The organism is Acidovorax sp. LjRoot74, from assembly GCF_964254355.1.
Lineage (GTDB): Bacteria > Pseudomonadota > Gammaproteobacteria > Burkholderiales > Burkholderiaceae_C > Acidovorax.
Map to the genome: position 1 here is coordinate 2,785,686 of NZ_CAXUTI020000001.1, position 225,447 is coordinate 3,011,132.

The window sequence follows — 225,447 nt, forward strand, 5'->3', positions numbered from 1 at the left end:
CTGTACGTTGAGCCCTACTGGGGCGCGGGCAAGCACATCCCCTGGCAGTTCGAGCGCGCCGACGGCGAGCCCTGGGGCCTGGCGGGCCTGTGGAGCGAATGGACCGACCCGGCCACGGGCGAGGTGCTGCCCAGCTACACCATGGTGACCCAGAACTGCGACGATGTACCCGTGCTGAACCTGATGCACCGGCCCGACCCCAAGCGCCCGCCCGACATGCAGGACAAACGCACGGTGGTGCCGCTGGAGAAGGGCGACTGGGATGCCTGGCTGCACGGCACCATCGAGCAGGCCGAGGCGCTGATCAAGGTGCCGCCGCTGGAGCTGTTTGTGCACCGTGCGAAGGATCCGGCGCAGCAGGTGGAACTGCCTGCTTGATCGTTTGCGGGATGGCGGGGCTGCAAGAGTGCTACAGCCCAGAATCAGCGCGTTGCAAGTAGCTGATTTAAAAGAGATTTTTCCGCCTGTCTCACCAGTCCATCATGGGGGCGATGGACATGCGCCAGGGGTTTAGGACTGGGGAGGGGGAAGCTGTCTGCACGTTGTCGGTCCCTCGCCGAGCAGGTTCTTTGGGCACACCCGCAAAAGCGTTGTTGCCGGAACGCGCGGCGGAGATTAGCGGTTTGAGCAATGGGAGGGGGGGCAATTGTCGCAGCGATTGGCGTGCAAAGTTTTTTAGCCTGAGTTTGCCGACACCCCGTTGTTCATTGAGTTGCAGCAAGTTTCGCGTCAGAGAAGCTTTAAAAGTCTCGAAATATGCGGGAGGGACGTTATTTAGCAACGCTTGTTTGCTATCAATATCGCTATAGTTGCCAAAGATGCTTATATACCGTTGCGTACGATAACGAATTCAATCATGTGGAGACATCCCGGAACCCCTGTCGCCGTTCACCCAAGCCAGTTGGTGCCTGGTCTCTACGTATGGCTTAACGTGCGCTGGGATGAGCATCCATTCATCTCCAATCGCTTTTTGATCAAGCACCTCAAGGACGTTTCGGTCATACAGTCACTTGGGATTGATGACAGGGTGTTCTACTTTCCCGAGAAAAGCTCGGTCACACCTCCAGAGTACGTCCCCCCTCCGCCCACCACGGCTGAACTGGAGGCGCAACGGGTGGCTCAGCTGGCGGCGGAAAGAGCTGCGCTACAAGCAGAGATCAAGCTGAAGGAAGAGCAAAAAAAACAAAAGCGCCAGCGCCAACGAGACGCCGCTACGCGTGCCGAACGTTCTTGGGAAGATGCAGCTCGGAAAACCCGTGAGGCTTTGCTGACCCTCCAGCGCTCTCCCAAAGCCGCAGGGCAGATGATTGCAGACCTGTCCAATGACACAGCCTCGGCTATTGCGCGCAGCAAAGAAGTGTTGCTGCACTTGTTGGGTGACAAGAAAGAGCAGGGCCCGCAGTTCCATGCGCTCAATGTGTTAACACTCTGCATGCTGCTGGGCAAAAAAGCGGGACTGACTGAACGCGAACTCTCTGACTTGGCGATGGCGGCTCTGGCGCATGACGCGGGCAAGGTCAAAGTGCCAGCGCAACTGTTCAAGACAATCAAGCGGAAAAAGCACGAAGAAGCCTTCGTGCACCAGCATGTGATGTTCTCCTATCAGCTGGCAAACGAGTCGGGCGCGTTCAGCAAGGATGCACTCGCGGCAATAGCTGACCACCATGAAGCCCTGGATGGCACGGGCTTTCCCAGGGCGAGGAGGGAGATGAGCCGACAAGCCTCCATCTTGGCGCTGGTGAATCGGTATGACAATCTATGCACCCCCGAAGCCCTGGATCAAGAGCCTTTGATGCCTGCGGAGGCCCTTTCGCATATGTTTCGGGCCGAGGCAAGCCGCTATGATGCTTCGCTGCTCGGCGCCTTGGTCAAGATGTTGGGGGTGTATCCACCGGGCACTGTGGTTCAGTTGTCGGATGGCTCGCTGGCGTTGGTGGTGGCGCCTGGTCCAGAAAGCTTGCGCCCGCAAGTGCTGGTTTACTCCCCAGAATTGCCCAAGGATGAGGCCCCTGTGGTGGAGCTGCAGACCGAGCCGGAACTTAAAATTGCCGAGGCCCTGCGCCCATCCACTCTGCCGCTCGACGTGCTCAAGTGGCTCAATCCTCAGCAACGGCTGTCTTATTACTTTTCGGTCGAACCTGCCAACTGACTAAGCTTTCGATTCTGGCTGGCGATCGATTCCGTTTCATTGATCGGGCTTGGTGCTTCGCCCGCTCGGGACGCTCTCTAGGGATCCTCTGCACGAATCGAGCGGCAAGTGTGCGCCGCAGACCGCCCGAGACCGCAGATGCACACGGCGCGGTGATTCGTGCAGAGGGGCCCTGGGGGTTGATCCCCGGCAGGATACCTGCCTCTCAGCCAAGCGTCTCACGGGCCGAAGTGCTTCTGCGCGCTTCATGTTTTCTCTGTCTATGCAACATACTATTTTCGACACCCCGGGTGTTAACACCGCACTGCGGTTTTTGTCGCGCGGTTTTTTGCGCCTGACGGGCTGGAGTGTCGAGGGGCAGTTGCCTGCAGGTGCCAGCAAGAGCGTGCTGATTGCGGCCCCCCACACCAGCAACTGGGACCTGCCCTACACGCTGATGCTGGCGTTTTCATTGCGCCTGCGCGTGTACTGGATGGGCAAGCACAGCCTGTTCAAGGCGCCGTTTGGCGGGGTGATGCGCTGGCTGGGCGGCATCCCGGTGGACCGCAGCCAGGCCAACAACCTGGTGGCCAGTTCGGCCCAGGCCATGCGGGACGCGGACGGCCCCATGCAGCTCATCGTGCCGCCCGAAGGCACGCGCGGCAAGACGCGGCACTGGAAGACGGGCTTTTACTTCATCGCCCAGCAGGCGGGCGTGCCCATCGTGCTCGCGTTTGTAGACTATGGGCGCAAGGTGGGCGGCCTGGGCCCGGTGTTCGAGCCCACGGGTGATGTGGAGCGCGACATGGCGACCATCAAGGCGTTTTATGCACCCATCCGAGGCAAGAACCCGACGCAGTTCGAGGCCTGAGCCAGAAAATTTGAATAAAAAGCGGCCTTGCCGCGCGTCCAGTATGCGTTTTAAGCTATCAAAACCGTAGTCAGGCGCCCACGCTGCGCCGGTCGATCTTGCGGCTGAGCACGATGCTGGTCTGCGTCTGGTGCACCCCGTCGAGCTGGCCCACACGGTCGAGCAGGGTGTCGAGCTGCTCGTGGCTGGTGCAGCGCAAGAACACCAGGTAGTCAAACGGCCCGCTCACGGCCGACACCTCTTCGACCTCGGCCATGGCCTCCAGCGCGCGCAGCACAGCGGGCGCCGCCTTGGGTAGCACGCTGATGCTGCACCAGGCCCGCACGGTGGTGGCATCCAGCCGCGCCCCCAGCCGCACGCCGTAGCCTGCCACCACGCCCGAACGCTCCAACCGCGCAATGCGTGCCACCACCGTGGTGCGCGCCAGTCCCAGCTTGCGGGCGAGCTGCGCCGTGCCTTCGCGGGCGTTGGCCTGCAGCAGGCTCAGCAGCTGGCGGTCGGTAGCGTCCAGCGTGGGCGGGGCGGTGGGGTGTGATGGCTCAACAGTCATAGCGGCCATGATATTCGCCGTTTTGACAATACAAAACCAATTTTTCGACGGTATGGAGGCTACGCATTGACAGTGTCCTTGCCTAGGATCAAGGCATCTTTCACCACCGCTGCGGCCAGGCCGCCAGCACACACCAGGAGCACTGCCATGAACGCCACTTCCACCCGCCACGCCATCACCATCCTGGGTGCAGGCCACATCGGCTTTGCCATGGCGCTCTTGTTGCAGCAGGCAGGGGACTACGACCTGCTGGTGGCCGACCGCGACCCGGCTCGCCTGGCTGAGGTGGCTGCTTTGGGCGTGGCCACCCACCTGGTGGGCGACGACACCAGCTTGCAATCCGCCATCGGCGGGCGTTTTGCCGTGCTCAACGCGCTGCCTTTTCACCGCGCAGTGCCTGTGGCCACCTTGTGTGCTGCGGCAGGCGTGCATTACTTTGACCTGACCGAGGACGTGGCCAGCACCCAGGCCATCCGCACCCTGGCCGCCACGGCCCGCAGCGTGCTCATGCCCCAGTGTGGACTGGCCCCTGGCTTCATTGGCATCGTCGGCAACGACCTGGCCCGGCGCTTTGACACCTTGCATACGCTGCGCATGCGCGTGGGGGCGCTGCCACGCTACCCGCAGGGCGCGTTGCGCTACAACCTGACCTGGAGCACCGAAGGCCTCATCAACGAATACTGCAACCCCTGCGAAGCCATCGTGGATGGCGTGCGCACCACGGTGCCCGCGCTGGAGGGGCTGGAGACCTTTGCGCTCGATGGCGTGGAGTACGAGGCCTTCAACACCTCGGGCGGCCTGGGCACGCTCACCGAAACGCTGGCAGGCAAGGCGCGGCAGGTGGACTACCAGTCCATCCGCTACCCGGGCCACAACGCCATCCTCAAACTGCTGCTGAATGACCTGCGCCTGCGCGACCGGCGTGATCTGCTCAAGGACATCCTGGAAAGCGCCATTCCCACCACCGACCAGGACGTGATCGTGATTTTTGCCACCGCAGCCGGTGTGCGCGGCGGGCGGCTGGTGCAGGAGTCCTACTCGGCCCGCATCGTGGGCACCGAGCTGGCGGGGCACCGGCTCAGCGCCATCCAGCTCACCACGGCGGCAGGCATCTGCACGGCGCTGGATCTGGTGGCCGAGGGGCGGCTGCCGCAGCAGGGTTTTGTGGGGCAAGAGGCAGTACGGCTGGCAGATTTTCTGGCGAACCGGTTTGGGGTGGCGTATGCGGGGGAGGGGGCGCAGGCGCTGGAAAAAACCGCATGAAGCAGATTGGCCGTATGAATTCAAAAACTGCAATTCCTACGGCCATGGAGCTTTTCCGTCTCAAGACCGCTCAAGGGGGGTTGCTGGCATGACGCGGTGGTGCCAGACGCTCAGCGCCCGCCCGGCTTCTGGTACATCCCCTCAATCGCCTCCGCAAAGTGCGCCATCAGGTTGTTGCGCTTGAGCTTGAGCGTGGGCGTCATGAAGGTGTTCTCGATGGTCCACGGCTCCAGCGTGCAGTGCACGGCGCGCGGCACTGCGTAGCGGGCGAAGCTGGCAGTGTTCTTCTCGATGCGCGCCAGCACGGCGCGGTGCACGCTGGGGTGGTTCAGGCTTGCCGCGTCCTGCGTGGGCAGGCCCAGGTCGGCGGCCAGGCGCTGCCATTCGTCGGCCTTGAGCACGGCCACGCAGGCGATGAAGGGGCGGTTCTCGCCCACCACAAAGGTCTGTTCCAGCAGCGGGTCGGCCAGCATGGCCAGTTCCAGGTCGCCTGGGGGCACTTTCTCGCCGGTGGAGGTGACGATGATTTCCTTGATGCGGCCCTTGATGTAGATGCGGCCGTTCACGATCTCGGCCTGGTCGCCGGTGCCCAGCCAGCCGTCGGGGCTCAGGATCTTGGCTGTGTCTTCGGGGCGTTTCCAGTAGCCCTTCATCACGATGGGGCCGCGCACCTGCAGCTCGCGGTTGTCGCCAATGCGCACCTCCACGCCGGGCAGGGCCTTGCCCACGCAGGCGGGGTCGTTGTCGTCCAGGGAGTTCACCGACACTACAGGCGCGGTCTCCGTCATGCCGTAGCCCTGCACCAGCGGCAGGCCCAGGCCCAGAAAGCATTTGGCGATGGTCGGCGACAGCGGGGCGCCGCCGCTCACGGCCACGCGCACGCGGCCACCAAACTGGGCGAGGAGTGGCTTGGCGACCAGCGCCTGTAGCAGGGGCCAGGGCAGGGCGGCCATCCAGCCTGCTGCCTGGCCTTCGCTGGCTGCGGGGGCCGGCAAGCCTTGCGTGGCGCAAAAGCGGGACCAGCCCTTGTGCTGCGCGGCTTCATACAGCTGCATCTTCCAGGGCGTGGGCGAGAGTTTTTCGAGCAGCTTGGCGTGGATGCGCTCATAGATGCGTGGCACCGACACCAGCACGGTGGGGCGCACGGTCTTCAGGTCCTCGGCCAGTTGCGCCACCGAGCGCGCATAGGCCACGCAGCTGCCCGCAGCAATCGGCAGGTAGTAACCCCCCGTGCGCTCGAAGGTATGCGACAGCGGCAGGAACGACAGAAACACATCGTCCACCGTGGGCGCGATGCGGTCGAGCACGGCCTTCACGTCGCTGACCACGTTGCGGTGGGTCAGCATCACGCCCTTGGGTTTGCCTGTGGTGCCCGAGGTGTAGACGATGGCGGCCAGATCGTCCGCGCCGGGGGGCGTGGTGGAAAGGGTCGGGGCTGCACCTGCTCCCGCCAGCCACTGCACCAGCGAACCCACTGCGGGGCTGTCGGCCGACGCGGCGGTGGCAGTGAAGGTTGATGTGTCGTCATCGGTGATCACCACAGCGCGCAGGGCCGGGAAGGGTGTGCCCACGGCGCGGATCTTTTCCCACTGCTCGGCCTGGCCCACGATGAGCATCGAGGCCTCGCAGTCGGCCAGGATGTAGGCAATGCTGCCGGGGTTGTCGATGGCATGCAGGGGCACCGGCACGCAGCCTGTGGCCAGGGTGGCCTGGTCGGCGCACATGGCGTGCAGGCCATTGGGCAGCAGGATTGCCACTCGGGCGCCTGGGGGCAGCTGCAGCGCTGCCAGCGCCTGGGACCAGGTGGTGATGCGCCCTGCGGCTTGTTCCCAAGTCAGGCTTTGCCAGGACTGGCTGGCGGTGTCGTAGACCCGGAAGGCCTCGCGCTGGGGCGTCTGGCCCACCCGGAAAGCCAGCAATTGAGGCAGTGTCTGAACGTCGGAAATTCGGGTGGGGGTCGTGGCGGAGGTCATCTGGCTCGCGAAAAGGGCCCGCAATGGGGCTTGCAGTCGGTCGCGCTCCAATGGAGCGCGTCGCTGGGAGGGGCTGGCACTGGTCAGGGCAAACCCGATGATCATAGCCAGCGCCAGTGCCCAAGGTGCCTATCCGTGGGGCTGGTTTGTGAGGAATGGTGCATTCCTGAATATGGAATGCCGCTTGGCACGCCCGGCCGCCAGCTGCAGCCCGACCATGTCAATGCCACAGGCGCCATGGGCACAATAGGTGCCATTCCACCAGCCAGGCGCACGCCCTACCTGCCAACCCATGGACCCCGTCACCATCTTCTTCATTGCCACACTCATGATGCTGGCAAACGGTGGGGTTCTTGGGCTGATGCACAAGGACCTGCCTTTGCCCATGCGGCCCGCTGCGGCCAGCTGGCGCATTGCCACGCTGCTGTTTGCCGGGGGCTCCATCCTGTTTGCTGCGCAGGGCCTGAACCCGCCTGCCTACACGCTGGCCCTGGCCAATGCGCTGGTGATGTTCGGGTTCACCGGTTATCTGCGCGCATTGCGGCAGTTTTATGGCCTCAAGGACAAGCTGTGGGTGATGGTGCCCGCCATTCTGGGAACGGCGGCCGTGTTCTGGCTGACCCTGGGGGTGGCCGATGTGGGCGGGCGCATCCTGACCGTGTCGGTGGTCTGGTCGGTGCTGATGGTGGCCTGCATTGTGGTGCTGGTCTCGCAGGAGCGCCGCGATGGCGCCCGCAGCCGGCGCGTGATGGCGGGCCTGTTCACGGCGGTGGCCGTGTTTGTGCTGTTCCGTGCGGGCTACTTCATCGCGATAGGGGTGAACCCCGCATTCAGTGTGCTGGGGGCGGGCGCCTGGATGAACATCGCCACGCCCATGGTGGCGGCCACCTTGCCGGTGATCGGAACCACCGCTTTTCTGCTGATGTGCTCCGAGCGGATCCGCCGCCAATGGGAGCGCGCCGCCTCCACCGACTACCTGACCGGCCTGCCCAACCGCCGCACGCTGGTGGAGATGGGGCTGCAGCGCTTCGAGCAAGTCCGTGCCAGTGCGGCATCTGGCGGGTTCGGGCTGGCGATTGTGGACATCGACCACTTCAAGCGCATCAATGACGAGCACGGCCACGAGATGGGCGACGTGGCCCTCAAGCACGTGGCGGGGCGCCTGCAATCGGCCTGCCGTGGGGCAGAGCTGCCTGCGCGCCAAGGCGGGGAAGAGTTTGTGGTGCTGTTTGACCATGTGCAGCCGCAGGACGCCCTGGCCGCTGGCGAGCGGTTGCGCAACGCGGTGGCCCAGGCGCCCTTCACGGCGGGCGACCTGGCGCTGCCCTTGACGGTGTCGATTGGCCTGGCGGTGCTCCGCCCTGAAGACACCCACTTTGACAGCCTGCTGCGCCGCGCTGACGAAGCGCTTTATGCAGCGAAGGCGGCCGGGCGCAACCGGGTGGAAATCGCTTCCTGAAAAGAGCGCGAAAGCCGGGCATTGAGGGTGCCCGGCCTGATCCGGATCCCGCGCAGGCGGCAATCAGGTCGCCGCTTCCAGCCCCTGCGCAAAGTGCGCCTGCATGGCTTTGGCCGTGGCCTTGGCGTCGCGCGCTAGCATGGCAGCCAGGATGGCGCGGTGCTCGCCCAGCGAATCCTCGATGCGCCCTTGCTTGAACAGCGAGTTGTGGCGGTTGAGCTTCATCACCTTGCGCAGGTCGGCCACCATCTGGCTGCGCCAGCGGTTGTCGGCCATTTCCAGCAGGTGCATGTGGAAGCGCTCGTTGATGGCAAAGAACTTCTCGCGGTCGGCCACGGCGGCTTCCAGCTCAGCGTGCAGGTCCTGCAGCGTTTTCAACTGGGCCTCGGTAGCGCGCTCGGCCACCACGCCTGCGGCGTCGCTCTCCAGCAGGCTGAGCAGGTGGTACACGTCGCGCAGGTCTTTTTCGCTCATCTCCGTCACATAGGCGCCACGGCGCACCTTCATCGTGACCAGGCCCTCGGCGGCCAGCACCTTCAGCGCCTCGCGCAGCGGCGTGCGGCTGATGCCGAATTCTTCGGCAATCTTGAGTTCGTCAATCCAGCTGCCGGGCTCCAGCTCGCGGCGGAAGATGCGCTGGCGCAGTTGCTCGGCGACTTCTTCGTACAGGGCGCGGGGCGTGAGGGTGAGGGCAGACATGGGCGGATTGTAAGCTGCGAGGAATATTTTGAATCAATAATTATGAATGATGTAAACTCGCCGCCACATCGGGATCTGCCCGCGCGCCGTTTGCGTCTGTTCACGCACCCACCGCCATCTTCGGAGAAGCCTTCGCCATGAGTGACACTGCCCCCCACAACGCCCCTGAGTTCGCTGCTTCTTCACTGGAGGCCTGGGCCAAGGCCGCTGCCAAGTCCGCGCCAGGCGGCGATGTGAATGCCCTCAACTGGGTGACACCCGACGGCATCACCGTCAAGCCGCTCTACACCGCCGAAGACACCGCCAGCCTGCCGTATGCCAACACGCTGCCGGGCTTCGAGCCCTATCTGCGTGGCCCGCAAGCCACCATGTATGCCGTGCGGCCCTGGACGATTCGCCAATATGCAGGCTTTTCCACTGCTGAAGAATCCAATGCCTTCTACCGTAAGGCGCTGGCTGCGGGCGGGCAGGGCGTTTCGGTGGCATTCGATTTGGCCACCCACCGGGGCTACGACAGTGACCACCCGCGCGTGACCGGCGACGTGGGCAAGGCCGGTGTGGCCATCGACTCGGTCGAGGACATGAAGATCCTGTTCGATCAGATCCCGCTCGATAAGGTGTCCGTGTCCATGACCATGAACGGCGCTGTGCTCCCCGTGCTGGCGGGCTATGTGGTGGCGGCAGAAGAGCAGGGCGTGAGCCAGGACAAGCTCAGCGGAACCATTCAGAACGACATTCTGAAAGAGTTCATGGTGCGCAATACCTACATCTACCCGCCCAAGCCCAGCATGCGGATCATTGGGGACATCATTGGCTACACAGCCAAGAACATGCCCAAGTTCAACTCGATTTCGATCTCGGGTTACCACATGCAGGAAGCCGGGGCCAACCAGGCGCTGGAGCTGGCCTTCACCCTGGCCGACGGCAAGGAATATGTGAAGACCGCCATGGCGTCGGGCCTGGATGTGGACGATTTCGCCGGGCGCCTGAGCTTCTTCTGGGCGATCGGCATGAACTTCTATCTCGAAGTCGCCAAGATGCGCGCGGCCCGCCTGCTGTGGTGCCGCATCATGAAGGAGACCGGCGCCAAGAACCCCAAGAGCCTGATGCTGCGCACGCACTGCCAGACCTCGGGCTGGTCGCTCACCGAGCAGGACCCCTACAACAACGTGGTGCGCACGACCATTGAGGCCATGGCGGCCGTGTTTGGCGGCACGCAATCGCTACACACCAACGCGCTGGACGAAGCCATCGCGCTGCCCACCGAGTTTTCGGCCCGCATCGCGCGCAACACGCAGCTCATCATTCAGGAAGAGACCCACATCACCAACGTGATCGACCCCTGGGCTGGCAGCTACATGATGGAAAAGCTGACCCAGGACATGATGGACGCCGCCTGGAAGATCATCGAAGAGGTCGAAGCCATGGGCGGCATGACCCAAGCCGTGGACAGCGGCTGGGCCAAGCTCAAGATCGAGGCAGCCGCCGCCGAGAAGCAGGCGCGCATCGACAGTGGCAAGGATGTGATCGTCGGCGTGAACAAATACAAGCTGGCCAAGGAAGACCCCGTCGATATCCTGCAGATCGACAACATGAAGGTGCGCGACGGGCAGATCGAGCGGCTGAAAAATATCAGGGCAAAACGCGACTCTGCGCGCGTCCAGCAAGCCTTGGATGCTCTTACTTCTGCAGCAGAAAGCGGCGAAGGCAACCTGCTGGAGTTGTCCATCAACGCCGTGCGCCTGCGCGCCACCGTGGGCGAGGTGAGCGATGCGCTGGAGAAGGTTTTTGGGCGCCACCGCGCCGATACACAAAAGGTGACCGGTGTGTACGCAGCAGCCTATGACTCGGCCGAGGGCTGGGACAAACTCAAGACCGAAATCAACGCCTTTGCCGAAGAGCAGGGCCGCCGCCCGCGCGTGATGATTGCCAAGCTGGGCCAGGACGGCCACGACCGTGGCGCCAAGGTGGTAGCCACTGCGTTTGCCGACCTGGGCTTTGACGTGGACATGGGCCCGCTGTTCCAGACGCCCGAGGAATGCGCCCGCCAGGCGATTGAAAACGACGTGCACGCCGTGGGCGTGAGCACGCTGGCTGCCGGCCACAAGACACTGGTGCCCGCCATCATCCAGTCGCTCAAGGACCAGGGCGCGGACGACATCATCGTGTTTGTGGGCGGAGTGATCCCCGCGCAGGACTATGACTTTTTGTACGAGTCGGGCGTGAAGGGCGTGTACGGCCCTGGGACGCCGATTCCGGCCAGCGCGAAGGATGTGCTGGAGCAGATTCGCAAGGCGGTGGCGTGACCCCTGCGGCGCTTTTGGAGGGGGTGGTGCACGGCACGGCGGCAGTGCAACGCCGCGCTATGTCCAAAGCCATCACCCTGCTCGAATCGACGCGGGTGGACCACCGGGCCCTGGCCGACGAGCTGCTGACCCAGTTGCTCCCGCACACGGGCAAGGCTTTCCGCCTCGGCATCAGCGGCGTGCCTGGTGTCGGTAAGTCCACCTTCATCGAGGCGCTGGGCCTGTACCTCATCGGCCAAGGCCACCGCGTGGCCGTGCTCACCATTGACCCCTCCAGCACCGTCTCGGGCGGCTCCATTCTGGGCGACAAGACGCGCATGGAGCACCTCTCAGTGCACGAAAAGGCCTACATCCGCCCCAGCCCCAGCAGCGGCACGCTGGGCGGAGTCGCAGAGAAGACGCGCGAGGCCATGCTGGTCTGCGAGGCCGCAGGCTACGACGTGGTCATCGTCGAGACCGTGGGTGTGGGCCAGAGCGAGATTGCGGTGGCGGGCATGACGGACATGTTTGTGCTGATGCAGCTGCCCAATGCGGGCGACGACCTGCAGGCCATCAAGAAGGGCGTGATGGAGATCGCCGACCTGGTGGTCATCAACAAGGCCGACATCGACAAGAACGCTGCCACGCGCGCCGAGGCTCAGATCACGTCGAGCCTGCGCCTGCTGAGCCAGCACGGCAACCCCGAGAACGCGCACCACGACGAAACGCTGTGGCACCCGAAGGTGGTACAGATCAGCGCACTGCTGGGGCAGGGCGTGGACAGCTTCTGGGCCGCCGTCACGCAGTTCCGCCAACTGCAAACCGCTAACGGCCGCCTGGCCGCGCGGCGCGAGAAGCAGGCGCTGGCGTGGATGTGGGAGCGCATTGACGCAGGCCTCAAGCTCGCGTTTCGCCAGCACCCCCAGGTCAAGGAACTGCTGCCCCAGATGCAGGCCGATGTGGCCGCCGGGCGCATTGCTGCATCCACTGCAGCACGAAATCTGCTCCAAGCGCAATCCAATCATGCGCTGGCAGCTATCAAATAGATAGTAGACACCAACCCATTCACCAAAGGACGACCATGCAAGACATCCTGGAACAACTGGAGAAAAAGCGTGCGCTGGCACGCCTGGGCGGCGGGCAAAAGCGCATTGATGCGCAGCACGCCAAGGGCAAGCTCACGGCGCGTGAACGCATCGAGCTGCTGCTGGACGACGGCACGTTCGAGGAATGGGACATGTTCGTCGAACACCGTTGCACCGACTTCGGCATGGAGGACAACAAGATCCCCGGCGACGGTGTGGTGACGGGCTACGGCATGATCAACGGCCGTCTGGTGTTTGTGTTCAGCCAGGACTTCACGGTGTTCGGCGGAGCGCTTAGCGAAACGCACGCCGAAAAGATCTGCAAGGTGATGGACCAGGCCATGAAGGTGGGCGCACCGGTCATCGGCCTGAACGATTCGGGCGGCGCCCGCATCCAGGAAGGCGTTGCATCGCTGGGCGGCTATGCCGACGTGTTTCAGAAGAACGTGCTCGCCAGCGGCGTGATTCCGCAGATCAGCATGATCATGGGCCCCAGCGCCGGTGGCGCCGTGTACTCGCCCGCCATGACGGACTTCATCTTCATGGTCAAGGATTCGAGCTACATGTTCGTGACCGGCCCCGAAGTGGTGAAGACCGTGACGCACGAAGAAGTGACGGCCGAAGAACTGGGCGGCGCCGTGACCCACACCACCAAGAGCGGTGTGGCCGACATGGCGTTTGAGAACGATGTGGAGGCGCTGATGATGCTGCGCCGCCTGTACAACTACCTGCCGCTCAACAACCGCGAAAAGGCCCCGGTGCGCCCCAACAACGACCCGGCCGACCGCATGGACCTGAGCCTGGACACGCTGGTGCCCGAGAACCCCAACAAGCCCTACGACATGAAGGAGCTGATCCTCAAGACGGTGGACGACGGGGACTTCTTCGAGCTGCAGCCCGAGTACGCCAAGAACATCATCATTGGCTTTGCCCGCATGGAAGGCCAGACCGTGGGCATCGTGGCCAACCAGCCGCTGGTGCTGGCTGGTTGCCTGGACATCAAGTCGAGCATCAAGGCCGCGCGCTTTGTGCGCTTTTGTGATGCATTCAACATCCCCGTGGTCACGTTTGTGGACGTGCCCGGCTTCATGCCCGGCACCAGCCAGGAGTACGGCGGCATCATCAAGCACGGCGCCAAGCTGCTGTACGCATACGCCGAGTGCACCGTGCCCAAGATCACCGTCATCACCCGCAAGGCCTACGGCGGCGCGTACGACGTGATGAGTTCCAAGCACCTGCGCGGTGACGTGAACCTGGCCTGGCCCAACGCCGAGATTGCGGTGATGGGCGCCAAGGGCGCGGTGGAAATCATCTTCCGCGAAGACAAGAACGACCCTGTGAAGCTGGCCGCGCGCGAGGCCGAATACAAGCAGCGCTTTGCCAACCCGTTTGTGGCCGGTGCGCGTGGCTTTATCGACGACGTGATCCTGCCGCATGAGACGCGCAAGCGCATCTGCCGCAGTCTGGTCATGCTGCGCGACAAGAAGCTGGAAAACCCGTGGCGCAAGCACGGGAACATCCCTCTCTGACCACTGAGCGAAAGCGCTATGACCTTCGTGTTGCCAGTGCCGCGCGCATTCTTTGTGTCCAAGGTGGATGCCTGGATCTCTGGCATTGCCGTGGCTGCGGGTTTCACGTGCTTGAGCATTGCGGCCCCGATGGTGCTGTTCTCCACGTCCAGCGCTGAGAGGGCCGTGCTGGCCGGCGTCGTCCTGGTGACGCTGGTGCTACCGATCTGGTTGCTGCTGGACACGAACTACACCGTGACGGGCGAGGAGCTGCGCATCCGCAGCGGCCCGTTTCGCTGGAGTATCGCCTTGAGTGAGGTGCGGGCGGTGTCGCCGTCTCGCAGCTGGCTGTCGTCGCCTGCGCTGTCGCTGGACCGTATTCGGGTGCAGTACGGCGTTGCCCGCAGTGTGCTCGTGTCCCCGCGTGAGAAACAACGGTTTGTGGACTGCCTGCGCGAACGCTGCCCAGCAGCCCATATCACTGGTTTTTGAATTCCGTTTCGAGGAACTTGTTATGTTCACCAAAATCCTGATCGCCAACCGTGGCGAAATCGCCTGCCGAGTGATTGCAACGGCCAAGAAAATGGGCATCGCCACCGTCGCCGTCTACTCCGACGCCGACAAGGAGGCCCGCCACGTCAAGCTGGCCGACGAGGCTGTGCACATTGGCGCGGCGCCATCGCGCGAGTCGTACCTGCTGGCCGACAAGATCATTGCCGCCTGCAAGCAGACCGGCGCACAGGCCGTGCACCCCGGCTACGGCTTCTTGAGCGAAAACGAAGCCTTTGCCAAGCGCTGCGAAGACGAAGGCATTGCCTTCATCGGCCCCAAGGCGCACTCGATTGCGGCTATGGGCGACAAGATCGCATCGAAGAAGCTGGCCAACGAGGCGAAGGTCAACACCATCCCTGGCTACAACGACGCCATCAGCGGCCCTGAGCAGGCGGTGGAGATTGCCAAGGGCATTGGCTACCCCGTGATGATCAAGGCTTCGGCTGGCGGTGGTGGCAAAGGCTTGCGTGTGGCGTTCAACGACAAGGAAGCGTTTGAAGGCTTCACCAGTTGCCAGAACGAAGCCCGCAACAGCTTTGGCGACGACCGCATCTTCATCGAGAAGTTTGTGCAGGAGCCGCGCCACATCGAGATCCAGGTGCTGGGCGATTCACACGGCAATGTGATTTATCTGAACGAGCGCGAATGTTCCATCCAGCGCCGTCACCAGAAGGTGATCGAAGAGGCGCCGTCGCCCTTCATCAGCGACGCCACCCGCAAGGCCATGGGCGAGCAGGCGGTGCAACTGGCCAAGGCCGTGAAGTACCAGAGCGCGGGCACGGTGGAGTTTGTGGTCGGCAAAGACCAGGACTTCTACTTCCTCGAAATGAACACCCGCCTGCAGGTGGAGCATCCGGTGACGGAGTGCATCACTGGCCTGGACCTGGTGGAGCTGATGATCCGCGTGGCCGCAGGCGAAAAGCTGCCGCTGACGCAGGCCGATGTGAAGCGCGACGGCTGGGCCATCGAGTGCCGCATCAACGCCGAAGACCCGTTCCGCAACTTCTTGCCATCCACGGGCCGTCTGGTGCGCTTTCAGCCGCCGGAGGAATCGATGTTCCAGTCCGACACCAGCAAGAAGCTGGGCGTGCGGGTGGACACGGGTGTGTACGAGGGCGGCGAGATCCCCATGTACTACGACTCGATGATCGCCAAGCTCATCGTGCACGGCACGGACCGCAACGACGCGATTGCCAAGATGCGTGCGGCGCTCAACGGCTTTGTGATCCGTGGCATCAGCAGCAACATCCCGTTCCAGGCTGCGCTGCTGGCGCATCCCAAGTTTGTGACGGGCGACTTCAACACCGGTTTCATTGCGGAGAACTACGGTAAGGGCTTCCACGCCGAAGACGTGCCGCACAGCGATCCGCTGTTCCTGGTGGCGCTGGCCGCCTACATGAACCGCCGCTACCGCGCGCGTGCCTCGGGCATCAGCGGGCAGCTGGCTGGGCACGAGGTGAAGGTGGGCGAGCAGTTTGTGGTGGTGACCCTGGGCGCAGGCGGCGAGAACCAGCACCATGAGGTGACGGTGTCTGACTTTGAAGACAAATCGGGCTCTAGCGCCGTATCTGTCGGCGGCAACAGCTACCAAATCAGTAGCAACGCCACGCTGGGCCAGATTCGCGTGCAGGGCGCGTGCAACGGCCAGGGCTTCACCGCCCAGGTGGAGCGCGGTGTGGGCAAGAACCCGCTGGCGCTGCGCATTGCGCACAACGGCACGCAGATCGACGCATTGGTGCTGTCGCCTCTGGGCGCCAAGCTACACAAGCTCATGCCCTTCAAGGCACCGCCGGATCTGTCCAAGTTCCTGCTCTCGCCCATGCCCGGTTTACTGGTCGATGTGGCTGTGCAGCCCGGCCAGAAGGTGCAGGCGGGTGAAAAGCTGGCCGTGATCGAAGCCATGAAGATGGAGAACATCCTCTTCGCCGCGCAGGACGGCGTGGTCGGCAAGATCACGGCGGGCAAGGGCGAGTCGCTGGCGGTGGACCAGATCATTCTTGAGTTCCAGTGATCCGGCTATCAGCACGTCAGCGATCCATCGCCAGGGGCCTTGGGCCCCTTTTTTTGAACTTTTTTAGCCTTTTCCGCGCATCCAGTATGCGCTGATAGCTATCAAATCAGGAGTAAAAATGACCCAATCCCAACGCCCCTTCAAGGTTCTGGGCATCCAGCAAGTCGCCATTGGCGGCACCGACAAGCAGCGCATGAAGACCCTGTGGGTGGACATGCTGGGCCTGCAGCAGACCGGCACCTTCCAGAGTGAACGCGAGAACGTGGACGAAGACATCCTGGCCATGGGGCAGGGCGCGTTCAAGGTCGAGGTGGACATCATGCAGCCGCTGGACATCGACAAGAAACCTGCCGTGCACACCACACCGCTCAACCACATCGGCCTGTGGATCGATGACCTGCCCAAGGCGGTGGAATGGCTCACAGCCCAGGGCGTGCGGTTTGCGCCCGGCGGCATTCGCAAGGGTGCGGCGGGTTACGACATCACCTTTTTGCACCCCAAGAGCAGCGACGAGTTTCCGATTGCGGGCGAGGGCGTGCTGATTGAGCTGGTGCAGGCCCCGGCGGATGTGATTGCGGCGCTGGGCTGAGCGTTTTGCCTGGTTTTGGCCCTCCAACGGGCTCCAAGCCTACGGCAACGTCGCTCATCTTCAGCCCGGGGCGAGCGCTGTTGCGCCACAGATAACTGCAGATGGCGGCCTGTTGCCTGCAGGTGGGGAAGGGGCATTGAGCGGTGCTGGTCAATGGCCGCCAAATGTGTGGAAAACGCTGTCTTCAGCGCTCAAAAACATCGGTATTTGCCAGCTGTTGTGCCCGGCTTTTTGTTGGCACTTTTTGTGACCCTGCAGCGTGCGTTTGTGCCGTTTTCTCCTCCAGAATCCGCCCCAGCCGCTGCGCACCCAGCCCCAACCCCATGAACCGGGCGGTGCGTGCCGAAGGATCGATGACCGAGTAAGCAACCCTGGCCCCAGGCTGGCAACCCGCCGCCACAGGGCCAACGCCTTGATTAAAGGAACCCACCCGATGTCCGCCACCCTGGCTCCTACCGCTGCCCCCGCAGTGCAGTCCGCACAACCGATTCAGTTGCACCGCCGCACCCCAGCCCCCATGGCCCCAGGCCTCTGGTCGGTCGAGGCCATCCAGGCTCTGCTGGATAAGCCCTTGATGGACCTGCTGTTTGAGGCGCAAACCGTGCACCGCCAGCACTGGCCCGCAGGTGACATCGAACTGGCGACGTTGCTGTCGGTCAAGACCGGTGGCTGCCCCGAGAACTGTGGCTACTGCCCGCAGGCGGCCGAGTTCGACACGGGCGTGAAAGCCGAAAAACTCATGGAAGTGGAGGAGGTGGTGCGCGCCGCCCAGGCTGCCAAGGACGCTGGTGCCACGCGCTTTTGCATGGGTGCGGCCTGGCGTGCGCCCAAGGACCGCGACATTGAGAAAGTGAGCGCCCTGATTGGCGCCGTGAAGGGCCTGGGCCTGCAGACCTGCGCCACGCTGGGCATGCTCGAATCGCACCAGGCGCAGGCGCTCAAGGATGCGGGTCTGGACTACTACAACCACAACCTGGACACCGCCCCCGAGTACTACACCGATGTGGTCAGCACCCGCGCCTACCAGGACCGGCTGGACACGCTGCAGAACGTGCGCAGCGCGGGCATCAGCGTGTGCTGCGGCGGCATTGTGGGCATGGGCGAGGCGCCGGTGCACCGTGCAGGCCTGATTGCGCAGCTGGCCAACCTGCAGCCGTACCCCGAGTCGGTGCCCATCAACAGCCTGGTGCGCGTGCCCGGCACGCCGCTGGCCGACAGCGACCCCATCGATCCGTTTGACTTTGTGCGTGTGATTGCCGTGGCCCGCATCACCATGCCCAAGGCGCGCGTGCGCCTGTCGGCCGGCCGCCAGCAAATGGGGGAGGCGGTGCAGGCGCTGTGCTTCATGGCCGGGGCCAATTCCATCTTTTATGGCGACAAGCTGCTGGTGACGGGCAACCCCGATGTGGACGCCGACGTGCAACTGCTGGCCAAGCTGGGCCTGAACGGCCACCGCACGACCACGACCGAAGCGGAACACGCGCACCACCACGCCTGACACGCGCCCCGGTGCGGGCGTGCCTACTGTGGCGACGTTGAGCGACCCAGGGGCGGCAGGGGAGAGCAGGAGCAGAAGCAGGAGATAGGGCTTGGCGCGGAGCGCTAGCCGCCAGCCGGGGCCTGCAGGCGTTGCAGGTCGCCGCGCAGGCGCTGCACTTCGGTGCGCAGCTGCGCGTTTTCGCGCAGCAGGTCAAAGTCCTTCTGCAGCTGCTTGCGGTGCTCCACATAGACCATCAGGTTGCCCACGCGCAGCTTGAGCAGCTCCGGGTCGATGGGCTTGAACACGTAGTCGATGGCGCCCAGGCTCAGGCCCTTGTGGCGGGCCATTTCGTCCGTGATGGCCGTCACGAAGATGATGGGCGTGTACTCAGAGGTGTGGTGCTCGCGCAGGCGGCGTGCCACCTCGAACCCGTCCATGCCGGGCATCATCACATCGAGCAGGATGACGTCGGGCGGGGCGTCGGACTGGCAGATGCTGAGCGCCTTCTCGCCACTTTGCGCCACCTTGACCTTGAAGCGGTCGCGGAATAGACCCGCCATCAATTGCAGGTTGTCGGGCGTGTCGTCCACCACCAGCAGGGTGGCGCGGTCGGCGCTGCCGTCGCTGTCCGGGGCGGGTTCTGCGGTAGCAGGAGTGGTGCCGCGCGTGAGCACGCGTTGCATGCGCTCCAGCAGCCTGCGGGTGGTGAACGGCTTGATCAGCAGGTCGTCAATGCCCAGTTGGATGGCTTTGGCGGCCGAGGCCCGGTCCAGCCCGCCCGACATGAGCAAAAAAGGCAGGCTGGCCAGGCGCGGTTCGGCCCGCATGGCTTCAAGCACTTCCAGGCCGCTGTGCACCGGCATGTCAAGGTCGGCCAGCACCACCTGCACGGGTTCGGTGCGCAGGATCTGCAGCGCGCGCTGGCCGTCCTTGGCCTGCAGCACCCGGGCGAAACCGGCGGCTTCGAGCTGGCTGGCCAGGGCCTGGCGCATGGCACCGGCGCTTTCGGCCAGCAAGACGGTGGTTTGTGAAGCGTGCATGCTGCGTTTCCGGGCTTGCTCAGAGTTCAATGCGCTCGGCGGGCACGTCGGCAGCCAGGCGGTCGATCTGCGCCAGCATGGCAGGTTCGCCATCGGCAAAACGCTGGGCAATGCGCCGGAACTCTTCAGACAGCACGAGGAAGGCGTCTACCATGTCGGGGTCGAAATGGCTGGCCCGGCCGTCGCGGATGATCTCCACGGCTGCTTCGTGCGTGAACGCGGCCTTGTACACGCGCTCGGAAATCAGCGCGTCGTACACGTCGGCCACGGCCATGAGGCGCGCCGACAGCGGGATGTTGTTGCCCATCAGCCCTTCGGGGTAGCCCGAGCCGTCCCACTTTTCCTGGTGGCTGTAGGTGATTTCCTTGGCGTAGCGGAAGAACGGGTTGTCTTGTGTGGTGTCGCTCTCGGCGGCCACGATGGCATCGCGACCCAGCGTGGTGTGGGTCTTCATGATCTCGAACTCTTCGGGCGTGAGCTTGCCGGGCTTGAGCAGGATGCGGTCCGGAATGCCCACCTTGCCGATGTCGTGCAGCGGGGCGGACTTGAAGATGGTCTCGATGTTGGTGTCGGTCAGCTCTTCCTTGAAGCGCGGGTGGTTCTGCAGGTGGCGGGCCAGCGTTTCCACATAGTGTTGCGTGCGCCGGATGTGGTTGCCGGTTTCGTTGTCGCGCGTTTCGGCCAGTGAGGCCATGGCACGGATGGTGGCATCCTGCAGTTCGGCCAGCGCGCGGGTGCGGCTGGCCACCTCTTCTTCGAGCACATGGTTGTGGTGGGCCAGATAGTCGCGGGCGCGCTTGAGCTGCAGGTGGTTGCGCACCCGGGCCATCACGATGGCGGGGTTGATGGGCTTGGTGATGTAGTCCACCGCGCCCAGCTCCAGGCCGATGCTTTCGTCGTCCGCCGCACTCATGGCGGTGAGAAAGATCACCGGGATGTCTTCGGTGTCGGGGTTGAACTGCAGGCGGCGCAGCACCTCGTAGCCGTCCATGTCCGGCATCATGATGTCCAGCAGGATCAGGTCGGGCTTGCTCTCGCCCGCCACGATCTGCAGCGCGCGTTCACCGTTGGGCGCGAGCTTGACCTTGTAATCCGTGCGCAGCAGGTCGCTCATCAGCGAAAGGTTGTCGGGGGTGTCATCCACCACCAGCACCGTGCATTTGCCGCTCAGCTCTATCGGGCTATTCATGAACCGGGTCCTCCTTGTTGTGTTGTGCGCCAGGGATGCTGGTAGCACGCAGGGTGTCCAGCGCATCCACAAAGTCGTAGTTGTCCAGCGCCCGCTTCATGCCGGCATAGGTCGGGCCCAGCAGGGCCTTGAGGGCGGGCGTGGACTCCTTGAACAGCTCGATGGCGTCAGAGTCGTCGTCTGCCAGCAAGGCATCGAGCCGGGCCAGTAAGTGCTGCGCGGCGGCATCCATGGGCACATCGGGTGCATCCGCCGAGGGTGGCGCACCGGTGTCTTCGTCAGGGGGCAGGGCAGTGCGCAGTGCGGCCACCAGGGCCTGGCAGGCGGCGTCTACCGGGGGCAGCAATGCGTCGATGGTGGCAGCAGGTGCCTGCTGGCCAATCGCCTCTTCCACCGCCGCAGCCAGTGCAGCCAGCGGGGCGGCGCCGATGGTGCCCGCTGTGCCCTTGAGCGTGTGCATGGCGCGCTGTGCGTCGTCGTGTTGCCCGGCCGCCAGCGCGGCGCGCGTGGCCTGCACGGCGCCTGCCTGCCCGGCCACGAACTTGCGCAGCAGGCTTTCGTAGGCCGGGCGTTTGTCGAGCACCCGGCGCAGCCCGGCGGCCATGTCCAGGCCTTTGATGCTGCGCAGCGGGTCGTGGGAGCCTGTCAGTTCGGAGGGTTGGGCGGGCTGTGGTGCAGGCGCACCAGGGGCTGCGGGCGCTGGTGCGCGCGGCGCAATCCATTGCAGCAGGCTGGCAAACAGCTCGTCAGGGTCGATGGGCTTGGCCAGGTGGCCGTTCATACCAGCGGCGAGGCACAGGTCCCGGTCACGGCTCATGGCGTTGGCGGTCATGGCCAGCACCGGCAGTTGCACCCAGGCGGGGTTCTGGCGCAGCTGGCGTGTGGCGGTGAGGCCGTCCATGACCGGCATCTGCATGTCCATGAGCACGATGTCGTAGGACGCACGCGCAAGCATGTCGAGCGCTATCTGGCCGTTGTCGGCCACATCGACCACCAGCCCGGCGCCCGTAAGCAGATCGGCGCCCACCTGCTGGTTCAGGTCGTTGTCGTCCACCAGCAGTACCCGCGCACCCTGAATGGTGCCCAGGTTGGGGGCGCTGCGCGGGCCGTGGCTGCGCTGCTGCGCATTCGCGCCCTGAGCAAGCCCGCCCAGGGCGCGAATGGCGGTGTCGAACAGCTGTGAGGGGCTGACGGGCTTGGTCAGCATGAGGCCGATGCCAGCGGCCTCCAGCTCCTTTTGCACATCGTCGCGGCCCGCGGCGGTGACGATGACCGAATGGGGCGGATGGGGCAGCAAAGCCAGCGCGCGGTGGGTGGCAAAACCATCCATGCCGGGCATCTTCCAGTCCAGAAACGCGATTTCGCAGGGGCGCCCGGCGGCATCGGCGGCGCCAGCCTTGGCCACGGCCTCTTCGCCCGAACTGGCTGTGGTGACAGCAAAACTCATGCTGCCCAGCAGCCCGCTGAGGATCTGCCGCGCCTGTTCGCTGTCGTCCACCACCAGCACATGCCGCCCACGCAGGTCGGGCTCGGGCAGCAGGGGGCGCTGGGGGGCTGTGCCCAGACCCAGCCGGGCCGTGAACCAGAAGGTGCTGCCCTGGCCCGGCGCGCTTTGCACGCCCACCTCGCCGCCCATCAGGTCTGCGAGTTTTTTGGAGATGGCCAGGCCCAGGCCGGTACCGCCGTATTTGCGGGTGGTGGAGGTGTCGGCCTGCTCGAACGAGCGGAACAGGCGCGACTGCTGTTCTTCGGTGAGGCCGATGCCCGTGTCCTGCACCTCAAACCGCATGAGGATGCCCTCAGCGTCGCGCGAGGTTTCGCTGACCCGCACGACGATCTCGCCTGCGTCGGTGAACTTGACGGCATTGTTGGCGTAGTTGACGAGGATCTGCCCCAGGCGCAGGGGGTCGCCGCGCAGGTTGTCGGGCAGAGCCGGGTCCACGTCGAACAGCAGCTCCAGGCCCTTGCTGGCCGATTTGCCGCTGATCAGGTTGGCCACGTTGTCAAGCACGCCGCGCAGCTCGAAGTCCACCAGTTCCACCTCCAGCTTGCCCGCCTCGATCTTGCTGAAGTCGAGGATGTCGTTGATCAGGCCCAGCAGGTGCTGGCCCGAACGCTGGATCTTTTCGACATAGTCCCGCTGGCGCGGCGAGAGGTCGGTGCCCAGCGCCAGGTGGCTCATGCCGATCACGGCGTTCATGGGGGTGCGGATCTCGTGGCTCATGTTGGCCAGGAAGTCCGACTTCATCTGCGAGGCATCTTCGGCCTTGGCGCGGGCGATCTCCAGCTCTTCTTCATGCTCACGCAAAGCCACATTGAGCTGCTGCAGCTCGGTTGTGCGCTGGGCCACGCGGGCCTCCAGCGCTTCTTCATTGCGCTTCAAGGCCTCGACCAGTTCGGCCTGGGCGGCCATGGCCAGGGATTTGGCCTTTTCGCGTTTGAGGAACTGGCGTGCCATGGCAAATGCCAGCAGAAAAGTCAGCACCGCCTGGAAGGCCGTGAGGCCGGTGGTCAGCAGCGTCTGGCGCTTGACCTCGGCATTGCGCGAGTCACCCAGCAGGGCTGAGACGCGCGAGGCGTTGAGCGACAGCTCCTGCACGGTTTCGCGCAGCGCGTCCAGCTCGGCGCGCAAAAGCCGCATGTGCTCCCGGCTGGAGGCAGGGTCCACGCTGGCGCCAAAGTGGTTGTCGCCCGCCGCCACAAACTTCTGCAGGGCAGCCAGGGCCTTGGCGTAGATGGGCTCGTCCTGCATCAGCGTGCGTGCGGTGCCGCTCTCCAGCGCGCTGAAGCGGCTCAGGAACAGGTCGTAGCGCAGCTCCAGCCGGTCCATGGGGATGCTGCGCGGGTCCAGGTCAAACTGGTGCAGCGCATGGTCGAACTTTTCGTACTCGACATTGAGTTGCAGGAAGGACCACAGCGCATTCACATCGCCGCGCCGCATGACGGCTTCGACGCTGCGGTACTGGTGGTACTGCACGGCCGCGATGGCCACATAGGCCAACACCAGGCCTGCAATGATGAGCCGCAGGATGTGTTTGCTGCGCAGCATGCGTGGTGGGTGCCTGCGGGGCCGGGACGTGCAGCGGGCTACCGGATGCGCAAGGCGTTGAGCTGCCAGGCCGCCCGGTTGTAGTACAGCTCGCTGCGCAGCTCGGCCTTGGCATCGAAGGGATAGACGATGAACAGCGGGCCTTTTTCACGCACGGGCATGGGCCGGTTGTTCATCAGGCGGGCCACGATCACATCGTGGCGGGTGGCGTCTTCGAGGGGGATCTCGGTCTTGTAGTCGTTCAGAGCCACAGCCGTGATCTTGCTGCCCTTGGCGCCCACGGCGGCGAGCACGTCGCGCAGCAGGGGGCCGGTGAAGGTGACTGCGCTGGGGTACCAGGGGGTCTGGGTGGAGAAGCTGTGCTGGGGCAGCTTTTCCAGCATCTTCATGTCGAACTGCGCCTGCTGTCCCTGGTTGGTGTGTGTGATGGCGCCTTCGATGGTCAGCACCACCGGGCCGGTGGCTTTGTCCAGGGCCTGTGCGGCTGTTCCACACAGCGCTGATGCGCCAAGGGCAATGCCCATGAACCAGGCAGCGCTGCGGTGTGTCTGCAAAAGACGTGCATACATGACGATCCCCCCATTTTTTGCAACAGTCTCATGGATAGACGCACAAAATGTAAACCGATTTATAACAGCCGGTCGCTGTTTCGGTGTGGGCGGTGTGTCGCACGCGTACTACGTCGCGGCGCGGTCTGAGCCTGCGCAAAGATCGGCCATGAGCCTGTGGCTGCACGGTACTGGAAGACGGTGTGTTGTGCCAGATTTATTTGCCCGCTGGCGAGGGCGCAGCGCGCCTTGTGCTGCCCGGCAAGGCAAGTGCCCAGCCTGGGAGGGCAGGGGATCAGGCGTTGCCAGCGGCGAGGGTGTCCCAGGCCTTCAATGCCTCTGCGGTGTACATCAGCGCGGGGCCGCCCCCCATGTAGACGCACACAGCCAGCATCTCTTCCAGCTCGGTGCGGGTGGCGCCCAGTTTTTGCAGCGCCTTGACGTGAAAGCCGATGCAGCCCGAGCAGCGCTGGGTCACGCCGATGGCCAGCGCGATCAGCTCCTTGTGCTTGCTGCTCAGCGCGCCTTCAGCCATGGAAGCCTGCGCCAGTTGCGCAAAGCCGCGCATGGTGTCGGGCTGGGCCTTGCGGAAGGTGGCCAGGCTTTCGTTGATGCCCTGGATGAGGCCTGCGTGATCAAAAGTGCTCATTCCATGTTCCTCGAAGTGTTTGTGCTCAGCTGTGGCGCGCGTGGGCTGGGTTACTTCTTCATGGGGCAGGTGTTGATGCCCAGCAGCGTGTAGGCCGGGCAAAAACGGAACAGGCCGGTGGCCAGGGGCACAGCGCCCAGCCAGCCCCACCATCCCACGGTGCCGGTAGCGGCAAGGGTAATCAGCACGAGGCCAGCGACGATGCGCAGCACGCGGTCCAGGGTTCCAACATTGGTGTTCATGGTGTTTCCTTTGGTGTGTGGTGGTTTCGGTGAGATGGCTTGGGTCACAGCGCGTTGACCGGAATCTTGAGATAGGCCACGCCGTTGTCTTCGGTCGGAGGCATGGCGCCCGCGCGGATGTTGACCTGGACTGAGGGCAGGATCAGCGTGGGCATTTCCAGCGTGGCATCGCGCCGGGTGCGCAGGGTCACAAAGGCGTCTTCGGTCACACCGTCATGCACGTGGATGTTGTGGGCACGCTGGTCTGCCACGGTGGTCTGCCATGCGGTCGCGCGTCCGGCCGGCGGGTAGTCGTGGCACATGTAGAGCCGTGTTTCGGGGGGCAGGCTCAGCAGCTTGCGCACCGATTGATAGAGCTGGTGTGCGTCCCCCCCTGGAAAGTCACAGCGTGCCGTGCCCACATCGGGCATGAACAGGGTGTCGCCCACGAACACGGCGTCACCCACCTCATAGGCCATGCAGGCAGGGGTGTGGCCGGGTACGGCCAGTGCTTTGGCCTCCAGCTGGCCAATGCGGAACACCTCGTTGTCATGCAGCAAGTGGTCAAACTGGCGGCCGTCCGGGCGGAACTCAGGCTCCAGATGGAACACGGTCTTGAACACGTCCTGCACCTGTGTGATGGCGGCGCCAATGGCGATGCGCGCCCCCAGCTTGTTGCGCAGGTAGTGCGCGGCCGACAGATGGTCGGCATGCGCGTGGGTTTCCAGGATCCACTCCACCGTCAGGCCATGGGTCTGCACGAACTCGATCAGGCGTTCTGCAGAGTGGGTGCGGGTGCGGCCGGACTTGGGGTCGTAGTCGAGCACGGAATCCACCAAGGCGCAGTGTCCGCCGGGCTGGTCGTAGACGACGTAGCTCACCGTCCAGGTGGCATCGTCAAAGAAGGCCTGTATCTGGGGTTTCATCGCTTCTTTCCTTGGTTTTAATATCAATGCAAATAGTTTATTGACTGATAGATTGTTAGTCAATAGAATATCGACAATGAAATTGAAAAGGAGTGCGCTTCCATGCTCACAGATGTGCCGATCGAACTGGAAACCCTGCGCCGCTCAGCGGACAGTGCCTGCCGCCTCATGAAGGTGCTTTCCAACCCCGACCGCTTGCTGCTGCTGTGCCAACTCACGCAGGGCGAGAAGAGGGTGGGGGAGCTGGAGGAGTTGGTTGGCATCTCCCAACCCACGCTGTCCCAGCAGCTCGGCGTATTGCGTGAAGAAGGGCTGGTGAGCACGCGCCGGGAAGGCAAGAACATCTATTACCAGATCGCCAGCCCCCAGGCGCTGGCGGTGATGAACGTGCTGTTTGAACAGTTTTGCGGGCCTGCACAAGGCGCAGCCCAGGAGGAACAAGGATGCTGATCGATTGGACCCATTTCACCCCTTGGAGCGCCCTGATCGGTGGCGTTTTGTTGGGCCTCGCATCGGCGCTGTTTGTGCTGCTCAATGGCCGCATCCTGGGCATCAGCGGCATCGTCGGTGGCTTGCTGCGGCCACGTGCGGGCGATGTTGGCTGGCGCCTTGCCTTTGTGCTGGGCATGCTGGTGGCCCCTGGCGTGTATTGGCTGTTTGCCGGTGCTACGGCGCCGCGCATCGATGCCAGCTGGGGCACGGTGGTGGCGGCGGGCTTGCTGGTCGGCGTGGGCACGCGCTACGGATCGGGCTGCACCAGCGGCCATGGTGTGTGCGGGCTGTCGCGCCTGTCTCCCCGCTCCCTCGTTGCCACCCTGGCCTTCATGGGCGCAGGGTTCATCACGGTGTTTGTAGCCCGGCATGCCCTGGGCTGAGGTCACTACAACTGCATGGAGCACGGATATGACAACAAGCTTGGCGAAAAGCCGGATTTCTGAATTTGTGGTGGGCCTGGTGTTTGGCCTGGGCCTGATCGTGTCGGGCATGACCGATCCCGGCAAGGTGCTGGGTTTTCTGGACCTGGCGGGCCTGTGGGACCCTTCGCTGGCCTTTGTGATGGGCGGTGCGATTGCGGTGGGTCTGTTTGCGTTTGCCTTGGCCAAGAAGCGAACGACCAGCTTCCTGGGGGGAGCCATGCACCTGCCCACGTCCAGCGATATCGACCGCCGCCTGGTGATTGGCAGCCTGGTGTTTGGCGCTGGATGGGGTCTCGCAGGTTTTTGCCCTGGCCCGGCCATCGTTTCAGCCGGTGCCGGCCAGCCCAAGGCCATTGTGTTTGTGTTGGCCATGCTGGCAGGCATGTGGATATTTGAAATGGCCGAGGGCCGCGCGCGGCGCACTTCCAAAAACCACCAGGCAGGAGCACTTTGACATGGGAATGCAGATCATTGCCCTGACGCCCGACTTTGCGGTGTCACCCCAGTTGATGGCCGAGGACTTCGCATGGGTGTCTACCCAGGGGTTCAAGACGCTCGTCAACAACCGGCCGGACGGGGAGGGTGGTGACGCCCAGCCTACCAGCCAGATGCTGGAGGCCGCAGCACGTGCTGCAGGCCTGCACTATGTGTATCTGCCCGTGGTCAGCGGCGCCATCACTGCACAGCAGGTGCAGACCTTGCACGATGTGCTGGCGATAGCGCCTGGACCCACGCTGGCGTTTTGCCGATCAGGCGCTCGGTCTGCCCAGCTGTTTGGCCTGGCCCAGCAAATGGGCTGAGCGCCAGAGCGCCTGAGCCGATGTAGAAACCAGAGGCCATCACATGCAATTTGTGCCCAGCTGGTTACGCAGCTACCAGCGGTCCTGGCTCTCGGGGGATCTGGTGGCAGGTGTCATCGTCACGGTGATGCTCATCCCGCAAAGCCTGGCCTACGCACTGTTGGCGGGGCTGCCTCCTGAAGTCGGCCTGTATGCCAGCATCCTGCCCATCGTGGCCTATGCGCTGCTGGGGTCGAGCATGACACTGGCGGTGGGCCCTGTAGCCGTGGCCTCGCTCATGACGGCCAGTGCCCTTCAGCCGCTGGCAGCAGCAGGTTCTGCAGACTATGTGGGGCTGGCCATGCTGCTGTCCCTTTTGTCGGGTGGGATGTTGCTGCTGTTCGGCCTGTTGCGGTTGGGGTTTCTTGCGCACTTTTTGAGCCATCCGGTCATCAGCGGTTTTATCTCGGGTTCGGCCGTGCTGATTGCGGTGGGCCAGCTCAAGCACCTGATGGGGGTGAAAGCAGGGGGCGGCAACGTCCTGGACATGGTGTTGCAGCTGGTGCGTGCGCTGCCCCATACCAACGGCGTGACTCTGGGCATCGGCGCTGGAAGCGTTCTTTTCCTGCTGCTTGCGCGCAAGTATCTGGCTGCCGGGCTGGTCCGCGCCGGCGTGGGTTCCAAGCTGGCAGACCTGGCATCCAAGCTTGCGCCCATGCTGGCAGTTGTGGTCACCACGGCGCTGGTGGCTGCGCTGCGCTGGGACGAATCCGCCGGTGTCAGCATCGTGGGGGCCGTGCCGCAAGGGCTGCCGGTGCTGGCGATTCCGTCGGTGACAGCCTCGGCGGTCGGCCAGTTGTGGTTGCCTGCGCTGCTTATCTCCCTGGTGGGGTTTGTCGAGAGTGTGTCGGTGGCGCAGTCGCTGGCACTCAAGCGCCAGCAGCGCATACAGCCCAACCGGGAGCTGCTGGGCCTGGGGGCCGCCAACGTGGCCAGCGCCTTGTCGGGTGGTTTCCCGGTCACCGGCGGTTTTGCGCGCTCGGTGGTTAATTTTTCGGCGGGAGCCCATACGCCGCTGGCGGGTATGGTGTCTGCCTTGCTCATGGCGGTGGTCATTGCTGCGCTCACAGGCCTGTTCCACTATCTACCCCATACGGTGTTGGCCGCCACCATCATCGTGGCCGTGGTGACGCTGATCGATGTGCAGACCTTGCGCGAAGCCTGGCACTACGACAAGGCTGACGCCTTGTCGCTGCTGGCCACAGCTGGCGGCGTGATGGCCTGGGGTGTAGAGGTGGGCATCCTCATGGGAGTGGGCTTGTCACTGGGCACGCTGGTCTGGCGCAGCAGCCATCCACATATTGCAGTGGTGGGGCGTGTGCCCGGCACAGAGCATTTCCGCAACATCGCACGCCACCATGTCACTACAGAGTCCGGCCTGATTGCGGTGCGCGTGGACGAAAGCCTGTACTTTGCCAACTCTGAGGTTCTGCAGGACACCATCGAGGGCCTGGTCGCCTCCCAGGCTGGCACCCGTCACGTGCTCCTGGTGTGCTCAGCGGTCAACCAGATCGACGCCACGGCGCTCGGGGTGCTGAGCGACCTGGACAACAGCCTGGCACAGCGGGGCATGGCGCTGCTGCTCTCCGAAGTCAAAGGCCCCGTGCTGGACCGCCTGCAAAACACCGCTTTGGGCCAGCGGCTGCGGGGGCGGGTGTTCCTGAGTACACACCAGGCCTTTGAGTTTGTGCGCCAAAGCACTGCCGCCCCAAGGCCCGGCAAAGCCACAGCCGTTGCGCCTTCGGCTTGACGGGCCAAGGCTGCTTGGCCGGGCGCGTCAGCGCTTGCCTGCGCTGAAACGCAGCGTGCCGAGCGCCATGGCAAAACCGGGCTCGGCGGCCTTGGCATCCTCGTCGCCGACCTGGGTCATGATGATCACCGTGGTCCCGTCCAGTGCGGCCTTGAAGAAGCGCGCTTCATGCGGCAAGTTCTGTCCCAGCATGCTGACCACAAAACGCTGAGAGACACCCTGGTTCTCTTTGCCCGCCACCTGGCGGGTAATGGGGGTGGCAGTCACTGGCCCCATGCGGGCTTGTTGTGCGGTGTTGGCCTTTGCGGCGTCCGCGCGATTGCGGGCTGCGGTAGCCGCAAACTTTTCAATGTCCTGGCCTGAAAAAAATGGACTGAACATCAAGGTCACGACCGCCTCGTTTGGCCCCTCCAGATCAATGCTGCGCATGCGGGTTGCGTCCTGCGCGACCACGTCTTCCGTTACTTTCCAGCCTGCAGGGTGGTCAAAGCTCACACCGTCCTTGCTGTAGGTGGCGGGCGGTGCCGCATGTGCGGGGCGCAAAGCAGCCGGGACAAGTGACGCCAGGATGGCCAGACACAATGCCAGATGGAAAGCCTTGGCGCGGAGAAACAGAGGGATGGGATGCATGGCAGGGAGGATTGGGGCGGAATGGAAAAATTTTCTCATGGGTGCGAGGTGCGTTCTTGCGCTTGAGCAGCATCGTTTGTGTATTTGTGATTTTACATAATATACATCGTATAAATTCATAGAAGTATCCAACCAGCCCCAAGCTTCCCTATGATGGCCCACCGCCGCACCACACAGAAAGCGCCATGAACATGGACACCACGTCTTTGATTCGGGACATGGGAATGAATGCAGGCCTGCTGTGTTTTCTGGCGGCGCTGTACAGCATTGTCCTGACGGGTGCTCGCCATTCTGATCTGCGGGTTCGGACAGTGCGGCAGAGCTGGCTGCCGTGGATCACGGGGCTCATGTTCGGCGTTACCGGCATCCTGACCATGCTGGTGCCGCTGCGTTTTGGCGAAGGCGTGATGGTGGACGCCCGGTTGGTGATGACGGGCCTGGCTGGTGCCTACCTGTCGCCTTTGGGCGCGGTGCTGTGCGCTGCTGTGCTGGGCGCGTACCGGCTCTATCTCGGTGGCATTGGCAGCGGCCCGGCCATGGTGGGCATTGTTTTGACTGCGGGCATCGGGTGGCTGTGGCAGCACTATCGGCCTTACTTTTCCTCGCAGCGCTTTGGTGCCTTGACCGACGGTTTCTGGTTGATCGGGTTGGGCGCTAGTCTGGCGGCGGGCGGCATGCTGGCCATACAGACCCTGCCGCTGGAGATCGCACGGGCAGTCACCGCGCAGTCCTGGATGGCGGTGGTGGTTATCTACCCCATTGGGACGGTTTTGCTGGGATCTCTTCTGGACAACACCCAAAAGCTCAACCAGCGTGAAGAGGCCCTGGAGCAGACCGCTGAAACCCTGAAGACCCTGCTGGCCGAAGCACGCCAGGCCGCGAGCGTGTTCGTCAACAGCAAGGACGCAATTGCCATCGTGCGGCCGGACGGCACCGTGCTGGATGTCAACCCAACCTACAGCAACGTGCTGGGCTATGCGCGCGAAGAGCTGATTGGCCAGTCATCTGCAGTGCTGCGCGTTGATGAAGGGGGCGAAGCCACATTCCTGCGCCGCGTAGCGCAGGCCATCGAGCGGGACGGTCGATGGCATGGCGAGCTGGTCCGGCGCCGCAAGAATGGCGAAGCTTTTGTCTCGGAAGTCACCGTCGAAGGCATCAAGGACCCGGACGGGGTTGTGCGCAAATGGGTGTCTGTGGGCAAGGACGTGACCGAACAGCGCCGCCTGGAGCAGGCCCTGCAGCAGTTTGGCAACTACGACGCCCTCACCGGCCTTTCCAGCCGCCGCCTGTTCGCCAAGGAACTCAACGCGGCCCTCCATAAGCGCACCGAAGCCGCCAGCTTCCTCGTGCTGTGTCTGCTCGACATCGACCAGTTCAAGGACCTCAACGAGCAATGGGGTCAGCCGCTGGCCGACCAGTTCCTCCGGGTGTTTGCGCAGCGCCTCAGGGCCGAGGCGGGCCCGGGCAACCTCATTGGTCGCATCGGTGGCGACGAATTTGCCGTGGCACTGAAAGACTGCGCGCACTCCGAAGCCGCATTGCAGCGCCTGGAGGGGCTGCGCCAGGCGCTTGCGCGGACGGCCGTGCTGGACAACGTGCAGCTGCGCCTGACCTGCAGCGCCGGGGTCACGTTTTACCCCGACGACATGGCCGACGCAGACGGCTTGCTGCGCCACGCGGGCCTGGCACTGTATGTGGCCAAGGAACAGGGCAAGGACCGGATCGCGGTGTTCGACATCCAGCAGGGCCAGAGGGTGCAAGCGCGCAGGCACACGGCCAAGCTGGTCGAAGACGCCCTGCTGCAAGGAGAGATGGAGCTGTTCTTTCAGCCCAAGGTCCGGATTTCCGATGGACAGATCCTGGGGGCGGAGTGCTTGATCCGGTGGCGCCACCCCGAACGCGGGATGCTGGCGCCCGGCGCCTTCATGGATGACATTGTGGGCACGCCCGCTGCGGGCAGGCTGGACTACTGGGTGCTGAACGCGGCTTTCGAGGCTGGCCACGCCCTTGCCACCCAGGGCTGCCCGCTGTCGCTGAGCATCAACGTGGCGGTCTCCACGTTGATCGACCGCCGCTTCCAGCAGGAAGTCGCCCTGCTGCTCAAGCAGTACCCTTCCCTGCCCCAGCCATTTCTGGAGGTCGAGTTGCTGGAAACCGAAACCTTCAACGACCTCTCGGCCGTGGCCTATGTCATCCAGGGGCTGGATGAGCTGGGCGTGCAATGCTCCATCGATGACTTCGGCACCGGCTACTCGTCGCTCACCTACCTGCAACGCCTGCCTGCGCAGATTGTGAAGATCGACCAGTCCTTCGTGCGCGACATGCTCGACGACGAGCGCGACCGCACCCTGGTGCGCGGCATTGTGGGCCTGGCCCATGCGTTCAATCGCCATGTGGTGGCCGAAGGTGTGGAAACCCCCGCCCATGCCGAAGCCTTGCGCGACCTGGGGTGCGACGGCCTTCAGGGCTACGGCATTGCCCGGCCCATGCCGCTGCCGGATCTGATCCACTGGATACAGGAGTGGCGCCCGCCGCCCGCCTGGGTGGGGGCCCGGCAACCGGTGCGCTGACGGCCTCGGGGCTTCGCAAAACTGGCCTGCCCCGGCGCAGGCAGCGCTGTGGGGGCACCAGTGACTTCTGTCGCCACCCTCTTCTCCTCTCCAAGCCGCTACCATCCACGCCCATGAATCCTTCCCACCCCGCTCCCTCGACCCCGTCTTCCGTTCACTTTGGCCACCAGGGCCGCGTTTGTATCGTCACCGGCGGTGCGCAAGGCATTGGCGAAGCCTGCGTGCGCCGCTTTGCCGCCGAAGGCGCCAGGCCGGTCATCGTGGATGTGGACGATGCGCGCGGCCAGGCCCTGGCTGAGGAGCTGGGCGCGCTGTATGTGCGCTGTGACGTGGGCGACAAGGCGCAGGTGGATGCGCTGGTGGCCCAGGTGCTGGCAGCCCATGGGCGCATCGATGTGCTGGTGAACAACGCGGGTATCTTCCGCGCGGCAGACTTTCTGGAGGTGACCGAGGCGGACTTTGACGCCGTGCTGCGGGTCAACCTCAAGGGCTCGTTCATGGTGGGCCAGGCCGTGGCGCGCGCCATGGTGGCAACGGGTGGCGGCGCCATCGTCAACATGAGTTCGGTGAATGGTGTGCTGGCCATTCCCAACATCGCCAGCTACAACGTGAGCAAAGGCGGCGTAAACCAGCTCACGCGCGTGATGGCGTTGGCGCTGGCCGACAAGAACATCCGCGTGAACGCCGTGGCCCCCGGCACTATCGCCACCGAGCTGGCCGCCAAGGCGGTGCTGACCAGTGACGAAGCCAAACACAAGATCATGAGCCGCACGCCCATGAAGCGGCTGGGCGAGCCCTCGGAGATTGCCGATGTGGTGGCCTGGCTGGCGAGCGATGCGGCCAGCTATGTGACTGGCGAGATCGTGACCGTGGATGGCGGGCGCATGACGCTGAACTACACCGTGCCTGTGTAATGCGGCGCTATTTTATTGATAGCTTAAAAGGCAATACCATCAGGCGGTAGGGCCGGTTTTTATTCATATTTCAAGCCTGGACCACGCGCCGCAGCAGCCCCGACATGCTGCGCGGCCACCCCACCCGGCCGAACCAGGCGCCGCCCGCAATGGCCCAGGCGTTGATCAGCCCGTAGAGCACCAGCGCCCCGGCCTGCGCGGCAAACACCGCCTGCAGCCCGCCGCCCCAGCGCAGGGCCAGCCAGCCCCCGGCCACCGCTACGGCCAGCCGCGCGATGTTGCCGATCACCGGCCACATCAGGCGCCCTGCCCCTTGCGAGGCAAAGTACAGCACCAGGCCCAGGCCAAAAAAGCCATACACCGGGCCGACGGTGCGCAGATAGAGAGCGCCGGATTCGAGCATGGCAGGGTCGCTGTTGAACAGCCGCAGCCAGGTGGCCGGATAGGCGGCGGCCCACAGCCCGATGGCTTCGGCCATGGCAAAGGCCATGGTGGCGCCGATCCAGGTGGCGCGCAAGGCGCGTTCGCGCTGGCCTGCGCCAATGCAGGTGCCGACCATGGCGACCAGGGGAGCACCCAGCCCAAACACCAGCGGTACCAGCAGGTATTCAAGCCGCGACGCTGTGCCATAGCCCGCAATGGCCGCCGTGCCAAAGCCGCCCACCAGCGCCGTTGTCACGCCAATTGCCAGGTTGGTGGCCACGGTGGAGACGGTGCCCACCAGGCCCACACGCAAAATGTTCTTGAACAGCGTCCAACGAAAACGGATGTGCGCCAGCGACGGCCGCAGCAGGCTGCGTGGTGACCAGAGGTACGCCGCCAGCACGGCGCTGCCCACCGCGTAGTACGCCATCAGCGCAATCGCTCCGCCTGCAATGCCCAAGCCCGGCAGCGGCCCCCAGCCAAAGATGAGCAGGGGCGACAGCGGCACCAGCACGACCGCCCCCAGCACCGTCACATACGCAGGCACGGCCATGTTGCCCGTGCCGCGAATCACGGCCGAGAGGGTGTTGAACAGCCAAACCAGCACCGCGCCTGCAAACACCCAGTTGGAGTAGACCAGCGCGGCCTCCAGCGCCCCGCCCGTGCCGCCCATGTGGGTGTATAGCCAGCGCCCTCCTCCCACCACGCCCACGGTGAAGACCAGCGCAAACACTGCCGCAATCGCCAGCGCGTGCAGCACCAGTGCATCGGCATCCTCCCGCCGCCGTGCGCCCAGGGCGCGGGCGATGGCTGAGGCAATGCCGCCGCCCATGGCCCCGGCTGAGGTCATCTGCATCAGCATGACCACCGGAAACACCAGCGCCATGCCCGCCAGCGCGTCGGTGCCCAGCTGGCCCACAAAATAGGTTTCGATCAGGCCCACGCCCGCCTGGGCCAGCATGACCAGCACATTGGGCATGGCCAGGCGCAGCAAGGTGGGGGCGATGGGCGCCTCCAGCAGCATGCGCGTGCGCGGGTCCAGCGCCGGGGTTGCCGCTGCGGTGCTCATGAAGCCGCCCCAGCCACTGCGGTGGCTGCGGTTGCCGTGCCGGGCCGCCGTGGCACCACGATGCGCACGGTGGACAGCTGCAGCACATCGCCATGCTGGTTGCGAGTTTCGCTGAGCACCGTGACCATGCCCCGATCGGGTTTGGATTTGGAGGGCTGGATGTCCATGACCTCACTCACCACGTGCAGCACATCGGTGGCGCGGGTGGGACGGGGCCAGCTGATCTCGGCCCCGGCGCCGATGATGCCGCCCGCAATCGGCAGGCCCGTGGTCACCTGCAGCCGCATGGTGATGGCCGCCGTGTGCCAGCCGCTGGCAGCCAGCCCGCCGAACAGCGTGGCGCGGCCTGCGGCATCGTCCAGGTGGAAGGGCTGAGGGTCGAACTGGGCGGCAAATGCCTTGATCTGGGCCTCGTCCATCGCGTGTTCACCGCTGGTGTAGCGGTCGCCCACGGCCATGTTGTCGAGGTACAGCGGGGAGTGCTTTTCGGGCAATGCGGCGGCTGCCGCCAGGGTGGAAGTCATGGCAGGTTGCTTTCGATGTCGAAGAAAAATGCGGGGTGGGATCAGGCCGCAGCGGGGGCCGCCCGGCGCGGTGGCAGCGGCGATTCGCGGATGGGCAGGTTGACCAGCGCGGCCCCGGCGGCCAGCGCGATGTCGATGTACCAGACCCAGTCGTAGCTGCCCGTTGCCTGGAAGACGCTGCCGCCCAGGTAGGCACCCAGAAAACCGCCGATCTGGTGCGACAACATCACGATGCCAAACAGCATCGCCATGTTGGCCGTGCCAAACATCTTGGCGACCAGTCCGGCCGTGGGTGGCACCGTGGACAGGAACGTGATGCCCATGACGGCGGCAAAGATCAGCACCACGGCGGGTGTCTTGGGGGCAAACAGAAAGATCAGCACCGCCAGCCCACGCACCGCATACAGCAGCGACAACAAGGACTTCATGCGCCACCGCCCCACCGCCCAGCCCATGGCCAGGCTGCCCACAATGTTGAACAGCCCGATCACGGCCAGCGCCCAGCCGCCCACCTCGGGAGCCAGCCCGCAGGCCGCAATCACGCCCGGCAGATGGGTGGCCAGAAACGCCACGTGGAAGCCACACACCAGAAAGCCCACGGCCAGGTAGCGGTAGCTGGGGGTGGCCAGCGCCTGGGCGATGGCTTCGCGTGCAGTCAGCGCCTTCTGGCCCGATGCGGCGGCGGCCTGTGCCGCCAACGCGTTGGAGTTGCCCTTGAGCACCCACACCGCAGGCAGCGCCAGCAGCACCAGCACGCCCAGCCACTGCATGGCGTTGGCCCAGCCCACGGCGGCCGTCAGGCTGATGGCAATGGGCGCCATGACGAACTGACCAAAGGAGCCACCTGCATTGACGATGCCGCTGGCCAGGCCCCGCTTGTGCGCAGGCACCAGACGCGCCGTGGCCGCCATCAGCACCGAAGGGCCCGCCATGCCTGCCCCACCTGCTGCCAGCACGCCAATCGCAAAAATCAGCCCGGCGGTGCTGGTCATGTAGGGGGTGATGAACGTGCCCAGCGCCACCAGCAACACGCCCAGCAGAATGACGCGGCCCGTGCCGATGCGATCGGCCACCGCGCCCGCAAACGGCTGTGTCAGGCCCCACCACAGCTGGCCAAAGGCAAACGCCAGGCTGATGCTGCCAATACCCAGCGCGGTGGAGGTATTCAATGCCGAGAGGAACAGGCCCATGGTCTGGCGCGTGCCCATGGTCATCGCAAAAGTGCCTGCGGCCGCCAGCAGCACCAGCCACAAAGCGATGGAGGGTGTCGCCGATGGGGGCTTATTGGGCAAGGTTTCAATCGCCATTGCCAGCCTCCTGGTTGGGCAGCGCGGCCAGCAGGGCCAGCGAATCGTCCACCAGCGCATGCAGCGCCACCACGCGGTCCGCGCCCAGGGCGTCGTTCAGGGCCAGCTGGGCGGCCTTCCAGTGGCGCTGGGCTTCGGCACGTTTGTCGCGGCCTGTGTCGGTGATGTGCACCAGGCGGCTGCGCGCGTCGGTGCCCGCCTCCAGCGTCACCCAGCCCGCATCCACCAGCGGGCGCAGGTTGCGGGTGAGCGTGGAGGCGTCCATCTTCATCTCGGCCGCCAGATCTCCAGGGCGGATCGGGCCGAGCCGGAGCACATGGGACAACAGCGAATACTGCGTGGTCTTGAGCCCACACCGGGCCATTTCCACGTCGTAATGGTTGGCTACGCGGCGCATGAGCTGGCGCAGCTTGAAGTTGGTGCAGCCCTGCGGCAACCCCGTGGCAACGGGGGGCGAAACGGGCGCAAGGGCAGTGGTATCGGCTTGCATGGATTTAATTGTATCTGCAATAATTGCATATGCAAGTCATCAGTTTCAACCACGGCAACGACCAGGACACCCCATGACCCAACACAACCACCTCGAACACTGGCTGGCGCAGGAGCGCGACATCCTCACCACGCTGGATGCAGGCCCTGGCCCGGGCGTGGCCACGCGGGAGCAGATCGCCCACCTGAACGGGCTGCAGCAGATGCAGGCCATGCTGCGCGGCGAGCTGCCCTATGCCGCCATTGCCAAGACGCTGGACTTTCTGATTGTGGAAGTGGGCGAAGGCACAGCCATCTTCCAGGGCACGCCGCGCGCAGAGCACCTGAACCCCATGGGCACGGTGCACGGCGGCTGGTTTGCCACCCTGCTCGACTCGGCCCTGGGCTGCGCGGTGCACACCCGCATGGAGCCCGGGCGCGGCTACACGACGGCCGAGCTGGGCATCAACCTGGTCAAGGCCATCACGCCCAAGGTGCAGCGCGTGCGCGCCGAAGGCCGTGTGATCCACAGCGGACGCCAGCTGGCCACGGCCGAGGCGCGCCTGGTGGGGCCGGACGGCACGCTGTATGCCCACGCCACCACCACCTGCCTGGTTTTCGACTTGCCTGCACAATCGAAGGGATGAAATTCCTCCACACGATGCTGCGCGTTGGCAACCTTCAACGCTCGATTGATTTCTACACCAACGTTCTGGGCATGCAGCTGCTGCGCCAGTCCGAGAACCCCGAGTACAAATACTCGCTGGCCTTTCTGGGCTTCGAAGGCGGCAACCCGGGCCAGGCCGAGATCGAGCTGACCTACAACTGGGGCGTGGAAAGCTACGACATGGGCACGGCCTACGGCCACATCGCCCTGGGTGTGCCCGATGCGTATGCAGCGTGCGAGAAGATCAAGGCCTCGGGCGGCAACGTGACGCGCGAAGCCGGTCCCGTCAAAGGCGGCACCACGGTGATCGCGTTTGTGACGGACCCGGACGGCTACAAGATCGAACTGATCCAGCGCGCCGAGGGCGTGGGCGGCCAGGGCCTGCGTTGATGATATTGCTATTAAAAATGTAGCTGCTTTGGCATGATAGGCGTGCGCAGACGGCATTTTTGACCATAAAAAAACCCGGCCTGGCCGGGTTTTTTTATGGTGTGCAGAGTGCCGCGATCACTGCGCGCCCAGGGCTACTTCCACACGGCGGGCTTCGGCGTTGCTGCCGCTGGCCGTGGTTTCTTCGGGCTTCTTCAGCTCGATCTTGTCTTCGGCCACGCCAAGGGCCTTGAGGGCATCGCGCACGGCAAAGGCGCGCTGCTTGGCCAGCTCGGCGTTCAGGGCGGCATCGCCCGTGGCGTCGTGAAAGCCAGAGACCACGGCCTTCTTGCCTTCGGCCACACCCTTGACCACATCGGCCAGGGCTTCGTTGGCGCCTGCAGCCAGGTCGGCCTTGGCAGTGGCAAAGTAGAACTTCACCACGCCGTTTTCGACCCGCACGCTGGCTTCGTCAGCCACTGCAACCACGGCTGCAGCAGCTGGCGCGCTGTTTGCAACTGCGGTAGCGGCAGGCTTGGCCGCGCCCGAAGCGCCGACGCGTTTCACCACCACGGTGCCCACCACCGCCGAAATCACGAGCGCGATCAGCGCAAACAGGAAACCAAGGGCAAAACGTTGTTGGCTATCGTCGTCAGAGCTAGACATTGAAAATCCCCAGAGTGATGGTTAATAGAAGAGAAAAACGTGCGGTGCCAACGCCCAACGCCACGGTGTTGGCGCCGCCCCGGCATGCTGAACAAAGCTTTCGATTGTAGAGTGCTCCCATGACGAATTTCCCCGCGCCCCTTCGCGATCCGGCCCCCATGCTGGAGCGCGCCCTGGATGAATGGGGCGGCCACCAGGACCTGTGGATCTTTGGCTACGGCTCGCTCATCTGGCGCCCGGATTTTGACTACGCCGAGCGCCGTCCGGCCAAGGTGCATGGCTGGCACCGGGCCCTGAAGATGTGGAGCCGCATCAACCGCGGCACGCCCGAATGCCCGGGCCTGGTGTTTGGCATGCTCTCGGGCGGCAGTTGCCGGGGCATGGTGTTCCGGGTGGACAAGGCGCACGCCCGGCAGGTCATGATCAACCTGTGGCAACGCGAGATGCCCACCGGCGTGTATGACCCTCGCTGGCTTGCCTGCCAGACGCCCCATGGCTCGGTGAGTGCACTGGCCTTCACCCTCTCCCGCAAAAGCCCTAACCACACGGGCGAGCTGCCCGACCACGAGTACCGCCGCATTTTTGACGAAGCCTGCGGCCGCTATGGCACCACGCGGGACTACGCCCAGGCCACCTACGACGAGCTGCGGCGGCACGGCATCCACGACCGGGCCCTGGCCCGATTGATTGCGCTGGCCCAAAAAGAGGCATAGTGCACACTTTTGCTGGACGCGCATGCTGCGGTTGGCGAGACTGTGCCTTGGGGCCGGGTTCAATACCGCGTTCTTTTACCTATCCGCAGGAGTTGGAACCATGAAGAAGATTCGTTTTGCATATGCCCTTTCGACCATTGCTGTGCTTGCCATGGCAGGTTGCGCAGCCTATTCGTCGGGCCCCAGTGCCACCGCCAAGCTGGAACCCACGCGCGGCAACACGGCGACAGGCACGGTTTCTTTTGTGCAGTCGGGCGACGTGGTGAAGGTGTCGGGCTCCATCAGCGGCCTCAAGCCCAGTGCCGAGCACGGCTTTCATGTGCACGAAAAAGGCGACTGCAGCAGCGGCGACGGCATGAGCACTGGTGGCCACTTCAACCCAGGTGGCAAGGCCCACGGCCACCACGGCATGGGTGATCACCACACGGGCGACCTGCCCAGCCTGAAGGCCGATGCCAACGGCGTGGCCACGTTCAATTTTGAATCGCGCACGATCCGCGTGGGCAGCACGGCCAATGACATCGTAGGCAAGGGCCTGATCGTCCACCGCGACCCCGACGACTACAAGACCCAGCCCACCGGCAATGCCGGGCCCCGCCTGGCCTGTGCGGTCATCGCTGCCAAATAAACCGCTGGCCTTGTGCCCGGCGGCAGCCTCTGGCCCCGGCACCGCAACACTGGCTCCAAGCCGCTGCCCACCGCAGCGGCTTTTTTTCGCGCCATAGCCTCGCAAACGGTCAGCGCACACGTTGGCTCAAACGTTGCTCTCGGTACAGGAGAAAACCATGAGAAAAAGCCGACTGATGGGAATCGCCATTTGCGCTGTTGTGATGTCCGCAGCCCAAGCCCAAGTGCATCGCTGCACCAACACAGCAGGCCAAAGCATCTACACCGATGCGCCGTGCGCTGAAGGGCAAACCAGCAAACTGATCGAGCGCCAAAAAAGCGCGGCAGAGATTGCCCAGGACCGCGCCAACGCTGATGCCGCGACCGACAGAAAGTACCGGGCCCAAGCCGCCGAGCGCGTCCAGCAAGACGCACCGCTCCCCTCCCCCCGCCAAACCAGCGCCCAGACACCCCTTGCCGCCACTCCGGCCTGCAAAAATGCGCAGAAAGAAGTGGAGTTCGTCTCCAGCATTCGAACCCTGCCGCCCGATGAAAAGCGCGTGCGCACCAATGCCGCCATTACCAATGTGAACGCCACCTGTGGCACCAACACACCGCTCATGCAAGAGCCGCCCAAGGTGATCGTGAAAGCCAACCCGGTCATTACCCACTGCGACAGCGGGTTCTGCTACGACGATGCTGGTGCCGTTTACAAAAAGACCAATGCAGACGCCATCACTGCTGCCGACGGTCGCACGTGTACCAAGTCTGCGGGTAAATCCACCGCAAGCTGGCACTGCTCCTGAGTCCGCGACGCAGACCGACAGGGTCCGCGAATCGCACCCCGCCGGGGCTGCATTGAACACATCAGCCGAGGACTTCTTCGGCTGATATGCGCTCCAGATCAGCGACCGCCAGCGTCTCGGTGCACCTGAGTTTTCGCCAACAACGCCTCAGCCCGTTGCAGCGCCTGCACGGTGTCAATGTCCGACACCACACCCTCGTCCTGCACCGGCACAGCCAGCCCACGCCCCAACTGCTCCCAGTGCCGGACCACCGGCGCGGCACCCTTCTCGCCAGACAAGGCCAGCAAACCCTCCAGGCAATCCCGCCCAAACGCCACCGGGTGCCCCCGCTCTCCCGCAAACTCCGGCCATGCCACCACGGCCCGCTGATCCAAAAGCACCTGCGCCACGGCCCGCAACGTGGCGGGCTGCACCAGCGGCAAATCGCCAGGCAACACCAGCCAGCCCGCAGCGCTCACAGTTTGCCGCACAGCGGCTGCAATCGAATCGCCCATACCGGGGTGTCCGGCATCCTCCACATGCCAGGGCAAGCCACTGGCGCGCACGGCATCCAAAGTGTGCTGCAGCACAGGTTTGCCCGCCAGCAAGGCCTGCAGTTTGTGAACGCTGCCGCCCGATGCTTTGAAACGCTCGCCACGGCCCGAGGCGAGGACGAGGACGGTGGGTGGGGTGAGAGGGAGAGGCATGGAGTGGATGCGGGGATGCTTGGTTTGGGGGCAAGTCAGATCATGGCATCGCTGCGCAGCAACGTCTGGACCGTGACCGGCAAGCTCGCTCGCGACCAGCCCGACATCTTTGCTCCTGGAGGGCAACTGCACCACTTGCAGGATGCGATTGTGGAAACCATGAAAGAGGCGATGACGCGGGTACCTGCGAAATAAGGTGTTATCGAAATTAGAGGCGATTGCTAGAGAAAAATAGGTATCGCTTACGAATCTGCGGGCTGTGACTCGGACTTTTACTCGACCACCATTGGCAGGCAGTTTTTGACCCGAAGCGGTCTGTTTGACAAGCAATAGGGTTCGGCGATTGGCTGCCCTTCGGTTAAAGTCCTCGCCCTCCGGGTGATTTTTGCCCGTATCGCGCACTTCGCAACCCAAGGGGCATTGGCTCCCCGGTGCGGGGCTTGAAAAAAAAATCTGCTACCTGGGGTGGTACGTCGGCTGATGCGGCCGTGCAAACCACAACTCGCGGAGCCAGGAAAAATATGCTGTTAACCGATATAACCGTCGAGCACTCTTTGGTGTCCAAAAAAGATGGCGTTCGTCAGACTATCTTGTTGCATCCTTTTACCGATACACAGCGCGATTCACTGGGCAAATTCGAGCTCGTTCGCGACGTCAGCCAGCCCGGACTCAAAGACGTAAAACGCTCCACCTTCGTATCGTTTCACCAATTGGCGGAGCTGTATGCAAAAGGCCTGCTCGAGGAATTCGGGTTTTCCGTTCGCATGTGTCCGGGTAAAGGCACCTACCCTGCCAAGCTTCCAGTTAAAAAGATACTGCCCACCAGCATCAAGCCAGGCTCTTCGTTCGATCTGGCAGTGCAAAAGGTGGATATTTCCAAACCGGCCACGCGCGAATTAAAAACGGCCTTGCTTCGTACCAACGTCAAAATTTAAAAGTACCGACGCTGACTGATATGGGAGCCACTGTGAGTCCACCCACTGCGCATGCTGAACTGATTGCCACATTCAAGCGGGCCGAAGCAGATGCCGATCATAAGTTCGGGCTGATCAAAGCTGCGGCAAATAAAGGCCCCAAGGCAATCCAAGCCGCCACCGAAACAGCTGCAAAGGCTGCAAAACGCAGGGACTCGTATGCTCAAAAGCTGGGCATTCTTGGGGTGGATCTCAAAGATTGAGCGCCGCCAAGCATACGGCGTGACACCTGCCATTGGCGATGGCCCATAACGGGCGCTGATCATCAAAAAAACTCTGGAATCTAAAAAAATCGATAGTGCGCCGATTTTCTTGATGCCCACACGCAGCAGTGGAAGCATTTTCTGTTTTCAGATTGCGAAAGTGCGGAAAGAGATGGGAAGCTGCTTTAGGCTGGTTGCGGATATGCGGGACGCGTCCGCGAATGAGTACTATCGGCCAGGAATGGTCGGTTGCAGCAAGGAGAAGCGGACGTTCAAAGTTGGAGTTACTGCCGCCCACGAAGCGTGTCGGCGTTAAACGAATTGTTGAGACGCATACCCACTTACCACTAGCCCTGCTGAGGTGATCTGGTACGGGTACTGCCCCAGCGAATCAATTTCCGCCTGGACTCTACCTATATCTTGGGACTCATAACGATGCTGAGGTTGCGCTTGGGGCCACCTCGTTGTCTTTTCGGGGATGAGCAGCCACTCAATCTCTGAGTATTGAAATGGGCCGCCCTGAACTGCACCACAATCACCGACACCTAGCTCGGTGAGGCAATCTAGTGCGGGAAGAAAGCCATCTCTGGAAATCTCCCACTCCAGCAATTTCCATGTGCAAAAGCTAGCCGCCCCTACTTGTGCCAAGTGGGCAAAGAGCTTCTTCCATTTGGCGTTGGACATTAGCCCAATCATTTCTCTCATTGCTCTGCCTAGCTGAACCCAAACACAATTTATCTCGCAAGACCTGCGGGACAAGCTGAACGATAGGGGCTACTTTGGGACACTGATTGCTCCTGAAAACGGCTTGGAGCCCAGATTTGTAAGCAGCTGGGCTGCCACCGCATTCCAGACAAACATTCCGGCCCCTCCGAAAAGTTCACGGAGGCAAACTATAGCCTGCGAACTTGCAAAGCCAGGGCTCTCGATAGTCACGTTTTCCGCTGCAAGCAGGTGGATACGAATCAATGACTGCTCTGGGAAACGGTGCCCACTTTCGGCTCTGGGCCCAAAACAGACCCTCAGGTTGTGTCCTGTTGATTTAGCACTTTCTCAAGAAGTGGGGCAATCGCATCACCCCACCACTCGGTTGCGGAAACGCGCCCACCGAATCTTTCTAAATCGCGAAGAAGCGTAAGCAACGCGTCAATTTTGCGCGCCTCCCACTCTGGCCCCATCCGATAGTCGAGGATTAGCGCGTCACTTAAGATTAAAACGCCTAAATCAGGAAGCGTGCTACCAGCACAGGTGATGTTGGCGAGAACCAAGTGCAATGGCTCCGCAACTCCCGCAGTAACAAGCTCCGCGTCCCTGGGGCCCTCAAAACTCCGGCTCCCGCTGGAATCTTTCAGCCACAAGCGTGCCCCACCAGCGGAAATATCCTGCGCGCCGTTTGCGAAAAGAAGGTTGAGTCCGGCGACCACGCCCTCGCCGCTTGCGAACTGCACCGCAATTTCCGGGAGGGAACCATCGTCACGATTGAAGTAGTTAGCTAGCTCCATCACCCCGCTCAGTTGAATGGCCGCACTTGGCCGATAGTACGCGTTCAACGACGCGGAGCGGATGACAGCAATCGCCGCGTTGAAGCAACCTCTCCATCACATTCACCACCGTTTGAAGTAGACCAAAAGCCGCTCGCGAAACACAGCCCCAGGGACCCTCAGCATGAATCAGCGCGCCGTGTGCATCAGCGGTCTCGGGCGGTCTGTCGGGTTGCAAATACTCGCAATAGCTACGGCTATTGCTGCGTTTTGCGCCTTGCAGCCCCTCCCGATCCGCAGCGCACACTTACCGCTTGATTCGTGCAGAGGATCCCTGGCAATGCCCCGCACGCCGAACTGGCGCAACCGAATGAGCCACAAAAAAGCGCCGAGCTTTTTCAAACCCGGCGCTCCCATTCCATCCAACCCGCTCAAGCCAACTTGAACGGCAACTCCCTAGGCGTCTTCCCCGTCAAGCGCGCCACCGCATTCGCAAACGCAGGTGCCAGCGGCGGCAACCCCGGTTCACCCATCCCCGTAGGTGGCTCCGCACTCGGCACGATGTGTACGGCCACCTGGGGCATGTCGGTGATGCGAGGCACGGCGAAGTCGCCGAAGTTGCTTTGCTCCACCACGCCGTCCTTCAAGGTGATGGCGGCGCCGGGCAGGCACATCGACAGGCCCATCAGCGCTCCGCCCTGCACCTGGGCTTCCACGCTTTTCGGGTTGACCACCAGGTTGCAGTGCACGCCTGCGGTGATGCTGTGCAGCTTGGGCGTGCCGTCTTTGACCGACGCCTCAACCACATAGGCCACGACCGACTGGAACGACTCGTGCACCGCCACGCCCCAGGCGCAGCCGGGGGCGAGCTTCTTTTTGCCGTAGCCCGATTGCGCCACGGCCAGCTGCAGCGCCGCCTTGTGGCGCGGGTGCTTGTCGCCCATCAGGGCCAGGCGGTAGGCCACGGGGTCTTGCTTCGTGGCGCGGGCCACTTCGTCGATCAGGGTCTCCATGGCATAGGCCGTGTGGGTGGAGCCCACGCTGCGCCACCACAGCACGGGCACATTCACATCGGGGTGGTGCACCGACAGCTTCATGGGCACGTCATAGGGCTCCTTCATGCCCTCGATGGCCGTGGCGTCGATGCCGTTCTTGACCATGAAGGCCTCGAACGGCGAGCCCTTGACGATGGACTGGCCGACGATGGTGTGGTCCCACGCCAGGATTTTGCCCTGCGCATCAAACCCGATCTCGGCGCGGTGCACGTGCATGGGGCGGTAGTAGCCGCCCTTGATGTCGTCTTCCCGGCTCCACAGGGTGCGCACCGGGGCGGTGATGCCTGCTGTGCGCGCGGCCTTGGCTACGCCGCAGGCCTCCACCACGTAGTCGCTGGTGGGGATGGCCCGGCGACCAAAACCGCCACCGGCCATCTGGGTGTGGACCTTGACGTTCTGCGGCTGCAGGCCCAGCGTCTTGGCTGCGGCCATGGCGTCCAGGCCGGGCATTTGGGTGCCCATCCAGAGTTCAGCTTTGTCGCCGTCCAGCTTCACGGTGCAGTTGAGCGGCTCCATGGGTGCATGCGCCAGGTACGGGAAGACGAACTCGGCGCTGATCTTGTGTGCCGCGCCGGCCAGCGGCGCCATGTCGGCCTGCATGGCCACATTGCCCGGCTTGGCAGCGAATTCGCGGTACTGCATCAGCAGTTGGGCAGTGTCGGGCTTGGTGACGGCGCTGGTGTCCCATTCCACCTTGAGAGCGTCGCGCCCCTGCTTGGCAGGCCAGTAGCCGTCGGCCACGATGGCAATGCCTTCGCCGCCCCGGTCGGTGGGCACGCGCAGCACGGCCTTGACGCCCTTGATGGCTTTGGCGGCGCTGTCGTCCAGCGACTTCACCTTGCCGCCAAACACGGGCGGGCGGGCCACCACGGCCGTGAGCATGCCGGGCAGGCGCACGTCGATGCCGTAGTCCTGTTGGCCGCTCGACTTGGCCTTGGCATCCAGCCGCCCGGTGGGCTTGCCGATGATGCGGAACTGCTTGGGGTCCTTGAGCGTGACCTTTTCAGGCACGGGCTGCTTCATGGCGGCTTCGGCCAGTTGGCCGTAGCCCAGCTTCTTGCCGCCGGGGCCGACCACAAAGCCGTTGCTGGTGCGCAGGGCCGACGCGTCCACACTCCACTGCGCAGCGGCAGCCCCGACCAGCATGGCCCGGGTGCGCGCGCCCAGCTCGCGGTACTGGGTGTACGAGTTCTTGATGGAGTTGGAGCCCCCGGTGAGGTGCATGCCAAACGCAGGGTCGGCATAGGCCGGGTTGGCGTCGCCGTGCACGCTGCGCACCTTGCTCCAGTCGGCATCCAGCTCCTCGGCCAGGATCATGGGCAGGCCGGTTTGCACGCCCTGGCCAAAGTCCAGGCGGTTGATGGTGACGGTGACGGTGCCATCGGCATCGATGCGCACAAAGGCCGAGGGCTGCTCATGCGGCTTGAGGCCTGCGGGCCCCGCAGCCGCCGCGCCCTGTGCAGCGGACACCAGTGGAAACGCGCCCAGAGCAAAGCCCGAGGCCGCAGTCACCTTCAGAAAGGTGCGGCGCGCCACACCGTCGGTTGCGTCCGATGCTATTGAATCAGTAGCTGCTTGCGCCTTATCCATCAGCGCAAGGAGGTTTTTTGGCATGTGGCTGCGGGCGGCTGCCACGGCAGAAGGGTCGAAATGCATGGTGTTCTCCTTCGGTCGGTGGTGTCGGTCAGGCCAGCGCCTTGGCGGCGTCGTGGATGGCCGCGCGAATGCGCACATAGGTGCCACAGCGGCAGACGTTGCCCGCCATGGCGGCGTCGATGTCGGCGTCGGTGGGCTTCTTCTTGCCCTTGAGCAGCGCGGTCGCGCTCATGATCTGGCCGCTTTGGCAATAGCCGCACTGGGCCACGTCGTGCTTGACCCAGGCCGCGTGCACGGCCTTGCCCACCTTGTCGCTGGCCGTGACGGCCTCGATGGTGGTGATCTTCTGCCCTGCGGCCGCCGAGATCGGCGTGATGCACGAGCGGATGGGCGCGCCGTTCAGGTGCACCGTGCAGGCGCCGCACAAGGCCTGGCCGCAGCCAAACTTGGTACCGGTCATGCCCAGCGTGTCACGCAGGGCCCAGAGGATGGGCGTGGATTCGTCGGCATCGACGGGGGTGTCTTTGCCGTTGACGTTCAAAGTAGGCATCGTGGGACTCCTTGGTGTGAAGGACAGCGCTCAAAAGCACAGCGCAAGCTGGTACGGCGTTGACGTGGTTTTTCGCCGTGTTGTTGTTTTGGAGAATATTTATTCGATTAAAACCGAAATCGAGAATTCGTGCTGACCCTAGCTTCTCAGGCCTTAATCGCGTCCCAGCACAGCCCAAAGGCCATCTGGTGCACGGCCTCTTCATCGGGCAGCACCTGGGTGCGGATCAGGTTGCCCGTCTCGCGCACCGAGCCCACCAGGCTGGCCGTGAGCAGCGGGATGGGGACCGCCTTCAAGATTTCCTGCTGCTGGCCCTCTTCCATCAGCGCAAAAAAGCCCGCCATCAGCCGGGTAGAAAACTCGCGGTTGCCCTCGGTGAACCAGGGCGAGTTGTAGTACTGTTCCTGGAACACCACCTCTGCATACTGGTCCAGTCGGTGGCGCAGCAGGTTGCCCCAGATGCGCCGCACCCGCCCCCGGTACGGCGTGCCGGGCACCACACCTTCCATGATGCGGGCGGCGGTCACGGTCTTGGCGTCCTGGTAGAGCTGGCTGATGAGTTCGTCCTTGGACGGGTAGTACACATACAGCGTGCTTGTGGCGAGTCCCGCGTTGCGGGCGATTTCGGCCATGGTCAGGCCGCTCAGGCCTGTCTGGGCCACCAGCTCGAAGGTGGCCTGGGCTATGGCGCGCTGTTTTTCGTCGTCTTTGGGTTTCATCGCTGCGCCAATATAAGCGAATAAGCATTCGACAACAACCACGCCTTTCATGGAGCAGCTTGCCGCGCGACCGGGCTGCAAATCCCGGGGTGCACAATCGTGGCCATGACCACGAACTCCATCGCCGACCTCCGCAAAAGCTACGAGCGCGCCGAACTCAACGAAGACGCCTCGCACGCTGCCCCCCTGCAGCAGTTTGACCAGTGGCTCAAAGAAGCCATTAGCGCCGAAGTACCCGAGCCCAACGCCATGACGCTGGCCACCGTGGGCAGCGACCTGCGCCCCAGCACGCGCATCGTGCTCATCAAGGGATACGACGAGCGCGGCATTGTCTGGTTTACCAACTACGACAGCCGCAAGGGCCGCCAACTGGCGGGCAACCCTTTTGCCGCCCTTCAGTTCCACTGGGTGGAGCTGGAACGGGTGGTGCGCATCGAAGGCACGGTGGAGAAGGTCAGCGATGAAGAAAGCGACGAGTACTTCCACAGTCGCCCGCTCGACTCCCGCATCGGCGCCTGGGCCAGCCCGCAAAGCCAGGTGATTTCAGGCCGTGGTGTGCTGGTGGCCAACGCGGCCAAATACGGCGCGCAGTTTATGCTCAAGCCACCCCGCCCGCCGCACTGGGGCGGCTACCGCCTCAAGCCCGATCTGTGGGAGTTCTGGCAGGGGCGCAAGAGCCGGTTGCATGACCGGCTGCGCTACCGGCTGGACGCGGGCGAATGGGTGCGTGAGCGGCTGGCGCCCTGAACACCGCTGCCCGCCGTATGTGGGCCTCAGCGGCAAGCCACCCAATAGATCCATGCCCGAAGTCGTTTATCTCCGTCTCGACACGGAGTCTGAGCTGCCCCAGCTTTCTCTGGGGAGCTTTCGTGCCCTCGTCATGATCGAGTCGGACGTGTCGGCGCTCTGGCAGAACACGGTGAGCGACTGGCTGGTACGCTCAGGCTGTTTGCAAATGATGGCCTGGGGCATTGGCTGCAGCTCCTGGGACGACTCTGTGGACTGGGCAAACATCGAGCATTTTGCTGATGGAGATATACCGGAGGAAAGCTTTGTCCTGACCTCATGGCATGAGAACCAGTCGCTGCGGGAGGTCATGCATTTCTGCAAGCACTTCGCAGACCATCCGTTTGCAGAGCTACGCTCAACGCTGCTTTTGCATATCGCGCATGAGCCGCGCGAAGAAGAAATTTGCAGCTTGTACCGAGAAGCGTAGGCGATCAAACATGCTGCCGAACAGTTGACTTGCGCACTGCTGCGATGGTCACCCCACCACCCACCGCGTCACCGCCAATATCACCACCGGCATCGTCACCAGCCCCAGCGCGGTAGACACGGCCACGCTCGCCGTCACCTCTTCCTCTGCCACGCGGTAGCGCTGCGAAAACAAGAACACGTTGGCCCCCACGGGCAGCGAGGCGGCCACGATCATCACCGCCAGCGGCATGCCCGACAGGCCCAGCGCCCAGCCCAGGGCCGCCAGCACCAGCGGGTGCACCACACATTTGACGAGCGCAATGCGCATTGCCGCCTTGAACTGGTGGCCGACCTTGGTGAACGCCAGCGTCACCCCCACCAGCAGCAGCGCGATGGGCCCCAGCGCCTGGCCCAGCAGCTGCAGGGGCTTGCCCACCACCTCGGGCACCACCAGGCCGGTCTGCGCAAACAGCAGGCCCGCAATGATGGGCAGTGGCACCGGGTGCACGATGCCATTGCGCATGGCCTGCAGCACGGTGCGCCATAGGGGTTGCTGGGTACCGCCTGCCTGCCCCGCATGTTCGCGCGCGGCGGCCAGCTCGAACACCACCGTGGCGGCGGTGAGCAGGATGAGCGAGTGCACCGAGATCAAGGTGAACAGCGTGACCAGCCCTGCATCGCCAAACACCAGGCCCACCAGGGGCACACCGATCATCAGCGTGTTGCTGAAGGTATTGGCCAGCGCCCGCGCAGCGCCCAGGGTGTTGAAGCCCTGCAGTGCCAGCGTCGCTGCATACACCACGCCAAACGTCACAAAGTAGATGCCTACGGGGCCAAAGTTCAGCTCCTGGATGTGCACCGTGCTCATGGTGCGGAACAGCAGCGCGGGCGTGAGCACCATGAACACCAGGTTGGCCAGGTCCTTGACCGACGCCGCGCGGATCCAGCCGCGCCGTCCCACATAAAAGCCGATGGCGATGAACAGGATGACGGGGATCAGCGAGGTGAAAACGGGCGAGTTCAAGGCGGTAGCCGGCGCGCGAACGCGGCAAGAAGGGGCAAGTGGGAGGGGGCAAATAGCCCGTAGCAGGGCCCTATTGTGGCTTGGGCGGCGGCCTCACGCGCGTCTATGCACTATGAATTCAATAGCTACTAGTGCTTGCACAGGAGGCGCAGGAGGCCATTTTGATGCAAGAAAATCCGGCGCCAATCACACCCTGGAACGCGCTTTATTGAAAAACGCACACACCCAGTGACTGGCTTTTAGCCCGGTACATGGCAGTGTCTGCAGCGCGCAGGTAGTCGTCCACCGTCGCCAGCCTGGATGCGCTGTTGGCCAATCCGATACTCGCGCCACTGATCACGGTGTGCGTGCCGATCACATAAGGCGCAGCGAGGGCCGCGGCAATCTGGTGTGCGCGTTGGCTGGCTTCGGCGGGATCAATGGACTCCAGCAGCACATTGAACTCGTCGCCACTCATGCGGGCGACCAGATCCACCGCCCGCACGCAGGATTCGAGCCGCCGCGCCACCTGCTGCAACAACTGGTCGCCCACATGGTGCCCGTAGCTGTCATTGGCGGCCTTGAACCCGTTGAGGTCCAGCAGCAGCACGGCGAACATCGTAGCTCCACCGAGCGTTGGCATGCCATCACCGTTCACCACCTCGTTCTGGTGCAGCGCGATCAGTTGCGCAAGGCGATCGCGGAACAGCGGCCGGCCGGGCAAGTTGGTCAACGCATCGTAGGAACTGCCACGCTCGGCCAGATCGCTGAGCGATCCCGCCATGCGCACGGGAACACCATCTTCGAACTCGGCGAGCCCGCGCCAATTGACCCACACCAGCCGCCCGGCCCCGTGGAACGCGCGAAAGTCCACCGAAAAGTTCGGACTGTTTCCCGACAGGTGCCTGCGGTAGGCCTCCTGCACGCGAGCGCGATCCTCGGGATCGATGAGTTGCTCCAAAAAGCGCCAGCCTCCGTCATGCACATGATCGCGGCTACCCAGCCCGACGATCTGGAGAAAACGCCCGGACACATGCAGGGCGTCCGTTCGCAAGTCCCAGTACCAGATGCCGTCATTGGATCCGCGCGTTGCCAGCGAATAGCGGTTTTCAGAGTGCACCAATTCGAGTTCGGTGTCCTTCTGTTGGGTGACATCGATCATCAGGCCGATCATGCGGTTCGGCCGCCCTGGCTCGACCACGGCACGGCACAGATCACGCACCCACACGACCTTGCCAGACTTGGCAATCAGCCTGTAACTCATCTCGTAGGCATGGCTGTGGGTGGCGTTGTAGGCGGCATCGTCGATCACCAGGGCCTGCGCCAGATCATCGGGATGCACATGCGCCCGCCAGAAGCCCGGGTCCGCGCGCCACTCCTCGACGGAGTAACCGAACAAGCGTTCGACCTGCGGGCTCAGAAAGGTATTGCCCACGCCGATTTCAGCCTCCCACACCACGCCGTCAATGGTTTCCAGCAAGCGCAAAAAGCGCTGGCGAACTTCCACCAGCACCTGTTCGGTGACCTCGGTGATCTCGATCAGCACACCCTGGCGGCTGATCACCCGCTCCGCCGCATCCGTCTCCGGGTGGAACTGCAGGCGCACCCAGCGGTAGTCCGCGTCGGCAAAGCGCAAGCGGAACACCGGCATGCCCGAGCGCATGGTGCCGACGTCGTCGGGATGCACGAACTCCAGCAAAGACCTGCCGAGCGCCGCAGCCACCGGATGGCCCGTGAGCTTGTGCCACGCGGGATTCAGATACGTGATCTCCCACAGCGCATCGGTCTGCACCACCGCCTCGGGCAGCAGTTGCAGCAGGTTCGCGGACGGCGCGGGAGTGTTAGGCATGCAGGGATATCGCAAAACAGGTCAGGTACATGCAGGGCGGCGCTGAACAAGTCCTTCGCGCGTCGCACAACCCGGTTGTGGGCGGCCTGCTGCGGTGCAAACTCCATTCCAGAATCGGGTGCGCGCCATCACGGGGACTGAGGCTGCATCGCCTTGACGGATCGAAAAATCAACCATCTAAAAGCTAGTATGGCATGCATCTCAGCCATCCTTGGTCTCGGTGGTTTTGTGCAGTGAATGCGTGCAAGCCAGCAACGCCCTCCCCCGCTGCTGGCTCGCTCACAGCACGACGGCATCGCCCGTCAGAACGCCACCTTCACCCCCACCGTCAGGTTGCGACCCATCAGCGGCGCCGCGTTCTTGATGAACGAGGTGTGGGCGTAGGCCAGACGGTCTGTCAGGTTGGTGCCCTTCAAGTACACCTGCCAGGGCGTGCCGCCGCTGAACTGGCCGTTGTAGGCCAGACCCACATTCAGCATGCCGTAGCCGGGGGTTGCGGTTTCGAAGGCGGCGATGCGGTTCTGGCGAGCCACCTGCACCCATTCCACCTGGCCTTCCCAGGCGTTCCAGTTGCCGTCCAGGCGCAGGCCGGCACGGGTGGCGGGGATGCGTGGCAGGTTGCCAGCGCCGTCGATCCTGGCGCGCACGGTGTCGCCGAACAGGGTGATGCCCAGGTTGCGGTTCAGGCGCTGGCGCACCTGGCCTTCGATGCCGGTGAAGGTGGCGTCGGCCTGGCTGTACTGCAGCAGTTGCAGCCCATCCAGCGCATCGAGCGTGCGTCCATAGATGTAGTTGTTGATGCGGTTGCGGAACACGCTCACGCCAAAGGTGGTGTCGCCCGCCGTCTTTTTCAGGCTGAGGTCGAAGTTCTGCGAGGTTTCAGAACGCAGGCTGGCATCGCCGCGCTCGTACGTGCTGGTGGCCATGTGCAGGCCGCGTGCGTACAGCTCTTCGGCCGAGGGGGCACGGCTGGCGCGGGTGAAGGAGGCGCCCAGCTGGTAGCCGGGGGTGAACTTCCAGACCGCGCCCAGCGACGCGGACGTGCCGTTGTGGCTGCGTTCGATGTCGCTGGTTTCGGCGCGGGCGGTCTGGCGGTCGTGGCGCAGGGCGGCTTCAAAGCGCCAGTCGCCCAGGCGGTATTCCTCCAGCGCAAACAGGCCCGTGCGGCGGGTGACGGTGGGTTGCACGTAGGCCTCTTCGCCTTCGGCGCTGAATTTGCGCTGCGAGGTCTGCAGGCCGATCACGCCCTTGAACCCGGCGATGGGCTCGTGCTGCAGCTCGATGCGTGTGTCGTAAGCCTTGTTCTTGAAGGTGGTGCTGACGGCGCCGTCTTCCACCTCGTCGTGCACGTAGTCCGTCACCCCCGCGCGCAGCCGCAGGGCCGAGAAGCCCGCAAACGGGTTGCGCAGCTCGCCCCGGATGTCAAAGCGTTCGCTGCGCAGATCGACCACCGGGACGTCGCCATGTCCTGCGCCATGGTCATGGTCGTGGCCGTCTTCTTCCCCTTCGTGGGCGCCGCAGTGCAGCTGGTTGCCGTGGGTGTGGCAGCCCTCAAAGCTGTGGTTGTGGCCCGGCAGGCCGTATTTGGCGGCCTGGCGGGTGTAGGCCGCACCCAGGTAGCCCCGGTCGCCCACCCACGACAGGCCCACGCTGCCGGTGTTGGTGCGGTTGAAGCTGCCAAGCACCTTGCGCGTGGCTTCGCCCTCGGGCGCCCAGCCTTTGCCCACGCGGTAGTCGCCCGCATCGCGCGCCACGCCTTCCACATGCACGGCCAGGTTGCCGGTGCCGCCGGTGAGCGAGAAGGCCCCGGCGCCTTCGCGTGCGCCGCTGTTGGCGCGCAGCTCTGCGCTGCCCTCCAGCCCCTTGGCCGGGACGGCGGTGGGCACCTTGCCATCCAGCACGTTGACCACGCCGCCCACGGCGCCGTTGCCATAGATCAGGGCTGAAGGGCCGCGCAGCACCTCGATCTGGGTGGCCAGCAGCGGCTCGGACACCACGGCGTGGTCGGGGCTGATGGTGGAGGCGTCGTGCAGCTCGGCGCCGTCGCTCAGCACCTTGACGCGCGGGCCGTCCATGCCGCGAATGATGGGGCGGCTGGCGCCCGCGCCAAAGTGGCTGCTGGTGATGCCTGGCTCGCTGTTGAGCGTTTCGCCCAGCGTGGCCTCGCGGCGGCGCACGAGTTCGTCGCCTTCGAGCACGGTGGCGGGCGTGGTCATGTCGCTGGTGCCCAGTTGCAGGCCGCTGGCAGAGACGGTGACGGGCGGCAGACTGGGCGTGGCTTCGGCCGCAGCCAGGGCCGTGGTCTGCGCCTGGGCGATGGGGCCCGCGCCCGACAGCGCCAGCATGGCGGCCAGGGCCACGGGGTGCAGGGTGGTGGGGCGGCGGCGTTGGGGCATTACGGGGTGGGCAAAAGAGATGGAGGTCATGGTGGTCAAGGCTTGCAAGACAGGCATGCGCTGCGCCCCACCAGGCGAGCCGGGTGTGCGCAGGCGGACGGACGAACAGCTTCCCGCCTTGCGGGCGTGAAAATAGGAATAAAAATAGCCTTCTGCGCGCGTTGGTATTGCGCTTCTAGCTATGAAATCAGGAGTTTTGGAGTGCCAAGAGGCCTGCGCGGCGTGACCCGACCCGCAACGGGTGGGGCGGCGCCACAAACGGCAAGCGCTGGCGGTCGGGCTCAGGCCGCTGGCGGGCCCCGCGCCAGGAACAGCGCGGTGTGCGGGAGCGTGGTGCGCCCGGCGGGGGGATGCGGCTGCGCCAGCGTGGGCGTGGCCTCGGGCAGCGCCAGGGGGGCGCTGTGCAATGCGTCGCCCAGCGCGAGCTGGTCGAGCAACAAACAATCGGCAGGGGCGTGGCCTGCCACCAGCTGTGCGATCAGCCCGTGGCTGTGCTCAGCGCCCGCCGTGGCTTTGGTGTGACTGTGTGCGTGGCCATAGGCCTGCACCCGGTCCAGCGCATCGCCATGCACCACCTGGTGCAGGCGCCCCAGGCTGGGCGCCGCGACCAGGGCCAGCACCAGCCATGCCAGGGCGAGCTGCGCCCACCAGCGCGCAGGCGCGCCCTGCCCTGCGCCGCGCGGCGAGGCGGGCAGCCGGTGCTTGAGCAGACCGAAGCGGTGGCGCGTCATGGGTGGGTTACGGGCGGAGCCAGGTCGGTGCCCGGGTCACTTCACCTGCACGGCATCGACCACGCGGTAATACAGGCCGTACTGGTCGTTGGTGAGCACGGTGAAGCGGCCCTCCACCACCACGGGCTCCATCGAATAACGCACGGGGGTCTTGGCCTTGACCTCGACCATGCTTTCGGGCCCGCCGGGCAGGCAGAACGAGCAGGTCATGGGCACGGAGGTAAGCAAGAAGTGCGTCTGCGTGGCTTTGGCGTCCAGCGGCATCATGAAACCCTGGATGCGCTGCACGCTCTTGTCCATGCCTTTTTGCGCCTCGTTGAACACGGGCACGATGCCGTCCTTGGTGGTCTTGCGGGTCAGGTCGGTCAGCACCGACCACGGCACCACGTCGTTGCGCTGGGGCAGCGGTGCGATGGGGCTGTTGGGGTTGTGGTACCCCGCCCCGGTCCCCGACGGGATGCCCGCAGCCGCCCCGGCGGGCATGGGCGACGAGAGCACGGGGGCTGGGCTGGTGGCACCGGGCGCTGCGGCGGTCCGGCCCGTGGCGCGCTCGAACGCGCCGGGCTCGGGCTTGGTGGCCGGGGGCTGGCTGGGCGCCTGGGCCCACACGGCCCCGGCGCAGCCCATCAGCGCGGCTGCTGCCACCATGTGGCGCGCGGCGCGAGCCCGGCGGGCGGCGTGTGCCCGAGAGGCAACGTTCAGGCGGTGGGGCGGGAAGATGGCCATGGCGGGAGAACCTGTTGGTGGGGTCTGACGTGGAGAGTGGCTAAGCCGCAAATCAGTGCGCGTGCTTCATGCCGCAGTATTTTCCGATAGCCAGGTTCTTGCAGGCGGCCTGCAGGTCTTTCTGGCACTGGTCATGGCCCTTGCCCGACTCCAGGCATTTGGCTGCGGCCTCGTGTGCAGCGGCCATGGCGCGGTGGCGCTCGACATCGGCCTTGGTTTCCTTGTCGCTGTGCGCTTGGGCGTGGGCCAGGGCACCGGCGAGGAGCGTGGGGACCAGGGCGAGAGCGGTAAGGAGCTTTTTCATGGAAAGACTTTCAGGTTGGGGTGATGGATGGAGGTTGGATGAAGGGTTGGGCGCGGGGGCGGCATCAGGGCTGACTTAACAAATCCGCCACGTCGGTGCGGTAGGCCTGCATCGCGGGCAGCAGTGCCGCCAGTGCTGCCACGCCCGCCGCCAGAAGTGGCACGCCCGCCTCGGCAGGCAGCCAGATCCAGCCGGTGACGGGTAGCAACCCCTGTGCCTGCAACGCCCAGCCCAGGCCATGGGTGAGCGCATGGCCCAGCTGCAGGCCCAGCAGGGACGCCAGCGCGGCCAGCCACAGCGCCTCCCACAGCACCAGCCCGGCCACGCGGCCCGGTGGCGCGCCCAGCATGCGCAGCATGGCCAGGTCAGCGCGGCGCTCGCGCACAGCATTCCACAGCGCGATGAAAACGCTGAGCGCTGCCACCGCCAGCAGCACGCCACCAAAAGCGCGCAGCACATCGGCGCCCACGCCCAGCAGGCGCAGCAGGCGCGTGACCTCAATCGCGGGTGCCGCTGCCTGCATAGACGTGCCGCTGTTCACCTGGCGCGGCAGCGAGATGGCAGCCATCGGCGTGCGGTAGCGCACCAGGGCCACGGTCACCTCGCGCTCCTGCTTCATGATTTCTAGGTCCTCGGCATCGTTGGCCGTGGCGGTCTCGTGCACCATCCAGACCGATTCGGTGCTGGTCAGAATCAGCCGGTCCAGCACGCAGCCGCAGGGCGCGAGCACGCCGCTCACGCGGTAGGGGTGGTCGCCATGGGCGTGCCCTCCCCCACCCAGGCCGTGGCTGCCGACAAAGGTGGCGCCCACCAGGGGCGCATCGGCATGGCTGGCTTTGACAATGCCCCGCGCCACGTTGGCGCCCAGCACCGCGTCCATGGGTTGTTGCCACGGTGCGCCTTCGGCCAGCGTGGCCTCGTAGTGCGTGAGGTAGTCCGGCGTGGTGCCCACAATGCGAAAGCCCTGGTAGCTGTCGCCCAGGCTCAGCGGGATGACCTGCGCCACCAGCGGGTTCTTCTGCAGCGCCAACACCTCCTGCAGCGGGATGTTGCCCGTCGGCACGTCGATGTGGAACACACCCGACAGGATGAGCTGCAGCGGGCTGCCCTTGGCGCCCACCACCAGGTCGATGCCGCTCAGGTCGCGCTCAAACGCCTTGTCGAGCTGCGTGGCCACCAGCAGCACCAGCGTGATGGCCGCCAGGCCCAGCGTGAGCACCAGCAGGTTGAGCACGGCCGCCAGCGGGCGGGACCAGAGGTAGCGCCAGGACAGGCGGGCCAGTTTTACTATGTTTTTCATAGCTGCTCGCGCCCGTCTGTTGCGCGGAGGGCCGCTATTTCATTCAAATCCAGCGTCTGCGCACCGGCCAGCGCCTGCACCACACGCTGGTCGTGGGTGGCGATCACCAGGCTGGCATCGCAGGCCGCAGCACTCTGCTGCAGCAACGCCAGCGCATCCGCAGCGGCCTCGTCGTCCAGGCTGGCCGTGGGCTCATCGGCCAGCAGCACTTGCGGCGCCAGCAGCACGGCCCGTGCCAGGGCCACGCGCTGTGCCTGCCCGCCCGAAAGCTGGTGCGGCTTGCGGGCTGCCAGCTCGGCCACCCCCACTTGGTTGAGTGCGCGGTGGATGGCCGCATCGTCGCGCGGCAGCCCGGCCGCAAAGTAAGCCAGCGCCAGGTTGTCCGCCACGGTGAGTGCACTGCTGAGGTACAGCTTTTGCGGCAAAAAGCCAATGGTGCGGGCACGCCAGGCATCAATCTCGGCCCCGCGTTGCGTGCCCAACTGGGTCCCAGCCACAAACAGGTCCCCCCCGCTGGCACCGCGCAGCCCCGCCATCAGCGCCAGCCAGGTGGATTTGCCGGTGCCCGAGCGCCCGCGCAGCAGCAGCGTGCCGCCCTGGCGCAGGTCCACATCGGGGAAGCGCAGCGGCGCCGCACCGCCCGTGGCATAGGTGTAGGAAAGCCCCCGGGTGCGGATCATGCGGCTGCGCCCTCGGCAGGGTGCGCGCAGTCGGCACAGCGTCCGTGCACGGCAACATCCACCGCCAGACTCTCATGCCCTGCGGTGGCCAGCGCCTGCAGCACCTGCTGGAGGGCTTTTTGCACCTTGGCGGAACACTGCGACAGGCGGAACTGGCGGTGGCAGTCGTCGCATTCAAACCGGGGCGCGGCCGCTTCGTCGCCCTCGAGCGCCCGGGCATAGCGGGACACACGGGCGGCATCCACCTGTTTGTGCAGCAGGCCAGCAACGACAAAGCGGTCGAGCATGCGGTACACGGTGACCTTGTTGACCCGCGTACCCAATGAGGCCAGAGCGGCCTCCACCTCGGGCTCCGACAAGGCGGCATCCGGCCGCGCCTGGTACAGCGCAGCCAGCGCGCGCGTGGCCCGGGTGGCGCGCAAGCCGGGCGGCAAGGGCCATGGCCGAGCGGAGGGCGTTGAGAAATCGGCCATGGGAGAGGTGAAGCAAGGCAACCTGAACGGGAGGCCACTGTGAAACGCAATCAAGTTGCATTATGGACGCAACAGACACGACCCGACGGGAATTTGGACATCTGATGGAAAAACACGTTCACTACGTGTTACGTTCTGTATTGAAAATGCAGCGCATTTTTGCCAAGGTGCGGAGTCTGTGTTGCTCGACTAACAGACTGCCAATAGAATCATATGAATCATTAATATCATATTTGATAAATAGGATTTCAATGAGTCAAGCTACTGAATCAGCAGCACGGTCTGGTCGACTAAGTCTGGCGCAACGGCTCACTTTGGCCACGGGATCGCTCATTGCGATCATGGTGGTGGCAGCCATAGGATGCTGGGCCATGATGACCGGCCTCTCGGACGATGCCGAGCATGTCAACAGCAACAACGTGCCGCAGCTGCAGCTGATTGCGGCGATTGAGCTGGATGTCACCCGGGTATCGCTGCAACTGCGCCATGGCATCCTGTCGCGCAACGAACGCGAGCTGAAAGACACCTTGGCCGACATTGAGGCCAAGAAAGTTCGCCTGATTGAAAACATGGAGCGCTTTGGCAAGGGCATGACAGACGCCGAGGGCCGCGCCGCCTACGCCCCCCTGCCCGACCTGATGCGCGAATTTGGCCGCCTGGGCACTGAAAACATTGCCTTGATCGTGGCTGGCAAGAAGGAAGATGCCTTCGCCTTCTTGGTAGATAAAACCATCCCCGCCCGCAACCGCCTTCTGGATCTGCTGGGCGCAGAAAAAGTGCGCCAGGGCAAATCGTTGAATAACGTGATCGCTGCGGTCAAGTCGTACTCCGATCTGAACCTCAAGCTCCTGCTGGTGGTGTTTGGCATCGTCACTGCCGGGTTGGTGGCCATGCTGGTCTACCTGCGCAAGGTAACGACCCAACTCGGCAGCGACCCCGAGCAGCTCAAGGCCGTGGCCGATGGCATTGCCGCCGGTGCTTTAACCACCCACGTACCGGTGCGCGCTGGCGACGAGCAGAGCATCACCTATTCACTGCGCGTGATGCGCGACCGCCTCGCAGAGGCCGTGACGGCCGTGCGGGCTGGTGCCGAATCGGTGAACAACGCCGCCAGTGAAATCGCCCAGGGCAACCACGATCTTTCGGGCCGAACCGAAAGCCAGGCCAGCGCCTTGCAGCAGACCGCTGCATCCATGGAACAGCTGAGTTCTACTGTGCGCCAAAACGCGGACAACGCCCGCGCAGCGAACCAGCTGGCATCCAGCGCCTCCAGCATCGCGCACCAGGGTGGCGATGTGGTCGGTGAAGTGGTATCCACCATGAAGGGCATTGACGAGAGCAGCCGCAAGATCGCAGAGATCGTGGCGATGATTGATGGCATTGCCTTCCAGACGAACATCCTGGCACTCAACGCCGCCGTGGAGGCCGCCCGTGCCGGTGAACAGGGCCGTGGCTTTGCGGTGGTAGCGGGGGAGGTGCGGGTGCTGGCGCAGCGCAGCGCCGGAGCGTCCAAAGAGATACGCACCCTTATCGATGAAAGCTCCAAGCGGGTGCAGCACGGCACCGGGCTGGTAGATAAGGCCCGAGCCACGATGGGCGAAGTGGTGCAGTCGATCCAGCGTGTGACGGACCTGATGAGCGAAATCAGCGCCGCCAGCAACGAGCAGAGCCAGGGTGTGAGTCAGGTGGGCGACGCCGTGACCCAGCTCGACCACGCCACCCAGCAAAACGCCGCTTTGGTCGAAGAGATGGCCGCCGCCGCCAGCAGCCTGAATCAGCAAGCCACCGGGTTGCTCGCTTCGGTGGCGGTGTTTACCGTGCCCCAGACGAACAACGCACATCACGCGCTGGCGTTGACCGACGGGCGCTGACCGCGCCCTGCCCTGTGCGGCCCTCCCAGGCCGCGCGGCCGCGCAGGACGCCTGGTTTCTCAGCCCTTCAGGTAGCGGGCAAACGTCTTTCCGAATTTCTCCACCTTCGGCCCCACCACAAACGCGCAGTAGCCCGCGTTGGGGTGCTTGGCAAAGTAGTCCTGGTGGTAGGCCTCGGCCGTGCTGTAGTTTTGCAGCGGCTTCACCTCGGTGGTGATGGGCGCGCCAAACAGCTTGTCTTGCGACATCTGGCGGATCATGGCATTGGCGATCTCGCCATGCTCGGGGTTGTCATAGTAGATGCCGCTGCGGTACTGCGTGCCCACGTCGTTGCCCTGGCGGTTGAGCGTGGTCGGGTCGTGGGTGTGGAAGAAGATTTCCAGAATCTCTTCCAGGCTGATCTCGTCGGCATCGAACGTCAGACGCACCACCTCGGCGTGGCCGGTGTCGCCCTCACAGATCTGCTCGTAAGTGGGGTTGACGGTGTGGCCGTTGGTGTAACCGCTTTCCACGTCGGTGATGCCGCGCACGCGGTCAAAAACGGCTTCGGTGCACCAGAAGCAGCCGCCGCCGAGGGTGATGGTTTGTGGGTTGTGGGCCATGTGGGTCTCCATGCAGTTCGGGGGAAGAACGTTGGCGGCATGGTACGCGCCCTCACCCGCCGCAGTGCGGGCGGGGGCATTGGCCTTAGAGCGGCTAACAAAACTCCCTTGGCGTCGTTGTCTCGCCTTGTCGTACTAGTTGTACTGCCTGCGGCGAAACGCCTAGCCAGGGCCGCTTCGCTGAGTTTTGTTAGCCGCTCTTAGAACAGGTTGGTAAGCCCTCAGAGGGCTATTCGTACTTGCGGCCTTGCGCCATCAGCTCGGGCGTGCCAATCAGCGCGTTCAGGCCGTCAAAGTCCATCATCCGGTCCTTGAAGGGCGCCGTGGTCTGGTGCGTGTGCAGGCTGGCGTAGTAGCCCTGCAGCGTGTGCGCCACCGCACGGGCCGTGCCGCCCGGGAAGATCACGATACGAAAGCCGCGCTGCTGCAGCTCGGCTGCGCTCTGGATCGGCGTCTTGCCGCCTTCGACCATGTTGGCCAGCAGCGGGATGCGGTGGGCAAAGCGCTGGCAGGCTGCGTCCATTTGCTCAGGGGTGCGCAGGGCCTCGATGAAAAGTGCGTCTACGCCACATTCCAGGTACGCCTCGGCGCGGTCGAAGGCGGCGTCGATGCCCTCCACGGCCAGCGCGTCGGTGCGCGCCAGGATCAGCGTGTGGGCGCTGCGGCGCGCGTCCAGCGCGGCCTTGAGCTTGCCGCGCATCTCGGCCACAGGCACCACCGTTTTGCCGTCCAGGTGCCCGCAGCGTTTGGGAAAGCCCTGGTCCTCAATCTGGATCATGGCCGCGCCCGCGCGCTCAAAGCCGCGCACGGTGCGCTGGGTGTTGAGCGCATTGCCAAAGCCGGTGTCGGCGTCGACGATGACGGGCTTTCGCACACGTTCGGTGATGCGGGCCAGGGTGTCTTCCACCTCGGTGTAGGTGGTCAGGCCCACGTCGGAGCGGCCCAGACGCGTGTAGGCAATGGAGGCGCCCGAGAGGTACAGCGCCTCGAAGCCCGCCTGCTCCGCCACCAAGGCGCTCAGGGCGTCGTACACGCCGGGGGCCAGGATGGCGCGGGGTTCGTGCAGGCGTTCTTTCAACGATGAGGTGGTCATGTCTTCAGACTTTCTGGCGGATCAGTTCGGCCGCCGTGTGCGCAGCGATGTAACCACCGGCCACGGCGCTGAGCAGGCCGTTGCCGGAGAGATAGCCCCAGACCGCGTCGCCCGACACGCCACGGGCCGCACCGCCTGCGGCCAGCAGATTGGGAAATGGCTGGCCGTCCAGCCCGAGCACGCGGCACTGGGCGTCGATGTTGAGCCCGCCCTGGGTGTGGAACAGCGCGCCCGTCACCTTGACGGCGCAGAACGGTGCCTGCAATGGACGGGCAAATTCACGGCGATTTTGGTCGTTTTGGCCGCTAGTCCCCGTGATGCTTGTCAGATTTGCTATCAATTTTGATTCTTCGCAGCCGATGGTGGCCGCCAGCGCCTGCACGCTGTCGCAGTGCTTGACGGCACCTGCCGCCTCGGCATCCACAAAGTCTGGAAAGCCACGCGCCAGTGCGAGGATGGGCGCGTCGAACACGTTCCACGCCACGCCGCCCGGCTGCGCCAGCACATGCACCGAGGCCTCGGAGTAGCCCTGTGTCTCGTCGTGAAAGCGCTCGCCCAGCGCATTGACCTGGATGCCGCCTTCCATCATCAGGGCCCAAGAGATCAGCGCGCCCTGCGGAATGGCCCAGGAGCCGTGGCCCTGGTAGCCGCCCAGGTCGGCCAGTCGCGCCCCCAACTCTTGGCCCCAGGCGATGGCGCTGCCGTCGTTGCCGGTGTGGCCAGCGAACAGCGCATCGCGCATCTCGGGCAGCAGCTCGCGCACCATGGCCGGGTTGCCGCCAAAGCCGTTGCAGGCCAGGATGAGTGCGTCGCAGGCCAGGTGCTCCAGCGTGCCGTCGGGCCGCTCGTAGCCCACGCCGATCACGCGCTGCTGGGCATTGACCCACAGCTCGCGCACGGTGGCTTCGGTGATGAGCGGAATGTCCGCCGCAGTCACAGCGTTGGCCAGGCGGCCCATCAGGCCCACGCCGGTCTTCTCGGGCGTGGCGTGCATGCGGCGCACGCTGTGGCCGGGGTACAAGAATCCATCGAGCACCTGCCACTGCAGGCCGTGGCGCGCTTGCAGCGCATCCAGCGCCGGGCCAATGGCCTGGGCGTAGGCCTCCACCAAATGCGGCGCCGCCCTGCCCTTGGCCTTGGCGCTAATGTCGGCAGCGAAACGCTCCGGGCTGTCGGTGATGCCCGCCGCGCGCTGCGCCTGGGTGCCGGGCGCGGGGATAAAGCCGGATGACAGCGCCGAGGAGCCCAGCGGCGTGGCGTCGCGCTCCAGCACGGCGCAGTCCACACCGGCGTCGTGCAGCATCAGCGCCGCCGTGAGGCCACAGGCACCGCCACCCACGATGAGCACCGGCACATGGGCGTCCTGCGCCAGGGTGCCGGGCAGGTGCTCGGCATGGCAGATGCGGGGTGTGCTCATGGGTGCATTCATTCGGAAGGGGCCGCAACAGCGGCAGTCACGGCGGCCGCAAAGTCGGCGCAGGTCAGCATCTGGGCCACGTTGGCCATGTCGGCCACCGAGGTGTCGTGCACTTCCTGCTTGAAGGCCGCGCAGCCGTCGGACAGCACCAGGGTCTGGTAGTCGCGCATGTGCGCATCGCGCACCGTGCTGGCCACGCCCCCGTTGGTGACGATGCCGCACACGGCCACGGTGGTGATGCCCGCGCGGCGCAGCACCCAGTCGAGCTGGGTGTTGAAGAAGGCCGAATACGCCACCTTGCACACCGACACGTCCACCCAGGGTGCGATCTCGGGCACATGGGCCTGGCCTATGCTGCCGGGGGCAAAGTCGCCACGGCGCAGAAACGGGCGCAAGGCCTTGAGGTGCGGCGACACCATGGGCTCGCCCTGCGCGTCGGGCCACAGGGTGAACTGGCTGCCCACCACCATGCCGCCCGCCGCCTTGAGCGCCTGGGCCACCGCTGCCACCCGGGGCGACAAGGCTTGGGCGGCTGCGCTCACGGCGCCACCGCGTGCATAGGCGCCATCCGGCGCCAGAAAGTCGTTTTGCAGGTCGATGATGACCAGCGCGGTGTGGCGCGGGTCGATGGCGTCGTGGCTCATGCTCCGTCCCCCGCGTCAGTCCGCACCAGCAGATTGCCCAGCGGGTCCACCGTAGCGCTGAAGCCAGGCTCCAGCCACACCGTGGTGTCGGGCTGCTCCAGGATGGCCGGGCCGTCGATGCGGGTGCCCACGGGCAGGTCCAGGCGTGCGTGGCGCGCGGCGTCCCACCAGCGGCCGGCGTGAAACACGCGCTGCACGCCCAGCGATGGGTTCACGGTGGTGGTCTGCGGGGCCAGCACCGTCAGGTCGAACTTGGGGCGCACGCCGACACGGGCGTAGCGCAGGTTCATCACCCGCACGGCAATGCCGTCGAGCACACGGCCAAAGGCGGCGCGGTAGGCGGCCTCGAACGCCGCGCGGATACCGTCATGGCTTAGCGCGTCGGCCGCCACAGGCACCTGTACGGTGTGCGTCTGCCCGGCGTAGAGCATGTCGAGCGCGATGACCTCCTGCACTTCGACAAACTTCACGCCCGCCGAATCCAGCCGCTGCTGGCAGGTGGCGGCCAGCGTGGCCACGCGCTGGCGCAGGTCGGCCACGTCCAGGTCAGCCAAGGGCCTGTTCAGCGTCTGCACCGCGTCGTGGCGCATGTCGGCCATCACGCAACCCAGGGCCGAGGTGACGCCGGGGTAGCGCGGCACGATGCCCGTGCCCACACCCACCTCGCGCATCATGGCGCACACATGCAGCGCACCGCCACCGCCAAAGGGCATGTAGGCGAACTGGCGCGGGTCGTGCCCGCGTTCGATGGACACCACGCGCACGGCGCCCGCCATCTTGGCGTTGGCCACCGTAAGGATGGCTTCGGCCGATGCCATCACATCCAGGCCCAGGGGCTTGGCGACATGGGTCTCGATGGCGTCGCGCGACTTTTGTGCGTCCATGGCGGCCAGCAGACCACCGCCCAGGGGGCGGTCGGCGGCAATGCGGCCCAGCAGCACATTGGCGTCTGTTACTGTGGGGCGGGTGTTGCCCCGGCCATAGCAGGCTGGGCCGGGGATGCTGCCGGCCGACTCGGGCCCCACCTGCAGCATGCCGCTGGCATCCACCGAGGCGATGGAGCCACCACCCGCGCCAATGGTCTCGATCTGGATCATGGGCGAGCGCACCACCATGCCAAATTCAATGGCCGTCTGTGCGGCCAACGCCGCCTCCCCCTTGGCCACGAGGGACACGTCGAACGAGGTACCGCCCATGTCGCCCGTGATCACATCGGGGAAGCCTGCCGCACGCGCGATGGCCGCGCAGGCAATAACCCCCGCCGCAGGGCCCGAGAGCGCGGTGCGCACCGGCACATCGCAGGCTGTCTGGCGCGACATCACGCCGCCATTGCTTTGCACGATCAGCAGCTCGCCGCCAAAGCCCTGCGTGCGCAGGTCTCCCTCCAGCCGCTCCAGGTAGCTGCCCACCACGGGCTGCAGGGATGCATTGAGCGTGGCGGTGGAGCAGCGCTCAAATTCGCGGATTTCGGGCAGCACTTCGCTGGCGGCCGTCACATGCGGGTTGGGCCACACGCTGCGCACGGCGGCCACGGCGGTCTGTTCGTTGGCGGGGTTGGCATAGGTGTTGATGAAGAATACGCAGACGGCCTCGCAGCCAGCATGAAGCAGTGCGCGCGCCTGCGCCTTGACTTGCTCCACATCCACCGGTGTGTGCACCGTGCCATCGGCCAGCACGCGCTCGTCCACCTCCAGCCGCAAGTCGCGCGGTACGATGGGCTCGAAGCTGCCACGCAGGCCCCAGGTCTGCGGCCGGTCGCGGCGGCGCATCTCCAGCACGTCGCGAAAGCCGCGCGTGGTGATGATGCCGGTGCGCGCCACCTTGCGCTCCAGCAGCGCATTGGTGCCAACGGTGGTGCCGTGCACGATGGTGGCGATCTGCCCGGCCGAGTCAGCCACACGCGCCACGCCATTCATGAAGCCGCGCGCCTCCTCGCCCCGGGTGCTGGGCACCTTAACGATGCGGGCGCTGCCATCGCGCTCGTCCAGCACGAACAGGTCGGTGAAAGTGCCGCCCACGTCCACGCCCACCACATAGGACGCCTCGTTCAAAGCCTTGTCCGAAACCTTGCCGCTGCTCATGCCTTGCCTTTCATTACGGCGGGGGCGCTCACATAGCCCATCGCCAGATCCTTCTCACGCGCTGCCGCATCCCGCGCGGCCGCGGCCCCGTAGCCACCACCGCCGGGGGTTTCCAGGCGCACGCGCTCGCCCTGCTTCAGGCGGATGCCAATCATCTTGGAACGCATGGGTGGCTGCTTCCATTCACTATCGTTTTCATAGCTAAAGACGTTCATGGAACCGGCGCTACCGCCCGAAATGCCTTGAGGCGCGGCCTTGCCGCGCTCGCCAAAGATGAACACCTCGGCATCCTGCTCCAGCAGCTCAATCTCATAGATGGCGCCCAGGCCGCCCCGGTGCTGGCCGTCACCGCCCGAGTCAGGCCGCAGCGCCCATTGCGTGAAGCGCACGGGGTACGCCGCCTCCAGAATTTCGAGCGGCGGGATAGTGGCGGTCGAGATGGGCGCGTTGCCGTGGCTCAGGCCATCGCCATCGCTGTGCCCGCCGTGGCCGCCGCCGAAGAAGCTGAACATCACCCAGCGTTGGCCCTTGCGCGCGGCATCGGTGCGCAGCCCAGCGATGGACAGCGCGTTGATGGTGCCGTAGGCCTGGGCCATGGCGCGCTTCGGGTCAGCCTGCGCGGTGGCGCTGAAGATCACATCGATCATGCGCAAAATGGTTTCGGTGTATCCGCCCACGGGGCGTGGGCGCGCAGCGCTGATGACCAGCCCCTCGGGCAGCACAAAGTCCACGGCGTCCAGCACGCCGGCATTGGCAGGTACATCAGGAAACAAGTGCTTGAGCGCCACATAACACGCCGCAATGGCCGTGGCGCGCGAGATGTTGACCGGGCCCGCGCACTGCGGCGAGGTGCGCGAGAAGTCGAGCGTCAGGCGGTCGCCCTGCACGGTCATGTCGAGCGCAATGGTCAGCGGCTCGTCCTTCACGCCGTCGTTGTCCAGGATGTCGCTGAAGCTGTAACGCCCGTCGGGCAACGCCGCAATGTGCGACTGCATGAGCTTGACGGCGCGCGTGCGCAGCTCACCCATGGCCTGCTGCACCTGGGTGTCGCCATACTGGTCCAGCAGGTCGTGCAGGCGGCGCTCGCCCAGATCCAGCGCGGCCAGCTGGCCGTTCAGGTCGCCCCACAGGCTGTCGGGCAGGCGGGTGTTGGCTTTGAGGATAGCGAGCACGTCGTCGTCGAACACACCGCCCCGCACGATGCGCACGGGCGGAATCTGCACCGCCTCTTGCCAGCACTCGGTGGCGGCCGGGTTGTAGTTGCCAGGCACGTTGCCGCCTACGTCGTGCCAGTGCGCGGCCGATGCCAAGAAGCAGAACAGCTGGCCGTTGCGGAAGAACGGGCGCACCAGCTTGAAGTCATTGGCGTGGGTGCCGCCCTCGTAGGGGTCGTTGAACAGCCAGGTATCCCCCGCCGTGATACCGCCGCGCTCGCCCGCCGCCCGCATGGCCGCGCGCACGGCAAACGCCATGGCACCCACGAAGACCGGCAGGCCAGACTTGCCTTGCACTAGCGTGTCGCCGGTGGTGGCGTCGTACAGACCGTGGCAGGCGTCGTGCGCCTCGGCAATGATGGGATTGAACGCGCTGCGGTACAGCGTGGCGTCCATCTCGTCAGCGATCTGTTCCAGCCGCCCGCGCAGCACGGCCAAGGTAACTGGGTCCATGGGCGGCGGGGTGGGTGTGTGTTCAGCCATGCAGGAGCTCCTTGCCAAAGCGGGCGCGCAGCTGGTTCATCAGCCCACCGGCGCGCACCATGTCCAAAAGAAACGGGGGAATCGGGTCGCAGGCCAGCACACGCCCCTGGGCGGTGGTGACCGACGGTGTTTGTTCGTTCAGGGTAATGCCCTCCCCCTCCCCGATGGCGTCGGCCTCGGGGCAGGTCAGCAGCAGCAGGCCCAGGTTGAACGCGTTGCGAAAGTAGAGGCCGCTGAACGACGGCGCAATCACCGCCGCCACGCCCAGGCGCACCAGCACGGCAGCCGCCTGCTCGCGCGACGAGCCAATGCCAAAGTTGGGTCCGGCCACGATCACATCGCCCTTGCGCACGCCCGCCACAAAGTCAGGGCGCACGGATTCGAGGCAGTGGCGCGCCAGCACGTCGATGCCGTGCTTCATGGCGTGGCCGGGGGCCAGCACGTCGGTGTCGATGTCGGCACCCAACTTCCAGACTCGTGCCCCCACGCTCCCCACTGCGCGTGGTTCGCTGCCCCCCGAGGGGGCCGGGCCTTGTTGGGGGCGGCCCGGCGCTGCGGCCATGCGGTGTGTGGTCGTCATGCGAGTACCTCACGGGGATCAGTGATGCAGCCACGCAGGGCCGAGGCCGCCACCGTGTAGGGCGAGGCCAGGTACACCTGCGCCGTGGGCGAGCCCATGCGGCCCTTGAAGTTGCGCGCCGTGCTGGAGATAACGTTGGTGGCGTCGCCCACCGTGTCGCCATAGCCCGCGCAGGCACCACAGGTGGTGGGAAACAGCTCGGCCCCTGCGTCTTGCAGCACCTGCAGCACGCCTTCGGCCTGGGCCGCAGCTTGGTCACGCTGGCTGGCTGGCGCCACCATCAGGCGCACGCCGGGGGCCACTCGCTGGCCACGCAGCACGCTGGCGGCGGCGCGCAGGTCGTCCAACTTGGCGCCAGTACAGGCGCCGATATAGGCCACGTCGATGCCCTGCCCTGCATGCTGCGCCACGGGCGCGGCGTTGGCGGGGCTGTGCGGGGCGGCGACCTGGGGCGTGAGGGTGGCGGCGTCGAAACTGTGGCGCGTCAGGTCAGCGCCTTCGTCCGTGCGCCAGGCATCCAGCCCCTGCAGGTCCGCATCTGGCACACCCGCAGCCCGCAGCCATTCGCTTGTCGTGGCGTCGGGAGCAATCAGCCCGGCCTGTGCGCCCAGCTCGGCGCTCATGTTGGACAAGGTCATGCGCTCTTGCATGCCCAGCGCCTGCACAGCGGGCCCGGCGAATTCCACGGCCTGGTACTGGCCACCGTTCATGCCAAAGCGGCCGATCATGTGCAGCATCATGTCCTTGGCAGTCACGCCTGCAGCCAGCTGGCCGCTCCAGTGCATCTGCAGGGTGTGCGGCACCCGCAGCCAGATTTCACCTGTCACGACCACGCCCAGCATCTCGGTACTGCCAATGCCAAACATGTAGGCGCCAAACGCGCCGCCGGTGGGCGAATGCGAGTCGCCGCCCACGCAGAACATACCAGGGCGGATGTGGCCGTGCTGGGGCACCACCACATGGCAGATGCCCTGGCCGTCGTACACATGGGGCAAATCCTGCTCGCGCGCCCAGTCGCGGGCGATGCGCACGATGCGGCGGGATTCGTCGTCGCGCTCGGGCAGGTAGTGGTCCATCACCAGGACCACGCGGCGCTTGTCCCAGATCTGGGCGCCCAGCTCTTCCAGCATGGGCTTGAGCCGGCGCGGGCCGGACGAGTCGTGGAACATGGCCAGATCGACACGGCAATTGACGATCTCGCCCGGCGTGACGCGGTCACGGCCACTGGCGCGGGCCACGAGCTTCTGCGCCAGCGTGCTCGGGGGGCTGGATGGGAGGCTCATTCGGGCTTGGCTCCGGAAAACTGCACCACCTTGGCCCAGCGCTGAATCTCGGCCTGCACAAAACGCGCAAACTCCTCGGGGCTGTTGCCCACAGGCACGGCGCCTTCGTGCTCCAGGCGCCGCTTCACATCGGGCGAAGCGATCGCCTGGCGCGCGGCATCGCTGATGCGCTTGGCCAGCTCCGGGTTCATCTGCCCCGGGCCAAACAGCCCGAACCAGGCACTGGACTCATAGCCCGGCAACACCTCGGCAATCGCGGGCACATCGGGGAACGCAGGCAGGCGCTGTGCACTGGTCACCCCCAGCGCCTTGAGCTTGCCCGCGCGGATCTGCGCCTGGGCGTTGCCCACGGCGGCAAACATCAGTTCCACCTGTCCGGCCAGCACATCCTGCAGCGCGGGCGCGGTGCCCCGGTATGGAATGTTGACGATGTAAGCACCCGACTGCATCTTGAACGCGTCCCCAGCCAGGTGCAGGGACGAGCCCACGGCGCCGATGGCAAAGTTGAGCTTGCCGGGCTTGGCCTTGGCCAGGGAGATCAGTTCGCGCACATCCTTGGCGGGCACAGAGGGGTTGGCCACCAGCACCGAGGGCGAGGTCGCCACGCAGGTCAGCGGCGTGAAGTCCTTGATGGGGTCGAACGGCAGGGTCTTGTACAGACTGGCGTTGATGGCATGGCTGGTGAAGCTCATCAGCAGGGTATTGCCATCGGGCGCGGCCTTGGCTACCGCGTCGGCCGCGATGTTGCCGCCCGCGCCAGGTCGGTTCTCGACAATGACGGTGCGGCCTAGCAGGCGGCCCATTTCGATGGCCAGGGTGCGCGCCAGCGTGTCGGTGGAGCCGCCGGCCGGGGCACCCACCAGGATGCGGATGGGGGTGTTGCCTTGGGCCAGCGCCAGCGGGCCCTGCCACAGGGCGGGCGCGGCGCCCAGGGCAACCAAGATGTGACGGCGTGAAGTCATGGGGTGTGTCTCCAATCCTGTGGTTTTGTGACTTGCGGGGTGGTGGCTTGCGGGGCAAGTGCAGGCATCACAGCCCCAGATAGGCGCGGCGCAGGTCGTCGCTGCGCAGCAAGTCGGCGGGGGCACCCGAGAAGCGGATGCTTCCGTTTTCCATCACGTAGGCTCGGTCGGCGATTTCGAGGGACTGGCCCACGTTCTGCTCCACCAGCATTACCGCCAGGCCTGTGGAGCGCAGCTGCCGGATCAGGCCAAACATCTCTTCGACCAGCAGGGGCGACAGCCCCAGCGAAGGCTCGTCAAGGATGAGCAGGCGCGGCTCAGCCATCATTCCACGGCCGATGGCCAGCATCTGCTGCTCGCCACCGCTCATGGTGCCGGCGAGCTGCAGGGTGCGCTCCTTCAGGCGTGGGAAGGTGGCAAATACCTTTTCAATGTTCTCGGCCCGGCGCTCGCGCGCCCGGGTGAAGCTGCCGAGCGCCAGGTTCTCCATCACGCTCAGGTTGGGGAAGATCTTGCGGCCTTCGGGCACCTGGATCAGGCCGGCCTTGACGACGTCGGTGTAGTGGGCACCGCTGAGGTCGGCCCCATCAAACGCCACCTTGCCCGCCCAGGCCTTGTAGATGCCGCAAACCACGTTGTTGAGCGTGGACTTGCCTGCGCCGTTGCTGCCCAGCAGCGCCACAGTTTCGCCAGGCAGCACCTGCAGATCCACACCCCGTAGCACTTCTACCCGGCCGTAGCCGCCGCGCAGGCCGGTGATTTCCAGCAAGGGAGAGGTGCTCATACAGCCTCCTGCGGTGCGGCGGCGCGTAAACGGGCGGCGGTGCCATGGCCCAGATAGGCCTCGATCACCCGCTCGTCCGAGGTGACCTGCGCCGGATTGCCCTGCGCAATGAGCTGGCCCTGGGCCAGCACCCACACATGCTCGGCCAGGTTCATCACGGCCTGCATGACGTGTTCGATCATCAACACGGTCACGCCACCATCGGCAATGCCGCGCACCACGGGAATCATCTCGGCAATCTCCTGGGGGTTGAGGCCAGCCAGCACTTCATCGAGCAGCAGCAGGCGCGGCCGGGTGGCCAGGGCGCGCGCCAGCTCCAGGCGCTTGCGGCCCGCCACCGTGAGGTCGGCTGCGGGTTTGTCCAGCTGCGGGGCCAGGCCTACGCGGGCCGCCACGTCGCTGGCCAGCGCCAGCGCTGCGCGGCGGTTGGGCTCTTTGAGGTGGGCGCCCACGGCAATGTTTTCGCGCACGGTTTGTGCCGCGAAGGGCTGCACGATCTGGAAGGTGCGTGTCATGCCCAGCCTGGCATTGAGGTGCGGGGCTTGGCCGGTGATCTCCTGGCCCGCAAAGCGGACGGTGCCTGTGTCGGGCCGCACAAAGCCCGACATCAGCGCGAACAGCGTGGTCTTGCCTGCCCCATTGGGGCCGATCAGCGCGGTCAACGAACCCTCAGGCACCGCCAGGCTTACGTTTTGCACGGCTTTCAGGCCGCCAAAGGATTTGCTCAGCCCGCTGAGCTGCAACAGGTCATTCGCCATGGCGGCCTCCCGAACGTTTCCACACCGCCACCACCGACTGCCCGATGCCCGCAATGCCACGGGGCAGGAACATCACGATGAGCACCAGCACCACGCCGTAAATCACCATGTTGATGCCGGGCAGCTGGCCGAACAGGTTGCGCGTGACGTCGGCCAGGATGTGCAGCACCAGCGCACCCAGCACAGGCCCCCAGACGGTGCCAATGCCACCCACGATGGCCGCCACCAGGGCCTCTACCGACGTGACCGAACCGTAGGCAATGCCTGGGTCGATGTACTGGAACACCTGCACATAGAACGCCCCGGCTGCCCCCATGAAGCCGCCCGACAGGGCAATGGCGCCCATCTTCACGCCGAATGGATTGACGCCGATGGCGCGCGCCGCGTCTTCGTTGTCGCGCACGGCCTGCAGCCAGGCACCAAAGCGCGAGTTCTTGAGCCACCAGCTGACCAGGAGTGCCAGCGTGACCAGCGCCAGGATCAGGAAGACAAAGCCCTTGCGCGAGCCAAACTGCATGTTGGAGAGCGACTCCTTGAGCGGCAGCATCAGCCCCACGCCTGCGCCGGTGAACGGCACCGACAGCGCCAGGATGCGAAACACCTCGGCAAAGGCCAGCGTGACCAGCGCAAAGTACGAGCCCTTGAGCCCGTAGCGGAACGACAGCCCGCCCACGAACAGCCCCACCAGCGCGCTACCAGCCACCGCCATGGGCAATGCCATCCAGGGGTTGATGCCCCCTTGCATCTGGGCAATGGCCTGGATGTAGGCGCCCGTGCCGAAGAACAGTGCGTGCCCGAACGAGAACTGACCGCCAAAGCCCCCGAGGATGTTCCACGCCTGCGCCAGCAGCGCCGCGTAGAGCGACATCATCACGAAGTTGAGCAACACGCCAGAGTCGGAAAACGCTGCGATGGCCGCCACGACAACGGCAAACAATCCAATGCTTGCAAGCTGCTTCATGCCTTGGCTCCAAACAAGCCCTGCGGGCGGAACAGCAACACTGCGATGAAGATGGCAAAGATGCCGATCTGGCCCAGCGATTCACCCAGGTACAGGCCGCCCAGCGACTCCACCACGCCGATCAGCAGACCGCCCACCAGCGCGCCAGTAAAGTTGCCCATGCCGCCCAGCACCACTATGGTGAACGCCACCAGCACGAAGCCGCTGCCCACCTGCGGGTTCACGTAGTACGCGGGCAGCAGAAAGCAGGCGGCAGCACCCAGGCAGGCCAGACCAATACCAAAGCTCATGGCATACACATGGTCCACATTGATGCCCATGAGCTTGGCGCCGTGCTTCTCTTTTGCCACGGCGCGGATGGCGCGGCCCAGGTCGGTGCGGCCCACGATCCACAGCAGCACGGCCGACACCACCAGCGCACCGGCAAAGGCGACCAGCTTGGGCAAGGCGATCATGGCGGGCCCCACCGCCACGGTGGTGAGGGTGTAGGCCGTCTCGATGGTGCGCGTGTCGGATTTGAAGAACAGCAGCGCGAGGTTTTCCATCACGATGGAAATGCCCAGCGTGACGAGCAGGATGTTTTCGTCCTTGCCGTGGCTGGCGCGGTTGATGACCAGGCGCTGCAGCGCATAACCCAGGGCGAACATGCCAGGCACCAGGATGGGCAGCGCCAGATATGGGTCCAGCCCGAAGTGCTGCTTGAGCAGGTACACCGCGTACAGCGCCAGCATCAGCGACGCACCGTGCGCGAAGTTGATGATGTGCAGCACGCCGTAGATCAAGGTGAGCCCGAGCGCGATGAGGGCATACACCGCGCCCGTGGTCAGGCCGTTGAGGACCGACGGAAAGAGGATGCTGAGGTCGAACATGGAGGGAATGGGCGCCAATCAGGCAAAGGCGCGGCCTGGCGCCTCGGTGAGAGGCACCCCGCAGCCCCTGCGATCAGGGCTGAAAAGTGGTGGGTGTCAGGCCTTCAGCGGGAAGAGCGGGTCCGCTTCGCGGTAGTCGCGCGGGATGATGACCTTGATGTCTTTGTTCAACACCTGGGTCATCAGCGGCTGGGCGCCCTGGTTCTGCCCGGCCACAAACTTGGTGGGGCCGTACGGCATGATGTGATCGGCAAAGGTGCTCTTCTCCAGTGCGTCGATGAGGGCCGCGCGGTCCATCGACTTGGCGCGCTCCAGCGCATCGGCCAGCAGCCACATCGAGGTGTAGGTCATGAACAGCTCGTAGCTGAAGAACAGGCCCTTGGCTTCGACACGCTTCTTCAGGTCCTGCGCGCGCTTGTCCTTGGGGTTGAACCAGTGGTTGCAGTCGATGATGCCGTTGGCTGCGTCCGGAAACTCCTTGACGAACTTGTAGCTCGACGCCGCTCCGCCGAGCACCGAATAGATGGCCTTGGGCGTGACCTTTTGCTGCTGCATGGTGCGCACCAGCAGCGCGTACTCGTTGTAGTAGTTGGCGGGGATGACGATGTCGGGGTTGATCGCCTTCATGCGCAACACGATGTTGTTGAAGTCGCGCGTGGGGTTGGCGTGTTTGACGATCTCCTTGACCTCGTAGCCATAGCCGGGCAGCTCGCGCGCCAGCAACTGCGCGGTGCCGGTACCGAAGAGCGATTCCTCGTGGATGATCATCACCGTTTTGGCAGGCTTGCCTGCGGCGGCGTTCAGCACATGCAGATTGGCCACGGCCGTCTCGGCGCACTTCTTGTAGCCGGGGCCAAAGCGGAAGGTGTTCTTGAGACCGCGTTCCACGATCTGGTCCGCCACGCCCACATCCACGATGTGGGGCAGGTTGTACTTGGCGGCGGCCTGCGTGGTGGCCAGGCAGATGGCCGAGGCAAATGCCCCCACCACGGCCGAAACGCCCGCTTCGTTCATCTTCTCCACTTCGGCTGCACCGGCCTGGGGCTGCGACTGCGCGTCGCCCAGCAGGGCTTCGAGCTTGGCACCGCCCAGGGCCTTGATGCCGCCCGCCTTGTTGATGTCCTCGATGGCCATCATCGCGCCTTCACGGCATTGCTGGCCCGAATAGGCCAGTGCGCCGGTCACGGGGTGCAGCACCCCTACCTTGACGGACTTGGCCTGGGCACCGCCCACCAGCGGGAAGGCCAGTGCCGACGCGGCGGCGGCCGACTGGGTCATGAAATGGCGGCGAGTACTCATGGGCATTCTCCTGGCAGGTAGGTAGGGTTGAGGTGGGGGATGAAATTCAGTGGAACTGGGCCGACAGCTCTTTGCTGACCCAGACCTTGGCATCGATGCTGCCCACGCGGGACAGCTGCATTTCGTATTCGTAGCGGTCAGGCCGGTACAACCCGTGCAGCCATTGCACCGGTCGCTCCTGGTCGTCATAAATGAGGCGGCGCACGGCCAGCAACGCCGAGCCCACGGACACATCAAGGTGCCGCGCCACCACGGCATCGGCCAGCTTGGCCGAAATGGTCTGGTGCGCGCGGCCTACCTTGACGCCGGATTCTTCGAGCAGCACCAGGATGGGTTTGCGTGCCAGCTCGCGACGCCCGAACTGGCGGGCGATGTCGGCAGGCACATAGGTGGTGATATGCGACAGCGGCCCCTCTTTGGTGCTACGCACGCGCACCGCCTTTTGTACGGCGTCTCCCACTGCAATGTTCAGTGCCCCGGCCACCGCGCGGGACGCGGTGACGGTATCCACATCCAGCACCTTGACGGAGGTGCGCAGGCCCATGCTGACCAGATTCTCCAGCAGGCCGGTGAGGTGCGCACGGCTGTTTTCGCCGTCGCCACCTGCGTCGTTGGCATGGACTGCAGCGGGAGGGACCGGCCGGGTGCCCCGGCCAGGCTCGCGGGAGATCATGCCCTCGCCCTGCAGCAGCTCCAGCGCGCGGCGCACCGTGACACGCGCCACGGCGAACTGCCGCATCAGCGCCAGCTCGCCTGGCAGGCCATCGGCAAACCGGCCTTCCTGCAACTGCTCACGCAGCACCAGATAGATCTGGTGGTATTTGGGGAGCGGCAGGTTGTTGGACGGCATGGGGGCCATATTAGGAATGGTTCTAATGTCCTGTCAATAAGACATTTAGGTTTGAAATCTACCAACCTGCGGACATTTGTGCGGTCGGTGCATTGCACCGAGTGCTTGCAACCAACGTGCCAGCGAGGACTGCTGCAAGACAAAACGGGCGCTTTTTTGACAGCGTATGGCGTGGCCGCATTGACGCTCCCACGGGCATTGGCTACATTACTAACCAGTCAGTCATTAAAAATACCCGGTTTGACCCCCACCCCTGTGCCTTCCACTGCCACGACCAGCACCAAGCGCGAGCGCCGCAAGGAAGCCCGCCCCGGTGAGCTGTTGGAGGCCGCGCTCGACCTGTTTGTGGAAAAAGGCTTTGCCGCCACACGGGTGGACGAAGTGGCTGCCCGGGCCGGGGTGTCCAAGGGCACGTTGTTTTTGTATTTCCCCAGCAAGGAAGAGCTGTTCAAAGCCGTGGTGCGCGAGAACATCGCCGGCCGGTTTGCCGAATGGAGCGACGAGCTGGAGAACTTTGCGGGCACCACCAGCGAGGTGCTGCGCTACTGCTACCAAGTCTGGTGGGAGCGCATCGGCGCCACCAAGGCGTCGGGCATCACCAAGCTGATGCTCAGCGAAGCACAAAACTTTCCCGAGATCGTCCAGTTCTACCAGCAGGAAGTGATCCTTCCTGGCCAGGCGCTGATCCGGCGCATTCTGGAGCGGGGTGTGGCGCGGGGTGAGTTTCGCCCCATGAACCCGGACTACGCCGTGTACCTGGTGCTGGCGCCCATGATTTTCCTGATGCTGTGGAAGCATTCTGTGGGCGCCTGCGTGCCCGATGCTTTGGGCATGACGCCCGAGCAGTACATCGACATGCAGGCCGACAACATCCTGCAGGGGCTGTGTGTGCGGCCCGATGCCACGTCCCCCTCCCCTTCTTCCTCCCCCTCAACCCCCGTCTGATCATGAAACGCTGGATTCCCTGGATGGCAGCAGCCATCGCCGTTGTGTTGGTGGGCAGTGGCGTCTGGCGTGCCATGGCCGCGCGGCAGGCGCAGCAAAAGGCCCTGGGCGAGGCCGCTGCGCAGCGTGTGGCAGCACCGCTACAACTGGGCGCTGACGAGGTGTTGCGGGTGTCGCCAGCCAATCTGGCCTTGGGTGTGCCGGTGTCTGGCGCCTTGCGCGCGGTGGACTCGGCCATGGTCAAGGCCCGGGTGGGCGGTGAGCTGCAGGGCCTCACAGTGCGCGAGGGCGACAGCGTGAAGGTGGGACAGGAGGTGGCGCGCATCGACCCCACCGAGGCCCGTGCCCGCCTGCGCCAGGCCCAGCAGCAGGCCGATGCCGCCAAATCCCAGGTGGACATCAACCAGCGCCAGTACACCAACAACCGGGCACTGGTGGACCAGGGCTTTATTTCATCCACCGCGCTGGTCACCTCCCAGGCCAGCCTGGAGGCTGCGCAATCGAGCTACCAGGCGGCCGTGGCTGCGGCCGATGTGGCGCGCAAGGCGCTGGAAGACACCGTGCTCAAAAGCCCCATCAGCGGCCAGGTGGCCCAGCGCCTGGCCCAGCCCGGTGAGCGCGTGGCGGTGGACGCCCGCATCATCGAGGTGGTGGACCTGTCGCGCCTGGAGCTGGAGGCGTTACTGACCCCCGCCGATTCCGTGGCCGTGCGCGTGGGCCAGAAGGCGCAGCTTTCCGTCGAAGGGGTACCTGCCCCGGTGGTGGCCACCGTGGTGCGCATCAACCCCAGCGCCCAGGCAGGCAGCCGCACTGTGCCGGTGTACCTGCGCGTGGAACAGACCCAGAACGCAACACCCCTGCGCCAGGGGCTGTTTGTGCAAGGCACGCTCGACATCGGCCGCGCCGACGTGCTGGCCGTGCCGCTGGATGCCGTGCGCACCGACAAGCCCGCGCCCTACCTCCAGACGCTGAAGGATGGCCGCGTGGCCTATGCCGAGGTCAAGACAGGTACACGCGCGGTGGTCAATGGCCAGACCCTGGTGGCGGTGGAAGGGGTGCCTGCGGGCACGCCCGTGATTGCTGGCCGCATGGGCCAGCTGCGCGAAGGCACAGCCGTATCGATTGCCGCCACACCTGCCGCCGCTGCGGCTGCGGCTCCTGCATTGTCTGCAGCATCCCGCACGGCCCCCTGAGCGCCCCGCCATGTGGTTCACCAAAGTCAGCCTCAAGAACCCCGTGTTCGCCACGATGGTGATGCTCGCCATCGTCGTGCTGGGCCTGTTCTCCTACCAGCGCCTCAAGGTCGATCAGTTCCCCAACATCGACTTCCCGGTGGTGGTGGTCACCGTGGACTATCCCGGCGCGTCACCAGAAATTGTCGAGAGCGAAGTCACCAAGAAGATTGAGGAAGGCGTCAACTCGATCGCGGGCATTAACGCCCTCACCTCGCGCAGCTACGAGGGCACGGCCGTTGTCATCATCGAGTTCCAGCTGCACATCGACGGCCGCAAGGCCGCCGAGGATGTGCGCGAAAAGGTGGCCACCGTGCGCCCCAACCTGCGCACCGAGGTCAAGGAACCGCGTGTGCTGCGCTTTGACCCCGCCAGCCGCGCCGTGTGGTCGCTGGCCGTGTTGCCCGATGAAAAATCCGGCCGCAGTGCTGTCGAGCTGACCACCTGGTCTGAACAGGTGCTGAAAAAGCGCCTGGAGAACGTGCGTGGCGTGGGCGCCGTGAACCTGGTGGGCGCCACCAAGCGCGAGATCAATATCTACCTGAACCCGCAGGCGCTGGAAGCCTTTGGCGTGACCCCCGAGCAGGTGGCCACTGCCGTGCGCAACGAAAACCAGGACCTGCCCGTGGGCGCGATCCGCTCGCTGGCGCAAGAGCGCGTGGTGCAGATCGACGCCCGCATGGAGCGGCCCGAGGACTTCGGCCGGATCATCGTGGCCCGCAAGAACGGCGCGCCCGTCCGGCTGGACCAGGTGGCCCGGGTGAACGACGGCGCCCAGGAAGTCGAGAGCCTGGCCCTGTACAACGGCCAGCGCACCCTGCTGCTGTCGGTGCAGAAGTCGCAGGGCGAAAACACCATCGAAGTGGTCGATGGCCTGAACGCGGCCGTGGCAGAGCTGAAGAACCAGCTGCCGCCGGGCGTGCGGCTGGAGTCGATTGGCGACAGCTCCCGTCCCATCCGCGTGGCGGTGAACAACGTGCGCCAGACGCTGATCGAGGGCGCCATCCTCACGGTGCTCATCGTGTTCCTGTTCCTGAACTCCTGGCGCTCCACCGTCATCACGGGACTGACCCTGCCGATCGCGCTGATTGGCACGTTCCTGTTCATGAACATGTTCGGCTTCACCATCAACATGATCACGCTGATGGCGCTGAGCCTCTGCGTGGGCCTGCTGATCGACGATGCCATCGTGGTGCGCGAGAACATCGTGCGCCATGTGCAGATGGGCAAAGGTGCCTATGACGCCGCCATGGACGGCACGCAGGAGATTGGCCTGGCTGTGCTGGCCACCACGCTGTCCATCGTGGCGGTTTTCATGCCCATCGGCTTTATGGGCGGCATCATCGGCAAGTTCTTCCACGAGTTCGGCATCACCATCGTCGCGGCGGTGATGATCTCGATGTTCGTGAGCTTCACGCTCGACCCCATGATGTCGAGCATCTGGCACGACCCGAGCATCCACGCGCACGGCCAGAAAACAGAACCCGTCACCCTGTACGACAAGACGATTGGCCGCGTCACCGGCTGGTTTGACCGCGCCACCGACGCCATGGCTGAGGGCTATCAGCACATCTTGCGCTGGTCGCTGGTGCACAAGTTGGCCACCATGGCCATTGCCGTGGCGATCTTTGTGCTGAGCGTGGTCATGGTGCCGCTCTTGGGCACCGAGTTCGTGCCCAAAGCCGATTTTTCCGAAACCAGCCTCAATTTCTACACCCCCGTGGGCTCTTCGCTGGAGGCCACCGAGGCCAAGGCCAAGCAGGTCGAAGGCATCCTGCGCGAGATGCCCGAGGTGCGCTACACGCTGTCCACCATCAACACGGGCAGCGCTCAGGGCAAGATCTACGCCAATATCTATGTGCGCCTGGTGGACCGCAAGGACCGCAGCCGCAGCGTGGACCAGATGTCCGAAGTGCTGCGCGAACGCCTGAAAACTGTGCCCGGCATCACCATCACCCATGTGGGCCTGCTGGATGCCGTGGGTGGCAACAAGCAGGTGGAGTTCTCGCTGCAAGGCCCTGACCTGCAGGAGCTGGAGCGCCTGACCAAGGTGGTCACCGAAAAAATCCGCGACATTCCCGGCCTGGTGGACCTGGATACCAGCGCCAAGCCCAACAAGCCGGTCATCGCACTCGAAGTCAAGCGCGACGTGGCCTCGGACCTGGGGCTGTCGGTGGCGCCCATGGCGGCATCGCTGCGCACGCTGGTGGCGGGCTCCACGGTGGGCAACTGGCGTGCGCCCGACGACCAGACCTACGATGTGAACGTGCGCCTGGCCCCCGAAGCCCGCACCCAGCCCGCCGACCTGGAGCGCCTGCCCTTTGCGCTCACGGCCGCCGACGGCACCACGCGCATCGTGCGCCTGAACCAGGTGGCCCGCGTGACCGAATCCACTGGCGCCAACCAGATCAACCGGCGCGACCTGACCCGCGAAGTGGCCGTGAACGCCAACGTGTCCCAGCGCTCGGCCGGTGAAGTATCGAACGACATCAAGAAGGCGCTGGAGACCGTGACCTTCCCGCCGGGCTACCGCTACCAGTTTGGCGGCTCCACCAAAAACATGGCAGAGTCGTTTGGCTACGCCATCTCGGCGCTGGCCATGGCGATCATCTTTATCTACATGATCCTGGCCAGCCAGTTCAAGAGCTTCTTGCAGCCGCTGGCGCTCATGACCTCGCTGCCGCTCACGCTGATCGGTGTGGTGCTGGCGCTGCTGATGTTCCGATCCACGCTGTCGATGTTCTCCATCATTGGCGTGGTGATGCTGATGGGCCTGGTGACCAAGAACGCCATCCTTCTGGTGGACTTTGCGATCCGCGCCCGCGAAGAACATGTGAACGACGCAGGCCAGACCGTGCCCGGCTTGCCCCGCGCCGAAGCCCTGCTGCTGGCCGCCCGCGTGCGGCTGCGCCCCATTCTCATGACCACGCTGGCCATGATTTTTGGCATGGTGCCGCTCGCGTTCGCGCTGTCGGAAGGCTCCGAGCAGCGTGCGCCCATGGGCCAGGCGGTGATTGGAGGGGTGATCACCTCGTCGCTGCTCACCCTGGTGGTGGTGCCTGTGGTGTATTGCTACATGGACGATCTGGCGCAATGGGCACTGCGAAAGATGGGGCGTGGCCAGCCAGCGCCTAAAATCAAGGGTTTGTCCTGAACATCCCGGCGCCAGCCCTCCACGGAGAAATTCCATGAACATGCCCCTGAACACGTCCGCCAACATCAGCGACCCCGTCGCCCAGGCCCGCTACAACATGATCGAGCAGCAGATCCGCCCCTGGAACGTGCTCGACGCCGACGTGCTCGACCTGCTGGCCGTGGTGCGCCGCGAAGACTTCGTGCCCCCGGCCTACCGCAGCATGGCGTTCATGGACATCGAAGTGCCCCTGCTGGGCAGCGATGCCGAAGAGGCTGTGCGTCTGGGCCACAGCATGCTGCAGCCCCGCGTGGAAGCCCGCGTCCTGCAAGACCTGCAAATCAAGTCCACCGACCGCGTGCTCGAAATCGGTGCAGGCTCTGGCTACATGGCCGCCCTGCTGGCCCACCGTGCCGAACGCGTGGTGTCGCTCGAAATCAATGCCGAGCTGGCCGAAATGGCCCGCGAAAACCTGCGTGATGCCGGCATCCAGAATGCCGACGTGCGCCAGAACGACGGCGCCCGCGACGCGATTCCGGACGGCCCATTTGATGTGATCGTCCTCAGTGGCTCGGTGGCCGAAGTGCCCAGCGCCCTGCTCTCGCTGCTGAAAGACGGCGGCCGCCTGGGCGCCATCGTGGGTGGTGAGCCCGTGATGCGCTTCACCCTGACCCGCCGCACCGGCGACCGTTTCGAGACCACTTCGCCCTGGGACACCATTGCGCCCCGCCTGGTGAACTTCCCTGAGCCCTCTGGCTTCACTTTCTGATTTCCATCCTTCGGAGTTCTGCATGATCGATCACGTCCGCCCTGCCCAGCTGTCTGCCTGGTTTGCCACGGCACCCGAAGGCAGCCAGCCCCTGGTGCTGGACGTGCGCGAACCCTGGGAGCTGCAAACCGCCAGCGTGCGCGCTGAGGGCTTTGAGCTGGTCGCCATCCCCATGGGCGAGCTGCCCGCACGCCTGGCCGAGCTGGACTCGGCCCGCGAAGCACAGCGCCCCATTGCCTGCCTGTGCCACCACGGCGCACGCAGCCTGCGGGTGGCGGCCTTTTTGCAGCAAAACGGTTTTGAGCAGTTGGCCAACATCACCGGCGGCATCGACGCCTGGTCGCACGAAAACGACCCGGGCGTGCCCCGCTACTGAGGTTTTGCCAAGGCGCCCACCGCCCCGCTCGCTCGCATCTTCCATCGAACCGCAGACCCTTCCGAAGGACCTCCATGACTGCATTCCGGCCTTTTTCCCTGTCCCTTCTGACCCTGGCGCTGGGCGCGGCGCTCACCGCCCCGGCGCAGGCCCAGAGCCTGCTGGAGCTGGTGGAGTCGGCCCGCACCTATGACACGGCCTGGCAATCGGCCCGCGCCCAGCTCGATGCCGCCGGCCGCAAGGCCGACCAGGCCCGCGCAGGGCTGCTGCCCTCGGCCGCGCTGACCAGCGGCCTCACCCGCAGCAATGTGGAGCTGAGCAAGCCCAAGATCGAGAACACCGGCACGGTCCAGACGGTGGGCATCAATGCCTCGCAACCGCTGTATCGGCCCGCCAACCGCATCAACCTGGAACAAGGCCTGCGCGGCGTGGACGTGGCCCAGGCCCAGCTCGATGCCGCCACACAAGACCTGCTGGTGCGCGTGAGCCAGGCCTACTTCGACGTGCTGGCCGCACAGGACACCTTGACCTTTGTGCAGGCCCAGAAGGCCGCCGTGTCCGAGCAGCTGGCATCGGCAAAGCGCAATTTCGAGGTCGGCACCACCACCGTCACCGACTCGCGCGAAGCCCAGGCCCGCTACGACCTGGTGATTGCCCAGGAGATCGCGGCCGAGAACGATCTGCGCGTGAAACGCCTGGCACTGGACCAGCTGGTAGGCATCACCGGCACCCAGCCTCGCCCCCTGGCCCTGCCCTTGCAATTGCCCGGCGTGCAACCCGCCAACGTGACCACCTGGGTGGACACCGCGCGCGACCAGCAGCCCGCCGTACGCCAGGCCGCCATTGCGCTGGACATCGCCCGCCTTGAAACCAAAAAGGCCGAAACCGGCCACCTGCCCACCGTGGACCTGCAGGCGGGCTACAACGTCACGCGCAACCTCAACGGAACCGTCAGCGCCCCCGGCGTGACCAGCCGCAGCAACGCCGCCAGCGTGGGCGTGGCGCTGAACCTGCCGCTGTTTGCCGGGTTTGCGGTGCAAAACCGCGTCAAGGAAACCCTGGCCCTGGAAGAAAAAGCCACGGCCGATCTCGAAACCGCCCGCCGCAATGTGGCCCAGGCCACCCGCGCCGCCTTCTTCGGCGTGCAGTCCGGCCAGGGCCAGGTGCAGGCGCTCGAAGCCGCCGAGGCCTCCAGCCAGAGCGCGCTTGACGCCAACAAGCTGGGCTACCAGGTGGGCGTGCGCATCAACATCGACGTGCTCAACGCCCAGAGCCAGTTGTTCCAGACCAAACGCGACCTGGCCCAGGCCCGCTACAACGTGCTGCTGGGCACGCTCAAGCTGCGCCAGGCGGCAGGCACGCTGACGCAGCAGGACGTTGAAGCCATCAACGCTTTGTTGGTGAAGTAAGCGCGGCCTAGATGACGGCGTCGGGGATGTTGCTCTCTTCCCCGGCCACCACCTGCGGGTGTGCGCGCAGTTGCTCGGCCGCCATGGGCCGCCCCAACAGATAGCCCTGCTGGTAGTCGCAGCCCTCGGCCTTGAGGATTTCGTACTGGCGCCAGGTTTCCACTCCCTCGGCCACCACGTTGAGGTGCAGGCTGTGGGCCATCGAGATGATGGCGCGCACCAGCGAATGGTTGCGGCTGCTCTCCTGTAGGCCCATCACAAAACTTCGGTCGATCTTGACGGTGTTGAGGCTGAAGCGCGAGAGGTAGCTCAGCGACGAATAGCCCGTGCCGAAGTCATCCAGCGACAATCCCACCCCTGCGTCGTGCAAACGGTGCAGCAGTGCGGGCAGGTTTTCCTGGTCGCTGGCCAGCAGGGTTTCGGTCAGTTCCAGCTCAATGCCCGAGGGCGGCAGGCCATAGCGGTCCAGCAACGCAAACACCTGGCTCTCAAACCCCGGCTGCGCAAACTGGCGTACCGACACATTGATGCTGACCACCGGCGCAAAGCTCGACTGCGCACGCCACTGCGCCGCCTGGCGGATGGCCTCCTCCAGGATCCACTGGCCCAGCTCCAGGATGAGTGAAGACTCCTCGGCCGCCGGGATGAACCGCCCGGGCGGCACCCAGCCCAGTTGCGGGCTCTCCCAGCGCACCAGCGCCTCGGCCTTGGCCATGCGGCCGGTGCTGCAGCTGTAGATGGGCTGGTAGTGCAGCCGCAGCTCCGCGCGTGGCACGGCCTGGCGCAGGGCCGATTCCAGCCGCAGGGATTCGGCCAGGCGTTCGTCCATGTCGGATTCAAAAAAGCACCAGCCTCCACGCCCCCGCGCCTTGGACTCGTACATGGCCACCTCGGCGCGCTGCAGCAGCACCGGGGCCGAAAGCCCCTCCCGGCCCGAGAACGCGACCCCGATGGTGGCCTCAATCTGGTAGTCCATGTCGTCGGACTTGAACTGGCGCCGGATCAGCTGCAGCAGCGCCAACGCGCGGGCTTCCACCTCCAGGATGCTCATGAGGGACGGCAACCCCGCCATCACCAGCGCAAACTCGTCGCCGCTCAGGCGGGCCAGCAGGTCACCGGGTTTGAGCTGGTCCCTCAGGGCCTGGGCAATGTCGCGCAGAATCTCGTCGCCAAAGGCATGGCCCAGGGTGTCGTTCACCTTCTTGAAATGGTCCAGATCAATCAGCAGCACGGCGCACTGGGTGTGCTGGCGCTGCGCGATCCAGAGCACCGCGTCGAGCTGCTGTTCGAGAAACCGGCGGTTGGGCAGGCCGGTCAGCTGGTCGGTGTTGGCCTGGTGCAGCCGCTCTTCTTCGCCTCGCTTGCGCTCGCTCAGGTCGCGGATCAGGCCCAGGATCACGGGGTAGCCCAGGTCCATGTAGCTGGAGAAAATGATCTCTGCCGGAAATGCCTCGCCCCGCGCGGGGGTGATGGAGCGCTCCAGGCGCATGGGCTCGTCCAAGGGCCCCGACCGCACCATGGCATTGACCTTGCGGAACATGGCCTCGGCCTCTTCCTGCTCCCGTGTCAGCAACGGCACCTGCTGGCCTTCCAGCTCGGAGGGGGAGGCGCGGCCCGCCAGCTGGGCAAAGCGGTCGTTGCAGAACAGGATCTTGCCGTCCAGCCTGCGGGCCACCAGCGCGTCGGGCAGGTGCTTGATCACGTTGGACAGCCGCATCCGCGTCTGGGCAATCGCAGCATCCACCAGCACCAGCCCCAGGAGCACGCTGGATATCCAGCCCACGGTCAGGATGGCAGGGTCCTGAAAAGGCGTGCCGATGGTGGACGGCTCCAGAAAGTACAGCAGAAATGCGCCCGTCTTGAGCGCAAACGCCACTGCCAGCAACCTGTAGTGCATTTGCAGGCACAGGTAGGCAGACACTCCATAAACCAGCATCTTCAATCCCAGCACCAGGATGCTCGCCGCATGTTCGTCGCCGCCGATGCCCACCACCGCGATGAGGAACGCCGCCCCCAGGCTGCGCCCGATCAAGGTGCCGGGGCCGATAATGCGGCCCCGCAGGAAGTTGGTGCCGCCATGCAAGCTGGCCAGGAAAAAGCCGGTCAGCAAGGTGGCCACTACCCCCAGCCACTGCAATTCGGGCTGCAGGTGGTAGCGGTAGCCGGTGAATGTGGCCCCAGCCAGCGACAGGTGGGCAATGCCCCAGAGGAGCGTGGCCTGGTTCAGGCGCGCGCCACTCCAGCCGATCAGGAACGCCACGCCCAGGATGGCCAGAGCCGCAACCCCCAGGTCGTGAACAGGAACCACAGGACACCGCCAGATACAGTTGTTTCACATCATCGTATCGACTGCGGCTTACTTTGTGCTTAAGGGTTGGCCGCAATCCAGCGATTGCAAGCCGATGACGAGGATGAAGCGCGGCCCGTGTTTAAAGGGGCCAAACCTTCACTGGCGCTGCACCAGGCTCAGCACAGCCTGCGCCGTGGCCTGCGCAGCGCCCCGGTGCGCAGTGGAGAAGCCGCTGGCCCGCTCGCTGGCCGCCGCGTGGGCTGCTGGGTCCAGCGCCAGGCCTATGGCTTGGGCGATGCCTGCGGCCATGTCGGGCACACGCTGCGCTGCGCCTGCGGCGCAGGCCAGCTCGGCCGCTTCGGCAAAGTTGAAGGTGTGGGGCCCTAGCACCACAGGGCAACCGCAGGCGGCGGCCTCGATGAGGTTCTGGCCGCCCAGCGGGGCAAAACTGCCACCCAACATCGCTACATGGGCCAGGCCGTAGTACAGGGCCATTTCGCCCAGCGAGTCGCCCAGCCACACGTCGGCGGCCTCGGGCGCCCCCGTCCAGGTGCTGCGGCGCGACACGCTCAGGCCCGCCTGCAACAACAGCTGGTGCACTTCGTCAAACCGCTGGGGGTGGCGCGGCACGATGAGCCACTGCACGGCCTGCGTGCCAAGGGCGGCGCCGCCAGGCCGGGGCGGCTGCTGCGCACCGCTTGCTCCACTATTGATAGCTGCTTGGGCATGCTGGTCGCGCGCAGAGGCCGTTTTTTTCTTCAAATTTTCGAGCCACAGGGCCTCTTCCCCCTCGCGGCTGCTGGCCAGCATGACCACGGGGCGCGGGGCCAATGCGCGCCAGTCGCGGCCCTGCGCTAGCTGGGGGGCATCGGGCACCACGTCGAACTTGAGGTTGCCAAACACGCCTTTCACCTTGGCGCCGATGGCACGCAGCCGCTGAGCGTCGTCCTCGGTCTGGGCCCACACGGCGGCCAGGTTGCTGTAGGCGGGGCGCGCCAGCATGGCCAGGCGCTGTGCGTTGCGCAAGGACCGGGCGTTGAGCCGGGCATTGGCCAGCACCAGGGGCACGCCCTGCTTGCGGCAGCCCGCCACCAGGTTGGGCCAGACCTCGGTCTCCATCAGGATGCCGATGGCCGGGCGGAACTTGCGCAGAAAACGGGCCACAGCGCCGGGCGTGTCCCAGGGTTGCCACACCTGCAGGTCGCCGGGCAGCAGCAGTTTTTCGCCCTCGGCCCGGCCTGTGGCCGTGCCGTGTGTGAGCAAGAGCCGCATGCCCGGTAGCTGCTCGCGCAGTGCGGCCAGCAGGATGGCGGCGGCCCGCGTTTCGCCCAGCGAGACGGCATGGATCCACACAAAGCGGCCGAGCGGGTCCGAGCTGCTGTGCATCATCAGGCTGTCGATGGGCGCGGGATAGCGGCCAAACCGTTCGCCCACCGCATGGGCATATCCCGGCTCGACCTTGGCGCGGCGGCGCAGCTTGCGGCGCAGCAGGGGCTGGGCGCCCCAGGTCACCATCGAATACAGGGCGCGGGCGGGGGTCATGCCACGGCAAGGTGCTGGAGATCCACGGCCACCACGCCGCCGCTCCAGCCGCTGTCGCCCCGGGTTGCCCAGACGATGCAAGGTGCATCGCCCTCGGCCGTGACCACGCAGCGACCGCCAGGCTCCCAGATTGCACTGCGGCCCGCACTGACATAACCACCCGAAGGCCCGCTGTAGTTGGCCAGCAGCACCGCCATGGCGTGGTCCCGTGCGTAGCCTTGCAGCAGCGCGGATTCGGGGCCATAGCCCTGGTGGCTGATCAAGGCCCCGGCCGCATACAGCGCCGCACCCGCACCATGGGCCGCGCGGGCGTGTTCGGGGTGGGTGATGTCGGCACAGACCGCCATGCCCGTGGGCTCGCCCGCCAGCAGGTGCACCTGTGCGTCGTCGGTGCCTGCGCTGGCAAAACGTTCTTCGCTGGCATGCAGATGGTGCTTGCGGTACAGCGCCACGCTGCCATCGGGCGCCAGCACCCAGGCGCCAATCGCGGGCAAGGCGCCGGGCTGTACCGGCGCGGCGGGCCCGCCCACCACGATGGCCATGCCCTGGTCGCGCGCGGCCTGGCGCAGCGGCGCCAGTGCCGAATGGTCGGCGTCCAGCACATTGGCGGCCAGCACTGCGGGCTCGTAGCCCGTGAGCGACAACTCGGGGAACAGCAGCACCTGCACGCCCTCGGCGGCCGCCACCCGCACAAAGGCCAGGTGGGTCAACACATTGCGCGCCACGTCCCCGGGGGCGGAAGGCGACTGTGCGGCGGCAATGCGCAGGGGGGTGGACACAGAAGGGTTGTTCACGCGGGCAGCTCGGTCAGGAAGGTGGTGAATATGGGGTTATCAAAAGACGCTCAGTGGCTGGCCGCACCCACATGGGCATCGGGCTTGACCTTGTGCAGCAGCGCCAGCATGGCGGCCTCGATGCGGGCCAGCGCCTCGGGGGTGTGGCCTTCAAAGCGCAGCACCAGCACGGGGGTGGTGTTGCTGGCGCGTATCAGGCCAAAGCCGTCGGGCCAGTCCACGCGGAGGCCGTCGATGGTGCTCACCGTGGCGGGCGCCGCAAACTGGCCTGCGGCCAGCGCCTGCAACTCGGCGGTGAGGCGGTGGGGTTCGCCTTCGGCGCAGGCCACGTTCAGCTCGGGGGTGGAGAAGCTGGTGGGCAGCGCATTGAGCACGGCGCTTGGGTCTTGAGACTTGCTCAGGATCTCCAGCAGGCGGCAGCCCGCATAGGTGCCGTCGTCAAAGCCGTACCAACGCTCCTTGAAGAAGATATGGCCGCTCATCTCGCCGCCCAATGGGGAGTTTGTCTCCTTCATGCGCGCCTTGATGAGCGAGTGGCCTGTCTTGAACATCACCGGCACGCCGCCTGCAGCCGCCACGGCGGGCGCCAGGCGCTGGGTGCATTTCACGTCGAAGATGATCTCGCCGCCGGGCACGCGCGAGAGCACGTCCTGGGCGAATAGCATCATCTGGCGGTCGGGGAAGATGTTGGCGCCGTCCTTGGTAACGATGCCCAGACGGTCGCCATCACCGTCAAACGCCAAGCCCAGCTCGGCATCGCTGGCCTTCAGGGCCTCGATCAGGTCGCGCAGGTTTTCGGGCTTGCTGGGGTCGGGATGGTGGTTGGGGAAGTTGCCGTCCACCTCCGAGAAGAGTTCAATCACCTCGCAACCCAGCGCCCGGAAGATGGCCGGGGCCGAGGCACCCGCAATGCCGTTGCCGCAGTCCACCACGATCTTCATCGGGCGGGCCAGCTTCACGTCGCCCACGATGCGCTCGCGGTAGGTGGGCAGCACATCCACATGGCGCACGGACCCACCCGGTGCCAGCTGCCAGCTTTCCCGCTCCATGGTGCGGCGCAGGCCCTGGATCTCTTCGCCGTAGATGGCACGGCCGTTCAGCACCATCTTGAAGCCGTTGTAGTCCCGGGGGTTGTGGCTGCCCGTGACCTGGATGCCGCTGTTGCATAGCGTGCTGGCCGCAAAGTACAGAAGCGGCGTGGTGACCAGGCCCACGTCGATGACCTCGATGCCCGCCTCGACCAGGCCCTGGATCAGCGCCGCCGACATGGCGGGGCCCGACAGGCGCCCGTCGCGCCCCACGGCCACGCTGGTCTGCCCCTCGGCGCGTGCGGCGGTGCCAAAGGCCCGGCCCAGGCCCAGGGCGACTTCTTCATTCAATGTGGAGGGCACGATGCCACGGATGTCGTAGGCTTTGAAAATGGCGGGCGTCGGTTGCACGTCGAGAGACCTTTAGCGAGGGGTTGCGAGGGGCGGCATTGGCTTGAAGAGCCGGCTGCATTGTAGGCGGCCCCCCTGCCCGGCCCGATGCCCGCAGCGCTTGCAGGCACATGTCCGAAAACGGCCAGTGCAGGCGCCACCGCTCCCTATGATCGGGCCCATGACTTCCACCCCCCTGCCCTCTGCCGCCGATGCCTACGCCCCCTCGGACGAGGGCCGCTACCTGGCCGTGCTGGCCCGGGACGCGCGTTTTGACGGTCATTTCTTCACCGGCGTGACCTCCACCGGCATCTACTGCCGCCCCGTCTGCGCCGTGCGAGCGCCCCGGCGCGAGAACTGCCGCTTCTTCGCCCTGGCAGCGCAGGCGGAGCACGCGGGCTTTCGCCCCTGCCTGCGCTGTCGGCCTGAGCTGGCGCCCCAGGCCCTGGTGTGGTCGGTGCAGGATGCGAGCAGCATCCTGGTGCAGCAGGCCGTGCGCCTGCTCGATGCGCCCGACCTCTGGCCCGCCCCCTCGGCGCCGGGCGAAGGCAGCGCCACCGTCGCCCGGCTGGCCGAGCGCCTGGGCGTGAGCGACCGGCACCTGCGGCGTATCTTCGAGGCGGCCCTGGGCGTATCGCCCCTGCAATACCTGCAGACCCGCCGCCTGCTCACGGCCAAGCAGCTGCTCACCGACACCCGCATGCCCGTCACCCAGGTGGCGCTGGCCAGCGGTTTTGCCAGTGTGCGGCGCTTCAATGCGGCGTTTGCGGGGCACTACGGGCTCAACCCCACCCAGTTGCGGCGCAGCGGCGCGGCACCCACGCCAGCCGGTGCGCCCGAAGGCAGCGGCACCGCGCTGCGCCTGGCCTGGCGGCCACCGTTTGACGTGCCCGCGCTGCTGGCGTTTTTCGAGCGGCGGCAGTTCCATGGCGTGGAATGGGTGCTGCCACACGAGGCTACGCTGAGGCGCACCGTGCGCCTGCCCGCTGCCTGCACCGGCCTGGGTCAGGAAACCATCGGCTGGTTCAGTGCGCGCTTTGACGTGGCGCGCCACCAGGTGCTGCTGCAGACCAGCGACAGCCTCTACCCCGTGCTGCCGCTGGTGATTCGCCGCGTGCGCGCCATGCTGGACCTGGACGCCGATCCGGCCGCCATCAACGCCGTGCTGCGCAGCGCCTTCCCGGATGGCGATGGCCTGCGGGTGCCCGGCGCCTTCGATGGCTTTGAGCTGGCCGTGCGTGCCGTGCTGGGCCAGCAGATCACCGTGGCCGCTGCGCGCACCCTGGGCCAGCGGCTGGTGGAACGGCTGGGCGAGCCCATCGCCACTCCATGGCCGGAGCTGGGCCGCCTGTTCCCCACCGCCGCCACGCTGGCCACGGCCGACGGCGACACCCTGGGCCAGCTGGGCATCGTGCGCCAGCGCCAGGCTGCCATCGTGGCGCTGGCCCGGGCGGTGGACAGCGGCGCGCTGGCCCTGCACGCAGGCGCCGATGTGGCGCGCACCACGGCCGCGCTGTGTGAGCTGCCCGGCATTGGCGACTGGACAGCGCAGTACATCGCCATGCGCGTGCTGCGCTGGCCGGATGCCTTCCCGGCCGGGGACGTGGCGCTGCACAAGGCGCTGGGTGTTCAGGGCCAGAAGAACCCGGCCCGCGCCGCTGCCGAAGCGTCCGAACCGTGGCGCCCCTGGCGCAGCTACGCCGTGCTGCGCGCCTGGGCGGCGTTGACTTAATTACTATCAAAATAATAGCTGCCAGCGCTTACCCATCGCGTGCAAAGCCCTGTTTTCATTCATAACACCTGAAGATTCTCCATGCACTACCACCCCCACACCGTGCAAGCCCGCGCGGACACGGCCCTCGGCCCCGTGCGCCTGGCCGCGTCGCCCACCGGCCTGTGCGGCATCTGGTTTGAAGGCCAACGCCACGAGCCCAGCCAGCGCCTGCACGGCAGCGCCGCCTGGGCCGAGGCGGACGGCCACCCGCTGCTACAGGCCGCCACCCTCCAGTTGCAGCAGTACCTGCGCGGCGAACGCGAGGACTTCGATCTGCCGCTGGACCTGTCGGGCGGCACGCCGTTCCAGCAAGAGGTCTGGCAGGCCCTGCTGGCGATTGGCCGGGGCGCCACGCGCACCTATGGCGACATCAGCCAGCAGCTGGGCCGCCCCCGCGCCGTGCGGGCCGTGGGCGCCGCCGTGGGGCGCAACCCGCTCTCCGTGGTCGTGCCCTGCCACCGCGTGCTGGGCGCCGACGGCAGCCTGACCGGCTACGCTGGCGGGCTCGACCGCAAAGCCGTCTTGCTGACGCTGGAAAATGCGCTGGCAGCGGAACAGCCATCCCTTCTCCCCCACACCCCAGGCCAGGCAACAATGAAAGGCACTCCATGACCCCATCCGGCCAACAGCCCGTCTCCAGCTGGATCGCGGAGTTCATCCTGCTGGCTGCGCTGTGGGGGGCATCGTTCCTGTTCATGCGCATGGGCGCCTCGGAATTCGGGCCCCTGCCCATGGTGGGCCTGCGCGTGGGGCTGGCTGCCGTCTTTCTGTGGCCGATCATGCTGCGCCAGGGCCACTACCCGGCGCTTCGCCAGCACTGGCGCCCCATCATGCTGGCGGGCATCATCAACTCCGCCATCCCCTTCGCCCTGTTCGGTTGGGCCGTCTTGCACATCCAGACCGGGCTGGCCTCCATCCTGAACGCCACAGTGCCACTGTTTGGCGCACTGGTGGCCTGGCTGTGGTTGGGCGACCGCATCAACCGGCTGCGCTGGGTGGGCCTGGCCCTGGGTTTTGGGGGCGTGGCCCTGCTGGCCTGGCGCGCGCCTGCGGGCACCGGCTTCAAGACCGATGCGGCCCATTGGGCGATTGTTGCCTGCCTGGTGGCGTCGGGCTTTTATGGCATATCGGCCAGTTTCGCACGGCGCTACCTGACGGGCATCCCGCCGCTGGCCACGGCCACCGGCAGCCAGGTGGGTGCGGCGCTGGGCCTGGCGCTGCCCACGCTGTGGCTGTGGCCCGCGCAGATGCCCGGTCTGCGCGCCTGGGGCGCCATCGTGGCGATCGCCGTCATGTGCACGGGCATTGCGTACATCCTGTACTTCCGCCTCATCGCCAGCGCAGGCCCCAGCCGGGCCCTGGCCGTGACCTTCATCACGCCGGTGTTTGCGGTGCTGTATGGCGCGCTGTTCCTGGGCGAAAGCATCACGTCCTGGATGCTGGGCTGCGCCCTCGTAATCGTGTGCGGCACGATGTTGTCAACCGGGCTTATCAGGGGGCGCGCCGTCTCTGCCAGCACTGCCGAACGCGCCTAAACTCGGTGCATGGTTTTTGCGCCGGGTTCATGCTCATACCCCACGGCTGTGCCGTGGCGAGACACCGGGTCAGGGGCGTGCCTGTGCGCCCTGCCCGGAGGGTTGAGCACATGCCCGGGGGCCTGCGCTAGCCGCTGCCACTCTTTATCTTTCTATTCCACACGGGCCTTCCACCATGGCCCATAACGCGCTGCTGGCTGGCGGACTGCTGCTCCTGCTGGTGCTGGTGCTGGCGCACCTGCGGCCGACCGAAATCCTGCACCCTTCGCGCCGCACCCAGGTGCTGACCGGCGTGACCGGCGGCGTGGTGTCGGCCCTGGTGCTGGTCGTGCTGAACCTGAACGCGCCCGAGCTGGGAGTCGTGGCCTACCCCACGGCCACCGCCTTCATGGCCTTGTACTTCGGCCCGGTTGCAGCGGCCATCACGGCCGCCCTGGCGTTGCTGGCCATGGTCCTGAGCGAAGACGCCGCCTGGTTGGCTGGCCTTGCCACGCTGGTCGCAGCGGCTGCGCTGGGCGCACTGTGGCGCAGGCTGGATGCCCGGCCCGGCACCAACCCCTGGCTGGCCATCACGGGCATGGCCGTCACCCTGCCGCCTGTGGTCACGCTGTGCCTGGTGGCCACAGGCGCTGCGCCCGTGCCCGGTGCGCCCATCGACTGGCTGCGGCAGCTGCCCTGGTACCACGGCGCGGGCATGCTCATCCTGGGCACGGGGCGGCAGCTGCTGGTGGGCAGGGCGCAGTCGGTGGTGGCGCTGGAGCAGGCCCACCGCACGCTGGCAGAGCGCGAGCAGCAACTGCGCCTGGCGCTCGATTCGCTGGGCGGCGGGCATTGGGAATGGGATGTGCTGGAGCGCCGCTTCCGCTGCGATGGCCATTTCTATGAGGCCTATGGCATCACCCAGGCCGATGCCGACGCACCAGACCTGTGGCAGCGCTGGTATGCCCGGCGCCACCCGGCCGAAGCCGAGCGCAATGCCGCGCGGTTGACGCGGGCCATGGACGGGCTGGAGGAAAGCTACGAAGCCGAGTTCCGCGTGCGGGACACGGAAGGCCGCTGGCGCTGGCTGATGTCACGGGGCACGGTGTCGCGCCGCGATGCGCAGGGCCGCCCCACGGCGATGATCGGCATGGATGTGGACATCACCGCCCACCGCGAGGTGGAAGACGCGCTGCGCTCCTCCGAAGCCAAGTACACCACCTTCTACCAGACGCTGCCGGACCCGGCAGGCATCTCGCGCATCTCGGACGGCCGCTATGTGGACATCAACCCGGCCTTCTGCGAAGTGCTGGGCCGCCCGCGCGAGGAGGTGATCGGGCGCACCTCGACCGAGCTGCAGATCTGGGCCAGCGACCAGGAGCGCAAGCGACTCATCGACGCCTTCAAGCGCGACGGCAAAGTGGACCGCCTGCCGCTGGTGGCGCAGAGCAACGGGGTGCGCATCCCCGGCCTGATGTCGGCACGCTCCGTGCTTGTAGATGGCGAAAACTGCTTTGTTTTCGTTTTCCATGACATGACCGAAGCCCAACGCACCAGCGACGAACTTCGGGCGCTGAACAACCAGCTGCAGCAGGCTGGCCGCCTGGCCCGCCTGGGTGCCTGGGAGGACGAGCGCGGCAAGGGTCTGGTGTACTGGTCGGAGGTGTGTTTTGACATCCATGGCCTGGACCCCAGCCAGCCACCGCCCAGCGACTACATCGACCGCCACGTGGCCCCGCAGTACCGCGAGGCCCTGCGCGAGAAATTCCGCCAGAGCATCCGTTTGCGCACCGCGTGGAGCATGGAGATGGAGGTCTATCACGCCGATGGCCACCTGCTGTGGATGCGTGCCCGGGGCGAGCCCGTGATCGAGAACGGCCGGGTGGTGCGCGTGCGCGGCGTGATGCAGGACATCGACGAGGCCAAGCGCGCCGAACAGCGCCTGCGCCAGTCCGAGGAACGCTTTTCGCGCATCTTCCACCTCATGCCCTACCCCATGGGCCTGTCCCGGCGCAGCAACGGCCAGTATGTGGACATCAACCCCGCCTGGGTCGAGATGCTGGGCATCCCGCGCAACGAAGCCATTGGCCGCACCGGGATCGAGCTGGGCATCTTCACGGCCGAAGAGCGCCAGCGCCTCATCGGCCAGGCAGACGCCAGCGGCCAGATCAGCGACCACGAAATGACGCTGAATGTGCGCGGCGGCCCGCCCCGCACTGTGCTGCAGTCGATGCGGGCCACCGAATTTGATGGCGAGCCCTGCTGGCTGTTCTCGGTGCACGACATCACCGACCGCAAACGGGAGGAAGAACAGGTGCGCGAGCGGGAAGAACTGCTTTCGCTCACCTTCTCGGCCGCATCGCTGGGGCGGTGGGACTGGAACCTGCAGACCGGCCAGGTCACGGGCGACAGCCGCTGGCGCGCCATGCGGGGCCTGGAGTCTTCTGGCCACGTCCCGCTGTCGGTGCAGTGGGCCAACGCCGTCGCCGCCGACGACATCGAGCGCATCAACACCGAACTGGCGCGCCACACCACCCACCCCGGTACCCCGTTTGACGCTACCTGGCGCGTCAACCCGCCGGGTGAAGCCACCCGCTGGGTACGCAATCTGGGCAAGATCGTCGGGTTTGACAGCCACGGCAACCCGGCGCGCATGCTGGGCGTGGCCATCGATGTCACCCCCCAGCGCGAGCAGGAGGTCATGCTGCAGCGGCTGGCCCTGTTCGACGCCCTCACCGGCCTGCCCAACCGCGTGCTGCTGGCGCGCAAGCTGCAGGAAAACATGGAGCTGGCCCGTGAGAACGGCACCCAGCTGGGCGTGGCCTACCTCGACCTGGACGGCTTCAAGCCCGTGAACGACCGCCTGGGCCATGGCGCGGGCGACCGCCTGCTGGTGGTGGTGGCGGGCCGCCTCACGCGGGCGCTGCGCGGGCTGGACTGCGTGGCCCGCCTGGGAGGCGACGAGTTTGTGATCCTCATGCCCGGGCTGGACTCGGTCCGCGACTGCGAACGCCTGCTCGAACGCGTGATGGAAAGCGTCTCGTCCCCCTACACCCTGGACGCCGAGCGTGTGGTCGTCACGGCCAGCATCGGCTACACCGTGTTCCCGCAGGACGACGCCGATGCCGACACCCTGCTGCGCCACGCCGACCAAGCCATGTACGCCGCCAAACAGGCCGGGCGCAACCGGTTTCACCAGTTCGACGCCGCCCAGGAGCGCGCCATGCAGTTGCGCCGTGCCCAGGGCCGCCACCTGCGCGACGCGCTGGCCGACGCCCAGTTCACCCTGTACCTGCAGCCCAAAGTGGACATGCGCAGCGGCACCGTGGTGGGCGCCGAAGTGCTCTCACGCTGGCAGCACCCTGAGCGTGGCCTGGTGCCGCCGGGCGAGTTCCTGCCGCTGCTGCAGGGCACCGAGCTGGAGATCGGTTTTGGCGAATGGGTAGCCGAGGCCGCGCTCACGGTGCTGGAGCAGCTGCAGGAGCGGGGCCTGCCCATGCCGCTGAGCATCAACATCGCCGCCCAGCACCTGCAGCAGCCCGGCTTTGCCCCCTGGATGGCCCAATGCCTGGCGCGCCACCCCAAGGTGCCCACGCACCTGGTCGAGATCGAGATCACCGAAAGCGCCGCGCTGTATGACCTGTCGGCCGTGGCCGCCACCCTGACCGAGCTGCGCGCCATGGGCGTGACCGTGTCGCTGGACGACTTTGGCACGGGCTACTCGTCCCTCACCTACTTGCGCCGCCTGCCCATGGACACGCTCAAGATCGACCAGAGTTTTGTGCACGGCATGATGGGCGACCCCGGCGACCTGGCCATCGTGCAGGGCGTGATCGGCCTGGCCCGTTCCTTCGGCTACCGCGTGATCGCCGAAGGTGTGGAAACCGTCGAACAAGGCCAGATGCTGCTGCAACTGGGCTGCACCCAGGCCCAGGGCTACTGCATCGCCCGGCCCATGCCGCTGGAGGACTTCATCGGCTGGACACCGGGGTGGCAGCCGCCTGCGGGGTGGCAGCGGAGCCGGCCGGTGTGAGGCTTTCCAAAAGAAATAGCCTGACTAGCTACCCACATCAGATTGCTCATCTTCCATCCGTTCGGGCTGAACCTGTCGAAGCCAGGGCGCTTCCTGAGACGGCCCTTCGACGGGTTCAGGGCGAACGGGGTTTGTCTGAGGTGTGTCGCTAATAAGGAAAAATAGCTGCTTGCGCTTACCGATAGAGCGCAAGCAGCTATGCTTTTGATAGCTGTTGACGACTGCCAAGCCCGGCAACCGGCTCGCTGGCTATCTCACCCCACCAGCTCCTTCACCTGCTGCAGCGCCGCCGGGTCTTCCATCGTCGTCAGATCCCCCGGGTCGCGCCGCTCGGCCACGGCCTGCAGGGCGCGGCGCAGCAGCTTGCCGCTGCGGGTCTTGGGTAGCACGGTCACAAAGTACACACGCGACGGGCGGGCCACGGCGCCCAACTGGCTGTCTACCTGCTTCATCACCTCGCCTTCGAGCTTGAGGCGCGCGGCATTGTCGGTCAGGCCCGAGGCATCGCGCGCCACGGCAAATGCCATGGCGACCTGCCCCTTCAGGCTGTCGGCCACGCCCACCACCGCCACTTCGGCGATGTTGGGGTGCGAGGCAATGCTTTCTTCGATCTCGCGTGTGCCCAGGCGGTGGCCGGCCACGTTGATCACATCGTCGGTGCGGCCCAGGATGAAGTGGTAGCCGTCCGCGTCGCGGATGCCCCAGTCGAAGGTGCTGTAGATGAGGCGGCCGGGGATGCTCTTCCAGTAGGTGTTCACAAACCGCGCATCGTCGCGCCACACGGTCTGCATGCAGCCGGGGGGGAGCGGGCCTTCGATGGCGACCACACCTTTCTGGTTGGCGCCGGTCAGCTCTTCGCCCGTGGCCTCGTCAATCAGCTTCACGCCGTATCCGTACATGGCTTTGCCCGGGCTGCCAAAGCGCGTGGTCTGCTGCTCCACGCCATTGGCCAAAGTCAGGATGGGCCAACCGGTTTCGGTCTGCCAGTAGTTGTCGATGATGGGCACTTGCAGCGCGTCGCTGATCCACTGGGCGGTGGGCTCGTCCAGCGGCTCGCCCGCCAGCCACAGGGCCTTGAGGCTTTTGACGTTGTATTTGGCCAGGTAGGCCGGGTCCTGCTTTTTCAGCACCCGCACCGCGGTGGGGGCTGAGAACATATGCGTGACCTGGTACTTCTCGACAATGCTCCACCACACGCCCGCATCGGGCCGCGTGGGCAGGCCTTCGTACATGATGGTGGTCATGCCTGCGATCAGCGGGCCATAGACGATGTAGCTGTGGCCTACCACCCAGCCGATGTCGCTGGTTGCAAAGTACACATTGCCCGCCTTGGCATTAAAGATGTGCTTCATGCTCGCGGCCAGCGCCACGGTGTAGCCGCCCGTGTCGCGCTGCACGCCCTTGGGCTTGCCGGTGGTGCCGCTGGTGTACAGCGTGTAGCTGGGGTGGGTGGACTCGACCCATTCGCAGGGCACCACGGTGTTCAGGTGCTGCTCGCGCAAAGGAGCCCATTCGTGGTCGCGCCCAGCCTGCAGGTGCATGGGGGCCAAGCCCCGGTTCACCATCAGCACGGCGGCGGGCTTGTGTTTGGACAGCGCAATGGCCTCGTCCAGCAGCGGCTTGTACGGCACCACCTTGCCGCCGCGCGATCCGGCATCGGCACTGACCACGGCCACGGGCTCGGCGTCTTCGATGCGCGAGGCCAGCGAGCCCGATGCAAAGCCCCCGAACACCACCGAATGCAACGCGCCAATGCGCACGCAGGCCAGCATGGCAAAGGCTGCCTCGGCAATCATGGGCATGTAGATGAGCACGCGGTCGCCCTTCTTCACGCCCAGCGACAACAGCACGGCTGCCATGCGCTGCACCTCGGCATGCAGCTCGGCAAAGCTGTAGCTGCGCTCGGTGTCGGTTTCGGTAGAGATCGCCACCAGCGCCGCCTGGCTGGCGCGCGTGGCCAGGTGCCGGTCTACCGCGTTGTGGCACAGGTTGGTGGTGCCGTCCACAAACCATTTGGCAAACGGTGGATTGCTGTAGTCGCACACCTGCTGGGGCGGCGTCTTCCAGTCGATCAGCTTTGCCTGCTCGCTCCAGAAGCTGTCGCGGTGGTCGATGGACTGGCGGTAGAAGTCGGCGTAGGTGCTGTGTGCGGTCATTGTGGGGGTCTCCTCGGCATCTCTCTCGCCCTGCCAGGACAGCAGGTTTTGAATTCATAATTATTCATAACGGGCTTGCGGCAAACTGACGTGGTGGCGCTGACTGCACCGTGCGTGATCAAGTCCTGCCCCTGCTGCGGGCAATGTCATCCTTGTACCCCCGCTGCGTATGCAGGCGCTCCACGCCCTTCCCTCCTTCGCCTTGTAGACCTTGGAGCACCTCGCGTGCAAGTATTCTTTGGCTATAACAACATCAAAATTAGAAATAAGTATTTCACCAATCAAAGCATATACTTCAACCATGTGGTCCACCCTCATCATGACGCTGCCCACGCAGCCCAACGCCGTGCGGCTGCGTGTGTGGCGCAATCTCAAGGCACTGGGCTGCGCCGCCCTGCGTGACGGCGCCTATCTGCTGCCTGAAGAACATGCGGGCCTGATGGCACCGATTGCTGCGGAGGTGCGGGAGCATGGCGGTACGGCCATGCTGCTGACCCTGAGCGCCAACGACAACACACAACGCCAGGAGATTGAAGCGCTGTTCGACCGCACCGAGGCCTTCACCCAGTGGCGCGACACAGCCACCGCCCTGCAGGCTGAGCTGCCTCAGCTCACCGACACCGAAGCCCGCCGCCGCCTGCGCAGCATTGCCGATGCGCTGCAGGCGCTGCATCGCATCGACTATTACCCCGGCGCCGCCGCCGCACAGGCCAACGCCGACCTGGACAGCCTGCGGCAGGCGCTGGACGCCCGCTTCTCACGCGGGGAGCCCACCGCCCTGCCCGCCCATGGCATCCCGCGCATGGACAAGGCCCGGTTTCAGAACCAGCGCTGGGCGACCCGCGCCCGGCCCTGGGTGGACCGCCTGGCCTGCGCATGGCTGATCCGCCGCTTCATCGACCCGGGGGCCGCTTTTGTGTGGCTGGCCGATCCGGCCTCAGCTCCCGCCGACGTGCTGGGCTTTGACTTTGACGGCGCCCGGTTCACCCATGTAGGGGCGCTGGTGACCTTTGAGGTGCTGATCGCCAGCTTCGGGTTCGAAGCCGATCCCCGCCTTCAGCGCCTGGCCCGCGCCGTGCATTACCTGGACGCGGGCGGCATGCCCGTGCCCGAGGCCGCCGGGCTGGAAGCCGTGCTGGCCGGCCTGCGTGAAGTGCATGCGGGCGACGACGCCCTGGCCCAGGCCGCCGCACAGGTGTTTGACGCCCTGTATGCCGTGCCGCCCTCCTCCCCCAGCGCTTCATCGACCGTGCCTGGCACTGCCCCATGACCACCCACACCTCCCCTGCTGACGCGCCTACCGCGCTGGAGCGCCCCGCTCCCGCGAGCTTTGGCGAGGCCTTCCTGTTCTGGCTCAAGCTCGGGTTCATCAGCTTTGGCGGGCCAGCGGGCCAGATCGCGATCATGCATGCCGAGCTGGTGGAGCGCCGCCGCTGGATCAGTGAAAAGCGCTTTCTGCACGCCCTCAACTACTGCATGCTGCTGCCCGGACCCGAGGCCCAGCAGCTGGCCACCTACATCGGCTGGCTCATGCACCGCACCTGGGGCGGCATCGTGGCCGGGGCGCTGTTTGTGCTGCCCTCGCTGTTCATCCTGATCGGGCTGTCGTGGGTGTATGTGCGGTTTGGCGATGTGCCTGTGGTGGCTGGCATCTTCTACGGCATCAAACCTGCGGTGACGGCGCTGGTGCTGCATGCAGCGCACCGCATTGGCACCCGGGCCCTCAAGAACGGCTGGATGTGGGGCATCGCCGCCGCATCGTTTGTGGCCATCTTCGCGTTCGATGCGCCCTTCCCGGCCATCGTGCTGGCCGCCGGGCTGGTGGGCTACTTTGGCGCGCGCCGCTGGCCCGCCGTGTTTGCGCTGGGTGGCGGCCATGCCGACGGTAACAAGGGCTACGGCCCCGCGCTGATCGATGACGACACCCCCACGCCCGCCCATGCCCGCTTCTCTCGCAGCCACCTGACCAAGGTGCTGGCGGCGGGGCTGGCGCTGTGGCTGGCAGCCATGGCCGTGCTGGTGGCCACCCAGGGCTGGCAGGGCACGCTCACGCAGATGGGCTGGTTCTTTACCAAGGCTGCGCTCCTCACCTTTGGCGGCGCCTATGCGGTGCTGCCCTATGTGTACCAGGGCGCGGTGGAGCACTACCAGTGGCTCAGCGGCCCGCAGATGATCGACGGCCTGGCCCTGGGCGAGACCACCCCTGGCCCGCTGATCATGGTGGTGGCGTTTGTGGGTTTTGTGGGTGGCTGGCTGCAGCAGGTGTGGGGGCCGGACGCCCTCTTTGCAGGCGCCGCAGCCGCTGCCACGGTCGTGACCTTTGTGACCTTTTTGCCCTCGTTTATCTTCATCCTGGCAGGCGGTCCGCTGGTGGAGTCCACACACGGCAAGCTTGGTTTCACCGCCCCGCTGTCGGCCATCACCGCCGCCGTGGTGGGTGTGATCCTGAACCTGGCGCTGTTTTTTGCCTACCACCTGCTCTGGCCCAAGGGCTTTGGCGGCGCTTTTGATGCCGTGTCGGCCGTGATCGCCGTGGGCGCACTGGCGGCGCTGTTCCGCTTCAAGCTGGGGGTCATGCCGCTGCTGGCCCTGTGCGGGGCCGTGGGGCTGGCGGTGACTTTCCTTCGACCTTGGCTGGCCTGAGCCACTTGTCATCCACTTATCACTCACCTCTAGGGAGCCTCCCCATGCAAGCACGCGCCCAAGCCCTGCCTTTTGACCCGGCCACGCTGCCCGGCCTGTCTGAAAAGCTGCTGCGCAGCCACCACCAGAACAACTATGGCGGCGCGGTGGCACGGCTCAACGCCATCCGGGCGCAGCTTGCCGAACTGGCCTATGCCTCGGCGCCGGGCTTTGCGCTCAATGGCCTCAAGCGCGAGGAACTGATTGCAGGCAATTCGATGCTGCTGCACGAGCTGTACTTTGGCAGTCTGGGCGGCCAGGGCGCGGCGCCCACACCCGCCATGCAGCTGGCGCTGGCGGCCAACTTTGGCAGCGTGGAGCGGTGGCGTGAGGAATTTGTCGCCATGGGCAAGGCGCTGGGCGGAGGCTCCGGGTGGGTGCTGCTGGTGTTCCAGCCGCGCGAGGGCACGCTCGTCAACCAATGGGCCAGCGATCACACCCAGGTTGCGGCAGGAGGTGTGCCCATCCTCGCGCTGGACATGTACGAGCACGCCTACCACCTGGACCACGGCGCAGCAGCGGGGGCCTATGTGGATGCGTTCATGGCAAACATCCACTGGGCCGCCGTCTACGAGCGTTACAAGCATGCAGTACACGCCGCAAGCGAAGGGCTGCAAGCGTCGATCCAGGACGCGCAAGCGGCAGCACAACTGATTGATGTGCGCCGCGCCGGTGTGTACGAGGCGGCCACCACCACCATCCCGAACGCCCGCTGGCGCGACCCCGCCACCATCGAAACATGGGCTTCGGAGCTATCTACCAGCGAAGACGTGGTCGTGTATTGCGTCTATGGCCACGAAGTCGGCCGCTCGACCGCGTTGCGCTTGCGCGCAGCGGGCTTCAATGCGCGCTTCCTGCAAGGCGGCATGGACGGCTGGACCGCCTCCGGCAACGCCGTGTGTGCAAAGACAGAGGCGCTGCGGGTGGGGTGAATCGAAGGCGGCGACGAACCGTGCCGCCGGTGGGGTTTCAGCGACACGGCTCCCTCACCGCCTCCAGTTTGATTTGCTATTACTTCAATAGCTATAAGCGCTTGATGGGCAGGCGGAAGAGGCCAAAAAGACCCAAATCTTTTACTTGATCAGTCCAAGCACATCCTTGAACGCCGGGTGCTCGCAGCTGCCCAGCCATTCAAACGCCACCATCTCGGTGGTCACCAGCTCGGCGCCTGCGCCAGCCAGGCGGTCGAAGGCGGCGTCGCGGTTGCGCTCGGTGCGCGAGCCGCAGGCGTCGGTCACCACCCACACTTCAAACTCGTCGTCGATCAGGTCCAGCGCGGTTTGCAGCAGGCAGACATGGGCCTCGCACCCGGCGATGACGATGGTGCCGCGCTCGGGCGCCTGCTGGGCGGGCTTTTGCAGGTGTTTGGGCAGGCTGCGCGCATTTCCGCCCTGGGGCTTGGCCGGGGGGCGCAGCCATTCGCCCAGGCCTTCTTCGGCAGCGCTGAAGTGCATCTTGGCCAGGGTCTTCTGGCACAGGGCGCGCAGCGCGGCGTCGTTGGCGCCCAGGCGCGAGGGGTTTTGCTCGGTGCCCCACACGGGCACGTCCAGCATGCGCGCGATCTCGGCCAGGCGGCGGGCGTTGGCCAGCACGGCGGGGCCTTCGTGGATGGCGGGCATCAGGCGCTCCTGGTAATCGACCAGGACGAGTTGGGATTCGGTGGCGTCAAGCAGCATGGTGTGTTCGATCGTGTGCGTGTTCTGGAATGCGCTGGCCGGAACGGGGCGCGGGGGAATGGCGCATTGTCGCAGCCCGGCGGCGCAGGTTATGCAGCCAGGACCGACCGCAGCGCCACCGCCAGCGGCCCAGCCATGGCCACCGCGTTGCTCGGGTGCGGAATGCAGTCCGTGCTCCAGACCTCCCCCACCCCGGCATCGTGCAGCGCCTGCAGCGCATCGCCCGCAAACAGCGCATGCGTCACGGCCACATCCACCGAGGCGGAGCCCGCCTGCAGCAGCAGCCGGGCGGCCAGCGCCAGCGTGCGGCCGGTGCTGGCCATGTCGTCCAGCAGCACCACGGCCCGGCCTTGGGCGTTGAGGGGGGGAAGCTCGATGACCACCTGCCGGTCACCATGGCGCACCTTGGTGCAGACGGCATGGTCAAAGCCATGGCGCGCGGCGGCCTGGGCGATCCACTGGGCAGATTCGCCGTCGGGCCCCACCAGCAAGGCCTGGGGGCGGCGCTGGGCGATCAGGTCGGCCAGCGGCTCCGCGCCACTGAGCACCAAAGCCTGCGGCACGGGGATGGCCTGCTCCAGCCGCTCGATGCGGTGCAGGTGCGGGTCCACGGTGATGACTGCATCGAACAGCCCGGCCAGAAACCCGCCCACCACCTGCTGGCTCACGGCCTCGCCGGGGTGGAATGCGATGTCCTGCCGCATATAGGCCAGGTACGGCGCCACCAGTGTGAGGTGCTGAACACCCAGGCTGCGGGCAGTGCGGGCGGCCAGCAGCAGCTCCACCAGTTTTTCGTTGGGCTGGTACAAGCTGCGCAGCAGTACGGCTTGGCGGGGCAACTGGCCTGAGGCATCCACGGGAAGGCGCAGCTTGAGTTCGCCGTCGGGGAAGCGGTGGCGCTCAATGGCACTGGCCGTTAGGCCCGCAGCCTGTGCCAGGCGCAGCGCAGGCGCGGCTTCGTCGTCGAAATACAGCACACAAGCGGCTTCTGGCAACGCCATGGTCAGAACTCCACAAACACGCGCGGCACCTCGTCGGCCGTGCCCAGGCGGTAGCCGCTGTCGCGTTCGCACGCGTGGCGCGCAAACTCCAGGTCGGCTGGGTAGCTGGCGTGCACGCGGTACAGCAGGTCGCCGGCGGCCACGGTGTCGCCCAGCTTGTGCATCAGGTCCACGCCGGCGCCAGGCACCTTGGGGGCGCCGGCCAGGCGCGCCACGCGGGCGATCTGGTAGTTGTCGATGCCGGCCACCACCCCGCTGGCGGGTGCCACCACGTCGAGCGTCAGCGCACCCAGCGCCGGGTGGTTGTGGTCAAACCCTGTGGCGCCCTGGGCGGCGATGATGGCGTTCATGCGCGCCAGCGCCCGACCGGAGTCGAGGATGTCACGCGCAATCGCGTAGCCGTCGCCGCCGCGCACATCGGGGTCACATTCAATCAGGCGCCCGGCCAGGCGCAGCGCCTTTTGCCGCAGGTCGTCGGGCGCGCGCGGGTCGTTTTGCAGCACGCGCATCACATCGCGGGCCTCCAGCACCGGGCCCACGCCCTGCCCCACGGGCTGGCGGCCGTCGGTGATGACCACGTCCAGCGACAGGCCCATGCGCCGCGCCACGTATTCAAACAGGCGGCGCAGGCGCTGCGCGTCGGGCATGGAGCGCACCTTGGCCGTGGGGCCGATGGGAATGTCGAGCACCAGGTGCGTGGCCCCTGCGGCCACCTTTTTGGACAGGATGGACGCCACCATCTGCCCGGCCGAGTCGATGGACAGCGGCCGCTCCACCGAGATCAGCACATCGTCGGCGGGCGACAGGTTGGCCGTGCCGCCCCAGGCCAGGCAGCCCCGGTAGTCGCGCACGATGTCGGCAAGCTGCTCCAGCGGCAGCTCCACCTTGGCCAGCACCTCCATGGTGTCGGCCGTGCCCGCAGGCGAGGTGATGGCGCGTGACGAGGTCTTGGGGCACAGCATGCCGTGCGCCGCCACGATGGGCACCACCAGCATGGTGGTGCGGTTGCCAGGGATGCCGCCGATGCAGTGCTTGTCCACCACCAGCGGCTCGTGCCAGTCCAGGCGCCTGCCGCTAGCCACCATGGCGTCGGTCAAAAAGAAAACCTCTTCCCGGTCCAGCTCGCTGCGGTGGCAGGCCACCACAAAGGCAGTGAGTTCGATCTTGGAATACCGGTGGTCGGCAATGTCGCGCACGATGGCGCCAAAGTCCTCGCGCGTGAGGCGCTCGCTGGCGATCTTGCGGAACAGCGCGCCCATCGATTCGGGCGGCTCGGCCTGGGCCACCGACACGGTGTGGCCGTTGTCCACGCCCAGCTGGGCAAACGCGTCTTCCGACAGGCCCAGCTCCTGGCACCCCACGATGGCCGGGTCGTCCACCACGTTGACCGTGGCCAGGATGCGGCGGCCGTTGGCGCGCACCTCGATCTTGGACAGGGCCTGGAAACCCTCGGCCCGGTACACGGCACAGTCGCGGTGGAGGTACGCCACGTTCTCGCGCCAGGTGTCTATGGCCACGCGGCGCAGGGCCAGCTGGGAACGGGTTGGCGTGTCGGCCAAGGCAGACACGGGCGCAGACCCAGGGGCGGGAGAAGAAGGCTCGGCATGCATGATGGCGCCAGCCTAATCCCAAAGCGCTTGCCAGCACCTAGTGAACACCCCGCGCCAGAAGCTTTGCCGGGCAGAAACTGGGGGTGGCATGACCTGGGTCAAGCCGCTCCGCACTCACCTTCAGTCGGGCTGAAGTCGCAGCAGGCGCCCTTGGGGGCTGTCAGTCACCATATAGAGAAGGCCATCCGGCCCCTGGCGCACATCGCGGATGCGCTCGCCATTGCCTTGGAGCAGTTTTTCCTCGCGCAACACCTTGCCGCCCGCCACCTCCAGCCGGTGCAGGGTGCCAAATTTGAGCGAACCCACAAACAGGCTGCCCTGCCAGGCAGCGCCGTAGCGGGTGCTGGTCAAAAACGCCATGCCCGACGGCGCGATGGACGGCGTCCAGTGGTGCAGCGGCTGTTCCATGCCCGCGCGGGCCGTGCCCTCCCCCATCTTGCCGCCGCCGTAGTTTTCGCCGTAGGTGATGACGGGCCAGCCGTAGTTGCGTCCGGGCTGGGGCAGGTTGATCTCATCCCCGCCCTGGGGGCCATGTTCGTGCATCCATAGCTTGCCATCGGGGCCGATCGTGGCGCCCTGCGGGTTGCGGTGGCCGTAGCTCCATATCTCGGGCAAGGCGCCGGTCTGACCGGTAAAAGGGTTCCCGGGTGGCACGGCGCCGTCGGGCGTGATGCGGATGACCTTGCCGTGGTGGTTGTCCAGCTTTTGTGCATCGTCCTTGCGCTGGTAGCGCTCGCCCAGGGCCACAAACAGGTTGCCGTCCGGCGCCTGGGCGATGCGGCAGCCAAAATGCAGCGCACTTTCGACCTTGGGCCGCTGGCTGAAAAGCACGCGCACGTCCTGCAGGCTGCGCGCATCGGCCGCCAGGGTGGCCCGCGCCACGGCGGTGCTGTTGCCTGCACCGCTGGCTGTGGGTTCTGAAAAGCAGAAATAGATGCGGCGGTTGCGCGCAAAGTCGGCATCCGTCACCACGTCCAGCAGCCCGCCCTGCCCACCAGCGGCCACCGGGGGCACCCCCGCCAGGGCCGGACCCACCTGGCCGGTGGCGCTCACCACCCGCATGCGGCCCGGGCGTTCGGTGACCAGAAACTGCCCATCCGGCAAAAAGGCCAGCGCCCAGGGGCTTGCAAGCCCCGTGGCCACGGGCACCAGCGAGACGGCTCGCCCGGTGTTTTGGGCACTGCTGCTGGCCACGCAGCCAAAAGCTATCAAAAACATAGCTGCTTTGGCTTTGCTGATGCGCGCAAAGGCCCATTTTTTCATGAAATTCATCGCAAAAAGTACCTCCACCCCAGGGGGCTTGCCAAGGGTGCACCAAGACCGGGTCCGCGCTGCGAAACAGCTCCGCCGGGGCACCGCGCTACGGCCCACGCGCCTGGCCATTTCCATTTAGTTGAATCAAATCAATGGCTTGCAAAACTGCTTATTTTTAATAAGCAACCATACCGTGTTACCCTTCGCCCCCATGTCCAGATGGTTTTGCCTCCTCCTCCTGGTCTGCGCCACCACCGCGCAGGCAGCCCCCCAGACGGCCAATTCTGACGATATGGACCGTTTGCTTGCCGACAAAGGCCTGCTTACCCGGCTGGAAAACGTGAGCCACCAGGTGGCCGACAAGGCCCAAACGGTGGCCGGCCGGGCATCCGACCTGGTGGTCAACGCCATGGGCTTCCTCGGCGTACCCTACAAGCGCGGTGGCAACAGTGCCGAAACCGGGTTTGATTGCAGCGGTTTTGTGCGCGCCATGTACGAACAGACCGTGGGCCTGCTCCTGCCCCGCCGTGCCGACCAGCAGGCGGCCGCCACCCAGGTTATTGATAAAAAAGAACTACAGCCGGGCGACCTGGTGTTTTTCAACACCATGCGCCGAAATTTCAGCCATGTGGGCATCTACGTGGGGGACAACAAGTTCATCCACTCTCCCCGCAGCGGCTCGGAGATCCGGGTGGAAGACATGGGCCTGGCCTACTGGTCCCGCCGCTTCAACGGCGCACGCCGCGTGACCTCTGCCGAGGGTGCGGCCACCAGCACCGCCCAGGCAGCGCAGCAGCAGTAGGCACGACCCGTACGCCCTCCCCCTCTGGCGGCAGGGAGGATCAGCGCTTGATTTCGTACACCGTCTCGGTGCTGCGGATCGGCCCGCCCACCACATTCACCGGCCCGGCGGACGGGTCCTTCAGCAGCGCCTTGGCGGCCGCCATGTCGGCCTGGTAGCGTGCGCGGGCCGGGGATTCACAGCCCTTGCGCTCTGCAGCCGCCATGGCCCGGCATTCCTCCAGGCTGACCTTGAGCCCGCCGCCTGCTTCGCGGATGGCTGACTGGTAACGCTGCTGCGGCGTGGTGTCGGGCACGGCCCCCCGGGCCAGCGAGGCTTCGTCCCCCTGTGCCAGGGCCCCTGTGGGCAGGGCCAACAGGCCACCCAGGGCGCAGGCCGCCGCGAGGGCAGCACCAGAACGGGTCCAACGTGGATAGGTCATGGGAGTTTCCTTTCTTGCTGTGCTTGGATCACCGCAGGGCTGCAAAAGACGCATGGCGCCGTTGGTGCAGACAATCCCTGAGGCACGGACAGCCCCACTGTAGTTTTGCGGCCGGGCCCTGCCCCGCCAGCAGGTGCCGCGCTACCATGTCAGACACCACCCACAGGCCGCTGCCATGCACCACCCTTCTGCGCCGCCCCCCGGGGCCCATGCCCCGCACGACAAGGACTACCTGCGGCGCCTGCTGGCCGAACGCAACCAGGCGCCCGCCAATGCGGCGGGCATCGATGCCGCCATCGAGGAGGCATTTGTGCGCAACGTGGCCATCCTGGTGCTGGACATGTGCGGCTTCTCGCGCATCACGCAAAGCCACGGCATCATCCATTTCCTGGCCATGATCCACCAGATGGAGCAGGCGGCCCGCCCCGCCATCCGTGGCAATGGCGGCGAAATCATCAAGCAGGAGGCCGACAACCTGTTTGCCGTGTTCAACAGCCCCGGGCAGGCCCTGGAGGCCGCGCTGGACACGCTGCGCGCCCTGCAGGCCATGAACACCGTGCTCCCCCCCGAGCGTGTGCTGAACGTGAGCGCAGGCATTGGCTTCGGCCCCACGCTGGTGATTGCCCAGCAGGATCTTTTTGGCCCCGAGATGAACTGCGCCTGCAAGCTCGGGGAGGACATTGCCGGAGCCAACGAAGTCCTGCTGACCGAGGCCGCGCACGCGGGCCTGCCACCGGGTCGCTACATCTGCGGCGGACGCAGCTACCAAATTTCGGGCATGGACCTGCTTGCCCACCGTTTCGGGTATTGCCTGTTCGAGCGGCCCTTGAACTCCCCGCCCCAGGGCGCCACCTCAGCCGGGTGACGCGCACAGGGGGCGTTGTCCGACAGGGGGCGGCCAGGCCCTTCGGTACAGTCCCCCAGTCGCTTTCATCTCATCCGCATTCAAAGACACAAAGGGGAAAACATGCTGTCAATACTGGGAACGTTGCTGGTCGGTCTGGTCGTGGGTTTGATTGCCCGTGCCGTGAAGCCCGGAGACGACAAACTGGGCTGGATCATGACCGCGCTGCTGGGCGTGGCGGGTTCCTTCCTGGCCAGCTATGTGGGCATGGCCATGGGCTGGTACGCGCAGGGCGATTCGGCCGGCTGGATTGCCTCGGTGCTGGGTGCCGTGGTGCTGCTGGTGGTGTACAGCCTGGTCAAGGGCAAGTCGTCGTAAGCCGTCGCACAGGACCGCCCCATGCCCAGCTCCTTGCAGATGGCCGCCGGTGATCCGGACCTGGCCGCCGCCGTGCGCCGTGCGCGCAAGCTGCTGCACCGGCGGGCGCTGGTGGCCGCCGCCGCCAGCATGGTGCCCGTGCCGGGCCTCGACTGGGCCGTGGATGCGGCCCTGCTGTCCCGGCTCATTCCCCAGATCAGCGCCGAGTTTGGCCTGTCGGCCGGGCAGATCGATCAACTGGACCCCAGCAAACGCGAACAGGTGCAGAAGGCCGTGAGCCTGGTCGGCTCGGTGCTGATCGGCAAACTGATCACGCGCGAGCTGGTGCTGCGCGCCACCCAGACGGTAGGCCTGCGCCTGACCACCAAGCAGGTCGCCAAATACGTGCCCCTGGCGGGGCAAGCGGTGGCAGCCACCCTGGGCTACGCCACGCTGCGCTACCTGGGCGAGCAGCACCTGCGCGACTGCGTGCGGGTGGTGCAGGAGGCCGGGCTGCTGTTGCCCGCCCCCGCCCCAGCATCAACCCCTACCGTCCGCAAGTAGGCCCTGACAGGCTTACTCTGCCGCGCAGACGAAGCTGCTGGCGTCTTCCACACTGCCCGAACCCTTGTACTTGGCGAACTTGGGATAGGCGCACAGCGGCCGGGTGCGGTTGGGCATGAAGGTGTTGGCGGGCAGCGCCTTGGCCGCGATGGTGTCGGGCGCCACGCCCTTTTCCACCCAGTCCACCATGGCCTGGATCGAATCGAAGTTTTCGGTGGCCGGGCCGCCCGAGCAGTGGTTCATGCCTGGCACCAGGAAGGTGCGCGCAAAGCCCTGCGTGGCTGCCATGCCACCGTTGTTGGCTGCCAGGCGCTCGTAGTAGTCCATGGTGTCCAGGGCCGAGAAGATCGGATCGGACATGCCATGGATGAACAACATCTTGCCGCCGCGCTGCTTGAAGGCCGCCAGCTTGTCGTCGCGGTAGGTGTCATAGATGGCCGAATAGGCCTCCATGCGTGCCGGGTCGGTGTCGAAGTTGAAGGTCAGCGGGTTGAACGTGAGGTCTGGTGGCGTGAAGAACTCGTTCACCAGGGCGTCCACCATCAGCGTGATGTAGCGCGCGTCTGGCGTGGCGGTGGTGGAGCTACCCAGCGTCCAGGTGCGCCAGCCGGGAGCGGCCAGGCCCGGGTCCCAGGGCTGGCCTGCATACAGGGCCTTGCCAGCGGAATTGCGCGGGCCCGCAAACACGCTCTTGAGGGCACCCACCTGGGCGCTGCTCAGGCAGTCTGCACCCTTGGCGCCGCTGCACTGCAGCACGGCCAGGTCAAACTTGCAGGCCTTGACGTTGTTCACCAGGCCATCGGCCACACCGTCGGCCGCGTCGCACGACGACTTGACCGCATCGGCGACCAGGTTCAGGTCGGCATTGCTGAATGCCTGCGACAGGATGCGCTTGCCCGACGCGTCTTGCGGCGCAATGGCGTCGAACTGGATGGTGTTCCACATCGCCGCCACCGTGGCGCCGCTGGACACCCGCATGGCGGGCGCACCGGCCGTGATGGCGTCGAAGTAGTCTGGGAAGCGCTGCGAGAACATCATCCCTTGGCGCCCGCCGCCCGAGCAGCCCGAAAAGTACGAATGGTCCGGCTTGCGGCCATAGCGCGTGGCAATCAGCGACTTGGCGGCCACGGCCGTCTTGTCATACGAGTTGTAGGCATGGTCGATGCGCGCCTGCGGGTCGGCGCCAAAGCTGGCCGTGGTGCCGCTGTGCCCCGCATCGGTGGACACCACCGCAAACCCCTGCCCCAGCGGCGACGGCGTGCCGCCCGAGATGCTGGAGCTGAGCGAGGTGTCGCGCAGGATGCCGTCGTTGCCGCCGCCACCGATGAACAGAAAACGCCCGTTCCAGTTGTCCGGCAGGCTCAGCTGAAAGCCGATGGCGTAGTTTTTGCCATCCACGCCCACGCGGGGGTTGATGGCGCCCGTGATCACGCAGTGGCCCGGCAGGAAGGCGCCGGTGGCGGCCCCGCCTGGGCGCTTGGTATCTGCCGCCACATAGCTGGTGGTGAGCGTGGTCGCAGCCAGACCGGCCTTGGACGACAGGTCGGCGCAGGCAGCGGCCGGTGTGAGCTGCTGGGCGGTGGCGTCTCCGTTGCCGCCGCCGCAGGCTGCCATCAGCAGGGGCATGGCGAGTGCGGCGGGAACCAACTTGCGGCGCAATCCCGCCGCTGGCGGGCAGGCGGGATGCAGTGCGTGACTGAATGGCATGGTGCGGGTCTCCGGTGGTGTTGTGGTGGTATTGATGGCGTGAAGCACAGCCCGGCGGCAGGCAAGGCTGCGCCCCGGCCCGCGCCGCCTGCGGTTGCAGGTGCGCGGGCTCAGAGGCTCAGAAGGTGTGTGGAAAACGGGAGTGCTTGCTGCGGGCGCTCAGTCGGCCTTGAAGCCGGTGGCGGCCACGGCCTTGCCCCAGGTCACCGTGTCGGCGGCGATGGTGCGGGCAAAGTCCTGCTGGCTGGTGCCCGTCACGCGGAAACCGGCCTCTTCCATCTTGGCTTTGCCCTCGGGCGACTGCACGGCCTTGATGATGTCGGCGCTCAGCTTGGCGACGATCTCGGGTGGCGTCTTGGCCGGGGCCACGATGCCGAACCACGAAGAGAACTCCAGGTTGGCATAGCCCTGCTCCTTGATGGTGGGCACATCCGGCAGCGCGTTGGTGCGCGTGGCGCCGGTGGAGCCCAGCGCCACAAGCTTGCCCGCCTTCACATTGGGTGCGGCCAGGCCCACGCTGGCGAACACGCCCTGCACATCTCCGCTGAACAGGCCGCCCAGCGCGTCTGCCGTGTTCTTGTAGTGCACCGGCTCGGGCTTGAGCTTGACCGCATCGCCAAACATGAACGCGCCAAAATGCCCCGGCGTGCCTGCACCAAAGGTGGCCAGGAACAGGCCCTTTTGCTGCTTGGTCCAGTCCACGAACTCCTTCACGTTGCGCGATGGCACCTTTTGGGGGTTGACCAGCAGCACAAAGTCGGAGGTGACCACCTGGCTCACGGGCACGAAGTCCTTGGCCGGGTCATAGGGCAGCTTGTTGTAGCTGCTGGGGGCAATGCTGAGCTGGCCGGTTTCGCCCAGCATCAGCGTGTAGCCGTCGGGCGCGGCGCGTGCGGCCTCGCTGGCAGCAATCAGGCCACCCGCGCCGGGCTTGTTGTCCACGATCACGCCCGCATTGCCCCAGCCCTCCGAGAGCTTTTGCGCCAGCAGGCGCGCCACGATGTCGGGCCCTGTGCCCGCCGGGAAGCCCACGATGATGCGCACGGGCTTGCTGGGGTAGGCCGCAGCACTTTGTGCCTGGGCCCCCGCCCAGGGCACAAGCCCGGCCAGGATGGATGCGGCTACCAGGGCGCGGCGCAGGGGGTGAGCAGTGTTTTTCATGGTGTCTCCAGGGCTTGTACGTTGGGAAAGGTCAAAAATCAAATCAAGGAAGGCAAAGCGGCGAAGGTGTGCGGAGCGCTACCGCAGCTCAAAGAACCGCATGGCCACGGCGTCCGGGTAGCGTGCGCCGGTGCCCACAAACATGCGCTCGGCAATCCAGGACAGCGCGGGCGAGGCGGTCTCGAAACTCGGGCTGCAGCGGAAATAGACCTGCGCCGGGTCCACCAGCTCGCCGCGCACCAGGCGGGCAATCAGCTCGGCCGGGCCCGAGCGCACGGCACGGTTCTGCACATAGATCAGGTCGCCACCATCGGTCTCCAGCACATAGCGCGCGTCCAGCTCCGACAGCCGGTCGTTCACGATGAGCTGAAAATCCGCGCCGCCGGGCAGCACCCGCGCGCTCCAGCCATCGCCGGTGGCGGTGCCACCCACAATGGGAATCAGCCTGCGCAGGCCGTGCACGGTGTGGCCTACCTCCTGAGGGGTGCCGACCTCCACGCGGAAGTCGGCAAAGAATTTGAATTGCGGATCGGGCAAGGGCATGGGTTCAGACATGGACCTAGCGTAAGTCCCGTTGCTGGTGCGGCCTGTCATCCCAGAAGATGACGGGATAACCCCAGTGCCCTGTACCGGCTTTGACGGCTTTTTCAGAGCACACTCCAGGCTTTAGCCCACCGTCACCCCCAATTTCTGACTTGTTCCATGCGGCAGTGGCTTCCCCCCTCCTTGCAGACGGCACCTGGCCGCCAGGTGCTGCACAGTCCCGCCAGCCAGACGCTGGCCAGCATGGTCCATCGCCTGGGCGGCCATGGTTTTGCGCCCGGCCTGCTGCAGGATCTGGAACCCGTGCTGCCCGCCGCGTCCTGGTCGGTGTACCGCACCGGCCACCGCTGCAAGCCCACGCTGTTCATGTCCGCCAGCCGGGGCGTGCCCGACACCACGCAGGACTGCTGGTGGGCCTACCTGTCGGGCCCCTACCGCAGCGACCGTACCTGGGGCCGCTCTTTTGACGAAGTGCCGCTGGCCGCGCCTGAAACCCGGCTGTGCCATGTGACTGCGACCGAGGTGGAGGGCGAACACCGCGCCCGGGTGTACGAAGCCCACGGCGTGGCCGAGCGCGTGTCGGTGGTCGAATATGAAAGCGACGGCTCGGTGTTCGCCGTCAACTTCTATCGCCACCAGCACCAGCGCGCCTTCAGCGACCGGCAGATCAGCGCCTTCGAATCCGTGGCCCCCGTGCTGCTGGCGCTCACGCGCAAACACATTGACCTGTCGCACACCCAGGTGGCCCCGCCAACGCTGTGGCACGAGGTCACCGGCCCGGGCCCTGCGCAGGCCTTGGCGCTGCCCGCCGACACAGCCCTTGCCCCGCTGGCCGCCGATGGCCTGCCCGTGCTGCGCATGCGCCTGGTGCGCCTGCAGGCCGAGCTGACCGACCGCGAGCTGGACGTGTGTGCCCGCCTGCTGCAGGGCATGACCCACGAGGGCATCGCCACCGACCTGGGCCTGAGCGTGCCCACCGTCAAGACCTACCGCAACCGCGCCTTTGCGCGCCTGGGCATCCACTTTCGCAACGAGCTGTTTGCGCGGGTGCTGGGCGGCTGACGCTGCCAAGCCCCTCATTCACCCCCCATCAGGCGCCGGGCAGCACGCTGCTCATCGTCCAGGCCAGGCAACCGGCTGGATGACTGTGCAACGCGTTTCCGGCACGCTAGGACTCCGCGTGCGACGATTCTTGCGCGATGATGGCCGGGCAGAGGGCGCGTGGCTGCAGACCATCCAGCCGCTCCCATCAACTGCCCAGGCAACGCCAGCAGAACTGCGCCAAAAACACGAAGAGACCCCGATGAAAAGCCTCTCGACACCCCGTACTCCATCCCGGATCGCGCCCTGGTGCCTGGCGCTGCCTTGCGTTGCAGGCGCCCTGTACGCCCATGCCGAAGCGCCCATGCGCACCGACGACGCTGGCACGATGGCCCAGGGCACGCTGAAACTCGAAGGCACCCTGGGCCGCGATGCCAAGACCCGCAGCACCGAGCTGCTGTTTGGCATGGGGCTGCTGCCCACCTTGGAGATGGAGGTGTCGCTGGCCCACGGCCGCGACAAGGGCCAAAGCCCGGCCAGCACCTTGCAGGGCCGGGGCTGGGGGGTGAAGTGGGTGCCTGTGCAGAGCGACCTGGGCTGGTCGCTGGGTGCCCGGCTGGACCTGGGCCACACCCGGGTGCGTGACGACGCCACTCCAGCGCATTTTTCAGAGCGGGCCTACACCCTCACCGGCCTGGCCACCTACCGGTTTGCCAACGACCAGGCGCTGCACGCCAATGCGGGCCAGCACGCCGTCCGTGTGCAGGGCGTGCGCCACCGCGCCGCCACCTGGGCGGTGGGCCACGAGCTGCCGCTCAGCGGCGCGCTGCGCCTGACCTCCGAGGTGTATGGCGAACAAAGGGCGCGCCCCGACAAGGCCCTGGGCCTGCGCTATGAGATCGCCGAAGGGCTCAAGGCGTCGGTGGCGGTGGGCCGTGGCAATGGGCGCAGCTTCAGCCAGGCGGGCCTGGCCTGGGAGTTTTGACCCACGCGTGGCGCGCCGCCGCCACGGCACAATCGGCGGCCTATGCCCGCTGCTGGCCACAACCCCGCCCACCCCACGCCCGCTGAACCGCCCCGGTCGGACCGCCAGGCCCTGATGGCCGCCTGGGCCCACGCGCTGCGCCACCGCGCAGATGCGGCCACGCTGCAGGCGCTGGCCCCGCTGACCGACGCCGAGGCGGCGCGTGTGATGGCGCTGTTGCGAGACGGGGCAGCGCAGGCCACGCCCGCCGGGCCCACCCCATCGGACTCCGGCCCGGTGGCGGGCCACTTCCGCCCCCGCATCACGCTCATGACCCTGGGCCGGGGCGAGGGCCTTTTGGGCATGGCGCCCCAGGGCAAGCTGGGCCCGCGCGGTGACAGCGTGACCCTGGCGCAGATCGACTGGGCTTACCGCACCGACAGCTGCGCGCAGTGGGAAACCGCCGCGCCCACCTCGGTGCTGAACGCGCGCCCCGCGCCCGTGCAAGACCTGTACGACACCGGCGGCCCCGTGCTGCGCATGCAGCGCAACCTGGCAGCTGAGGCCGATGCCATGGACCGCGTGTGGGACCTGGGCCTGACCCCCGTGGACCCCAAAAGCCTGCAGTGGCGCCACCGAGCCGCCGCAGCCACGCTAGGGCCGGTGTGGACGCTGGCGCAGGAGGCGCACTTCGGCGACTTCTGGGCCGACGTGGTGCCGCAGCTGCGCGCTGAGGGCTGGAGCGTGGTGGTGCACCCGGGCTTTGCGCATGAAAGCGTGCCCGTGCAGCGCTGGAAGCTCGTCATCGCCCCCGACACTGGCGAGCTGCTGGCCAAAGAGGTGGATGGCCCGCTGGGCGCGCGCCAGCGCCCCGTGCAAAAGCTGCACCTGCCCGAGCGCGAAGGCGCCTGGCTGCTGAGCCTGGGCATCGAGATCGACGGCGTGGTGCTGGACCTGGCCCCCATGCTGGCCGACCTGCTGCGCCGCGACGTGCGCTGGCTCAACGCGCGGCAGATGGCGGCCATCGACGACATCGCGGTCATTTCGCTGCGCGCACCGGGCGGGCGGCGCATCGACGCACCGGCCGGGCCGCTCAAGGCCATCGTGGGCGCCATGGTGGATCTGCTCACCGACCCCACCCGCAAGCAACTCAAGGACGGTGACCCGCTGCGCCTGGGCGCCTGGGAGGCCCGCCGCATCGAGGCCCTGCGCGCCGGGCTGGTGCAAGCCCACCGCGTGGGCACCGTCAGCGGCTGGAACAACGACTGGCAGTTGCAGGGCGATGCCGGCCTGGCCCAGCTGGCCCAGCGGCTGCGCCGCATCGGCGAGCCGCAGCCCGTGGCGGCACCGCAGGGCCTGCAGGTGCAGCTGCGCCCCTACCAGCTCGAAGGCCTGGCCTGGTTGCAGTACCTGCGCGCCCAGGGCCTGGGCGGCATCCTGGCCGACGACATGGGCCTGGGCAAAACCGCGCAGGCGCTGGCCCATGTGCTGGTAGAAAAGGAGGCCGGCCGCCTCACCCGCCCTGCCCTGGTGGTGCTGCCCACCTCGCTGCTCTTCAACTGGCAGGCCGAGGCCGCGCGCATGGCGCCGGGCCTGCGGGTGCTGGCCCTGCATGGCGCCAGCCGGGGCCAGCGCTACCTGCAGATCGCCGACCATGACCTGGTGCTGACCACCTACCCCCTGCTCTGGCGCGATGTGGACGCGCTGGCCGTGCAGCCCTTCCACCTGCTGATCCTCGACGAAGCCCAGATGGTGAAAAACGCGGGCAGCCGCAGCGCCCGCGCCCTGCGCAAGCTGCAGGCGCCGCACCTGCTGTGCCTGACGGGCACGCCGCTGGAGAACCACCTGGGCGAGCTGTGGGCGCAGTTCGACTTCTTGATGCCCGGCTTTCTGGGCGACGTGCGCAGCTTCAACGCCCGCTGGCGCAAGCCCATCGAAGAAAACGGCGAAACCCTGCGCGCCCAGCTGCTGTCGCAGCGCGTGCGCCCCTTCATCCTGCGCAGGCGCAAGCAGGACGTGGCCACCGAACTGCCACCGCGCACCGAGGTCATCCAGCGCGTTCAGCTGCAGGGCAAGCAGCGCGAGCTGTACGAGGCCGTGCGCACCACGGCAGACAAACAGGTGCGCCGCGTGCTGGAGCGGCAGAGTTTTGACGGCGCGCAGATCACCATCCTGGACGCGCTGCTCAAGCTCCGCCAGGTGTGCTGCGACCCCCACCTCGTCAAGGGCGCCAAGGTGCACCCCGGCACCGAACGCGCCAAGCTCGACCTGCTGGCCGACATGCTGCCCGCGCTGGTCGATGAAGGCCGCCGCGTGCTGGTGTTCTCGCAGTTCACCGAAATGCTGATGCTCGCGGCCGAGCGGCTGGATGCTCTCGCCCTGCCCTACCTCACCCTCACCGGCCAGACGCCGCCGGGCCAGCGCGGCGACGTGGTCAAGCGTTTTCAGGCGCAGGACGCGACCAGTGCGCCCATCCTGCTCGTCAGCCTCAAGGCGGGCGGCACGGGCCTGAACCTCACGGCCGCCGACACAGTGATCCACCTCGACCCCTGGTGGAACCCCGCCGTTGAAGAACAGGCCACGGCCCGCGCCCACCGCATCGGGCAGGACCAGCCGGTGTTTGTCTACAAGCTGGTGGTGGAAGGCAGCATTGAGGAGCGCATGCTGGAGCTGCAGGCGCGCAAGGCCGCCCTGGCCAGCGGCGTGCTGGGCCACGACGCAGCGGGCGCGGTCAAGTTCAGCGAGGCCGACCTCACGGCCCTGCTCGCGCCCCTGGCCGAGCCCGCCGACAACCCGCTGGCCATTCCGGGGGAGGATGCAAAACGTTGGGGTGGCACCGGCCTGCGCCGCCCGCGCCCGATGCAGCCACCAGAATATGAGTAAAAATGGCATCTACCGCCTGATAGGCGTGCCTTTATAGCTATCAAAATAATAGTATTTGATGGGCAAGCAGGGGCAACAGCTTGTGCACCTGCGGCCGGTGCAGAATTCAAAAGCAAGCTTCGGAGTGCGCCCGACGCGCCCCGTTTCTACAGTGAAGGCATCGCAACGCAATCTGCCCACCTGCCTGTGAACGGCAGGTTCTTTTCGGAGCCTTCACCATGCACGCCGCTACCTCCACACCTTTGTCACCACCGGCTGTTTCCATGCCCACCCGCCCGGCAACCCGTTCCGCGCAGACCGCGCAGCAAGCTGCCCTCACCCAGGCCGACCCACGCTGGGCGGCGGTGCTGGCGCGCAGTGCGGCGGCAGACGGCAGCTTCTGGTATTCGGTGGTATCCACGGGCGTGTACTGCCGCCCCAGCTGCGCCGCACGCACGCCCCGACCCGAAAACGTGCGCTTCCATGCCAGCTGTGCTGATGCTGAAGCAGCGGGCTTTCGCCCCTGCCAGCGCTGCAAGCCCCTGCAGCCCTCGGCGCTGGCGCACCACGCAGGGCTGGTCACGCAGGCCTGCCGCATTCTGGAGGCCGAAGGCGCCACCCCGCTGGGCACACTGGCCGCCCGCGTGGGGCTGAGCAGCTCGCACCTGCACCGCATCTTCAAGCAGGCCACGGGCCTCACGCCCAAGGCCTACGCCGCCGCGCAGCGGGAGCAGCGCGTGCGCAGCGCGCTGGGGCAAGCCTCCGATTCGGTGACCGATGCCATCTACGAAGCGGGCTACCAGTCCAGCAGCCGCTTCTATGAAAAGTCCGCCCAGGTGCTGGGCATGACGCCCACACGCTACCGCGCTGGCGGGGCGGCGCAGCGCATCCGCTTTGCGGTGGGCCAATGTTCCCTGGGCGCGATCCTGGTGGCGCACAGCGGCCAGGGCCTGTGCGCAATCTTGCTTGGCGACGACCCCGACGCCCTGGTGCGTGACCTGCAGGACCGGTTTGCCCAGGCCCAGCTGGTGGGGGGCGATGCAGACTACGAAGCGCTGGTAGCCCAGGTGGTGGCCTTTGTCGAGGCGCCCGGCCTGGGGCTGGCGCTACCGCTGGACGTGCAGGGCACGGCTTTCCAGCAGCGGGTGTGGCAGGCACTGCGCAGCATCCCGCCCGGGCAGACCGCGAGTTATGCCGAAATTGCAGCGCGCATCGGTGCCCCCGCCGCCACCCGCGCCGTGGCCCAGGCCTGCGGCGCCAACGCGCTGGCCGTGGCCATCCCCTGCCACCGGGTGGTGTGCAGCGACGGTGCGCTGTCGGGCTACCGCTGGGGGGTGGAGCGCAAGCGCGCGCTGCTGCAGCGCGAGGCCGATGCGGCGCATACCGCGCACACGGCACACACGGCACAAAAACAGGAGAAGGTCGCATGAGCGCCCTGCCCCACAGCACGCCACAGGCCAGCAGCCCCTGGCCCGCCCGCGTGGCCGCGCTCGACTGGGCCCAGGCCACCGACGACCTGCACACCCAGGGCCATGCGGTGCTGCCCCAATTGCTGGGCGCCGAGGAATGCGCGGCGCTCGCAGCGCTTTACCGCCACCCCGGCCCGCCCCTGTTCCGCAGCCGCGTGGTCATGCAGCGCCACGGCTTTGGGCTGGGCGAATACCAATACTTCAGCTACCCGCTGCCAGACCTGGTGGCCGGGCTGCGCGACGCGCTCTACCCGCACCTGCAGCCCATCGCCAACCACTGGAATGCCGCCATGGGCATCGAGGTGCGCTACCCCGCGCGCCATGCCGACTTCATCGCCCGCTGCCATGCGGCCGGGCAGCTGCGCCCCACGCCACTGCTGCTGCAGTACGCCCCGGGCGACTACAACTGCCTGCACCAGGATCTGTATGGCGAGCATGTGTTTCCGCTGCAGGTGGCGATCCTGCTGTCGGAGCCCGGCAGCGACTTCACAGGCGGCGAGTTCGTGCTGACCGAGCAGCGCCCACGCATGCAGTCGCGGGCCGAGGTGGTGCCGCTCTCTCGCGGCGACGCGGTGGCGTTTGCCGTGCACCACCGCCCGGTGCAAGGCACACGCGGCACTTACCGCGTGAACCTGCGCCATGGTGTGAGCCGCCTGCGGTCGGGCCAGCGACACACGGTGGGCATCATTTTTCATGATGCTGAATAGGCAGCGATGACCCTCGGCCTGTTTGACGACCTGCCCACCGCGCCCCAGCCCCCCGAGTGGCTGGAGCCGGGCGCCGTGGTGCTGCGCGGCTTGGCCCTGCCGCAGGCGGCCGAGCTGCTGCAGGCCGTGGATGCCGTCACGGCCCAGGCGCCCTTCCGGCACCTCATCACCCCCGGCGGGCAGCGCATGTCGGTGGCCATGACCAACAGTGGCGCGCTGGGCTGGATCAGCGACCGCAGCGGCTACCGCTATGGCCCCACCGATCCGACCACCGGCTTGCCCTGGCCGCCCATGCCGGCAGTGTTTCGCCAACTCGCCCGTGACGCGGCCGATGCAGCTGGCTACCCCGGTTTTTCGCCCGACGCCTGTCTCATCAACCGCTACGAGCCCGGCACGCGGCTGTCGCTGCACCAGGATCGCGACGAAGGCAACTACGACCATCCCATCGTGTCGGTGTCCCTCGGCATCCCGGCCATCTTTCTGTGGGGCGGCGCGCAGCGCGCCGACAAGGCCCGGCGTGTGGGCCTGTGGCATGGCGACGTGGTGGTGTGGGGCGGCCCGGCGCGGCTGCGGTTTCACGGCGTGCTCCCACTGGCCGACGCAAGCCATGCGATGACGGGCGGGTTGCGCATCAACCTCACATTTCGCAAGGCATCGGGCTGAGCGCCCTTCCCGGCCGGGACTAGCGAATGGGGTATCCCGTGGCGCTGCCGATGGCCGCGAGCATCCGGTCGGCGTCCTTGCGCCCCTGCAGGTCCTGGGCCACGGTGATCTTCTTGCCGCTGCGCAGCTCGGCCTCGATGCGGTAATAGACGTCGCGGCGGCTGTTGCTTTCGACCGTGTAGCTCTCCACCACCCGCAGGCGGGCGATTTCGGGGCCGGGCACCTGGTGCCACTGCAGCATCAGGCCCAGCAGGCGCCGTTCGGTGCGCAGGCCGTCGTGGTCAATCTGCACCCGCAGGCTGTTGGCCAGCGCATAAAACGCGGCCACCAGCACCGCTCCGCCCACGCCGCCAAACCCCAGGCGAAACAGCCAGGGCGCGATGTCGGACTGGGCCTCCTGCTCCCAGGGCACCAGCGCGCCCACGGCCAGAAACAGCACCCCCACCATGCCCAGCCCCAGCTTGAGTCCCCACCACCGCCCGGCCGGGAAATGCATCTGCACCCCGCCGGGGATTTTTTCGAGCTTGCCGGGCGTGCCCGCTGCGGCGGTGTTGCGCGCCCGCTGCCCCATCGGCTTGCCCCCGCGCAGCACAAACACCAGCAGGCCCACGCCCACGCCGCCAAACAACACCACAAACACCATCTTGAAGGCCAGCAGCCCGGCCCGCAGGCTGCGGTCGATCACCGCGTCGGCCGGTTGCGAGGGGTTGACCCAGACCTGCACAGGCTGCCCGGCGCGCAGCGCCTGCTCCAGCCGCTCGCCCAGCGCCTCCTGAAAGTCGCCCACGTTGTCGCCGCCGCCGCTGATGGCCACCCGGTCGCCCTCGTACACCTGGCCCGCCACCTCGTAGCGGTAGCGCGCCGTGACGGTGTACGAGGTGGACTTGCTGCTGCGGCTGCTGTTCAGGCTCGCGGCCAGCAGCGTGGCGTTGACCGGCTGCCAGAACTGCATGCGCGACCAGTCGTACAGCGTGGGCAACACGCTCAGCAGCAGCATGCCCACGCCCACAGCGGCAAAAGGCAGTGCAAACAAGCCCATCACCCATGCGCCCGGCTGCTTCTTGGCTGGCTTTTCCATCGATATCTCCCGCACCGCACTGCGGCGGCTGGGGTAATTTTGCGGGCAAAGCCGGTCTTCTGGCCAGATCGTGCCAGGGCTTGTCACCGCTCGATCACGTCGTTGTTGTTGCCATTGCGGGTGACGCGCGACTTGAAGCCGACGGGCACATACACGGTGTTGCCACTGCCATCCAGCTCGATGCGCTCCACCGTGGCGGTTTTGAGCACAAAAATGCGGTTGTTCATGCCCGCCACGATCAGCCGCGCCACGGTGTTGCCCGCAGCCACCGTCACATCGTTGCGCGCGCCCGTCACCTCCAGGTCGTAGATGCCGGTCTTGTCGATGGTCTTGTCCATGCTGACGCCGTCCACGGTGACCACGTGCCCATCGTCCGACGTGCCGCCGCAGGCTGATAGCACAGACATGAACAGGGCGCACACCAGGTTGCGCGGCGAAAACAGGGAGATGGCGTTTTGCAGATTCATACGGAAGCCCCACAGCAGGGGGTGAAAGAAACAGAGAAGCCCGCAGTCTGCAAAGACCTGCATGAAGCCCCCATGAAGCCGCCGCTGCGCCGGGCGCCGCAGATGAAGCTTTGATGAACACGCGCTGCGCCCGCCCCCATTGGGCGGCACAGCCCACTCCTAGAATCGCCGCCACCGCCTTGTTCCTTACCCCTCACACCCCATCGCATGGCCAGCATCCTTCTTGTGGAAGACGACCTCCCCCTGGGCAACTCGCTGCAGCGCGTGCTCACCGTGGCGGGCCACCATGTGGTGTGGCTGCGCACCAGCGCCGACGCACGCCGGTTTCTGCAAGAGCAGCCCTTTGCCCTGGTGCTGCTCGACATCGGCCTGCCGGACGAAACCGGGCTTGATTTGCTCGCCTGGCTGCGCGCCCAGGGCCAAGCCACGCCGGTGATGCTGCTCACCGCCCGCGACAGCGTGGGCGAACGTGTGCAGGGGCTGGACGCCGGGGCCGACGACTACCTGGGCAAGCCGTTTGCCATTGAAGAACTTCTGTCGCGCGTGCGGGCCCTGCTGCGGCGCCACAGCGGGCAGACCAGCAGCGTGTGGCAGATCGGCCCGCTCAGCATCCACACCGCGCGGCGCAGGGTGCAGGTGCATGGGCAGGACGTACACCTCTCGGCCCGCGAATACGACATCCTGCGCGCCCTGGCCGAAGACCCGGGCCGTGTGCTCACCCGCGCGCAGATCGAGGCCAGCTCCAGCCCCGCCGACACGCTGGACAGCAACGCCACCGACGTGCATGTCTACAAGCTGCGGCGCAAGCTGGGCAACCACCTCATCAGCACCGTGCGCGGCGTGGGCTATGTGCTGGAGGCCCCGGCTGCAACTGCGGCCATGGACCCGGCGCCATGAGTGCTGCCGCGATACACGCCGCGCACGCGGCCACGGCCCCCGGCGCGCCCCGCCCACCCTCGCTGATTCGCCGCCTGATCGCCTGGCAGGCGCTCGCGCTGGTTGTGGCCTGGCTGGCCCTGGCCTCGGTGATGACCTGGGTGGCGCTGGAGCGCAGCCCCGAAGACATTGACACGCGGCTGCGCGAAACCGCCCGCATCCTGGCCGAGGCCGCCGCGGGCCCCGAGGCCACCCTGCCCGCCCGCATGCAGGCTGCGCAGGGCGCCCTGCTGCGAATCACCGGCCGCGACCTGCTCGGCATCGCAGGCCTGACCCACACCCGCGTGCTGAACACGCAGGGCCAGGTGCTGTACCGCAGCAGCGATGACGTGCCTTGGCCGGATGCCAAACCGGCCCCACCCCCACCTCCACCCGGCAGCCCGCCCTGGCACCTGCACACCCAGGCCGCGAGCGACGGCAGCGTGGTGGTGCAGGTGGCCGAGCCCGGCGCGCTGCAGCTGGGCGCGCTGCTGCCCGTGCTGTGGCTGGTGCTCAAAAGCCAGCTGGGCGTGTTCCTGTGGCATGGGCTGGTGGTGTGGGTCACGGTGCGCAGCGGGCTCGCACCGCTGCGGCAGCTGGCCCAGCGCATCTCGCGCCGCCGCGCGGGTGACCTGGCCCCCGTGCAGGTGGACCGGCTCTATGCAGAAACCGCCCCCGTGATCCACGAACTCAATGCCCTGCTCGCCCACGAGGCCCAGCGGCTGGAGGCCGAAAGGCGCTTTCTGGCCGATGCCGCCCACGAGCTGCGCACGCCCCTGGCCGCCATCAACGCCCAGGCCCACCAACTGCTCACCGAGCCCGACCCCGCCGCGCGGGCCGACGCTGCCCATGCGCTGCAGCAGGGCATCACCCGCGCATCGCACCTGCTCACCCAGCTGCTGACCCTGGCGCGCGCCGACGCAGCCGCCCAGCCCGCCGCCCCAACCATCGCGCAAGACGCGCTGGACCTGGCTGGCCTGCTGCGCAACCGCGTGGCCCTGCTCGTGCCCCTGGCGCGGGCGCGGCGCATCGAACTGGCCCTGAACGCCCCCGACCACCTCAGCGCCCGGCTGGACCGCGAAGGCCTGTGCTCCGTCATCGACAACCTGGTGGACAACGCCATCCGCTACGGAGTGGCTGGTGGCAGCGTGGAGGTGACCCTGGGCACGGATGACACAAGCACTGGCGGCCCTATCGTGCTGCAGGTGCAGGACAACGGCCGGGGCATCGCCCCCGAACACCGCGCCCGGGTGTGGGAGCGCTTCTACCGCATCCCCGGCACCAGCGAGGCGGGCACCGGCCTGGGCCTGGCCATCGCGCAGCGCGTGGTGCAGCGCATGGGCGGCACCCTGGGCTTTGCCGACGGGCTGGACGGGCGCGGCGTGGGCCTGCGCTGCGTGTTGCCGCGCGAGCCGCTGGCCGGGCCCGGGGTGCTGCCTGGGACTGCATCAACGGAAAAATTTGAATAAAAACAGGCTCTACCGCGCGATAGACAAGCCAAAGAAGCTATCAAAAGAGAAGCAAATCCACCCCCGCATCGCTAGCGCAACCGCAGAGGCACGCCCACCCTTTGCCAGAATGGCGCCATGACCGCCACCACCGCCTCCCCACAACGCCCGCCGCGCTACTGGCTCATGAAGTCCGAGCCCGAGGAATGCTCCATCGACGACGCCCTGGCCGCCCCCAAAGCGACCGTGCCCTGGACAGGCGTGCGCAACTACCAGGCGCGCAACTTCATGCGCGACGAGATGCAGGTGGGCGACGGCGTGCTGTTCTACCACTCCAGCTGCCCCGAACCCGGCATTGCCGGCATCGCCCGCGTGGCCAGCAGCACCCGGCCCGACCCCACACAGTTCGACCCCGACTCGCCCTACCACGACCCCAAATCCCCACCCGACAAGCCCCGCTGGCTGCTGCTGGACGTGCAGGCCCTACGCAAAACCCGCCTGATCTCCTTGGCGGAGCTGCGTGAGCACCCCGACCTGGCCCCCATGTGCGTGCTGCAGCGCGGCAACCGGCTGTCGATCACGCCGGTGGAGGCGGCGGAGTGGGAGGCGATCACGGGGAGGCTGCTGGGTGCATCCTAGATACGGGGCAATCCAATCAGGACAGGGTGGCGAATAAGTGGTGCCGCGACTCAATTCAACCAGCCGCCATGAAACTGTGAGGCCGTTGAATTTACGTGCAAATCGACAATCAACACTCGGAGTGATGCCGTATGCCATTGAGGTCGATCCTGCAGCACCACTTCACATGAGCGGCCCAGCCGGTCGACCGATTCTTTTCAACAACTCCACTTGCGACCAAGACGTCGCTGCACCCTTTCGTGTCGGTGTCGTCCATGCACAGAGAAACGTCCATTCCCTCCGTCAGAGAGACAACGTTGCCATGAATGTCAGCCCTCGTGTCTTCTTTAGCCAGCAACACGAGGTCCGCCTCCAACATTTCGTTGAAATCAACTAAAAATACAGGTTTGACCATAGTTACATCTTAGAAGCCACGTTGCGCCGGAGGCACAGGATTCGGGCGAGTCGGAGAGAAAAGCCTTTCAAGTTGATGCTCTGTCAAACCATCAACAGTTGCATGATTTGGGTTCCCAGGGTGGCCGTCCGCCGTCACCCTACCACCTGCGCGTCGAATGTCGCCAGCAGTTGTAACGCCTACTTGGTTGTTCTTGAAGGGCTTCGCGAGGTCGTCAACGGAAGCGCCTGCTCGGCTCTGCGTAGAGACTCCGTTCAATGTTCCGTCGCCAGCCCGAGTAACACCAGATCCATTTAGAAAGTTATCGGCTTTACATGCTCCACCGCGACAAACCAAGGCCGAATCAGGCAATCCCTTGACTGCGACATTCCCCACTCGATAAGCCGCAATACCCGCAGCAGCCCCACCAGGCATCAGTGGCACAGCGGCTGCCACCCCATCCAGCGCCATGCCTACGCCATCCACCGCCGCTCCGCTCCAGTTGCCCGCGCGGACGTTGCTCACCAGGCTGTGGAAACCTATGGACAGGTTGAACGCATCCCAGACCGTCTCGGCAATTTTGCCGTCCGGGTCCACATACTTGTAGGGATTGTTGTTGCCGTAGGCATAGCGGTTCAGGCTGTGCGGGTTCTCGGGTGAAAACTCCTTGGGGTCCATCCCCATGAACCGCCCCACCACCGGGCTGTAGTACCGCGCCCCCATGTACGACAAGCCGGTATTGGGGTCCAGCTGTTTGCCCGCGTACCACAGCTTGTTGTTGGCACCCGCCGCAGGCGCCTGCAGCCGGTGCCCATAAGGCAGGTAGCTTTCCTTCCAGACCACAGCGCCATTGGCATCTGTCGCCACCGCCGGGCTGCCCAGTACGTCGTTGTGAAAAAACGTGATGCTTGTTGTCTGTGCCCTGGCTTGGGGGAGCAGCACACCCAGGGCCAGCAGCAGGGCCAGCAGCGCGGCAAGGCGCACCCACACGGCGTGGAGCCTGGCGGTCTTTGTTGTCATCGTCATCGTCGTAGTCATTGCGCGGACTCCTTCTGGGCGATGCGCTTGCCGTTCAGGTAGATGTACTGGACTAGCTTGCCGGGCGAGCCCGGGGTGTATTCGGCCAGCAGGTTGCCGTGCACGCTGTGAAACTCATGGGTCTTGATGTTCCCCTGGCTCACCCTGGTGCGCTTTTGGTCTCCGTCGTAGGTGTACTGGATGCTGGCGGCGGGCGTGGCGCAGTTCACACACTTGAGGCTGGGAACGCCGTCGTAGGTGTAGGTGCGCCCGCCTCCGCTGGCGATGTTGCCGAGACCATCATATGAACAGGTTATCCGTCGAATTGTTGATAAACGACAGTATTCAAAACTGTACTTTCAGAGTGCGGAATTTAAGGTTGAAAAAAAATCAAAAAACTCAACATCAAAATCAAATGAGCCCGACAAAGACAAATGCTTGCTATAAGTCGTCTTCTCTGACGCACTATCAAGAACCTCCAAATAAACATCTCCACTACTCCATGCAGTAATTCTTCCCATAGCACTGCTGCTACTAACATCCATTATTGCCCCAGTATTTGAAGATACTTCACAGGGAACAACTGAAGCACTATAGCCATGCTGAATAAGCACTAAGCATTTTTCATTACCCCAATCCAAGAATTGATTTAGCATTGCCGACTCGATGTTAACTAATTATCAACGATCAACGATAGTCGCTCCTAAAAATCGTCCATCCCTGCCATGGAGATAAAATTTACCCGCCGCCCTAGGGGAAATGTAACCGTAACCAATAACAACATCAGACAGATTGCAGGCGACCAAGCTTGCAATGACTTGTTCTAGTCCGTAGATAGGCTTGCCAGTTCGTTGAGAATTTTCCAGGCGGGCTTTCAGCGTCGGCAAAAGCTCCTGCACCTCTTCATTTGTCGGCGCTCCATCAACCGGTCGAACCTGCGGATCCTGAAGCAGATTGGAGGCTTTTTCACCGCAAGTCTGCGCGAGTTGTGCATTGACTTGCGACAGCAATCGATTCTTGTCAACGTTCATTTGATACCTCGCCAAACGCACCAGCACTGATTCAGGCTCCATCGACATAGCAATTGCCAACCGCTCTATCAATGACAAAACTTCGGTCGAGGGAATTTTCCTCTCCTCCGCATAGATGTCAGCCGTAGTCTCAAGCGCTAAGCCATACTCACCAACATCAATAAATGCTTGAACTTCTGCACGCTCTGCGTCCGATAAATCACCTTCAGAGGCATTCAGCAGGTTGGATAGCAGTGATTCGACAAGATCAAAATTGGACATCATTAATTTTTAGCGTGGGTTGCGTGGCACGTTGGTTGGGTAGCCGGTAACGATCCGACCGTTTGGTTCGACGATCACCTGGATGTCTACCCCGTCACGCGTACCGTTTACAACAGTGCGGCCATTGCGCCCCGGCGATGTAGTTGAACTTGGATCTGTCGCTACATCCGAGATTTCTCCTGCAATTTTCTCGCGCGACCAACCGCTAGGAAATTCGCTCTTACCTGGTTTACCGGTGCCCGGCGCATGACCTCCTCCAGTTGCATCCCCATCCAGAACGTGAGTTTCGCCTTTGGGGTCCAGGAGACTTGGTTTGGGCGCCTCGCCTTTCTTTGGTTCGGCTTTTGTTCCATCCCCAGACCCCGCCGACTCAGAATACAAAGCATTACCAATTGCGCGCGAGAGACGCTCTATCGATTGGCGCATCTCTTGTTGCTTACTCGGCGGCGCAAGCGCGTAGTAGGCCCCTCCAATTGCCAAAATTCCGATGCCGGCCACCGCCGCTACCGGAGTCCGACCATCCGGGTCAACGTATTTGTACGGGTTGTTATTCGCATACGCATACCGATTGAAGCTGTGCGGGTCTTCTGGAACGATTCCCTTGGGGTCCATCCCCATGAACCGCCCCACCACCGGGCTGTAGTACCGCGCCCCCATGTACGACAGGCCGGTATTGGGGTCCAGCTGTTTGCCCGCGTACCACAGCTTGTTGTTGGCACCCGCCGCAGGGGCCTGCAGCCGGTGCCCATAAGGCAGGTAGCTTTCCTTCCAGACCACAGCGCCATTGGCATCTGTTGCCACCGCAGGGCTGCCCAGTACGTCGTTGTGAAAAAACGTGATGCTTGTTGTCTGCGCCCTGGCTTGAGGGGCCAGCACACCCAAAACCAGCAGCAGGGCCAGCAGCGCGGCAAGGTGCACCCACAGGGCGTGGAGCCTGGCGGTCTTTGTCATCGCCATCGTCGTAGTCGTCATTGCGCGGACTCCTTCTGGGCGATGCGCTTGCCGTTCAGGTAGATGTACTGGATCAGCTACCTTTTCAAGGCCAACAGGCGGCTCACTGCGTTCCGAACTTTCTCCCGGAGCCCTGCTTCATCAAGGTAGAACCCAGGGTTCTCAGTCAGCAGCTGTTGGTCTGCGGTGAACGAGTCCACATCGCCGAAGAGCTCATCGAGCAATTCAAACAGCGGCTCATCCAGCTGCCCCTCGTTCTTGAAGCGATCGAGGTAAGTCCCTTGGAACTCCTCTACTGACATCGCGCCGTTGAGGAACTGCTCAAGCAGCGCCCCGTAGTCAACAAGAGCATTGCTCATCAGCCGCCTCCCAGCTTTCCGGTAGTCAACACGTGCTGGAGCTGCTGCGGGCTCAACTTCCAGCCAGACAAGAAGTTGCCCGAAGAGTCGCGAATGACATTCAGGCCGGTGCTCGGATCGACGTGGTGCGTCACGGAATTCCCGCGGTAAGTCCCTTGGATCGCACGGGTCCCGGCAGCATCAACATGCGACTGAAGCGCCGAACTGAACTCGGATAACGTCTTGTTGTTTGCGTTGCCGCCTACGCCGAAGTCCTTCGCGTGCTTGAAACCGTGTTGGAGCTGCGATCGGGTAAAGCCGAGCCCCTCAGTTGCCCCCTTTGCGACAAGACTAACTTCTGAAGTACCCGACTTCGCAAACACGCCAGCAAGTTTGGCCCCAGCAGGAGCTACGCTACCGCCAACGCCTGTAAACGGCTCATTGCTCGTCGCTGCATGGTGAAAGTCCACCATGAACAATCCAACCGCTGCGAACACCAGCAGAGGGTGTCTGCCATCCGGGTCCACATACTTGTAGGGGTTGTTGTTTGCGTATGCGTACCGGTTGAAGGAATGAACATTTTCTTCCTGAAACTCAACCGGATCGATCCCCATGAACCGCCCCACCACCGGGCTGTAGTACCGCGCCCCCATGTACGACAGCCCGGTGGTGGGATCCAGTTGCTTGCCCGCGTACCACAGCTTGTTGTTGGCACCCGCCGCAGGCGCCTGCAGCCGGTGCCCATAAGGCAGGTAGCTTTCCTTCCAGACCACAGCGCCATTGGCATCTGTCGCCACCGCCGGGCTGCCCAGTACGTCGTTGTGAAAAAACGTGATGCTTGTTGTCTGTGCCCTGGCTTGGGGGAGCAGCACACCCAGGGCCAGCAGCAGGGCCAGCAGCGCGGCAAGGCGCACCCACACGGCGTGGAGCCTGGCGGTCTTTGTTGTCATCGTCATCGTCGTAGTCATTGCGCGGACTCCTTCTGGGCGATGCGCTTGCCGTTCAGGTAGATGTACTGGACTAGCTTGCCGGGCGAGCCCGGGGTGTATTCGGCCAGCAGGTTGCCGTGCACGCTGTGAAACTCATGGGTCTTGATGTTCCCCTGGCTCACCCTGGTGCGCTTTTGGTCTCCGTCGTAGGTGTACTGGATGCTGGTGGCGGGCGTGGCGCAGTTCACACACTTGAGGTTGGGAACGCCGTCGTAGGTGTAGGTTCGCCCGCCTCCGCTGGCGATGTTGCCGAGACCGTCGTAGGAATAGGTTGCAGTAAAAGTGTTGGGAGTGCTGTACACGCTGTTCAAACGATTATTTCCGTCGTAAGAATAAGACAGCTGAAGGCCTGGGGCGTTGTAATCGGTGATATTCCCGGCACCGTTGTACGAAACTCTGCCACTGCCTTGCGGGGTGGAGAAATTGGTCAGCCTGTCCATTTCATCATAGCCAAATGTTCGGCCGTAGACGGGGGCCGTCGAATCGCTGATGGACGTGAGATTGCCAACCGTGTCGTAGCCAAAGGAAGACCGGTTGTAGTAGCTTCCTGATTTGGAAGTAAAAAATGACGAGGGCCACAGTCGAGAGTTCTGGCCATATTCAGAAGAAGTGCCATTGGCATAGGCGATACGCTGAATCTGCCCGGACGGCCAATAACTGGCACTGGTGACATAACCTGTGATAGAGGTTGGCTGCCCAAGATTGTTGACGCCGTAGTAAACCGTCTCACCCGAGCGGGGGTAAACAATGGATGTGAGTTGGTCATTGCCGTTGTACCCGTACTGGGCCGACCAAGATATATCTGAGGTTGCAAGCTCTTCGGTCCGGATGTTGCCGTTGCTGTCGTACGTGAAGCGGCGCGTTGCGTCGGACGTAGTGGTGCTCAGCAAGCGATGCGCGCCATCGTAGGAATGCGTCACCGACGGGGCAGCCCCGTAATAATTGACTGCACTCAATCGATTCAAGCCATCGTAAGAATAGGCAATAGAACCCGTGCCGCTCACGTTTTTGGATGTCATGTTTCCAGCTGCGTCGCGCTCATAGTTGACAACACCCAGTTCAGGGTGTGTGGCTGAAACCATGTATCCGGCAGTGTTGTAAGTGAAGCTTCGGCTTACCCCACCCTGGGCGGCAGATGTGATCAAGTCTTTGTTGTTTCGCGCATAGCTCACGGACGATGCACTGTCGGGCGTAGAAATCCCCATCAAAAACACTTTGTCGGGGTCTCCATAAGCCCTGTAGCTGTAGGTGGTGGAATACCCTCTTTCGTTTCGGATTGTTTTAGATGCACCGCCATAGGTGATGGTTCTAGACGACCCATCAGGATTGGTGACTTGCACCAAGCGGTTCAATACATCATAAGAATAGTTCTTACCTGATCCGCCGTTAGGACTGGATTCAAACGTCGTGCGGCCCAATGGATCGACTGAAAAAGAGGTAACAATACCGCCGCGATTTACGCTAGTCACACGGCCAAAATCGTCGTAGTTGGTGGTTTCTGTCAATCCCCCGCGCGATGCTGTGCGGATGTTGGTGCCATATGTGACCGTCACCCTGTTGCCTGCTGGCGGGTCAATGGATGTAATACGGTTCAAGTCATCGTAACCATAACGATTTGTACGCCCACTGCCATCTGTTTCGGAAGTCACATTGCCCGCATCGTTGACCTGGCGATAAATCGTCACACCTTCGGGTTGGTTTTCGGTCTGTGGCACGCCACGCATGTAGCTGGAATAGCGGTGTGTCAACGACCTTGGAAATGTGACGCTGCTCACGTTGCCATCGGAGTCATATTGGCGGCTGATAGATATTCCGTTTTTAGTCTCGTTGCTCAGGTTACCGTTGCTGTCAAAGCTGCGGCTAATTGATTCACCTGATGAACTTTCGTTCTGGACCTGATTGATAATCCATTTCGTCGTGTTGACATAGTAGCTTCTGGTGGTGCTTTTGCTGCCGCCGTTCGGTCCGGATTCGGTGATGGACCGGGCATTGCCATAGGAGTCGAAATTGCTGAAATCGGTGCGATAGGTGGCACCATCACGGCTAATCAATTTCTGCGTCAGTATGGGCGCGTTGGTCTGCAAGTAGTCGAACTTGGTCACGAAGGCGCCCGGGCGCACATAAGTTTCAGAAGAGATTTGCTGGCCTTGCCAGGTGTATTGCTCCAGCTGTGTGCTACCGATCCTCTTCTCCACCAATAAACCTACCTTCCACACGGTGCCCGGGCCCGCATAGTTGGGACCAATGTGCTTGTAAGTGGTGGTCCCTGCGGGGCTGGTGACGGTAGTTGCATCCAGTGAGCCGGGGCCGCCTGGATCGTAGTTGAACGACCAGCTTCCCCCTGTGCTCAAGGATTTGCTGCTGACCACATTGGAGCGGCTGCCTGGATTTGATTGAGAATCAAAATAGACGAAGGCATAAGAATAATTGATGGTGCCGCCAAAAGGGCTTTTGGCAGACCGCATCAAATAGCTGCCCGCAGAAGACCCATTGTTACCATCGTAGCCATAGGCCCATGTACTCCCATCTGGCCGGGTGACACTGGAGAGTTGGTAGATTCCAGATATTCCAGATGGCTGATAGCTATATTGAAATGTTTTTCCTGCACCAGTAATGCTTCTGATTCTGGCCGATACGGTGCCCGAGTCGTAGTAACTGAATGACACCGATCTTCCATCGCTGGTGGATATGCTGCGAATTTCCTGGCTTGCGCCTGATACATAGCTGATCGTGATGGTATTGCCAGTGCGATCTGTTATTTTTTTGGTATGCCATTCATAGACAGGTGCGGCGGACGATCCAGAGCCGACAGCTTGGGTCATCTCATAGCTGACGCCATCTGGAGATGTCACCACCATCCCATTTCCGCCGGGATAGCACTCTGCCCGCCAGCGCTGGGTGGACAACGCCAGGGGAGATGTTTGGCCTGTAAAAGTCAACAGCTGTCTGCTGCCGTCGGGCAGTTCCAGTGTTGGGTTGTCGGCAACCGTTTGGCTGTTCATGTTGACGCATGGCTGCCCTTCGCGGGCACGCAATATGCGCCCAAAATGCATGCTCCAGCCCCAGCCGGCTGTCGTCTTTGGCTGGCCAGCGTTGGCTGGATTCACATTGCTGCTGTTGTACGACCGAATAATATTTAGATCGAAGCCACCGTTTCCTGGGATGCGGAGATCCACATAGTGCCGTTGCAATGCCCCGGTGAAAGGATCAATATTCTCATTGTGGCTTTGATTGACAAAGTCACGGTTCGGCTGGATTCCCGGTTCCTTGTAAAAATCGGGTATCACCTCTTGAGCATTCACCAGCGCAGAGGCCGAAAGAATAAAAAGCCCAAGCCCTCTCATGAAATATCGCATTTCACCCTCCCTCGGTTAATTGGACACACGTCATCACTCGATTCTCTATAAGAGTCAACGGAGTTGACGACTTTTTCGCAATTTACACCGGAGAACAAGCAGCCACGAAAAGCCCCCACCTTACCCCTGTGCATTCAATTTCATATTGACAAAGCCATATGCTGAATGCAAATCATTCTCAACAAATAATTCAGAATATAAATAACGCTATTCTTTATAACTTGAATAAACTATTCCGATATTGCCAGCGCCGGGCGTTGTTCTACCTGGGTGCGCGAACAGCGGCTGCAGGGCCCGCCACCTTTGTGGCCCGCACAGGGCCGTTCAGGTCCTGAGCGCGCTTCTTACCGGCTGCGCTCGGCCGACACATGCCCCTTGTTCACATACATGGCCTGGTCGGCCCGGCGCAGCAGGTCGGCGGCGTTGGTGCCGTCCTGGGGGTAGAGGGCGGTGCCCACGGCGGCGGACACCCGGACCACGCGCCCTTCGCCCAGGTCGATAGGTTGTTCGATGGCGCTCAGCACGCGCCCCATGGCCACGGTGATTTCGGCGGGGTCGATGACGGCGGTGAGCAGCAGCACGAATTCATCGCCACCAATGCGCGCCGCCGTGTCGTTGGCGCGTACCTGTTCCAGCAGGCGCTGGCCGGTCACGCGCAGCACTTCGTCGCCCATGTCGTGGCCGTACTGGTCGTTGATGGGCTTGAAGCCGTTGAGGTCCATGTAGCACAGCGCGGCCATGCTGCCAGTGCGGTCGCACAGAGCCAGCGCCTGGGCCACACGGTCGGCCAGCAGCAGGCGGTTGGGCAGGCGGGTCAGGCTGTCGTGGAAGGCGATGTGCTCCACCTGCTGCTGGTACTGCTTCATGGCCGTCACGTCCTGCATCAGCCACAGGGATTCGCCATCGGCATTCAGCGCCACGCCATTCACGTCGATCCAGACCTCTTCGCCATTGAGCTTGCGCATGCGGCGCTGCTGGCGGTAGTGCTGGCCCGAGGCCAGGACGGCATAGGCGTCGCGGCCAAAGGCCAGGAAGTCTTCGCGGTCTACATACATTTCTTCGGTGGTGTGGCCCTGCAGCTGGCCGGGGGCATAGCCAAAGATCCGCTCCAGCGCGGGGTTGCGCCACAGGATGACGCGGTCCTTGATCTTGGCAATGCCGATCAGGTCGTTGTGCAGCATGGCCTGCTGCTCCTGGTTGAGGGTGTGCAGCGCCTGCCGCGCCGCATGCAGCTCTGACACGTCGTACATGATGGAGCGGCTCATCACAAACTCGCCCGCCGCATCGCGGATCGCGGTGGCGGACACACTCACCCGGCGCGGTGCGGCTCCTTTGCCCAGCAGGATCAGCTCCAGGGGGCCGATTTTTCCGGTCTCCTGCAAGATGGGGAAAAATTTCGCAAACAGCGCCTGGCCTTCGGCATCAAAAAAGTCGGCCACCCCCAGCTTGCCCACTACCTCCTCGCGGCCCACGCCCAGCCAGGACAGCGTCTGCTGGTTGATATGCACGTACTTGCCGTGGCGGTCGAGCGCGTAGTAGCCGCAGGGGGCTTTGTCGTACAGGTCCTGGAATCGGTCCGAAGCCCGGGCCAGTTCAGCCTCCAGCTGGCGGCGCTCGGTGATGTCGCGGCCCACCGACTGCCATTCCACGAGCTGGCCGTCGTCGTCAAACAGCGCGCGGTTGCTGAACTGGCACCAGCGCTCACGGCCATCGCCTGCAAACACGCGGTTTTCGACCACCACCACCGGGTTGGCGGGTGTCACGGTGGCGAGTTTCTGCGCCACCTGCGGATAGTCGTCGGGGTGCACCACGGGGGCCCACACCCGGCCCAGCAGGTTCTCTCGCTTGAAATTGAACAGCCTGCAGAAAGCGTCGTTCACAAAAGTCAGGCGGTTGCCGCCGTCGAAGCGGCAGATGATTTCGGTCTGGTCTTCCAGGATCGAGAGGTAGCGCTGCTCGCTTTGGTGCAGGGCCTCGGTGCGCTCCTGCACACGGTGTTCCAGATCGGCATTGGCGCGCTCCAGCGCAACGCGCCCGTCAATCAGGCCCTGGGTCATGCTTTGCAGTGCCGAGCGCAGGTGCTGAAACTCCACGGTCTCGGTCTTGAAGTCCACCGCAGCAAACCGCCCGGTGGCCTCGACCTGGCGGGCGGCGTCGGCCAGTTTTTCCACCGGCTGGCTGAAGCGCCGTGCCGCCCAGTAGGCCGCCCCCACCAGCATCACGGTCATCAGCGCCAGCAGCACGGCCACAATGCTGTGCAGCTGGTTGATGGGCTGCAGCGCCAGGTCCAGCGGCTGGCGCGCCACCAGCAGCCAACCCAGGTCGGTGATGGTCTGCGAAGGCACCGGCACCAGGCCGGTGAGGTAGCGCTGGCCCGGCGATTCGCCCCAGGACATCACCTGAAACTGGCCCTGGCTGGGCAGGATGGGCAGCGCAGAGCGCGGCAGCTCGACGGCCCCGGCGGCGTTGAGCACGCCGTCCTTGTTGACCAGCAGCACCTCCATGCCGCTGCGGGCCACCGATGCGGGGCTGGAGCGGCGGATGATGTCCTGCACCCAGGCCCAGTTCACATGGGCCGAGATCACGCCCTTGAAGACCGAGTCCTGCCCGCGCACGGGCGATGTGTAGTCCATGAAGCGCAGCGGCACGCTGCTTCCGGACTCGCGCAGGTGTTTGTCCAGCAGCACGGCGTCGTGGGCGTCGCCGACATAGGGGCCGTTTTTGCCTGCGCCAAACCAGGGCCGTTGCGACACGTTCTGGCCCAGCAGCAGGTTGCCGGTGGCCACCTGCACCACGCCTGCGTCGTCGGTCAGGCCGATCCATGAGTAAAAGGGGTAGGACTGCCGGATCTGCTCCAGGTGCGCCTGCAACTGCGGGCCATACCCGTCCGGCCGGGTGACCATGGGCAGGTGGCTGAGCAGCGATATCTCGCGCTCGCGCTCCAGCATGCCCTGAGACAGCGCCAGCGCAATCGGCTGGCTGGCATTCATCAGCGACTGGCCGCTGAGTTCGGTGAGATGGCGGCTCAGCACCTCGTCAGCCACAAAGCCGATGGCCAGCCCGGTGAGCACGGCCGTGCCCCCAAACAGCAGGGTGAGCCTGGCGCGGGTGGTCTGCAGCCAGTGGGAAACGGGAGGCACCGGGGTCATGAAAACGGCTGCGGCTGCAAGTTCTGTAGCGGCACATTGTGGCACCGGGCCTGGGGGCAAAACCTCGTGAAACCCCTCGTGCAAACCCGTGGCTTTGGAGGAAACAAGGGCACAAACCGAGGCAGGGGCCGCAGCCTGCCCCCCCATCCACAGGGGCTATGCTGCGCCCATGTCCCAACCCGCCGTCAAGACGCTGCTCGTCGTCTACCACTCCGCCACCGGCGGCACCCGCCAGATGGCCGAGGCCGCCTGTGCCGCCGCCCAGGCCGCCGCCCAGGCCGCCGCCCAGGCCGCCGAGCCCACCGTGGCCGTGCGCCTGCTGCACGCTGCAGAGGCCGGGGTGGCCGATGTGCTGGCGGCCGATGGCTATGTGTTTGCCACGCCCGAGAACCTGGCGGCGATCAGCGGGCAGCTCAAGGACTTTTTTGACCGCTGCTACTACGGCGCGCTCGACCAGATCAATGGCCGCCCCTACGCCCTGCTGGTCTGCGCGGGCAGCGACGGGCAGAACGCGGCGCGGCAGATGGCGCGCATCGCCACGGGTTGGCGCCTGAACGCGGTGGCCGAGCCGCTGATCGTGTGCACCCATGCGCAGACGCCCGAGGCCATCCAGGCGCCCAAACACATCGGCGCGGACGACCTGGCGCGCTGCCGGGCGCTGGGCGAGGCCCTGGCGGTGGGGCTGGCGATAGGTATCTTCTAGACCGGCTGGGCCAGCTCCGGCGCCTGGTAAACAAGCACCTTGAGCGCGCGCTCGGGCTCCACGTCGACAAACACGGGCGGGTTGGCCACGCGTTCGACCCACTGCAGTTCAGGCGCAAGCTCGCGCATCTGGTCCTGCAGAAAGTTCACGCCCAGTTCGGGCGCATTCAGGCACAGCAGCGCGTGGCCGCCAGGGGCCAGCAGGTCGGGCAGGCGGCGCATCAACCGCGCGTAGTCTTTGGTGGCGACAAAGCTGCCCTTCTGGTAGCTGGGCGGGTCCACGATGACCAGGCCATAGGGCCCGCTGCGCGTGATCTTGCCCCAGCTGCTGAAGATATCGTGCGGCAAAAACGCCGCGCCAGTGGTGATGCCGTTGAGCTGGTGGTTCTGCTGCCCGATGCCGATGGCGCCATGGCTCATGTCCACGTTGACCACCTGCCTGGCCCCCGCCTGCAGCGCCACCACCGAAAACGCGCAGGTGTAGGCAAACAGGTTGAGCACCTTGAGGCCGTAGCGGTCCTGGCTGCGCGCGGCGGCGTAGTCGCTCACCAAGCGGCGGCCGGCGGCCATGTCGAGGAACAGGCCGTGGTTTTGCCCGCGCAGCACATGCACCCGGTAGCGTGCCCCGGCCTCAGTCACGATGTGCGGGTCTGGCACGGCCCCGGCCATCAGCCGTGTCTCGCTGCGGCCCTCGATGCGCAAAGCCTCGCCCCGGTGCTGGAACACCCAGTTCAGCGGCTCGCCCGCCGGGGCAATCTGCGCCCAGCGGGCCTGCAACGCGGCGCCGATGGTGGCCAGTTCGTCCTCGGTGGCGGGCGCAAAACTGGTCAGCACCCACACGGGCGGGTAGGCATCCAGCACCCACTGCTCCGCCCCCGGGTGCAGCCCGCCCCGGCCATGGAAGACGCGCTGCGCCTCGGTGGGCAGGGGCATGGTGGCGATGGCGTCGAGCAGGGCTTGCATGGAGGGCGGGCGTTGGGTGGTCAGAAAATTCAAGCAAAAAAGGCCGTTACCGCCTTCTGCATATGCCTTGATAGCTACGCATTTTATAGCAGCATCAATGATGGCCGTTGGTACCAAGCCACTGCTTGCGCGTGGTGCGCAGCCGAAAGCGCTGGCGGTAGGCCCCCGGGGTGGTGCCGCTCACGCGGTGGAAGATCTTGCGAAAACTGCCCGTGTCGCTGTAACCGCACTGCTGCGCCACGGCGTCCACGGTGAGGTAGGTGGTCTGCAGCAGCGCCTGGGCCTGGGCGATGCGCAGCCGGTGCAGGTAGTCCTGCGGGCTCTCGCCGTACACCTGGGCAAACCAGCGCAGCAGTGTGCGCGGGCTGGTGGCGGCAGCGCGGGCCGTGGCCTGCAGGCTGTAGGGCTCGTTGCGGTGGTCCTGCAGCCAGCGGCGGGCCTGCTCCAGGCTGCCCGCGCCCATGGGGGCGCCGGTGGGCGTCTCCATGGTGGCGGTGGCCGTGAGCTGGCGCGGCGCATCGAACAGCAGCACATGCGATGCAGCCTGCGCCAGTTCGGCGGCGGGCGTCTGGGCCAGCAGGTCCAGCACCACCGGCAGGGTGTCCTGCGGCGCGGCCGACGTCCAGAGGGGGCCGTCGCGCAGCCAGGGTTTGTCGCGCTGCCACACCACCTCGGCCACGGGTGCGCTGCCCTGCACAGGGCCTGGGGCGCTGGCGCTGGACTGCAGCACGATGGACGGCGCAAACGTCCAGGGCAGCGCCACCTGGCGCCCGGCCAGCAAGCCGCAGTCGGCCAGCAGGCTGGAGCCGTTGAACAGCGCCGCCACCACACCGCCGCTGGCCATATGGGCGCGCAACAGGTCGCCAAAGTGCTGGTGGTGGCGGTGGCTCACCTCGCGCAGCTGGGGCCCGGTGGGTACCAGCCAGCCGGGGACGACGATGGCGTGCAGGCGGCCTTGCAGCGCCCCGCTGTCGGGCACGGGCGGCGGGGTGGCGCCGCCCTCGCCCGGCGCCAGCAGCCAGTGCCAACGCATGGGGGCCTGGGCGCCACCGACCCGCATGGCGGCCAGCATGTTCATGGCACGCAGGGCATCGACCACCGCAGCGGCCGTGCTGGCAATGCTGCCCGGCCCCCAGACGATGCCCACGTTCACCCCCCAGGGCGACGGGGTGGCGGGAGCTTCGGGTTGGTCTCTAGGCATGGTGGCGATATTGCCATTATTTGTGGCCAGACTACCATCGTATCTGGATGTTACCCGGCAGTAGCATGGCGGCGCCAACCACAGCACCTTGCCCGGCCAAGCCCACGGCAGGTACAGCACAACACCTGGAGACACCACACCATGCGACAGCCAACCGGCCTGCCCACGGGCATGACCACCCCCCGTTCCACACGGCCCGCCCTCTCCACCCTGGCCGCCGCCAGCGCCGCCCTCTTTCTGGCGGGCTGCGCTGGCACGGCGCCGGGCCTCCACAGCGCCAGCAGCACCAACCGCAGCGTGACCATCGAGCGCACCACCTTCGGCATCCCGCACATCACCGCGCAAGACCCCGAAACTTTGGCCTACGGCGTGGCCTATGCCTATGCGCAGGACAACGTCTGCATGACGGCCGACCAGCTCGTGACCGCGCGGGGCCAGCGCAGTGCCCACTTTGGCGCCAAGACCATCGGCCTGCTGGGCCGCCGCTACATCCCCAACGAACAGATCGACCTGTTCATGGCCGCCCACATGGACGACACCCTGCTCGCACGCAGCTGGGCCCGCACCAGCGCCCAGGTGCAGAGCATGGCGCGCGGCTACGTGGCGGGCTACAACCGCTACCTGGCCGACAACGCCGCCACCCTGCCCGAGGCCTGCCGAGGCAAACCCTGGCTGCAGCCCATGACACTGGCCGAATACCACCGCATGGCCGAGGTGGTGGCCGTGCAGGCGGGCATTGCCGCGCTGGCCGACGGCATGCTGGGCGCCCAGCCGCCCACCGCGAAGGCCGCCCAGGCCCCCGCCTCCGAGGTGAACCTGGCCGATGCCGCCCAGGCCATGCGCGACCTGGGCCTGCTCGACTCGCCCCTGGGCTCCAACGCCTGGGCCTTTGGCAAGGACGTGACGGCCAACCGCAGCGGCATGCTGCTGGGCAACCCGCATTTCCCCTGGAGCGGCCCCAACCGTTTCTACGAGATGCACCTCACCATCCCCGGCCAGATGGACGTGATGGGCGTGGGCATTGGCACCTACCCCATGGTTTCTATCGGCTTCAACAAGGACGTGGCCTGGTCGCACACCGTGTCTACCGGCAAGCGTTTCACTTTCTACGAAGTGACGCTGGCCGAAGGCGACCCCACCACCTACCTGGTGGACGGCAAACCCGAGAAGATGACGGCCCGCAAGGTCAGCGCCCAGATCCCCGGCGCCGATGGCAAGCTGCAGACGCGCGAGCACACCGTGTGGTCCACCCGCTGGGGCCCGCTGGTGGTGGTGCCCCGCGCGGGCCTGGGCTGGACCGACAAAACCGCCTACGCCCTGCGCGATGCCAACACCGGCAACACCCGCATGATGGACGCGGCCCTGGCCTTTGCGCGCGCCACCTCGGTGGGCGAGATGCACAAGGCCCATGCCGCACTGGGCCTGCCCTGGGTCAACACCCTGGCGGCCGACCGCCACGGCCGCGTGCTGTACACCGACACCAGCGTGGTGCCCGATGTGGATGCCGCCCAGCTGGAACGCTGCGCCCCCAGCAAACCCGCTGCCGCGCTGCGCGGCGCAGCGGGCCTGGTGGTGCTGAACGGCGCACGCGCCGACTGCGCCTGGCGCGAGGACAGCACCTCGCCCGTGCCCGGCCTCATCCCCATCGGCCGCATGCCCGTGGCACTGCGCAGCGACTGGGTGCACAACAGCAACGACAGCTTCGTCTACACCCACCCGGCGCAGAAGTTTGAAGGCATCTCGCCCCTGGTGGGCGACGCCAGCCTGACCCGCCCCCGCACCCGCGCCGGTCTGGCTGAAATCCCCGAGATGCTGGGCCGGGGCAAGGTCACCTTGCAGGCCATGCAGGACCAGCTGTTCCAGAACCGCAACTTCATGGCCCAGGTGGTGGTGCCCGACCTGCTGGCCGCCTGCGACAAAGCCCCCACGGCCGAATCCCGCGACGGCTGCGCGGCCCTGAAAGGCTGGGACCGCCGCAACAACGTCGATGCCCGCGGTGCCCATGTGTTCCGCGAGTTCTGGCGCACCGCGCGCAACATCCCCGGCGTGCACCGCGTGCCCTTCGACCCTGCGCAACCCGTGGCCACCCCGGCGGGCCTGAAGATGGACGACGCCACCACCGCCGCCAAGGTGTGGGAGGCCCTGGACGGCGCCGTCAAGGCCATCCGCACCAGCGGCTACACGCTCGACGCCACCCTGGGCAGCGTGCAACGCCCCGCCATCACCGAAGAAGCGATTGCGCTGCACGGCGGCGAGGAGTTTGAAGGCGTGCTCAACAACCTGGGTCGCCAGGAGCCCGCGCCCATCAACAAGGCGGGCCTGCGCATCGACTACGGCACGAGCTACGTGCAGACCGTGACCTTCGACGCCAAGGGCCCAGTGGCCCAGGCCATCCTGACCTACGGCCAGTCCACCAACCCCACATCGCCCCACGCCAACGACCAGATGCGCGAGTTCTCGGCCAAGCGCTGGCACACCCTGCCCTTCCACCGCGACGACGTGGTGAAGGCCCGCGTGGGCGAGCCGCTGCGGCTGGTGCGGCCTTGAACGGCTCCATGGCCTGGAAATCTGAAGGTTTTTAGGCCGTTACCGCGCGTCCATCATGCCTTGTTAGCTATCAAACCATGAGCAAATGATCCACCCGCTGCCCCGCTGCGGGTGGAATCAGGGTCAGCGCAGCCCCAGCCGCGTGAGCTTCTTGACCAGGCCCACGCGCGAGATGCCCAGCCGGCGGGCGGCTTCGGACTGGTTGCCGCCTGCGGCGGCCAGGGTGTCGCGGACCATGCGGGTTTCCAGCTCGGTCAGGGCGGCATCGAGCGGGCCGGTGCCGGTGGGGGCTGGCGCGGTGTCTGTGCCGGTTGCCGGGGCCTCGGCCGCCATGTCGCCGCTGGCCAGTTGCAGCAGGGGCGCGTCCACATCGCGCTGCGGGGGCATCAGCAGCGCACCGGCGGATTCGACCACGGCTTTCAGCTCGCGCACATTGCCGGGCCAATCGCGCGCCATCAGCCAGGCCAGTGCGTCGGCCGACAGCCGGGCGCTGTTCGCTACGCGGTGCAGAAAGCGCGTGGCCAATAGCGGGATGTCAGCGGGGCGTTCTGCCAGCGACGGGGTGCGCAGCACCACGCCCTTGAGGCGGTAGAACAGGTCTTCGCGGAAAGTGCCTTCGCGCACCATGGCCTCCAGGTCGCGGTGCGTGGCGGCCACCACGCGCACTTCGGCGCGCTTTTGCGCGCGGCCCCCCACGGGCACAAAGGTGCCCTCCTGCAAGAACCGCAGCAGCTTGACCTGCATGGGCGGCGGCATTTCACCCACTTCGTCCAGAAACAGCGTGCCGCCGTGCGCGGCCTCCACCAGGCCCGCCTGGTCGCGGTAGGCGCCGGTGAAACTGCCCTTCATGTGGCCGAACAGCTCGCTCTCCAGCAGCTCGGCCGACAGCGCGCCGCAGTGGATGGCCACAAAGGGCGCGGTGCGGCGGGCGCTGTGGGCATGCAGGGCACGCGCCACCAGCTCTTTGCCCGTGCCCGTGGGGCCCAGCACCAGCACGCTGACGTGGGTGGGCGCCACGCGGCGCACCAGCGCCCGCAGCTGCACCGTGGCCGCCGCCTGGCCCACCAGGCCCATGTCGTCCAGGCCCTGGGCGTCCAGCGCCTGCTCGGCCCGCAGTGCGGCCAGCTCGCCATCCAGGCGGGCCTTTTGCAGCCCGCGCGCCACCACAAAACGCAGCATGTCGGGGTCGATGGGTTTGGTGAGGAAGTCCCAGGCGCCCAGCTCGGTGGCGCGCAGGGCCAGCGCGTGGTCGCCATGGCCGGTCAGCACCACCACGGGCACGGGGGCAAAGCGCGGGATCAGCTCCAGCCCCATCTCGGGGTCCATGTGCGGGGGCATGGCCAGGTCCAGCAAGACCAGCTCGGGGCGGCGCTGGGCAAAGGCGGCCAGGGCCTGGTCGTCATCGCCCGCCAGCGTGACCTCGTGGCCCAGGCTGCGCAAGAAGGCACCGCCCAGGCGCTGGAAGGCGGCTTCGTCGTCCACCAGCAGGACATGGCCGTGGCCTGGCGCGCTGGTGACCTCGGAGTCGCCCACGACGCTCTGCGCAGCAAGGGGGGCGGATGGGTCGTTGAAAGATGGATTCATGGGGCGGGCCAGCGGGGAAAGCTCAGCGTGAAACAGGTGCTCCAGGGCGCACGCTCGGTCAGCGCCACCGTGCCGCCGTGTGCCGCCATGGTGCGGGCCACGATGGCCAGGCCCAGCCCGGTGCCACCGGGGCTGCGCGAGGCAAAGGGCTCAAACAGCCGGTCGCGGATTTCAGCGGGCACGCCGGGGCCTGCGTCGCACACATGCAGCAGCACGGTGGTGTCGGTGGTTTCGGCGTCGATGTGCACATGGCTGTGGGTGCGGGCCGCTGCCGGGGCATCTGCATCGCTGCCGGGTGCGGTGGCCATGCGGGCGTTTTCAAACAGGTTGGTCAGCGCCTGGTCCACACGGCGCGGGTCGGCCTGCAGCCACAGTGGTTGCTCCAGCCCCGGCCCAAAGCTCACATCGGGCAGGCGCATGGCGGCGTTGCGCACCTGGGCCGCCAGATCGATGGTGCTGGGGGCCAGCTTCCAGGGCTTGGCAAAGTCCAGCAGGTCGTGCGTAAGGTGCGCAATGCGAGCCACCTGCTCGGCCACCTCGCGCCGCGTGTCGCCCGGCGCTGCGGCCACCGCCATGGAGATGATGTTCAGCGGGTTGCGAATGTCGTGCGCCACCGTGGCCGCCAGGGCCCCCAACTCGGCCAGGCGGGCCTGCAACTGGCGCTCGCGCTCGCGGGCGGCAAACTGCTGGGCCTGCTCCACGCGCTCTGCTGCCTCGGCCACCACGGTGCCAAACAGCTCGGCCACATGGCGCGGTCCGGGGGGCGCGGCGTCCCAGCCCTGCAACGACACGGCCCAGACCTCGCCCGCGCGGCCACACACCAGCTGCGGCGTGCTGCTGGCGGCGGCGGGGGCCTCGCCAATGTGCACTTCCACCTGCGTGCCGATGCGTGCGCTGAGCAAGGCAGCTGCTTGTTCGGCCAGGGACTGGGTCGTTTCGGCCGACCCCAGCGTGCGGCGCCAGGCGGCCAGGTCGGCAGCAGACACGTCGGCACCCGGGTACACCAGCCGCTCGGCCACCCGCCGCACGGGGCCGTTGAGGGCCAGCACACTGGCTGCCACGGCCAGGCCGCTCAGCCAGCGCGAATCCAGCGGCAGCAAGGGCGTGAGCGCCACCACCACCAGCCCCAGCGCCAGCAGAAGCGCCCACACGAGGGCGCGGCGCGCCCAGGCATTGGCCACAAACACCCCGTAGCGCAGGATGCCGTACACCAGGATCAGCGAATAGAACGGCAGGCCCAGCAGCGGAAACGGGTAGACAGGCAGATCAAGCACCGCAATGCCATAGCCCGCCAGGCACAGCAGGCCCCACAGGCACGACGCGGTGACGGCCGCAATCTGCCGCAACTTCTGCCTATCACCCTGGCGGCGCGCGCGCAGCAAGGCGTGCAGCAGCACCCACACCCCGCCAATGCCCAGGATGACCCAGGCCATGCTGGCCACCATGCCCACCGGGTCGGCCACTGCAAGCCAGCCAATGTCGCGGTGGTGAATCAAATGCCCGGGCACCAGGATGATGGAAACCACGGTGGCACCGCCCCCCAACGCGTAGGCCGCCGCCACGCCCCAGCGCCCCAGGTCCACACGGCAGAAAACGGAGCAGAAGTGAAAGAACAGCGCCGACGTGAAGGGCGCCGTGGCCAGCAGGCGCATGGCCACGGGCTCAGCCTCGGGGCCGATCCAGTTGGGCAGCTCGTTGCCCACCATCCACAGCGAAATGCCGGTCAAAAACGCCGCCAGCAGGCGCGCGCCCGCCACGCGGTCGGCCCAGGCCAGCAACAAGGCGGCCAGCACCAGGGTTTCGAGCACCGAAAACCCGAGGATGGCGTGGATCAGCATGCAAGAACCGATGGGGTGGAAGCGCTGCGCATGGCGGGGACCTGTTCCTGGAGTTAACGATTGCGGCTGCGCGCACTGTAAACCAAGTATGCAGGTCGACCCGCGAATTTCAATGAAATCAAGCACTTGCAGTGCATTCAGCACCTGGCCCGGGTTTCGCAATAGGGAGTGCAACCGCCACTCTTGCCCAGCCCGCCATGTCTGCCCTGTTCACCCCCACGCCCCGCACTTGTGATACCGCCCCTGCCCACCCTGCCCCGGCGCTGGACCTGCGCGCCATGGTGGGCGCCGCAGCCTGGGCACGCCTGCCCGCCGCCGTGCAACGCCGCTTTGGCACCGCACATGCCGATGTGGCCTATGAAGGCCAGATGGACCTGCGCTGCTCGCTGGTTGGCCATGTCTATGCCGCGCTGACCCGCGTCTGGGGCGGCCCACTCACCCACATCAACACCACCGCCCTGCCCGCCACCGTGCGCGTCAGCGACAACGGACGCGGTGGTGTGGTGTGGGAGCGCTGCTTTCACACCGGCACCGACAGCGGCGCGGACCGCACCGTGCGATCCACCAAGGAGCTGGGGCCCGATGGGCGCCTGCTGGAGCGCACCGATGGCGGCCTGGCCATGTCGCTGGACGTGCTGGAAGAAGACGGCGCGCTGGTGTTTCGCAGCCGCCGCTTCTGGTGGGTGCGGGGGAATCTGCGCATCCCCGTGCCGGCCCTGCTGACCCCTGGCACCTGCCGCGTGGCGCACACCGACCTGGGTGGCGGGAAGTTCCGCTTCACGCTGAGCATGGTGCACCCCTGGTGGGGGGAGACCTTCCACCAGTCCGGGGTGTTCACAGACCCCTGCACCGAAGACGCCAGCCCTGACTATTCTTTGAACGCGCTCTGAGCGCACACAACAACAAGGACACCCGACCATGAGTGCCATGACCCCTCTTTTTATGCTGCTCTCCGTGCAGGCCGCCATGGGCGCGTTTGACAACTGGTGGCACCACGAGCTGCAGGCCCGCCTGCCCCATCGCCCATCGGCCCGGTATGAACTGGCGCTGCATGCGGCACGCGAGGCGATCTACGGCGTCGTCTTCTTCGGGCTGGCCTGGTTTGCGTGGCATGGCGCCTGGGCGGCCCTGCTTGCCGCCCTGCTGCTGACCGAGCTGGGCATCACCCTGGCGGACTTTCTGGAAGAGGATCGCACCCGGCGCCTGCCCCCGCTGGAGCGGGTGCTGCACACGCTGCTGACCATCAGCTACGGCCTGTTCCTGGGGCTGATGGCGCCCGTGCTGTGGGGCTGGCTGCAGCAGCCCACCGACCTGGTGGTCGCGCCCCATGGCTGGGTGTCGTGGTTGTTCACCGCGTTTGCGCTGGGGGTATGGGCCTGGAGCGTGCGCAACCTGCGCGCCGTGTTGCGCCTGCGCCGCGCAGCGGCACCTGCAGCCCAGCCCCAGACCGTGCCGGGCAACAGCCAGCACCACACCGCCCCTGCCACGCTGGTCGCCGGTGCCACGGGGTTTGTGGGCTGCGCCCTGGTGGCGCAACTGGTGCAGGACGGCCAGCGCGTGATCGTGCTGACGCGCGATGTGCTGCAGGCCCGCGCCAGTCTGGGCCCGGGCGTGTGGGCCGTGGACACGCTGGACGCAATCCCGCCAGAAACCCGCATCGACGCGGTGGTCCAGCTCGCCGGGGCGCGGGTGCTGGGCATGCCCTGGACGGCCGCGCGCAGGCGTGTGCTGCTGGCCAGCCGGGTGGACACCACCATGGCTGTGGTCGCGCTGATGCGGCGCCTGCACCACCGCCCGCGTGTGCTGGTCAGCGCATCGGCCGTGGGGTTTTATGGCGCATCACCCAACGCGTCGATGGAGCCGCTGGATGAAGCCGCGCCACCGCGCCCGGGCGAGTTCCAGTCCGACCTGTGTGCTGCCATCGAGCACGAGGCACGGCGTGCCGAAGCACTGGGCGTGCGTGTGGTGCGCTTGCGCCTGGGGGTGGTGCTGGGCAACGGCGGCGGCGCCTACCCGATGCAGGCCCTGAGCGCGCGCATGGGCCTGGGCGCCGTGCTGGGCCATGGCCGCCAGGCCGCGCCGTGGATCCACCTGACCGATGCGCTGGGGCTGATCCGCTTTGCGCTGGCCCGCAACGATGTGCAGGGGCCCATCAACGCAGTGGCGCCCGGCGGCGTTTCGCAGCGCAGCTTTGTGCAGGCCCTGGCCGCATCGTTTGGGCAGCGCGTGTGGTTGACCATGCCCGCCGCCCCCTTGCGCTGGGCGCTGGGCGAGATGTCTACCCTGCTGCTGGACGGCCAGAACGTGGTGCCCCAGGCGGCAGTGGCCCTGGGTTACCAGTTTGTGCACCCCGACCTGCCTAGTGCCTTGCGGGATCTCGCGGCCCGTGGCGAAGGCGGCGGGGCACCGTGATGCGGCGGCCGGGCTACTGGGCCCGGCCCCACCCCAAGGCCACATGCTGCAGCAGCATGATGGTCTTGCCGTCCTGGATCGTGCCGTTGGCAATGCCTGCCAGGGCCTCGGCCAGCGGCATCTCGATCACCTCGATGTCTTCGCCCTCCCCCTCCAGGCCGCCACCGCTGCGGATGTGGTCAGCGGGGTCGTATTCGGCGATGAAGAAATGCAGCTTCTCTGTGACCGAACCCGGACTCATGTAGGCCTCGAAGACCTTGCGCGGCTGGCGCACGCGGTAGCCGGTTTCTTCCTCGGCCTCGCGGCGGATGCAGGTTTCGGGGTCGTCGCCGTCGAGCAGGCCTGCGCAGGTCTCGATCAGCAAGCCGTCAGCGCAGCCATTGAGAAAGGCGGGTAGCCGGAACTGGCGCGTCAGCACCACCGTGCTGCGGCGCGGATCGAACAACAGCAGTGCAGCGCCGTTCCCCCGGTCATAAGCCTCGCGGCTCATCGTCTGCCATTCGCCATCGCGCCTGCGCAGCGAGCAGGTGACCTTGCGCAGCACGTACCAGTTGTCGGATAGCACTTGCACCTCCAGCAGTTTTACATGCTCGGTGCGGGCGTTCAGCTCGGCGACGGGGACATCGGGCACGAGGCGGCTCATACAAGGCTCCCTGCGGGATGACGTTGATGGCAACGTACGGCAGGCGCCAACGCTGAGGCAGTGCGGTCTGATGTTTTGCGCATGGTTTTGACAAGGTTGATTTAAGCAATATCATGCACAAACATGCAATTTCGTGCAATCACCTTGTCCAACCACTCATGCTGACCACCCAACGCAAACAGCTACTGCTCGCTCGACTTCAGCAGGACGGCCAGATCGTGGCCAAGGCCTTCAGCGAGGAGCTGGGCATCTCGGAAGACACCGTGCGGCGCGACCTGCGCGAGCTGGCCGCCGAGGGCCGCTTGCAGCGTGTGCATGGCGGCGCCCTGCCCGCCTCGGCCGCTGTGAGCAGTCTGCAAGTGCGTGAGCAGCTGGCCCCCGAAGACAAGCGCGCCCTGGGCCGCGCCGGGGCCGCGCTCGTGTTGCCCGGCCAGGTGGTGATCCTGGACGGAGGCACCACTTCGCTGCAGGTGGTGCAGCACCTGCCGCTGGACTTGCGCGCCACCGTGGTCACGCACAGCCCCACCGTGGCCGTGGCGCTGGCGGGGCATACGCAGGTGGAGGTGCTGGTGCTGGGCGGCCGGTTGTTCCGCCATTCCATGGTGAATGTGGGTGCCAGCGTGGTCGAGGCCGCCGCCCAGTTGCGGGCCGACCTGTACCTGATGGGTGTGACCGGCGTGCATGCCGAGGCCGGCCTGACCACGGGAGACTTTGAGGAAGCCGCCGTCAAGCGCGCCCTGCACCAGCGGGCGGCAGAGACGGTGGTGCTGGCCTCGCTCGACAAGCTGGGCACGGCATCGCCATTCAGCGTGGCCCCCTTGCGCGAACTGGCCGCGCTGGTGGTGCCAACCGCCACGCCTGAGGCGCTGCGCCAAAAGCTCCAGGCCGGTGGCGCCAAGGTGGAGATCGCAGCCGGCTGATCAGGCAATCAGGCAGTAGCGGCGCCAGCATCCTGGCGCAGGTGTGCGACCAGGGCTGCGGCAAAGCCTGTCAGCACCGCCCCTTTGCGCACGCAGATCTGCAGGTCGCGCTGCGCCCAGGGCTCGTCCAGCTCCACCAGCACCGGCGGCTCGCTCAGGCCCGCCACCTGCAAGGCCGCGCCCCGGGGCACCAGGCCAATGCCCACGCCCGCGCCCACCATGCGGCACACGGCCTCGAAGCTGCGTACCTGAATGCGCACGTCCAGGTGCCGCCCCAGCGCGGCGGCGGCATTGGTCGTGAAGGTATGAATGGCCGAGCCAGCGTGCAGCATCACAAAGGCCTGGTCCAGCACCTCGGCAAACCCCACGCGGCCGCACGCCGCCAGCGCATGGCCTGCGGGCACGATGAGCACCAGGCGGTCCTGCCGGTACGGCGCCAGCTCCACCCCGGCGCCCGTGCCGCTGTCTGCCAGCACGCCCACCTCGATCTCGCCATTGGCCACGGCCACCACAATTTCGGCACTGGTGCGCTCTTCCAGGCTCACGCTGACCTGGGGGTGCCGCTTGAGAAAACCCGCCAAGTCGTCCGGCAAAAAGGTGTGGGTGGCGTGTGTGTTGGCCCACAGGCTCACATGGCCGCGAATGCCAGTGGCAAATGGCGAGAGGTTGGCATGCATCTGCTCGATGCTTGCCAGCACTTGGCGGGCGTTGCGTAGCAGGGCCTCGCCCGCGCGGGTCAGCGCCACACCACGAGTCTGGCGCTCGAACAGCGAGGTGTTCAGCGCCTCCTCCAGCCGCCGCAGCCGATGGCTGGCTGACGACGGCGCCAGATGGGCGCGCGCGGCGCCGCGCGTGAGGTTGCGCTCTTCGGCAATGGCGACAAACAGGCGCAGGTCGGTGAGGTCGTAGTTCAAAGCGGGCCCTTGGCGTTCGTCAGTAACGAACGCATGGTTGCTGGATCAGCAATTGTGCATTGCAGCATTTAAGGGCAGGATGCCAGCCTTCCCGATACAAAGTACGCAAATCGTTCGGCATACCGTACGAAATGCGCTGACCCGATACATGCCCTGGAAAAACTGGTCCTCCGAACGCCTTGGTCTCGCCCTCGCCATCCTCGCGGCGCTGGGTTTCTCGTTCAAAGCCATCTTTGTGAAGCTGGCCTATGCCGTGCCCCAGGCCGTACCGGTGGATTCCGTCACCCTGCTGTGCCTGCGCATGGCGTTTTCGGTGCCCGTGTTCGCCTGGGTGGGCTGGCGCGCCAGCCGCAACCTGGCCCCGCTGGCGGGGCGTGACTGGCTGGCCATCGTGGCACTGGGCCTGCTGGGCTACTACGGCGCAAGCATCCTCGACTTCATCGGCCTGCAGTACATCACCGCCAGCCTGGAGCGGCTGATCCTCTTCACCTACCCCACGCTCACCATCGTGATCGGCGTGCTCTTCATGGGCAAGCGGGCCTCCCGCCGGGAGCTGGGTGCGCTGTTGTTGTCCTACGCAGGCATTGGCCTGGCCTTTGCACACGACCTGCATGTGGCGGGCGATTCGCACGCCGTGTTGGTGGGCGCAGGGTTTGTGTTTGGCTCGGCCGTGTCGTATGCGTTCTACCAGGCGGGCAGCGAGCCTGCCATACGCCGCATGGGCGCGGCGCGCTTCACGGCGCTGGCGATGCTGGTCTCCACGGGCGCCACACTGCTGCATTTTGTGGTGTCGCAGCCTGCGGGTGCGCTGGTGCAGCCCGCGCCGGTCTACCTGCATGCGCTGGGCATGGCCGTGTTCTCCACCGTGTTGCCGGTGTTCATGACGTCGGCCGCCATCCGCCGCATCGGCGCCTCCAAGACCGCGCTCGTCGGCACGCTGGGGCCCATCCTGACGATCTTTTTTGGTGTCTGGCTGCTGGATGAACCGTTGACGTGGTGGCAGATGGGGGGTGCGGCCCTGGTGCTCGCGGGGGTGATGCTGATCGGGCGCCGCAGCGCACCCCCACCCTTGCCGAAGGCTGCAAAGCCTGCGATGTAGGCCCGCCGTCTGCCGGACTGACTGGCTACGGCAAGTTTTCCCGAAAGATGACCTGGCTGCGGGTGGCCTCCACACCGCTCGTGGCGTCCCGCCCGTCCCGCAGGTTGGCAAAGATACGCACGCAGTTCATCACCGCGCCGAGCGGGTTCTGCGTGATGACCGCGTCCATGGTGCCGTCGATCAACAGCGCGCGGGTGTCCGGCGTAAGGCCGTGGCCGATGAAGACCACCTTGTGTTCCAGCCCAGCCTCCTTCAGGGCGCGGCCAATGCCTTCGGCGCCGCCGCCGATGTTGTAGATGCCGGCCAGGTCCGGGTGCTGCTCCAGCAGGCTGCGCGCCTGCTGGTAGTTGCGCTCGGCGTCGTCCTGGCCCTCGCGCACGCCCACCACCTGCACCAAAGGGAATTGTTCTTCAAACAGGTGCAGAAAGCCCGCCTCGCGCTCCTCGTGCGCGCGGTAGCGCAGCGAGCCCACGATCATCGCCACGCGGGCGTTGCGGCTGTGCGCCAGCGGGCCCATGAAGCGGGCAATGAGGTAGCCCGCAGTGCGGCCCGCGGCGCGGTTGTCCAGGCCCACATAGGCCGCCCGGCGCGAGCTCGACAGGTCCGAGATCAGTGTGACGGTGGGCACACCCTGCTCGGCCAGTTGGGCCACGGCCTCACGCACCACGGGGTGCTCCAGCGCCATGAAGGCAATGCCGTCGCAGCGCTTGCCATGGTGCAGCAGCGCGCGGGCCAGGGCTTCGGGGTTGAAGCTCTCAATGTAGGCGGCCTGGCAACGCACGTTGAAAGGTGCCCAGTGCTCCTGCGCGTAGCCGATCACGTCGCCCAGCATCTGCAAGAAGCGGTTGCTGCCCTCGGGGATCAGCACCATCAAACGCAGGGGCTGCGGCTGGGCCTGCAGCGTCGTGTGCGCCTCTGCCTGCGGCAAATACCCCAGGCTGATGGCCGCCTGCATCACACGTTGCACGGTGGCACTGCGTACGCCTGCGCGCTGGTTGAGCACCCGGTCTACCGTGGCGGTGGAGACGCCGGACAACTGGGCGATATCAGGGATGCGGGGGTGTTTGGACATAAAAACAATCAAAATCCATCATTGCATTTGCTGGTATTTGATGGATTCTGCGGATAGTATCACTGCAGCTTCGGTGCCGAAAGGCATCAAATTCGATCAGTACAAACCCTAGATTGCGGCGGCACAGACCGACTGCACAGGAGACAAGTCCATGCCTGATATCCCTTCTTCGTTTCGCCGACACGCGCCCCGCCCCGCCCGCCTGGGCTAGATCGCTGCTGCGGCTCCATGCAATACGAATTCGACTTTGCCAGCGTGCTGGCCAACTGGCCCCAGTTTCTGGAAGGGGCCTGGATGACCATCCTGCTGTCCTTCCCGGCCACGGTGATTGGCTTTGTGGGCGGCACGCTGCTGGCCATTGGCCGGCGCGGCCACACGCCTTGGGTGGCCAAGGCCTGTGGCGCCTATGTGGAGGTGCTGCGCAACACGCCGCTGCTGGTGCAGGTGTTCCTGGTGTTTTTCGGCCTCGCCAGCCTGGGCTGGAAGGTGCCTGCGTTTGCGGCGGCATTGCTGACGCTGGTGATCAACGTGGCGGCCTACACCTGCGAAATCATGCGCGCCGGCATGGACTCCATCCACAAGGGCCAGATCGAGGCCGCCGAATGCCTGGGCCTCACGCGGCGGCAGGTGTACTGGCATGTGGTGCTGCGCCCGGCCATGGAGAAGGTCTACCCGGCGCTCACCAGCCAGTTCGTGCTGCTGATGCTGGCCTCGTCCATCACCTCGCAGATCTCGGTGGAGGAGCTTACGGCCATCGCGGCCCGCGTGCAGTCTGAAACCTTCCGCCCCTTTGAGGCCTACATCCTGGTCGCCGTGGCCTACCTGGTGCTGTCGCTGCTGATGCGCGCCGGGCTGTGGCTGTTCGGCCAGATCGTGTTCACGCGCCAACGCAAACTGAGGAGCGCCAAATGATCGACGGTGGACTGAATGCCTACCACCTGCAGTACCTGCTGTTCGGCGCGCTGTGGACCATCGGCCTGTCGCTGATCGCCTTTGTGGGCGGCGGCCTGGCCGGGGGCGTGATTGCGCTGTGCCGCGTCAGCCCCATCAAGGCGGTGCGCTGGGCCACGATTGCGTGGATCCAGACCATCCAGGGCACGCCGCTGCTGGTGGTGCTGTTCCTGTGCTACTTCGGCCTGTCCATCATGGGGCTGGAGCTGCCCGCCATCGTGGCCGCCAGTATCGCGATGATTGTTTACGTCAGTGCCTACCTGGGCGAGATCTGGCGCGGCTGCATCGAATCGGTGCCGCGCACGCAGTGGGAGGCGGCCGAATGCCTGGCCCTGTCGCGCACCCAGCGCATGCGGCTGGTGGTGCTGCCCCAGGCGGTGCGCATTGCCACCCCGCCCACGGTGGGCTTCATGGTGCAGATCGTCAAGAACACGTCGCTCGCGTCCATCGTGGGGTTCATCGAGCTGGTGCGTGCCGGGCAGCTCATCAACAACTCCATCTTCCAGCCCTTCACCGTGTACCTGCTGATTGCCATCGTGTACTTCGCAATGTGCTACCCGCTGTCGGTCTGGAGCCGCAAGCTGGAGCAGCGCCAGCAGTTTGGAAACCGTGGCACAGCCACCCCTTCTGTGACCACCGCATGAAACGAGAAGACACCATGAACCTCGCCCGAGACGCTGCCGTGCAACCCCTCCAGCCAGCGGCTTCGCCTGCGCACACCGTCGTTGAGCTGAAGGGCGTGCACAAGAGCTTTGGCAGCAACCAGGTGCTCAAGGGCGTGTCGTTCGCCATTCCCAAAGGCCAGGTCGTGGCCATCATTGGCAAGAGCGGCTCGGGCAAAAGCACGGCGCTGCGCTGCATCGACCGGCTGGAGATCATCGACAGCGGCACCATCCACGTGTGCGGCCACGCGGTGCACGACCCGGCCATCGACCTGCGCCAGCTGCGGCAGGACGTTGGCATCGTGTTCCAGAGTTATAACCTGTTCCCGCACCTCACGGTGGAGCAGAACATCACCCTGGCCCCCAAGGCCGTGAAGAACATGCCCGCCACCCAGGCGCGCGCCATTGCCGCCCGCACCCTGCAGCAGGTGGGCCTGGCCGACAAGGCGCAAGCCTACCCCGAGCAGCTTTCGGGCGGCCAGCAGCAGCGCGTGGCCATTGCACGGTCGCTGGCCATGGAGCCGCAGGTCATGCTGTTCGACGAAGTGACCTCGGCGCTGGACCCGCAGCTCACCGGCGAGGTGCTGCGCGTCATCGAATCGCTGGCCCAGGGCGGCATGACCATGGTGCTGGTCACCCACGAGATGGAATTCGCCGCGCGCGTGGCCGACACCGTGATCTACATGCACGAGGGCAAGGTCTGGGAGACCGGCCCTGGCGACATGCTGAAGAACCCGCAAACGGCCGAGCTGCGCGACTTTCTGTCGCACGGGCTGTGATCCGTTCCTTTTTTGATTCCCTTGCCAAAAACCACCAGGAGACATTTCACATGACCGCTTCCCGCACCCGCATCCTGCGCCGCGCCCTGCTCGCCACCGCCGCAGCCGCCCTGTGCCTGCCCGCCATGGCAGACTTGGCAGAGATCAAGTCCGCCGGCAAACTGCGCGTGGGCATCGACTTTGGCGCGCCGTTTTATGGCTATGTGGACGAGAAGATGAAGCCCGTGGGCTCAGACGTGGAAGCGGCCGAGTTGCTGGCCAAGGACCTGGGCCTGACGCTGGAGATCGTGAACACCACCAACTCCGCGCGCATCCCCAACCTGCTGTCGAACAAGGTGGACCTGATCATCTCGTCGCTCTCCATCACGCCCGAGCGCCAGAAGGCCGTGGACTTCTCCATGCCCTATGGCGCCATCCAGGCGGCCGTAGGCGCGCCCAAGAGCCTCAAGCTCACCAGCATCGACGACCTGGCGGGCAAGACGGTGGCCGTGACGCGCGGCGGCCCGCAGGACAAGATCGTGACCGAGCGCGCGCCGCAGGCCAAGGTGGTGCGCTTTGACGACGAATCTGCCTCCATCACCGCCGCTGCCACGGGCCAGGCCGACATCGTGGCTATCACGCCGCCCATCATCGCGGCCATCGCCAAGAAGAACCCCGCCCGCGAGTTCGAGACCAAGTTCATCCTGCAGTCTTACCAGCTGGGCATGGCCATGCGCAAGGGCCAACCCGAGCTGATGAAGGCCGTCAACGGCTGGATCAAGACCAACCTGACCAACGGCAAGCTCAACGACATCCACCTGAAGTACGCGGGCGTGCCGATCCCCAAGGAAATCATCGACGGCGCCAAGTAAGCGCCTTCCAACCCAGCGCCTGCAACGTGGGGCGACATGACGGGCGGTGGGCCATGCCACCCGCCCGGCTGCGCCCTGCCCCGCCCCATCACCACAAAGGAAATTCTTATGAGCCGTCATTTCGGCGCCATCCGCCAGCTGGGCTATGTGGTCCACGACATCGAAGCCGCCATGGACTACTGGAGCAACACCCTGGGCGTGGGCCCCTGGTTCTACAACCCCAAGGTTCCGATCAAGAACTACGTCTACCGGGGTGAGTCGCACGAGCCGCACAACTCGGTGGCGCTGGCCAACTCGGGCTACGTGCAGGTCGAGCTGATCCAGACCCGCAACGACGTGCCCTCGATGTACCGCGACTTTCTGCAGGCCGGGCGCACCGGGCTGCAGCACGTGGCCTACTGGACCAGCGACTACGACGTGGACCTGGCGCGGCTGACAGCCCAGGGCTTCAAGGCGGTGATGAGTGGCGAGGTGGGCGAGAAAGGCCGCTTCGTCTACTTCGACACCGAATACCACCCCGGCACGGTGATCGAGCTGTCGGAAGTGGCCGGCCCCAAGGGCCGCATGTTCGACCTGATCCGCGCCGAGTCGGAAACCTGGGACGGCAAGACCGACCCGGTGCGCCCCTTCCCGGACCTTTCCAAGATCTGATTTCAAGCCCAATAGCCCTTTACCGCCTGTCCATCAAGCGCTAGCAGCTATCAAAACCATAGTGCACACTGCCCATGTCCCCAGACCGCTTTGAAGCCACCTACCTGATCGAAACCCCGCTGGACCCCGCCCACGTGGCCGAGGTGCTGGCGGGCGAGCAATCGTGTGGCACCTTCACCCGGGTGGAGGGCGAGACCGATGCGCTGCGCGAACGCGCCCGCGCCACGGTCGAATCCATCGAGCTGCTGGACGTGGCGCCCGCCCCCTCGCTGCCCAACGGCTGGATGCAGCGGCGCGGCATGTTCGGCACGCCGCAGACCTGGCAGCGCGCCCGGCTGCGCGTGAGCTTCCCCAGCAGCAACGTCGGCCCCAACCTGCCGACGCTGGCGGCCACGGTGTCGGGCAACCTGTTCGACCTGGGCGAGGTCACCGGCTTGCGACTGGAGTCGATGAAGCTGCCGCGCGCCTACCGCGAGCAGTTTGACCTGCCCCGCCAAGGTATTGCAGGCACACGCGCGCTGACCGGCGTGCAGGGCCGCCCGCTCATCGGCACCATCATCAAACCCAACGTGGGTTTATCGGCAGAAGAAACCGGTGAACTGGCGGGCCGCCTGTGCGCAGCCGGGGTGGACTTCATCAAGGATGACGAGGTCTGCGCCAACCCGGTGCACGCCCCGCTGGCCGACCGCGTGAAATCCGTGATGCGCCGCGTGCGCGCCCACCAGGACAAGACCGGCAAGCTCGTCATGGTGGCGTTCAACATCACCGACGAAACCGATGCCATGCGCCGCCATGCCGACCTGATTGCCGCCGAGGGTGGCAGTTGTGTGATGGTCAGCCTGAACTGGTGCGGCTACTCCGCCGTGCAGACGCTGCGCCGCCACACACAGCTGGCCTTGCACGGCCACCGCAATGGCTACGGCGCCCTGTCGCGCCACCCGTTGCTGGGCTTTTCATTCAACGCCTGGCAGACGCTGTGGCGCCTGGCGGGTGTGGACCACATGCATGTGCACGGCCTGCAGGGCAAGTTCTCGCAGACCGATGAGGAGGTGATCGAATCCGCCCACGACACCCTGACCCCGCTGTGCGAAGGGCTGGACGACCGCGTGCTACCGGCCTTCTCCAATGGCCAGTGGGCCGGCACGGTGCCCACCACCTGGGACAGCGTGCGTAGCAACGACCTGCTGTTCATGTCCGGCGGCGGCATCCTGGCCCACCCCGATGGCGCGGCCGCTGGCGTGGCCAGCCTGCAGCAGGCCTGGGACGCGGTGCAGAACGGCGAAACGCTGGCCCAGCGCGCAGAACATGCCGTTGAACTGCGCCACGCCATCGACTTCTTTGGCAAGAAGCACTGAACCATGTTCACCACAGCTCCCCGGTTTGGCTGGTACGGCGACGACTTCACGGGCGCCACGGACACGTTGGCCGTGCTGGCCCAGGCGGGCCTGCGGTCCATGCTGTTCATGGGCGTGCCCAGCGCAGAAGCTTTGATCGCCGCCGGGCCGCTGGACGCCGTGGGCATTGCAGGCGCCGCGCGCGCCATGCCACCCGAAGCCATGCGCGCCGAACTGGCACCCGTGGGCCGCTTTTTCAGGCAGATCGCGCCCACCGTGTTGCACTACAAGGTGTGCTCCACCTTCGACAGCGCTCCGCATGTCGGCAACATCGCCTGCGCCATCGAAACACTGCACCCCAGCGTGGAGAACCGCTGGGTGCCCATCCTCGGCGGCCAGCCCAGCCTGGGCAGATACTGCGCCTTCAGCAACCTGTTTGCTGCGGCCGGCACGGGGGGGGGCGTCTACCGCATTGACCGGCACCCGACGATGCACAGGCACCCGGTGACCCCCATGGCCGAAGCCGACTTGCGGGTGCACCTGGCGCAACAAGGTTTGCAAGGCATCACGGCACTGCATTACCCGCTGTACGAAGCAGACACCTTGCCCGGCTCTCTGAACACCCTGCTGGGCCATGGCGCGACCGCTGTGCCCGAGGTGCCCGAGGTGTCCGACACACCATTCGTGCCTACGCTGCTGGACCTGACCAGTGCAGACCAGCTGGCCACCTTGGGGCGCCTGCTGTGGCAACAAGCCCAGCGCGCCCGCTTGCTCGCTGTGGGGCCCAGCTCCGTGGCCCAGGCGTTGATCGCGTGCTGGGGCACCCAGACCAGCCAAACCGCCCCTGCCTTGGCACCATCGCCTGGCCCTGTGTTCGCCTGGGCGGGTAGCCTGTCACCCATCACAGCGGCCCAGGTCCAGGCCGCAACGTCCTATCAGCGCATCCCGGTGGACGCGCACCGACTGACCCATGACACCGACTACGCCCAGGCCACCCAACGCGCAATATGCGCCGGGCTGCAGCAGGGCCATCACGTGCTGGCCTACACCGGTCCCACGGACGGCGCTTCTGCTCCGTCCAGTGGTGCTTCGGCGGCCGTCGCCCCCGCCAGTGCGGCCCTGGTCGCCCGCGTGGTGCAGGCGCAGGCCGACAACGGCACGCCGCTGGGGCGCATTGGCATTGCAGGGGGCGACACCTCCAGCCACGCCGTGCAGGCGCTGCAGCTGTGGGGGCTGTCGTACCAAACCACGGTCTGCCCCGGGGTCACGCTAAGCCGGGCGCACAGCACCGATCCGTCGCGCCACGGGCTGGAGCTGATGCTCAAGGGGGGACAGATGGGTGGAGCGGACCTTTTCGAAAGACTGCTGAGCGCGGGCTGACGGAAATATCCAGGCGATAAAAAGCCCGCACATGGCGGGCTACTGACCAGGTTTTGCGAAGGCCTGAGGGAAAAGCAAGGCAGCAGGCACGCCCACCGCCATCCCGTCACACGCGAGGAACCGGGGTCCCCGAGTTCACGCACAGCGCCATGTTCAACGCCTTGATCGCGGTCTTGTAGTCCTCGCGTTCAATCACGAACTGCATGTTCACCTGGCGCAGTGTCTGGGACACGCAATTCACGTTGACGCGGGCATCGGCCAGCGCCTGCGCGGCCTTGGCCAGCACGCCAGGGATGCCAATGTTGGAGCCAATGGTGCACACGATCGCGCTGGGCTTGATCGTCACGACCTGGTAGTCCTTCTGCAGCTCGGCCACCAGCTCGGGCGTGACCTGGTTGTCCCACACCAGATGGGCGATGGAGTTGGCGTTGGTCGCCTTGAGGATGTAGCTCACATCGTGCTTGCAAAACACGTTCATCAGGCCCGCATCAAAGCCCACGGTACCTACCATGCTGGGGTCGTGGATCTCGATCAGCGTGACCTTGTCGGTGCCCGTGACGATCTCCACGCGCGCGCGCTCGCCCACAAAGTCTTTCGTAATGAGCGTGCCGGGGTGGTCGGGCTCAAAGGTGTTCTTCAGGCGGATCGGGATACCTGCCAGCTCCATGGGCTTGGCGGCCTTGGGGTGAATGGCTTCCATGCCCACGTCGGCCAGCTGGTCGGCCACGTCGTAGTTGGTGGCGCCCACCACAATGGCGTTTTCCAGGCCCACCAGGTTGGGGTCGGCGGAGGACAGGTGGAACTCCTTGTGGATCACGGCCTCGGCGGGGCGCACTTCCACGGCAATCTTGCTGAAGGTGACCTCGGAGTAGCCCCGGTCAAATTCGCGCATGATGCCTTCGGTGCCCTTGGTGTAGCCCGTGGCCACCACCACCTTGTCGCTCAGGTCCAGGCCCTTGAAGCTGTGGGCAATGCGCTCGTCAATGGTCCAGGCTTCGTTGTCGTCAAAACCGGCCAGGTCCATCAGGAGGGCGTTGACGCCATTGGCCTTGAGGATCTCGACCGAGTTGAACGCGCTGTGCGATTCGCCAATCGAGGCCAGCACTTCACGCGCCGCGAGCAACACGTCCTTGCGGCTCAAATAGCCGCTGGCCAGCACGTGCTGCATGGCGTTCAGATATTCGCGTGCCTGAGCAATGCGCTGGTCAATAAAGGCATCGGCCACATCCAGCGGCAGGCCCAGGTCGGCATAGCCGGCGTTGAGCTTTTTCAGGCTGGCGGCCAGTTGCGTCAACGCATCCTGGTAACCCTTGCCTTCGGCAAACAAGGCATAGATGCCGCGCTCACCCGTCTTCTTGTGCTCCAGCAGCTGGTTCGTCACGCCCGAGTAGGCGGACACCACGTAGATCCGGCCGTTGATGCGCTTGGGGTCGTGCAGCACGATGTGGCGCAACACATCGCCAAAGGCGGTCATGGAGGTGCCGCCGATCTTCTCGACAGAGATCTTGGAGTTTTGAACGTCTTGCATGGACTGACAGGCTCAGGGGAGCAAAGAAATGGGACAAACCGGGCAGGAATGCTGCCCATAGGGCAGCGCGGCAGTAAACCCGGTATTTTCCACCACTTTCATTCGGGCACTTTGACGCAGCCCGAAAGGAGGCGGCTTGATCCCGCTACAGCAGACTGCATTCCACAGGAGGGAGCGTCGCCAACAACTTCCGCTTTACAGATCAGCCCTCAACACCCCATTGCGCGTCGTGATGAAAAGCACAGCGTCTTTCAGAACAATGCCTTCTGGGGGGGGAATCACACTCGGCAAGGTACCAGGTACAAAACCGTACTTCCCAACCGTGCCAACCACGGTGCTCACCACACCACTGGTAGTGATTTTGCGCACCAAGGCATTGTTGCGATCGGCCACATACAAGTTGTCCTGACCGTCGATCTTGACGTCCACGGGGAGCCAGAACTTTGCTTGCGTTGCCGCCCCATCGCTGAAACCTGGAACTCCAGGTTGACCCGCAATGGTGCTGACCAAGCCCGCCGGAGTGACTTTGCGGACCACATGATTGGCGGGATCTGCCACATACAGATTGCCTGCAGAGTCCAGCGCGCCACCGCCAATGGAGGAAAACCGAGCAGAATCCCCCTTGCCATCCACTAGGCCCTGAACGCCCGCCTTGCCAGCCAGCAGACTCACAGTCTTGTCCGAATTGATTTTGTAAATTGCTCCATACGGCCTTGTCGGGACAAGAATGGGCAGGCCTGCGGTCGGTACTGTCGAGCCTGCTGCTACATACACCGCACCGGAATCATCTACCGCCAACACCTTTAATCCATCGGGCAGACTCTCGCCGCCCTCAAAGAATGATTTGACTGTGCCGTCGGGAGCAATCACTCGAATGCGCCTCCCACCGCCGACGTATGTATTACCTCGTCGATCTACCGCCGCCCCACTCATCGCATTTTGATATTCCATGCGAACGATACTCGTTGTGCCCCCTTCTGGGCTTATGCGGCGCAGAGAGTAGGAGTCGTCAATGTGGCTCGACAAGTGGCTGTTTGGATTAACGAACCGGTCGAGTACGAACAGATTTCCATTCGCATCGATGGATGGGCTACGCGGATCTGAGAACTGTGCAGCGCTGCCAATTCCATCGCCCTCCCCCACCAGTCCCTTGTTGCCCGCATAAACACTTTCAACACCTTGAGTATCAATTTTCAGGATTGCAGTATTCCCAAAAACAGGTGCATTCCCACCAGCTCCGAGAGCAGACAGATAAAAGTTTCCAACTGCATCCCGCGCAAACCCGGTAAAGCTGTACGACCAGCCGGAGCCCCATGTTTGTGTTGGCTGCCGAACAGTGGAGACCAAACCAGCAGGCGTGACTTTACGGATAGCACCGTTGCCCTCCAACACGTACAAGTTGCCCACGGCATCCATCGTGATGGATTGAAGCTCCAAAAACCGCGCAGCGCTGCCCTCGCCGTCCACAATCTGGGATGCCCCCTCCGATCCCGCCAGGACTGTCATCTGCCCCGCAGGTGTGACCTTGCGAAGCACAGGTTGGTTGCGATCAGCGATGTAAATCGTTCCCTGCGCATCTACCACCAGGCTAGAGGACTGATAGACAAATGAAAACGCTGGAGTGGGCATTCCCTTGGAACTGATGGCATCGACCAAAGTCTCCACTTGGCCGTTTGCCCCCAGCTTACGCAGCTGGTTGTTGGCGGTGAAATACACCGTACCCGCAGCATCCACCGCCAGTGGTTTACCAACAGAGCACAACGCCATGGGAATTTGGCAGTTCGAATCGGTCGAGACGTTTGCCAGCGTAGTGACCGTGCCTTGAGGCGTCACCTTGCGTATGTAATCCCCCTTGTCAGAGATATACCAGTTGCCCTTGGCGTCCGCCGCAACAAACTGCGGATTCAAAAATTTGGCGGCTGCTCCTTGCCCATCGGCAAATGCGGCGACCATATCGCCGCCAGCCACCGTGCTCACCGTACCGTCCGCAGAAATTTTGCGTAGCGCATGATTGCCCACTTCGCCCACCATGAGATTTCCGGCTGGATCAACCGTCAGGCTTTGGATGCCGTAGAAGGTTGCGATGCTGCGAGCCCCATCCAGGTTGCCAAGTCCCCCCACGTCTCCAGCGAGCAGGGCGATTTTTCCCGTCGGAGCCGGTGGAGGGCCGACGTTGTCTCCCCCCCCTGAACCACCGCATGCCTGCAAGACCACGAGACTTCCAAACACTATTGCATGCCCGGTAAAGCGGGCCAAGTTCATCCATTTCAAAATCAACTCCCTGATTGTTGGTGCCAGTCGCGCAATGGCTCACACCTAACGATTGCAACTGGACTGTGCGCGTACAGTTCAAAGCAGTTTGCCATTTCAACAATGCGGAATCGAACTGCACGATGCCGAATCAGGTTTCCATCTGTAACAGCTCCAAGTCCTGCGAGCCCTAAACCTTTCTGCGTTACAAATAAAAAGGCCGCACAGCCCATATAGAGCTCGTGCGGCCAGCTACTTGATCAGTATTGGTTTGAGTAGATCGTCAGCTCACTTCTTCTGCGGCGGTACGTCCGTGCAGCTGCCATGCGCAATCTCCGCCGCCATGCCGATGCTTTCGCCCAGCGTGGGATGCGGGTGGATGGTCTTGCCGATGTCCACGGCGTCCGCGCCCATCTCGATGGCCAGGGCGATCTCGCCGATCATGTCGCCCGCATGCGTGCCCACCATGCCGCCGCCCAGGATCTTGCCGTGGCCGTGGGCCTCGGGCGAGTCGTCGAACAGCAGTTTGGTCACGCCTTCGTCGCGGCCGTTGGCGATGGCGCGGCCAGAGGCCGTCCAGGGGAACAGGCCCTTCTTGACCTTGATGCCTTGCGCCTTGGCCTGGTCTTCAGTCAGGCCCACCCATGCCACTTCGGGGTCGGTGTAGGCCACGGATGGAATCACGCGGGCGTTGAAGGCGGCGGCTGCCAGTTCCTTGTTGCCCTGCAGTTCGCCAGCGATGACTTCAGCTGCCACGTGCGCCTCATGCACCGCCTTGTGCGCCAGCATGGGCTGGCCCACGATGTCGCCGATGGCGAAGATGTGCGGCACGTTGGTGCGCATCTGGATGTCGACGTTGATGAAGCCACGGTCTGTGACGGCAACGCCAGCCTCTTCGGCGGCGATCTTCTTGCCGTTGGGCGTGCGGCCCACGGCCTGCAGGACCAGGTCGTACACCTGCGGTTCGGGGGCAGTGCCGCCCTCTTCCGCTGGCGCGAACGTGACCTTGATGCCTTCGGGGGTGGCCTCGGCGCCCACTGTTTTCGTCTTCAACATGATGTTGTCGAAGCGCTTGGCGTTCATCTTTTGCCAGATCTTGACGAGATCGCGGTCCGCGCCCTGCATCAGTCCGTCCATCATTTCCACCACGTCCAGGCGTGCGCCCAGGGTGCTGTAGACGGTGCCCATTTCCAGGCCGATGATGCCGCCGCCCAGGATCAGCATGCGCTTGGGCACTTCCTTGAGCGCCAGGGCGCCGGTGGAATCGACCACGCGCGGGTCGTTGGGCATGAAGGGCAGGCGCACGGCCTGGCTGCCAGCAGCGATGATGGCGCGCTTGAAGGCGATGACCTTCTTGGTGCCCGTCTTCTCTTGGCCAGTGCCGGTGGTTTCTTCCACTTCAAGGTGGTTGGCGCCGACAAAAGCACCGTAGCCGCGCACGGTGGTCACCTTGCGCATCTTGGCCATGGCGGCCAGGCCGCCGGTGAGCTTGCCGATGACCTTTTCCTTGTGGCCGCGCAGCTTGTCGATGTTGACGGCAGGCGCACCAAAGTCCACGCCCAGGTCGGCCATGTGGCTGACCTCGTCCATGACGGCTGCCACGTGCAGCAGCGCCTTGGAGGGGATGCAGCCCACGTTCAGGCACACGCCACCCAGGGTGGCATAACGCTCGACGATGACGACCTTGAGGCCCAGGTCGGCCGCGCGGAAGGCGGCGCTGTAGCCACCGGGGCCGCCGCCGAGCACGAGCACGTCGCAATCCAGGTCGGCAGAGCCAGCAAAGCTGGATGCTACTGGATTGATAGCTGCTTGGGCTTGCTGAACGGGCGCAGGGGCCTGTTTTTGCTCAGAAACTGCAGGCGCTGGGGCGGCCGCAGGTGCTGGAGCTGCTGCGCCTGCGCCCTGCACTTCCAGCGTCAGCACCACCGATCCTTCGGCGATCTTGTCGCCGAGCTTCACTTTCAGCTCTTTGACCACGCCTGCATGGCTGGAGGGGATCTCCATGGAGGCCTTGTCGGACTCCACGGTGATCAGGCTCTGCTCTGCCTTGATGGTGTCGCCGGGCTTGACCAGCACTTCGATGATGGCCACTTCGGCGAAGTCGCCGATGTCGGGCACCTTGATGTCGATGATTGCCATGGTGTGTCTTGCCCTTCCGTTACATCACGATGCGGCGGAAGTCCGCCAGCAGCGAGGCAAAGTACACGTTGAAGCGTGCGGCGGCGGCACCGTCGATCACGCGGTGGTCCCAGCTCAGGGAGAGCGGCAGGATCAGGCGCGGGGCGAACTGCTTGCCGTCCCACTTGGGCTCCAGGCTGCTCTTGCACACGCCCATGATGGCGACTTCAGGGGCGTTGATGATGGGCGTGAAATAACGACCACCAATGCCACCCAGCGAGCTGATGGAGAAGCAGCCGCCGGTCATGTCGGCCGGGCCGAGCTTGCCGTCGCGCGCCTTCTTGGCCAGGTCGCCCATTTCCTGGCTGATCTGGACGATGCCCTTCTTGTCAGCGTCACGGATAACGGGCACCACGAGGCCGTTGGGCGTGTCGGCCGCAAAACCGATGTGGAAGTAGTTCTTCATCACCAGCTGGTCGCCGTCGAGGGAGCTGTTGAACTCAGGGAACTTCTTGAGCGCGGCCACTGCGGCCTTGATCATGAAGGCGAGCATCGTGACCTTGACGCCACTCTTCTCGTTCTCCTTGTTGAACTGCACGCGGAAAGCTTCGAGGTCGGTGATGTCCGCGTCGTCATGGTTGGTGACGTGCGGGATGACGACCCAGTTGCGGTGCAGGTTGGCGCCGCTGATCTTCTTGATGCGGGAGAGGTCCTTGCGCTCCACCGGGCCGAACTTGGTGAAGTCCACCTTGGGCCAGGGCAGCAGGTCCAGACCCACGCCGGAACCGCCGGACGCCGTTGCGGGCGCCTTGGCGGCCTGGGCCTTGGTTTGCACCGCGCCTGCCATCACCTGCTTGGTGAAGGCGGCCACGTCGTCCTGGGTGATGCGGCCCTTGGGGCCGGTGCCCTTGACTTCGTCGATGGGCACGCCCAATTCGCGGGCGAACTTGCGCACCGAAGGCGACGCATGGGGCAGGCCTGCGGTGGGGGTGCCCGGCTGGTGGGCTGGGACGGGCACCGAGGCAGTGGCAGCGACAGGTGCTGCGGCGGCAGCCACAGCAGGGGCGGCCACGGGCGCAGGTGCCGGTGCAGCGGCCGCAACGGGTGCGGGGGCTGCCGCCGGGGCCGCTGCGGTGGCAGCGCCTTCGAGCACAGCGACCAGGTCACCGATGTTGACGGTGTCGCCAATCTTGACTTTGAGTTCCTTGAGCACGCCAGCGGCGGGCGACGGGATCTCCATGGAGGCCTTGTCGGATTCGACGGTGAACAGGGATTGTTCGACCTTGATGGTGTCGCCGACCTTGACCAGCATCTCGATGACGGCCACGTCCTTGAAGTCGCCGATGTCGGGGATGCGCACTTCGACCGGGCCAGCAGCTGCCGGGGCCGCAGCTGCCGCCACTGGGGCGGGAGCAGCTGCTGCAGGAGCAGCCGCAGCCGCTGGGGCTGCTGCAGCGCCTGCGTCAGCGGACTCCACCACGGCAATCACCGAGCCTTGCTTGACCTTGTCGCCCAACGCAATCTTGAGTTCCTTGACCACGCCTGCGTGGCTGGATGGGATCTCCATCGATGCCTTGTCCGATTCGACCGTGATGAGCGACTGCTCGGCCTTCACGGTGTCGCCCACCTTGACCAGCAACTCGATCACGCCCACTTCGTCGAAGTCCCCGATGTCCGGGACTTGAATGTTGACCAATGCCATTGTTCTGTCTCCGTTCGTTTTATGCGTAGAGCGGGTTGATCTTGTCTGCATTGATGCCGTACTTGGCGATCGCTTCGGCCACCTTGGTGGCGGGCAGCACGCCATCCTCGCTCAGCGCCTTGAGGGCGGCCACAACGATGTAGTGGCGGTTCACCTCGAAATGTTCGCGCAGCTTGCTGCGGAAGTCGCTGCGGCCAAAACCGTCAGTGCCCAGCACCTTGTAGTTGCGGCCCTTGGGCACGAACGGACGGATCTGCTCGGCATAGGCCTTCATGTAGTCGGTGGATGCGACCACGGGGCCGGTGCTGGTGCCCAGTTGCTGCGCCACAAACGGCACGCGTGGTGTTTCCAGCGGGTGCAGCAGGTTCCAGCGGTCGGCGTCCTGGCCTTCGCGGGTGAGTTCGTTGAAGCTCGGGCAGCTCCACACATCGGCCTGCACGCCCCAGTCGGCGGCCAGCAGGGTTTGCGCGGCCAGCGACTCGCGCAGGATGGTGCCCGAACCCAGCAGCTGCACGCGGGTGCCGCCCTCGGCGCCGGGCTTGCACAGGTACATGCCCTTGATGATCTGCTCTTCGGTCCCCGCCGTGAGGCCGGGCATGCTGTAGTTCTCGTTGAGCAGCGTGATGTAGTAGAAAACGTTCTCTTGCTGCTCAACCATGCGCTTCATGCCCTGGTGCATGATCACCGCGACTTCGTGGGCGAAGGTCGGGTCGTAGCTCACGCAGTTGGGAATGGTGTTGGCCAGGATGTGGCTGTGGCCGTCTTCGTGCTGCAGGCCTTCCCCGTTGAGCGTGGTGCGGCCCGAGGTGCCGCCCAGCAGGAAGCCACGCGCCTGCATGTCACCCGCTGCCCAGGCCAGGTCGCCAATGCGCTGGAAGCCGAACATCGAGTAGTACACGTAGAACGGCACCATGATGCGGTTGTTGGTGCTGTAGCTGGTGGCGGCAGCGATCCAGCTGGCCATGCCGCCGGCTTCGTTGATGCCTTCTTGCAGGATCTGGCCAGCCTTGTCTTCCTTGTAGTACATCACCTGATCACGATCGACCGGGGTGTAGAGCTGGCCCTTGGGGTTGTAGATGCCGATCTGGCGGAACAGGCCTTCCATGCCGAAGGTGCGGGCCTCGTCCACCAGGATGGGCACCACGCGGGGGCCCAGGGCCTGATCGCGCAGCAGCTGCGTGATGAAGCGCACATAGGCCTGCGTGGTGGAGATTTCACGGCCTTCGGCCGTGGGCTCCAGGATGGCCTTGAAGGTGTCCAGCGCGGGCACGGTGAAGCTCTCGTCGGCCTTTGCACGGCGGTGTGGCAGGTAGCCACCCAGGGCCTGGCGGCGCTCGTGCAGGTACTTCATTTCCGGCGTGTCGTCGGCCGGCTTGTAGTAAGGGATGTCGGCCAGTTGGCTGTCAGGAATCGGGATGTTGAAGCGGTCGCGGATGTACTTGATGTCTTCGTCCGACAGCTTCTTGGTCTGGTGCACGGTGTTCTTGCCTTCACCGGCCTTGCCCATGCCATAGCCCTTGACGGTCTTGACCAGCAGCACGGTGGGCTGGTTCTTGTGCTCGTTGGCGGCGTGGAAGGCTGCGTACACCTTGGCGGGCTCGTGGCCGCCACGGCGCAGCTCGAACACCTCTTCGTCGGTCATGTGCTCGACGAGCTTGAGGGTTTCAGGGTACTTGCCGAAGAAGTTCTTGCGGACAAAGGCGCCGTCATTGGCCTTCATGGCCTGGTAGTCGCCGTCCAGCGTTTCCATCATCAGCTGCTTGAGCTTGCCGCTCTTGTCGCGGCGCAGCAGCTCGTCCCAGCCATTGCCCCACAGCAGCTTGATCACGTTCCAGCCTGCACCGCGGAACTCGCCTTCGAGTTCTTGCACGATCTTGCCGTTGCCACGCACCGGGCCGTCCAGGCGCTGCAAGTTGCAGTTGATGACGAAGACGAGGTTGTCGAGGTTTTCACGCGCGGCCAGACCGATCGCGCCCAGGGATTCGGGCTCGTCCATTTCACCGTCGCCGCAGAACACCCAGACCTTGCGGTTTTCGGTGTTGGCAATGCCACGGGCGTGCAGGTACTTGAGGAAACGCGCCTGATAGATGGCCATCAGCGGGCCCAGGCCCATGGACACCGTGGGGAACTGCCAGAACTCGGGCATCAGCTTGGGATGCGGGTAGCTGGACAGACCCTTGCCGTCCACTTCCTGGCGGAAGCTGTCGAGCTGCGTTTCGGTCAGGCGGCCTTCAAGGTAAGCGCGGGCGTAGATGCCGGGGGCGCTGTGGCCCTGGATATACAGCAGGTCACCGCCGTGGCCTTCGCTCTCGGCATGCCAGAAATGGTTGAAACCGGCGCCAAACATGCTGGCCACCGAGGCAAACGAGCCAATATGGCCGCCCAGGTCGCCACCGTCAGCGGGGTTCAGGCGGTTGGCGCGCACCACCATGGCCATGGCGTTCCAGCGCATGTAGGCGCGCAGGCGCTTTTCAATGGCGATGTTGCCGGGGCAATGGGCCTCTTTTTCAGGCTCGATGGTGTTGACGTAGCCCGTGTTGGCCGAGAACGGCAGGTCAATGCTGCTCTGGCGGGCGTGTTCAAGAAGCTGCTCCAGGAGGAAATGGGCACGCTCAGGGCCCTCCTTGTCGATGACGGCGGACAGAGCGTCCATCCATTCACGGGTTTCCTGTTGATCGGCGTCCGTGCCGATGCCGAAACCGGCCTGAGGGTCGGGCTGAGCTGACATGCTTTGTCTCCTGTAGATGTGGCAGCAAATTTAGTACGTTGGGTCTAGTTTCGCACATTTTTTCAAAATTTCAAATGGTGCTTTTTCATTCCATATAATGATATTTTGCTGCAGATGCACATCTACTGACTGGGAGAATGCAGGGCACGGCTCCCCTACACTTGGAGGATGGATTCGATGCCCCCTGCCCCCTCCCCCACGGCTGCGACCGTGGCTGCGCCCATACGCTGGTGGCGCAAGTGGTGGCGCGGCCTGTCGCCCACCCGCCAGGACCGGTTTGCGGCACTTGCCCCCCTGGCTGCGGTGCTGATGTTTCTGGCGGCCATCGTGGCGGCTTTCTGGTACCTGCGGGCCGAAGAGGCCGAGCGCGAGCAAGAAGCCCTGCGGCGCGATGTGGAATACGCTCAGCAGCGCGTGCGCCTGCGCCTGCTGGAACGCCAGGAGCAGCTCATGCGCATTGCGCGTGACCTGTCCAACCAGGACCTGGGCCGCGCCGAGTTTGTGGGCCGCGCCGAAGCGCTGATCAGCCAATACCCAGAGCTGCAGGCCATCACCTGGATCGACGACCGCCGCCGCATCCGCGCCAGCCATGCCGCACCCACGCTGGCCAGCAACGAACTGCGCATTGCTGGCGAAGTGCTCAAACCCGGCGACACCGCCGACACCTTCGGCCTGGCACGCGACCTGCAGCAGCCCGTGTATGCCCAGCCCGCCGCCACCTCGGGCGATGCCACCCCGCTGCTGCAACTGCAGGTGCCGCTCAACAACCAGGGCAAGTTCAGCGGCGTGGTGCTGGGCGAATATTCCATCGACAGCCTGCTGCGCTATGGCACCCCCACCGAGGTGCTGGCGCGCTATGCCGTGACGCTGCTGGACAGCAAGAGCCAGGTGCTGGCTGGCACGCCGCTCGGGCCGCGCAACAAGGCCACCCAGCTCCTGCCCTGGACGCCCAAGGCCAACGAATACGAGATCCCTGTCTCCCCCGTGGGCAATGGCCTGGTGCTGCGCGCGCAGGCCTACCGCACGTCCCTCGGCGTGGTCGGCAGCGGCCTGTTCTGGCTGGTGGGAACGCTGAGTGCAATGACGGCCTGGATGCTGATCGCCACCTGGCGCCACACCCGGCGCCGCATGCAGGCCCAAGAGGCGCTGGTGGCCGAGACCAACTTCCGCCGCGCGATGGAAAACTCCATCCTCACCGGCATGCGTGCCCTGGACATGGAAGGCCGCATCAGCTATGTGAACGCCGCTTTTTGCCAGATGACAGGCTGGAGCGCGGAAGAGCTGGTGGGACTGAAGGCGCCTTTCCCCTACTGGCCCGAGGCCGACCACGAAACCCTGCAGGCCAAACTGCGCGACGAGCTGCGCGGCAACACCATGGCGGGTGGTTTCCAGGTGCGCGTCAAGCGCAAGAGCGGCACGCTGTTCGATGCCCGCCTGTATGTGTCGCCGCTGATCGATGCCCATGGCCAGCAGACCGGCTGGATGACCTCGATGACCGATATCACCGAGCCGAACCGCATCCGCGAACAGTTGTCGGCATCGCACGAGCGCTTCACCATCGTGCTGGAGTCGCTGGACGCCTCGGTGTCGGTGGCGCCGCTGGGCAGCGAGGAGCTGCTGTTTGCCAACAAGCTTTACCGCCAGTGGTTTGGCTCGCAGACCGGCGGGCACTTGCAACTGGTGGCGCAAGCGGGCGTGGTGCCTGTGGCGGGCAAAGAGCACGGCGGCATGGACGACGAAGACGGCCTGATGGGCCTGCCCACCGATCCGCTCACCAGTGCCCGCACCGAGAACGCCGAAATCTACCTGCCCGACCTGGGCAAATGGCTGGAAGTGCGCTCGCGTTACCTGAACTGGGTGGACGGCCGCCTCGCGCAGATGGTGATCGCCACCGACATCACCCCCCGCCGCCTGGCCGAAGAGCAGGCCGAACGCCAGGCCGAGCGCGCCCAGTCCGTGAGCCGCCTCATCACCATGGGTGAGATGGCTTCGAGCGTGGCGCACGAGCTGAACCAGCCGCTCACGGCCATCAACAACTACTGCAGCGGCATGGTCTCGCGCATCCAGAGCGGCCAGCTGACCGAAGAGGCGCTGCTCACGGCCCTGCAAAAGACGGCGCACCAAGCGCAGCGCGCGGGCCAAATCATCCAGCGCATCCGCTCCTTCGTGAAGAAAAGCGAGCCCAACCGGGCGCTGGCCGACGTGCACTCGATGGTGAACGAAGCCGTTGAGCTGGCCGACATCGAACTGCGCCGCCACAACGTGCGCCTGACGCACTACGTGGCCGCCCGCCTGCCGCCCGTGATGGCCGACACCATCCTGATCGAGCAGGTGCTGGTCAACCTCATGAAGAACGGCGCGGAAGCCATCCAGCACGCCAACCGCCCCGCTTCGGGCCGTAGCGTGGAGCTGCGTGTGGTGCCCAAGCAGATCGAAGACCGGCAGGTGGTGGAGTTTTCGGTGCAGGACACCGGCAAGGGCCTGGCGCCCGAGGTGCTGGAACGCCTGTTCGAAGCCTTCTTCTCCACCAAGGCCGAAGGCATGGGCATGGGCCTCAATCTGTGCCGCAGCATCGTCGAGTCGCACCAGGGCCGGATGCAGGCGGAGAACCTCTACAATGGCCCGGAGGTCATCGGCTGCAGGTTCTCCTTCTGGCTGCCGCTTGCCAAGCCTGCCGATGGCACTACAAATTCTGTAGCAAACGTACAAAACCCAAGGACTGTTGCATGAGCTTGATCCCGAAAAAAGGCACTGTTTACGTCGTAGATGACGACGAAGCCGTCCGCGATTCCCTGCAGTGGCTGCTGGAAGGCAAGGACTACCGTGTACGTTGCTTTGATTCGGCCGAGACCTTTCTCTCCCGCTACGACCCGCGCGAAGTCGCTTGCCTGATCGTGGATATCCGCATGGGCGGCATGACCGGCCTGGAGCTGCAAGACCGCCTGATCGAGCGCAAGTCCCCCCTGCCCATCGTGTTCATCACCGGCCACGGCGACGTGCCCATGGCCGTGAACACCATGAAGAAAGGCGCACTCGACTTCATCCAGAAGCCGTTTGACGAAGAAGAACTGGTGGGTCTGGTCGAGCGCATGCTGGACCATGCCCGCGAGAGCTTCGCAGGCTACCAGCAGGCCGCCAGCCGCGACGCCCTGCTCTCCAAGCTCACCAGCCGCGAAGCCCAGGTGCTCGAACGCATCGTCGCGGGCCGCCTGAACAAGCAGATTGCCGACGACCTCGGGATCAGCATCAAGACGGTGGAGGCGCACCGCGCCAACATCATGGAAAAGCTCAACGCCAACACCGTGGCCGACCTGCTCAAGATCGCCCTGGGCCAGAACGCACCCAAGGGCTGAGGGCTACTCACTTTTTAATAGCTGCTTGCGCTTATCCAGTGCGCGCAAACGGCATTTTTGACTTGTATTTTTGATATGACAGCACAGCTCATCGACGGCAACGCCCTCTCCCGCCAACTGCGCACCGATGTGGCGCAACGCGCTGCGGCTTTGAAAACCCGTGGTGTCACGCCCGGGCTGGCCGTGGTGCTGGTGGGCGACAACCCGGCCAGCCAGGTCTATGTGCGCAACAAGGTCAAGGCCTGCGAAGACAGCGGCCTGCACTCTGTGCTCGAAAAGTACGACGCCGACATGACCGAGGCCGCGCTGCTGGCCCGCGTGGAAGCGCTCAACAATGACCCGGCCATCCACGGCATCCTGGTGCAGCTGCCGTTGCCTAAGCACATCGATGCGCAAAAGGTGATCGAAGCCATCTCGCCCGCCAAGGATGTGGACGGCTTCCACATCGCCAGCGCGGGTGCGCTGATGACCGGCATGCCCGGCTTCTGGCCCTGCACCCCCTACGGCTGCATGAAGATGCTGGAGAGCATCGGTTACAGCCTCAAGGGCAAACACGCCGTGGTCATCGGCCGCAGCAACATCGTGGGCAAGCCCATGGCGCTGATGCTGCTGGGCCAGAACGCCACCGTCACCGTCTGCCACAGCGCCACTCAGGACCTGAAGGCCCAGACACTGCAGGCCGACGTGATCGTGGCCGCAGTCGGCAAGCGCAATGTGCTGACCGCCGACATGGTCAAACCCGGCGCCGTGGTGATCGACGTGGGCATGAACCGCAACGACGAAGGCAAGCTCTGCGGCGACGTGGACTTTGATGGCGTCAAGGAAGTCGCGGGCTGGATCACCCCCGTGCCTGGCGGGGTTGGCCCCATGACCATTACCATGCTGCTGGTCAACACCATCGAAGCCGCCGAGCGCACCGCTGCGGACTGAGCTCGCCACTCAGTGCCTCCGAGGTCGGCGTCGGCCGCTTTGCAACTTGAACCTGTGCCACCTGGCGCCATCTAATTTCGCATGAGCAACGCCCTTCTCGACTTCTCGGACCTACCCCTTTTCGACCGCATCACGCCGCAGGATGTCGCCCCGGCGATGGACGTGCTGCTGGAGCGCGTCAACCAGGCGCTGGAGGCCGTCACCGCCCCGGACTTTCCAGTCCGCTGGGACGCCATTGCCAAAGTGCTGGATGTGGCCACCGAGCAGCTGGGGCGCGCCTGGGGCGCCGTGAGCCACCTCAACAGCGTGGCCGACACGCCCGAGCTGCGGGCCGCCTACAACGCTGCTCTGCCCCGCGTCACCGAGTTCTGGACGCGCCTGGGTGCCGACGAACGCCTGTACGCCAAGTACAAGGCCATCGATCCCGCCACCCTCACGTCCGAGCAGCGGCAGGCCCACTCGAATGCAGTGCGCAACTTTGTCCTCTCAGGTGCCGAGTTGACCGGTGCTGCCAAGGAGCGCTTCGCGCAGATCCAGGAACGCCAGGCCGAGCTGAGCCAGAAGTTCAGCGAAAACGCTCTGGACGCGACCGACGCCTACGCCTACTACGCCACGGCCGAAGAACTGGAGGGCATCCCTTCTGACGTGCAGCAGGCCGCCCTGGCTGCGGCGGAGGCCGAAGGCAAGGCGGGCTACAAGCTCACGCTCAAGATGCCTTGCTACCTGCCGGTGATGCAGTTTGCCGCGCGCAGCGACCTGCGTGCCAAACTCTACCGCGCCTATGTCACCCGCGCCTCCGATCAGGCCGAAGGCGATGCCCGCAAATTCGACAACTCTGCCCTGATTGGCGAGATCCTGGCCCTGCGCCGCGAAGAGGCCCAGTTGCTGGGCTACACCAACTTTGGCGAAGTCTCCGTGGTGCCCAAAATGGCACAGTCGCCTGCCGAGGTCATCCGCTTCCTGCGCGACCTGGGCCGCCGCGCCCGCCCGTATGCCGAGAAGGATGTGGCCGATCTGCGCGCCTTTGCCGCCGAGCACCTGGGACTGAGCGATCCGCAGGCCTGGGACTGGCCCTACATCTCCGAAAAACTTAAGGAAGCCCGCTACGCATTCAGCGAGCAGGAGCTCAAGGAGTACTTCACTGCGCCCAAGGTGCTGGCGGGGCTGTTCAAGATCATCGAGACATTGTTCGAGGTCTCCATTCGCCGCGACTCTGCACCCGTATGGCATCCGGCGGTGGAGTTCTACCGCATTGAACGCAACGGTGCCCTGGTCGGCCAGTTTTACCTGGACCAGCCGGCCCGCACCGGCAAACGCGGCGGCGCCTGGATGGATGACGTGCGCACCCGCTGGCAGCGCCCGGACACCGGCGTGCTGCAGATGCCTGTGGCTCACTTGGTCTGCAATTTTGCTGATGGCGTGGATGGCAAGCCGCCCCTGCTGACGCATGACGATGTGATCACGCTGTTCCACGAATTCGGCCACGGCCTGCACCACATGCTCACGCAGGTGAACGAGCGCGATGTCTCTGGCATCGGCGGCGTGGAGTGGGACGCAGTGGAACTGCCCAGCCAGTTCATGGAGAACTTCTGCTGGGAATGGGACGTGCTCAAGCACATGACAGCTCACGTGGCTACGGGCGAACCTCTGCCCCGCGCCCTGTTCGACAAGATGATTGCGGCCAAGAACTTCCAGAGCGGCATGGCCACGCTGCGCCAGATCGAATTTGCGCTGTTCGACATGCTGCTGCACACCGAACACGACCCTGCACAGGACTTCATGCCCTTGCTGACGCAGGTGCGCCAGGAAGTGGCGGTGCTGCAGCCGCCCCCTTTCAGTCGCACGGCCCACACCTTCAGCCACATCTTTGCGGGTGGCTACGCGGCCGGGTACTACAGCTACAAGTGGGCCGAGGTACTCAGCGCCGACGCGTATGCCGCCTTTGAAGAAACGGCGGGCAGCGATGGCCTGCCCAGCACCGAAACCGGACGCCGCTACCGCGAAGCGATTCTGGAAACGGGCGGCAGCCGCCCCGCCATGGAGTCCTTCAAAGCCTTCCGGGGCCGGGAGCCCAGCCTGGACGCCCTGTTGCGCCACCAGGGCATGGCCGAGGAATTGACCGCCTGAGCCCGCCCAGCGGACACCATCCCCCACGCCGCCAGCCCACAAAAACTGGAGTAAGGAGAACAACCATGCAGAAACCCTTGTTTGCCCCCTTGTTGGCCTCGCTGCTGATGACACTGGCTGGCGCCAGTGCACAAGCGCAGGGTGTCTACCGCATCGTCGGGCCGGATGGCAAGGTGACGTTCTCCGACCGCCCGCCAGCCGATGCTCCGGCGCAGGCAGCACGCACTACCGGTCCGGCGCCAGCGCCTGCCAGCGGCGCAGCGCTGCCGTATGAGTTGCGGCAAATTGCGACGCGCTTCCCTGTCACGATTTACACGGGCAATGACTGTGCCCCTTGCGTGGGCTTGCGCAACGCTCTTGTCGCCAGAGGCGTGCCATTCAGCGAGCGCACCGTGTCCACCAATGAAGATGTGGCAGCGCTGCAGCGCCTGAGCGGATCGGCCAGCCTGCCGTTTGGCAGCATTGGCGGCCAGCAACTGCTAGGGTTCTCCGACGCGGAATGGACACAGTACCTGGATGCGGCGGGCTATCCCAAGCAGTCACAACTGCCGGCCAACTACCAACAGCCCGCCGCTACGCCACTGGTGGCGGTCAAGTCGGCTGCAACGGTTCCTGCGGCAGAGAAACCCAAAGCGGCAGCCCCTGTACGACCCGCACCGGTGGCCCGCCCTATTGATGGCCCAACGCCCAGCAACCCGGCTGGTATCCGCTTCTGACGGGCACCATAACGCCGCTGCACCAGCCAAAAGAAGGGGGTCCCACGGGACCCCCTTCTTTTTAGTAACGCTTCTGCGCTATCGCACAAACGTTTGTCGGCAAGCCACTCAGAGGGAATAGTCCAGCGTCTTGACCCCCTGCGCCGTCCCCAGCAGGCATACCGTGGCCTTCTGGTGGGCAAACACCCCCACGGTCACCACGCCCGGCCACTGGTTGATCTGCGATTCGAACGCCAGCGGGTCGGTGATCGACAGGCCCTTCACATCCAGGATGTGCTGGCCGTTATCGGTCACCAGCGGCTGGCCGTCCTTGAGGCGCAGGCTGGCCTGACCGCCCATGGCCTCGAAACGGCGCGCAATATGGTTGGCCGCCATGGGGATCACTTCGACCGGCAGGGGAAACTGACCCAGCGCCTGGACCAGCTTGGACTCATCAGCGATACAGACAAAGCGCTCGGCCAAGGCCGCCACGATCTTCTCGCGTGTCAGTGCCGCGCCACCGCCTTTGACCATGTGGCCCTGACCGTCGATTTCATCAGCGCCATCGATGTAGACCGAGAGCGACTTCACTTCGTTGGCATCGAACACAGGAATGCCGAGCGCCTTCAGGCGCTCGGTGCTTGCCACAGAACTGGATACAGCGCCTTTGATCTGGTCCTTCATGCCCGCCAGCGCATCGATGAACTTGTTGACCGTGGAGCCTGTGCCCACCCCCACAATCTCGCCGGGCACCACATACTGCAGCGCGGCTTGGCCAACCAGGGTCTTGAGTTCGTCTTGTGTCAGGGGAGTCATCGTCGTCATGGGAGAAAATCGGGGGTAATCCTGAATTATCTCCCCATGTCCCTGATCCCCTACGCCCTCACCCGCCCCTTTCTCTTCGGCATGGACGCCGAAGCCGCCCACGAACTCACCATGGACATGCTGGCACGCGGGCAACGCACGCCGCTGCAGTGGGCCTGGTGCAACGAAACCGTCCATGATCCCGTCACGCTGGCGGGTCTTACCTTTCCGAACCGGGTGGGCATGGCAGCGGGCCTGGACAAGAATGCACGCTGCATCGACGCACTGGGCGCCATGGGCTTTGGCTTTGTGGAGGTGGGCACCGTCACACCCAAGGCGCAGCCTGGCAACCCCAAGCCGCGCATGTTCCGTCTGCCCGAGGCCCGCGCCCTCATCAACCGCCTGGGCTTCAACAACGAAGGCCTGGAAGCCTTCTTGCGCAACGTGCAGCAAGCGCAGTTCCGCAAACAAAACCGCCAGCACCCCATGCTGTTGGGCCTGAACATCGGCAAGAACGCCAGCACCCCCATCGAGAATGCCACCAGCGACTACCTCACCTGTCTGGAAGGCGTGTACCCGCATGCGGACTATGTGACGGTCAACATCAGCTCGCCCAACACGCAGAACCTGCGCGCGCTGCAAAGCGATGAAGCGCTGGACGCCCTGCTCTCCGCCATTGCCGAGCGCCGCGAGACACTGGCCACCCGACACGCCAAGCGCGTGCCTGTGTTCGTGAAGATTGCACCTGATCTGGATGAGGCGCAGGTGGCTGTGATTGCTGCCACGCTGCAACGCCACGGCATGGACGGGGTGATCGCCACCAACACCACCATCAGCCGTGCGGCCGTGCAAGGCATGCGCCACGCTGAGGAAACAGGCGGGCTCAGCGGCGCGCCCGTGCGGGAGGCCAGCAACCAGGTCATCCGGCAACTGCGTGCCGCTCTGGGCAGCCGCTTTCCGATCATTGGCGTGGGCGGTGTAATGAGCGCCGAAGACGCGGTGAGCAAGGTCCGCGCTGGCGCGAATGTGGTGCAGATTTACACGGGCCTGATCTACGAAGGGCCTGCCCTGGTCGTCAAGGCGGCCAAGGCCATCAAGGCCATGGCCTGACCCTGGGAGCGCCCGGGAGCCTGAGGTCAGTCCTCGGATTCAACCCTCCGCGCCCCAAAAAATAGCCACTGTGCAGTGGCTCTTCTCTTTGCTGATGAACGAAGCCTAACCCCACCAGGTGCTCATCGTCGCAGGCGCAGCACCATGGGCAGCAGAACACCTGCCCAGCGGATCAAACGCCGTGGCCCGGCTATCACGGCCACACCTGCCATGGCCGCCACGGCCAGCGGATGTTCGCGGGCAAAACCCGCAGCACGCACTGCCAGCGAGTCCTCCGCGCCCCCGGCGGCGGCATGCTGGCTCTGCGCCAATGCCTGGGCATGGGCACGCGCGGCACGGCGCGCGCGCAGCCGCTCGCGCTGCAAGGCGATGCGGTCAAGGATGCGCTGCTGCTGGGCGGTGGGCGGGGGCAGCACGGATCGGCTTTGTCCCGGTACTGCAGGCCGGGAAGCGTTAGAAGGTGTACTCACAGCCGCTCCTTGATGTCGCGCCAGTCCTGGGCCAACTCGTTGCGCGTCAGTGCAAAACCGTTGCCCGCGCGCTGCGCCACGGACACCAGTGCCACCAGCGCTGCCACCCACCCCAGCGTCCAGACGCCAGCCACCAACCAGGCGACCAGAGTGCGCTGCGGCGTGTCCCAGAAGTGCACCAGCACCGCGAGCGACAGCATGATCAATGCCACCACCGTGAGCCCGGTGACCACAATGGTCAGCACCAACAACTGCTGAATCCGCTGTTTCAGGTCGGCCCACTCCAGGCGCGCCAGGTCCACGCGGTCTTCCACCGCAATGGCCCCCTCAATCACGTTGGCGCGCCAGCGCGCCGCCAGGCCTTCCAGGCCCAGGAGCGACAGCCAGTTCATGCGGGGCGTCCCTCAGGGCCTGCCATGGTCAGCATGCGCATGGCCGGGCGCTCAGCGGCGCGCAAGCAGAAAACCCACCAAGGCGCCCACCGCCAATGCAGCACCCGCCACACGCCAGGGTTCGTCGTGGGCATAGCGGTCGGCGGCCAGGGCGGCTTCCTTGGCTTGGCGGGCTGCGTCTTGCGCGGCACGCACAGCGGACTCGCGCACGTTGTGCATGCCATCGTCCAGGCGCTGGCGCAGCAGTTTGATCTCTGGCACTGCATCCAGATCCTTGTTGGCCAGCAAGCCGCGCAGGTCGGAAACCAGTTTTTCCAGTTCGCCTTGGGTGGTGGTAGTGTCGGAAGCATTCATAAAAGCAGCCTTTCTTTCAATCAACAAGCGGTTTGGAAAACCCCAGTACGGGGACCTCGGTTCATCTTAGCCACCCGCCCAGAGACCCCTCGTAGGACGGGGGCGCAAGAGGTTACGGATTGCAACAGCCTTGCCCCAGATCAAACCTCAAACCAGCGCAGCCACCTGCTCTGCAATCGCCAGGGAACTGGTCAGGCCGGGCGATTCGATGCCAAACAGATTCACCAGCCCGGGCACCCCATGGACCGCAGGCCCCTGGATCACAAAATCGGCCGCAGGCTGGCTTGCATCGTGGATCTTTGGGCGGATGCCTGCGTACCCCGGAGCCAGGGCTCCATCGCGCAGGCCGGGCCAGTACTTGCGCACCTCGGCATAGAAGGCATCGCCCCGCGTTGGGTCCACCAGCAGGTCGTCGGCCGATGTGACCCACTGCACATCCGGCCCGAACTTGGCCTGACCACCCAGGTCGAGCGTGAGATGTACCCCCAGCCCTGCAGCCTCAGGCACCGGGTAGATCAGGCGGCTGAAGGGGGCCTTGCCGGTCAGCGTGAAATAGCTGCCCTTGGCAAAGTGCGCCGTGGGCACATGGGTGGGGTCCAGCCCTGAAAAGTAGGCCGCCAAGGCCGGTGCGTGCAAACCGGCCGCATTCACAACGCTGCGGGCCTGCAGGCGCGTGCCGTCGGCCGCTTCCAAATAGATAGCATCTTCCGCGCACTGGGCGCGCGCAAGAGGCGAATTGAATGCCACAAGTCCGCCCGCGTTCTCCAGGTCGCCCTGCAGGGCCAGCATCAGTGCATGGCTGTCCACAATGCCCGTACTGGGCGAAAGCAGCGCGCCCACACATTCCAGCGCAGGCTCCAGTGCCAGGGCTTCGTCGCGGCTGAGCCACTGCAGGTCGAGCACTCCGTTGGCCTGCGCACGCGCCTGGATCGACTCCACGCTGGCCAGCTGCGCGGCCGACGTGGCCACCAGCAGCTTGCCGCAGCGCCGGTGTGGCACCCCGCGCTCCGCGCAGTAGGCGTACAGCAGTTCCTTGCCCCGCACGCACAAACGCGCTTTGAGCGAGCTAGTGGGGTAGTACAGCCCGGCATGGATCACCTCGCTGTTGCGCGAGCTGATGCCCGTGCCAATGGCATCGGCCGCCTCCAGCACCAGCACCTCGCGCCCCTGCAAGGCCAGGGCACGGGCCACGGCCAAGCCCACCACACCCGCGCCCACCACCACACAATCCACCGTATCGGTCATTCGTCCGCTCCTTCCGCTGCAAACCAGCCTTTCTCCCCCAGACTGGTGTTATGCCTGCTCAAACCCATCCAGTACGTTGACGGCATTGGTCCCCAGTTCGGCAGCGGCATACCCACCCTCCAGCACAAACACGGTGGGCAGGTCCAGACGGGCCAGACGCTCGCCCAGCCGGGTGAAGTCAGAAGACGCAAGCGCAAAGCGGGAGATCGGATCGCCCTCGAAAGCATCAAGGCCCAGCGAGATCACCAGCGCATCGGCCTGATAGCCAGCGATGCGCGTGCAGGCCTGCTCCAAAGCAGCGAACCAGGTGGCTGCGCTGGTGCCCGCAGGCAGCGGCAGGTTCAGGTTGTAGCCGGTCCCCTTCCCTTCGCCCACTTCGTCCGCATGGCCGAGGTAGAACGGGTACTCCGTGCGGGGATCGCCATGCAGGCTGACGAAGAACACGTCATCACGGTCGTAAAAAATGCTTTGGGTGCCATTGCCATGATGGTAGTCCACATCCAGCAAAGCCACGCGCCGGGCGCCCTGGTTGCGTAGCGCCTGCGCAGCCACGGCGGCGTTGTTCAAGAAGCAGTAGCCGCCCATGAAATCGGGCCCGGCATGGTGGCCTGGTGGGCGCGTGCAGCAAAAGGCGGCGCGGGCTCCTTGCCCCACGCGTGCAGCGGCGCTCGCTGCGGCATCGGCTCCGGCCTTGGCTGCCGCCCAGGTGCCTGCGGCCATGGGCGTGCCGTTGTCCATGGAGTACAGACCCAGGCGGGCCACGAAGTTGTCGGGCTCGACATCACTGCGCAGTGTGCGCACCGGCCAGACCGAGGGAAACGGCTGGACCGCCGCGTTGGCGACGGGGTCGAGCGCGAGCCATTGCTGCCAGGCGGTCTGCAAAAAGGCGAGGTAACGCGGTGCATGCACCTGCGCCAGCACAGGGCTGCTGTCCACATCCGGAGCCGACATCCCGTGACCACGTGCATGCAGAGCCTCCTCCACATAGTCCACCCGCGCAGGTTTCTCGAAACAGGGCACCCGCTCGCCACGGAAAAATTCGTGGACAGGGGCGTGCCCTTGGTGCAGGGGATTGTGAAAAGTGATCATCGTCTGGGCGCCAGCAAGCAGTGAAAGGAAAGGTGCAGCGGGCCACGCGCCGCCGCAGGAAACCAAGCCCGACACTGTAGCGGCTTGGCAAGGTGCCGAAGCCTTGTCTCACCCCTGCGTGCGTCGATGTCCGCACCCACAAACGACACCCGCAAGAAAAAACCCCTGCAGACCAGAAATCTGCAGGGGTTTGTATTGGTGGGTGATACATGGATCGAACATGTGACCCCTGCCGTGTGAAGGCAGTGCTCTACCGCTGAGCTAATCACCCGTCGCCCACACCTTGAAGCAAGGTTGTTGCGCGAAAGTCTGTCGAAAGCGTGGTGGGTGATACATGGATCGAACATGTGACCCCTGCCGTGTGAAGGCAGTGCTCTACCGCTGAGCTAATCACCCGTGTCGCTGTGACAAGCCTTAGATTATGGCACAGCTTTTCAGGCCGACTGAGAAGTTCGCCAAATTGTTTTGCCTCCGCTGGCCTTGTCGATCTGGGTCAGCACCTCGGCATGCGCGGCCTGCTCCTGCTCGCTGGCGCGCAGCACCGGCAACGCCAGGCCACGCAAATCGATGGCAGCCACCTTCACGCCGCCAGCCCCCTCCTGGGCATCATCGGCCATGAGCAGCGCATCCTGCCCGCGCGTGAGGTTGATGTACACATCGGCCAGCAACTCGGCATCCAGCAAGGCGCCATGCAGCGTACGGCCCGAGTTGTCCACGCCCAGGCGGTCGCACAGGGCATCGAGCGAATTGCGCTTGCCCGGGTACATCTCCTTGGCCATGGCCAAGGTGTCGGTCACGCTTTCCACATAGGTGCGGAACGCGGGGCGCCCCACCAGTTCCAGCTCCTTATTCAGAAAACCCACGTCGAACGCCGCGTTGTGGATGATGATTTCGGCGCCTTGCAGGTACTGCAGGATGTCGTCCACCACCTCGGCAAACTTGGGCTTGTCCTTCAAGAACTCGTTGCTGATGCCGTGCACCTTCAGCGCGTCTTCGTGGCTATCGCGGCCCGGATTGAAGTACAGGTGGAGATTGTTGCCCGTGAGCTTGCGATTGAGCAGCTCCACACAACCCAGTTCAATGATGCGGTCGCCGCCCTCGGCCGAGAGGCCGGTGGTTTCGGTGTCGAGAACGATCTGCCGTGTCATTTCAGTGGTTTTCCTTGGCGTGGTTGATCGTGTACTTCGGAATTTCCACAGTCACATCGGTCTGCGCCAGGATGGCCTGGCACGACAGGCGCGACTGCGGCTCCAGGCCCCATGCGCGGTCGAGCAGGTCTTCTTCCTCTTCTTCGGCCTCGTTGAGCGAGTTCAACCCTTGGCGCACGATGACGTGGCAGGTGGTACAGGCGCAGCTCATGTCGCAGGCGTGCTCAATGTTGATGTGGTTGTCCAGCAGCGCCTCGCAGATCGACGTGCCTGCGGGGGCCGTGATTTCGGTGCCTGCGGGGCAGTACTCGGGGTGGGGAAGGATCTTGATGACGGGCATGGGATGGTCTTGTTTTTGTTCGACAGATGCGGTCGGCTATATCAAAGGGCCTGCACGTTCTTGCCAGCAAGTGCCTGCTGGATGCCACGGTTCATGCGCTGGGCCGCAAAGGCTTCGGTGCCCTTCGCCAGTGCATCGGTGGCCGCTTCGATGACGGCGGCGTCGTCAACGTCGCGCTGGTGGCGCAGAGCCACCATCAGGGCGTCAATCGCGGCGCGCTCCTGCGGGCTCAGCACGTCGCCATCGGCATCCAGCGCGCTCTGGGTGGCAAGCAGCATGCGGTCAGCGTCCACGCGGGCCTCGACCACGGCACGGGCCTTCATGTCCTGCGCCGCCGTGGCAAAGCCGTCCTGCAGCATGCGCGCGATCTGCTCGTCCGAGAGACCATACGACGGCTTCACATCGATGCGCGCCTCCACGCCACTGCCCTGCTCCTTCGCGCTCACGCTCAGCAGGCCATCGGCATCGACGGTAAAGGTCACGCGGATGCGCGCAGCACCTGCGGCCATGGGCGGAATGCCGCGCAGCTCGAAACGCGCAAGGCTGCGGCAGTCCTGCACCAGGTCACGCTCGCCCTGCACCACGTGGACCGCCAACGCGGTCTGCCCGTCCTTGTAGGTGGTGAAATCCTGCGCCTTGGCCGTGGGAATGGTCTCATTGCGCGCCACGATGCGCTCAACCAGCCCCCCCATGGTTTCGATGCCCAGCGACAGCGGGATCACATCCAGCAGCAGCAGGTCCCCTGCCGTGTTGTTGCCCGCGAGCTGGTTGGCCTGGATGGCGGCCCCCAGGGCCACCACTTCGTCAGGGTTCAGGTTGGTCAACGGCTCTTTGCCAAAGAACTCAGCTACCGCGCGCTGCACCTGGGGCATGCGGGTGGAGCCGCCCACCATCACCACACCCTGCACCTCGTCGCGCGCCAGGTGGGCATCGCGCAACGCGCGGCGCACGGCGGCCATCGAGCGGGCGGTCAACTCGGCGGTCGCGGCTTCAAAGTCTGATTTCTTGACATCAAAACGGGCCTCGCCGCGCGATAGTATTGCCTTAAATGCTACTGAATCAGTAGCAGTCAATGTTTCCTTGCAGGCGCGTGCAGCCATGCGCACGGCCGATTTGTCGGCGGCAGTGATGGCTTCCAACCCCAGTTGCTGCAGCACCCAGTCGGCCAGTGCGGCGTCGTAGTCGTCCCCACCCAGGGCCGAGTCACCACCGGTGGCGATGACTTCGAACACGCCTTGCGTCAAGCGCAGGATGGAGATGTCAAAGGTGCCGCCCCCCAGGTCGTACACGGCGTAGACACCTTCACTGGCGTTGTCCAGGCCATAGGCAATCGCCGCCGCCGTGGGTTCGTTGATCAGGCGCAGCAGGTGGATGCCCGCGAGCTTGGCCGCATCCTTGGTGGCTTGGCGCTGTGCGTCGTCGAAGTAGGCGGGCACGGTGATGACCGCGCCATACAGATCGTCATTGAAAGTGTCTTCGGCCCGGTAGCGCAGCGTGGCCAGAATCTCGGCGCTGACCTCTACCGGCGACTTGTTGCCGTCCACCGTGGCCAGACTGACCATGCCCCCTGCACCTGCATCGCTGGCGTGAACAAAGTCGTAGGGCAGCTTGCCTGCCTCTGCCACGTCCTTCAGGCCCCGCCCCATGAAACGCTTGACCGAGGCGATGGTGTTGCGCGCGTCCTGGGCCTGCGCGGCCACGGCGTCATAGCCAATCTGGCGCCCGCCGTTTTCCAGATAGCGCACCACCGAAGGCAGCAGCACCCGGCCCTGGGCATCGGGCAGGCATTCAGACACGCCATTGCGCACAGCGGCAACCAGAGAGTGGGTGGTGCCCAGGTCGATGCCTACGGCGATGCGCCGCTGGTGCGGGTCGGGGGACTGGCCGGGTTCGGAAATCTGCAGAAGCGCCATGAAATTTCGGGTCTCAACGTGGTGGAGCCTGCCGTCACGCAAACGGAGGCTCAGGGGAAAGCAAAACCGCTCTATTGTCCCAGTTGCTCTCGGCGACGTTCAATGTCGTCGGCAAATCGCGCAATGAACATGAGGGCTCTGACCTGGCGGGCTGCGCCTGCGTAGTCCTGTTGCTGGTCGATGAGCTGCCCGCAATGCGCCAGCGCGGCACGGCGCGCCTGCTCCACCTCATCGTCCAGTGCGTCCAGCGCACTGTCTGCGCGGGCGTCTTCCAGCGCCTCGCGCCACTCCATCTGCTGCATGAGGAAGGCTGCGGGCATGGCCGTGTTGTCTTCGGCGTTGATGGGTGCGCCGTGCAACTCGCACAGGTAGGCGGCGCGGCGCATCGGGTCCTTCAGGCGCTGGTAGGCCTCGTTGATGCGCACCGACCATTGCATGGCCACGCGCTGCGCGGCCGGGCCTTGCGCCGCAAACTTGTCGGGATGTGCTTCGCGCTGCAGTTCCTTCCAGCGCGCATCGATGGCGCTGCGCTCCTGGGCAAAGCAGCGCTCAAGGCCAAACAGTTCGAAGTCGTCAGATTGCAGATTCATGCGCGGGGGACGAGAGGGAAAACCAAGAAAAAACCGCCAGCACAGAGCGCGTTGGCGGTTTGGCGTGACATCAACCCAAGACGTTCAGACGCGGAAGCTCTCCCCACAACCGCAGCGGTCCCGCTCGTTGGGGTTGTTGAACTTGAAGCCTTCATTGAGGCCCTCGCGCACGAAGTCAAGCTCGGTGCCGTCGATGTAGGCCAGGCTCTTGGGGTCGATCAGCACCTTGACACCGTGGTTTTCAAACACGATGTCCTCGGGCTCGCTGTCGTCCACATATTCCAGCTTGTAGGCAAGCCCCGAGCAGCCGGTCGTCTTGACCCCCAGGCGCACACCCAGGCCCTTGCCTCGGCGGGTAAGGTAGCGGTTGACGTGCCGGGCAGCGGCTTCTGTCAGCGTGATGGCCATATTGCTCTCGGTGAATGCGCTCAGGCAGCGGCTGTTGTGGTGGCTGCGTGTTTGGTCTTGTAGTCCAGTACTGCGGCCTTGATGGCGTCTTCGGCCAGGATGGAGCAGTGCACCTTCACGGGCGGCAAGGCCAGTTCTTCGGCGATTTCGCTGTTCTTGAGGGCTGCCGCTTCGTCCAGCGTCTTGCCTTTGACCCATTCGGTCACCAGCGACGACGAGGCAATGGCCGAGCCGCAACCATAGGTCTTGAAACGTGCGTCTTCGATCACACCAGTGGCGGGATTCACCTTGATCTGCAGCTTCATCACGTCGCCGCAGGCGGGCGCGCCCACCATGCCGGTGCCCACCGAATCATCACCCTTGTCGAACGAACCCACGTTGCGGGGGTTCTCGTAATGGTCAACCACTTTGTCGGAGTAAGCCATGATGTGTACCTCTTCAATTCTTCAAAAATCTTCAGGGATTCAGTGCGCAGCCCATTGGATGGTGCTGATATCGATGCCATCCTTGTACATCTCCCACAGCGGGCTCAACTCGCGCAGGCGGGCGACGTTCTCGCGGATGGTGGAAATCGCGTAATCGATCTCTTCTTCGGTCGTGAAACGGCCGATGGTCATGCGCAGGCTGCTATGGGCCAATTCGTCGCTACGGCCCAGCGCGCGCAGCACATAGCTGGGCTCCAGACTAGCCGATGTGCAGGCAGAACCGGACGACACGGCCAGACCCTTGATGCCCATGATGAGCGACTCGCCTTCGACGTAGTTGAAGCTCATGTTCAGGTTCTGCGGCACACGGCGCTCCATGCTGCCGTTGATGAACACTTGCTCGATGTCCTTGAGGCCGTCAAGCAGGCGCTGCTGCAGCGCGTGGGCCTTGGCATTGCTCTCGGCCATTTCTTCCTTGGCGATGCGAAAAGCTTCGCCCATACCCACGATCTGATGGGTGGGCAAGGTGCCCGAGCGCATACCACGCTCGTGGCCGCCACCGTGCATCTGGGCTTCCAGACGCACGCGGGGCTTGCGGCGCACATACAGGGCACCCACGCCCTTGGGGCCATAGGTCTTGTGGGCTGTCATGCTCATCAGATCGACGGGCAAGGTGGCCATGTCGATGGCAACGCGGCCGGTGGCCTGCGCCGCATCCACGTGCAGCAGGATGCCCTTTTCACGGCACAGCGCGCCGATGGCCGGGATGTCCTGGATCACGCCGATTTCGTTGTTCACGAACAGGATGCTGATCAGAATGGTGTCAGGGCGGATGGCCGCCTTGAGCGCGTCCATGTTGACCAGGCCGTCTTCCTGCACGTCCAGATAGGTGGCTTCAAAGCCCTGGCGCTCCAGCTCGCGCATGGTGTCCAGCACGGCCTTGTGTTCGGTCTTGAGCGTGATGAGGTGCTTGCCCTTGCCCTTGTAGAACTGGGCTGCGCCCTTCAGGGCCAGGTTGATGGACTCGGTGGCGCCGCTGGTCCAGACGATTTCGCGGGGGTCGGCACCAATCAGATCAGCCACTTGCACACGCGCCTTTTCGACGGCCTCCTCGGCTTCCCAGCCCCAGGCGTGGCTGCGCGACGCCGCGTTGCCAAAATGCTCGCGCAGCCAAGGGATCATGGCGTCCACCACACGGGGGTCCACCGGGGTCGTGGCGCCATAGTCGAGATAGATGGGGAAGTGCGGGGTCATGTCCATGGCTGGCTCAGTAAAGGTGTCTGGCTGGCAGATTTGCAGGAAAAAGTCGATGTTCGGGAAAACGCGTTCAGGGCGGTGCCGACCCCAGGGGCCGGCGCGAGCACCGCAGGTGTCAGGATTTCGCGAAAACGTTGCCCAGCGCGAACACCGAGTTGGGCGCATTCACCCGGATGGGCTTGACCACCGGCGTCGTGGAGATGGCACGGCGCACCACGGGCTTGTCTTCGATCTGCACACCCTTGGCGAGTTGTTCGTCCACGAGTTTTTGCAGGGTCACGGAGTCGAGGAACTCCACCATACGCTGGTTGAGCGATGCCCACAGCTCGTGCGTCATGCAGCGTCCGGCTTCGCCCAGGCAGTTTTCCTTACCACCGCACTGCGTGGCGTCAATGGGCTCGTCCACCGAGACAATGATGTCGGCCACCGTGATGTCGCCCGCCTTGCGGGCCAGGGTGTAACCGCCACCGGGGCCACGGGTGGACTCCACCAGTTCATGGCGGCGCAGCTTGCCAAAAAGCTGTTCGAGGTAGGACAGCGAAATCTGCTGGCGCTGGCTGATCGCAGCCAAGGTGACGGGGCCGTTGTTCTGACGCAGTGCCAAGTCAATCATGGCAGTGACCGCAAAACGGCCTTTGGTGGTGAGACGCATTGCAAGCTCCTTGTGCTGAGGCTCGTTCGTTAAAGAAACTGCCTGCGCTGGCTAGTGGTCAGCACGGGCACCGTCTCCGCCCCTTACTCCGCCCAGCAAGCCGCGCGGAGCCCTTCATCGTTGGGCTTTGTTCTTGAGTGTTTTATGCAAGTATAACACAAATCCCTATTGAATTTGTCGGGATAAAAAACCAACAAGTCGCAATTCATCCGAGATTGTATTTTCAGGGCTTCCAGCCTCCGATCACAAGGCAACCGAATCGCCTCCGTGCGCACCAAACGCCTGCTCCTTGAGCCGCGACAGCTGGTCCCGCACGCGGGCCGCCTGCTCGAACTCCAGGTTGCGCGCATGCTCCAGCATGAGCTTCTCCAGCCGCTTGATCTCGCGCGCCACGTCCTTCTCGGACATGTCCTCCACCTTGGCGCGCTGCAGGGCTTCCTGCTCCAGCCGCTCGGCATCCTTGCCCGCTTTTTCGCTATAAACCCCGTCAATCAGGTCTCTTACCCGCTTGACAATGCTGCGCGGTGTGATGCCGTGCGCTTCGTTGTGTGCGATCTGCTTGATGCGGCGGCGTTCCGTCTCGCCCATGGCTTTTTTCATGGACTCGGTGATGCGGTCCGCATACAGGATGGCCTTGCCATTGAGATTGCGGGCCGCGCGGCCAATGGTCTGGATCAGGCTGCGCTCTGCACGCAGGAAGCCCTCCTTGTCGGCGTCCAGGATCGCCACCAACGACACCTCGGGGATGTCCAGCCCTTCGCGCAGCAGGTTGATGCCCACCAGCACGTCAAACGCCCCCAGCCGCAGGTCGCGGATGATCTCTACGCGCTCCACCGTGTCCACGTCGCTGTGCAGATAGCGCACCTTCACGCCGTTGTCGGTGAGGTAGTCGGTGAGCTGCTCGGCCATGCGCTTGGTCAGCGTGGTGATGAGCACGCGCTCCTCCTTTTCCACGCGGATACGGATCTCCTGCAGCACATCGTCCACCTGGTGGGTGGCGGGGCGCACCTCCACAATCGGGTCCACCAGGCCGGTGGGGCGCACCACTTGGTCCACGATCTGGCCGGAATGCTGCTTTTCGTAGTCGGCGGGCGTGGCAGTCACAAAAATCACCTGACGCATGCGCTGCTCGAACTCTTCGAACTTGAGCGGGCGGTTGTCCAGCGCCGAAGGCAGCCGAAAGCCATACTCCACCAGCGTGGTCTTGCGCGCGCGGTCGCCGTTGTACATGGCGCTGAGCTGGCCGATCATCTGGTGGCTCTCGTCCAGGAACATGAGTGCATCGCGGGGCATGTAGTCCGTCAACGTGCTGGGCGGGTCCCCCGGCGCTGCGCCTGACAGGTGCCGCGTGTAGTTCTCGATGCCCTTGCAGTGCCCTACTTCGCTGAGCATTTCCAGATCGAACCGCGTGCGCTGCTCCAGCCGCTGGGCCTCCACCAGCTTGCCGTCAGCCACCAGTTGCTGCAGCCGCTCGGCCAGTTCGATCTTGATGGTCTCCACCGCCGCCAGCACCTTGTCGCGTGGCGTCACGTAGTGGCTGCTGGGGTACACGGTAAAGCGCGGGATCTTCTGCTTGATGCGCCCGGTGAGCGGGTCGAACAGCTGCAGGCTTTCCACCTCGTCATCAAACAGCTCGATGCGGATCGCCAGCTCGGAATGCTCCGCCGGGAACACATCGATGGTGTCGCCCCGCACGCGGAACTTGCCCCGGCTGAAGTCCGCCTCGTTGCGCTGGTACTGCATGCGGATCAGCTGGGCGATCACATCGCGCTGCCCCGCCTTGTCGCCAACGCGCAGCGTCATCACCATGCGGTGGTAGCTCTCGGGCTCGCCAATGCCGTAGATGGCCGACACGGTGGCCACGATCACCACGTCGCGCCGCTCCATCAGGCTCTTGGTGCACGACAGCCGCATCTGCTCGATATGCTCGTTGATCGCGCTGTCCTTTTCAATGAACAGGTCGCGCTGCGGCACATAGGCCTCGGGCTGGTAGTAGTCGTAGTAGCTGACGAAATACTCCACGGCGTTCTTGGGAAAGAACTCGCGGAACTCGCTATACAGCTGCGCGGCCAGCGTCTTGTTGGGCGCAAAGATGATGGCCGGGCGGCCCATGCGCGCGATCACGTTGGCCATGGTGAAGGTCTTGCCCGAGCCCGTCACGCCCAGCAGGGTCTGGAAGGTTTCTCCGTCATGCAGACCCTCCACCAGCTTGGCAATGGCTTCGGGCTGGTCACCTGCGGGGGGATAGGGCTGGAACAGTTCGAAGGGGGAATCAGGGAAGCGGACGAACTCGCCGTCTTGCTTTTCAGTTATGACTTCGGTGATATCTGGCATGGGGCGTGGTCAACGGGTGGAGCAGGCCGCCCGTTAAAATCGGCGGAACCCGGCACAGTACACCACGCCCGGATTCTTCGCTACTGACAACCTTTCAAGGATTTTCATGTCTCTGTTCACCGCCGTCGAAATGGCCCCCCGCGACCCCATCCTGGGCCTCAACGAGCAATTCAACGCCGACACCAACCCCAACAAGGTCAACCTGGGCGTCGGCGTTTATTTCGACGACAACGGCAAGCTGCCCCTGCTGCAGTGCGTGCAGGCCGCTGAAAAGACCATGATGGAAAAGCCCACGGCCCGGGGCTACCTGCCCATCGACGGCATCGTGGCCTATGACAACGCCGTCAAGAGCCTGGTGTTCGGCGCCGACAGCGAACCCGTGAAGTCCGGCCGCGTGGCCACCGTGCAGGCCATCGGCGGTACCGGCGGCCTGAAGATCGGAGCCGACTTCTTGAAGAAGGTCAGCCCTAACGCCAAGGTGCTGATCTCCGACCCCAGCTGGGAAAACCACCGCGCGCTGTTCACCAACGCTGGTTTTGAAGTCGATACCTACGCGTACTACGACGCCGAAAAGCGCGGCGTGAACTTCGAAGGTTTCCTGGCCAGCCTGAACGCGGCCGCTCCCGGCACCATCGTCGTGCTGCACGCCTGCTGCCATAACCCGACCGGCTATGACATCACCCCCGAACAGTGGGACCAGGTCATCGCTGCTGTCAAGGCCAAGGGCCTGACGCCGTTCCTGGACATGGCCTACCAAGGCTTCGGCCACGGCATCGCCGAAGACGGCGCCGTCATTCAGAAGTTCGTGGCCGCTGGCCTGAACTTCTTTGTGTCCACCTCGTTCTCCAAGAGCTTCAGCCTGTACGGCGAGCGCGTGGGCGGCCTGTCGGTGCTGTGCACGGACAAGGAAGAAGCCAGCCGCGTGCTGTCCCAGCTCAAGATCGTGATCCGCACCAACTACTCCAACCCGCCCACACACGGCGGTGCGGTGGTGGCTGCCGTGCTGAACAACCCCGAGCTGCGTGCGATGTGGGAAAAGGAACTGGCCGAAATGCGCGTGCGCATCAAGGCCATGCGCCAGAAGCTGGTCGACGGCCTGAAGGCCGCCGGTGTGAAACAAGACATGAGCTTCATCACCACGCAGATCGGCATGTTCAGCTACTCCGGCCTGTCCAAGGACCAGATGGTGCGCCTGCGCAATGAGTTCGGCGTGTACGGCACCGACACCGGCCGCATGTGCGTCGCCGCCCTGAACAGCAAGAACATCGACTACGTCTGCCAGGCGATCGCCAAGGTTGTCTGAGCACGATGAGCAGGCGGCGCTCGCGCGCCGCTTTGTGAGCGAAGCGCTCCAGAACCCGCACAACGCGGCCTTTCTGGAGCGTTTGCCGTTTCTGGGCCTGCCCGACGCCTGGCTGGTGGCAGGCTGCCTGTTCCAGACAGTGTGGAACCTACGCTCCGGCCTGGCACCCACGGCACACATCAAGGACTACGACCTGTTTTACTTTGATGCATCGGATCTGTCCGAAGCAGCAGAACAGGCCGTTCAGGACAGAGTCACCGCCCTCTTCTCAGACCTACCGATCACCGTCGAAGCCAAGAACCAGGCCCGGGTGCACCTCTGGTACGAGCGCTGGTTTGGTTACCCGTATGCGCCACTGCAGTCGGCCCAGAACGGGATCGAGCGTTTTCTGGTGCCCTGCACCTGTGTGGGTCTGCAGCCTGGTGGCGAGCCTGGCGCGTGCCAGCCCACGCTGTACGCGCCCTATGGGCTGGAAGAACTGTACGCAGGCTTGCTCAAACCCAACCCAGCCTGCCCGCATCTGCCGCTGTTTCAGGCCAAGGCAGAAAGCTACCGCGAGCGCTGGCCGTGGCTCACGATCCAGCAGAGCCAGCCCCACATGGACAGGCAGGTTCAAAAATCTTAGCAAAATTGGCCTCTACCGCCCAATAGATGAGCCTTACAAGCTATCAAATAAGGAGCAAACAGTGACCAACTGGGGCACCGCTCGCGCCGTCACCCCCACAGCACCGACCGCATCGAGATCGACGCAGACTGGTAGCCGGTGTTGAAGAAGCGCGGCATTTCGCTGGCCTCCACCGCACCTGCGGCGTACAGCAGCGGCAGGTAGTGCTCGTGGGTGGGGTGTGCCTGCTGGGCCACGGCGCCCAGCTTCAGGAAGTCCTGCAAGGCGCCCAGTTGGCCCTTTTTGATCTGCTCCTGCACCACGGTGTCGAACTCCGTGGCCCAGTCGTAGGCTTCGTTGGCGGCCGCGCCACGGCGGGATGCGCGCAGGTTGTGCACGATGTTGCCGCTGCCCACGATCAGCACGCCGCGCTCGCGCAGGGCCTTGAGCTGCTGGCCTAGCGCATAGTGCTCGGCCGGGGCACGGCTGTAGTCCATGCTGAGCTGCATCACGGGGATGCGCGCCTGGGGGAACATGGGCTTGAGCACCGACCAGGTGCCATGATCCAGGCCCCATTGGCCCTCGTCCACACCCAGCGCAGCGCCCGTGGCCGGGGATTTCAGCTCCTTGGCCAGGCTGCGTGCCACCGCCGGGGCACCCGGCACAGGGTACTGCTGGTCAAACAGCGCCTGGGGGAAGCCGCCAAAGTCGTGGATGGTTTTGGGGTTGGCCATGCCCGTCAGCTGCCAGCCACCGCGCGTGAGCCAGTGGGCCGACACGCACAGGATGAGCTGTGGCTGCACCGCGCGCGCCATAAGCTCTGCGCCCATGGCCTGCCAGCTGCGGCGCCAGGCGTTGTCCTCGATGGCGTTCATGGGGCTGCCATGGCCCACAAACATCACCGGCATGCGGGGCGAAGGCTTGAGCGCCTGCAGCGCGGGCGCCGTGGCAGCACTGCTCAGGGACGTGGTCATGAAGGCTCCCGGAAAGACGGCCAGGCCCGTGAGGGTGGCCAAAGAGGTTCTGCGTTGCATGGGTCAGGGAGCGTAACAAATTATGTATAACGCAGGGAGTGAGCCGGGGCGTACCGCGAAGTTCCGGCACCGCCCCCTGCATTCAAGAACCACAACACCGAGACACCCTCCCACCCATGCCCACCGCCCTGCCCCAGCCCCTGCGCAACACCCGTGTCCTGAGCCTCGCCCTCAACCTGCCCGGCCCCGCCGCCCTGATGCGCTGTGCACGCATGGGCGCCGAATGCACCAAGCTCGAACCGCCCCCGCCCCCCGGCTACCCCAGCGCCGACCCCATGGGCGTCTACAGCCCGGCGGCCTACGCCACGCTGCACCAGGGCGTGCGGGTGGTGCATGCCCACCTCAAGACCCCCGAGGGTCAGGCCACGCTGCACGCAGAGCTGGCCCGCACCGATGTGCTGATCACCTCCTTCCGCCCCTCGGCGCTCACCAAGCTGGGCCTCGGCTGGGACGTTCTCCAGGCCAAATACCCTCGTTTATCACTGGTTCGCATCGTGGGCGCAGCCGCCGAGCGGGCCGAAGAGCCCGGCCACGACCTCACCTACCTGGCCGATGCGGGCCTGGTGACCGGCACCGAGATGCCGCCCACGCTCTATGCCGACATGGGCGGCGCCCTGATGGCGAGCGAAGCCGTGCTGCAGGCCCTGCTGGAGCGCGCCCACACCGGCAGCGGCATGTGCATCGAAGTGGCCCTGGCCGACGCCGCCGCCTGGCTGGCCCAGCCGCGCGACTGGGGCCTGACCACGCCCGATGGCGACGTGGGCGGCCACCACGCGGGCTACCGCATCTACCCCTGCGCCGACGGGCGTGTGGCCGTAGCGGCGCTGGAACCGCACTTTGCTGCCAGCCTGTGCGCAGCCGCCGGCCTGCCTGCCACGGGCGACCCGCAGGTGCTGCGCGCCCCCGCCACCCACGCAGCAGTGGCGGCCTTCTTGCGCACGCAGACCCGTGCCCAGCTGGATGCGCTGGCGGTGGCGCAGGACATCCCCTTGCACACCCTGGCCTGAGTCTCCTTGTACCGATGCAGAAACAAGGCACCGTCATCCGCTGGGACACCACGCGCGCGTTCGGCTTTATCCGCAGCCCCGACACCTCTGCCGATGTGTTCTTTCATGTGCGGGACTACCAGGGCAGCGCAGCGCCCCGCGAGGGGCTGGCCGTGGTCTACGAAGAAATCCACGTGGGCGGCAAAGGACCCCGGGCAATGGCGGTGCAGCCTGCGGCCCAGGCCGGGGGCGTAACCCGCCCAGCCGCCAGCGCGTCTACAACAGCGCCTCCGCGCAAGGCACCGCACGCGCGCCCCCCAGCCCCGCCACCCGCCCCGCGCCGCGAGCGCCCGGCAAAAAAGCACCTGGAGGCCCATGCCCCTGCCCTGCCCACCCTGGTCCTGATGCTGGGCTGGGCCGCGCTGCTGGCCTGGGGCGTCTGGGCGGGCAGGCTCCCGCTGTGGTCACTGGGCGCTGCTGCGGCCATCAACCTCCTGACCTTTGTCACCTATGCCATGGACAAAAGCGCAGCACAAAGAGGCCGGTGGCGCACACCAGAAAAACACCTGCACCTGCTCAGCCTGGCAGGCGGCTGGCCGGGCGCGTGGTGCGCGCAGCAGTGGCTGCGGCACAAGTCGAGCAAGCAGGAGTTCCGCGCCGTGTACTGAGCCACGGTGGTGCTGCATTGCGCAGCGCTGGCGGCCTGGGTCGGCGGATAGCTGCGGTAGCAGCCCCCGAAACGCTTTTATTTTGATAGCTAAAAGTGCATGATGGACGAGCGGCAGTGGCCATTTTTGCTTGTACTTTGAGCACCCGGTGCACCACCAAGGCCACAGCGCAGGGGCAGGCCCTGCGGGGCCATCTTCGGCACCACATCTGTAGCACCCCAAGGGCCCGGCAACTGCAGCTGCGCAGGCTGTGCGCCCTGTCTGAACAAACGGCGCTGGCACGCTAGCCCCACACGCTGGCAGCAGCAGATGGCTCTGCAAGCACTGCGGCCCCTCAGCTTGCCAAACTTTGCATGCGTCTGCCAAATGATCGCTATATAGTGGCCCGCAGGCACTGCACCACCCAACCAGCAGCCGGGCCCGGGAAGCCTTTTCCGGGCAGAGGCGACTCGCACAAGGCGCAGGCACAGCAAAGCAACAAATGCGCGCTGGCCATGAATCACCATGGCCATTGCGCCTGGCAACGAAGCATGAGGCGGGGGACCCATCCATGAATGTGTTGCAGCAGCCAGTCGAGCGAAAACCGGTGCCGCTGACCCTGCGGGTCACCTGGCCGTTCATCGTGATGGTGCTGCTGTTGGCCGCCTGCGCCACGGCCAGTCTGCAGGTCTTGTCCGGCGTGCGCGCCTTTGTGGCGGGCGAAAGCCTGTGGACCAAGGGCCAGAAGGACGCCATCTACCACCTGCACCAGTACGCGATCAATGGCTCGCCCCAGGCGTTTGGGGGATTCGTGCGTGCCATGGACATCCCCCTGGGCGACCGGGCGGCCCGGCTGGCCCTGCAGCCCGGCCAGGTGCAGACGGATGTGGCGCGCGAGGGTTTTCTGCGCGGCGGCAACCACCCGGACGACATCGACAGCCTGATCTGGCTGCTGCGCTACTTCGACCAGCTGGACCTGGTGAAAAAGCCCGTAAACCACTGGCTCATCGGCGATGAATACATGAACGCGCTGCGCGAGCTGTCGCACGACATCCACCAGCACAACACCGACGGCACGGCAGACGCCGCCATGCGGCAGCGGTGGCAGGACACCATCCACCAGATCAACGCCGGTGTCACTCCCGTCGCCCGCAACTTCAGCGAGGCCCTGGGCGAAAGCTCGCGCCAGATCGTGCTGCTGCTGATGTGGACCAACATGGGCATGGCAGCTGTGCTCATCGTGCTGACGCTGTGGCACACCCACGGCCTGCTGGAGCAGCGCCGCCGCGCCGAACGGGCCCTGGAGGCCGAACGCGAGCAGGCCCGCACCACCCTGACCGCGATTGGTGACGGCGTGGTGACCACCAACACCCAAGGCCAGGTGATCTACATGAACCCTGCCGCCGAGGCCCTGCTGGCCCGCCCCGCCACGGAGGCCACGGGCCAGCCGCTGGCGCAGCTGCTGGTGTTTGACGGCGAGGCGCCGCCCCTGTCGGCCGACACGCTGGTGCAGAACATCCTGCGCAGCAGCAGCGCAGCCCTGGGCAACGTGCACACCACCCTGGTGCGGCCGGACCAGACCATCGTGCCGGTCAAGCTGGTGGGCTCGCCCATCCGCCACCGGGGAGCGCTCACCGGGGCTGTGCTGGTGCTGCACGACGTGACGCGCGAGCAGCACTATGTGGAGCAGCTGTCCTGGCAGGCCAGCCACGATGCGCTGACGGGCCTCGTGAACCGGCGCGAGTTCGAGCACCGGCTCGAAGCCCTGCTGGCCCAACCCCGCCCCGTGGGGCGCGAGGGCTCGCTGCTGTATGTGGACATGGACCAGTTCAAGCTCATCAACGACACCTGCGGCCACCAGGCGGGCGACGAAATGCTGCGCGAGGTCTGCCGCATGCTGCAAAGCCACCTGCGCGAGGGCGACACACTGGCCCGCCTGGGCGGCGACGAGTTCGGCATCCTGCTCAAGGACTGCCCTGCCGGCCCCTCGGCGCGCATTGCCGAACAGTTGCGCCAGGCCGGGCAGGAGCTGCGGCTGAACTGGGGTGGCCAGCAGCTGCGCACGGGGCTGTCCATCGGCATGGTGCAGCTCATCCCCGCACTCACCTCCATCCAGGAGGCCATGCGCGTGGCCGACATGGCCTGCTACCGCGCCAAGGAAGGCGGGCGCAACCGCGTCTTCATCTACCAGACGGAAGACATCGAAATGAGCCGCCGCGAGGGCGAGATGGACTGGGTGCGGCGGCTGCGCCTGGCGCTGGAGCACAACCAGTTCCAGCTGTACGCCCAGGCGATTGCCCCCCTGCAGCCCGGCGGCGAAAGTGGCCTGCACATGGAGGTGCTGCTGCGCCTGCGCGACGACGATGGCCAGCTGATTGCGCCCGGCGCCTTCATCCCGGCGGCCGAGCACTACGGAATGATGACCTCCATCGACCGCTGGGTCATCCGCCACACGCTGGAGGCGCTGGCACAGCACCAGCCCCAGCCGGGCCAGCCGCCGGTGCACACCTGTGCCATCAACCTGTCAGGCACCAGCCTGGGGGACGACAGCCTGCTCAAGCTGATCCGCAGCGCGCTCGCCGAGTCGGGGGTGGACCCGCATACGCTGTGTTTCGAGATCACGGAAACCAGCGCCATCTCCCACCTGCCCAATGCCGTGCGGCTGATGAAGGAGCTGCAGCAGCTGGGCTGCCGCTTTGCGCTCGATGACTTTGGCGCAGGCATGTCGTCCTTCAACTACCTCAAGCACCTGCCGGTGGACTATCTCAAGATCGACGGCAGCTTTGTGAAGGACATGCTGCACGACCCCGCCAACCGGGCGATGGTGGAGATGATCCACCACATCGGCCACGTGATGGGCAAGCAGACGATTGCGGAGTTTGTCGAATCCCAGGCGATCGTGGAGGCCCTGCGGGAGATTGGCGTGGACTATGCGCAGGGCTATGCGCTGGCGCGGCCCATGCCGCTGCAGGAGTATCTTGCCCTGGGCAACGCCCCCAGGCCCGGACCTGCGCAGGGTGCCGGTCCGGTGCCGGGCCACGCGCAGCCGCGCGGCGCGCCCTTCCCCCAGCAGCGCCAAGCCTGATGCGCGCTTGATAGGCCCAGGCGCGTTCCACGCACCCAGCCCACTGCATCCGAGAAGTCGGCGCTCAGCGCGCTTTCTTGAATGCCTTGCCGTTGCCAGCGGGCTTGGTTTTTGCAGCAGAACCTGTCACACGCGGTGGCAGCCCGGTGTGCTGGGTCAGCATGCGCCCCGGCTGGGGGGCCGTGCCGCGAAAACGCACATCGCCCTTGGGTTCGTTCAGTTCCTGCGGGCGGGGCCGCAGGGCCACGGCCTTGCCGTCCTTGTTGATGGTGTAGCCGAGCCCGCCGCCGCCCGTGGACGCGGTGCTGTTCTTCTTGCGTGCGCTCTGGTAGCCGCCATCGGTCATCGGCTGGAAGGTCGGGATCAAATGCTGTTTGCCATTGCCGATCAAATCCGCACGGCCCATGGCCTTGAGGGCTTCGCGCAGCAGCGGCCAGTTGTTCGGGTCGTGGTAGCGCAGGAAGGCCTTGTGCAGCCGGCGGCGCTTTTCGCCGCGCACGATGTCCACCGACTCTTCGGCGGTGTCGCGCATCTGGCGGCGCACGCGGGTCAGGGTGTTGCGGCCCGAGTGGTACATGGCCGTGGCCGTGGCCATGGGGCTGGGGTAGAAGGTCTGCACCTGGTCGGCGCGAAAACCATTCTTCTTGAGCCAGATGGCGAGGTTCATCATGTCCTCGTCGCTGGTGCCCGGGTGCGCAGCGATGAAATACGGGATCAGGAACTGCTTCTTGCCCGCTTCTTCGCTGAACTTCTCGAACATCTGCTTGAACTTGTCATAGCTGCCGATGCCCGGCTTCATCATCTTGGTGAGCGGGCCCTGCTCGGTGTGCTCGGGCGCAATCTTGAGGTAGCCGCCCACGTGGTGCTGCACCAGCTCCTTCACGTACTCGGGCGACTTCACGGCCAGGTCGTAGCGCAGGCCCGATCCGATCAGGATCTTCTTGATGCCCTTCAAGGCGCGGCCACGGCGGTAGATCTTGATCAGCGGACCGTGGTCGGTCGTGAGGTTCTGGCAGATGCCGGGGTACACGCAGCTGGGCTTGCGGCAGGCGGCCTCGATCTCGGGCGAGCGGCAGCCCAGGCGGTACATGTTGGCCGTGGGGCCGCCCAGGTCGCTGATGGTGCCGGTGAAGCCCTTGACCTTGTCGCGGATGTCTTCGATCTCCTGAATGATCGAATCCTCGGACCGGCTCTGGATGATCCGGCCTTCGTGCTCGGTGATAGAGCAGAAGGTGCAGCCGCCAAAGCAGCCACGCATGATGTTGATCGAGAAGCGGATCATCTCCCACGCGGGGATCTTGGTGCCGTGGTCGTGGCTGCCGTTCTCGTCGGCGTAGCTGGGGTGTGGGCCACGGGCGTAGTGCAGATCGAACACATGGTCCATCTCGGCCGTGGTGAGCGGGATGGGCGGCGGGTTGATCCACACGTCGCGGGCGGTCACGCCCTCGCCGTGCGCCTGCACCAGCGCGCGCGCGTTGCCGGGGTTGGTCTCCAGGTGCAGCACGCGGTTGGCGTGGGCATACAGCACCGGGTCACTTTTCACCTGCTCGTAGCTGGGCAGGCGGATCACGCTCTTGTCGCGCGGCGGTACCTTGAGCTTGGCCTTGAGCGCCGGGTTGGCCACGAACAGCATGGGCTGGATCGCGGGGTTGGGCTCAGATTTTTCGGGGCTTTTTTGGCCGCCTCCGCCTGTCCCAGCTGCCTTTTCAGCTACAGAATCAGGAGCATCCTCCTTGCTGCAGGTGCTGCCCTGGGCGGCGGCCTGCTCGCTGGTGGTCATGTAGGGGTTGATGTGCGCTTCCACACGGCCGGGCTCGTCCACCGTGGTGGAGTCGATCTCGAACCAGCCCTTGCCGCTTTCATCGTCGGGCCGGCGCACAAAGGCCGTGCCGCGCACGTCGGTGATTTGCTCCACCGGCTCGCGCGCAGCAATGCGGTGGGCCACCTCGACCAGCGCACGCTCGGCGTTGCCATAAAGCAGCAGGTCGCACTTGCTGTCCACCACGATGGAGCGGCGCACCTTATCGCTCCAGTAGTCGTAGTGCGCGATGCGGCGCAGGCTGCCTTCGATGCCACCCAGGATGATTGGCACATCCTTGAACGCCTCGCGGCAGCGCTGGCTGTAGACGATGGCCGCGCGGTCGGGGCGCTTGCCGCCCACGTCGCCGGGGGTGTAGGCGTCGTCGCTGCGGATCTTCCGGTCGGCGGTGTACCGGTTGATCATCGAATCCATGTTGCCCGCCGTCACGCCCCAGAACAGGTTGGGCTTGCCCAGCGCCTTGAAGGGCTCGGCGCTTTGCCAGTCGGGCTGGGCAATGATGCCCACGCGGAAGCCCTGGGCCTCCAGCGTGCGGCCGATCACGGCCATGCCGAAGCTCGGGTGGTCCACATAGGCATCGCCTGTGACCAGGATGATGTCGCAGCTGTCCCAGCCCAGTTTCTCCATCTCCGCGCGGCTCATCGGCAGGAACGGGGCCGTGCCAAAGCGCTTGGCCCAGTACGGACGGTAGCTGGTCAAGGGCTTTGCGGCGCGCGCAAAAAAGGAGACGTCAACGGGGGCGTTCATGCAAAGGGGGTCGCGGCCGCCCCCGGTGCGATGGGGGCCTTCGTGGGGCGCGTCTGTGGTGGATAACCCGCAATTTTACGTTGGCGGACGGTTTTTGTCGCCTTTGCAGCACTTGCCCCTCACTGTTACAGGCTTGATGGCCATCAAGCATATACTTGCTTTTGTCAATTAATTAACTGACAAAGGCATTCATGAGCAATATCTCACCGCCCCCCTCGGCCTCCGCCTCCGTGCCCGCAAACGCCGTGAAAGCTGTGCGCCGCTTCAACCGCTTCTTCACCCGCCGCATTGGTGTGCTGGACCCGTACCTGGGCAGCGATCTTTCGCTCACCGACGTGCGCGTGCTCTATGAACTGGCCCACCGCGAGGCCCCCGTGGCCAGCGAACTGGCGCGGGAGCTGGGGCTGGACGGCGGCTACATGAGCCGCATCCTGCGCAGGTTCGAGCAGGCGGGGTGGATCAGCCGTAGCACCAGCGCGCAGGACGCGCGGCAAAGTGTGCTGGCCCTCACGGCGGCCGGGCGCGCAGTGTTCGAGCCGCTGCAGCAGCGCTCGCGCGACGAGGCCACCGCCCTGCTCGCCCCCCTGCCCCCTGCGCGCCAGCAAGAGGTGGTGAACGCCATGGAGCGCATCGAAACCCTGCTGGACCCGGCGTCAAGCGCAGCAACGCCCACCCGCATGGCCGTGCTGCGCGACCCCGTGCCCGGCGACATGGGCTGGGTGGTGCAGCAGCATGGCGAGATCTACTGGCGCGAGTACGGCTGGGACAGCCGCTTCGAGGCGCTGGTGGCCGACATTGCCGCGCAGTTCTTGCGCAAGTTCCAGCCCGACTGGGAAAAGGCCTGGATAGCGGAGCTGGACGGCGAGCGCGTGGGCGCGGTGTTTGTGGTGCGCAAATCCCCCACCACGGCGCAGTTGCGCATGCTGATCCTGGCCCCCAAGGCACGCGGGCTGGGCCTGGGCGCACGGCTGACCGACGAATGCCTTGCTTTTGCGCGCGCCAAGGGCTACAAGAAGATGGTGCTGTGGACCAACAGCTGCCTGACCGCCGCACGGGGCATCTATGCCCAGCGCGGCTTCCGCCTGACCAAGTCCGAGCCCTACGACGGCTTTGGCCAGCAGCTGGTGGGAGAAACCTGGGAGCTGAAGTTGTAGCTAAAGCAATGACGCGCAGGCACCGCACACCCCACCAGGCCGCCACCATGACTCCCAACCCCCGCCCCACCATCCGCCAGGTCACGCCCGAGGATGATTTGGAGCGCCTGACGGCGCTCATCCACGCCGCCTACGCCCCCCACGCCCGGCTGGGCCTGCGCTACTGGGGCACCCACCAGTCGGTGGAAGACACGGCCAAGCGGTTTGCATCGGGCACCGGCCTGGTGATGCTGGAGGCTGGCGAGTATGTGGGCACAGCCACCTTGCGGCCACCCCAGCCGGATTCCACCGTAGCGCTGTACCGCGACCCCACGGTCTGGTCGCTGTGCCAGTTCTGCATCAGCCCCCAGGCCAAGGGCCGGGGCTATGGTAAACAATTGCACGCCTATGCCACCGCGTTTGCCAAACAGACAGGGGCCCGCACCCTGGCGCTGGATACGGCCCAGCCTGCCGCAGCCTTGATCGCGATGTATGAATCCTGGGGCTACGAGGTGGTGGGCGAATGCGACTGGCGGCCACTGACCAACTACACCAGCGTGCTCATGGCACGCAGTCTGGTGGACCAGCCAGGCGACAGCGGCACGGGCGGCGGCTGACGAAGCAGGCAAACAGGCCCCAAGAAGCGGCAATGGCCCCCAGGAGGGCCATCGGTGGCAAAACCGGGACAGGGCCCAGCACCGCTTACCACTCGCCGACTTCCCGCACGCGCTGGGCCAGGTCGGGGAAGTCGTCTTCTTCCTGCACCGGTTCGTTCACCACAGGTGCCACCATGGGCTTGTTGGTGTCGGCCGGGGCAGACCGCGACATGAACCGGCCAAACACCTGGCTGGCAAAACGGGGAGGCACGGGGGCAGAGAACGGGGTGGCAAACATGGCAGTTCCTTTTTTTCGGGTGGGCCTGGTGCTTTCAAAAACGTAGCATCAGCGTAGGCCACCACAACAGCTGGGCAGTGTAGGAATGCACGCCGCGCTGGCGTGTGACAGAACGCACACCCGGGGCATCGGCGTCGATCCCACGGCGCCATGAGGACACCCAGCGTGACATTCGTCACACAACACACGCCGTACACTCGCTGCCCCATGCCCCAGACTCTGGCCGCACCCGCGCACAGCGAACTCATCATCAAGAAAAGCCGCTTCATCGGCTGCGTGCAACCCATGGCCGACCGCGCCAGCGCCCAGGCCGCCGTCGATGCCCTCTGGAAGCAACACCCCAGCGCCGCCCACATCTGCTGGGCGCTGCTGGCTGGCGGCCAGTCGGCGGCGGTGGACGACGGCGAGCCCGGCGGCACCGCTGGCCGCCCTATGCTGGATGTGCTGCGCCACCAGGACCTGGAAGGCGTGCTGGCCACGGTGGTGCGCTACTTTGGCGGGGTCAAGCTGGGTGCGGGCGGCCTGGTGCGCGCCTACACCGACAGCATTGCCCAGGCCCTGCTCACGGCCCCGAAGGTCACGCTGCAGCGCATGGCCACCTTGCAGTGCCTGGTGCCCTATGCGCTGGAAGGCTTTGTGCGGCGCGAGGTCGAATCGGCCGACGCTGAGCTGCTGGAGGTGCAGCATGGCACGCTGGTGCAGCTGCAGATCCGTCTGCCCGAGGCGCAGGCAAGCATTTTTGTGCAGCGCATCAACGATGGCGGCCAGGGCCGGGTGGGCTGGACGGACAACCCGGCCTGACCCCAACCTCCCTGCCGGAGATGTAACACCCCTCAAGCCCGCTGCCGGGATGCCGATAAACGGCCATTACCCCAAGGAATCGCCATGGACGTCGCCCTCGCCAACAGCATCGTCAGCACCGCCACCAACCTGGCCAGCGCCAAGACGTCGGATGCGCTGAACATGGTGGTGCTGAAAAAAGCGCTGGACATGCAAGCCGTATCGGCCGCCACCATGCTGGATGCCATGCAGCAGTCCATGCCCCAACCCCAGCTGGCCACCAGCGGCACGCTGGGCACCAACGTCAATACGTTCGCCTGAAGGGCGATTCACCCCGCCCGCGCGGCTCAGCGCAAACGCGCAGGCGACAGCCCTTCCACCCCCACGCCCTCGCGCACCAACTCTTCGGCCAGCGGCTCGCCCCGCAACAGCTGCCGCGCCAGCAAAGAGGCGCCCGCCGCGCTCTGAATCCCATACCCGCCCTGCCCGGCCAGCCAGAAGAAGCCGGGCACATGGTTGTCCCAGCCAATCACCATGTCGCCATCCGGCACAAACGAGCGCAGCCCAGCCCAGGTGTGCGACGGGCGGCGGATCTGGAAGCGGGTCATTTCCTCGATGTGATAAATCCCGGTGGCCACATCCAGCTCCTCGGGCACCACATCGTGCGGATGTGTGGGGTCGGCATTGGCCGGGGAGCCCAGCAGTTGCCCCGCATCGGGCTTGAAGTAAAAACTTTCGTCGATGCCGATCACCGCAGGCCAGTGGGTGGCGTCCATGCCCTCGGGCACCGGGAAGGTGAACGCCGTGCGGCGGCGGGGCTCCAGCCGGATCGGCGGCACGCCTGCCAGGCCCGCCACCACATCGGCCCAGGCGCCAGCAGCGTTGACGATGGTGGGGGCGGCAAACACCCGCCCGTCGGCCAGCGTCACCTGCCACACAGTGCCGTCGCGGCGCACGGCCGTGACCTCGGCGTGGGTCAGCACCTGGCCGCCGCGCTGGCGCAGGCCACGCAGGTAGCCCTGGTGCAGGGCGTTCACGTCAATATCGGCCGCCTCGGGCTCGCTCATGCCTGCGGCCACCGCTTCGGGTTTGAGGCAGGGCAGCATTGCCAGCAGTTCGGCCCGCTCCACCCACTGCACATTGGGCGAGGTGGCGTGCGCCTCGTCGTAGGTTTGCTTGAGTAAGTCCAGCTGATCCGGCCCGGCCACATAGACCACGCCCCGGGGCGAGAGGATGGGGTCGGCGCCAAACTCGGGCGGCGGCGCATCGTAGAACGCTCGGCTGGCCCGGGTGAGCGCCTGGATGTTGGGCGTGCCATAGGTCGCCATATACAGCGCAGCCGAGCGGCCGGTGGTGTGATAACCCGGCTGCGATTCACGCTCCAGCAGCAGCACGCTGGCGCCCTGCCCGGCGGCACCGGGCTGCACCAGTTGCCAGGCCACGGAGGCCCCGGCAATGCCCGCGCCAATCACGATGGTGTCTACGGTTTGCATGGTCGGCGACTCCTTTTCAAACGGCTGACACCTGCGCGGCCGATGCCGCACGGTCATCGCGCGGCAGGGTGCGGGCGTCGCGGGGGTCCGGCGCCACAGTCACGATGGAGGTCAGCGCAGGCTCGGCGCGCGTCTGCACCAGCTTGGCAATGTCGGGCCGGGGCCGTGCCAGCCCTGCAATGCCCTTGAACGCCTGCTCCAGCGCATGCCCTACGCCCAGCGTGTGCCGGTCGGCACGGAAGCGGCCCACGATCTGCAGGCCAAACGGCATGCCAGCGTCGTCCAGCCCGCAGGGCAGGCTGAGTGCCGGGTGGGTGGTGAGCGTGGTCACATAGGTCAGTGCCAGCCAGCGGTAGTAGTTGGCCTGCGGCTCGCCGTTGATGTGGCTGGCGAACAGTTCGGTCCAGGCAAAGGGCGACACGGGCGTGGTGGGTGCGAGGATGACGTCGTAGTCCTCGTACAACTTCTGGAACCGCGCCAGGATGCGCGTCTGCTCGGCCTGCGCCCAAGCGCTGTCCAGCAGCGTCATGGCGGCGCCCATTTCGTAGTTGGCGCGGGTGTTGGGGCCCAGGCTGGCGGGGTCGCGCTCATAGGCCTCGCGCGTGCTGGCCACAAAGGCCTCGGCGCGCAGCACGTCAAAGCAGCGGTGCACATCGCCCAAGTCGATGTCGATGGCGTCGCAACGGGCAAACAGGTGCTTCATGGCCTGCACCTTGTTGCGGAACACGGCGCGGATGCCGTTGTCCACAGCACAGGCGCCAAAGTCTTCGGTGGTGGCCACGCGCAGGCGGCTCAGGTCCACGGTTTCAGGCAGCAAGAAACTCATCGGGTCCAGCGGGTAGCTCAGCGGGTCGCCGGGCGACATGCCCGCCGATGCGGCCAGTTGCAGGCAGGCCTCTTCCACCGTGCGGCCCATGGGGCCCACCACCGAAATCGGCGTCCAGCCCAGCAGCTTGCGCGAGCTGGGCACCACGCCGGGCGAGGGCCGAAAGCCCACCACGCCACAAATGGACGCCGGAATGCGCAGCGACCCGCCCGTGTCCGAGCCCGTGCACACCGGCAGCATGTCGCACGCCAGCGCAGCGGCCGAGCCGCCCGACGAGCCCCCGGCGTTCAGGTTGGGGTTGAACGGATTGCCCGTGGCACCCCACACGGTGTTGCGCGAATTGGCGCCCGCGCCCATCTCGGGGATGTTGGTCTTGCCCGCGACGATGGCGCCCGCAGCGCGCAGGCGCGCCACCAGCACGTTGTCCTCGGCCGGGATGTGCTCGCGGTAGATCTGCGAGCCATAGGTGGTCAGCAGGCCCGCCGTGGCCTCCAGGTCCTTCACGCCCATGGGCAGGCCATGCAGCAGGCCCAGTGGCTCGCCGCGCAGCACCGCCTGCTCGGCCGCCTTGGCCTCGGTGCGGGCGCGGTCGTAGCAGGTGGCGGTGACGGCATTCACATGCGGGTTCACGGCCTCGATGCGTTCAATGCAGGCGTCGAGCAGCTCCACCGGCGAAATCTCGCGTGTGCCAATGCGGTGGCGCAGTTCGTTGGCCATCAGCTCAACCAGGGCTTGGGGGGTTGTGGTGGTCATCTCGGGCTTGTCTCCTTGTTCTGGTCCCACGGGTTCAGTCTGCAGTGATGGCGGCACGCTGTGCAATAGCGCGCATCAGCGGCAACTCCTTGTCAATCAGCTCGGCCAACACCTTGGACGAAGCATAGGACGGCTCGAACCCCACGGCGATCATCTTGTCACGCGTTTCGGGGTCTGACACCACCTGGGCCAGCGCCAGCTCCAGCCGCGCCTTCACGGCCGGCGGCAGCCCACGCGGCGCCACCATGGCCAGCCAGGTGTCCATCTCCAGGCCCGGGTAGCCGCTCTCGGCCAGCGTGGGCACCTTGGGCAGCAGAGCCGAGCGTTTTCCGGATGTCACCGCAATGGCCTTGATCTTGCCGTCCTTGAGCTGCGGCAGCGCGGCCGACACGGTATCGACAGTGAACGGAATCTGCCCGCCGAGCAGGTCGGTCATGGCGGGCGCACTGCCCTTGTAGGGCACATGCTGAATCTTCAGACCCGCCGCGTGGAAGAACATCTCGCCCGCAAACTGCGAGGTGGTGCCTGTGCCGAACGAGCCATACGAATACTTGTCGGGAGCCGCCTTCACCAGGGCCACAAACTGCTTCAGGTCGTTGGCAGGCACATCCTTGTTAGCCAGCAGGATCAAGCCCGTGCGGCCGGTGATGCCAATGGGATCAAAGCTCTTGACCGGGTCGTAAGGCAGCTTGGCGCGCACTGCCGGGTTGACGGTGAAGGTGGTGCCCGAACTCATCAGCAGCGTGTAGCCATCGGGTGCCGCCCGCGCCACCGACGTTGCACCAATCACCGTGCCCGCCCCTGCGCGATTGTCGATCACCACGCTCTGGCCCAGCTTGTCGCCCAGCTTTTTGCCAATGAGGCGGCCCAGCACGTCGGTGGCGCCACCGGGCGGGAACGGAATCACCAGCGTGATCGGCTTAGAGGGGAAGGCGGCCTCCTGCGCCATGGCCGGGGCCCATGCAACGGCCCCCAGGGCGGCACAGACGGCGGCAGACAAAAGCAGTTGCTTGCGGTTCATGGCGTGGCTCCAGACAAAAGTGAAAAGAAAAAAGAGAGAAGAAAGTGCTCAGCAATCAGGCCTGCGCAGCCAGCACGGCCCGCCCGCGCTGCACAAAGCCCTGGTACTGCGCATCGGGCACCAGCAGGCCGCCCGTGGTCCACACCAGGTGGGTGGCCTGGTGCAACACGGCGTCGATACCCGTGCTGCGCAGCCAGGCCTGCCCGGCGGTGGTGCCGGTCAACATGGCCGGGCCGCTGAAGCCAGCGGCGGCCGAAGGCTCGATGCGCTCGCCCAGGGCATCCAGCACCCGCACCAGATGCGCAAACAGGGTGTCGTCGGCCACGGTGAACACGCCCGACAGCAGCGGCCGCATCAGCTCGGCCGCCAGCAGGGATGCTCGCGGCACGGCCAGGCCGTCGGCCTCGGTGCGGTTGGTCAGGCCCCAGTCATAGACCGAGGGGTGCTGCCCCACACCTTGCGTTGCATCGGCCATCATTTGCACCATGAAGCAAGGCGACTGCACCGGCTCCGCAAAAAAGCAGTGCACATGCGGCCCCAGCACCTGCCGCAGGCCAAAGGTGATGCCCGCAGGCGCGCCGCCCACACCACACGGCAGGTAGACGATGAGCGGGTGCTCGGCATCCACCGCCACGCCCTGCTCGGCCAGCTGCTTTTGCAGATGCAGCGCCGCCGCGCTGTAGCCCAGCAGCAGCGAGAACGATTGCTCGTCGTCCACAAAGTGGCACAGCGGGTTGCTGGCCGCCTCGGCACGGCCTGCGGCCACGGCACGCTCGTAGTCGCCCGTGTGTTCCACCACCAACACACCACGCTGGCGCAGGCGGTCTTTCTTCCATTCCTTGGCATCGGCCGACATGTGCACCGTGGCCTGGAAGCCCAGGGCCGACGCCACCACGCCAATGCTCATGCCCAGATTGCCCGTGGAGCCCACCGCCACCTGGTAGCGGCCCAACACCTCGCGCGCCTGCGGCGTCGCCAGCGCACGGTAGTCACCGCCGGGCTGCACCAGCCCATGCTGCAGCGCCAGCCCCTCGGCAAACTCCAGCACCTCGTGCATTCCGCCCCGGGCCTTGATGGAGCCTGCCACGGGCAGGCTGTGGTCGGCCTTGATGAACAGGCGGCCTTGCCCCTCGGCCATGCCCAGCGCGGGCTGCAGCGCCGTAGCGGGCAGCAGGGGCGACTCCACCACGCCACCTGTTGCGGCCAGCTCGGGGAACACATCCGCCAGCAGTCCGGCAAAACGTGCCAAGCGCTCAGTCGCCGCTTTCGTATCATCCAGACTAATGGTTCTCCCTAGTGCTGACGGCGCTGCGGCAGGCCTCGCCTGCCGGGCCGGGTTGCTCCACAAGGCAGGCTGGGCGTTTCGCAGGCGTGCGGCCAGCAGGGCATCCACAGTGGTTGAAGGTTCGGCAAGTGTCATGGCGCATTCATCTCGGTATGTCTTGCCCACATTCTTCGCCCGTCACGCGCCTGTCACAAGCCATTTATATTGAGCAAAGCATTAGTATTAATAATGAACATTCGCCTCTCCCCTTCCTTGCTCGCCTGGCTTCGCAGTTTTGATGCAGCCGCCCGCCACGGCAGCTTCACCAAAGCGGCGGCCGAGCTGTGCATCACCCAGGGCGCCGTGAGCCAGCAGGTCAAGCAGCTCGAAGACTGGTTGCGCCGCCCGCTGTTTTTGCGCACCCCGCGCGCCCTGGTGCCCACGCCCGAGGGCAAATGGCTGGCGGTGGTGCTGCGCGAGAGTTTTGACGCCATCGAAAGCACCCTGGCCCAGATGCGCCAGCCGGCCGAGGCCGCCACCGCCACGCTGAGCTGCTCGCCCTCGTTCGCCATGAGCTGGCTCACCCCCCGGCTGGGCGACTTCTTTCGCCAGCACCCGCACACCGGGCTGCGCGTGTTTGGCGAGTTCCACACCCTGGACCGCACCCGCATGGTGCGCGACGGCGTGGAGGCCGCCGTGCGCTTTGACCTGGGCGGCTACCGCGACCTGAACGCCACCGTGTTCCTGGACGAATGGCTCATCCCCGTGGCCAGCCCCGAGTTCCTGGCCCGGCTCCCACCCATCACCACGCCCGAGGATCTGCACGGCGACTGGCTGCTGCACGACGGCAGCGCCTGGGATGGCGCCGACACCTATGAGGAATGGCAACACTGGTTTGCGCAAAGGGGCGCCACGCCCCCACCCTGGGCGGGCGGCCAGCAATTCAACCTGTCGCAACTCGCCCTGGGCGCCGCGCTCGCAGGCCAGGGCATCGCCATGGGCCGTGCCGCGCTGGTGCTGCAGGATGTGAAGGCTGGGCGCCTGGTGCCGCTGCTAGGGCGCAGCGTGCCGTCGCGGGCTGCGTATTCGTTTGTGACCACCACGCACCCCAGCCCGGCGATGGAGCTGGTACGGGAGTGGTTGGGGGAAGAGGCGCGGCGGTTTTGCGAGGAGCGGGCGCAGGTTCTTCCGCCCGTGGCTTAGCGGCGCGGAGCAGGTGCTCCATCGATCTGCCAGACATCTCCACAGACATTCGCACAGAACCATGAAAGTGCGTCTCAAAATAGCCCTTAACGCCCGTCCACCAAGCGCAAGCAGCTATCTTTTTTGACAATCCCGTTGCATTGATTTGCAGGCGAGCCCGTCAGCGCAAACCACCCAGCCTGTGCTGCTGCCCTACACCTGCCCCCGCAGCCAATCGATCAAGGCGCGCAGCGCCGGGCTGACCTGGTGGCGGCCCGGGTAGTACAGCGCAAAGCCGGGCTCGGCCGGGCACCAGTCGGCCAGGGCCTGGACCAGATGGCCAGCGCGCAGGTGGGGCTGGGCCATGGCCTCGTACACATAGGCCCAGCCTGCGCCCCCCAGCGCGGCGCGCAGGGCCAGGCGCTGGTCGTCCACGGTGAGCGGGCCTTCCACGGCCAGGTCGAACGCCTGGGCTCCTTCGCCCGGCGGTACAAACTGCCAGCGGTACAACGCTCCGCTGGGGAAGCGCTGGCGCACGCAGGGCCGCTGCAGCAGGTCGTGTGGGGTCTCGGGCACGCCCTGGGCGGTGGCCAAAGCGGGGGCCGCCACCACGGCAAACCGCTGTGGCGGCCCGATGGGCACGGCCACCATGTCCTGCGGCAGGGCCTCCGGGAAGCGGATACCCGCATCAAACCCCTCGCGCACGATGTCCACCAATCCGTCCTGGGTGCACACCTCCAGCGCCACGCCGGGGTGGGCCTTCAAGAAGCCGCCCAGCAACGGGCCCAGCAGCAGGTCGGCGGCGCTGCGAGGCACGTTGAGCCGCAGGTGCCCGCGCACCTCCTGGCCCCACTGGGCCGCCTCGGCCAGCGCGCCGTCGAGCCCCAGCATCACGGGCGCGAGCTGGGCCCGCAGCTGGGTGCCCGCCTGGGTCATGGCCACGCTGCGCGTACTGCGCTGCAGCAGGGGCACGCCCAGCCGATCTTCCAATGTGCGCACCGCCTGGCTTATCGACGATGGCGACAGGTTCAGCGCCCGGGCCGCACGCCGAAAGCTGCGCCACTCGGCCACGGCCATGAAGGCGCGCAGGTGCTGGAGGTCTGGGGGTGCAGGCATGGGGCGGATTGTTCCACAGGCACGGGTTAGCCAGGGCCCCCATGGCGGGGTCATTGTGCGGCTTCACCGGACAGTGCATGCACCTCCAAGACACTTGTGGAGGGATTTTCATAGGAAGAACATCGGCGTCTTTGCTGGAAGCCCTTGTCACTATCCGAAGGAACCATATGGCCGAACCAAACAATACCCCTAGCAACACGCCCCCACAGCCACGCCCGCTCGGGCAGCGCCAGGTCCACCCGCTGGGGCTGGGCTGCATGGGCATGAGCGAGTTCTACGGGCAGACCGACGATGCGCAATCACTGGCCACACTGCACATGGCGCATGGCCTGGGCGTGAACCATTTCGACACGGCTGACGCCTATGGGTTTGGCCACAACGAATCCCTGCTAGGCCGCTTTCTGCGCGAACTCTCCCCCAGCCAGCGCGCGCAGGTCACGGTGGCCACCAAGTTCGGCATCGTGCGCGAGCCCGGCCGCTATGAGCGGCGCATCGACAACTCGCCCACCTACATCCGCCAGGCCTGCGATGCTTCGCTTCAGCGCCTAGGCGTGGAGCGCATCGACCTGTACTACTGCCACCGCCGCGATCCCGCCGTGCCGCTCGAAGACCTGATGGGTGCCCTGGGGGACCTGGTGCGCGCGGGCAAGATTGCGGCCGTGGGCCTGTCGGAAGTTAATGCAGAGACCCTGCGCACCGCCCACGCACTGCACCCGGTGGCGGCCGTGCAAAGCGAATATTCGCTGTGGGAGCGTGGCGCCGAGCAGGCGGTGCTGCCCACGGCCCAGGCGCTCGGGATTGCCTTTGTGGCCTACAGCCCGCTCGGCCGGGCCTTCCTGACCGACCAGCCGCCCGTGGTAGATGCGCTGGCCCCCGACGACTTCCGGCGGGCGCTGCCACGCTTCAACGGCGCCGAAGGCCAGGCCAACCGCAGCCTGCAGCAGGGCCTCGCGCAACTGGCACAGTCCGCAGGCCTGCCTGTGACCACGCTGGCGCTGGCCTGGATGCTCCACCGCCATCCGCATGTGCTGCCCATCCCCGGCACCCGGCGCAGCCAGCACCTGCAGCAGAACTTGGCAGCGACCCAAGCCACACTGCCTGCCGGGGTGATGGATGCGCTCGACGTGTTGTTCGCCCCTGGCCAGGTGGCGGGTGCCCGCTACACAGAGGCGGGCTGGGTAGGGATTGAGGGCTCTTAGCGCCACCCAAGGCGCCAGGCTTCGAACTCGCTGGGGCGCAACCGATACCGGGCCATGTTGCCTTCATGCAAGCTCATCAGCTCGGTCTCGGCCACTTCCACAAAGTGATGGCGATCAACTGCAGGCACATGCAGTTGTGCTTGCTGCGCCACGAAGGCAATGGCGCGCTCTTTGCCCAGTGCGGCACGCACCACCTCGGCCACGGTGTCAAAAATCTGCTCGCGGTACCGTAAGCGAAACGGATCTGGCTCCCCCAACGATTGGCGCACCGCCGAGTAGCGTGCGCAAGATCGCTTGTAGGCCCAGGCAAAAACATCGCGCAGCAGTTCCACCCGGTTGAGTTCATACACACCAAGCATGGCGCTGATGTATACCGTCGGCGGCACGTCCACGAACGACAGCGGACACAGGTTGTGCTGAATGAAGGGAATGTTGGCGGCCAGGCGGGAGACCCGCTTGTTCACATCTTCAAAAGGCTGCAGATAGGGCAAATGCACCATCGCAAAAAACGCCTGCTCCAAGGGGTCTTGAATGGCGGCGGCAGTGTCCAGCACCTGGGCAAAACACTCGGCAATCAACTGCGGCCCCTCCAGCGGCAAGAACACTGCCTGCCCGATGCCCACCGCCACAGTGCGCAGGCGGCCACTGGCGGCCGGGTCGGGCAGCAGGTTGTCTGACAGCAGCGCGTGCAGATTGAGCAGGGTGTAGCGGTTAAAGCCGATGTCGGGCGCAGAGGCAATCAGAAACTCGATCGCAGCCTTGTGGTTGAGGATCATCTGGGCATCCAGCGCCCCCTTGCCTTCGGCGGCCTCGCCCATGGACAAGAGGCGCTCGGTTTCGAGCAGCGAGTAGGTGTTGCCCTCCAACCGGCTGGAGTTCCACGACAGGTCGATCAGTAACCGGTGCGCGATGCTGCGTGCGTAGGTGCCGGCCGGTTCGTTGTGCGCCGCCACCTGGCCTTGCGCTCGCAGCTCCTCACGCAAAGGCCCGGGCAAATAGTACGTGGTGTTGGGTCGATAGCTGTCGAGAAACCGGCGCTGATACCCCACAGGGGTGCGGTGCTGCACGGGCTGCCGCACCGCGTCTTCAATGCTCCTGGCCTCTTGCGAAAGAGGCAAAGAGACTTCTATGTGCCCTGTGGAAGTGACTCCAGCCAGGGCTGCTGCACCCTCGATGGCCCGCATTGGCAGCAGGTACCGCGTGGCACGCGCCCGGCCTTCTTTGCGCAAACGCCCCTGCTCTACCAGGTCGTTGAGCCAGCGCTGTACGGTGCGCCGCGTGGGGGCATCGGGCAGTTGGGATTCGATGTGCTGGATGTCAGCACCCGCCGCAACTTGCGCCACGGCCGCCAGAACCGCGTCGTAGGCATCGTGGGGAATGGGTTTGGCCATAATGTCGCAATACAATTTTGCGACATTAAAACATCGTTTGGCGTCGCAATAACGTTTTTGCGACATTAAAAACAAGATCGCGACATCAAACCACGGCAACCCTATCCTTGAGCGCCCCCACTGCTTCTGCGCACAATCCGGTGCCACCACGCACTCCGCCCGGCCCACCGCACCATGAGCCTCTCCACCGTCCTCAAGATCGCCATCGCGCTGCTGATCGCTTTTTTTGCCATCGAGAAGCTGCGGGTGCACCGGGCCGACCAGCGGCTGCGCAGTCCGGTGAGCACCGCCCAGCAGCCGTTGGCCGAAAGCCCCGTGCAGACGGCCACGCGCGACGCGCCGTTTGTGCGGCAGGGGTATGAGATCAAGCCACTGGCGAACTTTGCCGTGCGGGCGCGGGTACTGTCTCGGGAGGACTATGTACTGGGCCGGGAGGCCGACCTGTCGCGCACCGACCTGGCGCTGGGCTGGCAACGCATGGCCGACCCGGCGGTGTATGGGCCGCTCAACATTTCCCAGGGCGGGCGCTGGTACCGCTACTCCTGGCGCGACCAGCCGCCCATCCCGCTGCAGGAGATCATCGAGTCGTCCGCCAACATGCACATGATTGCGGCCGACGCCACGGTGGAGCGCGCACTGGCGAAGGTCCGCAAGGGGCAGTTTGTGCGCATCACCGGCAAGCTGGTGGAGGTGAGCCACGCAAGCGGCTGGCGCTGGACCAGTTCGCTCACCCGCAGCGATTCGGGCGCGCGCGCCTGCGAGCTGGTGTGGGTGGAGTCGCTGCAGGTGGAGGACTGATGGGGCGGGTGGCGCTGGGACACAACCGCACCGCTTCGAAATCAGTAGCTATCAGCCCATGACCATAGCGCGCAAACCGGGTTTTTTGTTGAAATCCCCAGCACACCGTACGGTCAGCGCGCCGCCCTCTCGGCCCAGCCCGGATACTGCGGCTGCAGGGTTTGCCAAACCGGCAAACCACCGGATTCCCCTGAACCCCAGCAAAGGACGCCCATGGCCAAGATCCTGGAAGTGAAGTACGAGCACCAGGCCGATGCCCGCGTGTGCGAGGTGGCCCACAAGAGCCAGGCCGACCTGTGCTGGCACGAAGTGCACTACCCCGCACAGGCCAGCGGCGACGCGATCTGGTTCATGGTGGCCTATGCGAACCAGGCCACCTTCAAGGTCTTGCGCGTCAAGCACGCCAGCCTCGCGGACCTCAAGATCTTCAAGGTGGCCACGCCCGAGGAGGCGGGCTGGAACACCAAGGACCACTTGCTGATCGGCAGGCTGGGCAAGTAACCGGGCCAGCAACCAACCTCGGCGGCCAGGTCAGCTCAGCTCACTCCCCACGCACTTCTGCACCTGCTCGCCCAGGCCGGTGGCCCCCAGGCGCATCACATCGCCGGGCTTCAGGAACCAGGGCGCAGGCTTCTGACCCAGACCCACGCCAGCGGGGGTGCCGGTCAGGATCACATCGCCCGGCTCCAGCGTCATGAACTCGCTGATGTATGACACCACCGTGGGCACATCAAAAATGAAGTTGCGGGTGCTGCCGTTCTGCACGCGGCGGCCGTTCACCTCCAGCCACAGGTCGATGGCATGCGGGTCGCCCACCTCGTCGGCCGTCACCAGCCAGGGGCCGATGGGCGCAAAGGTGTCGTGGCTCTTGCCCTTGTCCCACTGGCCGCCGCGCTCCATCTGCCAGGCGCGCTCGGACACATCGTTGGCCAGCACATAGCCCGCCACATGCTCCAGCGCCTGCGCCTTGGCCACATTGCGCGCGCGGGTGCCGATGACGATGCCCAGCTCCACCTCCCAGTCGGTCTTGACCGCACCGGCAGGGATGCGCACATCGTCGTGGGGGCCGCTCAGCGCCGTCACGGCTTTCATGAAAAGCACGGGCTCGGCGGGCGGCTGCAGGCCGGCCTCGCGCGCATGGTCGGCGTAGTTCAGCCCCACACACACGATTTTGCCCACGCCGCCCACCGGGCTGCCCAAGCGCGGCGAGCCATAGACGGGCGGCAGGCGGCTGGCGTCGATAGCGGCCAGGGCAGACAGGGTGCGCGGGTTGAGCTGGGCCGGGCCGATGTCGGGCAGCAACATCGACAGGTCGCGCAGCGTACCGGAGGCGTCCAGCAGGCCGGGGCGCTCGGCGCCGGGCTGGCCGTAGCGGATGAGTTTCATGGCGGGGAGTCCTTGTGGGTCGGTAGAGGGACAACGGCAGCGGCAGAGACCAAAAAGCGGCCCGCTGCGCCCATCACGCAGCATAGCGGCCCGTGGGCCCGTGCGCGGCCGCAAATCGCAGCGCCCGCCTTGCCACAACACGACGCCTGCAGCGGCCCCTCCACCCGCGGGCGGCGCTCGGCACGCGTAACATCGCACACGGGCTGCCAAACGCATGGCTGCCGCATCCATTACTCCTGACTTGATAGCTGATACCGCAATACAGATGCGCGGTAACGGCCATTTTTAGCCCTATTCGCCATGGCCACCGCTGCCAACCCGACCTCCCTGCCCACCGAGTCCCCTGCCCGGCCCCAGCCGCGCAACCCGGCCGACCTGTTCTGGTCCTTCACCTGGCTGGCCCTGCAAGGCTTTGGCGGCGTGCTGGCCGTAGTGCAGCGCGAGCTGGTCGAGAAAAAACGCTGGATGACCAACGAAGAGTTCGTCGAAGACTGGGCCGTGGCGCAGATCATGCCGGGCCCCAACGTGGTCAACCTCAGCATCATGATCGGCGACCGTTACTTTGGCCTGCGTGGCGCATTCGCGGCGCTGGCGGGCATGCTGACCTTCCCGTTGATCCTGGTGCTGGCCCTGGCCGTGGTCTATGCCCAATTTGCCAGCCACCCGGCCGTGGCCGGTGCGCTGCGGGGCATGGGCGCCGTGGCAGCCGGGCTGATTGCGGGCGTGGGCATCAAGCTCTTCGCCTCCATCAAGAACCACCCGCTGGGCCGCGCCCTGTGTGTGGCCTTCACGGCGCTGACCATCGTGGCCATGGTGGTGCTGCGCTGGCCACTCTGGTGGATCCTGCCGGTGATCGGCGGCGCGGCCTGCCTGCTGACCTGGAGGAAGCTCGCGCCATGACCAGCACCGCCCTCGTGCTCAGCCCGATGGACTGGCTGAACCTCTTTCTGTACTACATGTCGCTGTCGTTGCTGGCCGTGGGCGGCGCCATTGCCACCGCGCCCGACATGCACCGCTTCCTGGTCGAGCGCCAGGCCTGGCTCACCGACCCGCAGTTCAACGCCTCCATCGCCATCGCCCAGGCCGCCCCCGGCCCCAACGTGCTGTTCATCGCCCTGCTGGGCTGGAACGTGGGCATCAACGCGGGCGGCCCCGGCATGGCGGGCTGGCTGCTGGGCGCCCTGGGCATGGCGGTGTGCATGCTGGGCGTGATGCTGCCCAGCAGCCTGCTCACCTGGCTGGCCACCCGCTGGGGCCACCGCAACCGCGAACGCCGGGGCGTGCGCGCCTTCAAGCAGGGCATGGCCCCGGTGGTCATCGGCCTGCTGCTGGCCACCTCGTGGGTGCTGGCCCGCGCCCACGGCGGCCCCGCCGAGGCCTGGCCCCTGTGGTTGCTGAGCGGCGCCACCGTGCTGCTGGTGTGGCGCACCAAGCTGCACCTGCTGTGGATGCTGGGCGCGGGGGCGGTGCTGGGGGCTTTGGGCTGGGTGTAGCCGACAAAAAACCCCCACGCCAGGTCAGCTGATCCGGCGCCCGTGCTCCGCGTACACCGCCAGGTAAATGGCGTCCGAACCGATGTACGGCGCCTTGTTGCCAAAGCCCACGTTGAAATCGCCAAACGACAGTGCGCGGATGCTGGCCAGACCTGCGCGCAGGCGCTCGCGGGTGGGTTCCTTGCCTGCGTTTTTCAGGCCCTCAATCATGATCTGGGCATTGAGCCAGCCTTCGAGCGCGCTGCCGCTGTTGAGGTAGGCAGCGTCGCCGCCGGTGGCCTTCATGGTGCTCTGGAACTTGCGCACCACCACCGACTTTTGCGAGTTGGCATCGGGGAACACCTGCACCAGCGCCAGGCCGCGTGTGGACGCAGCCAGCTTGGGCAACTCGGACGAGATCACCGTGACCGACAGGCCCGCCAGCGGCACGCCCTGGGCCTTGGCGCGGAAGGCCTGCACAAAGGCCGTGTTGGCCGTGCCCGTGGTGGCCAGCAGCACAGCGCCGGGGCGCTCGGCAGCCACCTTGTCAGCCAGCTCGGCGCCGTTCTTGCCGTCCACGGCCAGCGCGAACTCGCCACCGCGTTCGACCTTGATTTCATCAAGCGCCGCAGACATGTCCTTGAGCACTTCCTTGCCGAAGGGGTTGTCCAGATACACCACGGCAATGCGCTTGAGGCCCATGTCCACGATCTGCTTGACCAGGCGCTGGGTTTCTTCGCGGTAGGTGGGGCGCAGGAAGAACACATGCTTGTTGCCAGGCACGCGCAGCGAGGTGGCGCCCGTGACGGGCCCCACGGTGGGGATGCCCTTGGACTCGACGAGCGGCAGGATGGAGGCGGTGTTGGCCGTACCCAGGGGCGAGATGAGCGCAAACATCGACTGCGCCTCGATCATTTCGGTCACGTTCTTGAGCGTGCGCGCGGCCACGTAGCCGTCGTCCTTGGCATCCACTCGGATCTCGCGGCCATGCACGCCGCCTGCGGCATTCACTTCGGCAAACGCTGCCTTCATGCCTGCCAGCTGCTCGATGCCGGCCTGACCCAGCGGGCCGGTGAGCGCGATGGAGCAGCCCAGGGTGATGGAGCGGGCGGTCAGCGCTTCTTCAGCGGCCAGGGCGTGGTGGGCCCAGGTGGGCAGACCGGTGGCAGCGACAGCCTGGGTGGCGCGCAGCAGAAATTGACGACGGCTCATGGTGTGCAGGGCGGATAAAACAAAGGTGGCGCAGGCTACCGGCCGCTGCGCCACCGGGCTGTCCGCTGCGCGACAAAAGGCGCCACACGGGGATGAAACCGGGGGTTTTCACCGAGCAGGCTGGGCAAGCCCGGGCCCGCAGCGGGGCCCTTGTATCCTCTGCTGAGCTACTCAGCAGCCTAGCAGTTGCGGCAACAAGCTGGCAGCCGTGCCGCGCAGCAACGCGTGTGCGGCGCCGTCCAACTCGCTGGGGGCGGGGTTCAGCACCACCACCTGGGCGCCCGCTGCCCGCGCCTGGTGTGCCAGGCCTGCTGCGGGGTAGACCGCGCCGGCCGTGCCCACCACCAGCATCAGCTCACACTGCGCAGCGGCGTTCTGCGCCGCTTCGAGCGTGGCCCGAGGCAACGCCTCGCCAAACCACACCACCCCAGGGCGCACCAGGTTGCCACAGCGGTCGCAGTGGGGTGGGCGCCCGGCCACGGCATGGTCGAGGTGGCAGCACGGGCGGGGGGTGTCGAGCCAGCGGTTGCTAACGATGTCGCCGTGCAGGCACAACACACCGGGGCTGCCTGCGCGCTGGTGCAAGCCGTCCACGTTCTGGGTGATGAGGGTGAGCCTGCCCGGGTGCTGCTGCGCAAAACGGGCCAGCGCATGGTGCCCGGCGTTGGGTACGACATCGGCGAGCAGGTCGCGCCGGTACTGGTACCAGTCCCACACGCGCTGGGGATGGGCGCGGAAGCCCGCCTCGGTGGCCATGTCTTCGGGGCGGAACTGCGCCCAGTAGCCGGTCTGCGCGTCGCGGAAGGTGGGCACGCCCGATTCGGCGCTCACGCCTGCGCCGGTGAGCACGGCGATGTGTCGCGCCTGCTGGACCCAGGCGCGGACAGTTTGCAGAATCTGTGCGTCCAAGAGCTGGGCCTCAACTTCTTCTTGCTGCGCGTCATTCAACCAGCAGCGCACGAAACTGGCGCGTGCCCAGACCAGTGCCCCCGCGCAAGGGCCGCCCCGCCGCGCTGGGGGCGTCCCCTCGGGGGGAAGGCGCGAAGCGACTCAGGGGGGTCAAGATCTCTGGCGCAGGGCCTCGTACAGGCACACGCCACTGGCCACCGACACGTTCAGGCTTTCCACGGCACCCTTCATGGGGATGCTGACCAGCTCGTCGCAGGTCTTGCGTGTGAGCTGGCGCATGCCGTCGCCCTCGGCGCCCAGCACCAGGGCCACGGGGCCTTTCAGGTCTACCTGGTAGATGGTCTTGGGCGCATCGTCGCTGGTGCCGATGCACCAGATGTTGCGCTCCTTGAGTTCGTTCAGGGTGCGCGCGAGGTTGGTGACCATGAAGTACGGCATGGTCTCGGCTGCGCCGCTGGCCACCTTGGCCACGGTGGCGTTGATGCCCACGGCGTGGTCCTTGGGGGCGATGACGGCATGCGCGCCCGCGCCATCGGCCACACGCAGGCAGGCGCCCAGGTTGTGGGGGTCGGTCACGCCGTCGAGCACCAGCAGCAGGGGCTGTTCGATGCCCGCGGCTTCCAGGTCTTCCAGCAGCTCATCCAGTGAGGTGGCAATCTTCACGGGCTCCACCCGCGCGGCCACGCCCTGGTGGCCGTGGCTGCCGGCCAGCTTGGCAATGCGCACGCTGTCGGCTTCGATGAGGCGGGCACCGGCCTCGCGGGCGCGGTCGAGAAACTGGCGCATGCGGGCGTCGCGCCGCGTGGCTTCGTAATAAATCTCGATGATGGACTTTGGCGCGGTCTTCAGACGCACGCCCACGGCGTGAAAGCCGAAGAGAACTTTGGGGCTGGACATGCAGGGATTATCCGCTGGCCGCAAGGCCACCCATCACCGCACTATGGATTTAATAGCTATCAAGGCAATACCATCGCGCGGTAGCGGCCAAAAAAGCTCAAATTTTTCGTCTCAGACGACGCGCCCCGCGTCGATGGTGATGCGATGCTCGCACTGCGCAGCGATGGCCCGGTCGTGGGTGACGAGCACCAGCGTGGTGCCCTGCTCGCGGTTCAGCTCGAACATGAGCCGCATGATGGTCTCGCCCGTCGCAAAGTCCAGGCTGCCCGTGGGCTCGTCGGCCAGCAGCACGGCGGGCTGCACCACAAAGGCCCGCGCCAGCGCCACGCGCTGCTGCTCGCCGCCCGACAGCACCTTGGGGTAGTGCGACAGGCGCTGGCCCAGGCCCACGCGGGCCAGCATCTCGGTGGCAGCCTTGCGCGCGTTTTTGCGGATCTCGGGGCGGTTGGACAGCTCCAGCGGCAGCATCACGTTCTCCAGCGCGGTGAGGTTGCCCATGAGCTGGAAGCTCTGGAACACAAAACCCACCTTCTGCGCGCGCAGGGCAGCGCGGGCATCTTCATCCAGCGCAAACAGGTCGTGGCCGTCCAGCCGCACCGTGCCGCGCGTGGGGGTGTCGAGCCCCGCGATGATGGAGAGCAAGGTGCTTTTGCCCGAGCCCGAGGCCCCCACGATGGCGGCGGTTTCCCTGGCGGCCAGGCGGAAATCGATATCCCGCAGAATGTCGAGGGTGCCGGTGGAATCGGTCACCGACTTGAAGACATGCTCCACGGCGATGATGGGGGTTGCAGACGATGCCTGCGGCAGTGGGGAGGATTCGGACATGAAAGGATTTTTGCTTTGATTCGATACCTGCGTCGGCGCCACTTTATCGTGAGCGCAGCCACCGGAGCGCTGGTGGGGCTTTGCACCCCGGCCGCCCTGGCCCAAACCAAGGCCCCCGCCACGCCCGCCCGCACTCCCCTGCTGCTGGTGCTGGGTGATTCGCTGAGTGCCGAATACGGCCTGGCGCGCGGCACGGGCTGGGTGGCTCTGCTGGAAAAACAGTTGGCACAAGACAAGCTGAATATCACTGTGGTCAACGCCAGCGTGAGCGGCGAAACCACCTCGGGCGGCCGATCGCGCCTGGCCGCCCTGCTGACCCAGCACAAGCCCACCCATGTGGTGATCGAGCTGGGCGGCAACGATGCCCTGCGTGGCCTGCCGCTCAAGAACACCGAGGAAAACCTGACCTGGATGACGCAGGCCGCCCAAAAGGCGGGCGCCAAGGTCTTGCTGGTGGGCATGCAGGTGCCGCCCAACTATGGCGCCGACTATGCGAACAAGTTTGCGGGTTTGTTTACCACCGTGGCGCAGGCCCAGAAGGCAGCCGTGGTGCCCTTTCTGCTGAAAGGGGTGGCGGATGGGCCGGACCCGACCCGCCTGTTCCAGCCTGACCGCATCCACCCACGCGCCGAGGCGCATCCGCAGATGCTGGCCAATGTGTGGCCGGAACTGAAAAAGCTGCTGCGCTGACGCCAGATGCAGCCCGTCAGGCGCTGGCGGGGCCCCCAGGCTGGCCGGGGGTGGCAGCGTCGCCGGCAGGCTGGTCGTCTGCCGGCTGATCCCCCTGCGGCTCATCCGGCCTGCGGTGCGCCTTGGCCCTCAGCTTCTCTTCTTTTTTCTGTTTTTTGGCGAGTTCGCGCTGGCGCTTTTCGTATCCGTAGTTAGGTGTTGCCAAGGTAATTGCTTCCTGAAGTAGAGGCCCACTGTAACAGCATGCTCATTGGAGCCGACTCCAAGAACCAGCTCAAAGCATCACGCCGCAGCAGGCGGTGGTGGCGTGACCCGTGACACCGCCGCGCGGTAGGCATGCCAGCTGGCAAAGCCCAGTACCGGGCCTGCCAGCAGCAGCCCCACACCCCAGAACCAGAGCGAGGCCACAACGAGGATGGTGATGAGTGCCCCCCACAGCAGCATGACGAGGGGGTTCTCCAGCACCACGCGCATGCTGGTGATGCCGGCAGTGAGCGCGTCGGTGTCGCTGTCCAGGATCATGGGGATGGACACCACCGAGGTGGAGAACACCAGCGCAGCAAACACCCCGCCCACCACCGCGTACACCGCAACGAAGCTCCAGTTCTGGGGGTTGAACACTGCCTGCAGGACGCCCGTGGTGGACGGCATGCCGGTGTTGAAGAACACCGCAAACACCACCAGCGACGCACGACCCCAGAGCAGCTCCAACACCACCAGCACCAGCACCAGCATGCCCATGCTGCCCATGTGACTGTCCCAGCAGGTGAGGGATTCACTCAGCTCTGGTTTCAGGCCCGCCTC

The 225,447-nt window shown here is 65.4% G+C and carries 203 protein-coding genes and 2 tRNA genes (2 of these 205 running past the window's edge); 91 read left to right on the forward strand and 114 right to left on the reverse strand.

Annotated elements, in window-relative coordinates; genetic code table 11:
• The 3 genes from ACSQ3O_RS13105 to ACSQ3O_RS13115 all read left to right on the forward strand — a co-directional run.
• Positions 1-378, forward strand: the 3' portion of a protein-coding gene (locus ACSQ3O_RS13105) for an SOS response-associated peptidase (protein WP_436139189.1). Its footprint begins 312 nt before the window's first position; only the last 378 of its 690 coding nucleotides appear in the window; the start codon falls outside the window, past its left edge; the stop codon is at positions 376-378.
• Between the two features lie 478 nt (positions 379-856).
• Positions 857-2,149: an HD-GYP domain-containing protein gene (locus tag ACSQ3O_RS13110; RefSeq protein WP_436139190.1), complete on the forward strand. Its 1,293-nt coding sequence runs from the start codon at positions 857-859 to the stop codon at positions 2,147-2,149.
• A 262-nt stretch (positions 2,150-2,411) separates the two neighbouring features.
• Positions 2,412-2,999, forward strand: coding sequence for a lysophospholipid acyltransferase family protein (locus tag ACSQ3O_RS13115; RefSeq protein ID WP_436139191.1), 588 nt, complete (start codon positions 2,412-2,414; stop codon positions 2,997-2,999).
• Between the two features lie 70 nt (positions 3,000-3,069).
• Here the strand turns inward: ACSQ3O_RS13115 and ACSQ3O_RS13120 are convergent, their stop codons facing one another.
• Positions 3,070-3,558: an Lrp/AsnC family transcriptional regulator gene (locus ACSQ3O_RS13120; RefSeq protein WP_436139192.1), complete on the reverse strand. Its 489-nt coding sequence runs from the start codon at positions 3,556-3,558 to the stop codon at positions 3,070-3,072.
• Positions 3,559-3,696: 138 nt separating this feature from the next.
• Here ACSQ3O_RS13120 and ACSQ3O_RS13125 point away from each other — a divergent pair, with 138 nt between their 5' ends.
• Positions 3,697-4,812 (forward strand): saccharopine dehydrogenase NADP-binding domain-containing protein, encoded by a 1,116-nt coding sequence (locus ACSQ3O_RS13125; RefSeq protein WP_436139193.1) that lies wholly within the window; start codon positions 3,697-3,699, stop codon positions 4,810-4,812.
• A gap of 110 nt (positions 4,813-4,922) precedes the next feature.
• Here ACSQ3O_RS13125 and ACSQ3O_RS13130 read toward each other — a convergent pair whose 3' ends face one another.
• Positions 4,923-6,785: an AMP-dependent synthetase/ligase gene (locus tag ACSQ3O_RS13130; RefSeq protein WP_436139194.1), complete on the reverse strand. Its 1,863-nt coding sequence runs from the start codon at positions 6,783-6,785 to the stop codon at positions 4,923-4,925.
• A 292-nt stretch (positions 6,786-7,077) separates the two neighbouring features.
• Between ACSQ3O_RS13130 and ACSQ3O_RS13135 the strand changes: the two genes are divergently transcribed.
• On the forward strand, positions 7,078-8,244 hold the full coding sequence (locus ACSQ3O_RS13135) for a GGDEF domain-containing protein (protein WP_436139195.1): 1,167 nt from the start codon (positions 7,078-7,080) through the stop codon (positions 8,242-8,244).
• Between the two features lie 63 nt (positions 8,245-8,307).
• On the opposite strand, the gene ACSQ3O_RS13140 is transcribed toward ACSQ3O_RS13135, so the two are convergent.
• On the reverse strand, positions 8,308-8,943 hold the full coding sequence (locus ACSQ3O_RS13140; protein WP_137745431.1) for a GntR family transcriptional regulator: 636 nt from the start codon (positions 8,941-8,943) through the stop codon (positions 8,308-8,310).
• Between the two features lie 137 nt (positions 8,944-9,080).
• Here ACSQ3O_RS13140 and scpA point away from each other — a divergent pair, with 137 nt between their 5' ends.
• The 7 genes from scpA to bioB all read left to right on the forward strand — a co-directional run bounded on the left by scpA (position 9,081) and on the right by bioB (position 18,471).
• The gene (gene scpA, locus ACSQ3O_RS13145) at positions 9,081-11,249 is read left to right on the forward strand and encodes a methylmalonyl-CoA mutase (protein WP_436139196.1); all 2,169 of its coding nucleotides are present in this window, start codon (positions 9,081-9,083) and stop codon (positions 11,247-11,249) included.
• Positions 11,246-12,274 (forward strand): methylmalonyl Co-A mutase-associated GTPase MeaB, encoded by a 1,029-nt coding sequence (gene meaB, locus ACSQ3O_RS13150; RefSeq protein ID WP_436139197.1) that lies wholly within the window; start codon positions 11,246-11,248, stop codon positions 12,272-12,274. Before scpA ends, meaB begins: the two co-directional genes overlap by 4 nt.
• A 35-nt stretch (positions 12,275-12,309) precedes the next feature.
• The gene (locus ACSQ3O_RS13155; RefSeq protein WP_436139198.1) at positions 12,310-13,842 is read left to right on the forward strand and encodes an acyl-CoA carboxylase subunit beta; all 1,533 of its coding nucleotides are present in this window, start codon (positions 12,310-12,312) and stop codon (positions 13,840-13,842) included.
• 18 nt (positions 13,843-13,860) lie between these two features.
• Entirely contained in the window at positions 13,861-14,313 is a 453-nt protein-coding gene (locus ACSQ3O_RS13160) for a PH domain-containing protein (protein WP_298455927.1), read from the forward strand.
• Between the two features lie 22 nt (positions 14,314-14,335).
• A complete protein-coding gene (locus ACSQ3O_RS13165; RefSeq protein WP_436139199.1) occupies positions 14,336-16,384 on the forward strand; it encodes an acetyl-CoA carboxylase biotin carboxylase subunit in 2,049 nt (682 codons plus the stop codon).
• A gap of 118 nt (positions 16,385-16,502) precedes the next feature.
• Positions 16,503-16,973: a VOC family protein gene (locus ACSQ3O_RS13170; protein WP_436139200.1), complete on the forward strand. Its 471-nt coding sequence runs from the start codon at positions 16,503-16,505 to the stop codon at positions 16,971-16,973.
• Between the two features lie 433 nt (positions 16,974-17,406).
• The gene (bioB, locus tag ACSQ3O_RS13175) at positions 17,407-18,471 is read left to right on the forward strand and encodes a biotin synthase BioB (RefSeq protein ID WP_298455936.1); all 1,065 of its coding nucleotides are present in this window, start codon (positions 17,407-17,409) and stop codon (positions 18,469-18,471) included.
• 104 nt (positions 18,472-18,575) lie between these two features.
• Here bioB and ACSQ3O_RS13180 read toward each other — a convergent pair whose 3' ends face one another.
• The 7 genes from ACSQ3O_RS13180 to ACSQ3O_RS13210 form a co-directional block, all read right to left on the reverse strand.
• Positions 18,576-19,493, reverse strand: coding sequence for a response regulator (locus ACSQ3O_RS13180; RefSeq protein ID WP_436139201.1), 918 nt, complete (start codon positions 19,491-19,493; stop codon positions 18,576-18,578).
• Between the two features lie 19 nt (positions 19,494-19,512).
• On the reverse strand, positions 19,513-20,682 hold the full coding sequence (locus ACSQ3O_RS13185) for a response regulator (protein ID WP_137745440.1): 1,170 nt from the start codon (positions 20,680-20,682) through the stop codon (positions 19,513-19,515).
• Entirely contained in the window at positions 20,675-23,731 is a 3,057-nt protein-coding gene (locus ACSQ3O_RS13190; protein ID WP_436139202.1) for a response regulator, read from the reverse strand. The genes ACSQ3O_RS13185 and ACSQ3O_RS13190 overlap by 8 nt, the downstream gene beginning before the upstream one ends.
• 38 nt (positions 23,732-23,769) lie before the next feature.
• Positions 23,770-24,300, reverse strand: coding sequence for a molybdopterin-dependent oxidoreductase (locus ACSQ3O_RS13195; RefSeq protein WP_375708129.1), 531 nt, complete (start codon positions 24,298-24,300; stop codon positions 23,770-23,772).
• Between the two features lie 274 nt (positions 24,301-24,574).
• Positions 24,575-24,928, reverse strand: a complete 354-nt coding sequence (locus ACSQ3O_RS13200; protein WP_137745442.1) for a carboxymuconolactone decarboxylase family protein — start codon at positions 24,926-24,928, stop codon at positions 24,575-24,577.
• A 50-nt stretch (positions 24,929-24,978) separates the two neighbouring features.
• On the reverse strand, positions 24,979-25,170 hold the full coding sequence (locus tag ACSQ3O_RS13205; protein WP_436139203.1) for a YgaP family membrane protein: 192 nt from the start codon (positions 25,168-25,170) through the stop codon (positions 24,979-24,981).
• 44 nt (positions 25,171-25,214) lie between these two features.
• Complete coding sequence (locus ACSQ3O_RS13210; protein WP_436139204.1) at positions 25,215-26,075, reverse strand: MBL fold metallo-hydrolase; 861 nt, start codon at positions 26,073-26,075, stop codon at positions 25,215-25,217.
• A gap of 102 nt (positions 26,076-26,177) precedes the next feature.
• Here ACSQ3O_RS13210 and ACSQ3O_RS13215 point away from each other — a divergent pair, with 102 nt between their 5' ends.
• The 5 genes from ACSQ3O_RS13215 to ACSQ3O_RS13235 are packed head-to-tail and all read left to right on the forward strand — an operon-like array spanning position 26,178 to position 29,581.
• Positions 26,178-26,525 (forward strand): ArsR/SmtB family transcription factor, encoded by a 348-nt coding sequence (locus ACSQ3O_RS13215; protein ID WP_137745445.1) that lies wholly within the window; start codon positions 26,178-26,180, stop codon positions 26,523-26,525.
• Complete coding sequence (locus ACSQ3O_RS13220; protein WP_436139205.1) at positions 26,519-26,950, forward strand: YeeE/YedE family protein; 432 nt, start codon at positions 26,519-26,521, stop codon at positions 26,948-26,950. The genes ACSQ3O_RS13215 and ACSQ3O_RS13220 overlap by 7 nt, the downstream gene beginning before the upstream one ends.
• Positions 26,951-26,978: 28 nt before the next feature.
• Positions 26,979-27,446 (forward strand): YeeE/YedE family protein, encoded by a 468-nt coding sequence (locus tag ACSQ3O_RS13225; RefSeq protein ID WP_436139206.1) that lies wholly within the window; start codon positions 26,979-26,981, stop codon positions 27,444-27,446.
• 1 nt (position 27,447) lies between these two features.
• Positions 27,448-27,792, forward strand: a complete 345-nt coding sequence (locus ACSQ3O_RS13230) for a TIGR01244 family sulfur transferase (protein WP_137745448.1) — start codon at positions 27,448-27,450, stop codon at positions 27,790-27,792.
• A gap of 43 nt (positions 27,793-27,835) precedes the next feature.
• Positions 27,836-29,581: a SulP family inorganic anion transporter gene (locus ACSQ3O_RS13235; RefSeq protein WP_436139207.1), complete on the forward strand. Its 1,746-nt coding sequence runs from the start codon at positions 27,836-27,838 to the stop codon at positions 29,579-29,581.
• 27 nt (positions 29,582-29,608) lie between these two features.
• On the opposite strand, the gene ACSQ3O_RS13240 is transcribed toward ACSQ3O_RS13235, so the two are convergent.
• A complete protein-coding gene (locus ACSQ3O_RS13240) occupies positions 29,609-30,211 on the reverse strand; it encodes a hypothetical protein (protein ID WP_436139208.1) in 603 nt (200 codons plus the stop codon).
• A gap of 185 nt (positions 30,212-30,396) precedes the next feature.
• Between ACSQ3O_RS13240 and ACSQ3O_RS13245 the strand changes: the two genes are divergently transcribed.
• The gene (locus ACSQ3O_RS13245) at positions 30,397-32,781 is read left to right on the forward strand and encodes an EAL domain-containing protein (RefSeq protein ID WP_436139209.1); all 2,385 of its coding nucleotides are present in this window, start codon (positions 30,397-30,399) and stop codon (positions 32,779-32,781) included.
• Positions 32,782-32,894: 113 nt separating this feature from the next.
• Positions 32,895-33,695, forward strand: a complete 801-nt coding sequence (locus tag ACSQ3O_RS13250) for an SDR family NAD(P)-dependent oxidoreductase (RefSeq protein ID WP_137745452.1) — start codon at positions 32,895-32,897, stop codon at positions 33,693-33,695.
• A gap of 70 nt (positions 33,696-33,765) precedes the next feature.
• On the opposite strand, the gene ACSQ3O_RS13255 is transcribed toward ACSQ3O_RS13250, so the two are convergent.
• From ACSQ3O_RS13255 to ACSQ3O_RS13270, 4 genes are read right to left on the reverse strand one after another with little or no spacing between them, the layout of a single operon-like run.
• On the reverse strand, positions 33,766-35,187 hold the full coding sequence (locus tag ACSQ3O_RS13255) for an MATE family efflux transporter (RefSeq protein WP_436139210.1): 1,422 nt from the start codon (positions 35,185-35,187) through the stop codon (positions 33,766-33,768).
• Entirely contained in the window at positions 35,184-35,711 is a 528-nt protein-coding gene (locus tag ACSQ3O_RS13260) for a MaoC family dehydratase (protein WP_137745454.1), read from the reverse strand. Before ACSQ3O_RS13260 ends, ACSQ3O_RS13255 begins: the two co-directional genes overlap by 4 nt.
• A 41-nt stretch (positions 35,712-35,752) precedes the next feature.
• Entirely contained in the window at positions 35,753-37,018 is a 1,266-nt protein-coding gene (locus ACSQ3O_RS13265; protein ID WP_436139211.1) for an MFS transporter, read from the reverse strand.
• Positions 37,008-37,508, reverse strand: a complete 501-nt coding sequence (locus tag ACSQ3O_RS13270) for a MarR family winged helix-turn-helix transcriptional regulator (RefSeq protein ID WP_436139212.1) — start codon at positions 37,506-37,508, stop codon at positions 37,008-37,010. Before ACSQ3O_RS13270 ends, ACSQ3O_RS13265 begins: the two co-directional genes overlap by 11 nt.
• Before the next feature lie 73 nt (positions 37,509-37,581).
• Between ACSQ3O_RS13270 and ACSQ3O_RS13275 the strand changes: the two genes are divergently transcribed.
• Entirely contained in the window at positions 37,582-38,133 is a 552-nt protein-coding gene (locus ACSQ3O_RS13275) for a PaaI family thioesterase (protein ID WP_436139213.1), read from the forward strand.
• The gene (gene gloA / locus ACSQ3O_RS13280; RefSeq protein WP_436139214.1) at positions 38,130-38,543 is read left to right on the forward strand and encodes a lactoylglutathione lyase; all 414 of its coding nucleotides are present in this window, start codon (positions 38,130-38,132) and stop codon (positions 38,541-38,543) included. Before ACSQ3O_RS13275 ends, gloA begins: the two co-directional genes overlap by 4 nt.
• Positions 38,544-38,660: 117 nt before the next feature.
• On the opposite strand, the gene ACSQ3O_RS13285 is transcribed toward gloA, so the two are convergent.
• A complete protein-coding gene (locus ACSQ3O_RS13285) occupies positions 38,661-39,188 on the reverse strand; it encodes an OmpA family protein (protein ID WP_436139215.1) in 528 nt (175 codons plus the stop codon).
• Between the two features lie 119 nt (positions 39,189-39,307).
• Here ACSQ3O_RS13285 and ACSQ3O_RS13290 point away from each other — a divergent pair, with 119 nt between their 5' ends.
• The 3 genes from ACSQ3O_RS13290 to ACSQ3O_RS13300 all read left to right on the forward strand — a co-directional run bounded on the left by ACSQ3O_RS13290 (position 39,308) and on the right by ACSQ3O_RS13300 (position 41,313).
• The gene (locus ACSQ3O_RS13290) at positions 39,308-39,901 is read left to right on the forward strand and encodes a gamma-glutamylcyclotransferase (protein ID WP_436139216.1); all 594 of its coding nucleotides are present in this window, start codon (positions 39,308-39,310) and stop codon (positions 39,899-39,901) included.
• A 100-nt stretch (positions 39,902-40,001) separates the two neighbouring features.
• The gene (locus tag ACSQ3O_RS13295; RefSeq protein ID WP_436139217.1) at positions 40,002-40,529 is read left to right on the forward strand and encodes a superoxide dismutase family protein; all 528 of its coding nucleotides are present in this window, start codon (positions 40,002-40,004) and stop codon (positions 40,527-40,529) included.
• A gap of 121 nt (positions 40,530-40,650) precedes the next feature.
• Complete coding sequence (locus ACSQ3O_RS13300) at positions 40,651-41,313, forward strand: DUF4124 domain-containing protein (RefSeq protein WP_436139218.1); 663 nt, start codon at positions 40,651-40,653, stop codon at positions 41,311-41,313.
• A gap of 98 nt (positions 41,314-41,411) precedes the next feature.
• Here the strand turns inward: ACSQ3O_RS13300 and ACSQ3O_RS13305 are convergent, their stop codons facing one another.
• Entirely contained in the window at positions 41,412-41,999 is a 588-nt protein-coding gene (locus tag ACSQ3O_RS13305; RefSeq protein ID WP_436139219.1) for a nucleotidyltransferase family protein, read from the reverse strand.
• Between the two features lie 42 nt (positions 42,000-42,041).
• Here ACSQ3O_RS13305 and ACSQ3O_RS13310 point away from each other — a divergent pair, with 42 nt between their 5' ends.
• The 3 genes from ACSQ3O_RS13310 (at position 42,042) to ACSQ3O_RS13320 (ending at position 43,176) form a co-directional block, all read left to right on the forward strand.
• Complete coding sequence (locus ACSQ3O_RS13310; RefSeq protein WP_436139220.1) at positions 42,042-42,194, forward strand: hypothetical protein; 153 nt, start codon at positions 42,042-42,044, stop codon at positions 42,192-42,194.
• A 245-nt stretch (positions 42,195-42,439) separates the two neighbouring features.
• The gene (locus ACSQ3O_RS13315) at positions 42,440-42,934 is read left to right on the forward strand and encodes a hypothetical protein (RefSeq protein ID WP_436139221.1); all 495 of its coding nucleotides are present in this window, start codon (positions 42,440-42,442) and stop codon (positions 42,932-42,934) included.
• 32 nt (positions 42,935-42,966) lie between these two features.
• Entirely contained in the window at positions 42,967-43,176 is a 210-nt protein-coding gene (locus tag ACSQ3O_RS13320; RefSeq protein ID WP_137745464.1) for a hypothetical protein, read from the forward strand.
• Positions 43,177-44,198: 1,022 nt separating this feature from the next.
• Here ACSQ3O_RS13320 and ACSQ3O_RS13325 read toward each other — a convergent pair.
• The 4 genes from ACSQ3O_RS13325 to ACSQ3O_RS13340 form a co-directional block, all read right to left on the reverse strand.
• Positions 44,199-44,678, reverse strand: a complete 480-nt coding sequence (locus tag ACSQ3O_RS13325; protein ID WP_436139222.1) for a hypothetical protein — start codon at positions 44,676-44,678, stop codon at positions 44,199-44,201.
• A 410-nt stretch (positions 44,679-45,088) separates the two neighbouring features.
• Complete coding sequence (locus ACSQ3O_RS13330) at positions 45,089-47,368, reverse strand: molybdopterin cofactor-binding domain-containing protein (RefSeq protein WP_436139223.1); 2,280 nt, start codon at positions 47,366-47,368, stop codon at positions 45,089-45,091.
• 28 nt (positions 47,369-47,396) lie between these two features.
• Positions 47,397-47,858 carry a (2Fe-2S)-binding protein gene (locus ACSQ3O_RS13335; protein ID WP_137745468.1) on the reverse strand — a complete coding sequence of 154 codons (462 nt, stop codon included), beginning with the start codon at positions 47,856-47,858 and terminating at the stop codon, positions 47,397-47,399.
• 146 nt (positions 47,859-48,004) lie between these two features.
• Entirely contained in the window at positions 48,005-48,577 is a 573-nt protein-coding gene (locus ACSQ3O_RS13340; RefSeq protein WP_137745469.1) for a TetR/AcrR family transcriptional regulator, read from the reverse strand.
• 105 nt (positions 48,578-48,682) lie between these two features.
• Here ACSQ3O_RS13340 and pdxH point away from each other — a divergent pair, with 105 nt between their 5' ends.
• Together pdxH and ACSQ3O_RS13350 are read left to right on the forward strand one after the other, a co-directional pair.
• Positions 48,683-49,324: a pyridoxamine 5'-phosphate oxidase gene (pdxH, locus tag ACSQ3O_RS13345; protein WP_436139224.1), complete on the forward strand. Its 642-nt coding sequence runs from the start codon at positions 48,683-48,685 to the stop codon at positions 49,322-49,324.
• A 52-nt stretch (positions 49,325-49,376) separates the two neighbouring features.
• On the forward strand, positions 49,377-49,793 hold the full coding sequence (locus ACSQ3O_RS13350) for a DUF7684 family protein (RefSeq protein WP_436139225.1): 417 nt from the start codon (positions 49,377-49,379) through the stop codon (positions 49,791-49,793).
• A 48-nt stretch (positions 49,794-49,841) separates the two neighbouring features.
• Here ACSQ3O_RS13350 and ACSQ3O_RS13355 read toward each other — a convergent pair whose 3' ends face one another.
• The 9 genes from ACSQ3O_RS13355 to ACSQ3O_RS13395 form a co-directional block, all read right to left on the reverse strand.
• Entirely contained in the window at positions 49,842-50,798 is a 957-nt protein-coding gene (locus ACSQ3O_RS13355; RefSeq protein WP_436139226.1) for an AEC family transporter, read from the reverse strand.
• Positions 50,799-51,003: 205 nt separating this feature from the next.
• Positions 51,004-52,626, reverse strand: a complete 1,623-nt coding sequence (locus tag ACSQ3O_RS13360; protein WP_436139227.1) for a PAS domain-containing protein — start codon at positions 52,624-52,626, stop codon at positions 51,004-51,006.
• 302 nt (positions 52,627-52,928) lie between these two features.
• Positions 52,929-54,971, reverse strand: coding sequence for a TonB-dependent receptor domain-containing protein (locus ACSQ3O_RS13365; RefSeq protein WP_436141122.1), 2,043 nt, complete (start codon positions 54,969-54,971; stop codon positions 52,929-52,931).
• A 332-nt stretch (positions 54,972-55,303) separates the two neighbouring features.
• A complete protein-coding gene (locus ACSQ3O_RS13370) occupies positions 55,304-55,753 on the reverse strand; it encodes a hypothetical protein (protein WP_436139228.1) in 450 nt (149 codons plus the stop codon).
• Positions 55,754-55,789: 36 nt separating this feature from the next.
• Complete coding sequence (locus ACSQ3O_RS13375) at positions 55,790-56,479, reverse strand: DUF3299 domain-containing protein (protein WP_249367875.1); 690 nt, start codon at positions 56,477-56,479, stop codon at positions 55,790-55,792.
• Between the two features lie 52 nt (positions 56,480-56,531).
• Complete coding sequence (locus ACSQ3O_RS13380; RefSeq protein WP_436139229.1) at positions 56,532-56,783, reverse strand: hypothetical protein; 252 nt, start codon at positions 56,781-56,783, stop codon at positions 56,532-56,534.
• 64 nt (positions 56,784-56,847) lie between these two features.
• Entirely contained in the window at positions 56,848-58,083 is a 1,236-nt protein-coding gene (locus tag ACSQ3O_RS13385) for an FtsX-like permease family protein (protein ID WP_436139230.1), read from the reverse strand.
• Positions 58,080-58,763, reverse strand: a complete 684-nt coding sequence (locus ACSQ3O_RS13390) for an ABC transporter ATP-binding protein (RefSeq protein WP_436139231.1) — start codon at positions 58,761-58,763, stop codon at positions 58,080-58,082. The genes ACSQ3O_RS13385 and ACSQ3O_RS13390 overlap by 4 nt, the downstream gene beginning before the upstream one ends.
• Entirely contained in the window at positions 58,760-59,185 is a 426-nt protein-coding gene (locus tag ACSQ3O_RS13395; RefSeq protein WP_436141123.1) for a Fur family transcriptional regulator, read from the reverse strand. The genes ACSQ3O_RS13390 and ACSQ3O_RS13395 overlap by 4 nt, the downstream gene beginning before the upstream one ends.
• Positions 59,186-59,577: 392 nt before the next feature.
• On the opposite strand from ACSQ3O_RS13395, the gene ACSQ3O_RS13400 reads away from it, so the two are divergent.
• The gene (locus ACSQ3O_RS13400) at positions 59,578-61,107 is read left to right on the forward strand and encodes a methyl-accepting chemotaxis protein (protein WP_436141124.1); all 1,530 of its coding nucleotides are present in this window, start codon (positions 59,578-59,580) and stop codon (positions 61,105-61,107) included.
• Between the two features lie 59 nt (positions 61,108-61,166).
• Here ACSQ3O_RS13400 and msrA read toward each other — a convergent pair whose 3' ends face one another.
• The 15 genes from msrA to ACSQ3O_RS13475 form a co-directional block, all read right to left on the reverse strand.
• The gene (gene msrA, locus ACSQ3O_RS13405; protein WP_436139232.1) at positions 61,167-61,709 is read right to left on the reverse strand and encodes a peptide-methionine (S)-S-oxide reductase MsrA; all 543 of its coding nucleotides are present in this window, start codon (positions 61,707-61,709) and stop codon (positions 61,167-61,169) included.
• 229 nt (positions 61,710-61,938) lie between these two features.
• Entirely contained in the window at positions 61,939-62,802 is an 864-nt protein-coding gene (locus tag ACSQ3O_RS13410) for an isocitrate lyase/PEP mutase family protein (protein WP_436139233.1), read from the reverse strand.
• 4 nt (positions 62,803-62,806) lie between these two features.
• Complete coding sequence (locus ACSQ3O_RS13415) at positions 62,807-64,219, reverse strand: FAD-dependent oxidoreductase (RefSeq protein WP_436139234.1); 1,413 nt, start codon at positions 64,217-64,219, stop codon at positions 62,807-62,809.
• 8 nt (positions 64,220-64,227) lie between these two features.
• Positions 64,228-64,863 carry a cysteine hydrolase family protein gene (locus ACSQ3O_RS13420; protein WP_436139235.1) on the reverse strand — a complete coding sequence of 212 codons (636 nt, stop codon included), beginning with the start codon at positions 64,861-64,863 and terminating at the stop codon, positions 64,228-64,230.
• A complete protein-coding gene (locus ACSQ3O_RS13425) occupies positions 64,860-66,944 on the reverse strand; it encodes a hydantoinase/oxoprolinase family protein (RefSeq protein WP_436139236.1) in 2,085 nt (694 codons plus the stop codon). Before ACSQ3O_RS13425 ends, ACSQ3O_RS13420 begins: the two co-directional genes overlap by 4 nt.
• Positions 66,941-68,641 carry a hydantoinase B/oxoprolinase family protein gene (locus ACSQ3O_RS13430; protein ID WP_436139237.1) on the reverse strand — a complete coding sequence of 567 codons (1,701 nt, stop codon included), beginning with the start codon at positions 68,639-68,641 and terminating at the stop codon, positions 66,941-66,943. Before ACSQ3O_RS13430 ends, ACSQ3O_RS13425 begins: the two co-directional genes overlap by 4 nt.
• A complete protein-coding gene (locus tag ACSQ3O_RS13435) occupies positions 68,634-69,221 on the reverse strand; it encodes a 3-isopropylmalate dehydratase (protein WP_436139238.1) in 588 nt (195 codons plus the stop codon). Before ACSQ3O_RS13435 ends, ACSQ3O_RS13430 begins: the two co-directional genes overlap by 8 nt.
• Positions 69,218-70,504: a 3-isopropylmalate dehydratase large subunit gene (locus ACSQ3O_RS13440; RefSeq protein WP_436139239.1), complete on the reverse strand. Its 1,287-nt coding sequence runs from the start codon at positions 70,502-70,504 to the stop codon at positions 69,218-69,220. Before ACSQ3O_RS13440 ends, ACSQ3O_RS13435 begins: the two co-directional genes overlap by 4 nt.
• Positions 70,501-71,466 (reverse strand): tripartite tricarboxylate transporter substrate binding protein, encoded by a 966-nt coding sequence (locus tag ACSQ3O_RS13445; RefSeq protein ID WP_436139240.1) that lies wholly within the window; start codon positions 71,464-71,466, stop codon positions 70,501-70,503. Before ACSQ3O_RS13445 ends, ACSQ3O_RS13440 begins: the two co-directional genes overlap by 4 nt.
• 67 nt (positions 71,467-71,533) lie before the next feature.
• Complete coding sequence (locus ACSQ3O_RS13450) at positions 71,534-72,250, reverse strand: ABC transporter ATP-binding protein (protein WP_137745483.1); 717 nt, start codon at positions 72,248-72,250, stop codon at positions 71,534-71,536.
• Positions 72,247-73,008: an ABC transporter ATP-binding protein gene (locus ACSQ3O_RS13455; RefSeq protein ID WP_436139241.1), complete on the reverse strand. Its 762-nt coding sequence runs from the start codon at positions 73,006-73,008 to the stop codon at positions 72,247-72,249. Before ACSQ3O_RS13455 ends, ACSQ3O_RS13450 begins: the two co-directional genes overlap by 4 nt.
• Entirely contained in the window at positions 72,998-73,969 is a 972-nt protein-coding gene (locus ACSQ3O_RS13460) for a branched-chain amino acid ABC transporter permease (RefSeq protein ID WP_298450825.1), read from the reverse strand. Before ACSQ3O_RS13460 ends, ACSQ3O_RS13455 begins: the two co-directional genes overlap by 11 nt.
• Positions 73,966-74,838: a branched-chain amino acid ABC transporter permease gene (locus tag ACSQ3O_RS13465; RefSeq protein WP_436139242.1), complete on the reverse strand. Its 873-nt coding sequence runs from the start codon at positions 74,836-74,838 to the stop codon at positions 73,966-73,968. Before ACSQ3O_RS13465 ends, ACSQ3O_RS13460 begins: the two co-directional genes overlap by 4 nt.
• Positions 74,839-74,934: 96 nt before the next feature.
• Entirely contained in the window at positions 74,935-76,137 is a 1,203-nt protein-coding gene (locus ACSQ3O_RS13470; protein ID WP_436139243.1) for an ABC transporter substrate-binding protein, read from the reverse strand.
• 46 nt (positions 76,138-76,183) lie between these two features.
• Positions 76,184-76,996: a GntR family transcriptional regulator gene (locus ACSQ3O_RS13475; RefSeq protein ID WP_436139244.1), complete on the reverse strand. Its 813-nt coding sequence runs from the start codon at positions 76,994-76,996 to the stop codon at positions 76,184-76,186.
• Between the two features lie 231 nt (positions 76,997-77,227).
• Between ACSQ3O_RS13475 and ACSQ3O_RS13480 the strand changes: the two genes are divergently transcribed.
• The 6 genes from ACSQ3O_RS13480 to ACSQ3O_RS13505 all read left to right on the forward strand — a co-directional run bounded on the left by ACSQ3O_RS13480 (position 77,228) and on the right by ACSQ3O_RS13505 (position 84,851).
• Positions 77,228-77,932, forward strand: a complete 705-nt coding sequence (locus ACSQ3O_RS13480; protein WP_298450816.1) for a TetR/AcrR family transcriptional regulator — start codon at positions 77,228-77,230, stop codon at positions 77,930-77,932.
• Positions 77,933-77,934: 2 nt separating this feature from the next.
• Positions 77,935-79,125, forward strand: a complete 1,191-nt coding sequence (locus ACSQ3O_RS13485) for an efflux RND transporter periplasmic adaptor subunit (RefSeq protein WP_436139245.1) — start codon at positions 77,935-77,937, stop codon at positions 79,123-79,125.
• 10 nt (positions 79,126-79,135) lie between these two features.
• Positions 79,136-82,318, forward strand: a complete 3,183-nt coding sequence (locus ACSQ3O_RS13490; protein ID WP_436139246.1) for an efflux RND transporter permease subunit — start codon at positions 79,136-79,138, stop codon at positions 82,316-82,318.
• 34 nt (positions 82,319-82,352) lie between these two features.
• Positions 82,353-83,066, forward strand: a complete 714-nt coding sequence (locus tag ACSQ3O_RS13495) for a protein-L-isoaspartate O-methyltransferase family protein (RefSeq protein WP_137745490.1) — start codon at positions 82,353-82,355, stop codon at positions 83,064-83,066.
• Between the two features lie 22 nt (positions 83,067-83,088).
• Complete coding sequence (locus ACSQ3O_RS13500) at positions 83,089-83,442, forward strand: rhodanese-like domain-containing protein (RefSeq protein ID WP_436139247.1); 354 nt, start codon at positions 83,089-83,091, stop codon at positions 83,440-83,442.
• A 74-nt stretch (positions 83,443-83,516) separates the two neighbouring features.
• Positions 83,517-84,851, forward strand: a complete 1,335-nt coding sequence (locus tag ACSQ3O_RS13505) for a TolC family outer membrane protein (protein WP_436139248.1) — start codon at positions 83,517-83,519, stop codon at positions 84,849-84,851.
• 7 nt (positions 84,852-84,858) lie between these two features.
• Here the strand turns inward: ACSQ3O_RS13505 and ACSQ3O_RS13510 are convergent, their stop codons facing one another.
• The 4 genes from ACSQ3O_RS13510 to ACSQ3O_RS13525 form a co-directional block, all read right to left on the reverse strand.
• The gene (locus tag ACSQ3O_RS13510; protein ID WP_436139249.1) at positions 84,859-87,159 is read right to left on the reverse strand and encodes a putative bifunctional diguanylate cyclase/phosphodiesterase; all 2,301 of its coding nucleotides are present in this window, start codon (positions 87,157-87,159) and stop codon (positions 84,859-84,861) included.
• Between the two features lie 138 nt (positions 87,160-87,297).
• Positions 87,298-88,683 carry a 3-deoxy-D-manno-octulosonic acid transferase gene (locus tag ACSQ3O_RS13515; RefSeq protein WP_436139250.1) on the reverse strand — a complete coding sequence of 462 codons (1,386 nt, stop codon included), beginning with the start codon at positions 88,681-88,683 and terminating at the stop codon, positions 87,298-87,300.
• Positions 88,680-89,477: a carbon-nitrogen hydrolase family protein gene (locus tag ACSQ3O_RS13520; RefSeq protein WP_436139251.1), complete on the reverse strand. Its 798-nt coding sequence runs from the start codon at positions 89,475-89,477 to the stop codon at positions 88,680-88,682. The genes ACSQ3O_RS13515 and ACSQ3O_RS13520 overlap by 4 nt, the downstream gene beginning before the upstream one ends.
• A gap of 50 nt (positions 89,478-89,527) precedes the next feature.
• The gene (locus ACSQ3O_RS13525) at positions 89,528-90,916 is read right to left on the reverse strand and encodes a phosphomannomutase/phosphoglucomutase (protein ID WP_436139252.1); all 1,389 of its coding nucleotides are present in this window, start codon (positions 90,914-90,916) and stop codon (positions 89,528-89,530) included.
• Between the two features lie 160 nt (positions 90,917-91,076).
• Here ACSQ3O_RS13525 and ACSQ3O_RS13530 point away from each other — a divergent pair, with 160 nt between their 5' ends.
• From ACSQ3O_RS13530 to ACSQ3O_RS13545, 4 genes are all read left to right on the forward strand, one after another.
• Complete coding sequence (locus ACSQ3O_RS13530) at positions 91,077-92,627, forward strand: DNA-3-methyladenine glycosylase 2 family protein (protein WP_436139253.1); 1,551 nt, start codon at positions 91,077-91,079, stop codon at positions 92,625-92,627.
• Between the two features lie 81 nt (positions 92,628-92,708).
• Positions 92,709-93,281: a methylated-DNA--[protein]-cysteine S-methyltransferase gene (locus ACSQ3O_RS13535; RefSeq protein ID WP_436139254.1), complete on the forward strand. Its 573-nt coding sequence runs from the start codon at positions 92,709-92,711 to the stop codon at positions 93,279-93,281.
• On the forward strand, positions 93,278-94,204 hold the full coding sequence (locus tag ACSQ3O_RS13540) for a DMT family transporter (RefSeq protein ID WP_436139255.1): 927 nt from the start codon (positions 93,278-93,280) through the stop codon (positions 94,202-94,204). Before ACSQ3O_RS13535 ends, ACSQ3O_RS13540 begins: the two co-directional genes overlap by 4 nt.
• Positions 94,205-94,379: 175 nt before the next feature.
• Positions 94,380-98,216 carry an EAL domain-containing protein gene (locus ACSQ3O_RS13545; protein WP_436139256.1) on the forward strand — a complete coding sequence of 1,279 codons (3,837 nt, stop codon included), beginning with the start codon at positions 94,380-94,382 and terminating at the stop codon, positions 98,214-98,216.
• A 254-nt stretch (positions 98,217-98,470) separates the two neighbouring features.
• Here the strand turns inward: ACSQ3O_RS13545 and ACSQ3O_RS13550 are convergent, their stop codons facing one another.
• Positions 98,471-100,372, reverse strand: a complete 1,902-nt coding sequence (locus ACSQ3O_RS13550) for a propionate--CoA ligase (protein WP_436139257.1) — start codon at positions 100,370-100,372, stop codon at positions 98,471-98,473.
• A 301-nt stretch (positions 100,373-100,673) separates the two neighbouring features.
• On the opposite strand from ACSQ3O_RS13550, the gene ACSQ3O_RS13555 reads away from it, so the two are divergent.
• Genes ACSQ3O_RS13555 through ACSQ3O_RS13565 form a run of 3 tightly spaced genes read left to right on the forward strand, consistent with a single transcriptional unit; the run spans position 100,674 to position 103,986 of the window.
• On the forward strand, positions 100,674-101,642 hold the full coding sequence (locus tag ACSQ3O_RS13555; protein WP_436139258.1) for a chromate resistance protein ChrB domain-containing protein: 969 nt from the start codon (positions 100,674-100,676) through the stop codon (positions 101,640-101,642).
• Positions 101,639-103,015 (forward strand): chromate efflux transporter, encoded by a 1,377-nt coding sequence (chrA, locus tag ACSQ3O_RS13560; RefSeq protein ID WP_436139259.1) that lies wholly within the window; start codon positions 101,639-101,641, stop codon positions 103,013-103,015. Before ACSQ3O_RS13555 ends, chrA begins: the two co-directional genes overlap by 4 nt.
• 44 nt (positions 103,016-103,059) lie before the next feature.
• Positions 103,060-103,986, forward strand: a complete 927-nt coding sequence (locus ACSQ3O_RS13565) for a Fe-Mn family superoxide dismutase (protein ID WP_436139260.1) — start codon at positions 103,060-103,062, stop codon at positions 103,984-103,986.
• Between the two features lie 141 nt (positions 103,987-104,127).
• Here the strand turns inward: ACSQ3O_RS13565 and ACSQ3O_RS13570 are convergent, their stop codons facing one another.
• The 4 genes from ACSQ3O_RS13570 to ACSQ3O_RS13585 form a co-directional block, all read right to left on the reverse strand.
• On the reverse strand, positions 104,128-104,730 hold the full coding sequence (locus ACSQ3O_RS13570) for an isochorismatase family protein (RefSeq protein ID WP_137745505.1): 603 nt from the start codon (positions 104,728-104,730) through the stop codon (positions 104,128-104,130).
• A gap of 89 nt (positions 104,731-104,819) precedes the next feature.
• The gene (locus ACSQ3O_RS13575) at positions 104,820-105,731 is read right to left on the reverse strand and encodes a ribose-phosphate diphosphokinase (RefSeq protein WP_436139261.1); all 912 of its coding nucleotides are present in this window, start codon (positions 105,729-105,731) and stop codon (positions 104,820-104,822) included.
• Between the two features lie 2 nt (positions 105,732-105,733).
• Positions 105,734-107,341: a thymidine phosphorylase family protein gene (locus ACSQ3O_RS13580; RefSeq protein WP_436139262.1), complete on the reverse strand. Its 1,608-nt coding sequence runs from the start codon at positions 107,339-107,341 to the stop codon at positions 105,734-105,736.
• A 120-nt stretch (positions 107,342-107,461) separates the two neighbouring features.
• Positions 107,462-108,559: a PQQ-dependent sugar dehydrogenase gene (locus tag ACSQ3O_RS13585; RefSeq protein WP_436141125.1), complete on the reverse strand. Its 1,098-nt coding sequence runs from the start codon at positions 108,557-108,559 to the stop codon at positions 107,462-107,464.
• Positions 108,560-108,806: 247 nt separating this feature from the next.
• On the opposite strand from ACSQ3O_RS13585, the gene ACSQ3O_RS13590 reads away from it, so the two are divergent.
• Positions 108,807-109,397 (forward strand): C40 family peptidase, encoded by a 591-nt coding sequence (locus ACSQ3O_RS13590; protein ID WP_137745507.1) that lies wholly within the window; start codon positions 108,807-108,809, stop codon positions 109,395-109,397.
• 40 nt (positions 109,398-109,437) lie between these two features.
• On the opposite strand, the gene ACSQ3O_RS13595 is transcribed toward ACSQ3O_RS13590, so the two are convergent.
• Complete coding sequence (locus tag ACSQ3O_RS13595) at positions 109,438-109,818, reverse strand: hypothetical protein (protein WP_436139263.1); 381 nt, start codon at positions 109,816-109,818, stop codon at positions 109,438-109,440.
• Between the two features lie 175 nt (positions 109,819-109,993).
• Between ACSQ3O_RS13595 and ACSQ3O_RS13600 the strand changes: the two genes are divergently transcribed.
• The 3 genes from ACSQ3O_RS13600 to ACSQ3O_RS13610 all read left to right on the forward strand — a co-directional run bounded on the left by ACSQ3O_RS13600 (position 109,994) and on the right by ACSQ3O_RS13610 (position 111,583).
• Positions 109,994-110,683, forward strand: a complete 690-nt coding sequence (locus ACSQ3O_RS13600; protein WP_436139264.1) for an adenylate/guanylate cyclase domain-containing protein — start codon at positions 109,994-109,996, stop codon at positions 110,681-110,683.
• A gap of 102 nt (positions 110,684-110,785) precedes the next feature.
• Complete coding sequence (locus ACSQ3O_RS13605; RefSeq protein ID WP_436139265.1) at positions 110,786-111,040, forward strand: GlsB/YeaQ/YmgE family stress response membrane protein; 255 nt, start codon at positions 110,786-110,788, stop codon at positions 111,038-111,040.
• A 21-nt stretch (positions 111,041-111,061) separates the two neighbouring features.
• A complete protein-coding gene (locus ACSQ3O_RS13610; RefSeq protein ID WP_436139266.1) occupies positions 111,062-111,583 on the forward strand; it encodes a hypothetical protein in 522 nt (173 codons plus the stop codon).
• A gap of 12 nt (positions 111,584-111,595) precedes the next feature.
• On the opposite strand, the gene ACSQ3O_RS13615 is transcribed toward ACSQ3O_RS13610, so the two are convergent.
• From ACSQ3O_RS13615 to ACSQ3O_RS13625, 3 genes are all read right to left on the reverse strand, one after another.
• Entirely contained in the window at positions 111,596-113,290 is a 1,695-nt protein-coding gene (locus tag ACSQ3O_RS13615) for a tannase/feruloyl esterase family alpha/beta hydrolase (RefSeq protein WP_436139267.1), read from the reverse strand.
• 159 nt (positions 113,291-113,449) lie between these two features.
• Positions 113,450-114,451: a Bug family tripartite tricarboxylate transporter substrate binding protein gene (locus ACSQ3O_RS13620; protein WP_436139268.1), complete on the reverse strand. Its 1,002-nt coding sequence runs from the start codon at positions 114,449-114,451 to the stop codon at positions 113,450-113,452.
• 78 nt (positions 114,452-114,529) lie between these two features.
• A complete protein-coding gene (locus ACSQ3O_RS13625) occupies positions 114,530-115,006 on the reverse strand; it encodes a DUF3237 domain-containing protein (RefSeq protein ID WP_436139269.1) in 477 nt (158 codons plus the stop codon).
• A gap of 147 nt (positions 115,007-115,153) precedes the next feature.
• On the opposite strand from ACSQ3O_RS13625, the gene ACSQ3O_RS13630 reads away from it, so the two are divergent.
• From ACSQ3O_RS13630 to alkB, 6 genes are all read left to right on the forward strand, one after another.
• Positions 115,154-116,056 (forward strand): helix-turn-helix transcriptional regulator, encoded by a 903-nt coding sequence (locus tag ACSQ3O_RS13630; protein ID WP_436139270.1) that lies wholly within the window; start codon positions 115,154-115,156, stop codon positions 116,054-116,056.
• Positions 116,057-116,297: 241 nt separating this feature from the next.
• Positions 116,298-117,020: a hypothetical protein gene (locus tag ACSQ3O_RS13635; RefSeq protein WP_436139271.1), complete on the forward strand. Its 723-nt coding sequence runs from the start codon at positions 116,298-116,300 to the stop codon at positions 117,018-117,020.
• A gap of 42 nt (positions 117,021-117,062) precedes the next feature.
• A complete protein-coding gene (locus ACSQ3O_RS13640) occupies positions 117,063-119,882 on the forward strand; it encodes a DEAD/DEAH box helicase (protein WP_436139272.1) in 2,820 nt (939 codons plus the stop codon).
• A 263-nt stretch (positions 119,883-120,145) separates the two neighbouring features.
• The gene (ada, locus tag ACSQ3O_RS13645; RefSeq protein ID WP_436141126.1) at positions 120,146-121,291 is read left to right on the forward strand and encodes a bifunctional DNA-binding transcriptional regulator/O6-methylguanine-DNA methyltransferase Ada; all 1,146 of its coding nucleotides are present in this window, start codon (positions 120,146-120,148) and stop codon (positions 121,289-121,291) included.
• Complete coding sequence (locus tag ACSQ3O_RS13650) at positions 121,288-122,037, forward strand: 2OG-Fe(II) oxygenase (RefSeq protein ID WP_436139273.1); 750 nt, start codon at positions 121,288-121,290, stop codon at positions 122,035-122,037. Before ada ends, ACSQ3O_RS13650 begins: the two co-directional genes overlap by 4 nt.
• A gap of 6 nt (positions 122,038-122,043) precedes the next feature.
• Positions 122,044-122,700 carry a DNA oxidative demethylase AlkB gene (gene alkB / locus ACSQ3O_RS13655; protein ID WP_436139274.1) on the forward strand — a complete coding sequence of 219 codons (657 nt, stop codon included), beginning with the start codon at positions 122,044-122,046 and terminating at the stop codon, positions 122,698-122,700.
• A 19-nt stretch (positions 122,701-122,719) separates the two neighbouring features.
• On the opposite strand, the gene ACSQ3O_RS13660 is transcribed toward alkB, so the two are convergent.
• Together ACSQ3O_RS13660 and ACSQ3O_RS13665 are read right to left on the reverse strand one after the other, a co-directional pair.
• Positions 122,720-123,778: a DUF3592 domain-containing protein gene (locus ACSQ3O_RS13660; protein WP_436139275.1), complete on the reverse strand. Its 1,059-nt coding sequence runs from the start codon at positions 123,776-123,778 to the stop codon at positions 122,720-122,722.
• Between the two features lie 83 nt (positions 123,779-123,861).
• Complete coding sequence (locus ACSQ3O_RS13665; protein ID WP_436139276.1) at positions 123,862-124,245, reverse strand: hypothetical protein; 384 nt, start codon at positions 124,243-124,245, stop codon at positions 123,862-123,864.
• A gap of 207 nt (positions 124,246-124,452) precedes the next feature.
• On the opposite strand from ACSQ3O_RS13665, the gene ACSQ3O_RS13670 reads away from it, so the two are divergent.
• The 3 genes from ACSQ3O_RS13670 to ACSQ3O_RS13680 all read left to right on the forward strand — a co-directional run bounded on the left by ACSQ3O_RS13670 (position 124,453) and on the right by ACSQ3O_RS13680 (position 127,247).
• A complete protein-coding gene (locus tag ACSQ3O_RS13670) occupies positions 124,453-125,142 on the forward strand; it encodes a response regulator transcription factor (RefSeq protein WP_436139277.1) in 690 nt (229 codons plus the stop codon).
• Complete coding sequence (locus ACSQ3O_RS13675; protein WP_436139278.1) at positions 125,139-126,629, forward strand: ATP-binding protein; 1,491 nt, start codon at positions 125,139-125,141, stop codon at positions 126,627-126,629. Before ACSQ3O_RS13670 ends, ACSQ3O_RS13675 begins: the two co-directional genes overlap by 4 nt.
• Before the next feature lie 117 nt (positions 126,630-126,746).
• Complete coding sequence (locus ACSQ3O_RS13680) at positions 126,747-127,247, forward strand: EVE domain-containing protein (protein WP_436139279.1); 501 nt, start codon at positions 126,747-126,749, stop codon at positions 127,245-127,247.
• Positions 127,248-127,650: 403 nt separating this feature from the next.
• On the opposite strand, the gene ACSQ3O_RS13685 is transcribed toward ACSQ3O_RS13680, so the two are convergent.
• From ACSQ3O_RS13685 to ACSQ3O_RS13725, 9 genes are all read right to left on the reverse strand, one after another.
• Complete coding sequence (locus ACSQ3O_RS13685; RefSeq protein ID WP_436139280.1) at positions 127,651-128,658, reverse strand: RHS repeat-associated core domain-containing protein; 1,008 nt, start codon at positions 128,656-128,658, stop codon at positions 127,651-127,653.
• Positions 128,655-128,867, reverse strand: coding sequence for a sugar-binding protein (locus ACSQ3O_RS13690; RefSeq protein WP_436139281.1), 213 nt, complete (start codon positions 128,865-128,867; stop codon positions 128,655-128,657). Before ACSQ3O_RS13690 ends, ACSQ3O_RS13685 begins: the two co-directional genes overlap by 4 nt.
• Before the next feature lie 129 nt (positions 128,868-128,996).
• Positions 128,997-129,293: an immunity protein TriTu family protein gene (locus ACSQ3O_RS13695; RefSeq protein ID WP_436139282.1), complete on the reverse strand. Its 297-nt coding sequence runs from the start codon at positions 129,291-129,293 to the stop codon at positions 128,997-128,999.
• Positions 129,294-129,317: 24 nt separating this feature from the next.
• Positions 129,318-129,929, reverse strand: a complete 612-nt coding sequence (locus tag ACSQ3O_RS13700) for a MafI family immunity protein (RefSeq protein WP_436139283.1) — start codon at positions 129,927-129,929, stop codon at positions 129,318-129,320.
• A 9-nt stretch (positions 129,930-129,938) separates the two neighbouring features.
• Complete coding sequence (locus tag ACSQ3O_RS13705) at positions 129,939-130,901, reverse strand: RHS repeat-associated core domain-containing protein (protein ID WP_436139284.1); 963 nt, start codon at positions 130,899-130,901, stop codon at positions 129,939-129,941.
• A 56-nt stretch (positions 130,902-130,957) separates the two neighbouring features.
• The gene (locus ACSQ3O_RS13710) at positions 130,958-131,239 is read right to left on the reverse strand and encodes a colicin immunity domain-containing protein (protein WP_298450690.1); all 282 of its coding nucleotides are present in this window, start codon (positions 131,237-131,239) and stop codon (positions 130,958-130,960) included.
• The gene (locus tag ACSQ3O_RS13715) at positions 131,239-132,186 is read right to left on the reverse strand and encodes an RHS repeat-associated core domain-containing protein (protein WP_436139285.1); all 948 of its coding nucleotides are present in this window, start codon (positions 132,184-132,186) and stop codon (positions 131,239-131,241) included. Before ACSQ3O_RS13715 ends, ACSQ3O_RS13710 begins: the two co-directional genes overlap by 1 nt.
• Positions 132,183-135,563, reverse strand: a complete 3,381-nt coding sequence (locus ACSQ3O_RS13720) for a DUF6531 domain-containing protein (RefSeq protein ID WP_436139286.1) — start codon at positions 135,561-135,563, stop codon at positions 132,183-132,185. The genes ACSQ3O_RS13715 and ACSQ3O_RS13720 overlap by 4 nt, the downstream gene beginning before the upstream one ends.
• A gap of 344 nt (positions 135,564-135,907) precedes the next feature.
• Positions 135,908-138,712: a PAS domain S-box protein gene (locus tag ACSQ3O_RS13725; protein WP_436139287.1), complete on the reverse strand. Its 2,805-nt coding sequence runs from the start codon at positions 138,710-138,712 to the stop codon at positions 135,908-135,910.
• A gap of 169 nt (positions 138,713-138,881) precedes the next feature.
• On the opposite strand from ACSQ3O_RS13725, the gene ACSQ3O_RS13730 reads away from it, so the two are divergent.
• A complete protein-coding gene (locus ACSQ3O_RS13730; RefSeq protein ID WP_436139288.1) occupies positions 138,882-139,415 on the forward strand; it encodes a flavodoxin family protein in 534 nt (177 codons plus the stop codon).
• On the opposite strand, the gene ACSQ3O_RS13735 is transcribed toward ACSQ3O_RS13730, so the two are convergent.
• Both ACSQ3O_RS13735 and ACSQ3O_RS13740 read right to left on the reverse strand, forming a co-directional pair.
• Complete coding sequence (locus ACSQ3O_RS13735; protein ID WP_436139289.1) at positions 139,412-140,377, reverse strand: class I SAM-dependent methyltransferase; 966 nt, start codon at positions 140,375-140,377, stop codon at positions 139,412-139,414. The two genes, ACSQ3O_RS13730 and ACSQ3O_RS13735, sit on opposite strands and share 4 nt — an antisense overlap.
• A gap of 94 nt (positions 140,378-140,471) precedes the next feature.
• Positions 140,472-141,578: a GlxA family transcriptional regulator gene (locus tag ACSQ3O_RS13740; protein WP_436139290.1), complete on the reverse strand. Its 1,107-nt coding sequence runs from the start codon at positions 141,576-141,578 to the stop codon at positions 140,472-140,474.
• A gap of 141 nt (positions 141,579-141,719) precedes the next feature.
• On the opposite strand from ACSQ3O_RS13740, the gene ACSQ3O_RS13745 reads away from it, so the two are divergent.
• The gene (locus ACSQ3O_RS13745; RefSeq protein ID WP_436139291.1) at positions 141,720-144,125 is read left to right on the forward strand and encodes a penicillin acylase family protein; all 2,406 of its coding nucleotides are present in this window, start codon (positions 141,720-141,722) and stop codon (positions 144,123-144,125) included.
• A 123-nt stretch (positions 144,126-144,248) separates the two neighbouring features.
• On the opposite strand, the gene ACSQ3O_RS13750 is transcribed toward ACSQ3O_RS13745, so the two are convergent.
• Both ACSQ3O_RS13750 and ACSQ3O_RS13755 read right to left on the reverse strand, forming a co-directional pair.
• A complete protein-coding gene (locus tag ACSQ3O_RS13750) occupies positions 144,249-145,709 on the reverse strand; it encodes a sigma-54-dependent transcriptional regulator (protein WP_436139292.1) in 1,461 nt (486 codons plus the stop codon).
• Positions 145,706-147,547, reverse strand: coding sequence for an ATP-binding protein (locus ACSQ3O_RS13755; RefSeq protein WP_436139293.1), 1,842 nt, complete (start codon positions 147,545-147,547; stop codon positions 145,706-145,708). Before ACSQ3O_RS13755 ends, ACSQ3O_RS13750 begins: the two co-directional genes overlap by 4 nt.
• 197 nt (positions 147,548-147,744) lie before the next feature.
• On the opposite strand from ACSQ3O_RS13755, the gene ACSQ3O_RS13760 reads away from it, so the two are divergent.
• Both ACSQ3O_RS13760 and ACSQ3O_RS13765 read left to right on the forward strand, forming a co-directional pair.
• On the forward strand, positions 147,745-148,437 hold the full coding sequence (locus tag ACSQ3O_RS13760; protein ID WP_436139294.1) for a DUF4166 domain-containing protein: 693 nt from the start codon (positions 147,745-147,747) through the stop codon (positions 148,435-148,437).
• A gap of 28 nt (positions 148,438-148,465) precedes the next feature.
• Entirely contained in the window at positions 148,466-149,959 is a 1,494-nt protein-coding gene (locus ACSQ3O_RS13765; protein ID WP_436139295.1) for a TIGR01777 family oxidoreductase, read from the forward strand.
• Positions 149,960-149,972: 13 nt separating this feature from the next.
• On the opposite strand, the gene ACSQ3O_RS13770 is transcribed toward ACSQ3O_RS13765, so the two are convergent.
• Positions 149,973-150,602 (reverse strand): NUDIX domain-containing protein, encoded by a 630-nt coding sequence (locus ACSQ3O_RS13770; RefSeq protein ID WP_436139296.1) that lies wholly within the window; start codon positions 150,600-150,602, stop codon positions 149,973-149,975.
• 158 nt (positions 150,603-150,760) lie between these two features.
• Between ACSQ3O_RS13770 and ACSQ3O_RS13775 the strand changes: the two genes are divergently transcribed.
• Positions 150,761-151,522, forward strand: coding sequence for a DeoR/GlpR family DNA-binding transcription regulator (locus ACSQ3O_RS13775; RefSeq protein ID WP_436139297.1), 762 nt, complete (start codon positions 150,761-150,763; stop codon positions 151,520-151,522).
• An 8-nt stretch (positions 151,523-151,530) separates the two neighbouring features.
• On the opposite strand, the gene ACSQ3O_RS13780 is transcribed toward ACSQ3O_RS13775, so the two are convergent.
• Positions 151,531-152,436 carry a LysR substrate-binding domain-containing protein gene (locus tag ACSQ3O_RS13780; protein WP_436139298.1) on the reverse strand — a complete coding sequence of 302 codons (906 nt, stop codon included), beginning with the start codon at positions 152,434-152,436 and terminating at the stop codon, positions 151,531-151,533.
• Positions 152,437-152,584: 148 nt separating this feature from the next.
• Between ACSQ3O_RS13780 and ACSQ3O_RS13785 the strand changes: the two genes are divergently transcribed.
• Positions 152,585-153,535 carry a DMT family transporter gene (locus ACSQ3O_RS13785; RefSeq protein WP_436139299.1) on the forward strand — a complete coding sequence of 317 codons (951 nt, stop codon included), beginning with the start codon at positions 152,585-152,587 and terminating at the stop codon, positions 153,533-153,535.
• Positions 153,536-153,560: 25 nt separating this feature from the next.
• On the opposite strand, the gene ACSQ3O_RS13790 is transcribed toward ACSQ3O_RS13785, so the two are convergent.
• Positions 153,561-154,607 (reverse strand): LacI family DNA-binding transcriptional regulator, encoded by a 1,047-nt coding sequence (locus ACSQ3O_RS13790; protein WP_436139300.1) that lies wholly within the window; start codon positions 154,605-154,607, stop codon positions 153,561-153,563.
• 228 nt (positions 154,608-154,835) lie between these two features.
• Here ACSQ3O_RS13790 and ACSQ3O_RS13795 point away from each other — a divergent pair, with 228 nt between their 5' ends.
• From ACSQ3O_RS13795 to ACSQ3O_RS13825, 7 genes are all read left to right on the forward strand, one after another.
• Positions 154,836-155,519: an amino acid ABC transporter permease gene (locus tag ACSQ3O_RS13795; RefSeq protein ID WP_015014010.1), complete on the forward strand. Its 684-nt coding sequence runs from the start codon at positions 154,836-154,838 to the stop codon at positions 155,517-155,519.
• On the forward strand, positions 155,516-156,202 hold the full coding sequence (locus tag ACSQ3O_RS13800) for an amino acid ABC transporter permease (RefSeq protein WP_436139301.1): 687 nt from the start codon (positions 155,516-155,518) through the stop codon (positions 156,200-156,202). The genes ACSQ3O_RS13795 and ACSQ3O_RS13800 overlap by 4 nt, the downstream gene beginning before the upstream one ends.
• 14 nt (positions 156,203-156,216) lie before the next feature.
• Positions 156,217-156,999 (forward strand): amino acid ABC transporter ATP-binding protein, encoded by a 783-nt coding sequence (locus ACSQ3O_RS13805; RefSeq protein WP_436139302.1) that lies wholly within the window; start codon positions 156,217-156,219, stop codon positions 156,997-156,999.
• Between the two features lie 50 nt (positions 157,000-157,049).
• Positions 157,050-157,850 carry a transporter substrate-binding domain-containing protein gene (locus ACSQ3O_RS13810; protein WP_436139303.1) on the forward strand — a complete coding sequence of 267 codons (801 nt, stop codon included), beginning with the start codon at positions 157,050-157,052 and terminating at the stop codon, positions 157,848-157,850.
• A 108-nt stretch (positions 157,851-157,958) separates the two neighbouring features.
• Positions 157,959-158,501 (forward strand): VOC family protein, encoded by a 543-nt coding sequence (locus ACSQ3O_RS13815; protein ID WP_436139304.1) that lies wholly within the window; start codon positions 157,959-157,961, stop codon positions 158,499-158,501.
• Positions 158,502-158,575: 74 nt separating this feature from the next.
• Complete coding sequence (locus tag ACSQ3O_RS13820) at positions 158,576-159,856, forward strand: ribulose-bisphosphate carboxylase large subunit family protein (RefSeq protein ID WP_436139305.1); 1,281 nt, start codon at positions 158,576-158,578, stop codon at positions 159,854-159,856.
• Between the two features lie 3 nt (positions 159,857-159,859).
• Positions 159,860-161,215 (forward strand): four-carbon acid sugar kinase family protein, encoded by a 1,356-nt coding sequence (locus ACSQ3O_RS13825; RefSeq protein ID WP_436139306.1) that lies wholly within the window; start codon positions 159,860-159,862, stop codon positions 161,213-161,215.
• A 106-nt stretch (positions 161,216-161,321) separates the two neighbouring features.
• On the opposite strand, the gene ACSQ3O_RS13830 is transcribed toward ACSQ3O_RS13825, so the two are convergent.
• The 5 genes from ACSQ3O_RS13830 to aceE form a co-directional block, all read right to left on the reverse strand.
• On the reverse strand, positions 161,322-162,743 hold the full coding sequence (locus ACSQ3O_RS13830) for an aspartate kinase (RefSeq protein WP_436139307.1): 1,422 nt from the start codon (positions 162,741-162,743) through the stop codon (positions 161,322-161,324).
• A gap of 195 nt (positions 162,744-162,938) precedes the next feature.
• Positions 162,939-165,014 (reverse strand): NHL repeat-containing protein, encoded by a 2,076-nt coding sequence (locus tag ACSQ3O_RS13835; protein ID WP_436139308.1) that lies wholly within the window; start codon positions 165,012-165,014, stop codon positions 162,939-162,941.
• Positions 165,015-165,281: 267 nt separating this feature from the next.
• Entirely contained in the window at positions 165,282-167,132 is a 1,851-nt protein-coding gene (gene lpdA / locus ACSQ3O_RS13840; RefSeq protein WP_436139309.1) for a dihydrolipoyl dehydrogenase, read from the reverse strand.
• A 19-nt stretch (positions 167,133-167,151) separates the two neighbouring features.
• Positions 167,152-168,813: a dihydrolipoyllysine-residue acetyltransferase gene (aceF, locus tag ACSQ3O_RS13845; RefSeq protein ID WP_436139310.1), complete on the reverse strand. Its 1,662-nt coding sequence runs from the start codon at positions 168,811-168,813 to the stop codon at positions 167,152-167,154.
• A gap of 19 nt (positions 168,814-168,832) precedes the next feature.
• Positions 168,833-171,541: a pyruvate dehydrogenase (acetyl-transferring), homodimeric type gene (aceE, locus tag ACSQ3O_RS13850; protein ID WP_436139311.1), complete on the reverse strand. Its 2,709-nt coding sequence runs from the start codon at positions 171,539-171,541 to the stop codon at positions 168,833-168,835.
• Between the two features lie 168 nt (positions 171,542-171,709).
• On the opposite strand from aceE, the gene ACSQ3O_RS13855 reads away from it, so the two are divergent.
• The 5 genes from ACSQ3O_RS13855 (at position 171,710) to ACSQ3O_RS13875 (ending at position 178,667) form a co-directional block, all read left to right on the forward strand.
• A complete protein-coding gene (locus ACSQ3O_RS13855; protein ID WP_436139312.1) occupies positions 171,710-174,271 on the forward strand; it encodes a PAS domain S-box protein in 2,562 nt (853 codons plus the stop codon).
• Positions 174,268-174,894, forward strand: a complete 627-nt coding sequence (locus ACSQ3O_RS13860; RefSeq protein WP_015013997.1) for a response regulator transcription factor — start codon at positions 174,268-174,270, stop codon at positions 174,892-174,894. Before ACSQ3O_RS13855 ends, ACSQ3O_RS13860 begins: the two co-directional genes overlap by 4 nt.
• Positions 174,895-174,969: 75 nt before the next feature.
• On the forward strand, positions 174,970-175,824 hold the full coding sequence (folD, locus tag ACSQ3O_RS13865) for a bifunctional methylenetetrahydrofolate dehydrogenase/methenyltetrahydrofolate cyclohydrolase FolD (protein ID WP_298450599.1): 855 nt from the start codon (positions 174,970-174,972) through the stop codon (positions 175,822-175,824).
• Between the two features lie 81 nt (positions 175,825-175,905).
• On the forward strand, positions 175,906-177,951 hold the full coding sequence (locus ACSQ3O_RS13870; protein WP_436139313.1) for a M3 family metallopeptidase: 2,046 nt from the start codon (positions 175,906-175,908) through the stop codon (positions 177,949-177,951).
• A 65-nt stretch (positions 177,952-178,016) separates the two neighbouring features.
• The gene (locus tag ACSQ3O_RS13875; RefSeq protein ID WP_436139314.1) at positions 178,017-178,667 is read left to right on the forward strand and encodes a glutaredoxin family protein; all 651 of its coding nucleotides are present in this window, start codon (positions 178,017-178,019) and stop codon (positions 178,665-178,667) included.
• Positions 178,668-178,775: 108 nt separating this feature from the next.
• Here the strand turns inward: ACSQ3O_RS13875 and rpiA are convergent, their stop codons facing one another.
• The gene (gene rpiA / locus ACSQ3O_RS13880; protein ID WP_137745551.1) at positions 178,776-179,471 is read right to left on the reverse strand and encodes a ribose-5-phosphate isomerase RpiA; all 696 of its coding nucleotides are present in this window, start codon (positions 179,469-179,471) and stop codon (positions 178,776-178,778) included.
• A gap of 36 nt (positions 179,472-179,507) precedes the next feature.
• Between rpiA and ACSQ3O_RS13885 the strand changes: the two genes are divergently transcribed.
• Complete coding sequence (locus ACSQ3O_RS13885) at positions 179,508-180,560, forward strand: quinone-dependent dihydroorotate dehydrogenase (protein WP_298450586.1); 1,053 nt, start codon at positions 179,508-179,510, stop codon at positions 180,558-180,560.
• A 122-nt stretch (positions 180,561-180,682) separates the two neighbouring features.
• Here ACSQ3O_RS13885 and ACSQ3O_RS13890 read toward each other — a convergent pair whose 3' ends face one another.
• From ACSQ3O_RS13890 to uvrB, 16 genes are all read right to left on the reverse strand, one after another.
• Positions 180,683-180,976 (reverse strand): hypothetical protein, encoded by a 294-nt coding sequence (locus tag ACSQ3O_RS13890; protein ID WP_436139315.1) that lies wholly within the window; start codon positions 180,974-180,976, stop codon positions 180,683-180,685.
• A gap of 50 nt (positions 180,977-181,026) precedes the next feature.
• Positions 181,027-181,422, reverse strand: a complete 396-nt coding sequence (locus ACSQ3O_RS13895; RefSeq protein ID WP_137745553.1) for a phage holin family protein — start codon at positions 181,420-181,422, stop codon at positions 181,027-181,029.
• Between the two features lie 51 nt (positions 181,423-181,473).
• A complete protein-coding gene (locus ACSQ3O_RS13900) occupies positions 181,474-181,776 on the reverse strand; it encodes a DUF883 domain-containing protein (RefSeq protein WP_137745554.1) in 303 nt (100 codons plus the stop codon).
• A 147-nt stretch (positions 181,777-181,923) separates the two neighbouring features.
• Positions 181,924-183,021 carry an NAD(P)/FAD-dependent oxidoreductase gene (locus ACSQ3O_RS13905; protein WP_436139316.1) on the reverse strand — a complete coding sequence of 366 codons (1,098 nt, stop codon included), beginning with the start codon at positions 183,019-183,021 and terminating at the stop codon, positions 181,924-181,926.
• Between the two features lie 48 nt (positions 183,022-183,069).
• Positions 183,070-184,110, reverse strand: a complete 1,041-nt coding sequence (locus ACSQ3O_RS13910; RefSeq protein ID WP_436139317.1) for a histone deacetylase family protein — start codon at positions 184,108-184,110, stop codon at positions 183,070-183,072.
• Positions 184,111-184,306: 196 nt separating this feature from the next.
• Positions 184,307-184,381: transfer RNA gene (locus ACSQ3O_RS13915), tRNA-Val, on the reverse strand.
• A gap of 50 nt (positions 184,382-184,431) precedes the next feature.
• Positions 184,432-184,506, reverse strand: a tRNA-Val gene (locus tag ACSQ3O_RS13920).
• A 38-nt stretch (positions 184,507-184,544) separates the two neighbouring features.
• The gene (gene dnaQ / locus ACSQ3O_RS13925; protein WP_436139318.1) at positions 184,545-185,258 is read right to left on the reverse strand and encodes a DNA polymerase III subunit epsilon; all 714 of its coding nucleotides are present in this window, start codon (positions 185,256-185,258) and stop codon (positions 184,545-184,547) included.
• Between the two features lies 1 nt (position 185,259).
• Positions 185,260-185,598, reverse strand: a complete 339-nt coding sequence (gene fdx / locus ACSQ3O_RS13930) for an ISC system 2Fe-2S type ferredoxin (RefSeq protein ID WP_010458418.1) — start codon at positions 185,596-185,598, stop codon at positions 185,260-185,262.
• A gap of 41 nt (positions 185,599-185,639) precedes the next feature.
• Positions 185,640-187,511 (reverse strand): Fe-S protein assembly chaperone HscA, encoded by a 1,872-nt coding sequence (gene hscA / locus ACSQ3O_RS13935; RefSeq protein ID WP_436139319.1) that lies wholly within the window; start codon positions 187,509-187,511, stop codon positions 185,640-185,642.
• Positions 187,512-187,582: 71 nt separating this feature from the next.
• Positions 187,583-188,101, reverse strand: coding sequence for a Fe-S protein assembly co-chaperone HscB (gene hscB / locus ACSQ3O_RS13940; RefSeq protein ID WP_436139320.1), 519 nt, complete (start codon positions 188,099-188,101; stop codon positions 187,583-187,585).
• 84 nt (positions 188,102-188,185) lie between these two features.
• The gene (iscA, locus tag ACSQ3O_RS13945) at positions 188,186-188,509 is read right to left on the reverse strand and encodes an iron-sulfur cluster assembly protein IscA (RefSeq protein WP_137745560.1); all 324 of its coding nucleotides are present in this window, start codon (positions 188,507-188,509) and stop codon (positions 188,186-188,188) included.
• Between the two features lie 20 nt (positions 188,510-188,529).
• Positions 188,530-188,934: a Fe-S cluster assembly scaffold IscU gene (iscU, locus tag ACSQ3O_RS13950; RefSeq protein WP_137745561.1), complete on the reverse strand. Its 405-nt coding sequence runs from the start codon at positions 188,932-188,934 to the stop codon at positions 188,530-188,532.
• Between the two features lie 39 nt (positions 188,935-188,973).
• Positions 188,974-190,194, reverse strand: coding sequence for an IscS subfamily cysteine desulfurase (locus ACSQ3O_RS13955; RefSeq protein ID WP_137745562.1), 1,221 nt, complete (start codon positions 190,192-190,194; stop codon positions 188,974-188,976).
• 112 nt (positions 190,195-190,306) lie between these two features.
• Entirely contained in the window at positions 190,307-190,843 is a 537-nt protein-coding gene (gene iscR, locus ACSQ3O_RS13960; protein ID WP_015013980.1) for a Fe-S cluster assembly transcriptional regulator IscR, read from the reverse strand.
• 243 nt (positions 190,844-191,086) lie between these two features.
• The gene (gene uvrB / locus ACSQ3O_RS13965; RefSeq protein ID WP_436139321.1) at positions 191,087-193,177 is read right to left on the reverse strand and encodes an excinuclease ABC subunit UvrB; all 2,091 of its coding nucleotides are present in this window, start codon (positions 193,175-193,177) and stop codon (positions 191,087-191,089) included.
• A 106-nt stretch (positions 193,178-193,283) separates the two neighbouring features.
• Here uvrB and ACSQ3O_RS13970 point away from each other — a divergent pair, with 106 nt between their 5' ends.
• Together ACSQ3O_RS13970 and ACSQ3O_RS13975 are read left to right on the forward strand one after the other, a co-directional pair.
• Positions 193,284-194,480, forward strand: coding sequence for an amino acid aminotransferase (locus tag ACSQ3O_RS13970; RefSeq protein ID WP_015013978.1), 1,197 nt, complete (start codon positions 193,284-193,286; stop codon positions 194,478-194,480).
• On the forward strand, positions 194,473-195,105 hold the full coding sequence (locus ACSQ3O_RS13975) for a nucleotidyltransferase family protein (RefSeq protein ID WP_436139322.1): 633 nt from the start codon (positions 194,473-194,475) through the stop codon (positions 195,103-195,105). Before ACSQ3O_RS13970 ends, ACSQ3O_RS13975 begins: the two co-directional genes overlap by 8 nt.
• A gap of 89 nt (positions 195,106-195,194) precedes the next feature.
• Here ACSQ3O_RS13975 and ygiD read toward each other — a convergent pair whose 3' ends face one another.
• Complete coding sequence (ygiD, locus tag ACSQ3O_RS13980; RefSeq protein WP_436141127.1) at positions 195,195-196,100, reverse strand: 4,5-DOPA dioxygenase extradiol; 906 nt, start codon at positions 196,098-196,100, stop codon at positions 195,195-195,197.
• A 134-nt stretch (positions 196,101-196,234) separates the two neighbouring features.
• Here ygiD and ACSQ3O_RS13985 point away from each other — a divergent pair, with 134 nt between their 5' ends.
• The 3 genes from ACSQ3O_RS13985 (at position 196,235) to ACSQ3O_RS13995 (ending at position 200,836) form a co-directional block, all read left to right on the forward strand.
• Positions 196,235-197,125, forward strand: a complete 891-nt coding sequence (locus ACSQ3O_RS13985; protein WP_436139323.1) for a CoA transferase — start codon at positions 196,235-196,237, stop codon at positions 197,123-197,125.
• 14 nt (positions 197,126-197,139) lie between these two features.
• The gene (locus ACSQ3O_RS13990; RefSeq protein ID WP_436139324.1) at positions 197,140-197,772 is read left to right on the forward strand and encodes a DUF1294 domain-containing protein; all 633 of its coding nucleotides are present in this window, start codon (positions 197,140-197,142) and stop codon (positions 197,770-197,772) included.
• A 550-nt stretch (positions 197,773-198,322) separates the two neighbouring features.
• On the forward strand, positions 198,323-200,836 hold the full coding sequence (locus tag ACSQ3O_RS13995) for an EAL domain-containing protein (protein ID WP_436139325.1): 2,514 nt from the start codon (positions 198,323-198,325) through the stop codon (positions 200,834-200,836).
• Between the two features lie 64 nt (positions 200,837-200,900).
• Here ACSQ3O_RS13995 and ACSQ3O_RS14000 read toward each other — a convergent pair whose 3' ends face one another.
• The gene (locus ACSQ3O_RS14000) at positions 200,901-203,402 is read right to left on the reverse strand and encodes a YgiQ family radical SAM protein (RefSeq protein ID WP_436139326.1); all 2,502 of its coding nucleotides are present in this window, start codon (positions 203,400-203,402) and stop codon (positions 200,901-200,903) included.
• A 191-nt stretch (positions 203,403-203,593) separates the two neighbouring features.
• Here ACSQ3O_RS14000 and ACSQ3O_RS14005 point away from each other — a divergent pair, with 191 nt between their 5' ends.
• Positions 203,594-204,556 (forward strand): bifunctional helix-turn-helix transcriptional regulator/GNAT family N-acetyltransferase, encoded by a 963-nt coding sequence (locus tag ACSQ3O_RS14005; RefSeq protein WP_436139327.1) that lies wholly within the window; start codon positions 203,594-203,596, stop codon positions 204,554-204,556.
• A 47-nt stretch (positions 204,557-204,603) separates the two neighbouring features.
• Positions 204,604-205,152: a GNAT family N-acetyltransferase gene (locus ACSQ3O_RS14010; protein WP_137745570.1), complete on the forward strand. Its 549-nt coding sequence runs from the start codon at positions 204,604-204,606 to the stop codon at positions 205,150-205,152.
• 85 nt (positions 205,153-205,237) lie between these two features.
• Here ACSQ3O_RS14010 and ACSQ3O_RS14015 read toward each other — a convergent pair whose 3' ends face one another.
• Positions 205,238-205,429, reverse strand: a complete 192-nt coding sequence (locus ACSQ3O_RS14015) for a hypothetical protein (RefSeq protein ID WP_436139328.1) — start codon at positions 205,427-205,429, stop codon at positions 205,238-205,240.
• A 207-nt stretch (positions 205,430-205,636) separates the two neighbouring features.
• Here ACSQ3O_RS14015 and ACSQ3O_RS14020 point away from each other — a divergent pair, with 207 nt between their 5' ends.
• On the forward strand, positions 205,637-206,230 hold the full coding sequence (locus ACSQ3O_RS14020; RefSeq protein WP_436139329.1) for an IMPACT family protein: 594 nt from the start codon (positions 205,637-205,639) through the stop codon (positions 206,228-206,230).
• Between the two features lie 84 nt (positions 206,231-206,314).
• Positions 206,315-206,530: a YjfB family protein gene (locus tag ACSQ3O_RS14025; protein WP_094286290.1), complete on the forward strand. Its 216-nt coding sequence runs from the start codon at positions 206,315-206,317 to the stop codon at positions 206,528-206,530.
• Between the two features lie 26 nt (positions 206,531-206,556).
• Here the strand turns inward: ACSQ3O_RS14025 and ACSQ3O_RS14030 are convergent, their stop codons facing one another.
• Genes ACSQ3O_RS14030 through ACSQ3O_RS14045 form a run of 4 tightly spaced genes read right to left on the reverse strand, consistent with a single transcriptional unit; the run spans position 206,557 to position 211,722 of the window.
• Positions 206,557-207,702, reverse strand: coding sequence for an NAD(P)/FAD-dependent oxidoreductase (locus tag ACSQ3O_RS14030; RefSeq protein WP_436139330.1), 1,146 nt, complete (start codon positions 207,700-207,702; stop codon positions 206,557-206,559).
• Positions 207,703-207,718: 16 nt separating this feature from the next.
• A complete protein-coding gene (locus ACSQ3O_RS14035) occupies positions 207,719-209,281 on the reverse strand; it encodes an amidase (RefSeq protein WP_436139331.1) in 1,563 nt (520 codons plus the stop codon).
• Positions 209,282-209,315: 34 nt separating this feature from the next.
• Positions 209,316-210,302: a Bug family tripartite tricarboxylate transporter substrate binding protein gene (locus ACSQ3O_RS14040; RefSeq protein WP_436139332.1), complete on the reverse strand. Its 987-nt coding sequence runs from the start codon at positions 210,300-210,302 to the stop codon at positions 209,316-209,318.
• A 55-nt stretch (positions 210,303-210,357) separates the two neighbouring features.
• Positions 210,358-211,722: a D-serine ammonia-lyase gene (locus ACSQ3O_RS14045; protein ID WP_436139333.1), complete on the reverse strand. Its 1,365-nt coding sequence runs from the start codon at positions 211,720-211,722 to the stop codon at positions 210,358-210,360.
• Positions 211,723-211,815: 93 nt separating this feature from the next.
• Between ACSQ3O_RS14045 and ACSQ3O_RS14050 the strand changes: the two genes are divergently transcribed.
• Positions 211,816-212,769: a LysR substrate-binding domain-containing protein gene (locus ACSQ3O_RS14050; protein ID WP_436139334.1), complete on the forward strand. Its 954-nt coding sequence runs from the start codon at positions 211,816-211,818 to the stop codon at positions 212,767-212,769.
• A 192-nt stretch (positions 212,770-212,961) separates the two neighbouring features.
• Here ACSQ3O_RS14050 and ACSQ3O_RS14055 read toward each other — a convergent pair whose 3' ends face one another.
• Positions 212,962-213,864, reverse strand: coding sequence for a LysR family transcriptional regulator (locus ACSQ3O_RS14055; protein ID WP_436139335.1), 903 nt, complete (start codon positions 213,862-213,864; stop codon positions 212,962-212,964).
• 167 nt (positions 213,865-214,031) lie between these two features.
• Between ACSQ3O_RS14055 and ACSQ3O_RS14060 the strand changes: the two genes are divergently transcribed.
• A complete protein-coding gene (locus ACSQ3O_RS14060; RefSeq protein ID WP_436139336.1) occupies positions 214,032-215,063 on the forward strand; it encodes an aldo/keto reductase in 1,032 nt (343 codons plus the stop codon).
• Here the strand turns inward: ACSQ3O_RS14060 and ACSQ3O_RS14065 are convergent.
• A complete protein-coding gene (locus ACSQ3O_RS14065; protein WP_436139337.1) occupies positions 215,060-216,454 on the reverse strand; it encodes a Fic family protein in 1,395 nt (464 codons plus the stop codon). The two genes, ACSQ3O_RS14060 and ACSQ3O_RS14065, sit on opposite strands and share 4 nt — an antisense overlap.
• Before the next feature lie 174 nt (positions 216,455-216,628).
• Here ACSQ3O_RS14065 and ACSQ3O_RS14070 point away from each other — a divergent pair, with 174 nt between their 5' ends.
• Both ACSQ3O_RS14070 and ACSQ3O_RS14075 read left to right on the forward strand, forming a co-directional pair.
• Positions 216,629-217,252, forward strand: coding sequence for a hypothetical protein (locus ACSQ3O_RS14070; RefSeq protein ID WP_436139338.1), 624 nt, complete (start codon positions 216,629-216,631; stop codon positions 217,250-217,252).
• Positions 217,253-217,465: 213 nt separating this feature from the next.
• The gene (locus ACSQ3O_RS14075) at positions 217,466-217,753 is read left to right on the forward strand and encodes a DUF6150 family protein (protein ID WP_436139339.1); all 288 of its coding nucleotides are present in this window, start codon (positions 217,466-217,468) and stop codon (positions 217,751-217,753) included.
• A 30-nt stretch (positions 217,754-217,783) separates the two neighbouring features.
• On the opposite strand, the gene ACSQ3O_RS14080 is transcribed toward ACSQ3O_RS14075, so the two are convergent.
• Complete coding sequence (locus tag ACSQ3O_RS14080) at positions 217,784-218,638, reverse strand: fumarylacetoacetate hydrolase family protein (protein WP_436139340.1); 855 nt, start codon at positions 218,636-218,638, stop codon at positions 217,784-217,786.
• 300 nt (positions 218,639-218,938) lie between these two features.
• Here ACSQ3O_RS14080 and ACSQ3O_RS14085 point away from each other — a divergent pair, with 300 nt between their 5' ends.
• Positions 218,939-219,538 carry a chromate transporter gene (locus tag ACSQ3O_RS14085; RefSeq protein ID WP_436139341.1) on the forward strand — a complete coding sequence of 200 codons (600 nt, stop codon included), beginning with the start codon at positions 218,939-218,941 and terminating at the stop codon, positions 219,536-219,538.
• Complete coding sequence (locus ACSQ3O_RS14090; protein WP_298450515.1) at positions 219,535-220,131, forward strand: chromate transporter; 597 nt, start codon at positions 219,535-219,537, stop codon at positions 220,129-220,131. Before ACSQ3O_RS14085 ends, ACSQ3O_RS14090 begins: the two co-directional genes overlap by 4 nt.
• 24 nt (positions 220,132-220,155) lie before the next feature.
• Here ACSQ3O_RS14090 and ACSQ3O_RS14095 read toward each other — a convergent pair whose 3' ends face one another.
• From ACSQ3O_RS14095 to ACSQ3O_RS14110, 4 genes are all read right to left on the reverse strand, one after another.
• Positions 220,156-221,322 (reverse strand): ABC transporter substrate-binding protein, encoded by a 1,167-nt coding sequence (locus ACSQ3O_RS14095; RefSeq protein ID WP_137745585.1) that lies wholly within the window; start codon positions 221,320-221,322, stop codon positions 220,156-220,158.
• A gap of 171 nt (positions 221,323-221,493) precedes the next feature.
• On the reverse strand, positions 221,494-222,231 hold the full coding sequence (locus ACSQ3O_RS14100) for an SIR2 family NAD-dependent protein deacylase (RefSeq protein ID WP_436139342.1): 738 nt from the start codon (positions 222,229-222,231) through the stop codon (positions 221,494-221,496).
• A gap of 150 nt (positions 222,232-222,381) precedes the next feature.
• The gene (rlmB, locus tag ACSQ3O_RS14105) at positions 222,382-223,128 is read right to left on the reverse strand and encodes a 23S rRNA (guanosine(2251)-2'-O)-methyltransferase RlmB (RefSeq protein ID WP_137745586.1); all 747 of its coding nucleotides are present in this window, start codon (positions 223,126-223,128) and stop codon (positions 222,382-222,384) included.
• 111 nt (positions 223,129-223,239) lie between these two features.
• On the reverse strand, positions 223,240-223,953 hold the full coding sequence (locus ACSQ3O_RS14110) for an ABC transporter ATP-binding protein (RefSeq protein ID WP_137745587.1): 714 nt from the start codon (positions 223,951-223,953) through the stop codon (positions 223,240-223,242).
• Between the two features lie 15 nt (positions 223,954-223,968).
• On the opposite strand from ACSQ3O_RS14110, the gene ACSQ3O_RS14115 reads away from it, so the two are divergent.
• Positions 223,969-224,643, forward strand: coding sequence for an arylesterase (locus tag ACSQ3O_RS14115; protein ID WP_137745588.1), 675 nt, complete (start codon positions 223,969-223,971; stop codon positions 224,641-224,643).
• Positions 224,644-224,659: 16 nt separating this feature from the next.
• Here the strand turns inward: ACSQ3O_RS14115 and ACSQ3O_RS14120 are convergent, their stop codons facing one another.
• Complete coding sequence (locus ACSQ3O_RS14120; RefSeq protein ID WP_298450509.1) at positions 224,660-224,848, reverse strand: hypothetical protein; 189 nt, start codon at positions 224,846-224,848, stop codon at positions 224,660-224,662.
• A 77-nt stretch (positions 224,849-224,925) separates the two neighbouring features.
• Positions 224,926-225,447: the 3' portion of a DUF2189 domain-containing protein gene (locus tag ACSQ3O_RS14125; RefSeq protein ID WP_436139343.1), read on the reverse strand. Its footprint extends 351 nt past the window's final position; the window shows 522 of its 873 coding nt (coding positions 352-873); its start codon lies off the right edge, out of view; its stop codon occupies positions 224,926-224,928.

Bases quoted from the DNA above. Each gene is read 5' to 3' on its own strand.
- ACSQ3O_RS13180 (WP_436139201.1), bottom strand. From the start codon at position 19,493: ATGCACGCTTCACAAACCACCGTCTTGCTGGCCGAAAGCGCCGGTGCC.
- ACSQ3O_RS13155 (WP_436139198.1), top strand. From the start codon at position 12,310: ATGCAAGACATCCTGGAACAACTGGAGAAAAAGCGTGCGCTGGCACGC.
- ACSQ3O_RS13685 (WP_436139280.1), bottom strand. From the start codon at position 128,658: ATGACTACGACGATGACGATGACAACAAAGACCGCCAGGCTCCACGCC.
- ACSQ3O_RS13580 (WP_436139262.1), bottom strand. From the start codon at position 107,341: ATGCATGCCGAGCCTTCTTCTCCCGCCCCTGGGTCTGCGCCCGTGTCT.
- ACSQ3O_RS13640 (WP_436139272.1), top strand. From the start codon at position 117,063: ATGCCCGCTGCTGGCCACAACCCCGCCCACCCCACGCCCGCTGAACCG.
- ACSQ3O_RS13740 (WP_436139290.1), bottom strand. From the start codon at position 141,578: ATGCCTAGAGACCAACCCGAAGCTCCCGCCACCCCGTCGCCCTGGGGG.
- ACSQ3O_RS13620 (WP_436139268.1), bottom strand. From the start codon at position 114,451: ATGAAAAACACTGCTCACCCCCTGCGCCGCGCCCTGGTAGCCGCATCC.
- ACSQ3O_RS13440 (WP_436139239.1), bottom strand. From the start codon at position 70,504: ATGAGCCTCCCATCCAGCCCCCCGAGCACGCTGGCGCAGAAGCTCGTG.
- ACSQ3O_RS13185 (WP_137745440.1), bottom strand. From the start codon at position 20,682: ATGAATAGCCCGATAGAGCTGAGCGGCAAATGCACGGTGCTGGTGGTG.
- ACSQ3O_RS13855 (WP_436139312.1), top strand. From the start codon at position 171,710: ATGGATTCGATGCCCCCTGCCCCCTCCCCCACGGCTGCGACCGTGGCT.
- chrA (WP_436139259.1), top strand. From the start codon at position 101,639: ATGACCACCCACACCTCCCCTGCTGACGCGCCTACCGCGCTGGAGCGC.
- iscR (WP_015013980.1), bottom strand. From the start codon at position 190,843: ATGCGTCTCACCACCAAAGGCCGTTTTGCGGTCACTGCCATGATTGAC.
- ACSQ3O_RS13475 (WP_436139244.1), bottom strand. From the start codon at position 76,996: ATGGCCCCCATGCCGTCCAACAACCTGCCGCTCCCCAAATACCACCAG.
- ACSQ3O_RS13555 (WP_436139258.1), top strand. From the start codon at position 100,674: ATGTGGTCCACCCTCATCATGACGCTGCCCACGCAGCCCAACGCCGTG.
- ACSQ3O_RS13460 (WP_298450825.1), bottom strand. From the start codon at position 73,969: ATGAAGCAGCTTGCAAGCATTGGATTGTTTGCCGTTGTCGTGGCGGCC.
- ACSQ3O_RS14075 (WP_436139339.1), top strand. From the start codon at position 217,466: ATGGCCAAGATCCTGGAAGTGAAGTACGAGCACCAGGCCGATGCCCGC.
- alkB (WP_436139274.1), top strand. From the start codon at position 122,044: ATGACCCTCGGCCTGTTTGACGACCTGCCCACCGCGCCCCAGCCCCCC.
- ACSQ3O_RS13650 (WP_436139273.1), top strand. From the start codon at position 121,288: ATGAGCGCCCTGCCCCACAGCACGCCACAGGCCAGCAGCCCCTGGCCC.
- rlmB (WP_137745586.1), bottom strand. From the start codon at position 223,128: ATGTCCAGCCCCAAAGTTCTCTTCGGCTTTCACGCCGTGGGCGTGCGT.
- ACSQ3O_RS13220 (WP_436139205.1), top strand. From the start codon at position 26,519: ATGCTGATCGATTGGACCCATTTCACCCCTTGGAGCGCCCTGATCGGT.
- ACSQ3O_RS13565 (WP_436139260.1), top strand. From the start codon at position 103,060: ATGCAAGCACGCGCCCAAGCCCTGCCTTTTGACCCGGCCACGCTGCCC.
- ACSQ3O_RS13350 (WP_436139225.1), top strand. From the start codon at position 49,377: ATGCCCGAAGTCGTTTATCTCCGTCTCGACACGGAGTCTGAGCTGCCC.
- ACSQ3O_RS13495 (WP_137745490.1), top strand. From the start codon at position 82,353: ATGAACATGCCCCTGAACACGTCCGCCAACATCAGCGACCCCGTCGCC.
- ACSQ3O_RS13990 (WP_436139324.1), top strand. From the start codon at position 197,140: ATGCAGAAACAAGGCACCGTCATCCGCTGGGACACCACGCGCGCGTTC.
- iscU (WP_137745561.1), bottom strand. From the start codon at position 188,934: ATGGCTTACTCCGACAAAGTGGTTGACCATTACGAGAACCCCCGCAAC.
- ACSQ3O_RS13735 (WP_436139289.1), bottom strand. From the start codon at position 140,377: ATGCAAGCCCTGCTCGACGCCATCGCCACCATGCCCCTGCCCACCGAG.
- ACSQ3O_RS13665 (WP_436139276.1), bottom strand. From the start codon at position 124,245: ATGAATCTGCAAAACGCCATCTCCCTGTTTTCGCCGCGCAACCTGGTG.
- ACSQ3O_RS13550 (WP_436139257.1), bottom strand. From the start codon at position 100,372: ATGACCGCACACAGCACCTACGCCGACTTCTACCGCCAGTCCATCGAC.
- ACSQ3O_RS13215 (WP_137745445.1), top strand. From the start codon at position 26,178: ATGCTCACAGATGTGCCGATCGAACTGGAAACCCTGCGCCGCTCAGCG.
- uvrB (WP_436139321.1), bottom strand. From the start codon at position 193,177: ATGCCAGATATCACCGAAGTCATAACTGAAAAGCAAGACGGCGAGTTC.
- ACSQ3O_RS14030 (WP_436139330.1), bottom strand. From the start codon at position 207,702: ATGCAAACCGTAGACACCATCGTGATTGGCGCGGGCATTGCCGGGGCC.
- ACSQ3O_RS13230 (WP_137745448.1), top strand. From the start codon at position 27,448: ATGGGAATGCAGATCATTGCCCTGACGCCCGACTTTGCGGTGTCACCC.
- fdx (WP_010458418.1), bottom strand. From the start codon at position 185,598: ATGCCCGTCATCAAGATCCTTCCCCACCCCGAGTACTGCCCCGCAGGC.
- ACSQ3O_RS13900 (WP_137745554.1), bottom strand. From the start codon at position 181,776: ATGAATGCTTCCGACACTACCACCACCCAAGGCGAACTGGAAAAACTG.
- gloA (WP_436139214.1), top strand. From the start codon at position 38,130: ATGAAATTCCTCCACACGATGCTGCGCGTTGGCAACCTTCAACGCTCG.
- ACSQ3O_RS13970 (WP_015013978.1), top strand. From the start codon at position 193,284: ATGTCTCTGTTCACCGCCGTCGAAATGGCCCCCCGCGACCCCATCCTG.
- ACSQ3O_RS13260 (WP_137745454.1), bottom strand. From the start codon at position 35,711: ATGACTTCCACCCTGGCGGCAGCCGCCGCATTGCCCGAAAAGCACTCC.
- ACSQ3O_RS13365 (WP_436141122.1), bottom strand. From the start codon at position 54,971: ATGCTGGCGCTGTCGGGCGCGGGCCCCATCGCCCAGGCGCAGACCACG.
- ACSQ3O_RS13500 (WP_436139247.1), top strand. From the start codon at position 83,089: ATGATCGATCACGTCCGCCCTGCCCAGCTGTCTGCCTGGTTTGCCACG.
- ACSQ3O_RS13805 (WP_436139302.1), top strand. From the start codon at position 156,217: ATGAACCTCGCCCGAGACGCTGCCGTGCAACCCCTCCAGCCAGCGGCT.
- ACSQ3O_RS13400 (WP_436141124.1), top strand. From the start codon at position 59,578: ATGGTGGTGGCAGCCATAGGATGCTGGGCCATGATGACCGGCCTCTCG.
- ACSQ3O_RS13660 (WP_436139275.1), bottom strand. From the start codon at position 123,778: ATGGAAAAGCCAGCCAAGAAGCAGCCGGGCGCATGGGTGATGGGCTTG.
- ACSQ3O_RS13575 (WP_436139261.1), bottom strand. From the start codon at position 105,731: ATGGCGTTGCCAGAAGCCGCTTGTGTGCTGTATTTCGACGACGAAGCC.
- ACSQ3O_RS13135 (WP_436139195.1), top strand. From the start codon at position 7,078: ATGGACCCCGTCACCATCTTCTTCATTGCCACACTCATGATGCTGGCA.
- iscA (WP_137745560.1), bottom strand. From the start codon at position 188,509: ATGGCCATCACGCTGACAGAAGCCGCTGCCCGGCACGTCAACCGCTAC.
- rpiA (WP_137745551.1), bottom strand. From the start codon at position 179,471: ATGACGACGATGACTCCCCTGACACAAGACGAACTCAAGACCCTGGTT.
- ACSQ3O_RS13600 (WP_436139264.1), top strand. From the start codon at position 109,994: ATGCACCACCCTTCTGCGCCGCCCCCCGGGGCCCATGCCCCGCACGAC.
- ACSQ3O_RS13330 (WP_436139223.1), bottom strand. From the start codon at position 47,368: ATGCATTTCGACCCTTCTGCCGTGGCAGCCGCCCGCAGCCACATGCCA.
- ACSQ3O_RS13160 (WP_298455927.1), top strand. From the start codon at position 13,861: ATGACCTTCGTGTTGCCAGTGCCGCGCGCATTCTTTGTGTCCAAGGTG.
- ACSQ3O_RS13125 (WP_436139193.1), top strand. From the start codon at position 3,697: ATGAACGCCACTTCCACCCGCCACGCCATCACCATCCTGGGTGCAGGC.
- ACSQ3O_RS13725 (WP_436139287.1), bottom strand. From the start codon at position 138,712: ATGACCCCGGTGCCTCCCGTTTCCCACTGGCTGCAGACCACCCGCGCC.
- ACSQ3O_RS13120 (WP_436139192.1), bottom strand. From the start codon at position 3,558: ATGGCCGCTATGACTGTTGAGCCATCACACCCCACCGCCCCGCCCACG.
- ACSQ3O_RS13375 (WP_249367875.1), bottom strand. From the start codon at position 56,479: ATGGCCATCTTCCCGCCCCACCGCCTGAACGTTGCCTCTCGGGCACAC.
- ACSQ3O_RS13290 (WP_436139216.1), top strand. From the start codon at position 39,308: ATGACGAATTTCCCCGCGCCCCTTCGCGATCCGGCCCCCATGCTGGAG.
- ACSQ3O_RS14005 (WP_436139327.1), top strand. From the start codon at position 203,594: ATGAGCAATATCTCACCGCCCCCCTCGGCCTCCGCCTCCGTGCCCGCA.
- ACSQ3O_RS14090 (WP_298450515.1), top strand. From the start codon at position 219,535: ATGACCAGCACCGCCCTCGTGCTCAGCCCGATGGACTGGCTGAACCTC.
- ACSQ3O_RS13255 (WP_436139210.1), bottom strand. From the start codon at position 35,187: ATGAGCACCGCAGCGGCAACCCCGGCGCTGGACCCGCGCACGCGCATG.
- ACSQ3O_RS13625 (WP_436139269.1), bottom strand. From the start codon at position 115,006: ATGTCTGAACCCATGCCCTTGCCCGATCCGCAATTCAAATTCTTTGCC.
- ACSQ3O_RS13445 (WP_436139240.1), bottom strand. From the start codon at position 71,466: ATGACTTCACGCCGTCACATCTTGGTTGCCCTGGGCGCCGCGCCCGCC.
- ACSQ3O_RS13875 (WP_436139314.1), top strand. From the start codon at position 178,017: ATGCAGAAACCCTTGTTTGCCCCCTTGTTGGCCTCGCTGCTGATGACA.
- ACSQ3O_RS13545 (WP_436139256.1), top strand. From the start codon at position 94,380: ATGGCCCATAACGCGCTGCTGGCTGGCGGACTGCTGCTCCTGCTGGTG.
- pdxH (WP_436139224.1), top strand. From the start codon at position 48,683: ATGACCACGAACTCCATCGCCGACCTCCGCAAAAGCTACGAGCGCGCC.
- ACSQ3O_RS14070 (WP_436139338.1), top strand. From the start codon at position 216,629: ATGAGCCTCTCCACCGTCCTCAAGATCGCCATCGCGCTGCTGATCGCT.
- ACSQ3O_RS13265 (WP_436139211.1), bottom strand. From the start codon at position 37,018: ATGGCGATTGAAACCTTGCCCAATAAGCCCCCATCGGCGACACCCTCC.
- ACSQ3O_RS13770 (WP_436139296.1), bottom strand. From the start codon at position 150,602: ATGAGCCGCCTCGTGCCCGATGTCCCCGTCGCCGAGCTGAACGCCCGC.
- ACSQ3O_RS13680 (WP_436139279.1), top strand. From the start codon at position 126,747: ATGACCGCCACCACCGCCTCCCCACAACGCCCGCCGCGCTACTGGCTC.
- ACSQ3O_RS13810 (WP_436139303.1), top strand. From the start codon at position 157,050: ATGACCGCTTCCCGCACCCGCATCCTGCGCCGCGCCCTGCTCGCCACC.
- ACSQ3O_RS13785 (WP_436139299.1), top strand. From the start codon at position 152,585: ATGCCCTGGAAAAACTGGTCCTCCGAACGCCTTGGTCTCGCCCTCGCC.
- ACSQ3O_RS14065 (WP_436139337.1), bottom strand. From the start codon at position 216,454: ATGGCCAAACCCATTCCCCACGATGCCTACGACGCGGTTCTGGCGGCC.
- ACSQ3O_RS14060 (WP_436139336.1), top strand. From the start codon at position 214,032: ATGGCCGAACCAAACAATACCCCTAGCAACACGCCCCCACAGCCACGC.
- dnaQ (WP_436139318.1), bottom strand. From the start codon at position 185,258: ATGACACGGCAGATCGTTCTCGACACCGAAACCACCGGCCTCTCGGCC.
- ACSQ3O_RS13295 (WP_436139217.1), top strand. From the start codon at position 40,002: ATGAAGAAGATTCGTTTTGCATATGCCCTTTCGACCATTGCTGTGCTT.
- ada (WP_436141126.1), top strand. From the start codon at position 120,146: ATGCCCACCCGCCCGGCAACCCGTTCCGCGCAGACCGCGCAGCAAGCT.
- ACSQ3O_RS13430 (WP_436139237.1), bottom strand. From the start codon at position 68,641: ATGGCTGAACACACACCCACCCCGCCGCCCATGGACCCAGTTACCTTG.
- ACSQ3O_RS13485 (WP_436139245.1), top strand. From the start codon at position 77,935: ATGAAACGCTGGATTCCCTGGATGGCAGCAGCCATCGCCGTTGTGTTG.
- ACSQ3O_RS14015 (WP_436139328.1), bottom strand. From the start codon at position 205,429: ATGTTTGCCACCCCGTTCTCTGCCCCCGTGCCTCCCCGTTTTGCCAGC.
- ACSQ3O_RS13515 (WP_436139250.1), bottom strand. From the start codon at position 88,683: ATGACCCCCGCCCGCGCCCTGTATTCGATGGTGACCTGGGGCGCCCAG.
- ACSQ3O_RS14045 (WP_436139333.1), bottom strand. From the start codon at position 211,722: ATGACACTTGCCGAACCTTCAACCACTGTGGATGCCCTGCTGGCCGCA.
- ACSQ3O_RS13755 (WP_436139293.1), bottom strand. From the start codon at position 147,547: ATGCTGATCCACGCCATCCTCGGGTTTTCGGTGCTCGAAACCCTGGTG.
- ACSQ3O_RS13535 (WP_436139254.1), top strand. From the start codon at position 92,709: ATGCACTACCACCCCCACACCGTGCAAGCCCGCGCGGACACGGCCCTC.
- ACSQ3O_RS13110 (WP_436139190.1), top strand. From the start codon at position 857: ATGTGGAGACATCCCGGAACCCCTGTCGCCGTTCACCCAAGCCAGTTG.
- ACSQ3O_RS13240 (WP_436139208.1), bottom strand. From the start codon at position 30,211: ATGCATCCCATCCCTCTGTTTCTCCGCGCCAAGGCTTTCCATCTGGCA.
- ACSQ3O_RS13225 (WP_436139206.1), top strand. From the start codon at position 26,979: ATGACAACAAGCTTGGCGAAAAGCCGGATTTCTGAATTTGTGGTGGGC.
- ACSQ3O_RS13860 (WP_015013997.1), top strand. From the start codon at position 174,268: ATGAGCTTGATCCCGAAAAAAGGCACTGTTTACGTCGTAGATGACGAC.
- ACSQ3O_RS13115 (WP_436139191.1), top strand. From the start codon at position 2,412: ATGCAACATACTATTTTCGACACCCCGGGTGTTAACACCGCACTGCGG.
- ACSQ3O_RS13790 (WP_436139300.1), bottom strand. From the start codon at position 154,607: ATGTCCAAACACCCCCGCATCCCTGATATCGCCCAGTTGTCCGGCGTC.
- ACSQ3O_RS13130 (WP_436139194.1), bottom strand. From the start codon at position 6,785: ATGACCTCCGCCACGACCCCCACCCGAATTTCCGACGTTCAGACACTG.
- ACSQ3O_RS13205 (WP_436139203.1), bottom strand. From the start codon at position 25,170: ATGAACACCAATGTTGGAACCCTGGACCGCGTGCTGCGCATCGTCGCT.
- folD (WP_298450599.1), top strand. From the start codon at position 174,970: ATGACAGCACAGCTCATCGACGGCAACGCCCTCTCCCGCCAACTGCGC.
- ACSQ3O_RS14025 (WP_094286290.1), top strand. From the start codon at position 206,315: ATGGACGTCGCCCTCGCCAACAGCATCGTCAGCACCGCCACCAACCTG.
- ACSQ3O_RS13615 (WP_436139267.1), bottom strand. From the start codon at position 113,290: ATGCCATTCAGTCACGCACTGCATCCCGCCTGCCCGCCAGCGGCGGGA.
- ACSQ3O_RS14080 (WP_436139340.1), bottom strand. From the start codon at position 218,638: ATGAAACTCATCCGCTACGGCCAGCCCGGCGCCGAGCGCCCCGGCCTG.
- ACSQ3O_RS13340 (WP_137745469.1), bottom strand. From the start codon at position 48,577: ATGAAACCCAAAGACGACGAAAAACAGCGCGCCATAGCCCAGGCCACC.
- ACSQ3O_RS13670 (WP_436139277.1), top strand. From the start codon at position 124,453: ATGGCCAGCATCCTTCTTGTGGAAGACGACCTCCCCCTGGGCAACTCG.
- ACSQ3O_RS13605 (WP_436139265.1), top strand. From the start codon at position 110,786: ATGCTGTCAATACTGGGAACGTTGCTGGTCGGTCTGGTCGTGGGTTTG.
- ACSQ3O_RS14010 (WP_137745570.1), top strand. From the start codon at position 204,604: ATGACTCCCAACCCCCGCCCCACCATCCGCCAGGTCACGCCCGAGGAT.
- aceE (WP_436139311.1), bottom strand. From the start codon at position 171,541: ATGTCAGCTCAGCCCGACCCTCAGGCCGGTTTCGGCATCGGCACGGAC.
- ACSQ3O_RS14110 (WP_137745587.1), bottom strand. From the start codon at position 223,953: ATGTCCGAATCCTCCCCACTGCCGCAGGCATCGTCTGCAACCCCCATC.
- ACSQ3O_RS13695 (WP_436139282.1), bottom strand. From the start codon at position 129,293: ATGCTAAATCAATTCTTGGATTGGGGTAATGAAAAATGCTTAGTGCTT.
- ACSQ3O_RS13995 (WP_436139325.1), top strand. From the start codon at position 198,323: ATGAATGTGTTGCAGCAGCCAGTCGAGCGAAAACCGGTGCCGCTGACC.
- ACSQ3O_RS13235 (WP_436139207.1), top strand. From the start codon at position 27,836: ATGCAATTTGTGCCCAGCTGGTTACGCAGCTACCAGCGGTCCTGGCTC.
- ACSQ3O_RS13745 (WP_436139291.1), top strand. From the start codon at position 141,720: ATGCGACAGCCAACCGGCCTGCCCACGGGCATGACCACCCCCCGTTCC.
- ACSQ3O_RS14085 (WP_436139341.1), top strand. From the start codon at position 218,939: ATGGCCACCGCTGCCAACCCGACCTCCCTGCCCACCGAGTCCCCTGCC.
- ACSQ3O_RS13795 (WP_015014010.1), top strand. From the start codon at position 154,836: ATGCAATACGAATTCGACTTTGCCAGCGTGCTGGCCAACTGGCCCCAG.
- ACSQ3O_RS14040 (WP_436139332.1), bottom strand. From the start codon at position 210,302: ATGAACCGCAAGCAACTGCTTTTGTCTGCCGCCGTCTGTGCCGCCCTG.
- ACSQ3O_RS13385 (WP_436139230.1), bottom strand. From the start codon at position 58,083: ATGAAAAACATAGTAAAACTGGCCCGCCTGTCCTGGCGCTACCTCTGG.
- ACSQ3O_RS13245 (WP_436139209.1), top strand. From the start codon at position 30,397: ATGAACATGGACACCACGTCTTTGATTCGGGACATGGGAATGAATGCA.
- bioB (WP_298455936.1), top strand. From the start codon at position 17,407: ATGTCCGCCACCCTGGCTCCTACCGCTGCCCCCGCAGTGCAGTCCGCA.
- ACSQ3O_RS13715 (WP_436139285.1), bottom strand. From the start codon at position 132,186: ATGACTACGACGATGACGATGACAACAAAGACCGCCAGGCTCCACGCC.
- ACSQ3O_RS13585 (WP_436141125.1), bottom strand. From the start codon at position 108,559: ATGTTTTTGATAGCTTTTGGCTGCGTGGCCAGCAGCAGTGCCCAAAAC.
- ACSQ3O_RS13170 (WP_436139200.1), top strand. From the start codon at position 16,503: ATGACCCAATCCCAACGCCCCTTCAAGGTTCTGGGCATCCAGCAAGTC.
- ACSQ3O_RS13820 (WP_436139305.1), top strand. From the start codon at position 158,576: ATGTCCCCAGACCGCTTTGAAGCCACCTACCTGATCGAAACCCCGCTG.
- aceF (WP_436139310.1), bottom strand. From the start codon at position 168,813: ATGGCATTGGTCAACATTCAAGTCCCGGACATCGGGGACTTCGACGAA.
- ACSQ3O_RS13830 (WP_436139307.1), bottom strand. From the start codon at position 162,743: ATGCAAGACGTTCAAAACTCCAAGATCTCTGTCGAGAAGATCGGCGGC.
- ACSQ3O_RS13910 (WP_436139317.1), bottom strand. From the start codon at position 184,110: ATGATCACTTTTCACAATCCCCTGCACCAAGGGCACGCCCCTGTCCAC.
- ACSQ3O_RS13165 (WP_436139199.1), top strand. From the start codon at position 14,336: ATGTTCACCAAAATCCTGATCGCCAACCGTGGCGAAATCGCCTGCCGA.
- ACSQ3O_RS13905 (WP_436139316.1), bottom strand. From the start codon at position 183,021: ATGACCGATACGGTGGATTGTGTGGTGGTGGGCGCGGGTGTGGTGGGC.
- ACSQ3O_RS13540 (WP_436139255.1), top strand. From the start codon at position 93,278: ATGACCCCATCCGGCCAACAGCCCGTCTCCAGCTGGATCGCGGAGTTC.
- ACSQ3O_RS13775 (WP_436139297.1), top strand. From the start codon at position 150,761: ATGCTGACCACCCAACGCAAACAGCTACTGCTCGCTCGACTTCAGCAG.
- lpdA (WP_436139309.1), bottom strand. From the start codon at position 167,132: ATGGCAATCATCGACATCAAGGTGCCCGACATCGGCGACTTCGCCGAA.
- ACSQ3O_RS13635 (WP_436139271.1), top strand. From the start codon at position 116,298: ATGAAAAGCCTCTCGACACCCCGTACTCCATCCCGGATCGCGCCCTGG.
- ACSQ3O_RS13410 (WP_436139233.1), bottom strand. From the start codon at position 62,802: ATGACCACCTCATCGTTGAAAGAACGCCTGCACGAACCCCGCGCCATC.
- ACSQ3O_RS13370 (WP_436139228.1), bottom strand. From the start codon at position 55,753: ATGACGCGCCACCGCTTCGGTCTGCTCAAGCACCGGCTGCCCGCCTCG.
- ACSQ3O_RS13800 (WP_436139301.1), top strand. From the start codon at position 155,516: ATGATCGACGGTGGACTGAATGCCTACCACCTGCAGTACCTGCTGTTC.
- ACSQ3O_RS13285 (WP_436139215.1), bottom strand. From the start codon at position 39,188: ATGTCTAGCTCTGACGACGATAGCCAACAACGTTTTGCCCTTGGTTTC.
- ACSQ3O_RS14035 (WP_436139331.1), bottom strand. From the start codon at position 209,281: ATGACCACCACAACCCCCCAAGCCCTGGTTGAGCTGATGGCCAACGAA.
- ACSQ3O_RS13310 (WP_436139220.1), top strand. From the start codon at position 42,042: ATGGCATCGCTGCGCAGCAACGTCTGGACCGTGACCGGCAAGCTCGCT.
- ACSQ3O_RS13885 (WP_298450586.1), top strand. From the start codon at position 179,508: ATGTCCCTGATCCCCTACGCCCTCACCCGCCCCTTTCTCTTCGGCATG.
- scpA (WP_436139196.1), top strand. From the start codon at position 9,081: ATGAGTGACACTGCCCCCCACAACGCCCCTGAGTTCGCTGCTTCTTCA.
- hscA (WP_436139319.1), bottom strand. From the start codon at position 187,511: ATGGCGCTTCTGCAGATTTCCGAACCCGGCCAGTCCCCCGACCCGCAC.
- hscB (WP_436139320.1), bottom strand. From the start codon at position 188,101: ATGAATCTGCAATCTGACGACTTCGAACTGTTTGGCCTTGAGCGCTGC.
- ACSQ3O_RS13465 (WP_436139242.1), bottom strand. From the start codon at position 74,838: ATGTTCGACCTCAGCATCCTCTTTCCGTCGGTCCTCAACGGCCTGACC.
- ACSQ3O_RS14095 (WP_137745585.1), bottom strand. From the start codon at position 221,322: ATGAGCCGTCGTCAATTTCTGCTGCGCGCCACCCAGGCTGTCGCTGCC.
- ACSQ3O_RS13815 (WP_436139304.1), top strand. From the start codon at position 157,959: ATGAGCCGTCATTTCGGCGCCATCCGCCAGCTGGGCTATGTGGTCCAC.
- ACSQ3O_RS13200 (WP_137745442.1), bottom strand. From the start codon at position 24,928: ATGAGCACTTTTGATCACGCAGGCCTCATCCAGGGCATCAACGAAAGC.
- ACSQ3O_RS13710 (WP_298450690.1), bottom strand. From the start codon at position 131,239: ATGAGCAATGCTCTTGTTGACTACGGGGCGCTGCTTGAGCAGTTCCTC.
- ACSQ3O_RS13985 (WP_436139323.1), top strand. From the start codon at position 196,235: ATGCCCACCGCCCTGCCCCAGCCCCTGCGCAACACCCGTGTCCTGAGC.
- ACSQ3O_RS13415 (WP_436139234.1), bottom strand. From the start codon at position 64,219: ATGAGCACACCCCGCATCTGCCATGCCGAGCACCTGCCCGGCACCCTG.
- ACSQ3O_RS13390 (WP_436139231.1), bottom strand. From the start codon at position 58,763: ATGATCCGCACCCGGGGGCTTTCCTACACCTATGCCACGGGCGGTGCG.
- ACSQ3O_RS14000 (WP_436139326.1), bottom strand. From the start codon at position 203,402: ATGAACGCCCCCGTTGACGTCTCCTTTTTTGCGCGCGCCGCAAAGCCC.
- ACSQ3O_RS13705 (WP_436139284.1), bottom strand. From the start codon at position 130,901: ATGACGACTACGACGATGGCGATGACAAAGACCGCCAGGCTCCACGCC.
- ACSQ3O_RS13675 (WP_436139278.1), top strand. From the start codon at position 125,139: ATGAGTGCTGCCGCGATACACGCCGCGCACGCGGCCACGGCCCCCGGC.
- ACSQ3O_RS13490 (WP_436139246.1), top strand. From the start codon at position 79,136: ATGTGGTTCACCAAAGTCAGCCTCAAGAACCCCGTGTTCGCCACGATG.
- ACSQ3O_RS13700 (WP_436139283.1), bottom strand. From the start codon at position 129,929: ATGTCCAATTTTGATCTTGTCGAATCACTGCTATCCAACCTGCTGAAT.
- ACSQ3O_RS13195 (WP_375708129.1), bottom strand. From the start codon at position 24,300: ATGTATGCACGTCTTTTGCAGACACACCGCAGCGCTGCCTGGTTCATG.
- ACSQ3O_RS13895 (WP_137745553.1), bottom strand. From the start codon at position 181,422: ATGAACTGGCTGTCGCTCCTGGGCCTGGAAGGCCTGGCGGCGCGCTGG.
- ACSQ3O_RS13955 (WP_137745562.1), bottom strand. From the start codon at position 190,194: ATGGACATGACCCCGCACTTCCCCATCTATCTCGACTATGGCGCCACG.
- ACSQ3O_RS14020 (WP_436139329.1), top strand. From the start codon at position 205,637: ATGCCCCAGACTCTGGCCGCACCCGCGCACAGCGAACTCATCATCAAG.
- msrA (WP_436139232.1), bottom strand. From the start codon at position 61,709: ATGGCCCACAACCCACAAACCATCACCCTCGGCGGCGGCTGCTTCTGG.
- ACSQ3O_RS13720 (WP_436139286.1), bottom strand. From the start codon at position 135,563: ATGCGATATTTCATGAGAGGGCTTGGGCTTTTTATTCTTTCGGCCTCT.
- ACSQ3O_RS13765 (WP_436139295.1), top strand. From the start codon at position 148,466: ATGAGTGCCATGACCCCTCTTTTTATGCTGCTCTCCGTGCAGGCCGCC.
- ACSQ3O_RS13420 (WP_436139235.1), bottom strand. From the start codon at position 64,863: ATGAGCCACGACGCCATCGACCCGCGCCACACCGCGCTGGTCATCATC.
- ACSQ3O_RS13325 (WP_436139222.1), bottom strand. From the start codon at position 44,678: ATGGAGCTAGCTAACTACTTCAATCGTGACGATGGTTCCCTCCCGGAA.
- ACSQ3O_RS13470 (WP_436139243.1), bottom strand. From the start codon at position 76,137: ATGAGTACTCGCCGCCATTTCATGACCCAGTCGGCCGCCGCCGCGTCG.
- ACSQ3O_RS13750 (WP_436139292.1), bottom strand. From the start codon at position 145,709: ATGAATCCATCTTTCAACGACCCATCCGCCCCCCTTGCTGCGCAGAGC.
- ACSQ3O_RS13335 (WP_137745468.1), bottom strand. From the start codon at position 47,858: ATGCCTACTTTGAACGTCAACGGCAAAGACACCCCCGTCGATGCCGAC.
- ACSQ3O_RS13570 (WP_137745505.1), bottom strand. From the start codon at position 104,730: ATGCTGCTTGACGCCACCGAATCCCAACTCGTCCTGGTCGATTACCAG.
- ACSQ3O_RS13825 (WP_436139306.1), top strand. From the start codon at position 159,860: ATGTTCACCACAGCTCCCCGGTTTGGCTGGTACGGCGACGACTTCACG.
- ACSQ3O_RS13610 (WP_436139266.1), top strand. From the start codon at position 111,062: ATGCCCAGCTCCTTGCAGATGGCCGCCGGTGATCCGGACCTGGCCGCC.
- ACSQ3O_RS13590 (WP_137745507.1), top strand. From the start codon at position 108,807: ATGTCCAGATGGTTTTGCCTCCTCCTCCTGGTCTGCGCCACCACCGCG.
- ACSQ3O_RS13425 (WP_436139236.1), bottom strand. From the start codon at position 66,944: ATGAGCAGCGGCAAGGTTTCGGACAAGGCTTTGAACGAGGCGTCCTAT.
- ACSQ3O_RS13505 (WP_436139248.1), top strand. From the start codon at position 83,517: ATGACTGCATTCCGGCCTTTTTCCCTGTCCCTTCTGACCCTGGCGCTG.
- ACSQ3O_RS13435 (WP_436139238.1), bottom strand. From the start codon at position 69,221: ATGACGACCACACACCGCATGGCCGCAGCGCCGGGCCGCCCCCAACAA.
- ACSQ3O_RS13760 (WP_436139294.1), top strand. From the start codon at position 147,745: ATGTCTGCCCTGTTCACCCCCACGCCCCGCACTTGTGATACCGCCCCT.
- ACSQ3O_RS13190 (WP_436139202.1), bottom strand. From the start codon at position 23,731: ATGCTGCGCAGCAAACACATCCTGCGGCTCATCATTGCAGGCCTGGTG.
- ACSQ3O_RS13305 (WP_436139219.1), bottom strand. From the start codon at position 41,999: ATGCCTCTCCCTCTCACCCCACCCACCGTCCTCGTCCTCGCCTCGGGC.
- ACSQ3O_RS13870 (WP_436139313.1), top strand. From the start codon at position 175,906: ATGAGCAACGCCCTTCTCGACTTCTCGGACCTACCCCTTTTCGACCGC.
- ACSQ3O_RS13630 (WP_436139270.1), top strand. From the start codon at position 115,154: ATGCGGCAGTGGCTTCCCCCCTCCTTGCAGACGGCACCTGGCCGCCAG.
- ACSQ3O_RS13595 (WP_436139263.1), bottom strand. From the start codon at position 109,818: ATGACCTATCCACGTTGGACCCGTTCTGGTGCTGCCCTCGCGGCGGCC.
- ACSQ3O_RS14055 (WP_436139335.1), bottom strand. From the start codon at position 213,864: ATGCCTGCACCCCCAGACCTCCAGCACCTGCGCGCCTTCATGGCCGTG.
- ACSQ3O_RS13275 (WP_436139213.1), top strand. From the start codon at position 37,582: ATGACCCAACACAACCACCTCGAACACTGGCTGGCGCAGGAGCGCGAC.
- ACSQ3O_RS13530 (WP_436139253.1), top strand. From the start codon at position 91,077: ATGACTTCCACCCCCCTGCCCTCTGCCGCCGATGCCTACGCCCCCTCG.
- ACSQ3O_RS13455 (WP_436139241.1), bottom strand. From the start codon at position 73,008: ATGGCGAATGACCTGTTGCAGCTCAGCGGGCTGAGCAAATCCTTTGGC.
- ACSQ3O_RS13730 (WP_436139288.1), top strand. From the start codon at position 138,882: ATGTCCCAACCCGCCGTCAAGACGCTGCTCGTCGTCTACCACTCCGCC.
- ACSQ3O_RS14050 (WP_436139334.1), top strand. From the start codon at position 211,816: ATGAACATTCGCCTCTCCCCTTCCTTGCTCGCCTGGCTTCGCAGTTTT.
- ACSQ3O_RS13210 (WP_436139204.1), bottom strand. From the start codon at position 26,075: ATGAAACCCCAGATACAGGCCTTCTTTGACGATGCCACCTGGACGGTG.
- ACSQ3O_RS13360 (WP_436139227.1), bottom strand. From the start codon at position 52,626: ATGCCTAACACTCCCGCGCCGTCCGCGAACCTGCTGCAACTGCTGCCC.
- ACSQ3O_RS13270 (WP_436139212.1), bottom strand. From the start codon at position 37,508: ATGCAAGCCGATACCACTGCCCTTGCGCCCGTTTCGCCCCCCGTTGCC.
- ACSQ3O_RS13450 (WP_137745483.1), bottom strand. From the start codon at position 72,250: ATGAGCACCTCTCCCTTGCTGGAAATCACCGGCCTGCGCGGCGGCTAC.
- ACSQ3O_RS13380 (WP_436139229.1), bottom strand. From the start codon at position 56,783: ATGAAAAAGCTCCTTACCGCTCTCGCCCTGGTCCCCACGCTCCTCGCC.
- ACSQ3O_RS13140 (WP_137745431.1), bottom strand. From the start codon at position 8,943: ATGTCTGCCCTCACCCTCACGCCCCGCGCCCTGTACGAAGAAGTCGCC.
- ACSQ3O_RS13250 (WP_137745452.1), top strand. From the start codon at position 32,895: ATGAATCCTTCCCACCCCGCTCCCTCGACCCCGTCTTCCGTTCACTTT.